This is a genomic window from Vibrio sp. D54 (genome assembly GCF_021728075.1).
GTDB classification, from domain to species: domain Bacteria; phylum Pseudomonadota; class Gammaproteobacteria; order Enterobacterales; family Vibrionaceae; genus Vibrio; species Vibrio alginolyticus.
Genome location: NZ_JAKKCS010000010.1, coordinates 1 through 180,949, shown reverse-complemented (window position 1 = coordinate 180,949; position 180,949 = coordinate 1). Strand labels below are relative to the sequence as shown.

Below are 180,949 nucleotides of genomic sequence, written 5' to 3'. Positions count from 1 at the left end.
CCGGAAGTAATCGCAGACCGGATATGGAAAGGACTAGAACGAAAAAAGGCGTACGGATTTCTCCATAAGCCTTAAGGAATAATGGTGGCCCCTCGCAGACTTGAACTGCGGACCAATCGATTATGAGTCGACTGCTCTAACCACTGAGCTAAGGGGCCTTAATAGGACAACGATTATAGGGGAAGCGTTGCAAGGTGTCTAGATACCAACTAGGGCAATTGCGCTTAGTTTTTATCCACTTAGAACAGTAGATAATAAAAAAGGTGACCTAAAGTCACCTTTTTTGATTTCTAAAAGCTTGTATGCGCTGCGATTATTCGTCTAGGAAGCTGCGCAGAGTCTCTGATCGGCTTGGGTGACGAAGTTTACGTAGTGCTTTTGCTTCGATCTGACGGATACGCTCACGAGTAACGTCGAACTGCTTACCAACTTCTTCTAGAGTATGGTCAGTGTTCATGTCGATACCAAAGCGCATACGAAGTACTTTCGCTTCACGTGGCGTTAGACCTGCAAGCACGTCTTTTGTTGCCACCTTAAGGCTAGTTGCAGTTGCAGAATCTAGCGGAAGTTCTAGCGTTGTATCTTCGATAAAATCACCTAGATGCGAATCTTCGTCGTCACCGATTGGTGTCTCCATTGAGATAGGCTCTTTAGCGATTTTTAGAACTTTACGAATCTTGTCTTCTGGCATTTGCATGCGCTCTGCCAGTTCTTCCGGTAGTGGCTCGCGACCCATCTCTTGCAACATTTGACGAGAAATACGGTTTAGCTTGTTGATCGTTTCGATCATGTGTACCGGGATACGAATCGTACGTGCTTGGTCCGCGATTGAACGAGTGATTGCCTGACGGATCCACCACGTTGCGTAAGTCGAGAACTTGTAACCACGACGATATTCGAACTTATCTACTGCTTTCATCAGACCGATGTTACCTTCCTGGATCAGATCCAAGAACTGTAGGCCACGGTTGGTGTATTTCTTCGCGATAGAAATTACAAGACGCAAGTTCGCTTCAACCATCTCTTTCTTCGCACGGCGAGCTTTTGCTTCACCGATAGACATACGACGGCTGATGTCTTTAATGTTCTGTACGTTTAGAGAAGTCTCTTCTTCAATCATTTTTAGCTTAGCGATTGAACGACGGATTTCTTCTTCGTTACGTTTGATCTTTTCAGCGTATGGCTTGTCTGAAGCAAGAACTTCATCCAACCAAGCTTCACTTGATTCATTACCAGTGAACAGCGCGATGAATGATTTCTTCGGCATTTTGCCGTATTCAACGACAGACTTCATGATCAGGCGCTCTTGAGTACGAACGCGATCCATAGCAGTACGCAGTTCATTCACTAGGTGATCAAACTGTTTAGGTGTTAGACGAAACTCGCGGAATACGTCTAGCATCATTTCATTAGCAACGGTTGCTTTCGGGCTGTTATAGCCGTACTCGTTGATTGCTAATTGAAGATTTTGATAGGTGCTGCGTAGTTGGTTGAATTTCTCTAGCGCTAATTCTGGATCGATACCTACATCTTCTTCAGAATCATCTGAATCGTCATCGCTATCTTCGTCGTCATCAACGTCTTCATCGTCTTCTTCTTCTAACTGAGATTCAGTCAGTTCAGAACCGATGTGTGTTGCCGTTGGTGCAGCGGTGTCGTCAGCATCTGGATCTACAAAACCCGAAATTAGGTCTGTAAGACGTAGTTCTTCAGCTTGAACTTTGTCAAATTGCTCAAGAATGTACGGAATTGTGCCTGGGTATTCAGCAACAGACGATTGAACTTGGTTAATACCTTCTTCAATACGTTTTGCGATGTCGATTTCGCCTTCGCGAGTTAGAAGTTCGACAGTACCCATCTCACGCATGTACATACGTACTGGGTCTGTTGTACGACCAATCTCACTCTCTACGCTAGAAAGTGCAGCGGCTGCAGCTTCGGCTGCATCTTCATCGGTAATATTTGTGTCATCGTTCAGTGCTAAATCATCAGCATCAGGAGCAGTTTCTACTACCTTAATGCCCATGTCGTTGATCATCTGAATGATGTCTTCTACCTGTTCTGAATCTACGATTTCAGCAGGTAGGTGGTCATTTACTTCGGCGTAGGTCAGATAGCCTTGTTCCTTGCCTTTAATAACAAGTGACTTTAGCTGTGACTGCGGATTGTGATCCATAGACGGTATCCAACTTCGTAATCTGGTGAAGGAATCAGTATGCGAAATGCAAACCACTTACTATAACAAATTAAATCGTTGCTGACTAATTAAACAGGGTTACGCTTTTAAATCTAGCATAAGTGCTAGCAGCTCCCTTTTCTCTTCGGCTGATAAACCGACACTTCTTGCTTTGGCCTGCAGGTTTTCAATTTGTTTTTCTACGCACTGGGCAATAATTTTATCCAGTGAGTCTAAAAAGATTTCTTCTTGGTTGTCCTCATCGAGTGGAATGTCCCAACTCGCGAGACGAGACAGAAGGGTCTCATTTTGGCTGTTTCGCCAATGCTCTAATAATTGGCCTGTGTTGATATGGGGATGCGCTTGGCATTTATCAAGTACATCAACAAATAAACTTAGACCAGGAATGGGCAAATCTCTAACGCTAGTTAGATCTGGCACCATACTTACGTATTGTGGGTTTTGAATCAGTAACGCGATCACTTCTCGCATCGGCGTTCGCTTGATTTCTTTATGAGGTTGAGGCCTTTTATCCTCTTTACCTTGTTTTGAAATTAGCTGCTGTAGTTGGCGTTCATCAACCAAACCCAAACGGCGGCCAAGCAATTCTCTCAAGTATAGTCTTAAAGTGCCGCCAGGGACTTTATCAATGAGAGGAACCGCAAGAGTACTCAGTTTTGCCATGCCTTCTTTCGTGCTCATATCGACCTGCTGAGTCAATGAGCTGAACATGAATTCAGACAAGGGCATCGCATTAGACACTTGCTGCTCAAATGCTTGTTTTCCGTTTTGTCGGATATAAGAGTCGGGATCTTCTCCATCCGGCAAAAACATGAATTTTAACTGGCGACCATCCGTTAGGTAAGGCAATGCATTTTCCATGGCACGCCACGCGGCTTCACGGCCTGCGCGGTCACCGTCATAACAACACACGACGGTGCTTGTTTGCCTGAATAACACTTGCAAGTGATCGCCCGTTGTCGAGGTTCCCAATGAGGCAACGGAATAATCTACGCCATATTGAGCAAGCGCGACAACATCCATATAGCCTTCAACCACTAAAATTTGTGGTGGCTCACGATACGCTTGTAGTACTTCATAAAGGCCATACAACTCTTTACCTTTATGAAATATCGGGGTTTCGGGTGAGTTGAGATATTTTGGTGTCCCATCACCTAATACTCGACCACCAAAGCCTATTACTCGGCCGCGTCTGTCTCGAATAGGAAACATCACTCGACCACGGAATCGGTCGTAGCGGTTGCCTTTATCGTTTTCAATCAACATGCCGCCTGTGACGAGCATGTCTTGGTTTTCTTTATTTTGGCCAAAGTTCTTACGAACTAAATCCCATTCATCAGCCACATAGCCGATGCCAAACTTCTGGACGATTTCACCAGACAGGCCGCGATCTTTTAGATACTCAATCGCCACCTTACTTGCTGGCTGTTTGAGTTGGTTACGATAAAATTGCGCAATGCTGCCCATTAAGTCGTATAGGTTACGTTTTTCACTGCTGCTTGCTTGTGGGCCTGATTGAAACGAACCATTACCGCCGCTACGTTGTTCACGAGGAACATCTAAACCCAAGTATGAAGCGAGTTCTTCAATGGCTTCGACAAATTCTAGTCGGTCGAATTCCATCAAAAAATCGATGGCATTTCCATGCGCGCCACAACCAAAACAATGGTAGAACTGCTTTTCTTGACTGACACTGAATGAGGGTGTCTTTTCGTTGTGGAACGGGCAGCATGCGCCGTAGTTTTTGCCTTTTTTCTTAAGTTTCACACGTGCGTCGATGATATCGACAATATCAAGTCGAGCTAGAAGGTCATCGATAAAACTGCGAGGGATGTGTCCAGCCATAAAACCTAACAAAAAAAGAAGATGATGAGTGGAGTGAATGCCTTAAAAGAATGAGCGTATTGCCCATTGATTTCATTCCATCCATCCAGATACAAACAAGCCGTGCGCTCCAAAGGATAGCACGGCTTGCTGCAATTGGGTGGGGTACCTTAAGCCAATTTAGCGCGAACTAAACCGCTTACTTTACCCATATCTGCACGCCCTTGAATTTGCGGTTTCAGAACGCCCATTACTTTGCCCATGTCTTGCATGCCAGCTGCGCCAGATTCAGCAATCGCGTTCTCGATGAGAGCCGCTACTTCTTCGTCTGTCAGTGGTTGAGGCATAAAGTCCTCAAGAACGGTAATTTCTGCTTGTTCCGCATCAGCAAGATCTTGACGACCCGCTGCTTCAAACTGCGCTACAGAGTCGCGACGTTGTTTAACCATCTTGGTCAATACTGCAAGAATGTCGTCATCGTTCAGAGTAATCTGTTCGTCAACTTCACGTTGCTTGATTGCTGATAGGGCTAAACGAATAGTACCAAGGCGCAATTTGTCCTTGGCTTTCATCGCTAATTTTTGCTCTTCTTTGAGTTGATCAATCAGAGCCATAACTAAATTCCTTTTGGAGCTCAGTTATTAGTACAGGCGAACGCGACGAGCGTTTTCGCGAGCTAGCTTCTTAGCGTGACGCTTTTGAGCTGCTGCTTTAGCGCGTTTGCGAACTGTAGTTGGTTTTTCGTAGTGCTCACGACGACGCACTTCAGAAAGGATACCTGCTTTTTCGCAAGAGCGCTTAAAACGACGTAGAGCAACGTCGAACGGTTCGTTTTCACGTACTTTAACTACTGGCATATGCCTTTCACCTCAGGGGTTATTCGTTAACGCTGGTATTCAACAGACCAAATCACAATTGTTAGGTCTCTTACCAGCTTGATCAAAAATGGTGCGGAATTTTAATCCGATCACAACTACTTTGTAAAGCCTTTTGTCGATTATTGTCTGTACAAAATTTGTTTGCAGCACCAAGGCGAGGTAATATGACGCCCAAATTTCCTCTATACAGAAAGCATACTGAGAAAACCATGCGCATTATTGGTATTGAAACCTCTTGTGACGAGACTGGCATCGCAATTTATGACGATGAAAACGGTCTCTTGTCACACAAGCTATACAGCCAAGTAAAACTGCACGCAGATTACGGCGGTGTGGTGCCTGAGTTGGCTTCACGTGACCACGTAAAGAAAACCATTCCTCTTATTAAAGAGGCACTAAAAGAAGCGAACTTAACTTCAAAAGACATCGATGGTGTCGCGTATACCGCGGGGCCTGGTCTTGTTGGGGCGCTATTAGTGGGTGCGACTATCGGTCGCAGTATTGCTTATGCTTGGGGAGTGCCAGCGGTGCCTGTTCATCATATGGAAGGTCACCTATTGGCTCCAATGTTGGAAGATAACCCTCCACCGTTCCCGTTTGTGGCGGTATTAGTATCGGGCGGCCACTCTATGATGGTGGAAGTGAGAGGCATTGGTGAATACAAAATTCTAGGTGAGTCGATTGATGATGCGGCGGGCGAAGCGTTTGATAAAACAGCGAAGCTAATGGGTTTGGATTACCCAGGCGGTCCACTATTATCTAAACTGGCGGAAAAAGGTACACCGGGCCGCTTTAAGTTCCCGCGTCCAATGACGAATGTGCCAGGTTTGGACATGAGTTTCTCTGGTCTAAAAACCTTTACGGCTAACACGATTGCTGCAAACGGTGATGACGAGCAAACCCGCGCGGACATCGCATTAGCATTTGAAGAAGCTGTGTGTGCTACGTTGGCTATTAAATGTAAGCGCGCGCTTGAGCAAACAGGCATGAAACGCATTGTTATTGCTGGTGGTGTGAGTGCTAACCGTCGTTTGCGAGCTGAGTTAGAGAAGTTAGCGAAGAAAGTTGGCGGCGAAGTTTACTACCCACGAACTGAGTTCTGTACAGATAACGGTGCGATGATCGCTTACGCAGGCATGCAGCGCTTGAAGAATGGCGAAGTGGCTGATATGTCAGTAGAGGCTCGTCCACGTTGGCCAATTGATCAACTAACACCTGTCGCTTAATCAAATTTATGCGGTAAGTTTGAAACCGGTTCTGTGTAATAAAGGTCTCTGCTCCTCAGAGGCCTTTATTTTTAATTATTCAATGAACCGCCTCGTTTTACATTCTGACTGATGCGATCAGTTCGCTATTGTTTCAGTGCTAGGATGACGTGGAAGAATAAGAAATGGATATAACAATGAATAAGTTTGAAATTGAAGGTCAGCAACTTGCTTATCTAGATAAAGGTGAGGGCCCTGTGCTTCTATTTGGTCATAGTTACCTTTGGGATAGCCAAATGTGGGCGCCACAAGTTGAGGTTTTAAGCCAGTCATTCCGTTGTATTGTGCCAGATCTTTGGGCACATGGTGAATCGGACGCTGCACCTGCATCGACACAGTCATTGGCCGACTATGCACAACATATGTTGGCATTGATGGATCATTTAGATATCGAAGAGTTCTCGATAGTGGGCTTATCTGTTGGCGGCATGTGGGGAGCAGAGCTAACGGCTCAAGCGCCGCAACGTGTTAAGTCACTGGTATTGATGGATACCTTCATTGGCTGGGAGCCAGAAGTTACGTATAAGAAGTATTTTGCAATGCTTGATACCATCAGCCAAGTCCAAGCAGTGCCTGCGCCAATTATTGAAGCCGTTGTGCCGCTGTTCTTTGCCAACAACGTCAATCAGGATAACCCTAAACTTGTCGCTTCATTCAAACGCAGTTTAGAAGACCTGAATGGTGAGCGTGCGGTGGAAGTAGCTCGCATAGGGCGCATGGTGTTTGGTCGCCGTGATGTGATTGAGGATTCGGAAAAATTTGCTCTGCCGACGTTAATTGCAGTGGGCTGTGAAGATAAACCCCGTCCAGTTTTTGAATCTTATTTAATGAAAGACTGTATCACAGGCAGTGAGTTGGTGGAGATTCCTCAAGCGGGACACATCAGTTGTTTAGAGCAACCTGAGTTCGTCAACCAGATGTTGTTGAGCTTCCTGAATCGAGTTCATGCGTAACCAATACATCCTTCTTTAAACGAAAAACTCGGCATTAAGCCGAGTTTTTTTGTGTCAGTTTTTTCTCGCCGATTTTTGGCTCGTCGCCAGACAAAAGCCGACGAATATTTTGATGATGCTTAAATACGATTAAGCAGCACAGCATAGCAACAGGTAACGTGTATTGCGGTTTAAACATCCAAGTATAAAACGGAGTGACCAAAACCGTGACGAGAGCCGCTAAGGATGAATAGCGGAATAGCGCGGCTACTGACAGCCAAGTTAACATTACCAATCCTGTTAAGTCCAAACCAATCGGAGCGATAGCGCCAAGCGCGGTCGCGACACCTTTTCCGCCTTTAAAGTGGAAAAAGATGGGGTACATGTGGCCAAGACAGGCAGCAATGGCGATGACACCAAGAATGATAGGGTCGATACCAAGAAAGTATCCGCCCCACACGGGGATAGTGCCTTTGAGCATATCGCACAACAAGACTGAAACAGCGGCTCCTCGTCCGCCAATACGCAATACGTTCGTTGCTCCAGGATTGTTAGATCCCACACTGCGTGGGTCTGGCAGTTTTAAGAGTCGACAGATCAAAACCGCACTGGAAACCGAACCTAATAAATAGGCGGCCATTGTCATTATCAGTGCCAGTGCGTCCATAGAAGTCCTTGATGGATTGGAATTTAATGCTCGGTTCCCGCGTAGTTGCTATCATACCCCGAATTTACATAATGCAGAAATCCTCACTGTGATAGAGCTTGCATTATGTGATTTCTTGTATATAAAGATGCTTTCGCAGTTTATACCTAAGTAACATTGTGATGACCAAAGTAAATGTTACTTAGGTATAGAATACTACGATCAAATTACCCCTCACGGGTATCCGACCTCTGTAATAGAAGGACATAAGATGGCTCTGGATAAAGTTTTTATTGAACAGTTAGAAGTAATCACCACAATTGGCGTGTACGACTGGGAACAACAAATCAAACAAAAGTTGGTTCTAGATATTGAAATGGCACACGATAATAAACCTGCGGGCAAAAGTGATGATGTGCAAGATGCACTGGATTATTCGCAGGTGAGTGAGGCGGTACTTAACCACATTGAAAATGGTCGTTTCTTACTGGTCGAGCGCGTGGCTGAAGAAGTAGCAGAGCTTATCATGCAGCGTTTCTTTGTGCCTTGGGTGAAAATCCGCCTAGCGAAGCCTGGCGCCGTGCCACAAGCACGTGCTGTTGGTGTGGTGATTGAGCGAGGCCGAGCATGATCACCACCTATATCGGTGTTGGGACGAACGTAGAAAGAGAGCAACATGTGCTTGCTGCGTATCAGGAGCTGCAACGGCTTGGAGAAAATCTCCTCGTATCACCGATATATGAATGCGAACCTATTGGTTTTAGCAGCAAGAATTTCTACAACTTTGTCGTTGCAATGCGTACCGAGTTGTCATTAGAAGAGTTGAGCCATCAACTACGCGAGATTGAATTTAAGTGGGGGCGCGAAGAAAACGCGCAAAAGTATCAGGATCGAACACTTGATCTCGATATAGTGTTGTTCGGTGAGCGCGTCTCCAAGAAAAAACCTGAGCTACCTCGCAGTGATATCTACAAATATCCTTTTGTCACAAAGCCACTGTATGATCTCGAACCGCAATTAGTTATCCCAGGCGATGGACGCACAGTCGCAGACATTTGGCATGCTATGCAGCCAGTCGATTCGCTCAAACCCGTTTCCTTTCATTTTTAATTTGAGTTGTTTACATGAGTTATTTTGAAGCCTTTATTTTGGCTCTGATTCAGGGGCTGACAGAGTTTTTGCCTATCTCAAGCTCTGCCCATTTGATCCTGCCTTCCGCTATTTTAGGATGGGAAGACCAAGGTCTGGCCTTTGATGTTGCTGTTCACGTCGGTACATTAATGGCTGTCGTGATCTATTTTCGTCATGAAGTAATCACTTTGTTTCAAGCGTTATTTGCTTCGATCTTTAAAGGAGATCGCAGTAAAGAAGCTAAATTGGCTTGGATGATCGTGATTGCGACGATTCCAGCTTGTGTGTTCGGCTTATTGATGAAAGACATCATTGAAGTGTATCTACGTAGCGCTTACGTCATCGCGACTACTACGATCGTATTTGGCCTGTTGCTATGGTGGGTAGACAAAAACGCTAAACTCGTTGCCGATGAATACCAAACGGGTTGGAAGAAAGCTGTATTTATCGGTATTGCTCAAGCCTTAGCGATGATTCCTGGAACTTCACGTTCAGGGGCGACCATTACAGCAGCGCTTTACCTTGGCTTTACTCGAGAAGCGGCTGCCCGCTTTTCATTTTTAATGTCGATCCCAATCATTACATTAGCTGGTAGCTACTTAGGTATGAAGTTAGTGACCAGTGGTGAACCTGTCCATGTTGGTTTCTTACTGACTGGCATTATCACATCGTTTATCAGTGCGTACATCTGTATCCACTTCTTCTTGAAGATGATTTCACGCATGGGCATGACACCGTTTGTGATTTACCGTCTGATTTTGGGCGTCGGTTTGTTCGCTTTTCTATTAAGTGCATAATTGATGTTAACGAAAAACGCCCGTGAAATCCGCGGGCGTTTTTGTTTGTTCGTTACTTCTTAAGTGCTGCTTTCACTGCTTCAATACGTCGTTTTTCTTGCTCGTCACGAATCGCAGGGCCTTTAAAGCCCTCTTTGATTATGGTTTGAACGTCAACTGCCGCTGCTGCTTGGTAGGCTTGCCTAAAAATATCCGCCTGTGGATATGGTTGCGTTTCCAGTCCTTTACGACCAGCGTGATCCGCTTGGCAGCAAAGCAAGATATCTTGCAGACGTTCGGACTTACGCCACACATCAAGTTTATTGAGTATTTTAATTATGGTTTGTGGTTTAAGTTCAGCCGCGCGATGAATATTGGAGTGCTGTTCGCACACCATCAAGGCTAAATCACGAAACTCATTTGGTACCCGGACACGTTCGCACAGCTTTTTGATCAGTTTTAATCCTGTATGGCAATGCATTTTGTGGCTTGGCCATTCGCTCTCTGGCGTCACGCCTTTACCCAAGTCATGCACTTGGGCGGCAAACCTGACGGGGAGTGAGTTACTCAATTTTGCGGCTTGCTCTGCCACCATCAAAGTATGGATGCCAGTATCGATTTCTGGATGCCACTTCTCAGGTTGAGGTACGCCAAATAATGCATCAATTTCAGGTAACACCACGGTTAATGCACCACAGTCTCGTAGAACCGATAAGAAAATATCAGGGCGAGGAGTAGAGAGAGATTTATGCCATTCTTGCCAAACACGCTCGGGAGTCAGTGTGCTCAGTTCTCCGGACTCTGCCATGTGACGCATTAACCGCATAGTTTCGTCGGCAACCGTAAAGTTTAGATCAGCAAGCTTTGCAGCGAAGCGAGCGACACGTAAAACGCGTAGAGGGTCTTCAATAAAGGCGTCTGATACATGGCGTAGCAGTTTATCGTTGAGATCTTGCTGGCCATCATATGGGTCATGGATCGTGCCATCACTCTCCATTGCCATCGCGTTAATGGTTAAATCACGACGTATCAAATCTTCTTCTAAGGTGACGTTTTGATCGAAGAAACATTCAAAACCAGTGTAACCAGAACCTGACTTTCTCTCTGTTCGTGCAAGGGCATGTTCTTCTTTACTTTTGGGATGCAGAAATACAGGAAAGTCTTTACCAACGGCGGTGTACCCTTGGGACAACATCATCTCAGGCGTCGCGCCTACGACCACCCAATCATTGTCATAACTATCAATTCCGAGCAATTTATCTCGAACTGCGCCACCTACTAAATAAACTTGCACGAATTACCTCTTAATTTATGGATATGCCGTTGGACATTGTAGCAAGCAATGGTACTTTTCTTTACTCCCGAGAGTAGATGCGGCTATGTTTATATTATATCTGACTATTCTCAGGTGGTTTTTTAGCTGGAGAGCCTAATGTATAAGGACTTTTTTGGGTTTGTCGAACAACCATTTTCGATTGTTCCAAACTCACGTTATTTGTATTTAAGCCAACGTCACAAAGAGGCAATCACACATCTCCAAGCCGGGCTAGGCGATGGCGGTGGTTTTGCTATGCTTACTGGCGAAGTAGGTACAGGCAAAACGACTGTCGCAAAAGCGATGCTGGCGAATTTGGGTGATAACACCAAAGCGGGTCTTATCCTCAATCCCACGTTTTCGAGTAGAGACTTGCTTGAAGCCATTTGTGATGAGTTCAAAATCACCTATCCGCCAGACGCAAACCTCAAACAGCTAAACCAGGTTATCCATCAATATTTGCTGCGTAATTATCGTTCAGGTTGGCAGACATTGCTGGTCATTGATGAGGCTCAACACCTTGCTGCCGACGTTCTAGAGCAGTTGCGCTTGTTGACCAACTTGGAAACCGATACCAGAAAACTGCTCAAAGTGTTGTTGGTCGGGCAGCCTGAATTGCAGCGGTTATTACAAACAACACAACTACGCCAACTTGCCCAGCGTATTACCGGGCGTTATCACCTGTTGCCGTTGGATGAAAAAGAGACAGAAGATTACATCGCATTTCGACTACATACAGCAGGTGGCGACCAGCAACTGTTTAATCGTGCTTCTTGTAAACTTATAGCCAAATACAGTCACGGTATACCGCGGCTCATCAACCTTATCTGTGACAAATCCCTCAACATTAGTTATCACCAGGGTAATGTGGTTGTGGATAAGCAAACCGTTCAGCAGGCCTGTGAAGAGGTGATGCAGTTTCAGGCAGATATTTATCAGCAAGATAAAAAAGAGCGCCGGACTTTCCGTTGGCCTGCTTGGGGCTCTGTCACGGTAGGCCTTATTGCTGCATTAAGTACGGGGTGGGCGGTCGTGAATTATATGCCAGCTCAAGCGACGTCAGTGTTGACACAAGTGACGGAGCCAAGAGTAGAGCCAACACCAACCGTCGTCAGCCAACAGTTAACGGATGAGCAGCGTGATTTATTGTTAACACAAAAACAGTCGAACCTCGCTGTAAATGATTTGTATCGTTTGTGGGGATATCAAGCATCGGTTCGCGATAATCTTTGTTTGTCAGAACCGCAGTCGACTATGCGTTGTGAGCGTAAAATGGCGACTTGGCCGCTGTTGATGCAACAAAATCGCCCTGTGATCTTGGAGTTGAATTATCAAGGTGATGTTGGGTATGTCATTCTATATGCCGTCGGTAATGACCAAGCTGAAGTGCTCAATGGTAAGCAGCGTCTCCGTCTGCCAATTTCATGGCTAAAGCCGTTGTGGCAGGGCAATATTATCGAACTGTGGCATGCTCCGCTGAATGAAACATTACGTTTAGACATGGAAGGCCCTGCGATTGAAGTATTAGACCGATTATTAGCAGAAGCGGTGAGTGAGCCACTGCTTGAAACGTCTATTTTTGATGGTGCGATGAAAGAGCGAATCGAATTATTTCAACGTTGGCAAGGAATTGGTGTCGATGGTATTGCAGGTAAGCGAACGCTAGACCGACTTCAGCAAAATGTTCAGCCAGATGCGCCTCAACTGGCGAGAATCGAGAAGGAGGACGCATAATGTCAGCTGTGAAACATATAGGTCTGTTCTTGCTGCCAATCACTGCTTCTGCTATCGGAGTCGCTTGGTACTTAGATCTCTTTGCACCGAGTGTTGAAGTAGATACAACGTCCCCGATAGAAAAGGTAGAAGTGGTATCACCTTTCAAAGTATTGGACTATCCAGAGAACACCCAGTTGGCCCAATTGCCAAGAGAGTGGCCAAGTGCAGAGCTATCGCGTGATTTTGGTACATTTACCACCCCCGATGAATACACGAGCCATACACCAAGCAGAGATGAAACACGCAACTCAGCATCAACCCAAACGACTTCTGCTGCTGAAGAGGACCTCGGGTTGTCTTTGGATGATCTGGACTTATCCTCATTATCTCCTGATTTAGCTAGGAAGGTCGAAAATGCCTTATCCCGAGATGATGACAACTCTTCATCACAAACGGCACGCGTGAACGATTTAGAGCGCAACGCTCACCAGTGGCAAGGGCGTCTACCTGCGCTTAATTTGCAAACCCATATGTACGCTAGTGATGAAAATCGCCGTTGGGTGAAAATTAACAATGTTGAGTATCATCAAGGGGATGTCGTTGATGATCAGGTCACTCTAAGAGAAATACAACCGCAAGCTGTGATTGTTGAGTTCCAAGGTGAGCAAATTCGTATACCAGCGTTGTATGAGTGGAAAGGGTAACTCTTGTAGAAAAACATCAAGCCAGCGAAATCATATCGCTGGCTTTTTATTTTTCAGAGCATCTTTTGCATCTATTCTGGTGATGATTTTTAGATACTCAAACAAGCAAAATATAGCTTTTCTCAGTCGTTTAAATAGCACCAATATCATTCATCTATTGATAGCGCGATTCCAGTCAGCGTTGTGTAAAAAGACACCATCTTCACGAACTTCGGAGTAATGACTTGGTCCACGTTAGACCCCATCACATAATAGGAGTCTAAACAGAGACACATGCGTATTCTGATTTTTTCTTTAAGTATTGTTGCATCGACAAGCTATGCAGCAAAGCCAGACCCATTCCCAGTTACACCAGATAGTCGCGGGCAAGATTTCATGGTCAGTGCGACGAATCCTTACGTGAGCAGTACCGGTTACTCAATATTGAAAGAAGGCGGTAACGCTGTTGATGCTATGGTCGCGATGCAGATGGTGATGTCTGTCGTTGAGCCAGATATGACCGGAATTGGCGGCGGGACTTTCGCGCTGTTTTATCAACATGACGAGAAAAAATTTCTGGCCCTTGATGGTCGAGATGAAGCGCCCTCTAGCGCGAACCCTGAAATGTTTGTTGAGAATGGGGAAGTACTCAGTCGCAACGAAATATTAGGCCCTCGTTCTGTTGCGGTTCCGGGCACGTTGCGGTTGCTTTACACCACTCATGAACAATACGGCAAGTTGCCATGGGCAGAGCTGATTAAGCCGGCGATTACATTGGCGAGCAATGGGTACGCGATGAACAGCTACACCTACGACATCGTAGTAAGAGAGCAAAGCCGACTTGAGCAAGATCCGGAAGTGAAAGCCTTGTATTGGCAAGGGGACGATATTAAGCCGACGGGAACCTTGATGAAGAACCCTAAGATGGCTGAGACGCTGAGGAAGATCGCGCAACAAGGCGATCGTTACCTTTATGGTGGTGAGCTTGGTCAGCACATCGTAGAGACGGTTAATAGTCGTATTGATGACCAACACGAGAAGTTGTCTTTAGAAGATTTTAAACATTACCAAGTGAAGCAGCGTGACATCATTGAGAGCGACTACCGTGGGAATAAAATCGTCTCTTTTGGTTACCCAGCTTCGGGCGGTGTGATGGTCGCTCAGAGTCTTGAACTGCTCGCACCCTATGACATTGCCCATATGGCGAAAACGGATGTGGAACCTTGGCGTCTCATGACTGAAGCGATGCGAATAGCAAAAGCCGATCGTATTGCGTATGCCGGAGATCCGGATTATGTGGAAGCGCCAGTTGAACAGTTATTGTCTAAAGCCTATCTAGATCAGAGACGTGATTTAATCCCTGATAATGGCACTTTAAAAGAGGATCCAAAAGCAGGACAGATAACGCAAACTCAGTATGCGCAATATCAAGGCTTCGAGAGCAAAGATACAGGGCATATTTCTATCGTCGATAGAGATGGAAATGCAATTGCGATGACCAGCACGGTAGGAACGGGTATGGGCTCGGGTGTGATGGTCGATGGCGTTATCTTGAATGCACAAATGGCGAACTTCTCACCTCTGCCAACGGTTAACGGCAAACCTACACAAAACTCAATTGAAGCGGGCAAGCGTCCACGTTCGGCTATTACGCCATTAATGGTGATGGACAGTGATGATAATTTGCGTTTGGTGGTTGGGTCACCAGGTAGTTCACAAATCCCGGGGTATGTACTCAAAACCGTGGTTGGGGTGCTGGATTGGAACTTATCAGCGCAAGAGGCTATTGACTTACCAAACATTCAGTACGGCACCAAAATAGACCGCACTAAGCCTTATGACCCGACTGGCTTGCTGGTGGAAAAGAAAACGTTCGCAGAAATGCTGGTGCCTGAGTTTATGGAGCTTGGCTACCCAGTGCACGTTATTCCAGTGGTAAGCGGTTTGAATGCAATTGAGCTAAAAGATGGCAAGCTTTATGGCGCAACGGATCGTCGTCGAGCCTCTAGTTCAATGGGGGAGTAGTACTCACTTCTATCAAACGAAGCAAACTAAAAAGCCAGTCAATATCGACTGGCTTTTGCGTTCTTTTTAAAGATAAAAGCGTAAGGGTTTATGCCCAACCCGCAGGAGAGCGCTTTCTACGAGGCATGACATGCGGAAGAATCAAACCAAATAGTAAACCTAAACCTGCAACACCGCCGCCATAAGTGAAGTACTTAAGCAGCATGTCATCTTTTTGTGTATCCAGTTTTGCGCGTAGCTCGCGGTTTTCTGTTTCAACAGAAGTAAGCTGATCGCTGATCTCAGAGTATTTATTTTCTAGATCTGAAATTTGTTGGTTACGTGTTTCGAGAGAGGTAACAAGACCGGCTTTCTCTGCATCAGAAGTTTGACGAGCATTAGCAAGCTGCTCTTTTACTTCGGCTAGCTCTTTCTCAATGCGAGGAAGGCGAATTGCCATGCTCTCTTGGTTTGTCACAAACTTGCTTTGTACCCAACCAGTGCGACCACGGTCATCACGAACTTGCGTATAGCCAGTATCTCGGTTGGTTTTAATCAGTTGTACTTTAGAACCGGCGTTAACACTACCAATAATACGGTAGGTGTTATTTGGACCTGAGTGCATAAAAGTGAAGAGGTCATCAGAAATATAACGGTCTGCTGCTAGGGCCGCTGGCGCTGCTAGCAAAGTAAACAAAACCGTGATGATTAGTTTTTTCACAGTAAATCCCTTAACGATTTTTCTTGGAGACAGCGTTGGCACCGAATGATTGGAGCCGGAAATAGACGAATAGTATGCAGTTTCAAACTTCGGTGCAACAAAGAAGGGAGGCAAAGCCTCCCTTTCTGTGCGTTTGAGTCAATAATGACAAAGCGCTTACATTCTATTGACGAGTGTCTTAAGCGAACATCGCTTGAAGTCCGTAGAAGAATACTACGGCCAATAACGCACCTGCTGGTAGTGTAACGATCCATGATGCCACGATGTTACGAACTACGCCTAGGTTCAGTGCTGCGATACCACGAGCAAAGCCAACACCGAGAACCGCACCAACCAATGTTTGAGTGGTTGAAATTGGCAGGCCTGTACCAGACGCTAGAACTACTGTACATGCTGTTGCTAGCTGTGCTGCAAAGCCGCGGCTAGGCGTTAGCTCAGTGATGCCTGTACCAACGGTTGCCATTACTTTGTGACCCAGTGTTGCAAGACCGACCACGATACCAATACCACCAAGAGGTAGAATCCACCAAGCGATGGTGCTTTTCGTGCTGATTTCGCCCATGTGTTCAACAGTCGATACGACAGCAGACAGTGGACCAATGGCGTTTGCAACGTCGTTTGAACCGTGTGCAAATGCCATCGCACAAGCGGTGATAACCATCAGAACGCTGAAGATACCTTCCACGCCAGAAAAGCTGCGGTCCTCTTCGCGATTAGCGAATTTTTTCTGGATGTATACGTAGCCGCCAATCATCACAAGTGCTGAAACTGCTGCTGCCCACATCCAGGCTTCACCATTGGTCAGGTGAAGACCAACGTGTTTTAGACCTTTTTTGATGGTTACAAGTGCAATCACCATTGTTGTGATGAACATGTAAACAGGTACAAAACGTTTCGCGTTAAACAGAGGGTTCTCAGTATCAAAAATCAGGCGCTGTGCGCTGACAAAGATAACGTAAGCAAAGAAACCTGAAATCACTGGCGTAATAATCCAGCTACCAACAATGCCTTGAACGCTGCCCCAGTCAACCGCTTCAGTACCTACTGATACGCATGCAAAACCAATGATTGCACCGATGATTGAGTGAGTCGTTGATACTGGCCAGCCCATGTAAGAAGCAAGAAGCAGCCATGTACCTGCTGCTAAAAGCGCAGACATCATGCCGTAGACAAGAACATCTGGTTGACTAGCAAATAAAGAAGTTTCGATTACACCTTTACGGATAGTGTCGGTTACTTCACCGCCTGCAAGGTAAGCACCTGCAAATTCGAAGATCATCGCAATGATGATAGCTTGTTTTACAGTTAGCGCTTTTGAACCTACAGATGTACCCATCGCATTAGCAACGTCGTTCGCGCCAATACCAATCGCCATCATGAAACCAAAAATCGCTGCAACAATAATCAGGACAGTGCCGTAGTTCGCAAGGATATCCATCGTAATACCTAGTTGTTTTATAACAAGCGGAACAAAATTTTACGCGCGCCAAACCATAAGACGATGAAAATAGTCATCGTCCCTATGACACGTGTTAATTATGCTCTTCGTTATGTCGTTAACTTTATGTTTTAAGATCGAGATAGCATGACTTCCAAACGAGCACCTACGCGCTGCGCTTGGTCGGCAATACCACCTACCCATTCAAGAATCTTGTATAGGAACATGACATCGATAGGGTTCATGTCAGCTTCAATCACCATCAACTGTTGGCGAAGTTCAATCTGCATGGCATCGGTATCATCTTCGATAACGTCTAATTGATGAATCATTTCAGCGACGAGCGTCACTTCACGGCCTTTGAAGCCGGTTTCTAGCAATTCATCAAGTTCATTGATTACCTTTTGCGCCTGATCGGCAGCATCAAGACAACGTTGAACGTAAGCGAGGAAGTTTGGTTGGAGAGCCTCAGGGATGACAAGTTGACGACCATATACACGGCCAGCAATGTCTTTTGCCAGGTTTGCAAGTTTGTCCTGTTGAGTCAAAAGCTCAAGCATGTCAGTACGGTCGACTGGCATGAACAAACCGCGAGGCAGTTTTAGACGGATTTCACGTTTCAGCACATCCGCTTCTTTCTCTAGGTGAGAAATTTGTGCACGGATTTCTGCTGCTTTTTCCCAATCACCCTTTGAAGATACTTCAAAGAATTTCACCAAGTGTGAACAACATTCGTTGACACACACAACGTGGCGTTGCAAAGGCTTAATTGGGGACTTTGCAAATAACCCCATAATTGTATTTACTGGCATGGTCATTCAACCTAATAACTATAACCTTAAAAAAACATACACCATTTCTGAGTGCTTGGCGAAATGTTGAACGATGGCTATAAAGGCGCGCATGGTAACGCATTAAATCGCTCATTAAAACTGTTTTAGATCATCATTCCGGCGATATTTCTCTCTTGCCGTGTGAGAAATTACGCAATATCCTGTTTCTATCTGCTTTGAAAGGTATAGCTATGGAAACCGAAATAGAACTGAAGTTTTTTGTTTCTCCTGAATTTTCAGAAACTTTAAAAGAAAAAATTTCTGAGACAAAAGTACTTCAGCATAGTTGTCGTGACTTGGGTAACACCTATTTTGATACTGCCGATAAATGGCTTCGAAAGCACGACATTGGTTTAAGAATTCGCCGTTTTGATGATGTATTCGTCCAAACCGTAAAGACAGCAGGACGCGTCGTCGCAGGCTTACATCAAAGACCAGAATACAATGCTGAGCACACTAGCGACGAGCCTAATCTGTCGCTTCATCCTCTAGATATTTGGCCTCCAGGTAAAGATGCAGAAACGCTGCAATCCGAGCTTATGCCATTATTCTCGACCAACTTCACACGTGAACAATGGCTGATTGGCATGCCCGATGGCAGTCAGATTGAAGTTGCTTTTGACCAAGGCTTAGTTGTAGCCAAAGGTGAAGACGAAGAAGAGAAGCAAGAGCCAATTTGCGAAGTTGAACTGGAACTTAAGTCTGGCCAAACCGAAGCTTTATTCACACTGGCACGCAGCTTTTGCGAGCAAGGTGGTATGCGCTTGGGTAACTTGAGCAAAGCGGCGAAAGGTTATCGACTTGCAAGCGGTTATGCGGGTGATGAAGTAAAATCATTGGCACTTGTGGACAGTAGTCCGACGGATACCGTTGAATTTTGCTTGATCAACTCTTTAGAGCACGCTTTGTCTCATTGGCATTATCACGAGCAAATTTATGCTGAGCGTGACAGCGTGGAAGCACTGCGTGAAATCAGTAATGCCATTCGTTTCATTCGTCAAACATTGACCATTTTTGGCGGGATTGTCCCTCGTCGCGCGAGCGCGATTCTGCGCCAAGAGCTTAAATGGTTGGAAGAAGAACTGAGTTGGTTGGATGAGCATGCACACCTTGAAGAGCTTTTAGATGACAAAGGCAATGTGCTGCGCAAGTTGGATGCGCGTAAGTTCTTAGTATCTGAGTTGACTCAGCAGTTACAAGAGTTGCCAAGCCGTGAAGAAGTGCTAGGGTTGCTCAATTCCGCGCGTTACACAGGGTTACTGCTGGATCTAAGCCGCTGGATCTTAGCGCGCGGTTGGCAGCCATTTCTTGATGAAAAAGCACGTGAAAAAATGGCAAGTAACATCATGCCGTTTTCAGTTACTCAGCTCGATCGCACTTGGGCTGAGCTAATGGAAGCTTTCCCAGCAGAGCGCGATTTGACGGCGCAAGAGTACGTTGATCAGCGTTATCGCTTATTGCGTAACCTCTATACTGGTATTGGTTTCGCGAGTTTGTATAACTCGGATGAGCGTAACAGCTTCCGTTTACCATGGGCGGATCTAGTGCATGGTATCGATGATCTGCTAATGCTGAACCACTTACTCCCGTTGGTTGATATGCTGGAAGACGCAGAAAAAGAGCAGTTAGAACGCTGGTTGCACCGTCAAGAGCGCTCAATTTTGCATGCAATGGATCAAACCCGAGCGATCAGTGTGGAAGTTCAGCCTTATTGGCGTGAATGATCGTTCTGGTGATAAGAACAAAAAAATAGGACCGCATGGTCCTATTTTTTTGTCTCTGTTTTACGTTGTTGTAGCTCTTTTTCCATGAAATCGAGTCGTTCTAGTATTTGCGCTTGTTGGCTTAGGAGCTGCTCGAGCATACGTTCTTTATTGATTGAACTGTGCGTCTGTTGTTTCGTTGGGGCAGTAAGGATAGAGGTGATAAGACCCGAGATCATACCAAAGATACCCACCCCGCAAACAATGATGATGACAGCCAAAAACTTTCCTATGGAGGTCACTGGATAATGATCGCCGTAACCAACCGTTGAGATTGTTACAAATACCCACCACAAAGCATCGGCGCCAGTACGAATATTCGCTTCTGGGTTTTTCGCTTCGATAAACAGCATTGCACTAGAACCGAGTGTTATGAGGATAACCATCAATAGCAGTATAGAGGCGACCGTGGTTTCGCGGCGGTTTTCTTTGAGCTGATGCAAAATGAACTTTGACGAACGCAGTACTAATACCACTCGCATAATATGAAAAATACGAGCAAAGCGCAGGGGCTCTATCAATGGGATGCTCGCCACGAAATCTATCCAATGACGTTTAAGGAATAACCAGCGATCTGTGGACCGGATCAAATCAATGGTGAGCTGTAGTAGAAAAATACTACAGATTATGAAATCCAGACCGATAAGAACTTGACGGGTTTCGTGATCGATCGGGAAAAACAACAAGCCAGAGATCACAAATAGTGCCATAAAAGACAATATTAGTGACAACAGGCCCATCGGTCGTGTGCTGTCTTTGATATCATTGTTTTTCATACGAAGCTCAAAATAAATCGCGTAACCACGCAAAGCGCGAACATAACTATAAGTAATATAAAGATTATAGATAAAGACTATATAAGACTCGGTGGAGAACTGACAATGGAAAAGCTGGCATTTAAGCCATGGGAAAGGGTCATATCCGACATTCGACTGGTGCCTAAAATGGTCATGTTGATGGTCTTCAGCACTGTCCTGATCGTGGCAAAACAACTGTGGGACGCAAACACTTTTTACGACTCACTTTTAGCGGCGACACAAAACGCGCAAGTTGCCCAACAGCATTATGAAGCATACTTAACGCAAGTTGCTTGGCAAACCGCCTTATTGATAGTGGTTTTTGTCGTGCTCTTATTAGCGGCGGCTAGAGTAATGTTGCGTCAAACACAGTATCTGAGCGACGCGATCAAACTGATGGCGAGCAAGAACCTCTCTGTTCCATTTGGTATGGATTGTAAAGATGAATACGGAGACGTGGCACGTGAATTAGAAAAGACACGTCGACAATTGCACGATGTGATTCAAATGCAAATTAATGCGTCTGATGAATTATCAACGCTCACCGAAGTCATGACACTGAGCATGTCGGAAACGAAGGAATCGGCGCAAGAAGAGTTTAACGAAATTGATCAACTTGCTACGGCGATGAGTGAAATGTCGTCGACGGTCCAAACGGTTGCGGAACATGCCCAGACGGCATCTTCTCTAACAGAGCAAGCTTCCGCGCAAGCAATTTCTGGTCAGCAGTTCTTGCAAAGTACAATGGCGAAAATGAGTGAACTTTCATCGGATATCGCTTCATCGGCACAAGCGGTTAACCAAGTTGAAGAACGTGTTGAAGCCATTGGTAGCGTTGTGGGGACGATTCAAGGCATTTCTGAACAAACTAACCTGCTTGCACTGAATGCGGCGATTGAAGCGGCGCGAGCTGGCGAGGCTGGGCGGGGTTTTGCTGTGGTTGCAGATGAAGTTCGTAACCTTGCCCAACGCACACAACAAGCGACGGTAGAAATTCAAGAGATGATCGCACAGCTGCAAACCAGTGCTGAATCTGCGGTAGAACTCATGGAAAAAAGCGTTGTAGAAGCGGCAGATGGAAACGAGCTGGTTTCTAATGCTGGATCTGAGCTCGATGGTATTGTTGGGCAAGTGACGCAAATCAATGATATGAACTTCCAGATCGCGACGGCGTCTGGTCAGCAAAGCAGTGTTGCAGAAGAGATGAGCCAAAACCTCACCAATGTACGTGAGTTGGTGGAAGCCTCAGTTGTTGTTGTTACCGAGCTGCTAGAAACCTCTGAAATGATGCAAAATAATGCAGGTGAGCTAGACAAGAAGATCAAATCTTTCCAAGTTTAATATTCGATCCCGAACTTTTGATAAAACGCCCACAAACCTTTTGTGGGCGTTTTTATTTGCTTTCAGTCTGGTATAAAGAATGAGTTACCGTGCTTTTCAAACAAGGAAGAAAAATGCAGCTGCCTTCGCCACTGATTTCTATCGCTGAATCTGCCGTACAAAACGCCCAAGACGCAGGTTATTTTCCCCTTTGGCCCGATGAGGTTGCGCAGCAATTTCGTTATGTGGCGGGCTTAAGCCAATTTATAACCGAAGCTATTCATCGCGATGAAGTCCTAGCCCGTGAGTTGCCAAGTATGTTAGCGCAGCCAAGTCGTCAGGAGTCTTACCGCTCACGCCTTGCTGAACTGTTGGAACAATGTCCTGATGAGATGTCTGGTCATCGCGTATTGCGTCAGTTTCGCAACCGAGAAATGGTGTACATTGCGTGGAAGGATTTCACGCATGCATGGTCGCTAGAGACGTCTTTAAGCCACTTATCTGAGTTGGCAGAAGCGATGATTTTTGAAACCTATCAATGGCAATATCAAGTGTGTTGTCAGGAGTGGGGCACGCCAACAAGTGAGGACGGTGAAGTGCAGCCGATGTTAATTATCGGCATGGGGAAACTAGGTGGTGGCGAGTTAAACTTTTCTTCCGATATTGATCTAATTTTCACGTACCCAGAGAATGGCGAAACCCAAGGCGCACGCCGAAGCATTGCCAATGCCCAGTTCTTTACTCGTCTTGGTCAACGCATCATCAAAGCGCTCGACCAACAAACCTTCGATGGTTTTTGCTACCGCGTCGACATGCGACTTCGCCCATTTGGAGAAAGTGGCCCCTTGGTAATGAGCTATGCCGCACTTGAAGATTATTACCAAGAACAGGGGCGAGATTGGGAACGTTACGCGATGATCAAAGCTCGGGTGATGGGATGTGAGATGTACCCGCAGTATCAAGAGCTACGCCAAATGCTGCGCCCTTTTGTTTTTCGTCGTTATATTGATTTCAGTGCGATTCAATCTTTGCGACGAATGAAGTCGATGATCAGTAGCGAGGTTCGCCGCCGAGGGTTGAATAACAACATTAAGCTAGGTGCGGGTGGCATCCGAGAAATTGAATTTATCGCTCAAGTTTTTCAATTAATTCGAGGTGGTCGAGAGCCTTCTTTGCGTAATCGAGGGCTGTTGGAAACGCTGCAAGGCATTGAAGAGCTGGCATTGCTTACTCCACAAGAAGTCAGCGATCTAGAAGCCGCATACAAGTACTTGCGTCAATTAGAAAACTTGTTGCAAGCAATGGCGGATAAGCAAACCCAGACGCTGCCTGATTGCGAAACCGAACGCTTAAAGCTCGCCACTGCGATGAAAATGAGCTGTTGGGAGCAATTAATTGAGCAAACCCAGCAGCATATGGCAAATGTTCACCAAGTTTTTGAATCACTAATTGGTGATGATGAAGAAGACGAGGGGACTACTGTTGCTCGTCATTTTCATGAGCTATGGGATATGGCCGACAAACAAGACGTTCTTGAGCATATCTTGCAGCAGGATATTCAGATTGAAGACTTTGCTTCATGCGCGAAAACCATCATCAACTTTAAAACCGATCTGGCCAAAAAAACGTTAGGCCCACGTGGACGCGAAGTGCTCAACCGTTTGATGCCGAAAGTGTTTGATGCGGTCTTTGCCCATCCTGATGCACAGTTTGGTTTATCTCGTGTACTTCACTTGCTACACAACATCTGCACTCGCACAACTTACTTGGAATTATTGGATGAGCATCCAGCGGCTCTGGTGCAGCTCGTACGTTTGTGTACCGCAAGCCCAATGATTTCAGAGCAGCTGTCTCGTTATCCTATCTTGCTTGATGAGTTAATCGACCCTGCGCAGCTGTACAATCCCATTCCATTAGACAGTTACCGTACAGAGCTGCGTGATTATTTGGCGCGTATTCCTGAAGATGATATGGAACAGCAAATGGAAGCGTTGCGTCAGTTTAAGCAAATTTGTATTTTGCGTATTGCAGCGGCAGATATTGCTGGCGCATTGCCAGTGATGAAAGTGAGTGACCATTTAACTTATTTAGCGGAAGCTATCGTGGATGCGGTGATCAGTCAGGCTTGGTTGCAAGTATCTGAAAAGTATGGCGAGCCAACGCATGTGAAAGATCGTGAAGGTAAAGGCTTTGCTGTAATTGGCTATGGTAAAGTCGGAGGGTGGGAGCTCGGCTATAACTCCGACTTGGATATTGTCTTCATGCATGACTGCCCAGTCAATGTCTACACTGACGGCAAAAAAGAGATTGATGGTCGTCAGTTCTACCTTCGTTTAGCACAGCGTATCATTCATATTTTCTCCACTCGCACCGCTTCCGGTATTTTATACGAGGTCGATACCCGATTGCGTCCGTCCGGTGCATCGGGTTTGTTGGTTAGCCCAACAGACGCGTTCGACGACTACCAACATCAAGACGCGTGGACATGGGAGCATCAAGCACTTGTCCGCGCGCGCATGATTTATGGTGATGAACCACTGGCAATTGCATTTCACAATACGCGGCATGATGTGCTGTGCAAAGCACGCGATCAAGCTGAACTGAAAAAAGACGTTGTCGAAATGAGAGAAAAAATGCGCGGTCATCTTGGGGGGAAAAAGCCAGGCCGCTTTATGCTCAAGCAAGATGTGGGTGGGATTACCGATATCGAATTTCTCGCTCAGTACCTAGTGCTCAACTATAGTCACGATAAGCCGAAATTGACGCGTTGGTGTGATAATGTGCGCATCTTTGAAACGCTCATTGCGCAAGATGTTATGGACGAAGACCAAGCAATGCAGTTGATACGTGCTTACACGACAATGCGCAACGAAATACACCGCCGAAATCTACTCAATTTAGACGCTGATGTGGTGGAAGATAAGTTTGTTGCCGAAAGGGAGTGGGTAAAACAGGCTTGGAATCAGTGGTTCAGTTAAGACCATATATTTAGCCTCGATAAGGGCTGTGATAAACTCACTTCGATTTAATTTTTGGAGACCAACAATGAAACCAATTCTACCTGATTACAACAGCGCTGGTGTGCTCATCATCGGTGATGTCATGCTAGATCGTTACTGGTATGGCCCAACCGGACGCATTTCTCCTGAAGCGCCGGTTCCTGTTGTAAAAGTAGAAAACAATGAAGAGCGTCCTGGTGGTGCTGCGAACGTTGCGATGAACATCGCATCACTAGGTGGCCATGCTCACATTGTTGGTCTAACTGGGGAAGATGAGCCTGCAAAAGTGCTGACGGAGACGCTGAGCTCACTCAATGTGAAGTGCGATTTCGTTGCACTGCCTGATTACCCAACGATTACGAAGCTTCGCGTAATGAGCCGTGGACAACAGCTTATTCGTCTCGACTTCGAAGACAAGTTTGAAAACACAGATTCTGCACCTGTGCTATCACGTATGGATGCCGCACTGCCAAACGTTAAAGCCGTGATTATGTCTGACTACGCAAAAGGCTCGTTAGAGCATGTTCAGGCATACATTCAAAAAGCGCGCGCAGCAAATATTCCGGTTTTCATTGACCCGAAAGGTGCGGATTTTGAACGCTACCGTGGCGCAACACTTCTTACGCCAAACATGAAAGAGTTCGAAGACGTTGTAGGTAAAGTGAAATCTGACCAAGAGCTAGTAGAGAAAGCACTGGCTTTGGTTGAAGAGTTTGAATTTGAAGCGCTTTTAGTGACACGCAGCGAAAATGGAATGACCTTGATTCGTCGTGGCCAGGAACCCTTCCATCTTCCAACTCAAGCGAAAGAAGTGTACGACGTGACAGGTGCGGGCGACACGGTTATCTCTGTATTGGCAGCGTCTGTTGCCGCAGGCAAATCATTTGAAGAAGCGTGTGCACTAGCAAACGCAGCGGCAGGTGTTGTGGTTGGTAAACTAGGTACGTCAACGCTTTCTGAGATTGAATTAGCAGAAGCGGTACATGGCAGCCAAGACACGGATTACGGTGTGATTTCAGAAAAAGCACTGATCGAAGCGGTGAAAAAAGCACGTGCTCGTGGCGAGAAAGTCGTTATGACAAATGGCTGCTTTGATATTCTGCACGCTGGGCATGTGTCTTACTTAAACCATGCTGCTGAACTGGGCGATCGCCTAATCGTTGCGGTAAATACCGATGAGTCAGTAAAACGCCTTAAAGGCCCTGGTCGTCCGGTAAACCCAACCGATCGCCGCATGGCGGTGTTGGCAGGTTTGGGCGCTGTGGATTGGGTTGTACCATTTAGTGAAGATACGCCGCAGCGTTTGATCTCAGAAGTTCTACCAAGCTTGCTAGTAAAAGGCGGTGACTACAAACCAGAAGAGATTGCTGGTGGTAAAGAAGTCATTGCGGCGGGTGGTGAAGTTCGTGTATTGAACTTTGAAGATGGCTGCTCGACCAGTGAAATCATTAATGCAATCAAAGGCGGTAAGGGCTAAGCCTGCTGTTTGTTAGCATTGAAATGCTATTTGCTCATAAAGGTCGCTAAGTGCGGCCTTTTTGATACTTGATGCTCAGAGACACTTTTAGGCTCTGAACTACAAGTAATAAAAAACGCCAGCTGATAACTCAACTGGCGTTTTTTATTTATTGAGACCTGAAGTATTCAGTTCGCGGTTATTTTGCCGCTTTCAAACCTGCATCAACGTCTAAGATGTCTTGTTCGCTTAGCGTACCAACGGCTTGGCGTAGCTGAAGAACACTTAAAATGTAGTCGTAACGAGCGTTCGATAGGTTTTTGTTCGCATCGTATAGACGACGAGTCGCGTCCAGTACATCAACGATAGTACGAGTACCTACATCAAAGCCAGCTTCTGTTGCTTCTAGTGCAGAGCGTGCAGAAATAACCGCTTGCTCATACGCACGTAATGCGCCGATAGAGGCGTTAATGTTGTTGTTTTGTGCGCGAACATCTTTTACTACGCTACGGTACTGTGCTTCAAGATCTTCGCTTGCTGCCACGTACGCGTATTCAGCTTGTTTGGTTTGAGAGGTTACGTTACCACCTGTGTATAGCGGTACAGCAAGGTTCACACCAATATTGAAGTTGTCTGTCGTGTTGTTACGAGAGCTATGAGAAGTATCACCGTAGTTGTAACCACCGTCTAGAGAGAGCGTTGGTAGGTGGCCAGAGCTTGCTAGTGAAATATTGTCACGCGCAATGTCTTGAAGAATACGTGATGATAGCAAGGTCAGGTTTTTGGTTTTTGCTTCATCAATGAGCGATTCAGCTGGTACGGTCGATGGGCTAGCAGTGAAGCGGCCAGTGTCCAAAATGTTGAGATCTTTGTGCTCTTGGCCTGTAATTTCACGCAGTGACTCGTAGCTATTAGTTAGCGCGTTTTCTGCCAACACTTCGTCCGCTAGCACTTGGTCGTACTGAGCTTGTGCGTCATGCACGTCAGTGATTGCAGACAAACCTACTTCAAAACGCTGTTTAGTTTGCTCAAGTTGGCGGCCAACCGCGGCTTTTTCTGCACGTACGAAAACAAGATTATCTTGTGCGCGTAGAACTTCAAAATACGCTTGTGACACGCGAAGAATCAGTGCCTGTTGCGTCGCTGCGTAAGTTGCGTCTGCTTGGCGAGCACTTTTCTCAGCTGTATCTAGAGAGATCCAAGATGCGCGGTTGTAAAGTGCTTGTGAAAAGCTAACGCCAGCGGTTAGTGCGTTGCCATCGTTTGATACGTCGCTAATTAGATTTGAATCGTATTCAGTATCACCACGAGTTAAATTGTAACCCGCAGTAAGGTTAATTTGTGGTAATAGAGCACTACGGCTTGAGGTGATTGCTTCGAAAGCTTGGTCACGTTGTGCTGCTACACTGAGCAATTGTGGATCATTTTGTTTTGCCAAGTCGTAGATTTCAGCCAAAGAGTCTGCGAACGCAGACGTACTCATGCTACCTAGCGCTGCACTGATAAATAGTGGAAGCAATTTTTTCATTTTCTATTCCCGCGGTCCATAGATTGGTTAATTCTCAGTAGTTTAACTCAATTTGCACGATATTTACTCTGAAGTTTGCACTTTTTTACACGTAATTATCCACTTGTGCAATAAATTTTTAGCAAAGACTTAAATTAATTTGTAACTATTATACAAAAAGTTGAGCCAAGTCCTTTGAGCAAGCGAATAACAATGAGTAAACTACATGATTCACTCAGAGAGGTGTTGAATGCAACAGTGTGACAAACAACAACAAGATTTTACTTCGCGAGATGTAAAAGTCATCTCGAAAGAAACCTTATTTGAAGGTTTTTTCAAAATGGTGAAATACCGCTTTCAGCATAGGCTATTTGCTGGTGGTTGGAGTGGAGTTGTCGAACGAGAAATGTTCGAGCGTGGTCACGCAGCAGCGATGCTTCCTTATGATCCAAAGACGGACCAGGTCGTAATCATTGAACAGATTCGTATTGGCGCGTTGGAACATGAACACCCTTGGCAGCTAGAAATTGTCGCCGGTATGATTGACCGCGATGAATCTGCTGAAGCCGTAATTCGTCGAGAGGCTGTCGAAGAAGCGGGGATTCAGGTGGGGCGCGTTGTACCTGTTACGTCCTATTATCCTTCGGCTGGTGGTTGCTCGGAAAAGCTAGACGTCTTTGTTGGTGAAGTGGATGCGTCTAAAGCGCACGGCATTCATGGTTTAGACTATGAGAATGAAGATATCCGAGTTCATGTCATGAGTCGTGAAACGGCGTATCAATGGGTGAAGGACGGGAAATTTGAAAATGGTGCGTCGATTATTGCGTTGCAATGGCTGCAATTACACCATCAAGAGTTAAAGTCAGAATGGGGACAATCCCAAACGGTGGAGAGTGAGTAATGGCACAATTGGCTGAAAAACAACAATATCATGTTGATTTAGCTGGTCTTATGAGAACGTATGAGACCAACTACGCTAAATTGAATGCCTTATTGCCTGCTTCTGCTGAAGTTGGGGATGTACGTTGCTACCAAGCGGCGAACATGGTTTACCAATTGACCGTGAATGAAATCACAAAATACACCACAGTTGTTGAGATATGTCAGAGTGATGAAACGCCAGTGTTTCCTTTACCGACGATGTCTGTCAGGCTTTATCATGATGCGAGAGTAGCCGAAGTATGCTCAAGCGGAGAGTTCTCTCGCATAAAAGCTAAGTATGATTATCCCAATGACCAACTGATGCAGAAAGATGAAAAGCATCAATTAAACACATTCCTCGGTGAATGGCTGACGTTTTGTTTACGAAGTGGTATCAGTAGAACACCACTTGCCTTCAATTGATCGTCACGTCACTAAAGGAAAATAACAAATAACGATATAGTGGACGAATCAGGTTTTCATTTTGCAATCATCTAGTGACAGCATCAAACTTTTACAAATTACGGATACTCATCTGTTTGCTGCCGATGAGGGAAGTTTGCTAAGCGTAAAAACAGTCGATAGCTTCAATGCTGTTGTTGCTGATGTTTTACGCCGCAACGTGGCGTTTGATTACATCTTGGCGACGGGCGATATTTCCCAAGACCATAGTGCAGAATCTTATCAGCGCTTTGCCAACGGCATTGAACCGCTAGAGAAAGACTGTTTTTGGCTACCTGGTAATCATGATTACAAGCCTAATATGGGCAGTGTTTTGCCTTCGCCACAAATCAAAGCCGCAGAGCATGTGTTGCTTGGCGAGCATTGGCAGTTAATTCTTTTAGACTCGCAAGTGGTTGGCGTTCCTCATGGGCGCTTGAGCGATCAGCAATTAACGCTACTCGAAGAAAAGCTAGCCGAACACCCAGAAAGACACACACTTGTTTTGTTGCATCATCACCCGTTACTGGTGGGAAGCGCGTGGCTTGATCAACATACTTTAAAAGATGCCGAAGCGTTTTGGCAGGTTGTCGAGCGTTTTGATAACGTGAAAGGCATTCTCTGTGGTCATGTTCATCAAGATATGAATGTGCTTCACAAGGGCATTCGAGTGATGGCAACACCCTCAACTTGTGTTCAGTTTAAGCCTAACTCGGATGATTTTGCCCTTGATACCACTTCGCCTGGTTGGCGGGAGCTGCAACTACACGCTTGTGGCGATATTACGACCCAAGTAGGTCGGCTTCCTGATGGCCAGTTCCAACCAGACTTCTCTTCTAACGGCTACTAACGCGCCCGAGCTCTCTGTTCGGGCTCGCTTTTTTATGCGAGATATCTATGAGTAAATCTTCACTTCTTCTCTATATCCATGGCTTTAATAGCTCTCCACTCTCCATGAAAGCGAATGTGATGAGAGCCTACTGCGAGCAACATAGGCCTGATATTAAGGTGATTGTTCCCCAGTTACCTTGTTATCCTCAGCAAGCGGCGAAAATGTTGTTGGATATTATCGAGCAATATAAAGACGACTATAAAATTGGTCTAGTGGGCAGCTCATTAGGCGGTTTTATGTCAACGTGGCTAAATGACAAGTTTGGGTTTAAAGCGGTAGTGGTCAACCCCGCAGTCAAGCCTTATGAGTTGCTAGTAGATTATTTGGGTAAGCAAACTAACCCATATACGCATGAAACCTATACACTTGAAGCTTGTCATATTGACGAGTTAAAAGCTCTTGATGTACAAAGCATCGCGTCGCCACATTCTTTTTGGTTATTGCAACAAACAGAAGATGAGGTTTTAGACTATCGACAAGCGGTAGATAAGTTTGCAGACGCTAAGCAAACAGTAGAACAAGGCGGTGATCACAGTTTTGTAGGCTTTGAGCGTTATCCTGCACAGATTATCGAATTTCTAGAACTGTAATTCGAAAGCGATTGGAAAAGGCTCATAGTTTTTATTGATATATCCAACCGTTTCTTGACATGGGCGGTATGCTTTCCGACTATGTTTTGCCAAAAGATCTTAAGGGTCGAGGACCCTGGCTACTTTGTTATGCATCATGTTTACAAACTCTTAGTGATGTGAACAGGGTGGCTTTTTCGTTTCCTGAGTATGGGTACGCCCATTGGTGATACTCAGGCAACAAGTAAACTTTGAGAATAATTCCGTATTATGACTGAACAATATAATGCTGGTGCCATTGAAGTACTGAATGGCTTAGAGCCAGTACGTCGCCGACCAGGGATGTATACGGATACAGCGCGCCCAAACCATTTGGGCCAAGAAGTTATCGACAACAGTGTCGATGAAGCGCTAGCCGGACATGCCTCAAAAGTACAAGTCATCCTACATGCTGACCAATCACTCGAAGTGATCGATGATGGTCGAGGCATGCCTGTTGATATCCACCCAGAAGAGAAAGTATCAGGCGTAGAGTTAATCCTATGCAAGCTGCACGCAGGTGGTAAGTTCTCTAACAAAAACTACCAATTCTCTGGTGGTTTGCACGGGGTAGGTATATCTGTAGTAAACGCGTTGTCAAAACGCGTTGAAGTAACAGTTCGTCGTGATGGTCAAGTGTATGAAATTGCATTTGAACACGGCGAGAAAGTGTCTGATCTGACCGTAACTGGCACATGTGGTCGTCGCAATCGCGGTACCAGCGTGCATTTCTGGCCTGATGCGAAGTACTTCGATTCGGCTAACTTCTCTGTGACGCGCTTAGTCAACAACCTGCGCGCAAAAGCGGTTTTGTGTCCGGGTTTAGAAATCACATTAACCGACAAAGTTAATGGCAAAGACTATAAGTGGTACTACGAAGATGGTTTGAAAGACTATCTTGCGGAAGGTGTAAAAGGCTATCCTGTTATTCCTGAAGAACCATTTACTGGTGAGTTCTTGGCGGATACTGAAGCGGCAAACTGGGCGGTAATTTGGCAGCCAGAAGGCGGTGAGATGATCACCGAAAGCTACGTTAACCTGATCCCAACCGCTCAAGGTGGTACGCACGTTAATGGTTTACGCCAAGGCTTGTTGGAAGCGATGCGCGAATTCTGTGAGTTCCGTAATCTATTACCTCGTGGTGTGAAGCTAACGGGTGATGACGTTTTCGACCGCTGTTCTTACGTGCTGTCGGTTAAGATTCAAGACCCGCAATTTGCAGGCCAGACCAAGGAACGTCTCTCTTCTCGTCAAACCGCGGCATTTGTCTCTGGCGTTGTAAAAGATGCGTTCAGTCTTTGGTTGAACGAAAAGCCTCAGCTCGCAGAGCAATTGGCAGAAGTCTGTATCGCTAACGCGCATCGTCGTATGCGAGCGGCGAAAAAAGTCGTACGTAAGAAAGTGGCGTCCGGCCCGGCACTGCCAGGCAAGTTGACCGACTGTTCAGCACAGGACTTAAGTCGCACGGAAATCTTCTTTGTGGAGGGTGACTCTGCGGGTGGCTCGGCAAAACAAGCACGTGACCGTGAATTCCAAGCTGTGATGCCACTGCGTGGTAAGATCTTGAACACGTGGGAAGTCTCTGCCGATCAAGTTCTTGCGTCTCAAGAAGTACACGATATCTCTGTTGCTTTAGGCATTGACCCAGATAGCGACAACCTCGAGAGTCTTCGTTACGGTAAGATCTGTATCCTTGCCGATGCGGACTCGGATGGTCTTCACATCGCAACGCTGCTTTGTGCTCTATTTACTCGTCACTTCCGCGCACTAGTGGAAGCGGGTCATATCTATGTGGCGATGCCGCCTCTGTATCGAATCGACTGCGGGAAAGAAGTGTTCTACGCCCTCGATGACGATGAAAAAGATGGCATTTTAGAGCGCTTGTCGAAGAAGAAAGCCAAAATCAACGTGCAACGATTCAAAGGTCTGGGTGAGATGAACCCACTTCAGTTGCGTGAAACCACCATGGATCCGAACACGCGTCGCTTAGTGCAGTTAACCATTGACGACTCTACGGCGACCATGGAAATGATGGACATGCTGCTAGGTAAAAAGCGTGCAGATGACCGTCGTTCTTGGCTACAAAACAACGGCGACTTGGCAGAGGTGTAACGGATGTCTACAGAAATTACCTACGATGGCGTCGAACAATTGCCAATGCGCAAGTTCACTGAAGACGCTTATCTGAACTACTCGATGTACGTAATCATGGACCGCGCCTTGCCATACATTGGTGATGGCTTAAAGCCGGTTCAACGACGCATCATTTATGCGATGTCAGAGCTTGGTCTCTCTGCATCAGCAAAATACAAAAAATCTGCGCGTACCGTTGGTGACGTGCTAGGTAAATACCATCCGCACGGTGATTCAGCGTGTTACGAAGCGATGGTATTGATGGCTCAGCCATTCTCTTACCGCTATCCATTAGTGGATGGTCAAGGTAACTGGGGTGCGCCAGATGATCCGAAATCATTTGCGGCAATGCGTTATACCGAAGCAAAACTGTCTAAGTTTGCTGAAGTATTGCTTGGCGAACTTGGCCAGGGCACGGTTGAATGGCAACCTAACTTTGATGGCACAATGAAAGAGCCACAAATGTTGCCAGCACGTCTGCCTCATATCCTGCTTAACGGTGTAACCGGCATTGCCGTTGGTATGGCAACAGACATCCCACCGCACAACGTTCGTGAAATCGCAGATGCGACTATTCATTTGATCGACAACCCGAAAGCAGAACTGCCGGACGTGATGCAGTATGTCAAAGGTCCAGATTACCCAACAGAAGCAGAAATTATCTCGCCGCAAGCGGATATCGAGAAGATTTACCGCAACGGTCGTGGCAGCATCAAAATGCGCGCGGTTTGGCATAAAGAAGGTTCTGATATTGTTATCACTTCTTTGCCTCACCAAGTATCGGGTGCCAAACTGCTTGAGCAAATCGCTAACCAGATGCGTGCGAAGAAGCTGCCAATGGTTGACGATCTTCGTGACGAATCGGATCACGAGAACCCAACGCGTATTGTTGTGGTGCCTAAGTCAAACCGCGTCGATTGTGACTTGTTGATGAACCATTTGTTCGCATCAACGGATCTTGAGCGCAGTTACCGCGTTAACTTGAACATGATTGGTTTGGATAACCGTCCTCAAGTTAAAGGTCTGGTGCAAATTCTATCTGAGTGGATCGAGTTCCGTCGTACGACTGTGCGTCGTCGTCTACAACACCGCCTAGACAAAGTAATGGCTCGTCTACACATCTTGGAAGGTTTGTTGGTTGCTTACCTCAACCTAGATGAAGTGATTGAGATCATCCGTACTGAAGACGATCCAAAAGCGGTGCTGATGGAACGCTTTGGTATTACCGATATCCAAGCGGATGCAATTTTAGATACCAAACTTCGTCATCTAGCAAAACTAGAAGAGATGAAGATCCGTGGTGAGCAAGACGAGCTAGAGAAAGAGCGTGAGAAGCTAGAACAGCTACTCGGTTCTGAGCGTCGTCTGAATACACTACTGAAAAAAGAAATCAAAGCAGACGCAGAGAAATACGGTGATGACCGTCGCTCTCCAATGGTTGAGCGTGCAGAAGCAAAAGCGCTGACTGAACGTGACCTCGTACCAAGTGAGCCAATCACGGTTGTGCTTTCTGAGAAAGGTTGGATTCGTCACGCGAAAGGCCATGACGTGGATGCCGAAGGCTTAAACTATAAGTCGGGTGATAAGTATTTAGCGCATGCTCGAGGTAAGAGTAATCAGCCTGCGGTATTCCTAGGTAGTGACGGTCGAAGTTACTCTCTGGAATCGCACTCACTGCCTTCTGCTCGTAGTCAAGGTGAGCCGATTACCGGTCGCTTGAATATTACGGCTGGTAGCAGTATTCGCCAAGTCATCATGAGTGAAGAAGATCAGCTGTGGCTGGTGGGCTCAGATGCAGGTTACGGCTTTGTATGTAAAGGCGCGGACTTGCTGTCTAAAAACCGCAGTGGTAAAGCGCTCGTCACTTTACCTGCCAACTCTGAGATCATGACGCCAAAAGAGATTGAAGATTTAGACTCTGATGAAATCTTAGCAATCACTAACCAAGGTCGCATGCTGCTGTTCCCAATCAAAGACTTGCCACAACTGGCGAAAGGTAAGGGGAATAAGATCATCAACATTCCTGCTGCTAAAGCAAAAGAGCGAGAAGAAGTACTATCTCACTTAATGTCTTTACCAAAAGGTGCATCGTTAACGCTGTACGCGGGTAAGCGAAAGTTGGGTCTTAAACCGTCTGACCTTGATAACTTCCGTGGCGAACGTGGTCGCCGAGGCGGGCTACTACCGAGAGGTTTGCAGCGAGTCACTCGCATTGAAGTTGAGCTAGATGATTCCGATACGACGGAAACACCGAGCGATAGCGAGTAACGCACAAATAAAAATCCCAGCCAATGGCTGGGATTTTTTATGCTTCTTGCTTGTCTTCGGCAATGGTGACTTTCAAGGTCATCTCTTTTCCTTTGCGAATGATACCGACGTCCACGGTGGTGCCAGGACGTAAATCGGTAACGATATCCATAACGCTCTGACGCCCTTGCACTTTATTGCCATCAATACTGATAATGATGTCCTGCTTTTGGAAGCCTGCCGCATTGGCTGGACCATTTGGATCAATACCAAGTACGACAATACCACCTATGTGTTCATTTCCAAGTAGGCGAGCAGTGACCGCATTAATGTCTTGGCCGTCGATTCCAATATAACCACGAATCACGCGGCCATCAGCGATGATTTTCTGCATGATCTTACTCGCTAGCGGCGCAGGGATAGCAAAAGAAATACCGTAAGTTTCTAAGTCTGTCGCTTGCTGAAAAGAGGCGGTGTTAATGCCGACGAGCTCGCCTTGTGTGTTCACTAGGGCTCCACCAGAGTTACCTTCATTGATGGCGGCATCGGTTTGAATGAATGCTTGACGACCATCGCTAATAGATGAACGACCTGTGGCAGAAATAATGCCGAACGTTGTGGTTTGTCCAAGGTTGTATGGGTTACCGATGGCTAGTACTACATCGCCCACTTGTGGTTTGTAATTAGAGTTCAGAGGGATTACGGGCAAATTCGAACCTTCGACACGCAGCACGGCTATATCAGTACGCTTATCTGTCCCTACGAGCTGAGCCGCTGCGGCTCTGCCGTCTTGTAATGCCACAACAATTTGATCAGCTTGAGCGACCACATGATAGTTAGTAATGATGTAGCCTTTCTCACTAACAATGACCCCTGACCCCAGGCCTTGAGTTGAGAGTTTACTACGATCATTCTCAACATACTTACGACTGTAGATGTTTACCACGGCAGGCGCTGCTCTTCGGACCGCTTGATTAAACGTCAACTCGACTGATGCGATATTAACAGGTTGAGGATCAAGCGCGGCAGGAATTACGTTGTTGCGCAAAGATGGAACCGCCAGTAATACCACTGCGGCAGTAGCCAAGCCTAAAAAGACAGAACGTAATAAAAAGCTGAGCATATCCTCTCCATGCGTGAGCGCCAAAATGGCATCGAAGATGAAGAATAGCATTACATTGAAAAATAACAAAAGGGCAGCACGTCATCGCGCTGCCCTTTTCATTAGTTATTGAGCGATAAGGAAAAGTGATCGAGCCTTATCACTCAGTACTATGCATCGAAAACCTTATTTTCTATCACTTTGAAAGTGGTTAACGAATGACAAGATAAATAGTACGTTCACCACGTTGAATATTAAGAGCCAGTACACCTTTGTGTTTCTCTACGATTGTACGAAGCTCGGCAAGGTTTTTCACTCGTTGACGGTTCACTCCGATAATAATGTCACCTTGTTGTAATTGATATTGAGCAGCCGGAGAGTTATCTGCAACGCTCGATACTTTAACACCTTGGATTACATCACTTGGTGTTGTATTGCTTAACTCCGCACCTTTGAGTCCCTCATGTAATGTCTCCGCTTTAGCTTTCATATTCGTAGATTCGCCAAGCGTTACATCAAAGGTTTTATTCTTACCATCTCGAACCACACCTAATGTGATTTCTTTACCTGCGCCCAGTGTTGCCACTTTTGCGCGAAGCTCTGAGAAAGTATTAATCGCTTTGCCGTTTACCGATACAATTACGTCACCGGCTTTTAACCCTGCTTTATCGGCTGCGCTGTCCGGTACGACTTGACCAATAAAGGCCCCTTTACTCGACTCGTAACCCAGTGCATCAGCTAGCTCAGAGGTTACTTCGCCACCTTGCACACCCAACATGCCGCGTTTGACTTCACCAAACTCTAGAATTTGATCAGTGAGGTTTTTCATCATGTTTGATGGAATCGCAAAACCAATACCCACGTTACCGCCGTTAGGGCCTAAAATTGCAGTATTAATACCGATCAGCTCACCATTAAGGTTGACCAATGCACCACCAGAGTTACCGCTGTTAATTGCGGCATCGGTTTGGATGAAGTTTTCGAAGTTTTCAACGTTTAAGCCACTACGACCAAGGGCTGAAACAATACCCGAAGTTACGGTTTGACCGAGCCCAAATGGGTTACCAATCGCAACCGTAAAGTCACCGACACGCAGTTTGTCGGAATCCGCGACTTTAATCTGCGTTAAGTTTTTCGCTTTCTCTAATTTAAGTAACGCAACATCGGCCATTTCATCACCGCCAACGAGCGTAGCGTCATACTCGCGCCCGTCAAAGAGGCGAACTCGAATCTCATCTGCCCCCTTGATCACGTGGTAGTTAGTGACAATATGGCCTTTCTTCGCATCAATAATGACACCAGAACCTAAACCTCTGAACGGGCGCTCTCGCCTTTGTTCCATAGGAAAGTCTGGGCCAAAGAAAAATTGAAATTGCTCGGGAATGCGGCTGGTTTGTACTTGTTTACCTTCTACAGCAATACTCACAACAGCTGGGGTCACCTTCTCAAGCATTGGTGCCAAGCTAGGTAACTGTTGGCCATCCACATTCAAAGGTAATGCGGCAGTGGCTTGAACTGGGGCAATAATCGACCCCAAACTCAGAGATAGAACGGTGAGCGCAAGCAGTGGTTTTTTCATCCAATAACTCCTCTTGAAACATGTCTGCCAAAAAGAAATATCCGAACAGTTAGTTCACTTTGTTAATTACTAATATAGGGTCTAGTTCGGACAATCAAAAGGGGAGGCAGTGCACATCCAAGTTAGAGCGAAGGTGAGGTGAAAAAGTTCAAAAAAGGGCCGATACAAATGTATCGGCCCTAGATAGAAGTAAGAGAGGATTATGATGCTTTTGCGGTTACCGCTTCGGGAGCATTAATGATTTCTTTCTCTTGATCCTTCAAAAGACCGGTGGCGCCATTAGCGTAGTCTTTTGGTTGTTCGTTAAACTCTGGTTGATCTTCTGCAATAGTTTCAGACGACATTGCCGTTTTCTTATCAAACGGGTTGTCTTGTTCTGGTAAGTTTGGCAAAAGCTCAGAAGAGGTCTTGGCCATATGTTGGTATAGCTTGGTGTAATCTTTACCTAGGGTGTCCAACATTTCTGCGGTTTGTGCAAAATGATCGACGAGCTCTTGACGTTGTTGCTCTAATTCAAACTTGGCCGCTTCAAGTTCTTTCTGCACAGACTTTTGTTTCTTGTATTCAGGGGTGGTTAGTCTACTAATGACTACGCCTACGATTGTACCGACCAGCAAACCCACAATGGCATAAATCCAAGGCATAACTGCTCCTTATAGTTGTTTTAACAAGTCTTTTACTACTTAGTTACACGCGGTGCTCGTCCATGTTACTATGGCTTGAACAGCCGATAAAGAAAAATAGCAGTATGTCTTCGGGGACTGATAACTACTTCTCTCTATTCTCAAAGTTGACCCCGAGGTAACCCTTTTCTCTATACCTCTATACGACTTAATACGATGACACCACTACAACAATATCAAAAAGACATAGCAGAACACGGGTTTCAGCGTGATGAAGCTCAGTATCAAGCGGTCGTTGCATTAGACAAGCTTTACCATGCTATCGTTGAATTTCAGTCAGCGCCTGTGCCTCAGCTTTCCAAATGGCAAAAGCTAATGGGGAAAAAAATCGACAAGCCTGAACCACCAAAAGGCCTTTACTTTTGGGGTGGGGTAGGTCGCGGTAAAACCTACCTTATGGACGCATTTTTTGATGCTTTACCGACCCAAAGAAAAATGCGCGTCCACTTCCATCGATTTATGTATCGAGTACATGATGAGTTGAAGCTGTTAGGTGATGTCGAAAATCCTCTATCAAAAGTGGCGGATAAATTTAAAGAAGAAGCAGATGTGGTTTGCTTTGATGAATTTTTTGTTTCCGACATTACTGATGCGATGATCCTTGCAACGCTACTTCAAGAAATGTTCAAGCGGCAGATGATCCTAGTCGCGACTTCAAACATCGAGCCGCAGAACTTATATCGTAACGGTTTGCAAAGAGCGCGCTTTTTGCCCGCGATCGATATGATTTTGGCACGTTGTGAAGTGTTGAATGTCGATAGTGGCGTTGATTATCGCTTAAGAACGTTAGAACAGGCTGAAATATACCATTACCCGCTTGATGAGCAGGCTAGCATAAACCTTAACAAATATTATCAGCAGCTGACTGGAGAGCGTCAGTTTGTTGCTCATCAAATCGAAGTTAACCACCGTCAACTAGCGGTGATTGAAGCAAGCGACGGGGTGCTGCATGCGTCGTTTGCTCAGTTGTGTCAAACTGCTCGCAGTCAAAATGACTACATTGAATTGTCTCGTATTTACCACACGGTATTACTGGCAGATGTTCAACAAATGAACCGAAAAATCGATGATGCGGCGAGACGCTTTATCGCGCTGGTCGATGAGTTTTACGAGCGCAATGTTAAGTTGATTATTTCTGCTGAAGTGCCAATGGCCGACTTATATACTGATGGGCAGTTAGAGTTCGAATTTAAGCGCTGTTTGTCTCGGCTTACTGAGATGCAAAGTCATGAGTATCTCGCGCGTGAACATTTGGCCTAGATCCAATGGGTTCTTAAAAAAGTGAAGAAAAAATTAGTGATTTGGCGCAAAAAAAGGTGATTTTTTCTTCGCTCTTCTCTATAATCCTGCGACCCACCGTTACTGCAGACCTGATTATCGAAGTTATTTCGAAATTGAAGGTCGAGAGTACCAACGACTCGAAGGGGTGATGACTGGGCTCTTAGACAGTGTGGGAGCACTATTGGGTGTTCCTTTAAAGTTTAAAATTTAATTAACGGGTTATTGTTAGCATGAAAACTTTCGTTGCTAAACCAGAAACTGTAAAACGCGACTGGTACGTTGTAGACGCTGAAGGTAAAACTCTTGGCCGTCTAGCAAGTGAAATTGCATCTCGCCTACGTGGCAAACATAAAGCTGAATACACTCCTCACGTTGACACTGGTGATTACATCATCGTTATCAACGCTGAGAAAGTTGCTGTAACTGGTAACAAAGCTAAGAACAAAGTGTACTACCGTCACTCTGAATTCCCAGGTGGTCTAAAATCTATCACTTTTGAAAAGTTGATCGATCGTAAACCTGAGATGGCTCTTGAGCTTGCAGTTAAAGGCATGCTTCCACGTGGTCCTCTAGGCCGTGCTATGTACCGTAAGCTAAAAGTTTACGCGGGCGCTGAGCACAACCATGTTGCTCAACAACCACAAGTACTAGACATCTAATTGGGGATTTCGAAAATGGCAGAGAATCAATACTACGGCACTGGCCGTCGCAAAAGCTCAGCTGCACGTGTTTTCATTAAACCAGGCAGCGGTAACATTGTAGTAAACAAGCGTAACCTTGACGAATACTTCGGTCGTCCAACAGCACGTATGGTTGTACAACAACCTCTAGAGCTAGTTGAACTAACTGAAAAGCTAGACCTTTACGTAACAGTTAAAGGCGGCGGTATTTCTGGTCAAGCTGGTGCTATCCGTCACGGTATCACTCGCGCGCTTATGGAATACGATGAGTCTCTACGTCCTGCTCTACGCGCAGCTGGCTACGTTACTCGTGACGCTCGTTGCGTTGAACGTAAGAAAGTTGGTCTACGTAAAGCACGTCGTCGTCCACAGTTCTCTAAGCGTTAATTTCCTCTTATCGGGAATTATGCTTTCAGAGTTACTCTGGAAACTGTGTACCAAAAGCTCGGCTCTATGCCGGGCTTTTTTGTATTTAAAGACATCATACTTGTCTTCAAGCAACGAACAGCCTTCACTTATCATCACACTCCGAGCAGGCCTTCTTATTCGTCCTCTTCGTCGAAAGGTTGTCAGTGCCGTTTTATATGTGTGCCTTATTTAATCGCGACTCACCACGCTTTCTCTTGCGATGCAGCATAGATGTATTCATCAGCAGGAATGTCTTTGTATCTTATTCTTCCTGTAACATGTTTTAAAATGACTTACGTTCCTTTTTGAGCATTCTGCGTGCTACAAAATTGAAAATATAAACACAGTAAACTGAACGCGTAATACGAAATATTTCTCTGTGTAATTAACTGAAAACTACCAAGATAAAAGGTTTTATCCGCTTTCAGCGGGGCTTCTATGTGGTGCTTTCTTGTTACAAATCACATCAATTTTTTATAATTCTGCCGCTTTTGTGACGACGCGAGCGATTTGCCTCACAAATGTTACAAAAAGGTAGCTTTATCTTGTCAAAAAGTAGGGTTTTCTTTATCATTTCCCTCCAATAAATAGAACTAAATTCATTATTTGTTAGCCATGCTCTTATAAGCGGAATAATAACGATCCAAAGGGAGCAAATGGGAGAATGTTTGGATGAGCAACGCGCCTTTAAATAACGGTCGCAGGCGTTTTCTAACCGCTACAACGGCAGTTGTTGGTGGGTTAGGGGCAGTCGCCGTCGCCGTGCCTTTTATCAAATCATGGAATCCGAGTGCTAAAGCCAAAGCGGCGGGCGCACCGGTTGAAGTGGATATAAGTAAAATTGAACCAGGTCAGCTGGTTCGTGTTGAGTGGCAGGGAAAACCTGTATGGATTGTTCGCCGCACTCAAAGCGTTCTGGATAACTTAAAATCGATCGGTGATAAGCTTCGCGATCCACAATCTGAAATGGAGCAGCAGCCTGAGTACGCTCAGAATGAGTTTCGTTCGATTAAGGAAGAGTTTTTCGTCGCAGTTGGTTTCTGTACCCACTTAGGTTGTTCACCAACCTATCTACCTGACTCTTTCTCAGAGCAGGTGCAGGGCGTAAGATCTGGCTTCTTCTGTCCTTGTCATGGTTCTAAGTTCGACATGGCTGGTCGAGTGTTCCAAGGAGTACCTGCTCCGTTGAACCTTGTCGTTCCTAAGCACATGTATTTGAGCGATACCAAGCTCATTGTGGGTGTTGATGAGGGAGATGCATAATGCAAGCAATGTTAGATTGGGTTGAAAAGCGTATTCCTGCAATGAATGCTTATAAAAAGCATTTGTCTGAATACCCAATGCCTAAGAACTTCAACTTTTGGTACCTTTTCGGTTCTCTGGCGATGCTGGTTCTTGTTAACCAAATCCTAACGGGTATTTGGCTAACGATGAACTATGTTCCTTCAGGTGACGGTGCATTTGCGTCTATCGAATACATTATGCGTGATGTAGAGTACGGTTGGCTTCTGCGTTACATGCATTCCACTGGCGCGTCAGCGTTTTTCGTTGTTGTGTATCTTCACATGTTCCGTGGTTTGATCTACGGTTCATACCAAAAACCTCGTGAACTATTGTGGATCTTCGGTATGTTGATCTTCCTTGTTCTCATGGCTGAAGCGTTCATGGGTTACCTACTTCCATGGGGTCAGATGTCATACTGGGGTGCGCAGGTAATCATTTCCCTGTTTGGTGCTATTCCTGTTATCGGTGATGACTTAACGCTTTGGATTCGTGGTGACTATATCATCTCTGGTGCAACGCTAAACCGTTTCTTCGCACTACACGTTATTGCCCTGCCTATTGTTTTGCTTCTTCTTGTTGTTCTGCACGTATTGGCGCTGCACGAAGTAGGCTCAAACAACCCGGATGGTATCGAAACTAAGCTGCCAAAAGGCTCAATGGGCGACGATTACAAAACGCAATTCAAGTTCCACGATTACTACACGAAGAAATATGACATCATTGATTCGATTCCTTTCCATCCGTACGGCACGGTTAAGGACTTGGTCGGTGTTGCTGGTTTCTTGTTCTTCTTCTGTTACGTGCTGTTCTTTAACCCAGAAATGGGTGGGTACTTCCTTGAGCCGCCTAACTTTGAAGCTGCAAACCCATTGAAGACACCAGAGCATATTGCTCCGGTATGGTACTTCACGCCGTTCTACGCAATCCTACGTGCGGTTCCAGACAAACTATTAGGTGTTATCCTAATGGGCGCGTCAATTGCAGTGCTGTTTGTTCTACCTTGGTTGGATCGTTGTAAAGTTCGTTCATACCGTTACCGTAGCAAACTTCATCTGTTGAATATTGTACAGTTCACTATCGCCTTTATCGCTCTGGGTATTTTAGGTGCGTTACCTGCGACACCAACGTACACACTACTATCTCAGATCTTTAGCTTGTGTTACTTCATGTTCTTTGTGTTGCTGTTCTTCTACAGCAAAAATGAAGCAACCAAACCATTACCAGAGAGGGTGACATTCAAATGAAGAAGTGGATTGTAATTCTATTTGCTATGTTGCCATCACTAGCGATGGCAGCGGGGGCTAACGTTCCGCTTGATAAAGCGAATGTTGACCTTACGGATAAAGCTTCGCTACAAAACGGCGCGAAGTTGTTCATGAACTACTGTTTTGCTTGTCACTCTACGCAATACCAGCGTTACGAGCGTGTAGCAACAGACTTGGAAATTCCAACAGACTTAATGAAAGAAAACCTGATTTTCAATCCTGAAGCGAAAATCGGTGATCTAATGGTCAATGCTATGCCACCGAAGCAAGCGGCAAACTGGTTTGGTGCTCCACCACCAGATCTTACGTTGGTTGCACGAGTTCGTGGTGCTGATTGGTTATACACTTACTTACGCTCTTTCTATGTTGATCCATCTCGTCCATTCGGCGTGAACAACATCGTCTTCCCGAGTGTTGGTATGCCGCATGTACTTGAAGAGCTACAGGGCATCCCGACGCCGATTTACGATACGAAAATCGTAGATGGCGAAGAAGTACAAGTTGTTGTTGGTACTGAAACCGATGGCACGGGTGAGCTGAGTGAAGGCGAATATGACAAAGCGGTTGGCGATCTCGTTAACTTCTTAGTTTATTCAGGTGACCCAGTGCAGCTTGAGCGTCATGCTTTAGGCTGGTGGGTAATGGGCTTCTTAGTGCTTCTAACCATCGTTGTTGTGATGCTCAAGAAAGAGTATTGGCGCGATGTGCATTAATTGTGCTAAAATACCGTGCTAATTCCCAATTTTAATTGATGTACAATGGAGGCTTAGCCTCCATTGTTTTTATTTGTAAGTGTACTGGAGGGCTCCATGGCTGTAGCTGCCAATAAACGTTCTGTGATGACTCTTTTCTCAAGTGCATCAGATTTGTATAGCCATCAGGTTCGCATTGTACTAGCTGAAAAAGGCGTAAGTGTTGAAGTTGAGCTTGTTGACGAAGCAAACCTTCCTGCTGAGCTTGTTGAGCTAAACCCATATAAATCAGTGCCAACTCTTGTTGACCGTGAGCTAGCTCTTTACGATTCAAAAATCATCATGGAGTACTTGGACGAGCGCTTCCCTCATCCACCTCTAATGCCGGTTTACCCTGTTGCTCGTGGCAACAGCCGCTTGATGATGTACCGTATCGAACGCAACTGGTATTCACTCGCTGAAAAAGTGATGAAAGGTAATGCGGAAGAATCAGAAAAAGCACGCACAAAGCTGCGTAATGATCTTCTGACGTTAGCGCCAATTTTTGCTGAATATGAGTACTTCATGAGCGAAGAATTCAGCTTGATCGATTGTTACCTAGCTCCACTATTGTGGCGTTTGCCTCAACTTGGTATCGATCTTGTTGGCCCTGGTTCAAAAGAAATCAAGGTATACATGAACCGCGTATTTGAACGTGATTCGTTCCTTGCTTCTTTGACTGAAGCTGAACGTGAAATGCGCCTAGTTCGCTAAGCGATTTAAAACACGTTATGGATATTGCAAAAATGACTGCTCGCCGCCCGTATATGCTTCGCGCATTTTACGACTGGTTAGTAGACAATGACTTGACTCCTCACTTGGTTGTGGATGCAACAATGCCAGGGGTGCGTGTCCCGGTTGAATTTATTCAAGATGGTCAAATTATTTTGAATATTGCGCCACGTGCAGTGGGTAATCTTGAGTTAGGTAATGATGCGATTACCTTCCATGCTCGCTTTAGCGGTCGTCCGCACTCAGTGATCGTGCCTGTGTATGCTGTTCAAGCTATTTATGCACGTGAGAATGGTGCTGGTACTATGTTTGAACCAGAAGAAGCGTACACTCACATCGAAGAAGAAGCGATGACCGAGGAAGAATCATCCCCATCGTTCACAACGGTTAGTGATGAGCCTTCTGAGTTAGTTTCTGATTCAGATGCCGAAGAGGACGATGCTCCTCGACCAAAAGGCAAACCAAGCTTAAGAGTGATTAAATAATAAAAAAGCAGCGTAACGCTGCTTTTTTCTTTTTAACTTGTTGAAGATGATTTCAAGCCAGACTTTGGAAATTACTCACTAATCGTAAAGACTTCGACGTTCTCTTCACTTTCTGTGCTTGCCTTACTTTCTATTGTTTGTACACCGTCACTCGGTAAGTCCACTTCAACAGGCTCCATTTCGCCGTATTGGAACCCTTTAATGACTTGTTTTACGCCTGAGATATTACGTGCGATTTCTGTCGCTCGATCGCCTTGCTCTGGTGTGACATAACCAAACAGAAAAACATCGCCATCTTCGGTGATCACTTTAACCTTAACACCATTAAGCTCAGAATCAGTAAGCAAAGCTGACTTTACTTTGGTTGTGATCCAGCTGTCATTGCTAATCTGGGTAACAGTGAGTGGTTCTTTTTGTTTGATTTGATTGTGTATGACTTTTACACCACTAACTTCTCTAGCTCTTCGCTCTAAAGCAAGGATAAGGTCTTGTGTCGGAGCTTGTCCCATAAGGACTACAGTCCCATTATATGAACTGGCAACGACACGTACTTCACCTTTAAACGGTGCTTTATTGCCGATCGCCGCAACTTCGAATTCAATGTTATTGTCCTGCCAGATTTGTTTTGTCGTGCGTGTGTCCGTGACAATATTCGCTGTGGTTGCTGCACCTGCGATAAACAAACCTGCGCAACCACTTAAACTCAATGCTGTTAATAAGATAACAAGGCTACGTATCATAATTCTGACTCTCAGTCTTGGTTACTCTTCGTGAGCAGGGAAAAGCACCTGGTCAATAAGATCACAAAGGCAATGGAGTGTTACCATATGTACTTCGTGAATACGTGCAGTGCGGTGTGATGGAATACGAATTTCGACGTCGTTCTCACCGAGCAGTCCTGCCATCTCTCCGCCATCTTTTCCTGTTAGCGCGATAATCGTCATGTCTCGAGTTACGGCTGCTTCCATCGCTTTGATAATATTTTTACTGTTACCGCTAGTCGACATGGCAAGCAAAATGTCGCCTGGTTGACCAAACGCTCGTACCTGTTTTGAGAAGATTTCCTGGTAGTGGTAATCGTTGGCCACTGCGGTTAGGGTGGTATTATCGGCGGTTAAGGCCATTGCTGGCAGGCTAGGGCGCTCAGTTTCAAAACGGTTTAAAAGACAAGAAACAAATTGTTGAGCGTTTGAAGCACTGCCGCCATTACCACAACATAAAATTTTATTGCCATTAAGCAGGCTCGACACCATCGCTTGAGCTGCATGAGTAATGGCATCAGGCAGCGCCTCTGCTGCTGCGATTTGAATTTGAATACTTTCTGTAAAGCTGTCTTTAATGCTGTCTAGCATCGCTTATCCTTCAGAGATTGCGTTTTCTATCCAGTTGATATCTCGACCATTATCATGAATGGCGATGACATCAAATCGATAATCGATATTGTGTTTTAAGCGCTTTTGTTGGCTAAGCCAAACTTGTGCGGTTTTGACTAGCTTGCGCATTTTAGCGTGCGTCACCATTTCTGCTGCCGAGCCAAAGTGATTGTTCTTACGGTATTTGACTTCAACAAACACAATAGTTTCACCTTGTTGGAAGATTAAATCAATCTCACCGACCTTAGTCAGAAAATTTTGTTCAATAAAGTTTAAGCCCTGGCGTTGTAAATACTGCTTCGCCAGAGCTTCATATTGATTTCCGATTTGGCGCTTGCTAAAGAGCCCCACGCTCAGCCCAGCTTAGCTCACGCTGTACAACACAATTATTGTCGATACTTAAAATACCGGTTTGGCCGCCAACTGAGTAGCCCGGAACGACCTTCATTTGTGGCAGCTCCCCAATCAATTTATACGCATCCATACCCAGTGCTTTCAAACGTTTTTCCATGTTAGATTGCTCTGACCACAACTCGTTCATTTCAGCGGTCACGCTAGGGTCTGGGTCAATCAGTAATGGGATATCGCTGTAGATGATGCCTGTTAGATCTTCGTAAGTCGCGCCGCCACTGTTGCTACGCGAGCTAGAGAAAATTTGAGGAGCTTTGGCGTCTGGGTTAATCGCTACCTCAATAAATGGCTTGATCAAAGTCAGTTCCGTGCTTCTAGCAACAATATAAACCGCATCGACATCACGACGGCTACGTGGCTGTGTTTCAAGCTTGATACGCATTAGTGATTGCATCTGAGCAATACGTTGTTTGCTTTCTTGCAGACCAAATACTTCATTGATGTCTTTTTGAAGTTGGCGCTTGTCACCAAAATAACTTGCTGCGACTTTATTAGAGCTGTACTTGCGCCACTCTTTGTTGAACGCTTCAGTTACACGTTCACCAAAGCTGCCCTTTGGTGCCAGAATCAGAGGGAAGTTATAGCCTTCGCTGAACAAGTGTTTCGCTGCTTGTGCGGCTTCTTGTTCCGGTGATAATGCCAAGTAGCAAATATTGCTATCTGGTTGCACATCTTCGGGAATATTTAGCGCAAGGGCTGGAATCGTAGGGCCATTTTCTGAGCCATCCATGGTTGTGTGCAATAGCTCAACGTTTTCTTTTTCTAGGGGACCAACAACAAAGTCGATGTTTTCATTGATCAAACGTTGTTTAATTTGGTCGGCGTTATACGCATTAGTGTCGATTACCGTGAGGGTAGCGCTTGGATCACGGTTACGATCATTCATCATCGCAAACACAAAACCATCACGAATTAATTGCGCTTGTGGCGAGAACTTACCAGTAAGCGGCAGTAACAAAGCGGTGTTGTTTGGTTTAACAATGTCTAGAGAGAGAATGTTTTGAATCTCTTCTGGTGTGTAGATAGCGGCTGGGTGCGATGGGTTCTCGTTTAACCAGCGTTCTAGGGTATTTTTTAGTTGGGATAAGTTGCCCGACAGCGTTTTCGCATAAATAGCGAGTTGTAGCCAACCATCCAAAACATCTTCATTTGGCTCTGTTTCTAATGAGGTCAGTTCGTACTCGGAGTAGCTGCCAAAGTTCATCCAAATACGGCTAGAAATCTCTCTCTGCTCCGCGGACGATGCATATTGGCCAAATGCAACCAGTTGGCGGTTTGCCTCAAACGCTTGGTTAAGACCTTGATAAGCGTCGGCACGCATCAAGTAATAGTCTTTCCATTGCTCATTTGGCAACTTCCACCAAGGTTTAAAATTCAACAATTGCAGCAACTGAGAGTAATTACCCTGTTTTTGCTGTATGGTCGCACGCGCTAGTTGCCACTCTGCTTGCTGAACTTCGGTTAACTGTTGACGAGCCAGGCGCTTGATCAACATTTCTGCTTGATCAAACTGGTTTGCTTGAATCGCGGCTTTGGTTGCCATGATCAACCAGTCATTTTGTAAACTGCCTTCCGTGCTATCAGCTTGGATCATATAGTTCTGAACAGACTGAGTAGGCTCAAGTGTTACATCAACGCCATCAGGCTGTCTTGGACCTGAAGAACAGGCGGCGAGCGTAATTGCTAGTGCAACAGGAGTAAGTATGCGTGGTACACTGAGTCTCTTATGGTTAATCATTGCCGTGAGTTCTCTATAATTTTGTACAAAATTGTCTCTATATTAATCGTTGAAGTGATGGTAAACAAATGACAGATAAAAATAAGTTGCCGAATGAGGGGCCAACTCTCTATATCGTACCAACTCCAATCGGAAATTTAGCGGATATCACCCAACGTGCTATCGAAATTCTGTCGACTGTGGACATCATTGCCGCTGAGGATACTCGACATACGGGCAAATTACTGTCTCACTTCAATATTCAAACCAAAACTTTTGCTCTACATGACCACAATGAGCAGCAAAAAGCACAAGTTTTGGTAGAAAAGCTGCTTTCCGGTCAGTCTATCGCATTAGTTTCTGACGCTGGTACGCCACTTATCAGCGACCCAGGATACCATTTGGTGACAAAATGTCGTCAAGCGGGCGTTAGAGTTGTGCCTCTTCCAGGTGCTTGTGCGGTCATTACGGCGTTAAGTGCCTCTGGCTTGCCATCGGATCGCTTTAGCTTCGAAGGTTTTTTACCACCGAAAAGCAAAGGTCGTAAGGATAAATTCCTAGAGATTGCTTCGGTAGAGCGTACGTGTATTTTTTACGAGTCACCGCACCGTATTTTAGACTCTCTACAAGACATGTTAGACGTTCTTGGCCCAGATAGAGAAGTTGTGTTGGCAAGAGAGCTAACAAAAACCTTTGAAACCATTCAAGGCATGCCGTTAGGTGAGCTGATTGAATGGGTGAAAAGTGACGATAACCAACAGCGTGGTGAAATGGTATTGTTGGTACATGGCCATCGTGAAACAACAGACGACTCACTACCTGAAGATGCTTTACGCACGTTAGGGATTTTGACCAAAGAGCTGCCTTTGAAAAAAGCAGCTGCTTTGGTGGCAGAAATACATAACTTGAAGAAGAATGCGCTATATAAATGGGGCTTAGAAAACTTAGACTAAGTGCCGCTAGCGAGATAAATGGTCAATGAGGGCTGATGTTTAGGCATCGGCCTTTTTACTATCTATTTTTGGCACGTTGACTAAAAAGTCATCACTTAGTGCATTCATTTCATCATATCTGTGATCTAACTAGACTCTGAAGTGAGAACTCTATACAATCCGCCCTCGGAGCTGACTGGGTAGTCGCTGCTTTGTTGATGTCCTTCGGGAGACTGACGTCGAAGTCCCTTTGGGAGACTGACGTTGACGTCCTTCGGGAGACTGACAAAGGGGAGGAAAGTCCGGGCTTCATAGAGCAAGGTGCCAGGTAACGCCTGGGGGGCGCAAGCCTACGACAAGTGCAGCAGAGAGAAGACCGCCGATGGCCCGTAAGGGTACAGGTAAGGGTGAAAGGGTGCGGTAAGAGCGCACCGGACGACTAGCAATAGTTCGTAGCAGGGTAAACTCCACCTGAAGCAAGACCAAATAGGCCTCCACATTGCGTTGCTCGCGTAAGGAGGCGGGTAGGTTGCTCGAGCCAGTGAGTGATTGCTGGCCTAGACGAATGGCTACCGCCGCGCAAGCGGAACAGAACCCGGCTTATGTGTCGGCTCCACCTATTCGAAACCCATCTCTACTTCGGTAGTGATGGGTTTTTTGCATTTAATTGACGCAAACTATGTCATTACCAATAAACTTGGCGTAAATCACGTCTAACTTTAGACTTGTGGTGGCGATGATGTAGGAAATCAGTACACTAAAGAATCGCTTCAAGATCATTCAACGAGAAAGCTATGACCGAAACCTTCCAACATATTTCCGTGTTATTAAATGAATCCATTGATGGCTTAGCTATCAAACCAGACGGCGTCTATATTGATGGAACATTTGGCCGTGGCGGTCACAGCCGGACAATTCTATCTAAACTCGGTGAAAATGGCCGACTGTACAGTATCGACCGTGACCCTCAAGCGATCGCTGAGGCAGGCAAAATCAATGACCCTCGCTTCACCATTATTCATGGTCCATTTTCTGGTATTGCTGAGTATGCTGAAGAGTATGGGCTAGTTGGAAAAGTGGATGGTGTTCTGCTGGATTTAGGCGTTTCTTCTCCTCAGTTAGACGACGCAGAGCGTGGCTTTAGCTTTATGAAAGACGGTCCGCTAGATATGCGTATGGACCCGACATCAGGTGTTCCAGTATCTCAATGGTTGATGGAAGCAGACCTCGATGATATCACTTGGGTCATTCGCGAGTTTGGGGAAGATAAACATGCGCGCCGTATTGCAAAAGCGATTGTTGCCTACCGTGAAGACGAAGAAAATGAGCCAATGGTTCGCACTGGTCAGCTGGCAAAATTGATTTCAGATGCCGCACCGAAAAGTTTTAAAGAGAAAAAACACCCTGCGACTCGTGCTTTCCAGGCTTTTCGTATTTACATCAACAGTGAGTTAGAAGAAATTGATACGGCACTTAAAGGCGCGGCGAGCATTCTGGCTCCTGAAGGCCGTTTATCTGTGATTAGCTTCCACTCTCTGGAAGACCGTATGGTCAAACGTTTTATCCGTAAAGAGAGCAAAGGGCCTGAAGTGCCACACGGTATTCCAATGACGGAAGAGCAAATTCGTGCTCTTGGTAGTGCGAATATGAAAGCGGTGAGCAAAGCGATTAAGCCAAGCAAACAAGAAATTGAAATGAACCCTCGCTCGCGCAGCTCTGTGTTAAGAATTGCGGAAAAGCTTTAATTATTATGACGAAACCCACTCCTAATCTTGCTAAGTTGATTGCGACGGATCTCCTCACCGTTGGTCGCTGGCCATTACTGTTGTTGCTATTGATCGTGGCATCGGCAATGGGAGTGGTATTTGCTACCCACCATGCGCGTCAAGCGATCACTGAGAAAGATCACACGTTGGTTGAACGAGAACGGTTAGATAGCGAATGGCGTAACTTAATGTTGGAAGAAACTGCCCTCGCGGAACACAGTCGTGTTCAAGACCTTGCCAAAAAAGAACTTGAAATGAAACGACCTGATGGCGATAAAGAAGTGGTTGTCACGCTCAAATGATTAGAAAAAAATCCAACACGAAACAAGCCAATAAGCGTAAACCTGTAGCAAAAGAGAAAGCGGCTACGGGGGATAAGAAAACCGATAACAAAGCAGTGAAAGTGGCGGTCGAAGAATCTTTCTTGATTCGTTGGCGCTTCCATCTATTACTGTTTTTTGTTTTTTGTGCATTTGCCCTTTTGGTGGCACGCGTAGCCTACATCCAAATCATTGAGCCAGATAACCTGATTAAACAAGGTGACCTACGTTCGGTTCGTGTTAAATCCATTCCTTCTGCTCGCGGTATTATTTCGGATCGAAATGGTGAGCCGCTTGCTGTCAGTGTACCGGTTGAGGCGGTTTGGGCAGATCCTGCCACGATATTTAAAGAAAACGCGTTAAGCCAGACCAAAAGTTGGCATGCATTAGCGGATGTTCTTGGTATTGACCGACAAGGGTTAATAGACAAAATCAAGCGCAATGAAAAACGCCGCTTTATCTACTTGCAGCGCCAGGTCAGTCCGGCCATGGCGAACTATATTCGTGAGTTAAAGCTGCCAGGTGTTGGCCTTAAGTCGGAATCTCGTCGTTATTATCCTGCAGGTGAGGTTAGTGCTCACTTAGTCGGTGTGACAGGCATTGACGGGCATGGCCTAGAAGGTGTGGAGCGTAGCTACGATGAGTGGCTCACTGGCGCGGCGGGTAAGAAAACTATTCGTAAAGACCGTTATGGTCGTGTTGTGGAAAACATTGCTTGGCAAGACAAGCAAGAAGGTAAATCACTTCAGTTAACTATCGATCAGCGTCTACAGGCGATTGCGTATCGTGCGATTAAGCAAGCCGTTGCGGACCACCGCGCCACTTCAGGTTCTGTTGTCATGTTGGATGTAAAAACGGGCGCCGTATTGGCCATGGTTAATGCTCCTTCTTACAACCCTAACAATCGTAGCGATTGGCAAAGCTATCAAATGCGTAACCGAGTGATCACGGACTCAATGGAGCCCGGTTCGACCATTAAGCCTTTCGTGATTTTAGCCGCCTTAGAAAATGGGATAGCCGATAAAGATACCATCGTAGATACCGGTAATGGTGTCCTACGTTTAGGTGGTAGTCGAGTCAGAGATGTCTCTCGCGTAGGCAAAGCGAGCTTGACCACGATCCTTAAAAAGTCGAGTAATATCGGTGTGACGAAGCTAGCAATGCAAATGCCGGTAGAGGCGCTCCTAGGGTTGTACAGTTCAGTGGGTTTTGGTGAGCTTTCTGGCCTAAACCTAGTTGGGGAAGTGACGGGTATTTTTCCTACACGAACTCGTTGGTCGCCAATCGAGCGCGCCACGATTGCGTTTGGTTACGGTCTATCAATTACACCAATTCAGCTAGCCCATGCTTATGCGACGCTTGGAAACCTTGGCAAATACGAGCCTATTCATATTATTGAAAGCAATGATCATGACATGTCACGTCAAGTGGTGAGTGCGAAGTATGCGCGTCAAGTATTAGACATGTTGGAAACCGTAACTCAAAAAGGGGGCTCGGCTCGCAGAGCGGCAGTTCCTGGTTATCGAGTGGGAGCGAAAACAGGTACATCACGTAAAGCTTCTGCCGGTGGGTACAGCGACGAGTACATCACCTACACGGCTGGGCTTGCTCCGGTTAGCGATCCGCGAATTGCTTTGGTGGTGATCGTAAACGAGCCTCAAGGTGATGACTACTATGGTGGTTCGGTAGCGTCTCCTGTCTTCTCTGAAATCATGAAAGGCGCGCTACAAATACTCAATGTTGCACCTGACGAAAACAAATTCCAACAGTAAGCCCTGTGGTTTACTGAGCAAACAAAATTAAGAAAACCTGAGCCAAAGCTCGGAGAACAAATATGACTAAAGCCATCAGTATGGACGTGCTGCTTTCCCCTTGGGTGGATTGCCCTAGCTTATCGTCCGTTCTTGTTTCTGAATTGGAGCTCGACAGCCGAAGAGTTCAACCTGGAACCACGTTTGTAGCAGTGATTGGCCATGTTGTGGATGGGCGTAAATTCATTGCCTCTGCAATTGAGCAAGGTGCAAATGCAGCCCTGGCGCAAGCCTGCGATGTCAAAACACATGGTACGGTGGAAATCATTGATGATGTTCCCGTCATTTACATTGATAGGTTGGACCAACGTTTATCCGCAATTGCTGGAAAGCTTTATGCTTACCCTGATATGGATTTGATTGGTGTCACTGGCACCAACGGCAAAACCACCATTACCCAGTTAATAGCGCAATGGCTAGAACTGCTTGACCATAAAGCGGCGGTAATGGGAACAACAGGAAATGGTTTCCTCAATAACTTGCAACAAGCTGCGAATACAACGGGGAATGCCGTTGAAATTCAGAAAACGCTCTCCTCTCTCGCAAATCAACAAGCCACATACACCGCGCTAGAAGTATCTTCTCATGGCCTGACGCAAGGTCGTGTCAAAGCACTATCATTTGCGGCGGGCGTGTTTACTAACTTAAGTCGTGACCACTTAGATTATCATGGCACGATGGAAGCGTATGCCAATGCAAAGTTTGGGTTGTTCACGCAACACCAATGTGAACGTGCCATTATCAATGTTGATGATGAAGTCGGTCATCAATGGGCGTCGCAGTTAAGTAATGCGATCGCTGTCTCGCTCAAGCCGTACACTGAATTTGAAAGCGCAATTTGGGCGACGGAAGTCAGTTACGCGGAGTCAGGGATTACTATTAAGTTCGATGGTAAGTTTGGCTCAGGTAAATTGCACGCGCCATTGATTGGTGAGTTTAATGCAACCAACTTAATGCTCGCTTTTGCGACCTTATTAAGCTTAGGTAAAGAGAAACAAGCGTTACTCGAAACCGCGGGTCAACTGCAACCTGTACTCGGCCGAATGGAGTTATTCCAAACTGAGGATCGTGCCAAAGTCGTGGTCGATTATGCCCATACTCCTGATGCTTTAGAAAAAGCGCTGCAAGCTTTACGAGTTCATTGTGAAGGCCAGCTGTGGGCTATTTTTGGCTGTGGTGGCGATCGCGATGCAGGTAAGCGCCCAATGATGGCGGAAATTGCAGAGCGTCTAGGCGACAGAGTGGTGTTGACTGACGATAACCCACGCAGCGAAGACCCGGTTCAGATTGTGAAAGACATGTTAGCTGGGCTGTCAAAACCTGCTGAAGCGATTGTTCAGCATGACCGCTTCAAAGCACTGTCTTATGCCATTGAAAATGCTTCGCCAAACGACATTATCTTGTTAGCAGGGAAGGGCCATGAAGATTATCAGATTCGTAATGGCGAAACGATTCATTACTCCGACCGCGAGTCCGCAATGCAACTTTTAGGATTGACCTCATGATCAAAGTAACGTTATCTCAAATTGCAGACATCACTCGTGGCGAGCGATTCGGCGACGATCTACTTATTGACGCGGTTTCTACTGATACACGAACGATTGATCGTGGGGCTCTATTTGTCGCGTTAGTAGGGGAGCGCTTTGATGCGCACAACTTTTGCCAACAAGCGGTAGATGCAGGTGCCGGTGCTTTACTCGTAGAAAAACGCTTAGATGTGAATGTGCCGCAAATTGTGGTGTCGGATACCAAACTTGCATTGGGTGAGTTTGCTTCTTGGGTGCATCAAGCATGCAAAACACCTACCGTTGCCATCACCGGAAGTTGCGGTAAAACGACCGTAAAAGAAATGGTTGCGAGTATCCTGCAATTGAAAGGCAAAGTGTTATTCACGGCGGGTAACTTCAATAATGATATTGGTGTTCCGTTGACATTATTGCGCTCACAGCAGGATGATGATTATGCCGTGATTGAGCTTGGTGCTAATCATATAGGTGAAATTGCTTACACGACTCAGTTAGTAAAACCAGATATCGCGTTAGTGAACAATGTAGCCGCCGCTCACCTTGAAGGCTTTGGTTCTATCGATGGCGTGAAACAAGCCAAAGGTGAAATCTACCAAGGCCTTTCAGCTGGTGGTATTGCGATTGTTAACCTAGACAGCAATGGTGAAGCCAAGTGGGATGAAGTGTTAGCAGATAAGAAAGTCATTACTTTTTCACAAAGTAATACTGATGCAGACTTCTTCGCTTCTAACATCGTATTGAACGCCGCAGGTGAAGCAAGCTTTGACTTACATATCGCAGCAAGCTCACAAGAAATTGAACTGTCTCTGGGTATTATAGGTCAACACAACGTTGCGAATGCGATCGCTGCTTCTATTATTGCGTTACAAATGGGCGCCACATTAGAAGAGGTTCGCGCTGGCCTTAAACATTTGAACAAAGTGAAAGGTCGCGTCGAGGTTGAAGCGCTGAGCGAAAAGATAAAATTGATTGACGACAGCTACAACGCGAGCGTGCCAGCCATGAAAGCGGCAGTTGATTTATTGGCCGCTTTCCCAGGTCAACGCTGGCTGATTTTAGGTAATATGGCGGAATTGGGCGAGGAAAGTCTTGCACTTCATCGTCAAGTCGGGGAACATGCTGCCCCACAAAAATTTGAACATGTTCTCACATATGGTGCAGACGCCAAGGTGATCAGTGATCTTTGCCAAGGCATTCATTTTGAGACGCACCAAGAGATGATTGAATACATCAAGCAGCATCTAGACCAAGCCGTTCCTGAAAACCATACGATGTTGGTGAAAGGAGCGAACGGTGCACGTATGTTTGAAGTCGCTGCTGCTTTGAAGGAGTATTATTAATGATTATTTGGCTTGCCGAGCTGCTACAGCCATACCTGTCTTTTTTCCGATTGTTTGAATACTTGTCTTTTCGAGCAATCCTAAGCGTATTAACCGCTCTAGGTCTGTCATTATGGATGGGACCAATCATGATCAAGCGTTTGCAAATGCTGCAAATTGGTCAGGTAGTGCGTAACGAAGGTCCTGAATCTCACTTTAGTAAGCGCGGTACCCCAACAATGGGCGGTATCATGATCTTAGCGGCCATCTCAATCACGATTTTGCTTTGGACTGACTTATCCAACCCGTATGTATGGGCGGTCTTGACGGTTTTGCTTGGCTACGGTGCAGTCGGATTTGTTGATGATTATCGTAAAGTGGTACGCAAAAATACCGATGGCTTGATCGCGCGTTGGAAGTACTTCTGGCAGTCGTTGATCGCGTTTGTCGTCGCTTTCGCATTGTATGCTTACGGTAAAGACACAGCAGCAACTCAGCTAGTGGTGCCATTCTTTAAAGACATCATGCCGCAGCTTGGTTTGATGTATATCATTCTGACTTACTTTGTCATTGTAGGTACAAGTAACGCGGTTAACCTGACTGATGGTCTAGACGGTTTGGCAATCATGCCAACGGTTCTTGTTGCAGCAGGCTTCGCGGTTATTGCATGGGCGACCGGTAACGTTAACTTCTCTGAATACCTTCATATACCATACTTACCACATGCTTCTGAGTTAGTTGTCGTATGTACAGCAATCGTAGGTGCAGGCCTTGGTTTCTTGTGGTTTAACACTTACCCAGCACAAGTGTTCATGGGCGATGTAGGTTCACTAGCGCTTGGCGGTGCATTGGGCACCATTGCTGTTCTAGTTCGTCAAGAGTTGGTGTTAGTGATCATGGGTGGCGTATTTGTAATGGAAACGCTATCAGTCATCCTGCAGGTAGGTTCTTACAAATTACGTGGTCAGCGCATTTTCCGTATGGCACCAATTCACCACCACTACGAATTGAAAGGTTGGCCAGAACCTCGCGTAATCGTGCGCTTCTGGATTATTTCTATGGTTCTTGTTCTGATTGGTCTTGCGACATTGAAAGTGCGTTAATCGCACTTTCCAAGAATAAGATTTACAGTGTGATCAAATATGGAACGTTGGCAAAACATACATAGTGTTGTCGTCGTAGGGCTCGGTATTACCGGGCTCTCTGTCGTTAAACACCTAAGAAAAAATCAGCCACAACTTGTGGTCAAAGTCATTGATACTCGTGTAAACCCTCCAGGTGCAGAGCGCTTGCCGGAAAGTGTTCAACTGCATAGTGGTGGTTGGAATACAGACTGGCTTTCTGACGCGGATCTTATCGTGACCAACCCTGGTATTGCGCTAGCGACACCAGAGATCCAAGCCGTATTAGCAAAAGGTACGGCAGTAGTAGGTGATATCGAGCTATTCGCTTGGGCGGTGCAGAAACCCGTAATCGCGATTACGGGCTCAAACGGTAAGAGCACAGTAACCGACCTCACAGGTGTGATGGCTAAGGCTGCAGGTTTGGATGTTGGCGTTGGTGGTAACATCGGTGTGCCTGCACTGGATTTGTTAGAACAAGACGCAGACCTATATGTACTCGAACTCTCGAGCTTCCAGTTAGAAACGACGTCAAGCTTAAAGCTCAAAGCCGCTGCGTTTCTGAATCTTTCTGAAGATCATATGGATCGTTATCAAGGCATGTCTGACTATCGACAAGCCAAGTTGCGTATTTTTAACCATGCTGCTCTTGCGGTCGTGAACCGTGATGATCAAGACACCTTCCCAGACGCAGAGATGCCATTGGTGACATTTGGCAGCGACAATCAGGACTTTGGTCTCGAGGTGGATGGCAACCGTACTTGGCTGCTCGATCACGGTCAACGAGTTGTCGCAAGTGATGAGCTTAAGTTGGTTGGTAAGCACAACTTATCTAACGCTCTGGTTGCTTTAGCGCTATTAAAAGCTGCGGACGTAAACTATCACAAAGCATTGAATGCACTTAAAAATTACACGGGACTGACACACCGATGCCAGGTGGTTGCGGATAATCAAGGCGTCAAATGGGTGAATGACTCTAAAGCAACTAATATTGCCAGCACTATGGCTGCGCTATCTGGTTTGGAATCGACAGGCAAGCTCTACTTACTCGTTGGTGGTGTTGGCAAAGGTGCTGACTTCTCGCCATTAAAACCGATCTTCGCGACGCTTAACTTGCAACTGTGTTGCTTTGGCGCTGATGGCGATGAATTTATGCCACTGCATGAATCTGCAATACGTTTCGACACTATGGAAGATGTGATTCAACAAGTATCTTCGCAGTTAAAACCAGGTGATATGGTGATGCTGTCTCCTGCATGTGCTAGCTTTGATCAATTCGACAACTTTATGGCAAGAGGTGATGCTTTCGCTGCTCTTGCTCAGAAATATGCATAATTAAAGGTTACACACTTCGTGGGTTTAGGTAACGTTAAACGCAGTATTGGCAATTGGCTCAAGCATCCAGCCCCAGAGGCGATGTTTGATCGTCAGTTAGTGTGGATTGCACTGGGTTTGATGTTGACTGGTTTGGTCATGGTAACCTCTGCATCATTTCCAATCAGCTCTCGATTAACGGAACAGCCGTTCCACTTTATGTTTCGTCATGCGACGTTTCTCGTGCTGGCGTTAGGGACCTCCGCTGTTATTTTGCAAGTGCCTTTGCAAGAGTGGTTTAAGAAGAGCCATTACTTACTTTGGGCTTCTTTCGCACTGTTGATCATCGTGCTCTTGGCGGGTAAGTCGGTTAATGGTGCGTCTCGTTGGATTCCCCTCGGGCTGTTTAACCTTCAGCCAGCGGAGGTCGCGAAGCTATCGCTGTTTATCTTCATGTCTGGTTACTTAGTTCGAAAGCAAGACGAAGTACGACAAACGTTCTTTGGTGGCTTTATGAAGCCAATCATGGTGTTTGCCTTCTTCGCAGTATTACTACTTGGTCAGCCAGACTTGGGGACGGTGGTCGTGATGCTGGTCACGCTGTTTGGCATGCTTTTTATCGCAGGTGCAAAACTAACCCAGTTTCTCGCTTTAATGGTGGCAGGTATCGGCGCTGTGGTAGGTTTGATTCTCGTCGAGCCATACCGTATGCGACGTGTAACCTCCTTCCTTGACCCGTGGGAAGATCCATTTGGCAGTGGCTATCAGTTGACTCAGTCTTTGATGGCGTTTGGTCGTGGTGAATGGTTCGGTCAAGGTCTCGGTAACTCAATTCAAAAACTGGAATATCTACCGGAAGCGCATACCGACTTTGTGTTTGCCGTACTTGCTGAAGAGCTTGGTTTCGTAGGCGTAGTGCTGGTCTTAATGCTGATTTTTAGCTTGGTGCTAAAAGCGGTTTACATCGGCAAGCGTGCATTTGAAGAAGGCGAAATGTTCGGAGGTTATCTGGCTTTCGGAATTGGTATTTGGTTTGCGTTTCAAACCTTGGTTAATGTTGGAGCCGCCGCCGGTATTGTTCCAACTAAAGGTTTAACACTTCCACTCATCAGTTATGGTGGTTCTAGTCTAATAATTATGTCCGTCGCAGTGTCCATATTACTGCGTATCGATTACGAATGCCGCTTGAAACGCGAGCAACAACAATCAGAACAACAAGCTAATGAAACAAAATAAACGTTTGATGGTGATGGCTGGTGGTACTGGCGGTCACGTATTCCCAGGTTTGGCGGTAGCAAAACAGCTTCAAGAGCAAGGTTGGGAGATCCGTTGGTTAGGTACGGCGGATCGAATGGAAGCGGATTTGGTGCCAAAACATGGCATTGAAATCGACTTTATCAAAGTGAAAGGGTTACGAGGTCAAGGCGTTAAACGTCTTCTTGCAGCTCCATTTCAAATTATCAATGCCATTATGCAGGCTCGTGGTCACATGAAACGCTGGCAGCCAGACGCAGTGCTTGGTATGGGCGGTTATGTTAGCGGCCCGGGTGGTATTGCCGCTTGGATGAGTGGTATTCCTGTTGTTCTGCATGAACAAAATGCAGTAGCAGGTTTAACGAACCAATGGTTATCGAAAATCGCTAAGAAGGTTTTTCAGGCTTTCCCAGGCGCTTTTCCAAATGCCGAAGTGGTTGGGAACCCAGTTCGTGAAGACGTGACTCAATTAGCAGCGCCAACTGAGCGCATGCAAGAGCGCCAAGGTCCAATTCGCATTTTGGTGATGGGTGGCAGCCAAGGCGCACGTATTCTTAACCAAACTCTGCCAGAAGTGATGTCGAAATTGGGCGAAGATTACTGTATTCGTCATCAAGCGGGTAAAGGTTCTGCCGAAGAAGTGAACGCAGCATACCTAGCTAATGGTGTGGTAAAGGCAGAAGTAATGGAATTCATTGATGACGTTGCAGAAGCTTACGCATGGACTGACCTTTTAGTTTGTCGCTCTGGAGCGTTAACTGTTTCTGAAGTCTCGGCGGCAGGTGTAGGCGCTATTTTTGTTCCATTCATGCACAAAGACCGCCAGCAAGCACTTAATGCAGACCACTTGGTGGATTGCGGCGCGGCGAAAATGATTGAACAACCAGATTTAACCGTTGAGTCTCTGACTCAGCAGATCCAACAATTGGATCGCCAAGCTTTACTTACAATGGCTGAGCAAGCGCGTGGCGCTGCAAAATTGAATGCTGACCGAGTTGTCGCACAAGCCATTGTCGCTTTGACCGAAAAGCGTTAACCGAATTATTGAGAATAGAATTGATGACAATCCAACATACACAAGACTTAGCTCAGATTCGCGCAATGGTGCCAGAGATGCGCCGCGTGAAATCCATCCACTTCATCGGTATTGGTGGTGCGGGCATGAGCGGCATTGCAGAAGTGCTGTTGAACGAAGGCTACCAAATCACAGGTTCTGATCTATCAGAGAACGCTGTGACAGAGCGTTTGGTATCAAAAGGTGCGACGGTATTTATCGGTCATCAAGCCAGTAATGTAGAAAAAGCCAGTGTGGTTGTTGTGTCAACGGCGATCAACGAAGAAAACCCAGAAGTGATGGCGGCACGTGAATTACGCATCCCTATTGTACGCCGCGCAGAGATGTTGGCTGAATTGATGCGATTCCGTCACGGTATTGCCGTTGCGGGTACACACGGTAAAACCACGACGACCGCTCTTGTTACTCAAATCTATTCTGAAGCCGGTCTTGATCCAACGTTTGTGAATGGCGGTTTGGTGAAAAGCGCAGGTACAAATGCGCGTCTAGGCTCGAGTCGTATTCTAATTGCAGAGGCAGATGAAAGTGACGCGTCATTCCTGCACTTGCAACCAATGGTGAGCATTGTTACCAATATCGAAGCCGATCATATGGATACCTATGGTGGTGACTTTGAAACCTTAAAGCAAACCTTCATCGACTTCCTTCATAATCTACCGTTTTACGGCCAAGCAATTGTTTGCATTGACGATCCTGTGGTTCGAGAGTTAATCCCACGTATTAGTCGTCAAGTGATAACTTACGGTTTTTCTGAAGATGCCGACGTACGTATTGAAGATTATCGTCAAGAGGGGCAGCAAGGCAAATTTACGGTAGTACGTAAAGGGCGAGCTAACTTAGATATCACGCTGAATATTCCAGGTCGTCACAATGCATTGAATGCGTCTGCTGCGATTGCGGTTGCTACTGAAGATGACATTGAAGACGATGCGATCCTAAAGGCAATGGCTGGTACGCAAGGTACGGGAAGACGTTTTGATCACCTTGGCGAGTTTGATACTGGCAACGGCCATGCAATGCTTGTTGATGATTACGGCCATCATCCCACAGAAGTGGATGTAACCATTAATGCAGCACGCAGTGGTTGGCAAGACAAGCGTTTGGTGATGATTTTCCAACCGCACCGTTATAGCCGTACTCGTGATTTATACGATGATTTCGCGAATGTGCTTGAACAGGTAGATGTATTGATCATGCTGGATGTTTACGCAGCGGGTGAAAAGCCGATTGCAGGGGCTGATGGGCGCGCTTTATGTCGCACAATTCGCAGCCGAGGCAAGGTAGATCCGATTTTTGTTCCAGAAATCGAGCAATTACCTTCAGTTTTAGCTAACGTTATACAAGACGGCGACCTAATCTTAACGCAAGGTGCGGGTGATATTGGTAAAGTGGCGAAACAGCTGGCAGGTCTTAAATTGAATATAAACAAGATGCTTGGCTGACACATATTGTTGACGCGAAGGACAGATAAAGACTCAGATCTCGATTTTGCGTCAATATCATTGTGATTTATTGCTATCAGTGTTTGATAGTTTACAAGAGCTCAGTATAATCCCAAGGTTAAAGTCAAGACTTTTACCTCTGCGTAATTATATGGGTAAAAAGTACACGACAAAAGTCAGGAAACGAAGACGTTGTTGAATATTGCACTGAATGACGAGCGACCAAACACGGGTAACAACCGTGGTCGCCAAGAAAAAATCTTGGGTGCGTTATTTTTCGTTGTGGTTGTGACTTTAATTAGTTCTGTTTTGTACGCGGCGATCAGTTGGATGTGGGATGACCAAAGGTTACCTCTCTCCAAAATAGTACTTCAGGGGAAACTGGAGTATGTCCAAGCTGACGATGTGCAGGCTGCATTTAGTCGAATTGATCACATCGGTACATTTATGTCTCAGGATATTGATGTATTACAGCAAAGTGTCGAAGCTCTGCCATGGGTAGCGCATGCCGCAATCCGAAAGCAGTGGCCGGATACAGTAAAAGTTTTTTTGACGGAGCATCAACCAGAAGCCATTTGGAATGGCAACGAACTGTTAGATAAAAACGGGTTCGTTTTTGATGGAGATGTTGCTCTGTTGCAAGAAGAAAAAGTGAAGCTGTACGGACCCAAAGATAGCGGGCCGGAAGTCTTACAGACTTACCGTGATTTGAGTCCTAAGTTTCAGCAATTGGGTTTAGCGATATCGTCTCTGGTATTAAACGAGCGACGAGCTTGGCAAATCATCCTTGATAACGGTATTCGATTAGAGCTCGGTAAAGAGTCTCTTCTTGAGCGTATAGAGCGCTTTTTTAAGCTCTATAACAAGCTTGGCAGTGACACGCAAAGAATCAGTTATATCGATCTTAGGTACGATACAGGAGCCGCAGTTGGTTGGTTCCCTGAACAAGAGTTAGAAGAGAGTACAGATGACTAAGGCCGCTGATGACAACATTATTGTTGGTCTTGATATAGGCACTGCAACCGTATCGGCTCTAGTGGGTGAGGTTTTACCAGACGGTCAAATTAATATTATTGGCGCAGGTAGTAGCCCCTCACGCGGCATGGATAAAGGTGGCGTGAATGATTTGGAGTCGGTTGTAAAATCAGTACAACGTGCAATTGATCAAGCTGAATTAATGGCAGAGTGCCAGATCAGCCGAGTCTTCATTTCGTTGTCTGGTAAGCATATCGCAAGCCGAATTGAAAAAGGTATGGGCACGATTTCTGATGAAGAGGTGTCTCAAGAAGACATGGATCGCGCTATCCATACCGCAAAATCGATTAAAATCGGTGATGAACAGCGAATTCTTCATGTGATCCCGCAAGAGTTCACCATTGATTACCAAGAGGGAATCAAAAATCCGCTTGGTTTATCTGGGGTAAGAATGGAAGTGAGTGTCCACCTTATCTCATGCCATAATGACATGGCACGCAACATTATTAAGGCGGTAGAACGCTGCGGCCTTAAAGTAGAACAACTCGTATTTTCTGGGCTTGCTGCTAGTAATGCAGTAATCACCGAGGATGAAAGAGAGCTTGGAGTTTGTGTGGTTGATATTGGCGCCGGCACGATGGATGTGGCCATCTGGACTGGCGGTGCGTTACGTCACACAGAAGTATTTTCGTACGCAGGAAATGCTGTAACCAGTGATATTGCTTTTGCTTTTGGCACGCCAGTGAGCGATGCTGAAGAAATAAAAGTCAAATATGGCTGTGCTTTGAGTGAACTGGTCAGTAAGGATGACACGGTTAATGTACCAAGCGTAGGTGGACGACCATCACGTAGCCTGCAACGTCAAACGTTGTCAGAAGTGATTGAGCCACGCTACTCTGAGCTTATGGGACTGGTTAACCAAACTATCGACTCTGTACAAGCAAAATTGCGCGAAGAGGGTATCAAGCACCATCTGGCTGCGGGAGTTGTACTCACCGGCGGTGCTGCGCAAATGGACGGAGTGGTAGAATGTGCGGAACGCGTATTCCGCAATCAAGTAAGGGTCGGCAAACCGCTCGAAGTCAGCGGATTAACTGACTATGTAAAAGAGCCGTACCATTCTACGGCAGTTGGATTACTTCATTACGCAAGAGACATGCAGTCTAGCGACGATAGCGATTATAATGAACCTAAACGCTCATCTGTAACTGGCTTTTTCGATAAATTGCGTAACTGGATACAAAAAGAGTTTTAACCTGAGTTGCAGGATAAACGGAGACAACACATGTTTGAACCGATGATGGAAATGTCTGACGATGCAGTAATCAAGGTCGTTGGGGTTGGTGGCGGCGGTGGTAACGCCGTTGAACACATGGTGCGTGAATCCATCGAAGGTGTGGAATTCATCAGCGTCAACACTGATGCGCAAGCACTTCGTAAGACAAGCGTTGGCAATGTTATTCAGATCGGTGGTGATATCACTAAAGGTCTGGGTGCAGGTGCTAATCCACAGGTTGGCCGTGACGCAGCTCTCGAAGACAGAGATCGAATTAAAGATTCCCTGACTGGCGCCGATATGGTGTTTATCGCAGCTGGTATGGGTGGCGGTACCGGTACTGGTGCAGCGCCTGTTATTGCTGAAGTGGCTAAAGAGCTTGGCATTCTAACAGTAGCGGTAGTAACTAAACCGTTTAGTTTTGAAGGTAAAAAGCGTTTGGCATTTGCTGAGCAAGGTATCGATGAGCTCTCTAAGCATGTTGACTCTTTGATCACGATTCCAAACGAAAAGCTACTTAAAGTACTTGGTCGTGGTGTAACACTGCTAGAAGCTTTTGCAAGCGCTAACGATGTTCTTAAGAATGCCGTTCAAGGTATTGCTGAGCTAATTACTCGCCCTGGCATGATCAACGTCGACTTTGCGGACGTAAGAACTGTAATGTCTGAAATGGGTCACGCAATGATGGGTAGCGGCATCGCCAAAGGTGAAGACCGTGCTGAAGAAGCGGCTGAAATGGCAATTTCTAGCCCACTTCTGGAAGACATCGATCTAGCGGGCGCTCGTGGTGTTCTTGTCAATATTACTGCTGGTCTGGATATGCGTCTTGACGAGTTTGAGACGGTTGGTAATACAGTGAAGGCATTCGCTTCTGACAATGCGACTGTTGTTATCGGTACTTCTCTAGACCCTGATATGACTGACGAAATTCGCGTAACAGTTGTAGCGACAGGTATTGGTAATGAGAAAAAGCCAGATATCACGCTAGTTGCGGGTGGTAAAGCTAAAGTGGCACCGACGCCGCAAGCTCAACCACAGCAACAAGCAGCGGCAACGCAAGCTGAAGAAAAACCGGCACAGACCTTGCAAAATAATCAAGTGCAAGAGAAGCCACAGGTAACTCCTCAGCCGACAAACACTGCTCCTTCTTCTCCAGCTTCGTCGAGCCAAAGTTCTGCGGCTCCAAAGCAAGAAAAGGAAAGTGGTTATTTAGATATACCGGCATTTTTGCGTCGTCAGGCTGATTAATCTTTAACCCATAAATTTGACATGGCTCAAAATTATGGTAGCATTCACGGTCGACGTTACAGACGGCCGTGTTTTGTAGCAAATTTTTGAGAGGCAAGCAGATGATCAGACAACGTACTCTGAAAGAAATAGTGAAAACAACTGGTGTGGGTCTCCACTCTGGTCGTAAAGTCACACTTACTCTGCGCCCGGCTGCTGCAAATACAGGTATCATTTACCGTCGTACAGATGTAAATCCACCTGTAGATTTTCCAGCTGATCCAGCTTCGGTTCGTGACACTATGCTTTGTACTGCATTGGTAAACGATGAAGGTGTGCGTATTTCAACGGTTGAGCACTTGAATGCAGCACTTGCTGGTATGGGCATCGATAACATTGTTGTCGAAGTAGACGCACCTGAAATTCCGATCATGGATGGTAGTGCAAGCCCATTTGTATACTTGCTACAACAAGCAGGTATCGAAACGCAAAATGCGCCAAAACGCTTCATCCGTATCAAAAAGCCAGTTCGTTTTGAAGATGGTGATAAATGGGCAGAATTTGTACCATTTAACGGCTTCCGTATGGACTTTGAAATTGAGTTTAATCACCCAGCGATTGAATCAGACGAGCAACGTTTGCTGTTTGATTTCTCGTCAAAAGGCTTTGTTCGTGAGATTTCTCGAGCACGTACGTTTGGCTTTATGCGTGATATCGAATATCTACAATCTCAAAACCTAGTTTTGGGTGGTAGTTTTGACAATGCTATCGTTTTGGATGATTACCGTATTCTTAATGAAGAAGGTCTACGCTTTGAAAATGAGTTTGTGACTCACAAAGTGTTGGATGCGATTGGTGACCTTTACATGTGTGGCCACCCAATCATTGGTGAATTCCGTGCCTTTAAATCTGGCCACGGTTTAAATAACCAACTGTTACGTGCTGTTCTTGCAGATCAGGAAGCGTGGGAGTGGACTACATTCGAAGAAGAAGTCGGCTCACCAGTAGCATTCGCAGAACCAAATATGGTGCTTGCGTAAATACTTGGCATTAGAATTAATAAAAAACCAGGCTTATGCCTGGTTTTTTGCTATTTGGCTTTAATCCTGGATTTATCAATAACATTCAAGCTTTCAGCATATTGAAATAACGTTCACTTACGATCTTCCTTTTCTGCCATATCGGCTAATCGTTTTAAACGCTCTTGAATTTTCGGTGGCGCCATGTCGGCAATCGTCATTAATGACTTTGCTGCAGATTCGGTTAGTGGTGGACGCTTAGGTCTGTCGTCTTGTTGAAAGCGGTTTCTATATAGTGAAGGATTGATCCTCACTTCAACGCTCATCAGCTTGGCAAAGCCTTGAGTACGAAGTTTATTTAGGATCATGAGGCGATCGTAATCGATCTTCATTTTGATCGCGGCACTGGAGACATCGATCAATAGATGGCCGTTACGAACATTCGCTACTCGACAATGATCGGCTGTCCCCGTGGGTAAGACCTCTTGCAAAGCTTGGTTAAGCTGTAAGATTTCTCCAGCATGTTCTTGAATCTGCTTGAACTGTGACTCAGCAATAACATCTTCAGTCGAGGTTGGACGGTGATCACGCATAGGTAAAATCTGATTTTGTTGAGATATAGCTATTCTAGAGCAGCTTTCTATTAAGGTATAGTTTACATTAACGTCTTTAGCTTCAGTTTTACAATGTAGCAAGGTAAAAAGCAAAGTTTGTTCTGAATGGATTACACATATTGCGATGTGCAATATCGGCTAATCAGTCACCACTTTAAGTAAAAACTTCAGAGTGCTTCAAACAAATACGTCTATTTATGGTTGTATCGATTAAAAATCCTTACACTAAGCCACATTGTTTCAAAACTTAGCCTTGAAATATGGATGTTTGAACTCAATATCTTTGATAAATGATTTATCTCAGTATTCTTAGTTCCAAACTGGCAGAGACTGAAGGCATTATGAGTAGATCGGGAACGGTCTGAATAAAGAGAGATTCACGAAAAATGATAACTAAGCTACTGACAAAAGTGATTGGCAGTCGCAACGACCGAACACTGCGCCGCCTTAGAAAAATTGTAAAAGAAATTAATAACTATGAGCCAACATTCGAGGCTCTAAGTGACGAAGAGTTAAAAGCAAAGACGGTTGAATTCCGTGAGCGCCTAGAGAAGGGTGAAACTCTTGATAAACTACTTCCAGAAGCTTTTGCTACGGTTCGTGAAGCATCTAAGCGTGTCTACGGTATGCGCCACTTCGACGTCCAGCTTATCGGTGGTATGGTTCTAAATGCGGGTCAAATCGCTGAAATGCGTACGGGTGAAGGTAAAACGCTGACGGCAACGCTTCCAGCTTACTTAAATGCTCTTGCTGGTAAAGGCGTTCACATCGTAACAGTGAACGATTATCTAGCTAAACGTGATGCTGAGACGAACCGCCCTCTATTTGAATTTTTAGGTATGACCGTTGGCGTAAACGTGCCAAACATGCCTCCTCAAGAGAAAAAAGAAGCGTACCAAGCTGACATTCTATACGGAACCAACAATGAATTTGGTTTTGACTACCTTCGTGACAATATGGCTTTCCGTAGCGAAGACCGTGTACAGCGTGATCGCTTCTTTGCAGTTGTCGATGAGGTGGACTCAATCCTAATTGATGAAGCTCGTACTCCTTTGATCATTTCTGGTCCTGCTGAAGATAGCTCTGAGCTATACACCCGAATCAACCTTTTGATCCCGCATCTTAAAAAGCAAGATAAAGAAGACTCTGAAGAATATCGTGGTGATGGTCACTACACTGTTGATGAGAAATCAAAGCAAGTATACCTCACAGAAACGGGCCAAGAGTACGTTGAAGAACTGTTGGTGAAAAATGGTCTTATGGAAGAGGGTGACACACTTTACTCTCCGACTAACATCAGCATGTTACATCACGTGAATGCCGCTTTGCGTGCTCATGTGTTGTTTGAGCGCAACGTTGATTACATCGTTACTGACGAAGGTGAAGTAGTAATTGTTGATGAACATACTGGTCGTACAATGCCAGGTCGTCGTTGGTCTGAAGGTCTTCACCAAGCAGTAGAAGCGAAAGAAGGCGTTAAGATTCAAAACGAAAACCAAACTTTGGCTTCGATTACCTTCCAGAACTACTTCCGCTTATACGAAAAACTGTCTGGTATGACAGGTACTGCGGATACTGAAGCGTTTGAGTTCCAATCTATTTATGGCTTGGAAACTGTTGTTATCCCAACCAACAAACCTATGATTCGTAACGATATGCCGGATGTGGTGTACCGTACCGAAGCTGAGAAGTTTGCGGCAATCATTGAAGATATCAAAGAGCGCGTTGCGAAAGGTCAGCCAACATTGGTTGGTACCGTATCGATTGAAAAATCAGAACTTCTTTCTAACGCATTGAAGAAGGCTAAGATCAAACACAACGTATTGAATGCAAAATTCCATGAGAAGGAAGCGGAAATTGTCGCTGAAGCGGGTATGCCTGGTGCGGTAACTATCGCGACCAACATGGCCGGTCGTGGTACGGATATTGTGCTTGGCGGTAGTTGGCAATCAAAAGTGGAAGCTTTGGAGAACCCAACTCAAGAACAAATCGATGCGATTAAAGCAGAGTGGAAAGTGGTACATGATCAAGTACTAGATGCTGGTGGTCTACACATCATTGGTACTGAGCGCCACGAATCTCGCCGTATTGATAACCAGCTACGTGGTCGTTCTGGTCGTCAAGGAGATGCAGGTTCATCTCGCTTCTACCTATCTATGGAAGACTCTTTGTTACGTATTTTCACTTCTGATCGTATGGCGAGCCTTATCCAAAGTGGTATGGAAGAAGGTGAAGCAATTGAATCGAAAATGCTTTCTCGCTCAATTGAAAAAGCACAGCGTAAAGTGGAAGGTCGTAACTTTGATATCCGTAAGCAGCTACTAGAATACGATGATGTGGCGAACGATCAGCGTAAGGTTGTCTACGAGCTGCGCGACGAATTGATGAACGTTGAAGACATCAGCGGTATGATCGAGCAAAACCGTGAAGATGTGCTAACAGCGGTTATTGATGAGTACATCCCGCCACAATCACTAGAAGATATGTGGGACGTTGAAGGTCTACAAGAGCGCTTGAAAGCAGACTTCGATCTTGATGCGCCAGTGAAGCAATGGCTTGAAGAAGACGATAAGCTTTACGAAGAGGCGCTACGCGAGAAGATCATCAATCTAGCCGTTGAAGTGTACAAAGAGAAAGAGGAAGTGGTGGGTGCGCAAGTACTTCGTAACTTCGAGAAATCGGTTATGCTTCAAACTCTGGATACTCTTTGGAAAGAGCACTTGGCAGCAATGGATCACTTGCGTCAGGGTATTCACTTACGCGGCTATGCGCAGAAGAACCCGAAACAGGAATACAAGCGTGAATCGTTTGAACTGTTTGAAGGTCTACTAGAAGCGCTGAAAACTGATGTGATTACTGTTCTATCTCGCGTTCGAGTTCAGCAACAAGAAGAAGTTGAACGTATGGAAGAGCAACGTCGTGCGCAAGCTGAAGAGGCCGCTCGTCGTGCTCAAGCGCAACACGCAGCAGCACAAAACCCTCTTTCTGAAGGTGAAGAATCTGAAGAAGGTTCAAGTCAGCCAATGGTACGTGATGAACGTAAAGTAGGTCGCAATGAGCCTTGCCCTTGTGGTAGTGGTAAGAAGTATAAACAGTGCCACGGCAAAATCGACTAACGTATTAGTCAGATAATTTTTTAAAGAGTCGCCTAGGCGGCTCTTTTTTTAAGCAAATTCTGTGGCTGTCGAATTTCATAAGTTTTGATAGCATCGGATAGTTTTAGAGATTCAAAGACCGTTGAAGTGTAACGGCTTGAGAGTTAGGAACCCCTATGAAAAGAATTCACATAGTCGCGGCTATTATTTTTAACCAAGACAAATCAAAAATTTTTATTACAAAGCGTCCAGACGACAAGCATAAAGGCGGGTTTTGGGAGTTTCCCGGCGGGAAAGTCGAGTTAGGAGAAAGTATTGAACATGCTCTAGCAAGAGAACTTGAAGAAGAAGTAGGAATTGAAGTTACTGAGCAAACCCTTTTCGAGCATTTGGAATATGACTATCCAGACAAATCACTTAAGTTTGATTTTATTACGGTATCTAAGTTCAGTAATGAGCCTTACGGCCGAGAAGGTCAAGAAGGTCGCTGGGTTGAGATAAGAGAATTGGGTAACTATGCCTTTCCTGAAGCGAACGTGCCTATCTTGGAGCGTGTCGTAAAAGAGTTCGCTTAAGCCTGATGAACTTGCTTGTGGTAACCACGGTATGTTGTTAGTTTAAACAGATTAAGCGAAACGAGAGAACGAGAGCAAACCTCGTTATCCAGAGAAGGAGAGAAAGCGCAATGGTTCGTATTGCAATCGCAGGAGCAGCAGGCCGAATGGGCCGTAATTTGGTTAAAGCTTCACACCTTAACCCAGAGGCGACAGTGAGCGCGGGATCAGAACGACCTGAGTCCTCACTTGTCGGTGTCGATATCGGTGAACTTTGTGGTGAAGGCAAATTCGATGTGTTCTTAACGGATGATCTTGCTAAAGACGTCGATAATTTTGATGTAATCATCGATTTTACTGCCCCAGTAAGTACGTTGGCGAATCTCGAACTGTGTAAGAAGCATGGAAAGAGTATTGTGATTGGGACGACTGGTTTCAGTGATGCAGAGCGTGAACTGATTGACGAAGCCGCTAAGCAAGTGCCTGTTGTCATGGCTCCTAACTACTCTGTTGGTGTGAACCTCGTATTTAAGCTTCTTGAGAAAGCAGCCAAAGTGATGGGCGACTACTGTGATGTTGAGATTGTCGAAGCACATCATCGTCATAAAGTTGATGCTCCTTCTGGTACCGCTATCGGGATGGGCGAAGCCATTGCTGGTGCGATGGGCAACAAGCTGAATGATGTAGCTGTCTATGCGCGAGAAGGTATCACAGGTGAACGTACTAAAGATGAGATCGGCTTTGCTACAATTCGCGCTGGCGATATTGTCGGTGAGCACACAGCCATGTTTGCTGATATTGGGGAACGAGTGGAGATAACGCACAAAGCGACCGATCGTATGACGTTTGCTAATGGCGCCGTCAAGGCCGCTGTTTGGTTGAGTGCCAAACCAGCGGGCTTTTATACCATGACAGATGTTTTGGGATTGAATGAACTCTAAATACATAATTATTCGCCGGCGGTAGCCGGCTTTTTTATATCTATAGAATTATTTGTAAATGAAATGATTCTAACAGAAAGTATTTTGGTGCTTACTTTTGTTGTTGTTTTGGTTGTTTTGTGGTTTTTTTTGGTTTTGATGTCTAAAAACTAATGTCTTTTTTGTCGGGTGAACGTTTGCGTGAAAAACTCATACTTTTTTGTGATCTCTAAAAAGTTCAAATTTGTAAAATTCATTAAACCTCTATGCCTCTCTATGTAATAGCATGTAAAAGTTATCTTTTTGGGCCTTACTGATTCAAAATGACCTTACTCGCTAGAAATTAATCATTTATTTTTGATTGTAGGTTGACAGGTTTCGAGTCCAACTTTAGAATACCGCCAATTTGTCTGAAATACCTATTTATGTAGATTTTATAGGTAAAGGAAGGCATGTTTGCAGTTTGATTTATTTTTTTTGCATTTTTATTCTGGAGGTTGTCTTGGGTAAATTAGCACTGTTGGTCCTAGAAGATGGGACAGTGTTCCGCGGAGTGTCCATAGGGGCAGATGGTCTTTCCGTTGGTGAAGTCGTTTTTAATACCTCGATGACGGGGTATCAAGAAATCCTCACTGATCCTTCCTATTCTCAGCAAATCGTCACTCTCACTTATCCTCACATTGGCAATACCGGAACCACTTCCGAAGATGAAGAATCCTCTTCCATTCATGCACAAGGCCTTGTGATTCGCGATCTTCCTCTAATCGCTTCTAACTTCCGTAACGAACAATCCCTCTCTGATTATCTTAAGTCTCAAAATATCGTTGGCATCGCTGATATCGATACTCGTAAGCTCACTCGTATCCTGCGTGAAAAAGGTGCTCAAAACGGCTGTATTGTTGCGGGCAACAACCTAGACGAAGCTTTGGCACTAGCGAAAGCAAAAGAATTCCCAGGCTTAAAAGGAATGGACCTTGCGAAAGAAGTTACAACAAAAGAAGCGTATCAATGGAAGCAAGGTTCGTGGACGCTTGAAGGTGGACTTCCAGAGGCGAAAGATGACAGCGAGCTGCCATACCACGTTGTCGCTTACGACTTCGGCGCAAAACGCAACATCTTACGAATGTTGGTTGACCGCGGCTGCCGCTTAACGGTTGTACCTGCAGAAACGTCAGCGGAAGAAGTTCTGGCACTAAATCCAGATGGCGTATTCTTATCGAACGGCCCTGGGGACCCAGAACCATGTACTTACGCGATTGAAGCAACCAAAGTGTTCCTAGAAAAAGGCCTGCCAATTTTTGGTATTTGTCTAGGTCACCAGATTCTGGCGCTAGCATCAGGTGCGCAAACGGTGAAAATGAAGTTTGGTCACCACGGTGCAAACCACCCAGTAAAAGATTTAGAGCGTAACGTTGTGATGATCACTTCGCAAAACCACGGCTTTGCGGCAGATGAAGCAACATTACCGGAAAACTTACGTGCTACTCACGTATCGCTATTTGATGGCTCTTTGCAAGGTATCCACCGCACAGACAAGCCAGCATTTAGCTTCCAAGGTCACCCAGAAGCGAGCCCAGGTCCACATGACGCGGCACCGCTATTTGACCACTTTATCGAACTAATCAAAAAACACAGCGCTTAATTCGGAGTAGTAGATAATGCCAAAACGTACTGACATTCAAAGTATTCTAATTCTTGGTGCTGGTCCGATTGTTATCGGTCAGGCATGTGAGTTTGACTACTCTGGCGCACAAGCGTGTAAAGCTCTTCGCGAAGAAGGCTACCGAGTTATCCTGGTTAACTCTAACCCAGCAACCATCATGACTGACCCAGAGATGGCAGATGCGACTTACATTGAGCCGATTCAGTGGGAAGTTGTACGCAAGATCATCGAGAAAGAACGTCCTGATGCAGTTCTGCCAACTATGGGTGGTCAGACAGCACTTAACTGTGCGTTAGATTTAGAGAAGCACGGCGTTCTCGCAGAGTTTGGCGTAGAGATGATTGGTGCAACGGCTGATGCAATCGACAAAGCGGAAGACCGTTCTCGTTTTGATAAAGCGATGAAGTCTATCGGCCTTGAGTGTCCTCGCGCAGATACAGCGAAGAGCATGGAAGAAGCTTACAAAGTTTTAGATATGGTTGGCTTCCCTTGTATCATTCGTCCATCGTTCACCATGGGTGGCACTGGTGGTGGTATCGCGTACAACAAAGAAGAGTTCGAAGAAATCTGTCGTCGCGGTCTGGACTTATCTCCGACCAACGAACTTCTTATCGATGAGTCACTAATCGGTTGGAAAGAGTACGAAATGGAAGTCGTTCGTGACAAAGCGGACAACTGTATCATCGTATGTTCAATCGAGAACTTTGACCCAATGGGTATCCATACGGGCGACTCAATCACGGTTGCTCCAGCACAAACACTGACTGACAAAGAATACCAGCTTATGCGTAATGCATCGCTAGCCGTTCTGCGTGAGATTGGTGTTGAAACAGGTGGTTCAAACGTACAGTTTGGTATCAACCCGAAAGATGGTCGTATGGTCATCATCGAGATGAACCCGCGTGTATCTCGCTCTTCTGCGCTAGCATCAAAAGCAACAGGCTTCCCAATCGCGAAAATTGCCGCGAAACTGGCTGTTGGCTTTACGCTAGACGAACTACAAAACGACATCACAGGTGGTGCAACACCAGCATCATTTGAACCAACTATCGACTACGTCGTAACTAAGATCCCTCGCTTTAACTTCGAGAAATTTGCTGGTGCAAACGATCGTCTGACAACTCAGATGAAATCGGTTGGTGAGGTAATGGCGATTGGTCGTAACCAACAAGAATCTCTTCACAAAGCACTGCGTGGCCTAGAAGTTGGCGCAACTGGTTTTGATGAGATGGTCGATCTGGAAGCGCCAGATGCACTGACTAAGATTCGTCACGAACTTAAAGAAGCAGGTGCAGAGCGTATCTGGTACATCGCCGATGCATTCCGAGCGGGTATGTCAGTCGACGGTGTGTTCAACTTGACTCAAATCGACCGCTGGTTCCTGGTTCAAATCGAAGAAATTGTAAAACTCGAAGAACAAGTCAAGGCGGGCGGCTACGCAGGTTTGACCAAAGAAGTGCTTCGTCAGATGAAACGCAAAGGCTTCTCTGATGCTCGCTTGTCTAAATTGCTTGGTGTCGCTGAAAGTGAAATTCGCCGTGCTCGTGAGCAGTTTGATATTCATCCGGTTTACAAACGTGTGGATACATGTGCAGCAGAGTTTTCTTCTGACACGGCTTACATGTACTCATCTTACGATGAAGAATGTGAAGCAAACCCAACAGACAAAGATAAGATCATGGTTCTTGGTGGCGGTCCAAACCGTATCGGCCAGGGTATCGAATTCGATTACTGTTGTGTTCATGCATCACTTGCGCTGCGTGAAGACGGTTACGAAACCATTATGGTTAACTGTAACCCAGAAACGGTATCTACTGACTACGATACGTCTGATCGTCTGTACTTCGAGCCAGTAACTCTGGAAGATGTACTGTCTATCGCTCGCGTTGAAAAACCAAAAGGTGTGATTGTTCAGTACGGTGGTCAAACGCCACTTAAACTGGCTCGTGCTCTAGAAGCGGCTGGTGTGCCAATCATTGGTACTAGCCCAGATGCTATCGACCGTGCGGAAGACCGTGAACGCTTCCAAGCCGCTGTTGACCGTTTAGGTCTACTTCAGCCAGAAAACGCGACAGTAACAACGATGGAGCAAGCGGTTGAGAAATCGAAAGAAATTGGCTTCCCATTAGTTGTTCGTCCATCTTATGTACTCGGTGGTCGTGCGATGGAAATCGTATACGACGAGCAAGACCTGCGTCGCTACTTCAACGAAGCAGTAAGCGTATCGAACGAGTCTCCAGTTCTGCTAGACCGTTTCTTGGATGATGCAACCGAAGTTGATATTGATGCTATCTGTGACGGTGAACGCGTCGTTATCGGCGGTATCATGGAGCACATCGAACAAGCGGGTGTTCACTCTGGTGACTCTGCATGTTCACTGCCTGCATACACGCTAAGTCAGGAAATTCAAGACAAGATGCGTGAGCAAGTCGAGAAGTTAGCATTCGAACTCGGTGTGCGCGGTTTGATGAACACGCAGTTTGCTGTGAAAGATAACGACGTTTATCTAATTGAAGTGAACCCTCGTGCTGCTCGTACGGTACCATTCGTATCGAAAGCGACAGGCGCTCCTCTAGCGAAAATCGCTGCACGTGTAATGGCGGGTCAATCTCTAGAGTCACAAGGCTTTACTAAAGAGATTATCCCTCCTTACTACTCAGTGAAAGAAGTGGTTCTGCCGTTCAACAAATTCCCTGGTGTTGACCCTCTATTGGGCCCTGAAATGCGCTCAACAGGTGAAGTAATGGGTGTGGGTGCGACGTTCGCAGAAGCTTACGCGAAAGCAGAGCTAGGTTGTGGTGCGGTTTATCCTGAAGGTGGTCGTGCGCTACTGTCTGTACGTGAAGGTGATAAAGAGCGTGTTGTTGACCTAGCTTCTAAGTTAGTGAAACTGGGTTACCAGTTGGATGCGACACACGGTACTGCTGTAATTCTGGGCGAAGCGGGTATTAACCCACGTTTGGTAAACAAAGTACACGAAGGTCGTCCACACATTCTTGACCGCATCAAGAACAACGAATACACCTACATCGTAAACACGGCTGCTGGTCGTCAAGCGATTGAAGATTCGAAAGTTCTACGCCGTGGTGCACTGGCAGAAAAAGTGAACTACACAACGACACTGAATGCAGCGTTCGCTACATGTATGTCTCATACTGCAGACGCAAAAGCGTCAGTAACTTCGGTTCAAGAGTTACACGCTAAAGTGAAAGCGAGTCTAGACGCGTAACAGATAAAAATCAGTAAGCTCATTAATCAGGGCTTACATGACAACCTCATTGCCCGCTCATTTGAGCGGGCTTTTTTATATCGAGGTTTTTCTAAAATGAAGAGCATTAAAGTGTGCTAGGAACGATTGGTATGCTTCGCTTTTGAAGATCATCAAGCTAATGATGGCAAGCAATGTGCCCAAAGAGGAAGAAATAGTACTACCACTTGCTACAACAAAATTAATGCTGCAAGTGAGAATGATAAAAGAGATAGTAAGTAAGTTTATTTTTGCAGCAATACTTAATCCTTTGCTTATTGTCAGAATGTTTGGAATGCATACAACAACAACCGTAATAGCTCCCAATGTAAGAAGGTAAGTATCTAGAGCAATGTGTTGAGTGAAAGAAAACCAGTCATTCCAAATGCTTAAGCTAATAGCCAGACCAATAGTCAATGCCAAGTATAAACATATACTTAGTGAGATGTTTGCTATGCTAATTGATTTAGTATTCAACTTTCAATTCCTCATAGATTCCAATTGCAAGATTTCTTAACTCTCCCGAATAACCACTTCCTACTATGCTAATTGAGCCTCCAATTGCATCTAGAAGCTGATGAGAAATGGATGCGGATATTGTTGCTTGTGAATACCTCTTAGGAATTTCTCCTGACAACATTAGCTGTTTACGAGCTTTATTCGAAATACTCGGAAGGTTTTTACGGATGATTTCTTTAGTTAATCTTGTTCTCTCTTGTCTGTTTAAGCCTTTTAGAATCTCGGGAACGCCTTTCTTAGTGGTTTGCTTAAGAGATTGAACCATTTTTATCGTTTGATATCCGCTAGCACCCGCTCCAGCTAAGGATATGTAATCTAAAGCTTTAGTTGTATTTTGATACCACTCATTACTGTCTATATCCGATAATTTATCTGGTGATTTAGATACCATACGGGTTCTTGCTACTCCAATAGCACATTGAGCTGTGGCAGCAACAGTAGCGGCGTGTGAGATATAGGACATAGTTACGCCCACAGGACCACTTACTGGTATTGTTAGCCCCGAACCAACTACTCCAATCCAGCCAATTGCTGCACCAATACAGCTAATGCTCGCTGATAGAAGCTCTTGATTGAATCTTGATTTTGATTCTTCCTGTTTTATTTTTTTTGCAAATTCTTGAGATGATTGTAATTTTATCGGTTCTCGTAGAATGATAAAGGTAGGATTGATATGGCATGTGGATTTAAAGTCTCTTAAGCGTACAACGGTGAATTTGTTATCAATATAAATTACACCCGCACCGCTAGTCTCTGGTTTAGCGTCAATAACGTTGAATAGCTGATTAACATTCACTATCTGTTCGATTTTTAAGCGTAATTGCTGTTCTTTTATTGATGGTCGAGTCAGTAAGGCTTCCATTATTTTCGTTTTTATCAGATTAAATATTTCCTATTAAGACAGCATTTTCTTTTTCTATCAAAATATTAAGAGGCTCTTGAGGTGAGGCTCTATATTTGGATGTAATTGATATTTTTAATGTATCATTCTCTAGATTTATTAACTGATGAAAATTAGGAATAGATTGGTGTCTTGACTTTCCATTGGTAGTTTTGTGAATAAGTGCTACCGTTTCTTCCTCTTTGATACCTCTTCAAAAAGGAAGTGTAGTGGAAATCACGGTTGAGATTTTGTTGGCCTTATTTTTGGTTGCGACTGCCGCAGGCTTTATTGATGCGATGGCTGGTGGGGGAGGGCTCATTACGCTCCCTGCGCTTTTGGCTGCGGGGTTGAGTCCGACTCAAGCTCTAGCAACCAATAAGTTACAAAGTTCGTTTGGCAGTTTCTCTGCTAGCTGGTATTTCGTGCGTAACGGTATTGTCAGCTTAAAGGAAATGCGTTTTGCGATACTCTGCACTTTTATAGGTGCTGCAATCGGTGCCGAGGCTGTGCAGTTTATTGATGCTAGCGTACTCACCAGTTTGATCCCTGTTCTTTTGATAGCCATTTCCCTCTATTTTTTACTCGCGCCAAGTACGCGAAAAATCGATGGAGAACCAAAGTTATCTGAAGCGATGTTTGCGCTATGCATTGGTGGCGGGATCGGCTTCTATGATGGCTTTTTTGGCCCTGGGACTGGATCTATTTTTACTGTTTGTTTTGTTGCACTAGGTCACTTTTCTTTGGTCGAAGCCACAGCTAGAACCAAAATCCTCAATTTCACGTCAAACATAGCGGCACTACTCTTTTTTATCTTCGCTGGGTTGCCAGTGTGGAAGCTTGGCTTAACTATGGCTGTTGGCGGTTTTCTTGGTGCTCAGTTAGGGGCGAAGGTCGTGGTAAGTAAAGGACAAAAATGGATTCGTCCTCTAGTTATAGTGATGTCGATGCTTATGGCAACGAAACTTCTTTGGCAACAACATCAGCAATGGATTCTGTCAGTGCTTTAACTCGCTCGCTACGATATGTGCTGTGACGTAAGCAGATATGTATTGGTCGAACTAACTGATCTAGCTCTTCAAAGTCATAGCAGAACTTAGATGTGATATTAAGTGTCGTTAGGATAGATTTAGGGATTAAAGCGGGAGCCATACCTCCCAAAGCCAGTTGTGCTGCCGCAGTATACGAATCCATTTCCATCAAAGGTTCGATTCCGTGTTTGGATAAAATAGCTTGTTGATATGTGTTGGCAGGGTTAGTTAGGTCATTGGTCAAAATAGCTTTAGGTAGTTGTGAAAGTGAATGTCGACTGACAATTGAGAAAGGTTCATCGGCGAGGTGAAGGCTCATTAATCCATGATGAGGTGGTAGATAGCCAGCGCAAAATCCCAATGTTGCTTTGCCTGATTTCACATTCTCAATAATGCGTGGCGTATGATTGGTCGATATTCGTATGTACTGATCATGGGCAAAGTGTTCTGCCATGATCATGCTGAGGTATCCCGCCACTAAGGTTTCAGAGCAGTCTATCTTGATCAAAGAAGTATCTTCTATTTGTTGTTGATCATAGATCTGACCTCTTAACTCATTGAACGTGGGTTCTATTGTGTGTATGAGCGCAAGGCCATCGGAGGTCAGCTTTATGTGCCGACCATTTGGCTCTATTAATTTTTTTCCTAACTTCTTCTCTAGATTTGAAATACGTTTACTCACGGCAGATTGACTAATATAGAGTTGACTGCCCGTGCGGCTCATGGTTTTTTCTTTACTGAGGACAAGTAACGTTTCAATACCTTCAAGCAACATAATGATTAATGAAAGTTAGGAATGGTTGAGATAATTTAGCGAATTGCCCAAGAATTGGCGAATCAAATGAGCATAAATGAGAGGAGCCGACACTTGGTCGACTCCATGATGAGTGATGTTGTTGGTGTTTAACGGTTAATGGCGAAAGTTGGCAGGGATAGATGCCAACGAATCGCACCGAGACGTATAATGAGCGTTGAGATTACACCAGCGAGTAAAGCCGTTGAGTGGTCATAACCCATGTTTACCGCCATCGTATGGAAGATGCCGCCAATAATACATGCCGTAGCATAGACTTCGCTTCTTAATACCATAGGAACTTCGCGAGCCAGCACGTCTCGTATAATGCCACCGCCACAGCCAGTAATAACCCCCATTATCACCGCGACCATCCCTGATGCATTGTAGGCGAGTGCCTTTTCTACTCCTATTCCCACAAATACAGCGAGACCGATGGCATCACAAACGGGTAATACCCACCATGAGAGTCGCTTGGGTCTTCGAATAACAAGCATGGTTAGTAGACACGTAACAAATATCACCCATAAGTAAGTCGTATCTGTTATCCAAAATACGGGAGTGGCACCAAGCGCCATGTCTCGGATTGTTCCGCCACCTATAGCAGTCACACTGCCGAGCACGATAACGCCGAATGGATCCATTTTTAAACGGCCCGCCAGTAATACGCCAGAGATAGCGAAAACAGCGGTACCGAACAAATCGATCATATAAAGCAGCATGGAGTCCATGTTACTTAGTACCTTTAAATAGTGTGAGAAAAAATGGGCGGAAATTGTACGGTATTTGCCACGAAATCGTTAGCGTTTTTGACGAACGCTTTTAAAGTGCTCACACACTTCCTTGATCGCGTTCAATGTGCGTGGTGTCGGACGGTTAATCCAATCAGAGTTTAGGGACCAGATGTGTTTGTTTTTAAGAGCAAGAAGCTCATTACTCCACTCAGTCCACATACCATCGTTACTCATTGCGTGACGAGAAGTAAAAATAACCTCTGGCTGGCGAGTAATGACTTGCTCGATGCTAACTTGAGGATAAGGCGCGCTAGATGCGGCGAAAATGTTCTCACCACCGCAAAAAGTAAAGACTTCACTTGGCCAGTTCTTTCCGGCGACAGTGATGATAGGCTTTTCACTCAACTGGTAAAAGTAACTAACTTTCTCGTTCGTGTTGTACTGTTCTTTTAGTGTACTCAGCTGCGTTCTAAAATCTTCAGCGGCCTTTTTTCCTACTTGTGGAGTTTCGCTGTATTGGCTGAGTTGCTCGATATTATTGGCGATATCTTCTAATGAACCTGTAGTGGAGTAATAGATAGGAATACCGAACTGTTTAATTTTCTCCAACTCTTTAGCGGGGTTTCCGGCTGGCCAAGCAATCACTAAGTCCGGTTGAAGAGCAATAATGCGCTCTAATTTAATTCCTTGATAATTTGAGACTCTTTCTAGCTGCTTTGCCTGTTCTGGATAATCGCTCATTTCGCTGACAGCAACAAGCTGGTCTCCTAGCCCTGCTGCAAAGGCAATTTCGGTGGCATGTGGAGCTAAACTTATAATGCGTTGAGCGGGTTGAGCGAAGGTCGCTGTCGAAACAAACAGCGTTAATGCGAAGCATAATTTATTCATCATAATCCTTGATAAATTATTCCTAAAAGCAAACTTTGGATTGCGATCCAAGCCAGGACGCGCCAAACGAGCAGCGTATGTATTTGTGAAAGGTGAATAGCCGATGGCGCAATGCGCCCACCGATTTTTGCGCGCTCTGCACGCACACCTTGATAGATAGCAGGGCCGCATAAAGACAGTTGTAGTTTGTGTCCGATAGTACATAACACCCAGCTAGGTCCTGGTAAGGGCCAAGACTTCGCTTGCTGTTGTATTCCAGAGAGCACATTACTTGTATTCTTTCCGGCAGCTAAAAGTATGGCAAAGAGACGAAGTGGAATAATATCCAGAGTAGCAACCAGTTGAATCACAGGTTTACCAAAGGGCAAATATTGGCGTCGGCTAGGGGACCACACTCGCGCTAATTCTGTTGTGAGTCGATACATTAACGCACCAATACCACCTGTTAGTGCGTACCAAAATAGCACGCCGATCACGTTGCGGCTGTATCCCATAATCAGGGTTTCTGAGCCAGCTTTACCTATGCCAACGATCGAGAGGCTACCAGTGTCGCGATTAAGATATGGTCTCAGTAATGCTCGACACTGAGCTTTGTCTTCCGAAGAGATACTTGTGACGAGCTGTTTCGTTAACGTTTCGCTGTTACGCCAGTCTAGCGCAATGATCAATAGAACCAGTTCATATAAAGGGATTTGCCAAACAAATGGCTTTACTGCAATCAGTAATATCAAGCAAGGAAACAGCATCAAGCCTAATGCAAGACTGCCTGAGATTACACTCTGTGAGTAATTGTGATTATTGTTCACTTTGTTGGCTAGCTGTTCTGCTAGCTTTCGCCATAAAGTGATGGGGTGCGCTGAATGGGGGATTGGCACTAAAAGGTGCAAGATCAGTGCACCCCACATAATGAGGAGCGCACCGTTGGCATAAAATGACTGAAAAACTTCTTCCATGAATGAGTCGTTTACTTAATGAGTTCCAGCATTTTGAATACCATTTCGGAAGAGCTTTTTGCTGCTAGAGGCAGGAACTCATCAAAGCTCATTGGTGATTCTTTATCAGCGACATCAGAGATTGCACGCACAACAACAAACGGTGTGTTGAATTGGTGACAAGTTTGAGCGATAGCAGATGCTTCCATTTCTACAGCGATAACTGACGGGAAGTGTTTACGAATAAACTCTTGACGCTCAGCAGTACAAACAAACGCATCGCCAGTACAAATTAGGCCGCGAACCGCATGAGTGTTTTCCATTTGTGCTAGGGCTTTTTCGGCTAAGTCCATTAGCTTGTCATCCGCTTTGAATGCAGCTGGTTGACCGGCCATTTGGCCAATTTCATAACCAAAAGCGGTTACGTCTGCATCGTGATGACGAACTTCTGTAGAGATAACTACATCGCCAAGGTTTAAGCTTGAATCGAAACCGCCAGCAGAGCCTGTGTTAATCACAACGTCTGGTTGGTATTCATCAAGAAGGATTGTCGTGCCCACTGCCGCTGCAACTTTACCGATGCCCGATTGTAGTACGACGACTTCGACATCGTTAATTTGACCAGAGAAAAACGTACAACCTGCTTTATTTACAGTTTTGCAGTTTGTAATTGCTTGCTTCAGGATGGTCACTTCTTGTTCCATCGCACCGATGATACCAACTTTCATAACACTCTCTTTAGGTAAATATTTTAGTTGGCCGAGAGTATAGCACTCCCCGTTGGCAGTTTTCTATTTGATGAGCTTAGCTTGAGTGAGCTTTTCTCGTAATTGATCGGCGCGCTTTCTGTTTACGCCAAAGTCAGAGTAGCCCACACGAGATTCCGAGCGCACAATCAGTTGGTCTCCTGCTATTTTTAGTTCGAGGTCATCCACGAAGCGCATGATTTTAGATGTGCACTCGATACGAAGGTAGTTGCTTTCTTTCACCGCGGTTTTCGCGCCTGGCAGTTCAAGCGCAACTTGCTCAATAGCGTCGATGTTCGCTGAATCCACTAAGATAAATGGCGTTAGGTTGTATTTTTCTCGCGTGTCTTGGGTGGAGACGCAGTTTGGTTTGTCACCACAAGGTGATTGAGAACGATCCGTCATGGTTGTGACTCCTTGGCTACAAGCGGTTAAGCCGAGCAAAGTAATGGAAAGGAGAGCGGCTTTTTTCATTGTATTTACTCTTATAATTTTGCTTCTAATTATATGGATACAAAAGAAAAAGGATCCAATAATAGGACCCTTTTTGTGAGGTTAACTGAGATTAAACTTCGAGGTAATCGAGAATGCCTTCTGCCGCTTTTCGTCCTTCATCAATTGCGGTTACGACAAGATCAGAACCTCGTACCGCATCACCACCCGCGAAGATCTTTTCATTGCTGGTCTGGAACTGGAACTCTTGCTTCGCTGGGGCTTTGATACGACCCCATTGATCCAAATCGACATCAAACGGTGCTAACCAGTCCATTTTGTGCGGCTGGAAACCAAACGCCATGATAACAACGTCTGCTGGTAGAACGTGCTCGCTGCCTTCAACGGGCTCTGGACGTCGGCGACCTGCTTCATCAGGTTCACCAAGTGCGGTTTTCACCACTTTGACCCCCGAGACTTTGCCTGACGCATCCACTTCCACTCCCAAAGGCTGAAGGTTGAACATGAACTTCACGCCTTCTTCCTTTGCGTTTTTTACCTCGCGACGAGAGCCTGGCATGTTGGCCTCATCACGACGATAAGCACAAACTACGTTGGAGGCACCTTGGCGAATTGAGGTACGAACGCAGTCCATTGCTGTATCACCACCACCCAGTACGACGACTTTCTTTCCTGCCATATCGATAAAGGGTTGGTTACTCTCAAGATCCATGACTTTGTAGGTGTTCGAAACTAAAAATGGCAGCGCGTCATACACACCCGGCGCATCTTCATTATCTAGACCTGCACGCATGTATTTATAGGTGCCAACGCCCAAGAAAACAGCATCGTATTCATCAAGTAGCTCTTGCATTTGGACATCTTTGCCTACTTCCATGTTCATGCGGAACTCGACGCCCATTTCAGTGAACACACGGCGGCGGTTTTCCATCACGCCTTTTTCAAGCTTGAATGAAGGAATACCGAAGGTCAGAAGGCCTCCAATTTCAGGGTAGCGGTCAAACACGACTGGCTTAACGCCATTGCGCACTAGGATATCCGCGGCAGCCAAGCCAGCTGGGCCAGCTCCAATGATTGCAACCTTTTTATCGGTCCACTCCACCTTGGACATATCTGGCTTCCAGCCCATTTCAAACGCTTTGTCGGTAATGTACTTTTCTATGTTACCGATGGTGACGGCACCAAAGTCATCATTAAGCGTGCATGAACCTTCACATAGGCGGTCTTGAGGACAAACGCGCCCACATACTTCCGGTAGGCTATTGGTTTGATGCGATAGTTCAACCGCTTCAAGAATACGGCCTTCATTGGCAAGTTTTAACCATTGAGGGATGTAGTTGTGGACTGGGCATTTCCATTCACAATATGGGTTGCCACAATCTAAGCAGCGATCCGCTTGTGCAGTCGCCTGTTGTTTAGTGAACGGTTCATAGATTTCAACGAACTCGATCTTACGAACTTTGATAGGCTTTTTCGCAGGATCTACACGCTGCACATCGATAAATTGATAAACGTTCTGGCTCATGATTCAAACATCCTCCATGATTACTGTGCTTGAACACGCAGCTCTGCGGCACTGCGGCTCTGGTGACCAAGTAGCGTGCGAAGATCTGCCGCTTGTGGTTTCACCAAATAGAACTTTGGAATCCATTCATCAAAGTTCGCCAAAATATTTTCTGCATGACTCGACCCTGTTTCTTCAAGGTGTTCCGCAATTAGGCCACGCAAATGTTCTTGGTGGATGTAAAGATCGGACAATGAGATGGCTTCGACAGACTCAGTATTAACTCGACCTTCAAAGCTTTGGTTCTCATCCAGAACATAGGCAAAGCCTCCAGTCATACCCGCGCCAAAGTTCACACCTGTCGCACCAAGAATGGCAACAATACCGCCAGTCATGTACTCACAAGCGTTATCGCCAGCACCTTCAATGACGGCTATCGTACCTGAGTTTCGTACGCCGAAACGCTCACCTGCTTTACCGGCTGCAAATAGTTTACCGCCGGTCGCGCCGTACAGGCAGGTGTTACCAATGATAGTTGCTTCATTGCATTTAAATGCGGTGCCAAGGTGAGGTTTGATAACCACTTTACCACCCGCCATGCCTTTGCCCACGTAGTCGTTCGCATCGCCCGTGAGGTAAAGCTCTACACCACCTGCGTTCCAAACACCAAAGGACTGACCTGCGGTGCCGTCAAGATAGATTTTGATAGGGGAAGCCGCCAATCCTTGGTTGCCATAGCGTTTTGCTATTTCGCCAGATAAGCGTGCACCAACAGAACGATCAGTGTTGATGACATTGTAGAAGAAACTTGCTGATTGACTGTTTTCAACCGCATGCATGGCATCATCAACGATCTTTTGGTTGAGCTCAGCTTTATCAAACGGTTTGTTTGGCTCTGTCCAAAATAGCGGATGACCCTCAGGTGATACTGGAGCTTCTAGAATATTGGATAGATCCAGCTTGGTCTGTTTCGCTGTAAATCCCTCTACTGCCTCGAGTAAATCGGTACGACCAATCAAGTCCGTCAGCTTTTCAACGCCAAGTTCGGCGAGTAATCCGCGCACTTCGTCTGCCAAGCCGATGAAGTAATTCATCACCATTTCTGGTAGACCTTTGAAGTATTCTTTACGCAGTGTCTCGTCTTGAGTCGCAACCCCAGTTGCACAGTTGTTGAGGTGACAAATTCGTAGGAACTTACAACCCATAGCGACCATTGGCGCAGTACCAAAACCGAAGCTTTCTGCACCTAAAATTGCGGCTTTAACTACGTCTAAACCAGTCTTTAGACCACCGTCTACCTGTAAGCGGATCTTATGACGCAGACCATTAGCAACCAGAGCTTGTTGTGTCTCTGCCAACCCCAACTCCCAAGGGCTACCAGCGTATTTTACCGAAGTTAATGGGCTTGCTGCGGTACCACCGTCGTAACCCGAAATGGTAATAAGATCAGCGTAAGCCTTGGCTACGCCCGTTGCGATGGTGCCGACACCTGGCTCGGAGACGAGTTTTACCGAAACCAGCGCATTTGGGTTGACTTGTTTAAGGTCGAAGATCAGCTGGGCCAAATCTTCAATCGAATAGATATCGTGGTGCGGAGGAGGGGAGATCAGAGTCACGCCTTGTACCGAATAACGCAGTTTTGCGATTTCTGCGGTGACTTTGTGTCCTGGTAGCTGTCCACCTTCACCCGGTTTCGCACCTTGTGCCACCTTGATTTGCAGTACATCCGCATTAGTCAGGTAATGAGGCGTTACACCAAATCGGCCAGAAGCAATCTGTTTGATACGTGAGTTACGCTCAGTACCGAAGCGGCGAGGATCTTCACCGCCTTCACCCGAGTTAGAGTAACCACCAAGACGGTTCATCGCCGTTGCAAGTGCTTCATGCGCTTCTGGGCTAAGTGCGCCAATGGACATTGCCGCAGAGTCAAAGCGTTTGAACAGTTCAGTGCGTGGTTCTATTTGCTCAAGTGGCAGCGGTGAGTCTGATTTTTTCAGCGACATTAAGTCACGCAGCATGGCAACAGGGCGTTGATTTACCTGCTTAGCAAAGCTCTGATAGTCGTTACTTTCGCCAGATTTAACGGCCTGTTGCAGCGTGCCGACAACATCCGGGTTGTACGCATGATACTCACCTCCATGGACGTACTTTAACAAGCCGCCATGATCAATCGATTTGCGTTTCGCCCATGCTTTACGAGATAAGTTTGTAAGATCTTGCTGGAAGTCGTCAAAATTCGCGCCTTCAATTCGAGTTGTGACGCCTTTAAAACACAGATCGACCACATCTTGGCTCAAGCCAACTGCTTCAAACAGTTGTGAGCAGCGGTAAGAGGCGATGGTTGAGATCCCCATTTTCGACATGATCTTGTACAGGCCTTTGTTGATGCCGTATTGGTAGTTTTGCATCACATCGCGGTAGTCTTTCTCTAGTGCTTTATCATCAATCAGTTTACCTAACGCTTCATAAGCAAGGTATGGGTAAACCGCAGTAGCACCAAAGCCAAGCAAGACAGCAAATTGGTGTGGGTCACGAGCTGTTGCGGTCTCAACAACAATGTTGGCATCACAACGTAAGTTGGCATCGATCAAGCGAGTTTGAACCGCACCGACCGCCATTGCTGCAGGAATTGGCAGCTTGCCTTTGACTAAAGCGCGATCTGAAAGCACGACTAGAACCGTGCCTTCACGCACCACTTGTTCTGCTTGCTCACACAGATCATCAATGGCTTGTTTGAGATCTTTCTGTTGTGGATCGTAGTTGATATCGAGAATGGTATTACGGTAATGATCGTCACTCAGCTCTAGTAGTTGCTGCATGTCTGAATAGAGCAGTACTGGAGAATCAAAGGTTACACGATGCGCGTGGCCATCGGTTTCACAGAAGACGTTCATCTCCTGGCCGATGCTGGTCGCCAGCGACATGACGTGTTTCTCACGCAGCGGATCGATTGGTGGGTTGGTGACCTGAGCAAACTTCTGACGGAAGTAGTCAGTCACCAAGCGCTCTTTCGAAGAAAGAACCGCCATCGGGGTGTCATCACCCATCGAACCGACGGCTTCTTGCCCCATATCACCGAGGACACGCAATACTTGATCGACTTCTTCATTGCTCATGGCAAACTGCTTTTGATAAGTCTTAAGCAAGTCTTCATCAAAGCTACGCTCACCTACTTGATCTTCAGGCAGCTGAGAGAACGGCGTTAGTTTGCGAACGTTGCTCTCCATCCATTCGCGATAAGGGTGACGAGATTTCAGATCATTATCGATCTCGCTAGATTGCCAAAGCTTACCTTTACGAGTGTCGATGACGAGCAATTCCCCCGGACCTACACGACCTTTTTTGGCAACTTCATCTGGGGCGTAATTCCAAATCCCTACCTCAGATGCCAGAGTGATCAGCTTGTCTTTGGTAATTACATAACGCGCAGGACGTAGACCGTTTCGGTCTAGGTTACAAGCAGCATAACGACCATCGGACAGTACGATACCTGCTGGGCCATCCCATGGTTCCATGTGTTTGGAGTTGAAATCGTAAAACGCACGCAAATCCGGATCCATATCCGGGTGGTTTTGCCATGCTGGCGGTACGAGCATACGCATGGCACGGAAGATATCCATGCCGCCAGCTAAGAAGAGATCTAGCATATTATCTAAGCTAGACGAGTCTGAGCCTGTCTCGTTCACAAACGGTGCTGCAGTTTGTAGGTCAGGCAGCAGTGGTGACGAGAACTTATAAGCACGAGCGCGTGCCCATTGTCGGTTACCTTCAATGGTATTGATCTCACCATTATGAGCAAGGTAGCGGAACGGTTGAGCTAATGGCCAACGCGGTTGAGTGTTGGTAGAAAAACGCTGGTGGAACAGACAGATAGCAGATTCCATACGTAGATCGGCAAGATCAAGATAAAAGCGCGGTAAGTCTGCAGGCATGCATAGGCCTTTGTACACCAAAACTTGAGTCGACAAGCTACAGATGTAGAAATCCGGATCTTCGGTGATTTGTTTCTCGATGCGACGGCGTGCGATGTAGAGACGACGTTCAATGTCACGCTCGCGCCAACCTGCCGGTGCAGAGATAAAGACTTGCTGAATATTTGGAAGCGAGTTGACCGCAATTGGACCGAGTACTTCTGAATTAGTTGGTACTTCACGCCAACCAGCCACAGTTAGCGTCTCTTGCGCCAGTTCTTTGTTGACGATGTCTTTAGCGAGTTGAGCTTTGACTGGATCTTGGTTGAAGAAAATCATCCCTACGGCGTATTGCTTGCCAAGGTTGAAACCATTTTCTTCGGCAATAAGACGTAAATAGGAATCGGGCTTTTGTAATAGAAGACCACAACCATCACCAGTTTTACCATCGGCGGCGATACCACCACGGTGAGTCATGCGGTCAAGTGCAGAAATTGCTGTACGTACCAGCTTGTGGCTTTGTTCGCCTTCCATATGCGCGATCAAGCCAAATCCACAGTTGTCTTTCTCAAGACTTGGATCATAAAGAGCCATTGCAATTCTCCCTTTGCTTATCCGTCATCCCGACAGATATATCAACACTGCTTACGTTGATATCGATGACTAACTATGCGTCATCTTTATAGCTTTATGTATAATTATTCAGTAAAAGTTGTGAAATATTTAACATTTTTTGAGTGTTTTATTTTCATCAACTTCACAAGCTATAGCTTATTGTAAAAAAGGTCAAGTTATTAGTGGATCATCACGTGAATATACGATTTACCATTTAATAAGCTAAAATAGTTTAATAATTTCAAATAGATAGAAAATTGATTGTTACAAAAAAGTAACATTTGATTCTGTGGGAGATAAAAAAGACCAGCATAAAATGCTGGTCAAAATAGAAAGATTGGAAGGAATTGTTTTCTTTCTTCACCGATAGCCATCGATATTGCTGATGGCTATTAGGCAATTGAAAGAGCGAAGCATGACTGCTTCGTTAAGCAGAAAGCATCAGTGAATCTGCTTTTGCTTCTAGGTTTGTGCCACCCATTAGGTAATCATCGATAGCACGGGCACATTCGCGGCCTTCATTGATACAACGAACCACCAAAGATTGGCCTGTTCGCATATCACCAGCAGCAAATACACCTTCTTGGTTTGTAGCAAAACCTTGAGTTGCTACGTTACCACGATCATCTAGCGCGATATCCAGTTGAGCAAGTACGCCCGTTGGTTCAGGATGAAGGAAGCCCATCGCTAGGAATGCCATATCACATGGAATCACCCGCTCGCTGCCTTCAACTTCTTTAAAGCCTGGACGCTCGCCAGGTTTCGCCTCTTCCCAAACGATATCAGCCAAACGAAGACCAGTAACTTCACCTTTGTCGTTACCGATGAACTCTTTAGTTAGGATGTTCCAGTGACGATCAACGCCTTCTTCATGAGATGTCGAAGTACGTAGGATCATCGGGTACTGTGGCCAAGGCATATTGGCAGGACGCTTTTCTGGTGGAATCGGCATGATTTCCACTTGAGTTACACTTGCTGCGCCGTGACGGTTTGACGTACCTACACAGTCTGAACCGGTATCACCACCACCAATGACAACCACATGTTTACCTTTTGCGTGAATCTCTTCCGTTTTCAGGTCCATGTTATTTGCACGGCGGTTGTTTTGACCTAGGAATTCCATTGCGAAGTGAACGCCTTTGAGCTCACGACCCGGAACTGGCAAATCACGTGGAACTGTTGAGCCTCCCGTCAGTAGAACCACATCGAACTCTTGACGCAATTGTTGAGCATTTACATCAACACCGACGTGTTGGTTTACTTTAAACTCAATGCCAGCTTCTGCCATTAGATTGATCTTGCGATCAATGACTTCCATGCTCAGTTTAAAGTCTGGGATACCAAAACGTAGCAGACCGCCGACTTTCTCGTCTCGCTCGAATACCGTCACAGTATGACCAGCGCTGTTTAACTGCTCAGCAGCCGCAAGGCCAGCAGGGCCCGAACCGATGATCGCAACGGTTTTGCCAGTTCGAGAGCGTGGTGTTTTTGGTTTGGCGTACCCTTCACGATACGCCGTTTCCACGATGGTTTTCTCGATATTACAGATAGTGATTGGATCTTGGTTGATACCAAGTACACAAGCACTTTCACATGGAGCAGGGCAAACACGACCAGTGAACTCTGGGAAGTTATTGGTTGAGCTTAGAATGTTCCATGCTTCTTCCCAGCTATCACGATAAACTGCATCGTTAAACTCTGGGATGATGTTACCGATAGGGCAGCCGTTATGACAAAACGGCACACCACAATCCATACAACGAGAAGCCTGAGTATTGATTTTGTCACCAAACTCCTCGTTCAGGACGAACTCTTTGTTGTTCTTGATGCGTTCAGCTGGGTCGATCTTCTGTGGTAGTTCACGACCATGCTCTAAAAATCCAGTAGGCTTACCCATTATACGGCCTCCACTTGAGTTTCGTTTCCTTGAGACTGTGCTTCAGCTTTACGCTTTTGAAGAACCGCTTTGTAGTCACGCGGCATTACCTTAACCATAGAGGCTAGGCTTGCTTCAAAGTTGTCTAGGAAAGACTGAGCGACTTCACTTCCTGTGAATTGAACATGCTTAGTTAGCATGTCGAGTAATAGATCTCTGTCTTCTTGCTCGATTGGATCTAGGTCTACTAGCTCTGGGTTCAGTTTTGACTCAAAGTCACCTGATTTATCCCATACGTAAGCCACGCCGCCACTCATACCAGCGGCAAAGTTACGACCTGTTGAACCAAGGATGATGGCAGCACCGCCAGTCATGTATTCACAACCGTGGTCACCGACGCCTTCTACTACTACTTTCGCGCCTGAGTTACGAACACAGAAACGTTCACCAGCCATACCGCGAATGAAAGACTCACCCGAAGTTGCACCGTAGAAACACACGTTACCAACCACGATGTTGTCTTCCGCGACAATACTTGATTTTGCATCTGGGTAAAGTACTAAGGTACCGCCAGATAAGCCTTTACCCCAGTAGTCGTTCGCGTCGCCTTCTACTTCGAACTTCACGCCCTTAGCTAGGAATGCGCCGAATGACTGACCCGCAGAACCTTTGAACTTCACGTTCATTGGCTGAGGTAGACCGGCATCTTTGTACACTTTCGAGATTTCGTTCGACAACATGGTACCTGCAGAGCGGTCCGTGTTAACGATAGGGAACTCGGCATTCACCGCTTCGCCTTTCTCGAGTGCAGGAATCGCTGCTTGAATCAGCTTACGGTCTAGCACTTCTTCTAAGTTGTGGTTCTGCTGAGCTTGGTTGAATACACCATCAGCTTCACGTGGTTGCTCAACGTGAAGAACAGGAGACAGATCTAGGTTCTTGTATTTCCAGTGAGAAACGTCTTGGCGAATCTTCAGCTTCTGACCTTGACCGACCATCTCATCGATAGTGCGGAAGCCAAGTTCAGCCATGATTTCACGTAGACCTTGTGCCATGTATTGGAAGAAGGTTACGACGTCTTCTACGCGGCCATCAAAGCGCTCGCGAAGTGTCTTATTTTGAGTCGCGATACCAACAGGACAGGTGTTCTTATGACACTTACGCATCATAATACAACCTTCAACCACCAATGCTGCGGTTGCCACGCCCCATTCTTCTGCACCGAGTAGTGTTGCCACTGCAAGGTCGCGAGGTGTCTTCATCTGACCATCCGCTTGAACCACGATACGGTTACGTAGACCGTTCTTCAGTAGCGTTTGGTGCGTTTCTGCCAAGCCAAGTTCCCAAGGAAGACCTGTATGGCGGATTGAAGACATTGGTGATGCACCTGTACCGCCGTCGAAACCTGCGATTAGTACAACGTCCGCTTTCGCTTTCGCTACACCAGAAGCGATCGTACCTACGCCTGCTTCTGATACCAGCTTCACGTTTACACGGCCTGCGCGGTTCGCGTTCTTCAAGTCGTAGATAAGCTGAGCCAAATCTTCGATTGAGTAGATATCGTGGTGTGGTGGTGGAGAGATAAGGCCAACGCCCGGAGTCGAGTGACGCGTTGCACCGATCCAGTCATCTACTTTATCGCCTGGTAGCTGACCACCTTCACCTGGCTTCGCACCTTGAGCCATTTTGATTTGCAGTTCTTCAGCGTTAGTTAGGTAGTAAGAGGTTACGCCGAAACGACCTGAAGCCACCTGCTTGATTGCAGAGCGTTCCCAATCGCCGTTCTCTTTGCGCTCGAAACGCATTGGGTCTTCACCACCTTCACCAGAGTTCGATTTCGCGCCAAGACGGTTCATCGCAACAGCTAGTGTGGAGTGTGCTTCGTAAGAAATAGAACCGAATGACATTGCACCGGTCGCGAAGCGTTTCACGATGCTTTCAATTGGTTCGACTTCGTCTATAGAGATAGAACCTGCTGGGTTCTTAATGAATTCTAGCTGGCTACGCAGAGTTACTGCGTTGTCACCTTGTTTATCTACGGCTGTCGCGTACTGCTTGAACTGATCGTAGTTCTTGTTGCGCGTAGACTCTTGCAGTAGAGAAATGGTTTCTGGGTTGAATAGGTGCTTCTCACCACGCTGTTTCCATTGGTAAACACCACCAACATCCAGCATTTGAATTGGGATTTCGCGTTGTGGGTAACCGATGCGGTGACGGATAAGTACTTCTTTGGCGATATCATCAAGGGTTAGACCTTGGATACGAGAAACCGTCCCTGTGAAGTATTTGTCGACCACGGATTTGTGGATACCCAATGCTTCGAAGATTTGCGCACCATGGTACGACTGTAGCGTAGAGATGCCCATCTTCGAGAAGATCTTCAGAAGACCGCCATTGATCGCTTTACGGTAGTTGTTGAACAGATCGCGAGGGTTCGCTTCTGGATCCAACTTCTTCGTACGTTGAAGTTCAATGATGGTTTCAATCACTAGGTAAGGGTTAACCGCATTCGCACCGTAACCAAGTAGCGTTGCAAAGTGGTGCGTTTCACGCGCGTCACCAGTTTCAACCACGATGTCACACTTCGCACGTAGACCTTTACGGATCAAGTGGTGGTGTACTGCGCCAACTGCCAGCATTGCTGGGATCGCCGCGTGGTTTGAATTCACTGCGCGGTCAGTGAGTAGGATGATTGAATAACCATCGATAACCGCGTCTTCTGCGTATTGGCAGATACGTTTTAATGCACGCTCAAGTTTGCCTTGATCTTCACTAGCTTGGAATACGATATCCAACGTTTTCGCTTGTAGGTGCTCGTTATCGATCGCACGCAATTTTTCAAGCTCAGAGTTGGCTAGAACAGGCGATTCCAATTCTACTTTCTGACAGTGAAGTGGTGTTTCAGTCAGAAGGTTTTGGTCTTTACCCAAGTAAGTGTTCAGCGACATAACCATGCGCTCACGGATCGGGTCGATCGGTGGGTTAGTTACCTGTGCAAACAGCTGCTTGAAGTAGTTTGAAAGGTGCTGAGATTGATGAGAGAGAACCGCAAGAGGCCAGTCGGCACCCATTGCTGATAATGGTTCTTTCGCGTCATTCGCCATTGGAACGATGATTTCGTTCACTTCTTCAGTGCTTACGCCAAACGCTTGTTGGCGGTGTAGAAGGTGTTCTGGCTTAGGTTGGCTGAACTGGTTGCTCGCATCTGGCAGCTTCTTCAAGCTCAGTAGGTTTTCTTCTACCCACTTCTCGTAAGGCTGTGCCGTTGCGATGGTGTCTTTCACTTCTTCATCAGAGATGATTCGACCTTGTTCTAGGTCTGCAACGAAGATACGACCCGGTTGTAGGCGACCACGGAACTCAACGTTTTCTGGTTCTATATCCACAACACCAGATTCAGATGCCATCACTAGGAAGTTGTCTTTGGTCACTGTGTAGCGAGAAGGGCGCAAACCGTTACGGTCTAGTGTCGCACCAACTTGAACACCATCAGTAAAACATACTGAAGCCGGGCCATCCCATGGTTCCATGATGTTCGCGTGGTATTGATAGAACGCGCGACGTTTAGGATCCATGTTTTTGTTTTCTTGCCATGCTTCCGGAATCATCATCATCAATGCGTGTGGCAGGCTGCGACCAGACAGAACTAGGAGCTCAAGTGCCATGTCAAAGTTAGATGAATCCGAGCTGCCTTCCTGACAGATTGGAAGAAGCATGTCGATTTCAGCCTGAGTAAACAGGTCTGATTCTAGGATTGCTTCACGGGCTTTCATCCAGTTCAAGTTACCGCGAACTGTATTGATTTCACCGTTGTGGGCAATGTAACGGAAAGGCTGTGCAAGACGCCATTTCGGGAAGGTGTTGGTAGAGAAGCGAGAGTGTACAAGTGCTAGTGCAGTCACCATGGTCGGGTTTTGCAGATCAAGGAAGTACTGAGGTACTTGCTCGGTCGTTAACTGACCTTTGTACACCAATGTCTTGTAAGACATGGAGTTAATGTAGAAGTCGTCACCAATGTTCGAAACGCTTTCTAGGCAAACACGTACAGTGTAGTTACGAAGTACGTACAGTTTGCGCTCTAGCTCTTCAGGTGTGATGCCAGGGCCACCAGAGATAAACACATGCTCAAACTGAGGTTCTGTGCTTAGTGGGTCTGCACCGATCATTGAGTTATCGGTTGGCAATACGCGGTAGCCGATAACTTCAAGATCTAGACGTTGTGCGTTACGTTTTAGAATGTCACGGCATTGCTCGCGTTTGTATTCGTCTTTCGGGAAAAGAACGACACCAACACCATACTTTTCAAACGAAGGCAGTTTAATGCCTAGCTTAACGGCTTCTTCTAATAGGAATTCATGAGGTTTTTGTAGCAAGATACCCGCACCATCACCGCTGCATGGGTCACAACCTTGACCACCACGGTGTTCCATGCGAGCCAGCATATCCAATGCTTGAGTCACTACTTCATGAGATTTACGGTTTTTAAGGTGAGCAACAAAACCGATACCACAAGCGTCATGCTCCAGTTCCGGAGTGTACAGACCCTGTGGATTTTGCTCTCTATCTACCATAGATACATCCTTCCAGTTCAATGTCGACGCAAAAGTACCGGGCAGCAAATACTACCTAGACTATTGATTACGTCTTGTCCTTTATATTTATTATCGCCACCGATCTAGGTTGACCGGTCTTGATTCCTTTCCGTATCTCGCAGGAAAAGTTTTGCGAGAAAAACAATCCTTGGTGGTATCCCTTTATTTATTATCACTATCTAGTGATTTATATAGGTAGGAGTGGGATAACACCGACAAATCCCGCAGTGTGCTTTGTAATAAAAGTCACAAAAATAACGGGGTTGTGTAAGTATCCTACAATTTTGTCACTTCAGAATGCAATGAAAAAGTCGGCGTTGTGACCCAATTTTTTCGTTTAATTATGCATTTTTAGTTTAACATTTACGCAACATGAACGATTTTTGTCTTTAATTATGCAAGTTTATTGATTTTGACCCGCATGATGGGTGTTTGAATTGATTAATATTGTGTGTTTTTTCTTGCAGGGATGTAATTTATTTACACAGATCGTAGTGAGATTGATTACGATTTATTGTTGGTGAGAATTTATGCAGTTACATGAGTTGGTCAATACAATCGGCCAAGATCTTCAGCGTCGATACGGTGAAAAGGTTCATAAGTTAACATTGCACGGTGGATTTAGTTGCCCTAACCGCGATGGCACGATTGGGCGGGGAGGATGTACATTTTGCAATGTGGCTTCGTTTGCAGATGAAGAAGTCCAGATAAAAAGCATTCACGAACAGTTAAAAGATCGCGCAGGTGAAATTCACAGAGCGAAGAAGTATCTCGCTTATTTTCAGGCCTACACCAGTACCTATGCCGAAGTACAAGTTCTCAAAAACATGTATGAGGAAGCACTAAAGGCTGCAGACATGGTTGGTCTTTGTGTGGGGACGCGTCCTGATTGCGTCCCTGATGCGGTATTGGATTTACTGTCGGGCTATGTACAGCAAGGTTATGAAATTTGGCTAGAACTAGGTCTTCAAACCGCCAACAATGACACCCTCAAACGTATCAATCGTGGTCATGACTTTGAGTGTTATGCCGAAATCACTAAGCGTGCGCGAACACTCGGAATCAAGGTTTGTACTCACTTAATTGTGGGTTTACCCAAAGAAACCCGCGCCGAAAATATTGAAACGCTGCAAAAAGTGTTGGCCGTGGGAACGGATGGCATCAAGTTACATGGCTTGCATATTGTCGAAGGTAGCACCATGGCGAAAGCTTGGCGTGCCGGAAAGCTAGAAGCCCCTGAATTAGAAGAATATGTTGCGATCGCCAGTGAAATGATTCGTATGACACCACCAGATGTGATTTATCATCGCGTTTCATCAGCAGCCAGGAGGCCCACGTTATTATCGCCTCTGTGGTGTGAAAACCGTTGGCTAGCGATGACGGAAATTGGTCGAGATCTCAGTGCTCATGGTGCTCAAGGGAGTCTTACGGGGAATACCTTTATCTATACTAAACCCGAATTAATAGCAGATCGCTCAATAAATAACTGATATATTTTAACCAGTGTTCTTTGAAGGTTTAAACGATGGATCAGTTACTCAATTGGCTTTGGGGTGGTCAAGGCGGTTATGGCTATGTCGTCTTGTTATTAATCGCAGGCGTGTGCGCGTTAGCACTGATCTATTTGCACTTTCAGACATCACTTAAGCAACTAGTAACGGATTCTCCCTATCCAGTCATAGTGGTGGACACTAGCCATGCTCAGCTCTTGCTATCTAACCAGGCTGCGATGCAGTTGTTAGGCATTCGCTCTTTGGGAACGGGGTATTTGTATCCTGCTTTATTCGATATTCATGAGCTTGAGCAGTTTCTCGATCGCTTCTCTAGTCGTCATTTTCGTCAGCAGGCTTTTGAGTGGCGACTATCTGATAGTGAATCTATTAAAGTGGAGCTGTCAGGCAGAAAGAGTTTATTGCGCAATCATCGAGTTTGGATTCTTTATGCTCAGCCATATCAAGCCACTCACCAAGAGCAGCAACAAGAACTTGCGCAGTTAATCATCGCACGTTCGGCATTAGACTCACTTTCAGAGCTGATTTGTACCCAAGACCGCCAAGGCAATCTGTTAACGACCAATCGAGCATTTGATCAATTCTGGCAAGGGCGAAGGGAAGAAGCTTGCGCATCCAAGACCTTGGGTGAGATGACCAGAAAAAGCGAACGTAAATGGACAACGGATCCACAAGGTCGAAGTTGCTTATTGGAAGTCAATCAAAACTCTCTTGTTTCGCCGAGTGGTGAGCTTATCGGTACGCTGTCTATTAGTCATGACGTGACTGAATGGCACAAGATGCAACAGAATCTGCGAGATGAAATGGAGCGTCGCAAAGATACAGAGGTGGCGCTAGCGCAAAGAGATACTATCTTACAAACGATTCTGGATGCCAGTCCGGACTCTATTGGTATTTTCAATGAGAACATGGTCTATCAAGCGTGTAATCAGCCTTTTGTTAAGGCGTTAGGAATTTCAAAAATTTCTGATTTGATAGGTAAGCGCCTCCAAGACGTGATTCCTAAAGAGATGTACGCGCGCTTAGCAGACAGTGACTTAGAAGCATTACGCCAGTTAGAGCCAGTTCGATACATAGATAAAGTCGTGAGTAGTGATGGTAAAAGTACGTGGTTTGATGTGGTGAAATCGCCTTTTAAAGATAAAGCATCAGGAACGAATGGTGTGCTGATCATGGCGCGTGATATTTCTGAGCGTTATCTTGCAGAACAAAAGTTGGAAAAAGCCAACCTAGAGTTAGAAAAATTGAGCTTTATGGATAGCTTAACTCAAGTATCGAACCGACGCCGTTTCGATGAACAACTGCAGGTATTGTGGTACCACCATGCTAGAGAAAAGCTGCCGCTCACCATCATGTTATGTGACATCGACTTTTTCAAAGATTACAACGACTGTTACGGTCACCAACAAGGTGATGAAGCGTTAGTCAGTGTTGCTACCGTGTTTACACAAGTCATCAATCGTTCTTCGGATTGTGTTGCGCGTTATGGTGGCGAGGAGTTTGGTTTTATCTTGCCGAATACCACCACGGAAGGTGCGCGCAACGTAGCACAGCGTATTCATGAGAAAATTCTACAGCTTGATATGGAACACGACAGTTCAGAAGCATCTGAACGCCTTACCGTCAGTATCGGTCTGGTCTCTTACATTCCTCAGCATGGTGATGAACCCGAAATGGGCATCGCTATGGCTGACAGTGCGTTATATCAAGCTAAAGCTGATGGACGTAATCGCACCTGTATTCACCCCAGTTCTTGCTAACGCTTTGTGACCGCTTGCTCTAAGTTGATAGCTGATTGTTTAAATCACCGTATTAAACACGTTAAACTTACACAAGCCTGTGCGCTCGTTGGTTTATCTTTTTATCTCGTATCACAAGAGCAGATCGCACCGTGTGTTTTTCACTAATCAAACAGACCTAAATTGCGTTAGGTCGAGTGCATTTACCTGTTTTTCATCATCGAATGGCGCTATCTAGCCACCACCATGGAGTAGTTAATGAAACCCATGAAAAATCTCGCCCAGTATTATGTCGACTTGCTAGTCAAACTGGGGATTGTTCGCTTCTCTATTTTGCTAGCCCTTGCGCTGGTGGCATTAGCTGTTGTGGTGCAGGTAGGGATTACTTTAGCTCTCAAAGGGCGAGTAGATGATATCGACATTGTCCGTTCGGTGTTTTTTGGTCTATTGATCACCCCTTGGGCGGTTTACTTCCTCTCTGTGGTTGTCGATCAACTAGAAGAGTCTCGCCAGCGTTTAACTAAGCTGGTGTCCAAACTGAAGGACATGCGTTCGCGAGATCAAGAGTTGAATTACCAACTTCAACAAAACATTGAAAAGCTTAACCAAGAAATTGAAGAGCGTATTAAAGCGGAAGAAGCACGTGAAGAGGCGATGCAAGACCTCGAAAATGAGGTGTTCCAACGCGAACGTACTCAATTAGAGTTGGCAGAACGTACCGCATTACTGCGTTCATTTATTGATGCCTCACCAGACTTAATTTACTACCGCAATGCGGATGGTGTTTTCTCTGGCTGTAACCGCGCGATGGAAGAGCTAACGGGCAAGAAAGAGCACCAGTTAGTCGGATTAAGCCCTTGGGATGTGTATAGCAAAGAAATCGCCGAGCATATCGTTGATACTGACCAAAAGGTTTTTGCCGATAATCAAGCGATTACTTACGAGCAATGGCTCGAATACCCAGATGGTCGCAAGCATTACTTTGAGCTGCGTAAAGTGCCATTTTACAGCAAAGATGGCCGCCACCTTGGTCTCGTTGGGTTCGGTCGTGATATCACTGAACGTAAGCGCCATGAAGAGTCGTTAGAGAAAGCAAGCCGCGACAAAACTACCTTCATCTCAACCATCAGTCATGAGCTGCGAACGCCGCTGAATGGCATTGTAGGCTTAAGTCGTATGCTTCTAGATAGTCCGTTGACAGAAGAGCAGCGTAAACACATGCAGACCATCAATGTGAGTGCGATTACGCTAGGTAACATCTTCAACGATATTATCGATATGGATAAATTTGATCGCCGTAAGTTAGAACTATTACCTGCGCCACTTAACTTCGAAGACTTCGTCGCAGAGATTGAGAGTATCTCAGCTCTGATGGCGGAACAAAAAGGGTTACGCTTTGACTTAGAACGTTTAAGCGACTTGCCAAAAGCAATTGAAGTGGATGCAACCCGTCTACGTCAGGTGATTTGGAACCTAGTCAGCAACGCAATGAAGTTCACCAAAGAAGGTGGCGTTGTGATGACAGTGAGCGCGGATGTCGAAGACGATTTTGCGACCATTATTATGGAAGTGGAAGACACAGGTATTGGTATCCCAGACGAAGAGCTAGATAAGATCTTTGCGATGTACTACCAAGTGAAATCAGGCAAGGACAACCTGCATGCGGTCGGTACAGGTATTGGTTTAGCGGTATCTAAGCAACTGATCAATATGATGGATGGTGATATTACGGTTACCAGTGAGGAAGGCTTTGGTAGCACTTTTACTGTATCGATCCACGTTCCGATTGTTGAACTAGCTGAGCCAGTCATTGATGCGAAACGCGACAATGTGCGCCTCAACATATTTATGGTCGAAGACATCGAGCTTAACGTAACTGTGGCTAAATCGTTACTTGAGAGCCTAGGGCACTCTGTCACCGTGGCAATGACGGGCCAAGAAGCGTTAGTGAACTTTGTGCCAGAAAAATACGACTTAGCGTTGTTGGATATCCAACTGCCTGATATGACGGGCTTTGATGTCGCCAATTATTACCGCAAGCATTATAACAATCTTCCTCCATTGGTCGCCTTAACTGCTAATGTAATGAAAGATCGTCGTGAATACTTAGATAACGGCATGGATGATGCGATCAGTAAGCCGCTGGCAGTGAATGCTATTCAGTCAGTGATTGATAAATTCTTCGCTCACCAGTTAGAACAACCTAAGGAAGTGGTGAGCGGTCCCGAAACAGTGGAAGAGCCAGTGCCTTCTCCTTTGATTGAGACACATTTACTCGATATGGATATGTTAGAGTCTTACGTCGACATTGTTGGTGCAAAACCTGTCTACGACAGCATAAAAATGTTTGAAGATATGATGCCAGACTATATTGATGTCTTAGATTCGAACATGACAGCGAAAGATCAAGATGGGATTGTTTCTGAAGCGCATAAAATCAAAGGTGCTGCAGGTTCAATTGGCCTGAAACGCATCCAAAGTGTGGCGCAAAAAGCGCAATCGCCCGATATGCCTGCATGGTGGGAAAACATTTCAGACTGGGTTGAAGAGATCAAAAATGAATACCAAAACGATATTCAAGTCCTCAAAAGTTGGTTGGAACAAAGGAAATAACATGAAAAGAATCGCACCATTGGCGTTAGTCATGGCATTGATGGCAGGCTGTAGTTCCGTTCCAAATGTGAATTGGCAACAAAACAGTCAGATTACGATTAATGAGGTTAATGTTGAGCTCAAAAGTAATTTATGGGTGAACCTCATGCCGAATATTGGGGACGTGGAAGAGCAAAGTATTCAAGGTGCACTTTACCTCGAAGGAGATCAGTTACTTCCTGCAAATCTAACGGCAGAAGCTCTTATTATTAAACAGGGGCAAAAAGAGTGGTTGGTGGACAGTGCGTCTTTAGATACTCGAACGCACAGTGAAAGCCGATGGGAGGTGGCGTTCTCGTCTCACATTGATGTGAACACAGAAAAATCGGTTGATATCGCAGTGCTTCTAGACGATGCGGGTAAACAGCGTTGGTTAGTCGAAAAGTACGTGAAGATTAACAAGGTTTATTAACCGCAATGATATTGCATTAGTCGTTAAACCTAAAACAAAAAGGGCTTGCTCAATGAGCAAGCCCTTCGCATATTAGCGGTTAAATCTAGTCTTCTAGATCGCCACAGAAGCGGTAACCTTCGCCGTGGATAGTGGCGATGATTTCTGGCGTACCTGAAACAGACTCAAAGTGCTTACGGATACGACGAATCGTTACGTCTACAGTACGGTCGTGTGGCTTAAGTTCACGACCAGTCATCTTCTTAAGAAGATCGGCACGAGTTTGAATCTTACCCGGGTTCTCACAGAAGTGCAGTAGTGCGCGGAACTCAGAGCGAGGTAGCTTGTAGCTATCACCAGCAGGGCTTACTAGAGAGCGGCTGTTGATGTCTAGTACCCAACCGTTGAATTCATACTTTTCTACCGAGCGCTTCTCTTCTTGCACCGCGTTAGAGCTCATTGAGCGACTAAGTAGGTTACGTGCACGAATAGTTAGCTCACGTGGATTGAATGGTTTAGTGATGTAGTCATCTGCACCAATCTCAAGACCTAGGATCTTGTCTACTTCATTGTCACGGCCTGTCAGGAACATTAAAGCAATGTTCGCTTGCTCGCGTAGTTCACGCGCTAGTAGAAGGCCATTCTTGCCTGGAAGATTAATGTCCATAATAACCAAGTTGACTGAGTTATCAGACAACACTTGGTGCATCTCTTCACCGTCACTGGCTTCAAAAACAGCGTATCCCTCTGCTTCAAAAATACTCTTAAGAGTGTTACGAGTTACTTGCTCATCTTCAACGATAAGAATCTGCGGGGTTTGCATTGGCGGTACCTAAATTTGTGACAAAATTGTGCTAATAGAATAAATTCTAGGCAAAAATATAACATACAGGTAATGTGATTTTGATAATAAATCAAGTTGATCAAAAAAACACTTCTTTCAGTTATCCGCCCTCCATGGAATTTTGCCAACTCACCAGTATCCAATGGCGACGTTTATTCTAAAGGGCTTGTTTACCTTTCATTTCCTGCTTTCAGTGGGGCCTGAAACGTAAACACCCTAAGATATTGAGCGGATTTTATATTGTTAACAGCATGCTAACAATGCTCAAATGTTAATTCCATTCAGTTTGTTGATTTATATCAATTGATGAAATGTAACTGTTATTAATCGTTTAAGACTTATGATAGAAAAAAGTAATACGAACATAGACGCATCGTTATGGAATGCTTATTCAGAATCTTTTTTCAGATTCGAAGCCGAGTGGCGTGTTTCAAACTATGCTGTGATAACCGCTTGGAACCCATACAGTAACTTGAGGTCCAAAGAAGAGAACAGCATAAACAATCACGCGTTAGAAAAACAGCTACAGCACGTTAATTACGCGCCTGTCACGGTAGGTGATAGCGCTTTTACATGGTATGAGGAAAGCTTTGCCGTCGAGTTGTCGCCAGAGGTAGCCGTTGAATTGGCGAATGACTTTCAACAAAACGCGATTTATTACGTCATTAATGACCAACTTTATCTTATTGCGTGCTCGCAGCCGAAAGTTTTTCATACGTTAGGCTCCATTAAACCTCGGCTCGTATAGAAGGTATAGAAAAGGATACTGCTCACTGAAGCATCGCTTGGGTGAGAAAATTCACGGAGGAAATATGAGAGACATTACACCCGATATTTGTGACCAATTTGAAGACCAAGTGAGCTTGCTTACTTTACCATTGCAGAACTTTGGTCAACGTAGCGCTTTTTACGGTGAAATCGTTACGGTGCGCTGCTATCACGATAACTCAAAAGTGCGTGAAGTACTGGGCGAAGATGGAACGGGTAAAGTATTGATTGTTGACGGGCATGGATCGTGTCAGAGAGCATTACTCGGCGATCAATTAGCGATACTCGGAATAGAAAATGGGTGGGAAGGCATCATTGTCTATGGTGCAATACGCGACGTAGCACAAATATCTCAAATGGACATTGGCGTTCAAGCTCTTGGAACTAACCCGTTTAAAACAGAGAAACGCGGGATAGGAGAGGTAAACGTAACCTTAACGATGCAAAACCAAATCGTTCAACCTAAGCACTACGTTTACGCGGACTGGAACGGTGTATTGATTTCTAAGCAAAAGCTGGACTTCTAAAAACGAAAGCCTAAACCAACCTCAAAGCCTTGTTGCCAATCTTGGTAATCAAGAGTCGCGTGAAGATCCAGTTTATCGGTAATTTTTACGCGACTTGATACTTCAGCCGCGAGGCTGCTGTCGTCTTGGCGAATACCTTCCGCTGTTTCGTTCTTGTAAGAGCGAACTGTACTTTTCAGCGTGACACGATCATTAAAGTGATAGCTGATCCCACTCAAAAAACCACTTTGATTTTGGGTAGGAGAGTTATTGACTCGCGCACCGACATAAACATCTACCGAATCAAAAAGTTCGTAAGCGTAACCCGTATCGATATTCCAAACATCAAAACTGTCAGACTGATAACTGTCGCTGGAAATGAATAGTTTATGAGGAGAAGGGGATGTTTTACCTGGAAGCGGCGGAAGCTCGTTGGCTAGACAAACACCAGGCACAAAAAACAGCAACAGAAAAAGCCATCTTTTCATGTTCACCACTCCTTGTGTCAACTTTTTTATTAGTATGCGCCCAAAGCTTCTCACTATTAAAGCATAGAATATGAAAGCTAGCTCACCTATTTTCTAAATAATTCGATCCTATGAACATAAGTCACAGTTAAGTTGTTGTTATGTGTCACAACCCTCTCGAATTATTTGATCGTACGTTTTATGGCAAAGATTAGACTAGTTATTAGATAAAAAACCGAACTGGTGATGATAGTTAAGTCCTTTACAAAAACTAACTGTAGATTTCCAAATGATCAATAATGTGTAATTAACTATAAATATCAATGACATTGCTTAGCAGAAATCTCTGAAAGATGGAAAAACAAACAATTTTTTGTTGACTATGTATCAGAAACTCGGTAAACGTAGAGTTAAGCAAACACAATTAACGTTGAATATTTATTTATGCCATCTAACAGCCTAGTAGTAATGACCACGACCATTATTATTACCGACACGACACATGTTGGGGCAGGCTGCTGAGCGAAAGAAATTCACAAAAAAGGCCTGTATCCAACAAGATACAGGCCTTTTTTTATGCTTTTTTATCCAGAATTTAGACAAATTTAAGAAGATATACCGGAGGAAGGGATGCGAGTATTGAAGTTTGGCGGATCATCACTAGCTGATGCAGATCGCTTTTTGAGAGCGGCAGACATTATTGCCAATAACGCTCAACAAGAAGAAGTAGCGGTTGTTCTTTCCGCTCCTGGTAAAACAACAAACAAATTGGTTGCGGTCATTGAAGGCGCATTGCGCAATGGTGAAGCAGAACTACAAATCAAAGAGTTGGAGGAGTCGTTTAAAACGCTCTTCACTCAAATCCAAGCAGTACTACCCAATATCGATGGTTCAGCTTTCGATAACCAAGTGAAAACTTCTCTCTCTCAATTACGCCAATTCGTTCATGGCATCAATCTTCTTGGCATGTGCCCAAACAATGTTAATGCACGTATTATTAGCAAAGGCGAACGCGTTTCGATTCAATTGATGAAAGCGGTGTTAGAAGCCAAAGGCCAGCCAGCACATCTTATCGACCCAGTTGAATACCTATACGCAAAAGGTGATCACCTTGAAGCCATGGTTGATGTAGACGTTTCAACGCAAAACTTCCGCCAAAACCCTCTTCCTCTGGGCCATGTGAATATCATGCCTGGCTTTACCGCAGGTAACGAGAAAGGTGAATTGGTAACACTTGGTCGCAATGGCTCTGATTATTCGGCGGCGGTTCTTGCGGCGTGTCTGCGCGCAGATTGTTGTGAGATCTGGACAGACGTAGATGGTGTATACAACTGCGACCCTCGTTTAGTGGAAGATGCTCGCTTACTTAAATCTCTTAGCTACCAAGAAGCAATGGAGCTTTCTTACTTCGGTGCTTCCGTTTTGCATCCGAAGACCATTGCTCCTATCGCGCAGTTCCACATCCCATGTCTGATCAAAAACAGCTTTAACCCACAAGGTGCAGGAACTTTGATTGGGCAAGACACTGGTGAAGACAATCTGGCGATCAAAGGTATCACGACGCTAAACGACCTAACTATGGTTAACGTTTCCGGCCCAGGTATGAAGGGTATGGTTGGCATGGCAAGCCGCGTATTTGGCGCAATGTCTTCCGCTGGTGTGTCTATTGTTCTTATTACTCAGTCTTCTTCTGAGTACAGCATTAGCTTCTGTATTGAGGCAGAAGATAAAGCAAAAGCGCAACAAGTACTGGCCGATGCGTTTGAGTTGGAACTGAAAGATAGCTTATTAGAGCCGGTCGAGTTTATTGATAATGTTTCAATCATAACGTTGGTTGGTGACGGCATGCGTACATCGCGCGGTGTTGCATCTCGCTTCTTCTCATCTCTTGCTGAAGTGAACGTAAACATTGTAGCCATCGCACAGGGCTCATCTGAGCGTGCTATCTCAGCCGTGATTCCTGAAGATAAAATCTCTGAAGCGATCAAAGCGTGTCACGAAAACCTATTCAACTCTAAGCACTTCTTAGACGTATTCGTGGTTGGTATTGGTGGCGTTGGTGGTGAGCTGGTGGATCAGATCGAGCGTCAACAGGCGAAGCTTGCGGAAAAAGGCATCGTTATTCGCGTGTGTGGCTTGGCAAACAGCAAAGGTCTTCTGCTTGATAGTGAAGGTCTGCCACTCGATCATTGGCGTGATCGTATGTCGGCAGCGACAGAAGAGTTCAGCCTAGCGCGTTTGATTTCTTTGGTTCAACGTAACCACATCATCAACCCAGTATTGGTTGACTGTACATCAAGTGAAGATATCGCGAATCAATACGCTGATTTCTTAGCTGCTGGTTTCCATGTCGTTACACCAAATAAAAAAGCAAACACAGCAAGCATGGCTTACTACCATCAGCTTCGCGATGTTGCGCGCAGCTCTCGTCGCAAGCTGATGTACGAAACAACTGTGGGGGCGGGTCTACCGGTAATCGAAAACCTGCAAAACCTAATCTCAGCGGGTGATGAGCTAGAGCGCTTTAGCGGTATTCTTTCTGGCTCTCTGTCATACATCTTCGGTAAGTTAGATGAAGGTATGAGCCTAAGTGAAGCTACTAATATCGCAAAAGAAAATGGTTTTACTGAACCGGATCCTCGTGATGATCTTTCTGGTATGGATGTCGCGCGTAAGCTTCTGATCCTAGCTCGTGAAGCAGGCATGTCTCTAGAACTAGAAGACGTTGTGGTTGATCAAGCACTGCCACCAGGTTTTGATGATTCTGGTAGCGTTGATGAATTTATGGCGCGTTTACCTGAAGCAGACGCTTACTTTAAAGAATTATCTGCAAAGGCAGCGGAAGAAGGCAAAGTACTGCGCTACGTTGGTGAGATTAATGAGGGCAAGTGCACAGTAAGCATCGCAGCGGTGGATGAAAACGATCCAATGTATAAAATCAAGGACGGTGAAAACGCACTGGCATTTTACAGCCGTTACTATCAGCCAATCCCACTAGTGTTACGTGGCTATGGTGCAGGCACCGAAGTAACGGCTGCGGGTGTATTTTCTGACGTGATGCGTACTTTAGGTTGGAAACTAGGGGTATAACAATAATGAGTTCAAGTGATATGGATGTAGTGGTTTATGCCCCAGCATCAATTGGTAATGTAAGCGTTGGCTTTGATGTGCTGGGGGCTGCCGTGTCCCCAGTGGATGGGACCTTGCTAGGTGACAGAGTGCAAGTTAAGGCAGGGACTGAGCCGTTCAGTCTGAAAACTGCGGGTAATTTTGTCTCTAAGTTGCCTACAGAGCCAAAAGAAAACATCGTTTACGATTGTTGGCTGGTGTTTTCTCGCGAGCTAGATAAAAAAGGTGTTGAGCTAAAGCCACTTGAAATGACGCTAGAAAAGAACATGCCAATTGGCTCTGGTTTAGGCTCAAGTGCATGTTCTATCGTCGCTGCATTAGATGCATTGAACCGATTCCATGGACAGCCACTTAACGAGACAGAATTATTGGCGCTGATGGGAGAGATGGAAGGCAAGATCTCTGGTGGTATTCACTACGACAACGTTGCGCCATGTTACCTTGGTGGTGTGCAACTGATGCTTGAAGAATTGGGTATCATCAGTCAAGAAGTGCCTTGCTTTGATGATTGGTACTGGGTGATGGCGTATCCGGGTATCAAGGTATCAACGGCGGAAGCGCGTGAGATCCTACCATCTCAATACCGCCGACAAGATATAATTGCTCATGGTCGCCACCTTGCGGGCTTTATTCATGCGTGTCATTCTGGTCAGCCAGAACTTGCTGCAAAAATGATCAAAGACGTGATCGCAGAACCGTATCGTGAGAAACTGCTTCCAGGTTTTGCGAATGCACGTCAATACGCAGCGTCTGCGGGTGCATTGGCAACCGGTATTTCTGGCAGTGGTCCGACACTGTTCAGTATTTGCAAAGAGAAAGATGTCGCTGAGCGAGTTGCTCGCTGGTTAGAACAAAACTACGTACAAAACGAAGAAGGATTCGTCCACGTTTGTCGTCTAGATAAGCAGGGTTCGAAAGTAACAGGAAGTGAGCTATGAAGCTTTACAATATAAAAGAAAATGATGAACAAGTTTCCTTTGGCCAAGCCGTTCGCCAAGGGTTAGGTCGCAATCAAGGCCTATTTTTCCCATCGGAATTACCAAAATTTGAAGATATCGATGCGCTGCTTGCAGAAGACTTTGTCTCTCGTAGCACTAAGATTCTATCGGCGTTAATTGGAGATGAACTTACAGAGGAGAAAGTGAATGCTCTTGTTGATGCTGCATTCCAATTCCCTGCGCCTATCAACCAAGTAAGAGATGGTGTTTACGCACTGGAGCTGTTCCATGGCCCAACGCTTGCGTTTAAAGACTTTGGTGGTCGCTTTATGGCGCAATCTCTTGCAGCCGTTTCGGACGGTGGCAAGATCACCATTCTGACAGCAACTTCTGGCGATACTGGCGCAGCCGTTGCGCATGCTTTCTACGGTATGGAAGACATCAACGTTGTGATTCTTTACCCGAAAGGTAAGATCAGCCCACTGCAAGAGAAGCTATTCTGTACGCTTGGTAAGAACATCCATACTGTCGCGATCGATGGAGACTTCGATGCGTGTCAGGCACTGGTTAAGCAAGCTTTTGATGATTCTGCACTGCGTGAAGAGATCGGTCTGAACTCTGCAAACTCAATCAACATCAGCCGTTTGATGGCGCAAATCTGTTACTACTTTGAAGCAGCTGCGCAAATGAGCAAACAAGAGCGTGAAAACCTAGTCGTGTCTGTACCAAGTGGTAACTTTGGTAACCTAACTGCTGGTCTACTGGCAAAAGCGCTGGGCTTGCCTATCAAACGCTTTATCGCTGCAACGAATGCCAATGACACGGTTCCTCGCTACCTAGAAACAGGTAAGTGGGAGCCAAAACCAACAGTCGCAACAACATCGAACGCGATGGACGTGAGCCAACCAAACAACTGGCCTCGTATTGAAGAGCTGTGTCGCGTGAAAGAGTGGGGCTTGGAGACGCTAGGTAAAGGTGCAGTATCTGATGAGCAAAGCGCACAGTCAGTAAAAGATCTATACAGCATGGGTTACCTGTGTGAACCGCACGGTGCGATTGCTTACCGCGTTCTTGAAGAACAATTGCAAGACGGTGAAACCGGTCTGTTCCTATGTACTGCTCACCCTGCGAAGTTCAAAGAAGTCGTGGATGATATTCTAGAATCCGATATCGAGCTTCCTGCGCCACTAGCGAAGCACGCTGCGATGGAGCTGCTATCGGAAGAGCTCGACGCAGACTTTGACGCATTGAAACAAGTACTGCGCCGCGTGCAGTAAGCTTCAAAGTATAGTAAGTATCAAAAACAGAAATAACGAGAGGTGAATGAGTAATCATTCACCTTTTTTATTGTCGGTAAGTTTTGACTCTCTTTATGATTGAGAAACGAACTTAACTAAATGAGATGGAAAGAGAAGCATGCATTTTTTGATTTTTCTTGGCTCAGTGAGAGACAGCACTCCACCACGACCAGCCCGTTTAGGAATGCGAGTCAGTAAAGCGTGTGAAAAACTCATCGCGAGTCAACATTCGCAACATACGGTCGAAATCATCGACCCTTTGAATTACGACTTTGGTGATGTGTTTAAGCCCGAGTTTGCTTATCACCGCTCTAAAGTTCCGCAGCACCTAAGTGAGCTAGCAGACAAAATCAAACATGCGGATGGGTATGTGATGGTTAGCCCGGAATATAACCATTCGATGAGTCCTGCTTTGGCGAACATGCTTAACCATTTCGGCAGTTCGCTGTTTTCTTACAAGCCGAGTGCTATCGTGACCTATTCTGCCGGACAATGGGGTGGTGTTAGAGCTGCCGTTTCTATGCGTACCTTCTTATCTGAACTTGGATGTCTACCTGTCTCTGCGATGATCCACATTCCGAAAGCGCAAGAAGTCTTTGATGAACAGGGCGTTGCTGCGGATGAGTCGGAGCAGACGCAGTGGGACAACTATATGAATCGCACTATGCATCAATTGATTTGGTGGGCAGAAGGGGCGTCACTGCAAAGAGATAGGCTTGATCCAACCTCTGTAGCGCAAGCGTTTCAGAAAGATCCTTCGCAAAGAAATGCACCTTAGAGGCGAGTTGCTTTCCATTATAGAAAGGGGTTAGAAGGATTCTGAAACAAAAAAGCTTGGTCATTGCTGACCAAGCTTTTTAAATTCTAGCGAGCTAGTTTACTGAGAGATTATAGAGTCTCAGTAAAAGTACGAGCGATTACATCACGTTGTTGCTCTGGAGTTAGCGAGTTAAAACGTACTGCGTAACCAGAAACACGAATAGTTAGTTGTGGGTATTTCTCTGGGTGTGCAACTGCATCTTCTAGTGTTTCGCGTTTAAGCACGTTCACGTTTAGGTGTTGGCCGCCTTCGATACGAGGAGCAGTTTCGATTGCAACTTCACGGCTTTCGTATTCACCTAGGTCGCTGATTGCGATAACTTGGTCTGCTTCGTAGCCAGCAGTTGCAGCAACACAACGAGCTTCATTTTTTTCGCTATCTAATAGCCAGATAGAGTTTAGTAGGTCGTCGTTTGCCGCTTTTGTAATTTGGATACCTTGGATCATCACTATCTCCTAGACCACTTACGTGGTGATTATTGGTGTTAATTTTCGAATTTTCGTTGAGCTGAGTATTATATAGCTAATATCCACTATTTTAATATTGATTTAAGTCAAAAAACAACCAAAAACATTATTTTTATTAAGGTAATTTTATTGAGTTAAATCAATAAAACCTTTGAAAACAAACTAATTATAATTTATTTGATAATATAAAAAATATTTAATAACTAGTTTTGTTGTAAATTTACTACAAATTGAGATTAAAGTTTAAACTGGTTAACGCAACTATCTGTATTTAGGTAGCAATACTGAAAGTCTAAAGTGATTAAATGACAAACATGAAAAACAAGCTTGGGAATAAACTCATTGGTGCACATGTCTCTGCTGCTGGTGGGGTCGATCAAGCTCCGTTGAGAGCTCGTGAAATTGGCGCGAATGCATTCGCACTATTTACAAAAAACCAACGCCAGTGGGTGGCGAAGCCTTTAGAAGCAAAAACCATCAGTGCGTTTAAAGCGAACTGTAAAATGCTGGGTTTCGGAGCAGAGCATATTCTTCCCCATGATTCTTATCTGATTAACTTGGGTGCGCCGGAAGAAGAAAAGCTGAATAAATCCCGCGCGGCATTTATTGATGAAATGGAGCGTTGTAATCAGTTGGGGCTGACTTTGCTTAACTTCCATCCGGGTAGTCACCTAAAGAAAGTCTCTGAACAGGAGTGTCTCGCGACGATCGCCGAGTCGATCAATCTTGCGCATAAAGCGGTGCCGAATGTGATCGCTGTTATCGAGAATACGGCAGGTCAAGGCACTAACTTAGGCTGGAAGTTTGAGCACCTTGCTGAAATCATCGAGCAAGTGGAAGATAAAGATCGTGTCGGCGTTTGTATTGATACCTGCCATACCTTTACGGCTGGTTATGACTTACGTACAAAAGAAGATTGCGAGCGCACCTTTGCAGAGTTCGACCGTATCGTAGGTATGCACTATTTAAGAGCAATGCATCTAAATGATTCAAAAGTAGAGTTTGCCAGCAAAGTAGATCGCCACCATTCTCTAGGTAAAGGAGAGATCGGGTGGGATTGCTTTGAGTACATCGCGAAAGACCCTCGTTTTGATGGTATCCCTCTGATTTTGGAAACAATTGATCCAGATATTTGGCAGCAAGAGATCAACACGTTGCGTCAATTCCATTTAGCGGCCATTGCCAGTTAATGGCGTAACCACAAAGTTGGCACCTTTCTTTCTTAGTCACTGAACATCAATCTCTGAATTAGCAAAGAAGGATGCCAACATGTCTCGACCACTCTCTTTTACTCCTTATGCTTACACTCGTCGCGTGCTTCGCTTACCGATGCCTAATCGTCACATTACCGGACGGGGGCATTTTCGAACGCCACAGAAGCATTAGTCTTTTATTACTTGTCTCAAGTTCGTGGTAAGTTTTTGTTTGTTTGAGTTTCGCTCGTTAGAATAGAAGCAAAATTTAGGACAGGAACTTTCCATGAATCAGTCACCCACTTGGCACGATGTGATCGGCGAAGAGAAAAAGCAGAGCTACTTTGTAGACACCTTGAATTTTGTTGAAGCCGAACGCGCCGCAGGCAAAGCTATTTTTCCTCCCGCAAAAGATGTCTTTAACGCGTTTCGTTTTACCGAGTTCAAAGACGTTAAGGTCGTGATTCTAGGACAAGACCCATACCACGGCCCAAATCAGGCGCATGGCCTGTGTTTCTCTGTTCTTCCTGGCATTAAAACGCCACCGTCACTGGTTAATATGTATAAAGAGTTGGCGCAAGATATTGAAGGTTTCCAAATCCCTCAGCATGGTTTTTTGCAAAGCTGGGCTGAACAAGGCGTATTGTTACTCAATACGGTATTAACGGTGGAGCAAGGTAAAGCGCATTCACATTCAAAGACAGGTTGGGAAACGTTTACTGATCGAGTGATTGAAGCCATTAATCAGCATCAAGAAGGTGTAGTGTTCTTGTTGTGGGGGTCACATGCACAGAAGAAAGGTCGTTTTATCGATCGTAATAAGCACCATGTGTTAGCTGCCCCACACCCATCGCCACTCTCTGCACATCGAGGCTTTTTCGGTTGTAAGCATTTCTCTCAAGCAAACCAGTTACTTACATCACAAGAAAAAGCACCAATCAACTGGCATTTGCCATTAACGGTATAAATGAAGAGACAGCGATCATGGATGCTATGATCGCTGTTTTTTTGAGCACGCTCGAGGCTGATAGTAAATTTCTCATGTACACTTACTAAAAGTAGGTGTTAAGGAGAGACGCTATGATGATCGAAAGAATTCGACGCGAACATGGTTATATGGTTCGTCTGTTGGCGATACTGCGCCATAAGCTTAATGAGATAAAAAAAGAACGTGTAATCAACTATGCGTTAGTAAGCGAGATTGTTGATTACCTCTCTAATCATTCGGAGAAAGTACACCACCCGAAAGAAGATATCCTCTATCATCACTTTCTTGAACACTATGGTAAGCAACAAACCATGGAAAATTTAGAGAAAGAACATCTAGAGTTAGCTAGTAAAACCAGAGAGTTTTCATCCGTGATAGAGATGATCCTTCAGGATGCTGTTGTGCCACAAGACATGTTCGTCGCTCACCTAGAAGATTTCATTGAATCGCAAAGGCGCCACTTGGAGCTAGAAGAGCGAAAAATTTTGCCTCTCATTGAAGAGTTATTTACCACAGAAGATTGGCAGCATGTCGAGAGCTTATGGAGCGTCAGTGAGGATGATCCTGTGTTTGGTGACACGATTGCTGATCGTTATAAGCAGTTGGCCGAACGTGTTCGTCAAAGTGATACTGAGTATGTTTAAGCCTGAGTGATGAAACCTGAGCGAGCGAAAGCCGTCTCTCGGGTTTGTGAGATACATTTCTTATTTATTGGGAATCAACCGAAAATTTAGTGTGCATATTTCTCGGCAAAAAGTACGGAAGATTCTCATTGAGTAATAATGGTATTCATACTTAAACCTTGGTACATAAACTCACGGTGTTTACGGTCACTGTAAACAAAAAACAAAAGGCACCTGTAAGGTGCCTTTTGTTTGAATTAGAGTTTAATGTCTTCCAAGTTATAATCGGTACAGACATCAAGTTCGCGCAGCTCTTTAAGCAAATTGCGTCTGTCGTTCATCTCTTCTATTTCACGCCACTTTCGCTTTACTGGTTTGGCACGAGATTTGGTTGTTGAGGTAGTATCCAGATTAAAAATGTCATCTAGTTGAAAGCCTTCCATAAGCCACCTTTACCTTTCTTAAGCTAAACTGTTGTAACCAGTCCTTGTGGAGTTTTTTAAGTACCACAATAGCCGTGAGAATAACCATGATATATTTCGCATTTGTGTCGGTAGCATGACATTTTCGTGCAAAAATATTCTCAAAATCACACTTTTTATTGCAACGATGTGGATAAAAAATGCACAAACGATCTCAAGAAAACGATTAAATAGAGAGATTTTCTATGTTAATTCGATTTGATGAATGGGTGCACTGCGCAAAGGTTAAAGTTGCATAAAATCAGTTTGATGAAATAGTGTTCAATTAGATGGTAAGTCACTAGCGTAAATTTATGTAACACCTTGTGAATACTAGCTTGTTCTTGTTTATACGGTTTGCCATTCCATTTAATGAAGAATAATTATTTATGTTGGTGTTTGGTAATTGAAATGTTGCGCAGTTTGAGTGTTAAGTCTTCTATTTATGTTATTTTTTGGTGACTTTATAGTGAAAAATAACAATGTTATTCTTATTGTTGCATATTGATTTTTGCGCTCCTAGGTTGCATTATCCGCCCGTCAAAAAATACGCTGGTACGTAAAATGGATGCATGAAGCGACGTTTACGATTCTAGATTGCCCATAAACATTACTTAAAAAGCTAAGCACACTTTGACACTTAGCAGGCAATTTGGTGGATGGCTAGGACGCATAGACTGGCGCAACTCACTTTGAGGTACACATGACAGACTTAATCAATTTGATGAACGATCTCCTCTGGGGCTCGATTCTGGTTTATCTTCTTGTTGGTGTTGGTATTTACTTCACCGTTCGATTAGGGTTCATTCAGTTCCGCCATTTCGGCCACATGTTCTCTGTTCTTAAGAACAGCCGTAAAGCAGACAAAGCTGGTATTTCCTCTTTCCAAGCGCTTTGTACTAGTCTTGCTGCACGTGTTGGTACAGGTAACATGGCGGGCGTTGCAGTGGCATTGACTGCGGGTGGTCCTGGTGCGATCTTCTGGATGTGGCTGATTGCAATGCTTGGTATGGCAACATCGTTTGCTGAGAGCACACTGGCGCAGCTATACAAAACCAAAGATGATGATGGCAACTACCGTGGTGGCCCTGCCTACTACATGGAAAAAGGCCTGGGCATGCGTTGGATGGGCGTGTTGTTCTCAGTTTTCCTAATCATCGCTTTTGGTTTGGTATTCAACGCCGTACAAGCTAACTCAATTGCCAATGCAATGAGCAACGCATTTGGTTGGAATAACCTGTATGTCGGTATTGCCGTTGTTTTACTGTCTGCAATTGTTATTTTCGGTGGCATCAAGCGTATCGCAAGAGTTGCTGAGATGATCGTTCCGATCATGGCACTACTTTATCTAGCCCTAGCGCTGTTCATCATGTTCTCGAACCTAGAGAAATTACCTGATGTATTGATGCTTATCTTTAAGAGTGCATTTGGTCTGCAAGAAGCAGCAGCAGGTGGTCTTGGCTACGCAATTGCACAGGCAATGATTAACGGTATCAAGCGCGGTCTATTCTCGAATGAAGCAGGTATGGGTTCTGCACCTAACGCGGCAGCTTCAGCAACACCTTACCCACCACACCCAGCGTCTCAAGGTTACGTACAGATGCTAGGCGTGTTCATGGATACGATCGTTATCTGTTCTGCAACAGTGGCTATCATCCTGATGTCTGGTGAGTATGTCGGTCAAGCAACAGAAGTGACGGGTATCGAGCTAACTCAGCGTGCATTGAGCTCACAAGTTGGCGATTGGGGCGGCATCTTTGTTGCTGTGGCAATCTTCTTCTTTGCGTTTACTTCAATCATTGCAAACTACTCGTATGCTGAAACGAACTTAATCTTCCTAGAGCACAATCATAAAGCGGGCTTAAGCATTTTCCGCGTTATTGTTCTTGGTATGGTGATGTTTGGTGCACTAGCTTCGTTACCAGTCGTATGGTCGCTTGCTGATGTCTCTATGGGTCTGATGGCGATAGTTAACTTAGTGGCGATCATCTTGCTATCTGGCATCGTGATTAAACTGGCCAAAGATTACAACCGCCAGCTTGGTGAAGGCAAAGTGCCAACATTTGATGCGAATGATTTCCCAGAGCTGAAATCTCAGCTTGAAGAAGGCATTTGGTACAACGATAAAAAAGACTAAGTGAGCTATCACTCATAGTTGAAAGCTATTAGTACGATGTAAAAAGCCATGCAGACAATGCATGGCTTTTTTTGTACCCTATTAAAAACAAAATTAGAGAAGGGAAAGTCATGCTTATCGTAGTTTCTCCAGCGAAGACTCTTGATTACGAGTCTCCGTTAGCGACAGAAAAATTTACTCAACCTGAGTTGGTCGAATACTCAAAAGAGCTTATCGATGTTTGCCGCAAACTGACTCCTGCTGATGTTGCCTCTTTAATGAAAGTGAGCGACAAGATTGCAGATTTAAATGTGGGCCGATTCCAAGAGTGGAGTGAAACGTTTACCACGGAAAACTCACGACAAGCCATTCTTGCATTTAAAGGTGACGTTTACACAGGGCTAGACGCCGAAAGTTTATCTGAAGCGGACTTCGAATATGCTCAAGATCATCTGCGTATGCTATCGGGCCTTTATGGTTTACTAAAACCACTTGATTTGATGCAGCCATACCGTCTTGAAATGGGTACCAAGCTTGCAAACGACAAGGGTACGAACTTGTACCAGTTTTGGGGCAATGTAATTACGGACAAGCTTAACGAAGCGATTTCTGCTCAAGGTGATAATGTCCTTATCAACCTTGCATCAAATGAATACTTTAAAGCGGTTAAGCCAAAGAATTTAGATGCGCAAGTGATCACGCCAGTATTCAAAGATTGTAAGAATGGTCAATACAAGGTCATCAGTTTTTACGCGAAGAAAGCGCGCGGTATGATGGCGCGTTACATTATTGAAAACCGTGTTGAGAGCGTGGCAGACCTGACTAAGTTTGATACGGCGGGTTACTACTTTGTGGAAGATGAATCGACGCCAACAGAGTTAGTATTTAAACGCGAAGAGCAAAAATAAAGCTGATTGAGACGTAGTCTACGTTAATCTCTATCAGCACAAACGAAAAAGGGTTGGCATTGCCAACCCTTTGTTATTTTCTAGCTTGAGCTACTTGGCCCCAACAAGATCACTTCTTCTTAGCGGTTTTCTTTTTCGCTACTTTTTTCTTGTCGTCTTTTTTCTTTTTCTTCTTAAACACAGGCTTTTTGTGTTTAGGACGCATCTCTTTCACGAAACGCTCTTTGATGTCTTCTTTCACATAACGTGCAACGCGATCCATCATTGGTTGGTCGTGTGCTTCTACGATTGAGATAGCGTTACCTTTCTTACCTGCGCGAGCCGTACGGCCGATACGGTGAAGGTAAACATCAGCCGTGCGCGGCATGTCGTAGTTGATAACGTGTGATACATCCGGAAGATCGATACCACGCGCAGCAACGTCCGTCGCGAGCAGCACATTCACAGTTCCATCGCGGAAGCGAGAAATCGCATTGTTACGACGATCTTGCGGCATTTCACCTTGAATCCAAGAACATGGAATCTGTGCACTTTCAAGCTGCGCTCGTAGCTCAGCCAAACGCTCACGAGTCTTTAAAAAGACGATAGTGCGCTCAGCTTGCTGAGTAATAATGTGTTTTAGTAATTCCAGTTTGTGTTCAGCATCATCAGCTCGGTGGTACCACTGAGCAATTTTCTTACGCTCACGCAGCGGCGATTTTGCATCGATCTCTGCTGGGTCATTCAACAGATCAGCGGTAAAGCCTTCTACGCCTTTCCCTTCTAACGTTGCTGAGAACAGAAGGGTTTGCTTACGCCAGCGACATTCGTTAGATAGGCGATCGACAGTAGGAGCAAAACCCATATCTAGCATACGGTCTGCTTCATCAAGGATTAACCATTCGATTGCACGACAATCAAAACGTTCTGCATCAATGTATTCTTTTAAACGGCCAGGTGTCGCAACCACAATGTCTTGTGTTGTTGCAAGGATGTCGGCGTGCTCTTGGTACTGAACACCACCAGTGATGGTGAAAATGTTGAGTTTGGTATTTTTTGCCAAAGCACGTGCTTGATCGGCAATTTGCATCGCCAGTTCACGAGTAGGCGTTAGGATCAAAATACGCGCAGGCCCAGGCTTACGACGAGGGAAGTCTTGCAAGTATTGCAATGCTGGCAGGACGAAGGCGGCCGTTTTACCAGTTCCTGTTGGCGCTGACGCTAGAATGTCACGACCGTCCAACGCTTGTGGAATCGCTTCTGCCTGAATTTTTGTTGGGCGTTCGTAACCCATCTCTTCAATGGCTTCAAGTAGGTTTTGGTCTAGATCAAGTTCAGCAAAGGTTCTGATCACAATGAGTTCTCCACAAGCAAAGCTTGGTTAATGGTTCGCCACAACAGCATAGAATACAAAAAGGTCGCACATTATAAAGTGATTGGTGATAAGGATCACATGTTATTTCACATCTTAAGATAAAACTCGCGAGTTAACTGGATGAAATCATCACTATAGCCGTCATTTGAACGGATAATTAAATGTGACGTTTGCGAATCGCAAGGTCGTTTTGACAGTTCAAATAACAGTCGGTGTACTGGTTTCTTTTCTGATGGTTGCACACGACAGATCCGCGATAGATACCAACCTTGGTTTAATGCTAGCTCAATGAACTGCTCGCCTTCGGTGATTGGCAAAACAAAACTAGCTCTCCCTTCGTCATCAAGCAAATGATAGCAACGCTGTAGCAATGCGTTATGGCCTAGCGTATCAGTGTGCCTCGCGGTTGCACGTTGACTGTGTTTCGATTGCTCGCCGCTGTTGAAGTAGGGCGGGTTACAAATGATGCGTTGGAATGGATGTGTCGGCGTAAAGTGCAGTATGTCGGTGTGATGCACACTTACACGATCTGACCAAGGAGACTGGGCCATATTTTTTTGCGCGGCAGCAACGGCTGTTAATTCGATATCGACCGCGGTTATTTGAGCTTCCGTAAAGCGTTGAGCACACATCAGGGCAAGCAGGCCAGTGCCAGTGCCAATATCGAGAATTTTAGCGTCGTTAGGGCTTTGAATCCAAGCACCAAGCATTACCCCATCTGTGCTGACTGGCATACCACTCTCGCCACCCTCAATACAAAATTGCTTAAAATTGAAGCCTTTAGTTTTCAGTTTTTTGTTCTTCATGATTGTTTTATATTTGCTCAATAATTAAGTGGATTGCTCTATTGTTTATTAATTGTATAGATTGTTGTTTTGTTGGTTATTAAATTGTATTGTTAATTGATCGAGATAAAGAACTGGTCTGTTATTTGGATCTGGTTATATCCACTGCTTTTAAGTTTGAAAACTAAATTAATATGGTGTTTTTTTCTTAAAGGTTGCCAAATGATGAGTCTTTCGTCATTATGCGGCGAAAATTTTATAGATTGAACCACGTGTACTTATTGACTTTAGGTATACAAAAAGTGGTCTAAGCATACACAACATTCATTAATTAAAAGACAAGGGTTATCTGTGAAGCAGACGTTAAAACTAACAGATATTATCGCAGTAGGCTTTATGCTATTTGCGTTCTTTTTAGGTGCGGGCAATATTATCTTTCCACCTCTAGCGGGTCAGTTAGCGGGTGAAAACTTAATGCCAGCTATGTTTGGTTTCTTGCTAACAGCGGTAGGTCTACCTCTTATTACTATCGTTGCTATTGCTGTTGCTGGTGGTTCTTGGGATCACTTGACGCAAGATCTTCCGAAAAAAGCGGCAGTTCTTATGGCTGCACTGATTTTCATCATCATTGGTCCTGCGTTTGCAGCGCCTCGTACTGGCCTAGTGGCTTACGAGATGGCGGTGAAACCTTTCTTCCTTGAGGCGTCACAAACGCATCTGACAGCGTTCTCAGTGATCTTTTTTATCGCAGCGATGATGTTCTCATGGTTCCAAGGCCGCTTGATCGATCTTATCGGTAAAGTACTGACACCAGCATTGTTCGTTGGTTTGATCATTCTTGCTGTCGCTGTCTTCCTTGATCCTCAGGGCGATATGATTGGCGCGCACGGTGAATACCTAACGCAGCCTCTGACCAAAGGCTTCTTAGAAGGCTACAACACAATGGATACGTTCGCGTCATTGATGTTTGGTATGCTGATGGTTGATGCACTGCGCGGTAAAGGCATTACTGAGCGCTCTGCAACTACTAAATATCTGATCTATGCAGGTTGTATTGCTGCTGCTGGTCTTGCGTTTGTTTACATCTCACTATTTTACTTAGGTGCGACGAGTGCAACGGTTGCTGCTGGTGCTGATAATGGTGGCCTAGTGCTTAGCCAATACGTTCAAGCGTTGTTTGGTCCATACGGTCAAATCGTTCTGTCTGTCATCGTATTGCTAGCGTGTCTGACAACCGCGATTGGCTTGATTTCTGCGTGTTCAGATTTCTTCAGCTCGAAAACACCACTGTCATACAAGCAATGGGTACTGATTAATGGTTCTGTTTGTGCATTGGTTGCAAACGTTGGTCTTGCGCAGCTGATTTCGCTGTCAGTGCCAGTATTGTTTGCGCTGTACCCTGTGGCGATTGCGTTGGTTGCACTAACATTTGTGCGTAGTAAACTGCCGAATCCACGCTTTGCTTACCGTGCAGTACTGCTTGTATCTCTGCTGTTTGCGTTGGTTGATGCGGCAAAAGTATCGGGTATTGATGTTTCTGCGTTTAACATGTTGCCACTATTCGAAGTCGGCATGGGTTGGGTGCTTCCAACATTTGCGGCTATCGTGTGCATGTTCTTCATCGCGAAACCTCGCCCAGAGCTAGCACAAGAAACCGCGTAATCAAGATAATAAAAAGCCCGATGAATTACTTCATCGGGCTTTTTACTTTTTAATGATGACGTGTTTGCGCTATTAAAGCGTGTCGTGGAATTCCACAAGAACTTGTTCACACCATTTTTCGATGCGTTCATCACTCAGTTCGTACTGTGAGTCTTCATCTAACGCAAGTCCAACAAACTTGCTGCCATCTTCGATCAATGCTTTCGATGCTTCAAATTCGTAGCCTTCATTTGGCCAGTAACCGATAAAGGTTGCGCCTGTGGCTTGCAATTCATCGTGAAGTAAGCCCATCGCATCTAAATACCACTCTCCGTAACCTTCTTGGTCACCCAGACCAAACAGCGCTACAACTTTGCCTTTCAGTGGTGTGGTCGCGATGTCTTGCCAAATCGCGTTCCAATCTTCTTGAATTTCACCAAAATCCCAAGTTGAGATGCCAAGGAGTAATAAGTCGTAGTCCGCCATTAGTGATAACGGTGTCTCTTTCACATTGTGAATGTCGACAAGGTCTTCACCAATAAGGGTACGAATTTTCTCTGCTGCCATTTCGGTGTAGCAGGTCGTTGAGCCGTAAAAGAGTCCGATTTTCATTATATTCGTCGTTATTTGTGTTGCTGTTGTGGAAGATTCTAACCATAAATTGAGGAAGATTGCAGCGAATATCCTATGTGGGATGATTTTTTATGGTATTGGATTGGCAGGTGCTTTAATCTAAATACTGTAAATATAAACAGATAAGGAAGCATTCATGACGGCACAACAGCCTGTCAATCAACAAGATTTTTCGCTTGTTGAGCAATTCTTAGATGCGATGTGGATGGAGCGTGGCCTATCAGAGAACACGTTGGCTTCCTACCGAAACGATTTAATGAAGCTGCTCGTGTGGATGGAAAAACATCGATACCGTCTTGATTTTATCAGTTTGTCTGGCTTGCAAGAATATCAAAGCCACCTTGTAGACTTAGATTACAAACAGACGTCCCGTGCGCGTATGTTGTCGGCTATTCGTCGTTTATTTCAATACCTGCATCGTGAGAAGGTGCGTGCTGATGACCCGAGTGCGCTCTTGGTTAGCCCTAAACTGCCACAACGTTTACCCAAAGATATTAGTGAAGAGCAAGTGGACGCGTTGCTCGAAGCGCCAGACCCGAATGACCCTATAGAATTGCGCGATAAAGCGATGCTAGAGCTACTCTACGCGACAGGGTTGCGTGTGACAGAGCTCGTCAGTTTGACCATGGAAAATGTTAGCTTGCGCCAAGGGGTGGTGCGCGTGACTGGTAAAGGTGGTAAAGAACGCCTGGTTCCTATGGGGGAAAACGCGGTCGATTGGATCGAGACGTTCATTCAACAAGGGCGCCCTGCGTTACTTGGTGATACATCATCTGATATTGTTTTTCCTAGTAAACGCGCAAGACAAATGACTCGTCAGACGTTTTGGCACCGTATTAAGTACTATGCTTTGATAGCAGGGATTGACACGGATCAGCTGTCGCCGCACGTACTGCGTCATGCCTTTGCCACGCATTTATTGAACTATGGCGCAGATCTCAGGGTCGTACAGATGCTTTTAGGACATAGTGACTTATCGACCACGCAAATTTATACTCACGTGGCGACTGAACGATTGAAGCAGATCCACAGTCAACACCACCCAAGAGCATAACAATGGTTAGATTCATCCATGTCTTCTTGGAAAAACGATTTTACATTAAGGTGAATTTCATGAGCGTATTACGCCGACTAACTCTGCTGACTTTACCATTTTTTGTTACCGCTTGTGGTGCAGAAGAAAGTCAGGCTCAAACGGAGACTCCTGCGCAACAAGTGGCGCCAGCTGCACAAAGCGGCTTTGATGAAGCAGCATTAAAAACTAAGTTCTCAAAGCTTGGTTTATCTATCGTTGATATTCAACCATCAGACGTCGCTGGCTTATTGGAAATTCAAACCAATGGCGGGATCCTGTTTGCTTCAAATGATGGTAGCCATTTTATCGCCGGTACGCTTTATGCCATTAATGATGATGGCAGTTACAAAGATGTCATAGCAGAGCGTCAAGCGCCGCTTAACGCCGAGAAAATTGCGCAGTTCTCCGATAGCATGATCGAATACAAAGCCGACGATGAAAAGTACGTTGTGACCGTATTCACTGATATCACCTGTGGTTACTGTGTGCGTCTGCATAGCCAAATGCAAGGCTATAATGATCTAGGTATCACAGTGCGTTACATGGCTTACCCTCGCCAAGGTGCAACTGGCCCTGTGGCAGAGCAAATGGCAACGATTTGGTGTGCTGAAGATCCGGCGTCGGCAATGCACAACGCGAAAGTGAATCGTACATTTGATAACCCTGCGAAAGACTTAAAACAGTGTAAAGAAACCATCCAGGCGCATTACAATCTAGGTCGCCAATTGGGTATTTCTGGTACGCCAGCAATCTTCTTACCGAATGGCGAAATGGTTGGTGGCTACCTACCACCTGCAGAGCTATTGAAACGTTTAAAGCAACTATAATCCATTAGGAGCAGAGCCGGCAAAGTTGTCGGCTCTTTTAAGCATGATAGAAATTCAACGACGTCCTGAACCTGATCTTTCCCTTCTTCCTGATTCCATTCCTCCGATTCTTAAACGTATCTACATCAACCGTGGGATAACGGATCTTTCACAATTAGAAACGTCTGCCCGTGGGTTGCATTCATATCAAAAACTCGGGGGGATTGAGCAAGCTGTCGATCTTTTGTTTCAGGCGATAAAAGAACAAAAACGCATCATCGTTGTCGGTGATTTTGACGCTGATGGCGCGACAAGCTCAGCATTATCAGTGCTCGCGCTGCGTATGCTTGGTAGTCACAATGTGGATTACCTAGTGCCAAATCGTTTTGAAGACGGTTATGGGTTAAGCCCAGAAGTCGTTGACCAAGCCTTAGAGCTTGGCGCTGAGATGATCATGACGGTGGATAACGGCGTCTCATCAATCGAAGGCGTGCGTTACGCAAAAGAAAATGGCATTACCGTGCTCGTTACCGATCACCACTTACCAGGACAAGTGTTGCCTGATGTGGATGCAATGGTGAACCCAAACCTTGAGAGCTGTAGCTTTCCATCTAAAGCGCTTGCGGGTGTAGGGGTCGCGTTTTATCTCATGATGGCACTATGCGTTCATATGCGAAAACACAATTGGTTTGCAGAACAGGGGATGCAAGAGCCCAAGTTGATGGAACTGATTGACCTTGTTGCACTGGGTACCGTCGCCGACGTCGTTCCATTGGATGAAAACAACCGCATTCTTGTACACCAAGGCTTGCAACGTATTCGTGCGGGCAAAGCGCGTCCCGGCATCCAAGCATTAATTGAGGTCGCGAAGCGCGATGCGCGTCGTTTAGTTGCGTCTGACTTTGGCTTTGCTTTAGGTCCACGTATTAACGCAGCAGGCCGTCTTGATGACATGTCTTTCGGTGTTGAACTATTGATGTGTAACAACATCCACGCCGCTCGTCGCATGGCAAGTGAATTGGATGGCTTGAACCAAACTCGTAAAGAGATTGAAGAAGGCATGAAGCAAGAGGCGATGGCTTTCTGTGAGCGCCTTCAGTTTGGTGAAGGCAATGAGCTTCCTTATGGCCTAGCCTTGTTCCAACGTGATTGGCATCAAGGTGTGATTGGTATTTTGGCTTCGCGTATTAAAGAGAAGTTTCACCGTCCAGTCATTGCATTTGCTGATGGCGGAGAAGGGACGATTAAAGGCTCGTGTCGTTCTATTCCGGGGCTACACATGCGCGATGCGTTGGATTTCATCGACACGCAAAACCCGGGTTTGATCATCAAGTTTGGTGGACACGCCATGGCAGCAGGCTTAACGATTAAAGAGCAGGATTTTGAGCGTTTCAGTCGTTTGTTTGATGAAGTGGTAAAAAAGGAACTCGATGAAGCGGCGCTAAAAGGCGTGATCATGTCAGATGGTGAACTTAAGCCGGAAGAGTTCTCTATGCATGTTGCTGAACAGCTGCGATCGGGTGGCCCTTTTGGACAAGCTTTCCCAGAGCCAATCTTTGATGGTGAGTTTAAAGTACTGCATCAAAAGCTGGTGGGTGAGAAGCATCTTAAATTGATGTTAGAGCCGCTTTATAAAGGTCACCCTACCAATGTGATGATCGACGGCATTGCATTCAATGTTGATCTACGCCGATGGCCAGATGCATCGGTTAAAACAGTGCGTCTCGCGTATAAGCTGGATGTGAATGAATTTCGTGGTAATCAATCATTGCAATTGATGATCGACCATATCGAAGCTAAGTAATACCTAGATTAACCTTTCTTATAGAGTACGGTTGCCCCTAAGTGGGCGTAAAATTTTATGACCGTGCTCTCTCTCACCGCAATCTGATTTCTCATCCGAAATTTTCCTGTATCTCGGTCACATTTTTCAGTAGAATTTCTCGGTTAAATTCTATTCTAAAATGTTGAGTAAACATGTTTGAAATCAATCCAATTAAAAACCGTCTGCAGGACGTGTCTCAGCGCACAAATGTCCTGAGGGGGTATCTTTGACTATGACGCGAAGAAAGAGCGTCTAGAAGAAGTCAACGCAGAACTTGAACAACCAGATGTATGGAACGAACCTGAGCGTGCGCAAGCACTGGGTAAAGAGCGTGCATCACTAGAAGCGGTTGTTGAAACCATTGATCAACTAGAGCAAGGTGTGGAAGATGTAGAAGGTCTTCTTGAGCTGGCTGTAGAAGAAGAAGATCAAGAAACATTTGACGAAATTGAACCAGAACTTGCTGAGTTGGAAGAGAAGCTAGAAAAGCTTGAATTCCGTCGTATGTTCTCTGGCGACCACGATAGCTCTGATTGTTACATCGATTTGCAAGCTGGCTCTGGTGGTACAGAAGCACAAGACTGGACTAACATGCTGCTGCGTATGTACCTACGTTGGGCAGAAGCGAAGGGCTTCAAAGCTGAAGTGATTGAAGTCTCTGAAGGTGAGGTTGCGGGTCTTAAGTCGGCAACAGTTCGCATCTCTGGTGAGTATGCGTACGGTTGGTTACGCACTGAAACGGGCGTTCATCGTCTTGTTCGTAAATCTCCGTTCGATTCAGGCGGTCGTCGCCATACGTCATTTGCTTCTGCGTTCATCTATCCAGAGATTGATGAAAACATCGACATCGACATTAATCCTTCCGACCTACGTATTGACGTTTACCGTGCGTCAGGCGCAGGTGGTCAGCACGTAAACACCACAGAATCTGCGGTACGTATTACGCACGTACCTACGAACACAGTGGTTCAGTGTCAGAATGACCGTTCTCAACATAAGAACAAAGATCAGGCAATGAAACAGCTTCGAGCGAAGCTATTTGAGCTTGAATTGCAAAAGCAAAATGCGGAAAAACAAGCTAATGAAGACGCTAAGTCTGACATTGGCTGGGGTAGCCAGATCCGTTCTTACGTATTGGATGACTCACGTATTAAGGACCTCCGTACGGGCATTGAAAACCGTAATACTCAAGCGGTTCTTGATGGCGATCTGGACAAATTTATTGAAGCTAGCCTGAAATCAGGTCTATAAAGCTTTTCACCGACAAAAACAGGATACATCGAAAATGACTGATGCTGTTCAAAACGAAACTGTACTAGAAGAAAATAAGCTGATTGCTGAACGCCGCGCTAAACTGGATGCAATCCGAAAGAGCTGCAAAGCGAACGGCCATCCAAACGACTTCCGTCGTGACGCACTAGCGGGCGACCTTCAGAAAGAGTTCGGTGAAAAGACGAAGGAAGAGCTAGAAGAGCTTAACCACGTAGTAGCAATCGCTGGCCGTATCATGGCTAAACGTGGTCCATTCTTGGTAATTCAAGAAACTTCTGGCCGTATCCAAGCTTACGCTGACAAAGCGGTTCAAAAAGTACTTAAAGAAAAATACCAAGGTCTAGATATCGGTGACATCATCGGTGTTAAAGGTGCACTTCATAAGTCTGGTAAGGGTGACCTATACGTGAACATGGAAGAGTACGAGTTGCTAACCAAAGCACTACGTCCACTTCCAGAAAAGTTCCACGGTCTAACTGACCAAGAGATGCGTTACCGCCAACGTTACGTTGACCTGATCGTTAACGAAGACTCTCGTCAAGCGTTCGTAGTACGTTCTAAAGTAATGTCTGCAATCCGTAACTTCATGATCTCTAAGCAGTTCATGGAAGTTGAAACGCCAATGATGCACGTTATCCCTGGCGGTGCGAGTGCGCGTCCATTCATCACGCACCACAACGCACTAGACATGCCAATGTACCTACGTATCGCGCCAGAGCTATACCTGAAGCGTCTAGTTGTTGGTGGTTTTGATCGCGTATTCGAAATCAACCGTAACTTCCGTAACGAAGGCCTTTCTCCACGCCACAACCCAGAATTCACAATGATGGAATTCTACATGGCGTACGCAGACTACAAAGATCTGATGGACCTAACTGAAGAACTACTAAGCTCAGTGGCGCAAGAAGTTCTAGGTTCAACGTCAATGCCTTACGGTGATGAAACGGTTGAGTTTGGTGGTACTTACACTCGTATGAGCATGTTCGAAGCAATCAAGCACTACAACCCAGACCACGCGCAAATCCAAGCACTAACAGAAGAAGACCTACAAAACCGTGATCTAATGGTTTCTATCGCGAAATCTGTTCACGTTGAAGTAGAACCTTTCTGGACATGTGGTCAGCTTCTTGAAGAGATCTTTGGTGAAACAGCAGAACCTAAGCTAATGCAGCCTACGTTCATCACTGGCTACCCAGCAGATATCTCTCCACTAGCTCGTCGTAGCGATGACAACCCGTTCTTTACAGACCGCTTTGAATTCTTTATCGGTGGCCGTGAAGTAGCGAACGGTTTCTCAGAGCTTAACGATGCGGAAGACCAAGATGCACGCTTTAAAGCTCAGGTTGAAGCGAAAGAGTCTGGTGACGACGAAGCAATGTTCTACGATGCAGACTACATCACTGCTCTAGAGCACGGCCTACCGCCAACAGCAGGCCAAGGTATCGGTATCGACCGTTTGGTTATGCTACTGACTAACACGCACACTATCCGTGACGTGATCCTATTCCCTGCAATGCGCCCGCAAGCGTAATTCGATAGGATGAGTAAAAAACCACCTTCGGGTGGTTTTTTTTGCCTTTTAGTTAAGTTAATTCAAGTTGTTGCATTTGCTTTTTAATGGGATATGCAAATAAACATTCGCCAAATCTCAATCTATTGCATAGTCTTAATACTGAGACAGACGTGAGGGGGCGGAGTCTCGATAATGTTACCCGCTCGCAAAGATAAGTTTGTGGCACAAAATTTCTATTAACAATGAAAAAGGGTTAGAGAATGGCTGGGCAGTTTAAGATGGATTCCATCCCGGGATCGCTTGTGGTAGTTGGCGGTACTTATGAGCCTTGGTTATCGGTACTGGAGCAAGTGGGCTGGAAGTGTCACCAAGTAGGTGACTTACGCAAAGCTAATACGCTGTTAGAAGATATTGGTCCATGTATCGGTATTGTTGATCTCAGCCATGACGAGTTCAGCTTGAATGGTTTGGCGAACTTAGTCAGCTCTCACAAACACGTACGTTGGTTAGCGTTTATTCGTGAATCTCAGCTTGGCACTGACACCATATGCCAGTTCATTGTTAACTTTTGTATCGATTTTTTCACAGCGCCGATCCCAGATGCACAGTTATTAAGCACAATAGGTCACCAGCTTGGCATGCTTAAGTTGGAGAAAAAAGTTTGGCCTAGTTTTGGTAGCAGTTTAGATATGGGTTTGATCGGTGAATCTATCCCGATGAAACGTTTACGCGATCAAGTGAAGCGCATTGGTCCAACGGACGTCAGTATTCTGATTTCTGGGGAAAGTGGGACTGGTAAAGAGGCGGTTGCTAGGGCCATCCATAAAGTCTCTTCACGCTCTCATAAACCGTTTATGGCAATTAACTGTCGCGCACTCAATGAACAACGTTTCCAAGCTGAAGTATTTGGTATTAACGCCGATGAAGATATGGAAGCATGCCTGCTTGAACAAGCAGATGGCGGCACCGTGTTGTTTAACGACATTCTTACCATTTCAAAAGAGCAGCAAATGAATCTGCTGAGATTCTTGCAAGAAGGCACCATTGATACCAAAGATGGCGTAAAAGCGGTTAACGTGCGTATTCTTGCTGCTAACTCGTCAGATGTTGAAAAAGCTTTGATTGACGGTGACTTCAATGAAGAACTTTACCATTACATCAACGTTCTTCGCATCAATGTCCCTAGCTTGAAAGAACGTGCGAGTGACATCGCATTGCTGGCTCGTTTCTACTTACAAGAGTTCTCAAAAGAGTACAACTCGCAAGCAAAAAGCTTTTCTGAGGATGCATTCAAGGCACTGACACGTTATTTCTGGCCTGGAAATGTGCGTGAGCTGATGAACCAAGTGAAGCGAGCGGTATTAATGTCCGACAGCGTAATGATTGAAGAGCATCACTTAGATTTACCTCAACGTAATGACTCAAAGCGCAGCTTGAAATCAATCCGTGAGAAGAGTGAACGTGATGCGTTGCTGGTTGTTTTGGAATCTCATTCTGGTCAAGTTTCAAATGCGGCGAAAGAGCTCGGAGTTTCGCGTGCAACCATGTATCGACTACTTAATAAACATAACTTGATTTCCGAACAAGCCATGTAGTTGGCCTTTCCCTGTGTTAAATAGGCGAATAAATACAATAAAAGAGAGTGGCCACAGAGCCGCTCTTTTTATTTTTTGTTTGGTTTGATTTATAAAATCCGCAAATTTATATATTCCTCAGGTGAATATGTTATACATAAAAGTATATGAAACTAAATTGCGGTGTATTGATTTGTTTTTAATCAAAAAGGCAAAAAATGTTTGATATATATTCATCAAAGCTTACAATTTAACCGTAACTCAATGAGTTATACCTTTCATAAACGGATTAATTTTTAGCTAGGAGGCGCAAGATGAAACATTACGTTGTTAACACCACTGCTTGCGCTGATCGTATGCCTATCGCTCCGATAACCCTTAAATCGGATGATACCAATACCACTGGCTCACAAGATAAAAATTAATCCGTAACCTATCATATTTATTACTAGGCTGCGGAAAAGTAGCGGCTTAGTGTCAACAGAATATTTCTGTTCATTTTACGCACTATTTTTCCCAGTCGAATACATCGATAATCGGAGAAAATATTATGCGTCACTCTATTTACCTACAATTGGCCACTTTGCTATTGAAAGCAGACCTTAAACGCGAAGAAAAGCAATGGCAGCGAACCATACGCCGAACTGCTCATGATATTCCATGGACGAATGTCCATCTATTGAGGGATATTGGTTTAGATAGCGATGGTCGTTCTACACGTGCCAATGTTCCGGATGCAGTTAAAGTTGAACGTCGAGTTCGTCACCTTCGTCGAGTTTTAACGTCGCGAATAATGACGTAATCGTTAGCGTGTTGGACTGACTGAGTTGCTAACGAGTCATTCAACACGCTTAACTTTTTATATGAAGTATGACTTCATTGGATAAACAGCTGATCTTGAAGATCAGCTGTTTTCGTTTGAAGGGAGCTTTACTGTTAAGGGCAAGGATTCGAGTAAGTTGTACCTATTGCTTGAATTTCAGTAAGTAGTTCGTCGCTAAGTTGCAAATCAATACTGTCGATATTGGCTTTTAATTGGTCTAGGTTTGTTGCTCCGATAATGTTAGAAGCAACAAATGGACGCTGATTGACAAACGCGAGCGCCATTTGTGCAGGGTTTAGACCATGCTCTTGAGCTAAATTGACGTAAGCTTCGGTCGCTTTAACACCTTGCGTAGTGAAGTAGCGCGCAAAACGCTCCCACTTAGTGCATCGAGCACCTTCAGGTTTTGCCCCGTTTAGGTATTTACCACTCAGGCAGCCAAATGCCAAAGGAGAGTAGGCAAGTAACTGAACGCCTTCGTAATGGCTGATTTCAGACAAGCCAACTTCGAAGCTGCGGTTCAATAAGTTATATGGGTTTTGAATGGAGACAATTCTTGGCAAATCGTGTTTTTCTGCCAAACGCAGTAGCGACATCACACCCCACGGCGTCTCGTTGGATACGCCGATATAGCGCACTTTACCTGCATTCACTAATTCAGTAAGCGCTTCCAACGTTTCAATTAACGTGACTTCTTCTTGTTTGTCAGGGTATGGGTAGTTGAGTTGACCAAAGCAGTTGGTTTGACGCTGCGGCCAATGTAGTTGGTACAAATCGACATAATCGGTTTGTAGACGATTAAGGCTGTCATCAATCGCTGTATGGATGTGGCGACGATTAAGGCTCATGTTGTCTCTAATGTGAGGAACATTGCGAGGGCCTGCCACTTTTGTTGCCAGTACTACTTTTTCTCTTTTGCCGCTTTTTGCTAACCAATTACCGATGTATTGCTCGGTAAGCCCTTGTGTTTCCGGTCTTGGCGGTACAGGGTACATCTCTGCGGTATCGATGAAGTTCACCCCATGATCTAGGGCAAAGTCGAGCTGTTCAAAGGCGTCCTTTTCTGTGTTTTGCTCGCCAAACGTCATAGTGCCGAGGCAGATTTTACTGATCTCAAGTGATGAGTGCGGTAGTTTTGTGTATTGCATATCACGTCCTTGAAGAGTTACCGACTAAATAAGTGATTCCAATATAGGGGATTTTTAGCCGCAATCGCAAATGATTTACGTATAAAGGGAGAGCAAACTCGAAAGCTACAGTTAGCCTAACTACACTTAAATAATCGTGTGAAGGAGGTATGTTATGCAGAAGCATCAATTGGACATGTGGCTACATGGTCCACATAAAGATACTTATAAAACTCCCAAAGTATTTGTGATTGGGTGTTCTGATGTCTCTGACTATCTTTTAGCTGTGGAGTACAAGCATCAACTTGAGCCGATTAAAGACGGTGAAGACCCGATACATTTTGGCTCTCTAGACTTAGTAAAAGAAGAACTATTGAGGCTAGGGGTCGATAAAGCGTATTTAAGGCTGCGCAATGCGTATGACGAATGTGGCACTGAAGAGGCAGCCTCGTACTGCGATATTGAGTTATCGCTCGTGACGCACTAAATAGCTGATATGGTTTTATTCTGGTTGAGTGTTAATGTAGTGCTTGAGTAAGATCTGTTCAGTAAACTGTGTTCTAAGGTAAAAGCCTCGGGGCAGAGTTTTCATCGGCTTACCATTTGAGTTGTATGCTTCGGTGAGCGCTTTTGCATTTGCGGCTTTAGGGCGAAGATGCAGCGCTTCCCCGTGTCTGGCGGAAATTTGATCAAATCTTCCCAAGACGATCATCTCCATTAACTCTTCCCAGTCATTTCGCAAAATCCGCTCTTCTTCTTCATCTGGTGACCAAATGAGTGGACTGCCCACACGTCTTTCAGCGAGTGGGATTTCTCGTTCTCCTTCTACGGGTACCCAAAGCACACGAGATAGCTTGTTTCGAACATGACTTGTTTCCCATGTAAGACCATGAACACCAGTGAGGGGAGCCACAGAAACAAAGGTTGTTTCTAAAGGTTTGCCAGAATAACTGATCGGAATACTCTTCAACTCGATCCCTAGTTTTGCGAAATCTTGTTGAGGTTTACTGCCAGCTGGAGCGCCCAAGTGCCATTCGAGTAATTGACCCACCCAACCTTTATCACGTTTTAAGTTTTCAGGAACAATCATATTCGCCTCGGCGGCCAACTCAGCAAAACTGAGTCCTGCCATATCATGCGCTCGTTCCAATAGCTCTGCTTCTGTTTGTGGTTCTGGTTTCATAGTTACAAGGTGGTATTACAAAAAATATAGTTTATCAAACTCCGACCAAATCTACTGTTTAAGATTTCACCGAGGCGGTGTAAGAACGATCAATTCATAACTTATCCACAGGTGGAGGAGGTATTGATAAGATCCTGACGGGGTCTGTATGAATAAACAGGGGTTAAAATGCATTTTTGGGGTTGATTTTGTTGTAATCATCTAAACGAATAGCAGGTAAGTGTGGATAAATAGCCTGTTGGTGGATCTTTGACCGATCTGAGTTTGGTGAAAAGATCATCAAGAAATTGAAGATCGAATTATCGTTATTTTTAAAAATAAATACTTTTTTATCAATGTTTTATGTTTGTTTTTTTGTTTATTCATTTGTTTTTCATTTGATGGGATTGAACTGAATTACTCATTTGAATTGAATTCTTCACAAAGTTATTCACAGAAAAGGTGAATAAATGTGGGCAATGTCTCACTCTTGTGTTGATAAGGTATGGTTTGATTAAAAGATATCCAAAAATGCTGAAAAGGTAATAAATCTTGCTCATATCACATCAGTAAGTTTGCTAGTAATGGGGATATGTGGAAAAATCACGGTAATAAAAAATTTATTCATAGAGGTTAGCCAGTGATAGATGGCGATGGTTACCGACTTAATGTTGGTATTGTGATATGTAATAACCATGGTCAGGTCTTCTGGGCTAAACGATACGGGCAACACTCATGGCAATTTCCACAAGGTGGGATTGACGAAGGTGAAACCCCTGAACAAGCCATGTTCAGGGAGTTATACGAAGAAGTCGGTTTAACGAAAAAAGACGTTAAGATCATTGCAACAAGTCGTCATTGGTTAAGATATAAGCTACCAAAGCGATTGGTGCGTTGGGACTCCAAGCCTGTTTGTATCGGCCAAAAACAGAAATGGTTTCTGCTGAGATTAGAATGCGATGAGTCTCGCATTAATATGCAACGCGGAAAATCCCCTGAATTTGATGGTTGGCGCTGGGTAAGTTACTGGTATCCAGTTAGGCAAGTTGTTTCTTTCAAGCGAGATGTTTATCGACGAGCGATGAAAGAATTTGCATCCTTAGCCATGCCTTTTCGAGAGAGAAAAGCGAAAGGGAAAAGAAAAAAGCAACGTAGAGGATAATCATGCTCAGTCAGCTAAGGGAAATAGTTGAGAAAGTCTCCAGGGTCGATGATGTGCATCTGGCACTCGATATATTGGTGAAAGAGACTTGTGCTGCCCTTAGTACTGAGTGCTGTACTATCTATCTTGCTAATGAAGAAATGCAGCGCCTTGAGTTAATGGCAACTCAAGGCCTTATTTTTGAAGGTGATAGTATTCATATCAACTTCAATGAAGGCTTGGTTGGGTTGGTAAAACGAAGCGCTGAACCCCTTAACCTTGCCGAAGCCTCAAAACACCCCGAGTTCAAATTCTTTCCTCAACTCGGCGAACAGATTTACCACTCTTTTTTAGCTACTCCAATCATTCATCGTAAACAAGTTTTAGGTGTGTTGGTGATCCAACAAAAAACGCCGCGCTTGTTTAGTGAAATGGAAGAATCGTTTCTTGTTACTTTATCCGCTCAGTTAGCGGTGCTCATTGCACATGCGCAGAATCTTGGGCATTGGCAGTTAGCATCTAAACCCACGGTATTAAAAGGTTTGCCTGCGTCTACTGGTGTCGCGATTGGAGAGTTTTGGTTCGACAATACCCAGCCGAGTTTATCGGATGTTTTCCCTTCGTCCACGTTAGATAAGGAACGCGAGCACGAGACACTACTGGTGGCCATAGAGCGAGCGTTAAATGACTTTCGCCGTATGCGGAAAAAGCTGGACAGTGAAATCAACAAAGATGCGCTGGCGATCTTCGATCTGTTTACTCACTTACTGAATGATCCGATGCTTCGCGGTGATTTGAAGAAGCAGATTGAAAAAGGAGATAGGGCAGACTGGGCGTTACGCCAAGTTGTAGAGTCATACTCGAATCGATTTGCCAGAATGTCGGATGTATACATGCGTGAAAGAGCGCAAGATATCCGAGAGTTAGGGCAAAGGCTGCTCTATTTTCTGCACAACAGCGAGCAAGAAAATTCTGCAATTGATCGTCCCATTATTTTGGTGGCGAATGAACTCACTGCCACCTTGCTCGCTTCTGTACCTAAAGAGTTTTTGTTAGCTGTCGTATCATTAGAGGGAGGCGCAAACTCTCACGCTGCCATTTTATCTCGAGCTCTTGGGGTCCCTGCAGTCATGGGCGCCAACATTAATCCGGATGTGGTGAATGGCAAACTCGGGATAGTCGACGGCTATACGGGTGAGATCTTCTTAGAGCCAAACCGCCAGTTGTTGCGAGAGTATCGCAGCTTAGTAAGCGAAGAGTCTGAACTGTTTGCCATGGTAAACAAGGACCTCGCACTCCCTGCGGTTACGCAAGATAATCACCATATCGAAATTATGCTGAATGCGGGACTCAGTGCAGACAGTAATATTGCCATCAACACAGGTGTTGATGGTGTTGGGTTGTACCGAACTGAGATTGCATTTTTACTTCAGCATCACTTTCCTTCGGAAGATGAGCAGTATCATCAATACCAAGCAATACTTAACAGCTATCCGAATCAACGAGTAGTGATGCGTACTTTGGATATTGGTGGTGACAAACCTTTGCCGTATTTGCCCATTGAAGAAGATAATCCGTTTCTAGGCTGGCGTGGCATTCGTTTTACATTGGATCATCCAGACATTTTCTTGATCCAGCTGCGTGCAATGTTAAGAGCGAGTGCAGAAAGCGGAAACTTAAGTATCTTATTGCCAATGGTGTCAGGGGTAAAAGAGCTAGACGATGCCATTAGCTTGATTAATCAAGCTCACAGCGAAGCCGTTTTGCTTGATGATAGAATTCAATTCCCACAAATTGGGGTCATGATTGAAGTACCATCGATGGTGTATCTGTTGCCAACGATTGCTCACCGTGTTGATTTTGTTTCTGTCGGGACCAACGATTTAACTCAGTATTTATTAGCGGTAGATAGGAACAATTCGCGCGTAGCGGATGTCTATGAATCTATGCATCCTGCGGTACTGTTAGCGCTTAAGCAAATCCATGAGGTGTGTGATAAATATCAGGTGCCCGTGTGTATTTGTGGTGAGCTAGCGGGTGATCCATTTGGCGCTCTTCTCTTACTTGGGTTAGGGTATACCAGTTTGAGTATGAACACCTCCAACGTGGCTAAGGTGAAATATTTGATTCGTCATAGTCAACAAGAAGAATTAGAAAAATTAGCGGAGCAAGCAATGACAAAGTCCTATGGGGAGGACATTCATCAAATGATGCATGACTTCTTCATTCAACAGGGCTTTGCGGGCTTTATCCGTGCAGGTAAAAAGTAGGAAATCGTGACCGTCTCTTTATTTTTGTTATTGTTGGCGCTAGGCGCTTTTGTGGGTGTGATGGCGGGGTTACTCGGTATCGGTGGTGGTTTGATTGTTGTTCCTGCCTTGTTGTATTTGCTTCCTCTTGCTGGGATCTCTCCAGAAATGAGTATGCACATGGCCTTAGCCACTTCGTTAGCGAGTATTATTGTCACGTCTGGCTCATCGGCGATGAATCACCTTAAGCTCGGCAATGTCGATATGTTTGTCGTAAAATGGTTGATGCCTGGTGTGGTCATTGGTGGCTTTGTTGGTGCCAATATTGCTGAGTGGATCCCTACACACTATTTGCCGAAAGTGTTTGGTGTCATTGTTCTTTGCCTGTCAGTACAAATGTTTCGTTCCATTAAAGTTACGAGCAGTAAACCTATGCCGAGCAGCCCTGTGACTGTAGTTTACGGCACGGGAATTGGTGTCGTATCAAGCCTTGCTGGTATTGGTGGTGGCTCACTGTCGGTACCATTTCTAAATAAACACGGGATAGAGATGCGTAAAGCGGTGGGTTCATCCTCCGTTTGTGGTTGCGTGATTGCTATTTCTGGTATGATCGGCTTCATCTTACATGGCTATAAAGTCGAAGGCTTACCTTCATACAGTATTGGTTATGTTTATCTTCCCGCTTTATTAGCGATTGCTATGGCCTCGATGCTCACAACAAAAGTGGGTGCGAAGCTGGCAACTAACCTTCCAACTGCGGTATTAAAAAAGATATTCGCGGTGTTCTTAATGTTTGTTGCAGCGACCATGCTGCTCTAAGTTTGTACCCAAGTCATTCTCGCTGAACCAAGCATCTAGAGGTTACTTGGGTATATTTATTTTGTTGTGATAAGAAGAGAATGATTTATGTCTCAGGGATATATTGAATTTCCCAATATTGATCCGGTTTTAATCTCTATTGGTCCTGTTTCGGTTCGTTGGTACGGTTTGATGTACCTTGTGGGCTTTATGTTTGCTCTATGGTTAGCGAACCGACGTGCAGATAAGCCTGGAAGTGGTTGGACACGAGAGCAGGTTTCTGATTTGTTGTTCGCAGGCTTCCTTGGCGTGGTGATTGGTGGCCGTGTAGGCTACGTGCTTTTCTACAATTTTGAGCTCTTCCTGGCTGACCCTTTGTATCTATTTAAAGTGTGGACCGGTGGTATGTCTTTCCACGGGGGCTTACTGGGTGTGATTACTGCGATGTTCTGGTATGCACACAAAAACGGGCGAACTTTCTTCGGTGTTGCTGACTTTATCGCGCCGCTTGTGCCATTTGGTTTGGGTATGGGGCGTTTAGGTAACTTCATGAACAGCGAGTTGTGGGGCCGAGTAACGGATGTGCCTTGGGCGATCGTTTTCCCAAATGGCGGTCCACTGCCACGTCATCCATCGCAGCTTTATGAAATGGCGCTTGAAGGTATCGTCCTTTTCTTCATTTTGAATTGGTTCATCAAGAAACCTCGTCCTCTAGGTTCTGTTTCAGGACTCTTTCTTGCGGGTTACGGAACCTTCCGTTTCCTAGTAGAATACGTGCGCGAACCAGACGCTCATTTGGGTTTATTCGGTGGCTTTATTTCCATGGGACAGATTTTATCCCTGCCAATGGTGGTTATCGGTGTCCTCATGATGGTTTGGGCATACAAACGTGGTCATTACAAAGACGAATTACCACAAAAGACGAAGTAAGGTATTGGTGTGAAACAGTATTTAGATTTGTGTCAACGCATCGTTGACCAAGGTGTTTGGGTTGAAAATGAGCGTACAGGCAAGCGCTGCCTGACCGTAATCAACGCGGATTTAACCTACGATGTTGCGAACAATCAATTTCCGTTGGTCACCACACGTAAAAGTTTTTGGAAAGCAGCCGTTGCAGAGCTACTAGGGTACATTCGTGGTTACGATAATGCGGAAGATTTTCGTAAGCTGGGCACGAAAACCTGGGATGCCAATGCCAACCTAAATGATGCCTGGTTGAATAACCCATACCGTAAAGGCGAAGACGACATGGGCCGTGTCTATGGAGTTCAAGGGCGCGCCTGGGCGAAACCTGATGGTGGTCATGTTGACCAGCTACGTAAGATAGTGGATGACTTAACGCGTGGTGTTGATGATCGCGGTGAAATCTTGAACTTCTACAACCCGGGTGAGTTCCACATGGGGTGCTTGCGTCCTTGTATGTACAGTCACCATTTTTCATTGCTGGATGATACGCTTTACCTGAATAGTACTCAGCGTTCGTGTGATGTACCGCTTGGCTTAAACTTCAATATGGTTCAAGTTTACGTATTCTTGGCGATTATGGCGCAAATTACGGGCAAGAAACCTGGTCAGGCATTTCATAAGATTGTGAATGCTCACATTTATGAAGACCAGCTTGAACTGATGCGCGATGTTCAGTTGAAGCGTGAGCCATTAAAAGCGCCGACGTTCCATATCAACCCAGAGGTTAAATCTCTAGAAGATTTGGAAACATGGGTCACACTGGATGACTTTTGGGTTGAAGGGTACGAGCATCACGATCCTATTCGTTACCCATTCTCAGTGTAACGAGTATCGTTCTTCAAGATATAGAAAAAGCTCCGAATGGAGCTTTTTTCTTTTTTGTACTTAGAAGGTATTATTTTAGTGCACTGACAATATAACGGTGAATTGGGCTGGTCTGCATCGGTGTGGATAGTGCCGGGCTAATAAACTTAGGTTGAGTGAATATTTCTTTACTCACTAATGAACGGATAAGCTCAAAGTACTTCAGCTCAGTTTTCCCGCACAACAATAGTGAAAAGTCATCGCCCAATTTATCATAGGCATTGAGCACCTCTCGGAATCCTCTAAGATACAAGTAATCCTTCGTTAAACCTCCACCTCGATAGACTCGGGCAGTCGTTGTAAATGCTTGAAGATCAGAAGCTTTATACTGTTCTTTTAATAGCATGAACGTATGGCGGAAATCGCGATCCTTGATCATCGACTCTACTGCCAGAACTCGTAAGGCTAAGGTTCTTAGGCGTTTGATACTGAAATGTCCTGACAGATACTCACATAATATAGCCAGCCCTTCTTGAGTGTTGGTATTGGCAGGACAACCTAAGCTCAGGACTTTTAGCGGTTGTTGACGACCGTTAAGCGTAGTCAGGAGATGTACTCCCATTTCATGATGTGCAAGAGCCTCCAGCTCATCAGTGGTGATGTACGCCGCGTGGTTAATTTTGACTCGAGACCCTGAAACTAGTGCGTTTGCTAACATCCCGTCCAACACCTGTATTTCACATTCATACCCATTGCGTTGAGCAAAATTTTGCATGAAACGTGCTATTGCACGGCTATCGTGCTGAGGTTCTTTTTCTTCTTCTGTAGGAAGGTGCAATATGAAATGGGCGTTGGCAATATCTTTGGCGCTCGGTTCCCCATAATAGCGTAAGGAGTTATAAAGAAACTCTTGCGTACCTATGGTATTCACTTGATCCAGTTTATCTGCATAAGACTGAATTACATCCGCGTACAGCCTCTGCAGTTGGGTGTCTTGAATGTTTTCTAGAGGTAGCTCATATAGACGTCGCTTTGCGCTGTGGGTATCTACGTTAGTAATTGAATATTGAAAATTAGGCTCTTGAGAATATTTGTTTTTAATGAAACGTTCTCTTTCTTGAGCATAATTAAGAGGATTCACGCTACTGAGGATATCAATATCAGCAACCAGTTGGGTTAGGTTTTCGTCTATTGCGAGTAGCTGATCAGAAATAGCGTCATTAAGCTGCGTCATGTTGTCGACTCCAAATGAGATAGCTCAGCATAAGCATGCTGATGTGGCTCAAATTATCACCGGACAATCGATTTGAACAGTTTAATTATCATAAAAAAGGCTCCACGATGTGGAGCCTAAACAATAAGCGATGGTATGTCGTTGTTGTTACGTTGTTAGGGCTAGAATTGCACCTGGTAGAATAACGAATACTGACATTAGGTAACCACCAACAACTGCTTTATTCTTAATAGCCATTTCAGAAATCATCTCAGCGCCTTTAACCGGAATCTCACGTAGGAATGGAATTCCAAAGATAAACAGCGTCGCCATGATGTTAAATACTAAGTGGACTAGAGCGATTTGTAGTGCGAATACTGCGAACTCTCCAGATACCGCTGTCGCTGCTAGTAGTGCCGTAATACAAGTACCAATGTTAGCACCCAGAGTGAAAGGGTAGATATCTCGTACTTTCAACACGCCAGTACCAACCAACGGAACCATTAAACTTGTCGTGGTTGAGGAAGATTGTACTAGAACGGTCACGATTGAGCCTGATACGATGCCGTGAATAGGACCACGACCGATGGCGTTTTTCAAAATTTCACGTGCACGACCAACCATTAGGCTCTTCATTAATTTACCCATCACTGTGATTGCAACGAAGATAGTCGCAATACCCAAAGCAATAAGCATGACGCCGCCAACAGTATCACCGAAGGTAGAAAGTGGCTCTTTAATTGCGCCTACGACTGGCTTTGTAATTGGTTTAATAAAGTTGAAGCCTTTAATGCTCATATCACCAGTAGCAAGCAGTGGAGAAACAAGCCAGTGAGAAACTTTCTCTAAAATGCCGAACATCATTTCCAACGGAAGGAAAATAGCGACAGCAAGCAAGTTGAAGAAGTCGTGAATGGTTGCACTTGCAAATGCACGTTTGAACTCTTCTTTACAGCGCACGTGGCCAAGAGACACAAGCGTATTGGTCACTGTGGTACCAATGTTAGCACCCATCACCATAGGGATAGCGGTTTCTACAGGTAAGCCACCTGCAACCAAGCCTACAATAATAGACGTTACAGTACTTGAAGACTGAATTAAGGCTGTTGCCACCAAGCCGATCATTAGACCTGCAACTGGGTGTGCGGCAAATTCAAATAGCACCTTAGCTTGATCGCCAGTTGCCCATTTAAAGCCACTACCAACCATAGATACTGCTAGAAGAAGCAGATATAACATGAATGCCAAGTTAGCCCAGCGTAACCAACGAGCTGTGCTCGAAATTGGTGCCACTGTTGAAGTAGCTTGGTTCATCATAATTTTCTCCGTTGACCTTTCAGTTCATTTTTCGGTCTGTAGTTGAATCTGCGGGCGATGTTAGAGAATAAATATTTCAGTAATATTACAGATTTCTTGCTGTGAGAGATTTTTATTGTTCTTTTTGATAATGGCGTAAAAGAGGAAGAAAATTAAATTTTAACTTGTTGATTTTAATGGTTAAATTTTGATTTCGTTTTGTTTGGTTTTTGCGTTTTTTTTGTAGAGAAAATGCGCCTCAGTTCAACTTTTATGACAGTGTTGACTTTATACTTTCGGTAAAACTTATGCTTTTGTAAGGTATTGTATGGTTTTGTCGAGTTTATTGTTTGTCTCTGTCACATTTGGTATAAAAAGTATCACTTTCTTTTCGGGACTCGATCATGTCACATCTAAACTACAACCATCTCTATTATTTCTGGATGGTGTGCAAACAGGGCTCTGTAACTAAGGCGGCTGACGCGCTCTTCCTGACACCGCAAACCGTGACAGGACAGATTAAAGCGCTTGAAGAGCGCATGAAAGGAAAGTTAACCAAGCGCAATGGTCGTACAGTTGAGCCCACTGAGTTAGGTCAGCTTGTGTTTAAGTACGCCGACCGGATGTTCGGTTTGAGCTATGAGATGTTAGATATCGTCAATTACAGCCAGCACTCGAACATTCTATTTGAAGTTGGTGTAGCCGATGCATTATCTAAACGCTTGGTCAGTAAAGTACTGATGACGACCGTCCCGGAAGATAACAGTATTCATTTACGCTGTTATGAATCAACCCACGAACTGCTACTTGAACGCCTTTCTCAGCACAAGCTAGATATGATCCTTTCAGATTGTCCCGTTGATTCTACTCAAAGTCCTGGCCTTTATAGCAAAAAGTTAGGTGAAAGTAGCATGAGCTTTTTTGCTTCTTCTGAAATTGAAAATGTGCGATTTCCTGAGATCTTGGAACAAAAAAAACTTCTGATTCCCGCGAGCCGAACGGCTATGGGGCGTAAAGTTATTCAATGGTTTGATCGTCAAGGCCTTCAAGCCAATGTGCTGGGGGAGTTTGATGATGTTGCGTTGATGAAAGCTTTTGCTCGGTACCACGACGATGTGATTTTCTTGGCACCGACCGTATACATGTCGGAGATTGAAGACGACCGAAATTTACAGCTAATTGGCCATGTCGATGGGCTAAAAGAAGAGTACTACGTGATTTTTGCGGAACGAATGATCCAACACCCCGCGGTAAAAAATGTTTGTGATGCTGATTTCAGTCAAATGTTTGAGTAAACCCGTATCGTTGCGTAAATAAATAGATTACTATCAATAAAAATATAATTCTAAATAATATCTAAGTAAGCAAGATACTTGTTTTAGTGAGCAAAACTATTAATTATTGATGGCGCACCAATTAAAATCCTTGGTGGATAATATTGGTGTATCACTAACAACTAAATTAGAGGTTCTAATAATGAAGACTCTGGGAGTGTATCTTGATTTTCTTAGATATATAAATCAGTGCAACACAACAAGCTGGCCAGGGTTGGAATAAGTAAGTTGTAGCTAGAGGTCCAACACATGAATCTACAAGAAATGGAGCAGAACTCCGCAAAAGCCGTCGTGTTGCTCAAAGCGATGGCAAACGAGAGACGCCTACAAATCCTTTGTATGCTGCATAACCAAGAGCTGTCCGTGGGAGAGCTGTGTGCAAAGTTAGAGCTAAGCCAGTCGGCATTATCTCAGCATCTTGCTTGGCTTCGCCGTGATGAGTTAGTCACGACAAGGAAAGAAGCACAAACGGTGTACTACACATTAAAGAGTGATGAAGTGAAAGCGTTAATAAAAACACTGCATAGTCTTTATTGTGCTGAGAGTGCTCAACATTAATTAAATAGTCCTAATATACTGCTCATCTTAGAGTGTGAATCTAACTTGTTGGAATATTTGAGAGTGGCGTTAAACTTTTGATGATAGGGTACTACTCATCGACCAATTTGCTTTGTTCTCAAGTGTTTTAATAGTGCTTTCTAGTTTGAGCGTTATATGGGTAATGAATAAGCTGATGTCTTTAAATGGGACATTCAGAAAAAGAAAAGCTGGCATTGCCAGCTTTTTTTATTAAGAAAATTTTGTAGATATAAAAAAACCGACACAAGGTCGGTTTTTTCTTCGCTGTAAAATCAGGACTCTATTAAAGAGCTTTGATTTGTGCAGCGAAACGAGACTTATGGCGAGCTGCTTTATTCTTGTGAATAAGGCCTTTAGTTGCCATGCGGTCTAGGATAGGTGTAACTACAGCGAATGCAGCAGTTGCAGCTTCTTTGTCGCCTGCTTCGATAGCAGCAACAGTTTTCTTCATGTAAGTACGCATCATTGAGCGACGGCTAGCATTGTGCTGACGACGTTTCTCAGCTTGGATAGCGCGCTTCTTAGCAGATTTACTATTTGCCAAGGGTCTAACTCCCAAAAACTTAGTTCTGTGACAATTTAAGGGCGAGGAATATCCCTCATTTGCGCTTAAATGTCAAATGATTTGTGCAAAAACCGATCTAAGCCAAAACAAATTTTGGTAAGAGAGGTTATCGCGGTTAAGATGGCGGGGATTCTAACAGCATTTTTATACCAATGCTAATAATTATCCGCGAAAGGCACACTTATTCCTTACAACCCGCGGATAGATTTTTGACGTCTATTTACAGCACCTGTCAGAGAAACAGTATAGGGTTAGCTGTCTTATGGTGATATTCCGAGGTTACAGTGAGTAAACGACTACTCAAGTCTGGCATGATCGTCAGTGCTATGACATTTATTTCCCGCGTTCTTGGCCTAGTTCGTGATGTTGTAGTGGCAAATTTAATGGGGGCAGGAGCAAGCGCAGACGTATTTTTCTTCGCCAATAAAATTCCTAATTTTTTACGACGTTTGTTTGCTGAAGGTGCTTTTTCCCAAGCGTTTGTACCTGTTTTAACGGAAAGCCATGCTCAAGGCGACATGGATAAAACTCGGGAGCTCATTGCTCGTGCGGCGGGTACATTAGGGGTGATAGTCTCAATTGTTACCATCTTAGGTGTTCTAGGTTCCGGAGTGGTGACTGCACTGTTTGGTTTTGGTTGGTTCCTAGACTGGATGCATGGTGGTCCCGCGGCTGAGAAGTTCGAACTTGCTAGCGTGATGCTCAAGATTACCTTTCCTTATTTATGGTTCATCACTTTTGTTGCCCTATCGGGAGCCATTCTCAATACACTAGGTAAGTTTGCGGTTTCTTCGTTTACTCCTGTCTTCCTCAATGTGATGATCATTTTGGCAGCATGGTTTATCTCGCCGCAGATGCCACAGCCAGAGATTGGTCTTGCCATCGGTGTTTTCCTTGGTGGTTTGGTTCAGTTCTTATTTCAAATCCCTTTCCTTATTAAAGCGGGGGTTATGGTTAAGCCGAAATGCGGCTGGCGCGATCCGGGCGTGGTGAAGATCCGAACCTTAATGATTCCTGCTTTGTTCGGTGTGTCGGTAAGCCAAATCAACTTGTTGTTTGATACTTTTATTGCCAGCTTTCTGCAAACCGGTTCGATCAGTTGGTTGTACTATTCAGATCGCTTGTTGGAATTCCCGTTAGGTCTGTTTGGTATTGCTATTGCAACGGTGATTTTACCAGCATTATCACGCAAACATGTTGACGCACAAAATGAAGGATTCGCACAAACCATGGACTGGGGGGTGCGCATGGTGATCTTACTTGGCCTTCCTGCAATGCTTGGTTTGATGGTACTGGCAAAACCTATGTTGATGGTGTTATTCATGCGAGGTGAGTTTTCGCCACAAGACGTACATCAAGCATCATTGTCACTCTTTGCTTACGCTTCAGGCTTGTTGAACTTTATGCTGATTAAAGTGCTCGCTCCGGGTTATTACTCGCGTCAAGACACTAAAACGCCAGTGAAATACGGCATCATTGCGATGGTGACCAACATGGTATTTAATGCAATTTTTGCGTACTTCTATGGCTACGTTGGCTTGGCTATCGCGACAGCACTATCGGCATTTGTGAATATGGCACTGCTGTATCGTGGCCTGCACATCGCAGAGGTATACCAAATCACTAAGCGAACCGTCTTCTTTATTATACGTTTATCTATTGCTGGCGCGGCGATGGTGGCGGCAATCTTATGGCAACTGGAAGATATGTCAGTATGGCTGGGCTGGAGCTTTGCTCACCGAAGCGCGGTGCTAGGGATGTTGATCGGTTTAGGAGCCGTAGTTTACCTAGTGGTTCTATTTTTAACTGGTGCGCGTTTAAAAGACCTAAAAGCTGGGACAGACTGAGGGTGATTAGTATATAATCCGTCAGTTTCACACAGTGTAAAGTAAAACAGAGGCAGAAAGCAGTATCCAATGGAACTGATTAGAGGCATTCACAATATCAACCCGCGACATCATGGTTGTGTGCTGACTATTGGCAATTTCGATGGTGTCCATAAAGGCCATCAACAAGTATTGCAGCAAGTGTCTGAGCAAGCGGACAGGCTATCCTTGCCTTCTGTTGTGATGACCTTTGAACCTCAGCCGATGGAGCTGTTTGCCAAAGACAAGGCACCTGCAAGGTTGACGCGATTACGCGATAAGTTCGTGCAATTGAGTAAGCTCGATATTGACCGCTTACTGTGTGTCAATTTCAATCGCCATTTTGCAAGTTTAACCGCGGAAGAGTTTATCCGTGACTTGTTGGTCGAGCGTTTGGGTGTTAAGTTTCTTGTCGTTGGTGATGATTTCTGCTTTGGCAAAGGCCGTACAGGTAACTTTGCAATGCTGCAGGAAGCAGGGGAAAAATACGGCTTTGATGTCGTAAGTACCCAGAGCTTTTGTTTACAACAATTACGTGTCAGCAGTACGGCTATCCGTCAAGCGCTGGCGCGTGACGATTTGCATTCCGCGCAACAGATGCTGGGAAGAAACTACAGCATCAGCGGTCGTGTTTCTCACGGAAGAAAGCTAGGTCGAACCATTGGGTTCCCTACAGCAAATATTCCTTTGAAACGCTGTGTTTCTCCGGTTTCCGGAGTCTATGTTGTTCAAGCGCTTGGCTTAGGAAATAAGCCAGTTGGTGGTGTTGCTAATATTGGTCAAAGACCAACCGTCAATGGTGTTCGCCAACAGTTAGAAGTGCACTTATTCGACTTTCATGCCAATTTATATGGCAAGCAACTAGAAGTGGAACTTTTGCATAAACTTCGAGATGAGCAAAAGTTTGAGTCGTTTGAAGCACTTAAACAACAAATCGAATTGGATGCTGAAGCAGCAAGGGTGTGGCTGCGTCAGCTTAAGCGTTGAGCGGTTTATTCCACCGTTCAACATAATGTCTAATTTTCGCCCAATATAACGGAATTAAGAATCGATGAGTGAGTATAAAGATACCCTGAACTTACCTGAAACAGGGTTTCCAATGCGCGGCAACCTGGCCAATCGTGAGCCAGAAATGCTTAAGCGTTGGTACAAAGAAGATCTTTACGGTGAAATCCGTAAAGCTAAGAAAGGCAAAAAGTCATTCGTATTGCACGATGGCCCTCCTTACGCAAATGGTGACATTCATATTGGTCACGCACTAAACAAGATTCTTAAAGACATTATTATTAAATCCAAAACACTTTCAGGTTTTGACGCACCTTACATCCCAGGCTGGGACTGCCACGGTCTACCAATCGAATTAATGGTAGAGAAGAAAGTAGGTAAGCCAGGCCAAAAAGTGACAGCCGCGGAATTCCGCGAGAAATGTCGTGAATACGCAGCAGGTCAGGTTGAAGGTCAGAAAGAGAGCTTCAAACGCCTTGGTATCATGGGTGAGTGGGACAAGCCATACCGCACTATGGATTTCGCAACTGAAGCGAACATTATTCGTGCTCTTGGTAAGATTGCAAGCAATGGTCACCTTCTAAAAGGTTTCAAACCTGTTCACTGGTGTACAGACTGTGGTTCTGCTCTTGCTGAAGCGGAAGTAGAATACAAAGATAAAGTATCGCCATCTATCGACGTTCGTTTTAAAGCGGCTGACGAAGCGGCACTGTTGTCTAAATTTGAGCTGACTGAAGGTCATGAAGGTCACGGTGACGTATCTATCGTTATCTGGACAACAACACCTTGGACACTGCCAGCAAACCGCGCGGTATGTCTACGTGATGATCTAGAGTACGTGCTTATCCAAACAGAAGGCGACAACGCTGAGCGTATCATCGTTGCTGCTGAGCTAGCGAAAGACGTAATGGACCGTGCGGGTATCGAGCACTTCCACAACCTTGGCTTTGCTAAAGGTGCGGATCTAGAGCTCTCTCAATTCCAACACCCATTCTACGATTTCACTGTACCGGCGATCCTTGGTGATCACGTTACGACTGATTCAGGTACTGGTGTTGTTCACACTGCTCCTGGTCACGGTCAAGAAGACTTCGCGGTTGGTAACAAGTACAACCTAGAAGTAGCAAACCCAGTTGGCTCAAACGGTGTTTACCTACCAGATACAGAGCTATTTGCTGGTCAGCACGTATTTAAAGCGAACGATGCAGTAGTAGAAGTACTAAAAGAAAAAGGTGCACTACTACACCACCACGCTTACGAGCACAGCTACCCACACTGTTGGCGTCATAAGACTCCAATCATCTTCCGTGCTACACCTCAATGGTTCGTTTCTATGGACCAAGCTGGCCTACGTGCTAAAGCATTAGAGTCAATCAAGAATGTAGAGTGGATGCCTGAGTGGGGTCAAAGCCGCATCGAAGGTATGATCGAAGGTCGCCCTGAGTGGTGTATCTCTCGTCAACGTACTTGGGGTGTGCCAATTGCTCTGTTTGTTCATAAAGAAACAGCAGAACTTCATCCAAACACGCTAGAGCTGATCGAGAAAGTAGCGAAGCTGGTTGAAGAGAAAGGCATTCAAGCATGGTGGGATGTCGATGCCGCTGAACTACTAGGTGCTGACGCTGACCAATACGAAAAAGTGCTAGATACGCTAGACGTATGGTTCGATTCAGGCGTCACTCACTTCTCTGTTGTTGATGCTCGTGAAGAGTACAACGGCAACAGTGCAGACCTATACCTAGAAGGTTCTGACCAACACCGTGGTTGGTTCCAGTCTTCTCTAATTTCATCTATCGCGATGAAAGACGAAGCGCCTTACAAACAAGTACTGACACACGGTTTCGTGGTTGATGGTCAGGGGCGTAAGATGTCTAAATCTATCGGTAACGTGGTTGCGCCAAAAGACGTAACTAACAAGCTAGGTGCTGACATTCTTCGTCTATGGGTTGCTTCAACAGACTACACTGGTGAAGTTGCAGTTTCTGATGAAATCCTAAAACGTAGCGCAGATGCGTACCGTCGTATCCGTAACACAGCGCGTTTCTTCCTAGCTAACCTGAGCGGCTTCAACCCTGAAACAGACATCGTTCCTGTTGAAGAGATGGTTGCGCTAGATCGCTGGGCAGTTGGTCGTGCACTAGCAGCACAAGAAGAGATTGTTAAAGCATACGAAGAGTACAACACACACGGTGTAACTCAGCGTCTAATGCAATTCTGTTCAATCGAAATGGGCTCTTTCTACTTAGACGTAATTAAAGACCGTCAGTACACAGCAAAACGTGGCGGCAACGCTCAACGTAGCTGTCAGACTGCACTTTACTACATCGTAGAAGCGCTAGTTCGTTGGATGGCGCCAATCATGTCGTTCACTGCAGATGAAATCTGGAACGAAATGCCAGGTCAACGCGACAAGTTCGTATTCACTGGTGAGTGGTTCGACGGTCTATTCGGTCTTGCTGAAGGTGAAGAGCTGAACAACGAATTCTGGTCTGAGATCCAAGCGGTTCGTGGTGCGGTTAACAAACTTCTAGAAGATGCGCGTAAAGAGAAAACCATTGGTGGTGCACTACAAGCTGAAGTGACTCTATTTGCTGATGACGCACTAGCGGCGAAGATCAACAAACTTGAAGATGAATTGCGCTTTGTTCTACTAACATCTGCTGCGAAAGTTAAGCCTCTAGGTGAGAAGACGGATGCAGCACAAGCGACGGATATCGAAGGCTTGTTTGTAGAAGTAGCAGCAGCTGAAGGCGAGAAGTGTGACCGTTGTTGGCACCACACGCCAGACGTAGGCACAATTGAAGGTCACGAGAAGATCTGTGGTCGTTGTGTGTCTAACGTAGACGGCGAAGGTGAAGTACGTAAATTCGCGTAATTGCCTAGAACGACTGAACTTTTTTTAAAATTAACAGCCCCAGTATTTACTGGGGCTGTTTGTAGGTAAAGTAATGAGTGAAAAAGCACTGACGTTAAAGCAATCTGGAGTTCGCTGGCTGTGGTTAGCAATTCTGGTATTTATTGCAGATATTGGCATCAAATTGGTGGTGATGGACAACATGGGCTACGGATGGGCAAACCGAATTGAGGTGTTGCCATTCTTCAACCTACTTTACGTTCATAACTACGGTGCCGCTTTCAGCTTCTTGAGCGATCAAGCTGGTTGGCAGCGCTGGTTATTTACAGGTATCGCGTTTGTTGTTACGGGTCTTTTGACCTACTGGATGAGTAAGCTTCCAGCAAAAGAAAAATGGAACAACATTGCTTATGCACTGATTATTGGTGGTGCAGTGGGCAACGTGTTTGACCGCGTCGTTCATGGCTTTGTTGTTGATTACCTAGACTTCTTCTGGGGTAACTACCACTGGCCAGCATTCAACCTTGCTGACATGGCGATCTGTATTGGTGCGGCAATGATTATTCTGGATGGCTTCCGTAAAAAAGACGCTGACAAGTAATCTTTTGCGGTATATCGAATAACCCTAAGCGTCGTCCGTTGATTCGAGCGACGCTTTTTATTATGTTGGAGCGCCAATCAGCATATCAATGTATAAAAAGACCAAGCTGACAGCGTAATAACCCAAGAACAAGGAAGCATTAACGTGACAACAATAACCAATGAATCGGTAGTAACCCTTCACTTTACGATTAAAATGAAAGACGGATCGGTTGCAGATAGTACTCATAACATGGGTAAACCAGCGAAGTTTGTTATGGGTGATGGCAGCTTGAGTGAAAACTTTGAGCAGTGCTTGATAGGCCTCGAAACAGGCGCACAAAAAGCGATTGAGCTAAAGGCAGAAGACGCGTTTGGTATGCCAAACCCTGATCATATTCACTATATGGATCGCACTAAATTTGTAGGTGATGCAGAAGTGGAAGTTGGTACAATCATGGCCTTCAGTGGCCCTGATGGCATGGAAATCCCGGGCATTATTACAGAGATTGCAGGCGATTCAGTCACTGTGGACTTCAACCATCCTCTAGCGGGACAAGACGTGACTTTCGAAGTTGAAATTTTGTCAGTAGAATAGCGAACCCAATAAAGATAATTTCCATGAGCAATGAAATGAAAATCCTATTAGCTAACCCACGCGGCTTTTGTGCTGGTGTAGACCGTGCGATTAGCATCGTAGAGCGTGCGCTAGAGATGTATCAGCCACCGATTTATGTGCGTCATGAAGTGGTGCATAACCGTTTTGTGGTTGAAGGGCTAAAACAACGTGGTGCTATCTTCGTTGAAGAGCTGCATGAAGTGCCAGACAACAACATTGTGATTTTTTCTGCTCATGGTGTGTCGCAGGCGGTTCGTCAGGAAGCCAAGCTGCGTGATTTGACCGTATTTGACGCAACGTGTCCTTTAGTAACCAAAGTGCATATGGAAGTGGCGCGTGCGAGCCGTCGTAATATGGAAGTGGTTCTGATTGGTCACGCAGGTCACCCTGAAGTCGAAGGTACGATGGGGCAATACGCCAGTGAAACCGGTGGTATGTACTTGGTTGAAACTCCAGCCGATGTTGAGAAACTGAAGGCGATTGTGAAAGATCCATCCGATCTTCATTACGTAAGCCAAACGACGCTTTCTGTCGATGAAACTGCCGATGTTATCGAAGAGCTACGCCGCGTGTTCCCAGATATCCAAGGTCCACGTAAAGACGATATCTGTTACGCGACACAAAACCGCCAAGATGCCGTACGTGAATTAGCTGGTGACGTAGATGTTATGGTTGTGGTGGGTTCTAAAAACTCATCAAACTCTACACGTCTTAAAGAGCTAGCAGAAAAGCTAGGGACACCTGGCTACTTAACCGACTGTCCGGAAGATATCAAACCTGAGTGGTTCGAAGGCAAAACAAAGGTCGGCGTGACTGCGGGAGCATCTGCTCCGGAAGAGCTCGTTAATCAGATTCTAGAGCGAATCAAAGAACTCGTCGGTGCCGAAGCGGTTGATGAAGTACTTGGCCGTGAAGAGAATATGTTCTTTGAAGTACCTAAAGAACTGCAAATCAAGCAAGTGGATTAGTCTCCATTTATCGAATATTCAAAAGGCGATCTGTGGGTCGCCTTTTTTACATCTCTCTTAACTCATTTAGGTAATCACGAATTTGGTCTTTTCCTAAACCATCGATAATCATATCAGACATCTTCGTGATTCTTCGCTCAAGCGATTGAGCAACCTTTTCGCAATGTGCGTACATGTCTTCATCAGAACCATCGGTCGGAAAAGCATCAACTTGCCAGTTTACTCGAACACCACCTGCAAGCCACTGAGGAGCGGTTTCTTGATGGAAAGAATCACAGAGAATAATAACGATGTCGGGAAGAAACTGAGTTCGCTCCTCCCATGAATGCGTGTGGATATGCGGAATGGGGAGTTGGTGGTCATCTAAATATTTTTGCACCACTGGGTGCACCTTGCCTGTGGGATGTGAGCCTCCACTGGTGACACTAAAATCTGCTGGCAGGATATTGGTTGCGATTGACTCCGCGAGGACGCTTCGTCCAGCGTTGTGCTTACATATGAATAAAACTTTATACATCATCGCCTCGTCTTTTCAGAGCGTCCTATTTATACGCTAGCGGAAACTCAGCGATGATGTGTGAAGTTTTTGTGTTAGTGGCTAATGCCGAGCATCTCTTTGAGCACCTTTAAGTAGCGGCGGCTTACTGGTATCTCAAAGCCTGTTTTGGTAATGATTTCCGCTAACCCATTTTCCAGTAACTTGATTTCGCTAATCGCTTTAATACTGACTAAGTATTGACGATGGCAGCGGACTAGAGTGGTTTTCTCTTCCAACGTTTTTAATGTCAGTTGGGTGCTCGCGGTTTGGCTGGTGGAGCGTACATGCACGCCGCTGATATCACTGTAAGCACATTCCACCGTGTCGGTGGCCATGATAACGATGCGGTTGTGTCCGATGCACGGTATCTGATCCAACGTGTCAGGTGTAATAGCAGACAGTTGTTGCGTTAGGGCGGATTGGCTAATGACTTTGTTTAGTCGTTTGACCGTTTTAGTTAACCGGCATGGGTCGACAGGTTTGAGCAAGTAATCAAAGGCATTGTCTTCAAATGCTTGAATCGCATACTGATCATAAGCCGTGACAAAAACCACATAAGGCATGGTTTCTGGATCAAGCATCCCTAGTAATTCAATCCCCGTGACTTGAGGCATTTGGATATCGAGAAACACCACATCAGGCTTGAGTTCATTGATTTTTTTTAGGCCGAGGATTGCGTTTGAGGCATCGCCCACGACCTCAACTTGGCCTGTTTCATCCAGTAACTCTGCTAGCTCTTCACGAGCAAACTGTTCATCATCAATGACGAGTGCGGTTAACATCCAACATTACCTTTATTGCTTCAGCGTGCTTTTATGATTTTGGGGGAATGATAAAGCTCATTTTAGTAAATTGATGTGGCTCGCACGTAATTTTTAGCGCTGCATCACGTCCAAATTGATTAGTGAGACGTTTGTCGACAATTTCTAAACCTAGCCCTGAGTGGTTTTCTTTTGGCGGTTCAAAACTGCCTGCGTTGTCTTCGACGGTAATCAAGTGACCTTGTGGGTGTGCTTCGCTGTAGATATGAACTTTACCACCTTCAAGCATGTTTGAAATGCCATGCTTAATGGCATTCTCAACCAAAGGCTGGAGTGTAAAGCTTGGTAATTTGATGTCCAGCAATTCAGGTTGAATATCGATTTCAACCTCTAAGCGGTCCGTAAAACGCGCTTTTTCGATGCTCAAGTACGAGTTTACATGTGCAAGCTCTTCCTTTAGCGTCACGGTATTAATGTTCTGCTTTAAATTGCTGCGGAAGAAGTGCGATAAATTTTGGATTAGCTCGCGCGCTTTGTCAGGGTCGCGACGAGTAATCGCACTAATAGTATTGAGTGCATTAAACAAAAAGTGTGGATTCACCTGAGCGTGAAGCAATTTTATTTCTGCTTGGGCGAGTAAGGCTTGTTGTTGTTGGTAATCGCCATAAAGGATTTGGCTAGATAGAAGCTGGGCTATTCCTTCCGCCATCGACATGTTGGCCGTCGAGAACAATTTACGCTTCGGTTCATACAGCTTTATGGTACCAATGACCTCTTTCCCTGCACGCAGTGGGATGATCAGCGCAGATCCGAGCTTGCAATCTTTTGCAATGGAGCATTGGTATGGACGCTCCGCGCCATCAAGATAAATGATGTCGTTTTTCTCCATGGAGTCTAATGTGCTTTGCGATGAAATCGGCGTGTTCGGTTTATGGTGATCATCGCCAATGCCCACAAACGCCAAGATCTTTTCTTGGTCAGTAATCGCGACAGCGCCCACTTTGGTTTCTTCGTAAATAATACGTGCGATTTTCTCTGCGTTTTCGGTGTTGAAGCCGTTGCTTAGAATTCCCACTGAGCGATCAGCAATGGTGAGCGCTCGACGCGAAAACGTCGCAGAAAACTTTTCAAAGATTGCTTTTCTGTCTTGCAGGATACTCATGAACAACGCCGCACCAAATGAGTTCGCGATGATCATAGGCGCTGCAATAGCGGACACCAGTTCATAGGCTTGATCAAAAGGTTTCGCGACGGCGAGCAGCAAAATCATTTGCACCACTTCTGCAACAAACGTGACGCTGAATACGACGCTTGGATTAAACAGCAATGCGCCTTTATTTCGCTTGATAAGGTAAACGTGGAGCAAGCCACCAATTACGCCCTCGGCGGTGGTTGAAATTGCGCAGGCTAGGTCAGTAAAGCCACCAAGAGAGTATCGATGGATGCCACCAGTAAATCCGACGGCGAAACCTACAACAGGTCCACCAAACAGCCCGCCCATAACTGCGCCGATCGCACGAGTATTGGCAATAGCATCGTTGATGTGCAGACCGAAATAGGTGCCGAGAATACAAAAGCCAGAGAAGAGTACGTAACAAATTAGGCGGTGGCTTAAGCGCGAAGAAATACTCAGCAAAGGTAAGATGATTGGCGTTTTACTTAGCATGTAAGCCAAAACTAAGTACACGCACATCTGTTGTAAAAGGGAGATGACCAGTTCCATAGTGAACCTAACCTAGAATCAATGTTGTTATTGTATACCTAAGTAACCTCAAGATGCTTGGCTCAGATAGATAAGAACAGCTAAGTAAATGATGCTGCGCTGTGCTTTCTGAGTCTTAAAGTGACTTGGGTATAAAACAAAAAGAGCCTGCAATTGGCAGGCTCCTATCTTAGTCACTCAGATGTGACGAGTATTACGCTGTTTCTGATACGGCTTGTGGTTTCTCTTCGTCAGCCAGTTCAGTTTCACCTTTACCCTTAGAGGTTTTGATAACGTAACCTGTCACAGCTAGGGCAAACACAATACCTACGATAGTTGATAGTTGCATTGGCAGACCAAAACCTAGCGAGCTGTTGTTTAAGATGAACGTGACACATACCGTGGTCATGAAGATAGCTGGGATAGTGGTAATCCAGTGCAGCTTGTTGTGACGCAGTAGGTAAGCGGACGCAGTCCAAAGCATCATTACCGCTGTTGTTTGGTTTGCAAAACCGAAGTAGCGCCAGATAATGCCGAAGTCTACTTGAGTTAAGATACCGCCGATAACGAACAGTGGAAGTGCCATCAGTAGACGGTTACGTAGCGTTTTTTGTTCCATGTTGAAGTATTCAGCAAGGATCAAGCGGCTTGAACGGAACGCTGTATCGCCAGACGTAATTGGTAGGATAACCACCCCCAGGAACGCAAGGATACCACCGAACACACCTAGCAGACCAAATGATGCGCTGTATACCACGTTACCAGGGCCACCGTTTTTCACAGCTTCTGATAGAGCGTCTAGAGAGCCGAAGAAAGACAGAGCGATAGCACACCAAATTAGCGCGATAACACCTTCACCAATCATTGCACCGTAGAATACGAAGCGACCGTTTTTCTCATTTTCCATACAACGCGCCATCAGTGGAGACTGAGTTGCGTGGAAGCCAGAGATAGCGCCACATGCGATAGTGATGAACAATGCAGGCCATAACGGCATGTCATTTGGGTTGAGGTTAGAGAACATATCCGAAACTTGGAAGTCACCCATCACTGTGTGTTCGCTAGAGAAAGCAACGGCTGTCATTAGGCCAACAGACATAAAGATAAGTAGGGCGCCAAACAGTGGGTAGAAACGACCAATGATTTTATCGACAGGAACAATCGTCGCAATGATGTAGTAAGCAAAGATAGCAATAACCATTGTCGTCATGCTTACGCTCAAGCTTGTTTGATCATTGATGAGGTTAGTAATCATGCCAGCAGGGGCTGAAACGAACACTACGCCAACTAGAAGCAATAGGACAATGGCAAAAATATTCATAAAGTGTTTTGCGCCATTACCTAGGTAGCGACCTGTAATGGTAGGTACAGATGCACCGCCGTTACGCACTGAAAGCATGCCTGAGAAGTAATCGTGTACTGCACCAGCAAAAATACAACCGACTACAATCCAAAGCATCGCCGCAGGACCGTATAGTGCCCCCATGATCGGGCCAAAAATTGGACCAACACCTGCGATGTTAAGTAGTTGAACTAGGTAAACTTTCTTTGTTGACATTGGAACGAAGTCAACACCGTCCGATTTGGTGTGAGCTGGCGTTTGGCGTTTTTCATTGATGCCGAAAATCTTCTCGACGAAAGCGCCGTAGATGAAGTATCCGCCGATTAGGGCTGCGACACAGGTTAGAAACCACATCATAGCAATTGTCCTTGGTCTTAGTTGGGTAGGGTAATTTTTTAATCTCAGGATGCATGTTATGCGTCACTTGTGTTAAATGCATTCGGTTAGTAGATGAGTGGTCGAATAGAGCACTGAGTGGTCGATATGCTGCTTGAGCGGTTTTTAAAAATGGCGAAAGGCTGATGACAGTCTTGAGCGGCTGATTTGAGTCATCAGTGGTTAAATCTGCAAGCTCAGCGGCAAGCGCCAATAATTAGTGGTAAGCTTATTTTTGAAAACAATTACTTAAGGAAGAACCATGAAAAAGGTAACGGTAGGTCTGGCACTGGCTTTACTTGCAGGATGCACAGCAACGACAGCAGATCTTGCCAAGTCGGGAGATTGGCATCAAATCGGATATCAAGATGGCATAACCGGACACACATCGCGCACGATGAGCGAGCTTCGTGAGTTGGGTAGTGTTAAGCAAAGTGACTACGATCAAGGTTATTTAGAAGGTTTACGTGAGTACTGTAATCCTGCTTTTGCGTATCAAATGGGGTTATCTGGTCAGTATTACGAAGGGGTTTGTGAAGGTACTGAGCAAGCGCAAAAATTCCGCATGGAATGGCAACGTGGCTGGAATGAATACTCAAATTAATAGTCAATAAAGCCGTTGTTACACTGTCTGCATCACATAAATGTGGCAAAATCTTCCTTATTAAACTATGTTCATACTGCTTGATAGTGAGCACAGAAAAAAGGAATCACATTATGTCAACGCAAATGGCTGGTGGCTGGAGTCCATTTCATGAACTCACAGCAGATAATAAAGAAGTATTTGCTAAAGGTATCGAGGGGTTTGTCGGTGTCAAATACTCCCCTTTGGTTGTGGCTACTCAAGTCGTAGCCGGACAAAACTATGCGTTTTTCTGTAATGCAGAAGTTGTCTACCCTGGAGCACAACCATACCCAGCAATGGTTCATATGTTCAGTGACCTTGAAGGTAAAGTCGGTATTACTCACATTGAACGATTGAACTACTAAATTAAGCCATAAAAGGCGCCTGACTTTTAAATAAGTGAGGCGCTTTATTGATTAAGATTGATTAGCTTGCTCGATCACGACTTTTCTTAAATATCCTTGCTTGGCGTTCAGTTGCTCAGTTGCGCTTTCTTTATCCAGCCCGGTTAAAATCATCAAAATCGCTAACTTGGCGTCGTAGTCCGTTTCTTTGAGCGCCGTTTTAGCCTCTTGGTTAGTACAATCTGTTGCTTGCATAACAATACGAGCCGCTCTTGCAACTAGCTTTGCATTCGTCGCTTTCACATCTACCATTAAGTTCTGATAACTTTTGCCCAGGCGAATCATGCTTGCGGTAGTGAGCATGTTCAGTACGAGTTTTTGTGCTGTCCCTGATTTTAAGCGAGTGGATCCCGTTAACGCTTCAGGTCCAACAACGGGGCTAATCGCAATATCAGCAATATCTGCAATCGGAGAGTCAGGGTTACAAGATAGTACTACAGTGGTGGCACCAAGCTCGTTCGCATACTCTAAGCCACCAATCACGTAAGGTGTTCGTCCACTTGCCGCAATACCAACGACGACATCGCGTTGTGTTAGCGTATTCTCTTTAAGATCTTGCTCGCCCAATGCTGGGTCGTCCTCCGCCCCTTCTTTTGCACGGAACATTGCCTCTTTTCCACCAGCAATAATACCAACGACCATCTCTGGATCTGTGCCAAAAGTTGGTGGGCATTCTGAAGCGTCCAAAACGCCAAGTCGACCACTGGTACCCGCACCGATGTAAAACAACCGACCTCCGACCTTAAATGCTTCCGTGATCTTATCAACGGCTTCAGCGATCTCAGGCAATACTTTTTCAACGGCAAGAGGAACGAGTTTGTCCTGTTGGTTGATGCGTTGAACAATATCGAGAGAAGGCAGCAAGTCGATGTCCATGGTGTCTGGATTTCGCCCTTCAGATACCAGATGGGATAAAGCTGCGATAAGTGCATCGTTCGTCATAATGAATTAAGCCTTTTTGTTTAGGATCTATTGCCCTTAATTTTTTGAATAGAGTACACCCAGTGAAGCGAGACGACTTGCCCCCGTAACTTCCGGTAAGTTGCTAGGGAGGCCGTGAATATGGCGCTGCGCAAGCCAAGCAAACGCCATTGCTTCCATGTAGTCGCCATCAACGCCTTTTTCTGCCGTTGTCGCAACGCTCCATTGTGGCAATAACTTAGCTAGTCGCTGCATCAAAAGTGGGTTTCTTGCTCCACCGCCACAGACCAATAGTTGAGGTGTGATGCCATGAGAAAACTTGTCGACTTCGTTGGCAATGGTAATTGCAGAATACTCGCAAAGTGTACGTTGTACGTCTTCGATTGGTAACTTGTGATGGACCATTTGTTGATGCAGCCAGTCAATATTGAACAGTTCTCGTCCGGTACTTTTAGGGGCTGGCATGGCGAGGTAAGCTTCTTTGAGTAATTGAGTCAACAAAGTAGCGTTTACCGTTCCTTTAAGTGCAAATTGTGCATCTTCGTCGAAGCTTTGCCCAGTATGCAGAGCACACCATGCGTCCATCAACATATTGCCCGGGCCTGTGTCATAGCCAATGACTGGTTGTTCTGGATGCAGTACCGAGATATTGGCAATGCCTCCAATGTTAAGTACCACAGTTGTGGAATCCTGCATCGCAAAAATGCTTTTATGGAAAGCAGGGACGAGTGGGGCACCTTGTCCACCTAGCGCCATGTCTTTACGACGAAAATCCGCTACCGTATCAATGCCTGTCTTGACCGCGATAATGTTGGCATCGCCCAATTGAGTGGTAAACGGCAAGTTTCCGGTAGGCTGATGGAACACTGTTTGACCGTGATTACCAATCGCACGAATTTGCTCTGCGACGTAACCAGACTTATTGAGCAGCTGTAACACGGCATCTGCAAATAGGTGGCCGAGCTGGTGGTCAAGTTCACCTATGGCTTTTAAATTTGTTGCTTGACCGGTACAAACAGATAACAGCATGTCTTTTAGTGCTGCGGGCATTGGGTAGTCGTCGTGCGCAATCAGGCGAACGTGCTCATCGCTTATTTCAACTAGAGCGGTATCAACACCATCCATACTCGTTCCAGACATCACACCAATGTACAGTTCGTTAAATTTCATAGCCGATCTCGTCAATTCTTCATTCACTTATTGTAAAGCAAACCTGAAGCGAATAACCTCATCGAATACGAGATATTCAGCCGATTTTGAGGAGAAAACATGGGACCGTTATGGGTTGACGTTGCGGGGTATGAACTGACCGCTGAAGACAAAGAAATCTTGGAGCATCCTACGGTTGGTGGCTTAATTCTATTTGCTCGCAACTATCATGATAGCAAACAGCTTCAAGCACTTACTCAATCCATCCGAAAGGCGGCTAAGCGCCCGTTTTTGATCGGTGTGGATCAAGAAGGCGGCCGAGTGCAGCGCTTTCGTGAAGGTTTCTCATTAATTCCTGCTGCTGATGAGTACGCTAAACATCAAAATGGTGAAGAGCTTGCTCGTATGGGCGGTTGGTTAATGGCAGCAGAGCTGATTGCCCATGATATTGATTTAAGCTTTGCCCCGGTACTTGACCAAGGCCATCAATGTAAAGCGATCGGTAACCGCGCATTCGGTGAAGATGCCGATACCATTCTTCGCTATAGCACTGCTTATATGCAAGGAATGAAGAGTGTTGGCATGGCAACGACAGGCAAACACTTCCCTGGACATGGTGGCGTGATTGCAGACTCACATCTAGAAACACCATACGACGAGCGCAGTGATATTTTTGAACAAGATATGGCGATCTTCAAAGCGCAAATTGATGCCGGTATTTTAGATGCCATGATGCCTGCTCACGTGATTTTCCCACATTATGATGCTCAACCAGCCAGCGGTTCTGAATACTGGTTAAAACAGGTCCTGCGTCAGCAATTGGGTTTTAAAGGTTTGGTTTTTTCGGATGACTTGACCATGGAAGGCGCTGCGATCATGGGCAGCCCTGCCGAGCGAGGTGCTCAAGCATTGAGAGCTGGCTGCGATATGTTGTTAATGTGTAATAAACGAGAAGCGCACGTTGAGGTATTAGACAACTTACCGGTTTCAACCGTGCCACTCGCGGATGGATTACTGAAAAAACAGTCATTTTCTCCAAGCGAACTTAAGCTATCTCAAGAGTGGAAAGCGGCGAGTGAAGCGATGAAACGCTTGACTAGCTAAACCTCTTGTAAAAGATTCAAAACAGCGATGAGAAGCCAAAGTTAATTATACTTTGGCTTTTTATTTGACTGTAAACATAGATTTACACTAAATGTTTTTTATTATGTACGCTTGTTTTTCTTTTTTAGCCTGTTATCTTGTCGTTAAAGCTTAGTTGTCTCACCAAAGGTTTGGTTGGGTGTAAAAATAAATATACAGGTTAGGGTTATGCAGAAAAGTGAGTTGAGCAATATTAATATTATCGAAGAACAGGTTCTTATTACTCCGGAGGAACTAAAAACCAAGCTTCCTTTGAGTGAAAAAGCACGTCGCTTTATTCAAGAGTCTCGTCAAACTATCGCTAATATTATTCACAAGAAGGATCACCGCCTGCTTGTTGTATGCGGTCCATGTTCTATCCACGACGTGGAAGCGGCGAAGGATTACGCAAAGCGACTTAAAGCACTCTCTGAACAACTAAGTGACCAACTGTATATTGTTATGCGTGTTTACTTTGAGAAGCCGCGCACCACGGTCGGCTGGAAAGGACTGATCAATGACCCACACCTAGACGGCAGTTTCGATATTGAGCACGGTCTGCATGTTGGACGCGAACTTCTGGTGGAGCTGGCAGAGATGGAAATCCCGCTCGCGACTGAGGCTCTAGACCCAATTAGCCCACAATACTTGGCGGATACTTTTAGCTGGGCAGCCATCGGTGCTCGTACGACGGAGTCACAAACTCACCGTGAAATGGCAAGCGGCCTGTCTATGCCAATCGGTTTTAAGAATGGCACGGATGGCAGTTTGGCAACCGCAATTAACGCGATGCAAGCTGCGTCCTCTAGCCACCGTTTTATGGGAATTAACCGTGAGGGACAAGTCGCACTGTTAACCACCCAGGGCAATGCTAATGGACATGTGATCTTACGTGGCGGCAAGCAAACTAACTACGATTCGGTATCAGTCACTGAGTGTGAGCAAGAGATGGCGAAATCTAGTCTTGATGCTTCATTAATGGTGGATTGCAGTCACGCCAACTCACGTAAAGATTACCGTCGCCAGCCACTAGTCGCGGAGGATGTGATTCATCAAATCCGTGAAGGCAATAAATCTATTATCGGTCTTATGATTGAAAGCCATATCAATGAAGGAAATCAATCTTCTGACTTAGCTCTTGAAGAGATGAAATACGGTGTATCTATCACTGACGCATGTATCAATTGGGATTCAACTGAGGCACTATTACGTCATGCATATGAAGAGCTAGTGCCTTTCTTAGAAAATCGTCTAAAGGCTAATTAATACAGGATTTAAGGAACATCAATGGCAGTTGAACTTAACGCATTACGCGATCAGATTGATGCAGTCGATAAGCAAATGTTGGAGCTATTGGCTCAGCGTTTAGCGCTCGTAGAGAAAGTTGGGGAAGTAAAAAGCGAACATGGTTTGCCAATTTATGCTCCAGACCGCGAAGCGGCGATGTTAGCTTCTCGTCGCGCTGAAGCTGAAAAAATGGGAATTCCTCCACAGCTTATTGAAGATATTCTGCGTCGAACAATGCGTGAGTCTTATGCCAGCGAGAAAGATTCCGGTTTTAAGTGTTTGAACCCTGATTTACGCTCAGTTGTTATTATTGGTGGTAATGGTCAATTGGGTGGCCTGTTTGGGCGTATGTTCAAATTGTCGGGCTACCAGGTCAAAGTTCTCGGTAGTAAAGACTGGGATCATGCGGATGAGATTCTAGACAACGCGGGTTTAGTCGTGGTCACGGTGCCGATCCATCTAACGGAAGGGGTGATCGAAAAACTGGGGAACTTGCCGCAAGACTGCATTCTGTGTGACCTGACTTCTATCAAGTCGAAGCCTCTGCAAGCAATGTTGAATGTGCACCAAGGTCCTGTGGTTGGTTTGCACCCAATGTTTGGCCCAGATGTTCCGAGCCTTGCCAAGCAGGTTATTGTGTACTGTGATGGCCGTGGTCACGAGCATTACCAATGGCTATTGCAACAGTTTGGGATTTGGGGCGCAAGCTTGTGCCAAATCGATGCACAAGAGCACGATCATGGCATGACGTTGATTCAGGCGCTGCGCCACTTCACGTCGTTTGCTTACGGTATGCACCTTAGCAAAGAGAATCCGAACATCGATCAGTTGTTGAAGTTAAGCTCGCCAATCTACCGCCTTGAATTGGCGATGGTGGGACGACTGTTTGGTCAGGATCCGAACTTGTACGGTGATATCATTTTCTCTTCTCAAGAGAATATCGATATGATCAAGCGATTCCATCAGCGTTTAGGTGATGCGGTAGCGATTCTGGATAGCGGAGACAAAGCGCGATTCATCGAAAGCTTTAAGCAGGTGAGTGATTGGTTTGGTACTTATTCTCAACAATTTATGAATGAGAGCCAAAACTTACTCAAACAGGCGAATGATAATATTCATCGCGGTTAATCACGGGTTATTTAGTCGTGCGAGTCCGAAACAAAAAGAGCAGCGTAAGCTGCTCTTTTTCGTGTTGATGGACAAATCAGTTCGTCGCAGTATTACTCGTATCTTCACTTGATACTGTGTTGATACTGGTATCGCGATAGGGTGAATTGGTTAAATTGACTTGTAGACGTACAACGTTATCAATCAATTGAACCAAAGGTCCCCATTTCACTTTTTTCTCTTTTTCAAAGACGTCATTGAAGTTTTCTGGCGTCCACTCCATTAAGTATTGAGGGTTGAGTGCTCGTCCGAGGAAGCGTACTTCATAGTGCAAGTGTGGCCCTGTGGAGTTGCCAGAGTTACCGCATTGAGCAATGATGTCGCCTTTACTAACAAACTGACCGCTTTTCACTTTGAAGCGTTGTAGATGAGCAAAGGAGCTCATAAAGCCAAATGAGTGACGAATGGTGACATAGTTACCATAACCACGATTGCTCGGGCGAACGGTTTCCACCACACCGTCAGCCGGTGCCAGGATCTCTTCTCCTCTTTTACAAGTCAGATCGATACCAGTATGAACATGCCTCTTACCTGAAATCGGATTAATACGACTGCCGTAAGAAGAAGAAATACGTTGGTATGTGACTGGACTGTCATTTGGTATCAAACGGAACATCGTCGCGCGAACAGCAGAGTCGATAGCGGCTGCGTCAATTCGCTCCTCTAACCCCATGCTGTTCTCATCGATCATCAACTCTTCGTCTGCGAGACCTAAAACCGATTCAACGTCGAATACCCGTTTGCCCAATAGCTGAATTTGATTGTTTTTGTCCGTCAAAGACTGGGAAAGTGAATGATTGGTATCAAGCTGCTCTTCGTAAAGAGCCGTCACTTCGGCCTTTTCACTTTCCAGTTTGGCGATGATTTGTGTTAGTTCGTCTTTATTGTGCATCTGCTGCTGATTAAGGTACCACGCGCCACCAACGACGGCGGGTAATGCTAATACTGAAGCAAATACTGCTAGGACCGAACTGCGGCCCAAATAGAACTGCTGATCGCCGTCTTTCGTCGGGATCTGCATGATGATTTTTTTAGACATAGTTATTGTTACTTAAATAGGCGTTCATTTATTTTTCTCCTAAAAACCAGAGAGGTGCTCTAACTCTCGATTCAGAAGGTCGTTATTGCCTACATTCAATTCTATAAATCGTTTTAGTTGGCTAATGCTTTCGATGTCTATCTTAGCGATCTTCAACCTAATCTCACACTTAGAGACATCCACAACTTGCGCTTTTAACGTAATCAATTGTTCGGATTGATCAAATGAAAAAGTCACATGGACCGGAAGGGTTGGATCCAAAGCCTCAGTCTCTTCCACTTTCATGAGTAAACCATGCAAGGAAAGATCTTGAATCCTAGCTTCAATTGCCAAGTCACGTTGTTCTATCTTAGCTGGAGCTTGATGGAGAACACGTGAAAAGCGTCGTCTCTCTGTCATATGAATATTCTCGTCAGGTCGTCAAACAGAATTGAATAGTATATCAATACGAACAAAAAATGTTCGATTGTTGTTTGAAAAGTGTCGAGGTCGGTACAGAGTGACGTAAGTGCAATGTCATGTTCTTAACGAACGAGACGGGCTAATGAGCTCTTTTTATAACAAAGAAAACAAAGGCCGCTATGATAGCGGCCTTTGTACAAATTACAATCAAACTTTGTGGGTTGCGATTATTTCGCAATACGCTTGTATTTGATACGGTGTGGTTCTGCGGCTTCAGGACCCAATGTTTTCTTCAACCAATCCATGTACTCTGTGTAGTTACCTTCGTAGAAGTTAACTTGGCCTTCGTCACGGTAGTCAATGATGTGGGTCGCGATACGGTCAAGGAACCAACGGTCGTGCGAGATAACCATTGCACAACCAGGGAACTCTAGTAATGCTTCTTCTAGAGCACGCAGTGTTTCAACGTCAAGGTCGTTGGTTGGTTCGTCGAGTAGCAACACGTTACCGCCCGCTTTAAGCAGCTTCGCAAGGTGGACACGGTTACGCTCACCACCCGATAGTTCACCAATAATCTTTTGTTGGTCACTGCCTTTAAAGTTAAAGCGTGAACAGTATGCGCGAGCTGGGATTTCGAAGTTGTTGATCTTAATGATATCAGCACCTTCAGAGATCTCTTGGAATACGGTTTTAGAATCGTCCATGCTGTCACGGAACTGATCGACCGATGCCAGTTTTACTGTATCGCCCATCTCAATTGTGCCCGAGTCTGGTTGTTCAGTACCACTTAACATCTTGAATAGCGTCGATTTACCTGCGCCGTTAGCACCGATGATACCAACAATTGCACCTTTAGGGATGCTGAATGACAGGTCATCAATCAGAACACGACCGTCAAATGACTTGGTCAGGTTCTTCACTTCAATAACCTTATCACCTAGACGCTCACCAGGTGGGATAAACAGTTCATTGGTTTCATTACGTTTTTGGTGATCAGAGCTTTGCAGTTCTTCAAAGCGAGCCATACGTGCTTTTGACTTCGCTTGACGACCTTTAGGGTTTTTACGTACCCACTCAAGCTCTTTCTCGATAGTCTTTTGGCGAGCACTCTCTTGGGAGGCTTCTTGTTGTAGACGAGCGTCTTTTTGCTCCAGCCATGAGGTGTAGTTGCCTTCCCATGGGATACCTTCACCACGGTCCAGTTCTAAGATCCAGCCCGCAGCGTTATCCAGGAAGTAACGGTCGTGGGTGATGGCTACTACGGTACCTGTGTAATCCACTAAGAAGCGCTCTAGCCAAGCCACTGATTCTGCATCTAGGTGGTTGGTAGGTTCATCAAGCAGTAGCATGTCTGGCTTAGAAAGTAGCAAGCGACAAATAGCCACACGGCGGCGTTCACCACCTGATAGGTGCGCAATTTTTTGGTCCCATTCAGGTAAACGTAGTGCGTTTGCTGCACGCTCAAGCGCATTTTCTAGGTTGTGGCCATCTTTCGCTTGGATAAGGGCTTCTAGCTCGCCTTGCTCTTTTGCAAGTGCGTCGAAGTCTGCATCTGGTTCAGCGTATGCTGCGTAGACTGCGTCCAAACGTTTCAGAGCGTCAGCAACGTCAGCAACCGCTTCTTCAACAACTTCACGAACGGTTTTTGATTCGTCTAATACTGGTTCCTGAGGTAGGTAACCTACGTTTAGACCAGGTTGTGGACGCGCTTCACCGTCGATATCCGTGTCGATACCTGCCATGATACGTAGCAGTGTGGATTTACCTGCACCGTTCAGACCTAAAACACCGATTTTCGCACCAGGGAAGAAGCTCAGAGAGATGTCTTTAAGAATTTGACGCTTAGGTGGCACAATTTTGCTCACCCGCGACATGGTATATACGTATTCAGCCATTGCCGATCGTTCCTAAATTAACTGTCATTCAAACCCATCATTTTATACCAAGTGCTTTGTTTTTGTTACCGCATTGCAAGAATTTCCCTAACGAATGGATTTCTTATTTTGAGCTGACCGGAAACTTACACGGTTAGGGTATACACTTTTGTTATTCGTTAAGAATGACGAAGTGTTTTCTATGCGAGTTAGAAACGCTTTGTCTCCATCGTCTTAAAGTTTGACGAGTACAATTTTTAATACACTAAGTTGCTTTACATGGACATCTGCATTCTGTGTAAATAGATGCATGTGTGAAAATTGCCTTAACATCACATGAACTCTAACAAAACTAGGCTTTAGGGCAGTATATGTCTGGGGAAAATGACACAAATGAGATTCAACGTATCTGAATTGGCTAAAAACGTATGCTGCGCCGCCGCGTTGTGTGCTATGAGTTTGAGTGCTAATGCCGCGCTGAGTTTGGAAAAGCAGCGCGAAGTATATGAGCAAGCTCAAGATTTATTAGATAAAAATGACATCGATGGATACCTTTCGATTCGTCCTAAAATTTCTAACTATCCACTAACGCCTTATGTGGATTACCGCACTTTTATTAGACAGTTACCGGAAAAGTCACCACAACAGGTAAACGAGTTTATTTCTGAGCACGAGTCTTTTCCATTTTCTCGTCGAGTTCGCGCTCCATACCTCAATCATCTTTATAAGCAAAAAGATTGGAAAACTATTACTGAGTTTCAAAAAGTCATTCCTAGTGGTGAGCGTTACCAATGTATTTTCTACGTTGCTCAGTTAAAGCAAGGCAAGAAAGTCGCGGCGTTTAAAGGGGCTGAACATATGTGGTTACGTGGCATCAGCATTGCTGATGAGTGTGACCCATTATTTGCGGCATGGGACAAGGCGGGTGAGCGTACCGATGAACTGATTTTACAGCGTATGTTACTGGCGTTTGATGCTCGTAATGGCGGTTTGATGAGTTACTTGCTCAAACTGCCTAAATCTGCGCAGGCAAAGCAACAAGCCAAAGAAATGAAAGCGTTGTTTGATAATCCTGCAAGTGTTGCGGAATTCGCGAAGAAAAAACCTGCGAATGATTTTAATCGAGCGCAAAGTGAATATGCGTTAGAAAAGTTGGCTCGTATGAACACTAGCCAAGCACAAGGTGCGTACGATGCCGTCATTAAAGGACAGAAGTTTTCTCCAGAAAAAGCGCAAGAACTTGCCGACTATATTGCATTTCGATTGACTCGTACGGAGTCTGAGTCATTAGCTAAATGGCGCGATGATAAAACGAAAACCAGTCAGTACTTACCGTTGATTGAAACGCGCATCCGCTTAGCGATTCAAAATGCAGATTGGAAAGGCGTACAAGAGTGGATTGCTGTTCTAAATAAAGAAGAACAAGCCACGCTACGCTGGCAATATTGGCTTGGAAGAAGTGAAATAGCGTTAGGTGATGACATCGCGGGGAAACAGCGTTTAGCAACTCTGCTTGGGCAACGAAACTTCTACAGTGTGGCTGCCGCCAATGCAATCGGACAATCAATCAAATACCCAACGCATACGGTTAAGTTGGATAAGAAAGTTGTTCAACCCTATCAAGACTCGTTAGCTCGTATCGAAGAGTTGATCGCGACGGATAAAATCGCAGCAGCGAAGAGTGAATGGGCACACTTACTGCGCCGCGTAGGAAAAGATGAAAAGGCGATGTTGGCGGCTTATGCATCATTTAAACGTTGGCATAACCTAACGGTTACCGCGAGTATTCAAGCGCAGATGTGGGATAATATCGAACTTAGGTTCCCAATAGCACACCGCTGGTGGTTTAACTTTTATGCGAAAAAGCACAACATTGATCCCGTCACGATGATGTCTCTCGCTCGACAGGAAAGTGCGTTAGATGTTGAAGCCCGCTCTCCAGTTGGCGCTCGTGGTCTTATGCAGATTATGCCTGCGACGGCGAAGTACACGGCACGTAAATATAAGTTGAGTTATCAAGGTACGCAGGATCTCTACAATGTAGGAAAAAATATCGAAATTGGTAGCCATTATTTGCAAGGTTTATTAGAGGATTACGATAATAATCGTATTTTTGCTCTTGCTGCTTATAATGCAGGTCCTAACAGAGTAAAAACGTGGCGAGAGCGTACCCAAGGAAAAGTGGATGCTTATGCCTTTATTGAGGCAATTCCATTTAAAGAGACGCGCGGTTATGTACAAAACATCTTGATGTTTGAAACATACTATCGTGATCTTTTGGGTATCGATGGCGCGTTCTTGAATCAACATGAGATCAATACCAAGTATTGAGTGAGGTAACTTGATGTCGCACGAACCCGAGTACAAAGACTGGCAACAGATTATTGAGCTAATTCGAACAAGTATGGGCACCCAGCAAGATGACATGCTGTTAACTATGCTGATGTCACGTGATGAGAGAGAGTCATTAATATCACGCGTTAATATAATTAACGAACTTCTTAAAGGAGAATTATCTCAACGTCAGATCAGTCAGATGCTTGGTGTGGGCATTGCCACCATTACTCGTGGCTCTAACGAACTAAAGTCGAAATCTGATGAAGAAAAAGACAAGTTGAAAGTCTTGTTAGAACAAGTTGCGGTATCTAAGTAGACAGTATATCCAATTTGCTTTTAGGCCTTGGTGTTACAATTGACTAAGATAACGTATTACAAAGGGCGGAAATATCCGCCCTTTTGCGTATCTAGAGAATAGGCTGAGTGTTATAAATTTGAAGGAAAGTGCTCAGGGTTTGTGAATGGAATTAAAGCCAGAATCAAGGCTTGGTGATAGACCGAGCTTCGAGTTAGCTGGTTTTGGGTTAGCAGGCTAATAGCGCCACCTTTCTGTTTGATGTTATCAGTACCAAACACTTCGTCCATTACATCTCCCAACTCATTCGCATCCTTGAGTTTTTCCAAGACTTTTGGCGGCAACATTAAGCTTGCAGAACGAGATTCACCGCGGTGAGTCTCTGATTCAACCACCATCCAAGCAAACGTCACGTTTGCTTCAATTCCCGCTTCGAGACCGACATAGTAATCCGCGTTTGGCATCTCTACTTTTGCGTTTTTAACGCGGTTTAGCGCACCACGATGAGTTTCTTCATTCGTCATGGGCTGATCTGCGACCTCACTCGGTACACTGATGCCAACGAAGTTGAATTCTTGATGCGGAAATGCATTACGAAATGCACTTTGAACTGCATTAATTTTGGCTGGGTTTAGCGATGCGATTACGACTTTTTGGGTTGCCATGATCTTTTTACTCACTGGTGTCTATTAACTCAATTTTACTTGCGTAGGCTTTACGTTCTCACTCGGGTAACAGCCTAATACTTTCAAGTGCTTAGTGATTTTTGTTAGCTCTTCAAGTGCCTGTTGCATTTCTGTCGAAGCAAGATGTGATGTCAAGTCTACGTAGAACATCTCCTCCCACGGGTTCCCCATAATTGGGCGTGATTCTAGCTTGGTCATATTGATGCCGTAACGTTGCAGCACTAATAGTGTTTCAACCAATGAGCCTGCCTCTTGGGAGGTCGACATGATCAATGTGGTTTTTGCTGGAATCTGAGTAGAAACTTCAACCGGTTTACGAGCAACCACGATAAAGCGAGTATGATTTTCGGTTTGGTTTGCGATGTTGCCTTGAATTGCTTGCAAGCCATATAGCTTACCGCTTGATGCATTACCAATTGCAGCCACATCATCACGATCCATCTCTTGGACTTTCTGCATTGCATCTGCTGTGCTCGCGCAGGACTCCAGCTTTACCCCTTTCATACGGCTTAAAAACTCACTGCACTGTTGGTGTGGCTGAGGGTGAGAATACAGCGTTTTAATATCTTCCAGACGAATGTCTTTTTTCGCAACCAAGCAGTGTTCGATTGGTTGAGTTAGCTCTCCAACGATGTAAAGCGTCGTGTGTTGTAGTAAGTCATACACTTCATTAATAGAGCCTGAGCTGGTGTTTTCGATTGGCAGAACGCCATAATCAGCATGGCCAGATTCAACCGTTTGAGTCACTTCTTTAAAGTGCTCGCAGTTGAGCTCGATAAGCTCTGTATTTTTACGACTGAAGTATTCGCGACTTGCCAAGTGCGAATAAGAGCCTTTGGCTCCTAAAAAAGCGACGCGAGCAAGTGGCTTACGGCTTTGCTGTGGGTTAACGAGATTTTGCAGATAACTTTGTTGAAGCAGAACTGAGTCTTCAATGATGGTATGGAAAAGTTTGGTGATGTACTGCGCGTCAAGTTCGTATTTATCTTGGCCATTAGAAATCAGCTTGACCAATAATTGCTGTTCACGGACGGCGTCGCGAACAGGCTTTGAGGTTTGTACTTTGCTTTTGGCTACTTCAATGCTGAGTTTACGGCGCTCAGACAATAAGCTGAGAAGTTGGTCATCCAACTCATTCAAGCGTAAACGAATTTCTTCGAGGGAAATAGGTTGGTCAGTCATCAATTCTTTCCTTATAAAAAAGCCTCCCGATTTGGGAGGCTTTCTGTTTGTTTTTGACTTTTCTTTCACAAACGAGTTCGCCCCTCCAACTATGGGAGGAAAAAGAAGTCAAAAATAAACAGTGAGGTTAAATGCATAAATAGTGCTTAATTTATGAGTGTTTAAACACAATAAGCAAGGCTGGGGAGAGCGTCAAGCAAAAAAATAGCGCCTTTCGGCGCTATTTCCTCAATATGTTCAGTTTACTCTTCTTCTTCCACTAGCTCAGGCTTACTTGCACGTCGAGCTTCAGGTTTGTGGGTCAGCTTGTTCAATTGTCGTTCTAGTTTTTGCTCCACTTCGTTGATAGCTGCGTAAAGATCTTCGTGAGTTGCTGAGGCAATGAGCTGGCCTTTAGGAACTTTGATAACCGCTTCGAATTTCTTCTGTTTGTTTGGTTCCTCACTGAAAGTTGCTTGGCAACCAATTAGGTCTACTTGCCATTTCTCCAGTTTTTTAAATTTGCTCTCAATATGAGCTCGGATTGCAGAGGTGATTTCGATGTTTTTGCCAGTGATATTCATTGTCATAAGTGTTTTTCCTCTGTTGCATCCCTCATGGGTTGAGTTCAGATTACCGCTTTAAGCATAAAAAAATGTGATTCAGATCATTATTTTGCTCGGGTTTTTTATGATGAAAAATGAATGTGATCTCACTCAAGAACTTCTGAGATTTATCGTGAAATTGCTTGTTATCGGTTAGTAAATCCGTAGATTGGATAGAGTACTCAGCTGAAAACGGCCTCGTTTTTAGGGAAGTTTTACGGCCTAATATTTGAGGTGGTTAAAATTTAACTACACGTAAGGTGTGATGACGATCACTGAGTCTCTCCAATGAATCCATTTAAAAAGCCGCTTGCTGTACAAGCGGCTTTTTACTGTCTGGCATTTGGCTGACTTTTCGTAGCGGTATCATGAAAATGGGGTCTTTTGGGGCTAGTGAAACCCCTTCTAAACTTTTGACTTGGTCCAAACTTTCTAGTTGTTTGTATATTATGTAGTAGCGATTAATGCTTGCGACGTACCCAACCGTTGAGCTTAAACTTTTCCGCATAACGACTTCCACGTTATTAAACCAAACATTAGGATCGTAACCTTGTTGGGCTGCACGCTTACGAATACGCTCTACATTGCCGGGGCCCGCATTGTAAGCCGCCAATGTAAAGTAGAGTTTATTTTGTGCAGTAATATCAGGATCACTGAAGTACTGCTTATGCAAAAAAGCTAAGTATTTCACTCCAGCATGAATGTTGTTTTCTAATTGTCGAACATTTTTGATATTGATATTCGGATCTTGAGCGGTGCTGGGTAGGACTTGCATTATGCCAACGGCACCTCGACTTCCAACTAGGTCGTTATTAAATCCTGATTCCTTGTAAGCGATTGCTGCGATCAGTAAATAGTCGATATCGTATTTCTCACCATAGCGTGAAAATAGCGCCGCGAGTTTTTCTAGTTGAGCAATTTTCTTAGGGTTAAGAGCTCTGTTCAACCATCCCGTGTTATCGATGTATTTACCGTAAATAACGTTACCGAGTAGTGTCCCAGAGCGAGACTTCTGAATGAACTTATTCACGACGGCTTTTAATTTGGGACTATTTTCTCGCATTGCCCAAGCAATTTTGCCATTTTTGCGGATAGGGATTTTTTTGTGAACCCGAATATCATCCATCACTTTCAGCCAAAGCTTGGCTTTATGGCTATCGAGAACAATGGCTTTGACGTAACCATTGTTGAGCATTCCGACCAGCTCATAATCTTGAAGTGTTTCTTCAATAAAGTGCACGATAACAGGCGGTAAGCCTTTTTTGTTTAGTTTCTTATTTAGTGTCTGAATGCTTTCAAAGTAGCTAGAACTGGCGCGCACCCAAATCTCTTTGCCGCTCAATTGTTCGATTTTCGTCATCGTTGGTGTGCTTTTGTTTGTCACTACCCACTCTTGAATACCAGTGAGGATGGGTGAACTGAACTCCACTTTCTGTTTGCGCGTGTCGGTAATAGTCAGGTTGGCGACAACTAAGTCACCTGAACCGTTTTCTAAGGCTGGCAGTAGCTGGTCGCGGGCAACAGGAATAATTTGTACGTTAAGCTTTGGTTTGAGTTTACGAAGGTCTTTTTCGAAATGCGCCAGCAATTCCGCGCCTATGCCTTTTGGTGTGCCGCCCTCAATGTAGTAAAAGCCTAAATCAGCAGAAACTAAGACGCGCAGTACATTCTTCTCCTTGATGACATCGAGGTCCCCAGTATAAGGAGGCTGTTTGAGCGGCGAGATTTGCAGTGCGCAAACGGAAGCAGACAATAGGAGCAGCATAACTGCGCAAAGCTTAGATATCGTCACGTTCACATCCTTTTTATAAAGGGGGGAGGAGAACTTTAAGCATATGTGGAGCTAGGAAGATCATCAAGAAAGGGCTGAATACACTATTGAGAGTAATAAAAAACCGCCACGGTAAAAACGGTGGCGGTTCAGTTTAAAGCAAGTTCAATTACTTCACAGGGTTGAGCTCGATAAGCTTTTCAGTTCTTGCTACGGCGTCTTCCAAACCAAGTTGCTTGTAGGCCTCTAGCTGGATAGTCAGTGACTTACGTGCAGCTTCTGTGTCTGGATAAGCTTTTTGTAGCTCTTGGCTGCGATTAATAGCAGCGACCCAAGCTTCACGGCGAAGGTAGAAGTCAGCAGTCGCTAAATCATAGTTCGCTAGACGGTTTTTCAGCGCGACCATACGTTTTTGTGAATCTTCTGCATATGGGCTATTCGGGTAACGTTGAAGTAGTTTTTTGAAGTCATCAAACGCTTTTTTTACCGGTTCAGGATCGCGATCGCTTCGATCTACGCTGAATAAATCATGCATAAAGTTACGATCTTGCGCCATGTGGCTTAGACCTCGCATGTACAGCACCCAATCCATCTTTTCATGGGTTGGGTTTAAACGCATAAAGCGAGAAATGGTTGCCAAGCCCAAAGCAAGGTCGTCGTTTTTGTAGTACGCATAGATTAGGTCAAGCTGCACCTGTTCTGAGTAGGCACCGAATGGGTAACGTGAGTCTAATGCTTCCAGTTTCTCAATTGCAGAAAGCCAATTACCACTTTGAAGAGAAATCTGTGCGTCTGCATACAGTTCCGAAGGCGGCACATCAGGAACGATTTCTTCTTTGCTTGCACATCCAAACAGAAGGGATACCGCTAAAAGGCCTGTTAAAGTCTGACGTTTCATATCAGGAGTCTGTTCCTTGAATCTAAATATTTCTTAAGCTGCCGTTACTTTCTTTCCAGTAACAGATACAATGACGTAATAGTCTATTTTTTCACAGTCGTGAGCATTAGTCTCACAGTTTTTAAAAAAGTTCGATATGGCTCAGCAGATTGTATTAACAAATACCGTAAAAGATAGCCAGTTAGGTCAACGTTTAGACCAAGCTATCGCCGAATTATTCGCGGACTTCTCTCGCTCGCGCCTAAAAGAGTGGCTGCTTGATGGGAAAGTTCAAGTTGATGGTGAAGTTGTCACTAAACCTCGTACCAAAGTAATGGGTGGCGAGGAAATTACATTGCAAGCCGAGTTAGAAGATGAAGAACGCTGGGAAGCGCAAGATATCCCGCTAGATATCGTCTATGAAGATGAAGATATTATCGTTATCAACAAACCTCGTGACTTTGTGGTTCATCCGGGCGCTGGTACGCCTGATGGCACTGTGCTTAATGCGTTGTTGCATCATTACCCTGATATTGCAGAAGTACCTCGTGCAGGTATCGTGCACCGTTTGGATAAAGACACAACGGGTTTGATGGTGGTGGCGAAAACCGTTCCTGCACAAACTCGTCTGGTTCGCGCACTGCAAAAACGTAATATTACTCGTGAGTACGAAGCGATCGCTATTGGTCGTATGACTGCGGGCGGTAAAGTGGATCAACCTATTGGTCGTCACTCTACTAAGCGCACGCTTATGGCGGTGGCACCAATGGGCAAACCAGCAGTAACGCACTACCGTGTTGCTGAACGCTTCCGCGAACACACGCGTATTCGTTTGCGTCTAGAAACGGGTCGTACGCACCAGATTCGTGTGCACATGTCTTATCTTCAGCATCCGCTGCTCGGTGATATTGCATATGGTGGACGTGCTCGCATCCCGACAGGTGCGTCTGAAGAGCTAACGGCAATGATCCGGGGCTTCGATCGCCAAGCATTGCACGCAGTAATGCTGCGCTTTGAGCACCCAATTACGGGCGAAGTTCTTGAGTTTCATGCTCCAGTGCCTGATGACATGGTTGTGATGACTGAAGCGCTTCGTCAAGATACAGAAGAGCACGGCTTACCGGAAGAATTCTAATATGAAGACGATCATTCCGAATTGGCCAGCGCCTAAAAATGTCAAAGCTTTCGCCTCAACACGCATAGGCGGCTTTTCGACAGGCCCTTACCAAGGGCTGAATTTAGGTACTCACGTTGGGGATGATTTGTCTTTAGTAGAGAAGAACCGAGCTTGGTTGGCGCAACAGGCAAACATGCCAAATACGCCAATCTGGTTAAACCAAACGCATTCAACCATTGTGGCTCAAGCAAATGAACCAACAACACAGGTGCTTGATGCAGATGGTGTATTTACTTCTTCAAGCCATGTTGTTTGTTCAGCGATGACCGCCGACTGTTTACCTGTATTATTGACTAATACACAAGGTACGCAAGTAGCCGCTGTTCACGCAGGTTGGCGCGGCTTAGCAAATGGCATTGTCGAAAATGCGTTAGCGTTGTTTTCTGGTGAAGTGATAGCGTGGCTTGGCCCCGCCATTGGCCCTCAAGCCTTCGAAGTGGGTGAAGATGTTCTGCAAGCTTTTGTTGATTTTGATTCACAGGCGAATCAAGCATTTGCTCCACGCGATATCGACGGTAAATGGTTTGCTGACATGTCGGTGCTGGCAACGCAACGTTTAAACCGAGCTGGTGTGACACAAGTGTTTGATTCTGGACTTTGTACTTACCAAGATAAAGCCTCTTTTTACTCGTATCGCCGTGATTGTAAGACAGGTCGACAAGCAACCTTTATTTGGATCGAAGACTAGCTATAAGCACCAAAGTGCTAAGATGCATACTACTATTTTTGCAAAGCTATCTTTATTCATTCACTCCCTTGAAATTCCCCTCCTGAGTATCCATCTTTCTAACTGTCAAAAGAATTTCCTTTAGTTGAGGTTAGGAAGGTAGATATGCGTCTTGATCGATTCACAAGTAAGTTTCAAATCGCTATCTCTGATGCTCAATCACTAGCGTTAGGGCGCGATCATCAATATATCGAGCCAGTTCACCTCATGGTGGCTTTGCTTGATCAAAATGGCAGTCCAATTCGTCCATTGCTTACTATGCTGGATGTGGACGTAACGCATTTACGCTCTAAATTGAGTGAAATGTTAGATCGATTACCAAAAGTCAGTGGCATCGGTGGGGATGTTCAGCTCTCTAGCTCGATGGGCACATTGTTTAACCTGTGTGACAAAGTGGCGCAAAAGCGTCAAGACTCCTATATCTCGTCTGAAGTCTTCCTGCTTGCCGCTTTAGAAGATCGCGGACCATTGGGGCAATTGCTCAAAGAGATCGGCTTAACAGAGCAAAAAGTCAGCCAGGCAATCGAAAAGATCAGAGGTGGTCAAAAGGTCAATGATCCGAATGCAGAAGAGCTTCGTCAAGCATTGGAAAAGTTCACCATAGACCTTACCGAACGTGCAGAGCAAGGTAAATTGGATCCGGTTATCGGCCGTGATGATGAAATCCGTCGTACTATCCAGGTATTGCAGCGTCGTACTAAAAACAACCCTGTGATTATCGGTGAACCAGGCGTAGGTAAGACAGCAATTGTTGAAGGCTTAGCGCAGCGCATAGTTAACAATGAAGTACCTGAAGGTCTGCGTGGTCGCCGTGTGCTATCACTGGATATGGGCGCACTGGTTGCTGGCGCGAAATACCGTGGGGAATTTGAAGAGCGTTTAAAATCAGTATTGAATGAACTTGCTAAAGAAGAAGGCAACGTCATCCTCTTCATTGATGAACTACACACTATGGTCGGTGCTGGTAAAGGTGAAGGCTCAATGGATGCGGGCAACATGCTAAAACCGGCATTAGCTCGTGGTGAGCTGCACTGTGTTGGCGCAACAACATTGGATGAATATCGTCAGTACATCGAAAAAGATGCAGCATTAGAACGTCGTTTCCAAAAAGTGCTGGTGGATGAGCCGACCGTTGAGGATACCGTGGCGATTTTACGTGGCTTGAAGGAGCGTTATGAGCTTCATCATCACGTCGAAATTACTGACCCAGCGATTGTTGCTGCGGCGAGCTTGTCACATCGCTATGTCTCCGACCGTCAGTTGCCGGATAAAGCGATCGACTTGATTGACGAAGCGGCTTCAAGCATTCGTTTACAAATTGACTCTAAGCCAGAGTCCTTGGATAAGCTTGAGCGTAAAATTATCCAACTCAAAATTGAGCAACAAGCACTAAGTAACGAGCACGATGAAGCGAGTGAAAAGCGTTTGAAAGCGCTTAATGAAGAACTCAATGAAAAAGAACGTGAGTACGCTGAACTAGAAGAGGTTTGGAATACAGAAAAAGCATCTCTTTCTGGCACTCAACATATTAAGTCTGAGCTTGAACAAGCTCGTATGGACATGGAGTTTGCTCGCCGTGCTGGCGATCTAAACCGTATGTCGGAGCTTCAATATGGTCGTATTCCTGAACTTGAGAAGCAGTTAGATCTTGCAACCCAAGCTGAAATGCAGGAAATGACGCTATTGCGTAATAAAGTAACCGACAACGAGATTGCAGAAGTACTTTCTAAGCAAACCGGCATTCCGGTATCCAAGATGCTAGAAGCGGAAAAAGAGAAACTACTTCGTATGGAAGACGTGCTGCATAATCGTGTGGTAGGGCAAAGCGAAGCGGTCTCTGTTGTATCGAATGCCATTCGTCGTAGTCGAGCTGGGCTTTCTGATCCAAACCGACCAATTGGCTCCTTCTTATTCTTAGGTCCAACTGGTGTGGGTAAAACAGAGCTTTGTAAGACACTTGCGAGCTTTATGTTCGACAGCGAAGATGCGATGGTCCGTATCGACATGTCTGAGTTCATGGAGAAACACTCAGTGGCAAGATTGGTGGGTGCGCCTCCAGGCTATGTCGGATATGAAGAGGGTGGTTACTTAACGGAAGCGGTTCGTCGCAAGCCGTATTCGGTAATTTTGTTAGATGAAGTAGAGAAAGCGCATCCGGATGTATTTAACATTCTGCTGCAAGTTCTCGATGATGGGCGTTTAACGGATGGTCAAGGTCGTACTGTTGACTTCCGTAATACGGTTGTGATTATGACATCTAACTTGGGTTCATCTCGTATCCAAGAGAATTTCGCAACATTAGACTATCAAGGTATCAAGAGTGAAGTGATGGATGTGGTTAGCAAACACTTCCGCCCAGAGTTCTTGAACCGTGTTGACGAAATCGTGGTGTTCCATCCACTTGGTCAAGAGCACATTAAGTCCATTGCTTCTATTCAATTGGAACGTTTGGCGAAACGACTAGAGGAAAAAGGCTATCAACTAGAAGTTTCCGACAAAGCGCTCGATTTGATCGCTCAAGTTGGTTTCGATCCTGTGTATGGTGCGCGTCCTTTAAAACGTGCAATTCAGCAGAATGTCGAGAACCCGTTAGCCAAATCAATTCTTTCTGGTGAAATCGTTCCAGACAAGACAGTGCAGCTAATTGTTACTAATGACCAAATTTGTGCTCATCAATAATTGTATGGATACAGTGAAATTGAGATAAAAATCACACTAAAGGGGTCGTTTGGCCCCTTTTCTATAGTTTTTTAGAGTCTTTTGTCTGTTTTCTATACGAATAAACTAAAAAGGTGAGTTTTTTTAAAAAATGCACTTGTGTTCTTTAATGAACTCCCTATAATGCGCCTCCGTTGTCACGGGAAAGCAAGTAAAGCGGAACCTAAACAACTACGGTTAGTGAGTTAAAATTAACTCGCAGATAAATAACTTAAAAAAGTGTTTGACACGATAAGTTATCTAGCTAAAATAGCCGTCCACTTTGAAGAGAACTTCGAAGTGTGCTCTTTAACAATATAGACCTATCAATCTGTGTGGGCACTCGTTGATGATAATCCAATTAGATACTTCGGTATCAAATTAGGTTTCAATGAAACGAAGTGACCATTGAATCGAAAGATTCAGCACAGTCAATTCAAACATTACTTTATGTAATGTTCAGTATTCATTGAGCCGAACAAAATCTTAAATTGAAGAGTTTGATCATGGCTCAGATTGAACGCTGGCGGCAGGCCTAACACATGC

Annotated in this window: 152 protein-coding genes, 1 tRNA gene, 1 other RNA gene and 2 other annotated features; of the genes, 96 read left to right on the top strand and 58 right to left on the bottom strand. The window is 45.1% G+C overall.

Features of this window, described 5'->3' with window-relative positions:
- Positions 1–82 precede the first annotated feature (82 nt).
- The 5 genes from L3V37_RS14920 to rpsU all read right to left on the bottom strand — a co-directional run bounded on the left by L3V37_RS14920 (position 83) and on the right by rpsU (position 4,878).
- A tRNA-Ile gene (locus tag L3V37_RS14920) sits at positions 83–158 on the bottom strand.
- A 155-nt stretch (positions 159–313) separates the two neighbouring features.
- Positions 314–2,176, bottom strand: coding sequence for an RNA polymerase sigma factor RpoD (rpoD, locus tag L3V37_RS14915; protein ID WP_005395986.1), 1,863 nt, complete (start codon positions 2,174–2,176; stop codon positions 314–316).
- A gap of 99 nt (positions 2,177–2,275) precedes the next feature.
- On the bottom strand, positions 2,276–4,042 hold the full coding sequence (dnaG, locus tag L3V37_RS14910; RefSeq protein WP_005379719.1) for a DNA primase: 1,767 nt from the start codon (positions 4,040–4,042) through the stop codon (positions 2,276–2,278).
- Positions 4,043–4,191: 149 nt separating this feature from the next.
- The gene (locus L3V37_RS14905) at positions 4,192–4,635 is read right to left on the bottom strand and encodes a GatB/YqeY domain-containing protein (protein WP_005379720.1); all 444 of its coding nucleotides are present in this window, start codon (positions 4,633–4,635) and stop codon (positions 4,192–4,194) included.
- 27 nt (positions 4,636–4,662) lie between these two features.
- On the bottom strand, positions 4,663–4,878 hold the full coding sequence (gene rpsU / locus L3V37_RS14900) for a 30S ribosomal protein S21 (protein ID WP_001145625.1): 216 nt from the start codon (positions 4,876–4,878) through the stop codon (positions 4,663–4,665).
- Positions 4,879–5,108: 230 nt separating this feature from the next.
- On the opposite strand from rpsU, the gene tsaD reads away from it, so the two are divergent.
- Complete coding sequence (gene tsaD / locus L3V37_RS14895; protein ID WP_005379854.1) at positions 5,109–6,125, top strand: tRNA (adenosine(37)-N6)-threonylcarbamoyltransferase complex transferase subunit TsaD; 1,017 nt, start codon at positions 5,109–5,111, stop codon at positions 6,123–6,125.
- A 176-nt stretch (positions 6,126–6,301) separates the two neighbouring features.
- Positions 6,302–7,117, top strand: coding sequence for an alpha/beta fold hydrolase (locus L3V37_RS14890; protein ID WP_237306519.1), 816 nt, complete (start codon positions 6,302–6,304; stop codon positions 7,115–7,117).
- A gap of 34 nt (positions 7,118–7,151) precedes the next feature.
- Here L3V37_RS14890 and plsY read toward each other — a convergent pair whose 3' ends face one another.
- A complete protein-coding gene (gene plsY / locus L3V37_RS14885) occupies positions 7,152–7,763 on the bottom strand; it encodes a glycerol-3-phosphate 1-O-acyltransferase PlsY (RefSeq protein WP_005379857.1) in 612 nt (203 codons plus the stop codon).
- Positions 7,764–8,013: 250 nt separating this feature from the next.
- On the opposite strand from plsY, the gene folB reads away from it, so the two are divergent.
- From folB to L3V37_RS14870, 3 genes are read left to right on the top strand one after another with little or no spacing between them, the layout of a single operon-like run.
- Complete coding sequence (gene folB, locus L3V37_RS14880) at positions 8,014–8,373, top strand: bifunctional dihydroneopterin aldolase/7,8-dihydroneopterin epimerase (protein WP_154204854.1); 360 nt, start codon at positions 8,014–8,016, stop codon at positions 8,371–8,373.
- Positions 8,370–8,852 (top strand): 2-amino-4-hydroxy-6-hydroxymethyldihydropteridine diphosphokinase, encoded by a 483-nt coding sequence (gene folK / locus L3V37_RS14875; RefSeq protein ID WP_005387457.1) that lies wholly within the window; start codon positions 8,370–8,372, stop codon positions 8,850–8,852. The genes folB and folK overlap by 4 nt, the downstream gene beginning before the upstream one ends.
- A gap of 14 nt (positions 8,853–8,866) precedes the next feature.
- The gene (locus L3V37_RS14870; RefSeq protein ID WP_017636143.1) at positions 8,867–9,670 is read left to right on the top strand and encodes an undecaprenyl-diphosphate phosphatase; all 804 of its coding nucleotides are present in this window, start codon (positions 8,867–8,869) and stop codon (positions 9,668–9,670) included.
- Between the two features lie 52 nt (positions 9,671–9,722).
- Here the strand turns inward: L3V37_RS14870 and L3V37_RS14865 are convergent, their stop codons facing one another.
- Positions 9,723–10,943 (bottom strand): multifunctional CCA addition/repair protein, encoded by a 1,221-nt coding sequence (locus L3V37_RS14865; RefSeq protein ID WP_237306518.1) that lies wholly within the window; start codon positions 10,941–10,943, stop codon positions 9,723–9,725.
- Between the two features lie 138 nt (positions 10,944–11,081).
- Between L3V37_RS14865 and L3V37_RS14860 the strand changes: the two genes are divergently transcribed.
- The 3 genes from L3V37_RS14860 (at position 11,082) to ggt (ending at position 15,388) form a co-directional block, all read left to right on the top strand.
- Positions 11,082–12,698: an ExeA family protein gene (locus L3V37_RS14860; protein ID WP_237306517.1), complete on the top strand. Its 1,617-nt coding sequence runs from the start codon at positions 11,082–11,084 to the stop codon at positions 12,696–12,698.
- Positions 12,698–13,384, top strand: coding sequence for a general secretion pathway protein GspB (locus L3V37_RS14855; RefSeq protein ID WP_005387437.1), 687 nt, complete (start codon positions 12,698–12,700; stop codon positions 13,382–13,384). The genes L3V37_RS14860 and L3V37_RS14855 overlap by 1 nt, the downstream gene beginning before the upstream one ends.
- 273 nt (positions 13,385–13,657) lie before the next feature.
- Positions 13,658–15,388, top strand: coding sequence for a gamma-glutamyltransferase (gene ggt, locus L3V37_RS14850; RefSeq protein WP_085569661.1), 1,731 nt, complete (start codon positions 13,658–13,660; stop codon positions 15,386–15,388).
- A gap of 88 nt (positions 15,389–15,476) precedes the next feature.
- Here ggt and L3V37_RS14845 read toward each other — a convergent pair whose 3' ends face one another.
- The 3 genes from L3V37_RS14845 to L3V37_RS14835 form a co-directional block, all read right to left on the bottom strand.
- Complete coding sequence (locus L3V37_RS14845) at positions 15,477–16,088, bottom strand: TIGR04211 family SH3 domain-containing protein (protein WP_005379900.1); 612 nt, start codon at positions 16,086–16,088, stop codon at positions 15,477–15,479.
- A gap of 178 nt (positions 16,089–16,266) precedes the next feature.
- Positions 16,267–17,526 (bottom strand): inorganic phosphate transporter, encoded by a 1,260-nt coding sequence (locus L3V37_RS14840; RefSeq protein ID WP_005379898.1) that lies wholly within the window; start codon positions 17,524–17,526, stop codon positions 16,267–16,269.
- Positions 17,527–17,657: 131 nt separating this feature from the next.
- Positions 17,658–18,338 carry a TIGR00153 family protein gene (locus L3V37_RS14835; protein ID WP_005379896.1) on the bottom strand — a complete coding sequence of 227 codons (681 nt, stop codon included), beginning with the start codon at positions 18,336–18,338 and terminating at the stop codon, positions 17,658–17,660.
- A 212-nt stretch (positions 18,339–18,550) separates the two neighbouring features.
- Between L3V37_RS14835 and L3V37_RS14830 the strand changes: the two genes are divergently transcribed.
- On the top strand, positions 18,551–20,083 hold the full coding sequence (locus tag L3V37_RS14830) for an inorganic triphosphatase (RefSeq protein WP_005379894.1): 1,533 nt from the start codon (positions 18,551–18,553) through the stop codon (positions 20,081–20,083).
- 41 nt (positions 20,084–20,124) lie between these two features.
- Here the strand turns inward: L3V37_RS14830 and L3V37_RS14825 are convergent, their stop codons facing one another.
- The gene (locus L3V37_RS14825) at positions 20,125–20,898 is read right to left on the bottom strand and encodes a potassium channel family protein (protein ID WP_005387432.1); all 774 of its coding nucleotides are present in this window, start codon (positions 20,896–20,898) and stop codon (positions 20,125–20,127) included.
- A gap of 105 nt (positions 20,899–21,003) precedes the next feature.
- On the opposite strand from L3V37_RS14825, the gene L3V37_RS14820 reads away from it, so the two are divergent.
- The 3 genes from L3V37_RS14820 to hldE all read left to right on the top strand — a co-directional run bounded on the left by L3V37_RS14820 (position 21,004) and on the right by hldE (position 26,715).
- A complete protein-coding gene (locus tag L3V37_RS14820; RefSeq protein WP_005379890.1) occupies positions 21,004–22,260 on the top strand; it encodes a methyl-accepting chemotaxis protein in 1,257 nt (418 codons plus the stop codon).
- A 113-nt stretch (positions 22,261–22,373) separates the two neighbouring features.
- The gene (glnE, locus tag L3V37_RS14815; RefSeq protein ID WP_064368976.1) at positions 22,374–25,217 is read left to right on the top strand and encodes a bifunctional [glutamate--ammonia ligase]-adenylyl-L-tyrosine phosphorylase/[glutamate--ammonia-ligase] adenylyltransferase; all 2,844 of its coding nucleotides are present in this window, start codon (positions 22,374–22,376) and stop codon (positions 25,215–25,217) included.
- 67 nt (positions 25,218–25,284) lie between these two features.
- Entirely contained in the window at positions 25,285–26,715 is a 1,431-nt protein-coding gene (hldE, locus tag L3V37_RS14810) for a bifunctional D-glycero-beta-D-manno-heptose-7-phosphate kinase/D-glycero-beta-D-manno-heptose 1-phosphate adenylyltransferase HldE (RefSeq protein WP_017633601.1), read from the top strand.
- Positions 26,716–26,893: 178 nt separating this feature from the next.
- On the opposite strand, the gene tolC is transcribed toward hldE, so the two are convergent.
- Positions 26,894–28,222 carry an outer membrane channel protein TolC gene (gene tolC, locus L3V37_RS14805; protein ID WP_237306516.1) on the bottom strand — a complete coding sequence of 443 codons (1,329 nt, stop codon included), beginning with the start codon at positions 28,220–28,222 and terminating at the stop codon, positions 26,894–26,896.
- A 229-nt stretch (positions 28,223–28,451) separates the two neighbouring features.
- On the opposite strand from tolC, the gene nudF reads away from it, so the two are divergent.
- From nudF to parC, 6 genes are all read left to right on the top strand, one after another.
- The gene (gene nudF / locus L3V37_RS14800) at positions 28,452–29,102 is read left to right on the top strand and encodes an ADP-ribose diphosphatase (protein ID WP_237306515.1); all 651 of its coding nucleotides are present in this window, start codon (positions 28,452–28,454) and stop codon (positions 29,100–29,102) included.
- Positions 29,102–29,545 (top strand): DUF1249 family protein, encoded by a 444-nt coding sequence (locus L3V37_RS14795; protein WP_017633603.1) that lies wholly within the window; start codon positions 29,102–29,104, stop codon positions 29,543–29,545. Before nudF ends, L3V37_RS14795 begins: the two co-directional genes overlap by 1 nt.
- Before the next feature lie 61 nt (positions 29,546–29,606).
- Positions 29,607–30,413 carry a 3',5'-cyclic-AMP phosphodiesterase gene (gene cpdA, locus L3V37_RS14790; RefSeq protein WP_005387419.1) on the top strand — a complete coding sequence of 269 codons (807 nt, stop codon included), beginning with the start codon at positions 29,607–29,609 and terminating at the stop codon, positions 30,411–30,413.
- Between the two features lie 47 nt (positions 30,414–30,460).
- Positions 30,461–31,045, top strand: a complete 585-nt coding sequence (gene yqiA, locus L3V37_RS14785) for an esterase YqiA (protein WP_237306514.1) — start codon at positions 30,461–30,463, stop codon at positions 31,043–31,045.
- A 249-nt stretch (positions 31,046–31,294) separates the two neighbouring features.
- Positions 31,295–33,175 (top strand): DNA topoisomerase IV subunit B, encoded by a 1,881-nt coding sequence (gene parE, locus L3V37_RS14780; RefSeq protein WP_005387417.1) that lies wholly within the window; start codon positions 31,295–31,297, stop codon positions 33,173–33,175.
- 3 nt (positions 33,176–33,178) lie between these two features.
- The gene (gene parC, locus L3V37_RS14775) at positions 33,179–35,464 is read left to right on the top strand and encodes a DNA topoisomerase IV subunit A (protein WP_017633605.1); all 2,286 of its coding nucleotides are present in this window, start codon (positions 33,179–33,181) and stop codon (positions 35,462–35,464) included.
- A 37-nt stretch (positions 35,465–35,501) separates the two neighbouring features.
- Here parC and degS read toward each other — a convergent pair whose 3' ends face one another.
- From degS to zapG, 3 genes are all read right to left on the bottom strand, one after another.
- Positions 35,502–36,566 carry an outer membrane-stress sensor serine endopeptidase DegS gene (gene degS / locus L3V37_RS14770; RefSeq protein WP_017633606.1) on the bottom strand — a complete coding sequence of 355 codons (1,065 nt, stop codon included), beginning with the start codon at positions 36,564–36,566 and terminating at the stop codon, positions 35,502–35,504.
- A gap of 190 nt (positions 36,567–36,756) precedes the next feature.
- The gene (locus L3V37_RS14765; RefSeq protein WP_025768400.1) at positions 36,757–38,124 is read right to left on the bottom strand and encodes a Do family serine endopeptidase; all 1,368 of its coding nucleotides are present in this window, start codon (positions 38,122–38,124) and stop codon (positions 36,757–36,759) included.
- Positions 38,125–38,324: 200 nt separating this feature from the next.
- Positions 38,325–38,768: a Z-ring associated protein ZapG gene (gene zapG / locus L3V37_RS14760; RefSeq protein WP_005379861.1), complete on the bottom strand. Its 444-nt coding sequence runs from the start codon at positions 38,766–38,768 to the stop codon at positions 38,325–38,327.
- Between the two features lie 195 nt (positions 38,769–38,963).
- Between zapG and zapE the strand changes: the two genes are divergently transcribed.
- From zapE to sspB, 8 genes are all read left to right on the top strand, one after another.
- Positions 38,964–40,067: a cell division protein ZapE gene (gene zapE, locus L3V37_RS14755; protein WP_005387411.1), complete on the top strand. Its 1,104-nt coding sequence runs from the start codon at positions 38,964–38,966 to the stop codon at positions 40,065–40,067.
- Positions 40,068–40,318: 251 nt separating this feature from the next.
- Entirely contained in the window at positions 40,319–40,747 is a 429-nt protein-coding gene (gene rplM, locus L3V37_RS14750) for a 50S ribosomal protein L13 (RefSeq protein WP_005372872.1), read from the top strand.
- A 15-nt stretch (positions 40,748–40,762) separates the two neighbouring features.
- Positions 40,763–41,155 (top strand): 30S ribosomal protein S9, encoded by a 393-nt coding sequence (rpsI, locus tag L3V37_RS14745; protein ID WP_005372876.1) that lies wholly within the window; start codon positions 40,763–40,765, stop codon positions 41,153–41,155.
- A 693-nt stretch (positions 41,156–41,848) separates the two neighbouring features.
- Positions 41,849–42,439 carry a ubiquinol-cytochrome c reductase iron-sulfur subunit gene (petA, locus tag L3V37_RS14740; RefSeq protein WP_005372877.1) on the top strand — a complete coding sequence of 197 codons (591 nt, stop codon included), beginning with the start codon at positions 41,849–41,851 and terminating at the stop codon, positions 42,437–42,439.
- Positions 42,439–43,704, top strand: coding sequence for a cytochrome bc complex cytochrome b subunit (locus L3V37_RS14735; RefSeq protein ID WP_005372880.1), 1,266 nt, complete (start codon positions 42,439–42,441; stop codon positions 43,702–43,704). The genes petA and L3V37_RS14735 overlap by 1 nt, the downstream gene beginning before the upstream one ends.
- The gene (locus L3V37_RS14730) at positions 43,701–44,438 is read left to right on the top strand and encodes a cytochrome c1 (RefSeq protein WP_005372881.1); all 738 of its coding nucleotides are present in this window, start codon (positions 43,701–43,703) and stop codon (positions 44,436–44,438) included. Before L3V37_RS14735 ends, L3V37_RS14730 begins: the two co-directional genes overlap by 4 nt.
- 96 nt (positions 44,439–44,534) lie before the next feature.
- Positions 44,535–45,170 (top strand): stringent starvation protein SspA, encoded by a 636-nt coding sequence (gene sspA / locus L3V37_RS14725; protein WP_005372897.1) that lies wholly within the window; start codon positions 44,535–44,537, stop codon positions 45,168–45,170.
- A 17-nt stretch (positions 45,171–45,187) separates the two neighbouring features.
- A complete protein-coding gene (gene sspB / locus L3V37_RS14720) occupies positions 45,188–45,673 on the top strand; it encodes a ClpXP protease specificity-enhancing factor (RefSeq protein ID WP_005387408.1) in 486 nt (161 codons plus the stop codon).
- A 71-nt stretch (positions 45,674–45,744) separates the two neighbouring features.
- Here the strand turns inward: sspB and L3V37_RS14715 are convergent, their stop codons facing one another.
- Genes L3V37_RS14715 through L3V37_RS14700 form a run of 4 tightly spaced genes read right to left on the bottom strand, consistent with a single transcriptional unit; the run spans position 45,745 to position 49,195 of the window.
- The gene (locus L3V37_RS14715; RefSeq protein ID WP_130544762.1) at positions 45,745–46,413 is read right to left on the bottom strand and encodes a BON domain-containing protein; all 669 of its coding nucleotides are present in this window, start codon (positions 46,411–46,413) and stop codon (positions 45,745–45,747) included.
- Between the two features lie 21 nt (positions 46,414–46,434).
- Complete coding sequence (locus tag L3V37_RS14710) at positions 46,435–47,025, bottom strand: phosphoheptose isomerase (protein WP_005372901.1); 591 nt, start codon at positions 47,023–47,025, stop codon at positions 46,435–46,437.
- 3 nt (positions 47,026–47,028) lie between these two features.
- Positions 47,029–47,397, bottom strand: coding sequence for a YraN family protein (locus L3V37_RS14705; protein WP_005372903.1), 369 nt, complete (start codon positions 47,395–47,397; stop codon positions 47,029–47,031).
- On the bottom strand, positions 47,384–49,195 hold the full coding sequence (locus L3V37_RS14700) for a penicillin-binding protein activator (protein WP_005372905.1): 1,812 nt from the start codon (positions 49,193–49,195) through the stop codon (positions 47,384–47,386). The genes L3V37_RS14705 and L3V37_RS14700 overlap by 14 nt, the downstream gene beginning before the upstream one ends.
- A 68-nt stretch (positions 49,196–49,263) precedes the next feature.
- On the opposite strand from L3V37_RS14700, the gene rsmI reads away from it, so the two are divergent.
- The 16 genes from rsmI to lpxC all read left to right on the top strand — a co-directional run bounded on the left by rsmI (position 49,264) and on the right by lpxC (position 67,572).
- The gene (gene rsmI, locus L3V37_RS14695; protein ID WP_005372907.1) at positions 49,264–50,127 is read left to right on the top strand and encodes a 16S rRNA (cytidine(1402)-2'-O)-methyltransferase; all 864 of its coding nucleotides are present in this window, start codon (positions 49,264–49,266) and stop codon (positions 50,125–50,127) included.
- Between the two features lie 167 nt (positions 50,128–50,294).
- Positions 50,295–50,725: RNase P RNA component class A (gene rnpB, locus L3V37_RS14690), an RNA gene on the top strand.
- Between the two features lie 175 nt (positions 50,726–50,900).
- Entirely contained in the window at positions 50,901–51,851 is a 951-nt protein-coding gene (gene rsmH, locus L3V37_RS14685) for a 16S rRNA (cytosine(1402)-N(4))-methyltransferase RsmH (RefSeq protein WP_005372918.1), read from the top strand.
- A 5-nt stretch (positions 51,852–51,856) separates the two neighbouring features.
- Positions 51,857–52,174 (top strand): cell division protein FtsL, encoded by a 318-nt coding sequence (gene ftsL / locus L3V37_RS14680; RefSeq protein WP_005387405.1) that lies wholly within the window; start codon positions 51,857–51,859, stop codon positions 52,172–52,174.
- On the top strand, positions 52,171–53,964 hold the full coding sequence (locus L3V37_RS14675) for a penicillin-binding transpeptidase domain-containing protein (RefSeq protein WP_086046525.1): 1,794 nt from the start codon (positions 52,171–52,173) through the stop codon (positions 53,962–53,964). Before ftsL ends, L3V37_RS14675 begins: the two co-directional genes overlap by 4 nt.
- Positions 53,965–54,026: 62 nt before the next feature.
- A complete protein-coding gene (murE, locus tag L3V37_RS14670) occupies positions 54,027–55,508 on the top strand; it encodes a UDP-N-acetylmuramoyl-L-alanyl-D-glutamate--2,6-diaminopimelate ligase (protein ID WP_237306513.1) in 1,482 nt (493 codons plus the stop codon).
- Positions 55,505–56,869 carry a UDP-N-acetylmuramoyl-tripeptide--D-alanyl-D-alanine ligase gene (gene murF, locus L3V37_RS14665; RefSeq protein ID WP_213909604.1) on the top strand — a complete coding sequence of 455 codons (1,365 nt, stop codon included), beginning with the start codon at positions 55,505–55,507 and terminating at the stop codon, positions 56,867–56,869. The genes murE and murF overlap by 4 nt, the downstream gene beginning before the upstream one ends.
- Entirely contained in the window at positions 56,869–57,951 is a 1,083-nt protein-coding gene (mraY, locus tag L3V37_RS14660) for a phospho-N-acetylmuramoyl-pentapeptide-transferase (protein ID WP_005372931.1), read from the top strand. Before murF ends, mraY begins: the two co-directional genes overlap by 1 nt.
- A 39-nt stretch (positions 57,952–57,990) precedes the next feature.
- Complete coding sequence (gene murD / locus L3V37_RS14655; RefSeq protein WP_237306512.1) at positions 57,991–59,304, top strand: UDP-N-acetylmuramoyl-L-alanine--D-glutamate ligase; 1,314 nt, start codon at positions 57,991–57,993, stop codon at positions 59,302–59,304.
- 18 nt (positions 59,305–59,322) lie between these two features.
- Positions 59,323–60,519, top strand: coding sequence for a cell division protein FtsW (gene ftsW / locus L3V37_RS14650; protein WP_005372933.1), 1,197 nt, complete (start codon positions 59,323–59,325; stop codon positions 60,517–60,519).
- On the top strand, positions 60,506–61,573 hold the full coding sequence (gene murG, locus L3V37_RS14645; protein WP_054576662.1) for an undecaprenyldiphospho-muramoylpentapeptide beta-N-acetylglucosaminyltransferase: 1,068 nt from the start codon (positions 60,506–60,508) through the stop codon (positions 61,571–61,573). Before ftsW ends, murG begins: the two co-directional genes overlap by 14 nt.
- Before the next feature lie 23 nt (positions 61,574–61,596).
- Positions 61,597–63,054, top strand: a complete 1,458-nt coding sequence (gene murC / locus L3V37_RS14640) for a UDP-N-acetylmuramate--L-alanine ligase (RefSeq protein ID WP_005387395.1) — start codon at positions 61,597–61,599, stop codon at positions 63,052–63,054.
- A 192-nt stretch (positions 63,055–63,246) separates the two neighbouring features.
- Positions 63,247–64,029 (top strand): cell division protein FtsQ/DivIB, encoded by a 783-nt coding sequence (locus tag L3V37_RS14635; protein WP_005387393.1) that lies wholly within the window; start codon positions 63,247–63,249, stop codon positions 64,027–64,029.
- A complete protein-coding gene (gene ftsA, locus L3V37_RS14630) occupies positions 64,022–65,284 on the top strand; it encodes a cell division protein FtsA (protein ID WP_005372946.1) in 1,263 nt (420 codons plus the stop codon). Before L3V37_RS14635 ends, ftsA begins: the two co-directional genes overlap by 8 nt.
- Before the next feature lie 30 nt (positions 65,285–65,314).
- Positions 65,315–66,553 (top strand): cell division protein FtsZ, encoded by a 1,239-nt coding sequence (ftsZ, locus tag L3V37_RS14625; protein ID WP_017633617.1) that lies wholly within the window; start codon positions 65,315–65,317, stop codon positions 66,551–66,553.
- A 101-nt stretch (positions 66,554–66,654) separates the two neighbouring features.
- Positions 66,655–67,572: a UDP-3-O-acyl-N-acetylglucosamine deacetylase gene (gene lpxC / locus L3V37_RS14620; protein ID WP_005381871.1), complete on the top strand. Its 918-nt coding sequence runs from the start codon at positions 66,655–66,657 to the stop codon at positions 67,570–67,572.
- Positions 67,573–67,685: 113 nt separating this feature from the next.
- On the opposite strand, the gene L3V37_RS14615 is transcribed toward lpxC, so the two are convergent.
- Positions 67,686–68,144: a DUF721 domain-containing protein gene (locus L3V37_RS14615; protein ID WP_033906094.1), complete on the bottom strand. Its 459-nt coding sequence runs from the start codon at positions 68,142–68,144 to the stop codon at positions 67,686–67,688.
- Positions 68,145–68,551: 407 nt separating this feature from the next.
- Between L3V37_RS14615 and secA the strand changes: the two genes are divergently transcribed.
- The 5 genes from secA to carB all read left to right on the top strand — a co-directional run bounded on the left by secA (position 68,552) and on the right by carB (position 77,626).
- Positions 68,552–71,281, top strand: coding sequence for a preprotein translocase subunit SecA (gene secA / locus L3V37_RS14610; RefSeq protein ID WP_047102008.1), 2,730 nt, complete (start codon positions 68,552–68,554; stop codon positions 71,279–71,281).
- Positions 71,282–71,436: 155 nt separating this feature from the next.
- Positions 71,437–71,835 (top strand): 8-oxo-dGTP diphosphatase MutT, encoded by a 399-nt coding sequence (gene mutT, locus L3V37_RS14605; RefSeq protein WP_130544758.1) that lies wholly within the window; start codon positions 71,437–71,439, stop codon positions 71,833–71,835.
- Positions 71,836–71,945: 110 nt separating this feature from the next.
- The gene (dapB, locus tag L3V37_RS14600; RefSeq protein WP_005381860.1) at positions 71,946–72,755 is read left to right on the top strand and encodes a 4-hydroxy-tetrahydrodipicolinate reductase; all 810 of its coding nucleotides are present in this window, start codon (positions 71,946–71,948) and stop codon (positions 72,753–72,755) included.
- A gap of 481 nt (positions 72,756–73,236) precedes the next feature.
- Entirely contained in the window at positions 73,237–74,376 is a 1,140-nt protein-coding gene (carA, locus tag L3V37_RS14595; RefSeq protein WP_017821483.1) for a glutamine-hydrolyzing carbamoyl-phosphate synthase small subunit, read from the top strand.
- A gap of 16 nt (positions 74,377–74,392) precedes the next feature.
- The gene (carB, locus tag L3V37_RS14590) at positions 74,393–77,626 is read left to right on the top strand and encodes a carbamoyl-phosphate synthase large subunit (RefSeq protein WP_005381854.1); all 3,234 of its coding nucleotides are present in this window, start codon (positions 74,393–74,395) and stop codon (positions 77,624–77,626) included.
- Positions 77,627–77,701: 75 nt separating this feature from the next.
- On the opposite strand, the gene L3V37_RS14585 is transcribed toward carB, so the two are convergent.
- Positions 77,702–78,121, bottom strand: coding sequence for a hypothetical protein (locus tag L3V37_RS14585; RefSeq protein ID WP_237306511.1), 420 nt, complete (start codon positions 78,119–78,121; stop codon positions 77,702–77,704).
- Complete coding sequence (locus L3V37_RS14580; RefSeq protein WP_005381852.1) at positions 78,111–79,025, bottom strand: hypothetical protein; 915 nt, start codon at positions 79,023–79,025, stop codon at positions 78,111–78,113. Before L3V37_RS14580 ends, L3V37_RS14585 begins: the two co-directional genes overlap by 11 nt.
- Before the next feature lie 248 nt (positions 79,026–79,273).
- On the opposite strand from L3V37_RS14580, the gene L3V37_RS14575 reads away from it, so the two are divergent.
- Complete coding sequence (locus L3V37_RS14575; RefSeq protein ID WP_005381847.1) at positions 79,274–80,053, top strand: TSUP family transporter; 780 nt, start codon at positions 79,274–79,276, stop codon at positions 80,051–80,053.
- Here the strand turns inward: L3V37_RS14575 and L3V37_RS14570 are convergent.
- The 10 genes from L3V37_RS14570 to gltB (L3V37_RS14525) form a co-directional block, all read right to left on the bottom strand.
- A complete protein-coding gene (locus L3V37_RS14570) occupies positions 79,995–80,849 on the bottom strand; it encodes a LysR family transcriptional regulator (RefSeq protein WP_237306510.1) in 855 nt (284 codons plus the stop codon). The genes L3V37_RS14575 and L3V37_RS14570 overlap by 59 nt on opposite strands.
- A 128-nt stretch (positions 80,850–80,977) precedes the next feature.
- Positions 80,978–81,598, bottom strand: a complete 621-nt coding sequence (locus L3V37_RS14565; RefSeq protein ID WP_005387377.1) for a TRIC cation channel family protein — start codon at positions 81,596–81,598, stop codon at positions 80,978–80,980.
- A 69-nt stretch (positions 81,599–81,667) separates the two neighbouring features.
- A complete protein-coding gene (gene btuF, locus L3V37_RS14560) occupies positions 81,668–82,489 on the bottom strand; it encodes a vitamin B12 ABC transporter substrate-binding protein BtuF (protein ID WP_237306520.1) in 822 nt (273 codons plus the stop codon).
- Positions 82,489–83,442, bottom strand: coding sequence for a cobalamin biosynthesis family protein (locus tag L3V37_RS14555; RefSeq protein WP_005381839.1), 954 nt, complete (start codon positions 83,440–83,442; stop codon positions 82,489–82,491). The genes btuF and L3V37_RS14555 overlap by 1 nt, the downstream gene beginning before the upstream one ends.
- A gap of 11 nt (positions 83,443–83,453) precedes the next feature.
- Positions 83,454–84,149, bottom strand: a complete 696-nt coding sequence (gene mtnN, locus L3V37_RS14550) for a 5'-methylthioadenosine/S-adenosylhomocysteine nucleosidase (RefSeq protein ID WP_005381837.1) — start codon at positions 84,147–84,149, stop codon at positions 83,454–83,456.
- Positions 84,150–84,212: 63 nt separating this feature from the next.
- Positions 84,213–84,641 (bottom strand): DUF1499 domain-containing protein, encoded by a 429-nt coding sequence (locus tag L3V37_RS14545; protein ID WP_025768418.1) that lies wholly within the window; start codon positions 84,639–84,641, stop codon positions 84,213–84,215.
- Positions 84,642–84,732: 91 nt separating this feature from the next.
- Positions 84,733–86,145, bottom strand: a complete 1,413-nt coding sequence (locus L3V37_RS14540; protein ID WP_005381833.1) for an FAD-dependent oxidoreductase — start codon at positions 86,143–86,145, stop codon at positions 84,733–84,735.
- A gap of 20 nt (positions 86,146–86,165) precedes the next feature.
- Positions 86,166–90,629 carry a glutamate synthase large subunit gene (gene gltB / locus L3V37_RS14535; RefSeq protein ID WP_237306509.1) on the bottom strand — a complete coding sequence of 1,488 codons (4,464 nt, stop codon included), beginning with the start codon at positions 90,627–90,629 and terminating at the stop codon, positions 86,166–86,168.
- Between the two features lie 448 nt (positions 90,630–91,077).
- A complete protein-coding gene (locus L3V37_RS14530) occupies positions 91,078–92,547 on the bottom strand; it encodes a glutamate synthase subunit beta (RefSeq protein ID WP_237306508.1) in 1,470 nt (489 codons plus the stop codon).
- Complete coding sequence (gltB, locus tag L3V37_RS14525) at positions 92,547–97,097, bottom strand: glutamate synthase large subunit (RefSeq protein WP_237306507.1); 4,551 nt, start codon at positions 97,095–97,097, stop codon at positions 92,547–92,549. The genes L3V37_RS14530 and gltB (L3V37_RS14525) overlap by 1 nt, the downstream gene beginning before the upstream one ends.
- A 551-nt stretch (positions 97,098–97,648) precedes the next feature.
- Here gltB (L3V37_RS14525) and L3V37_RS14520 point away from each other — a divergent pair.
- The 4 genes from L3V37_RS14520 (at position 97,649) to L3V37_RS14505 (ending at position 103,432) form a co-directional block, all read left to right on the top strand.
- Positions 97,649–98,608 (top strand): TIGR01212 family radical SAM protein, encoded by a 960-nt coding sequence (locus L3V37_RS14520; protein ID WP_017633631.1) that lies wholly within the window; start codon positions 97,649–97,651, stop codon positions 98,606–98,608.
- A gap of 35 nt (positions 98,609–98,643) precedes the next feature.
- Complete coding sequence (locus L3V37_RS14515) at positions 98,644–100,389, top strand: GGDEF domain-containing protein (protein WP_237306506.1); 1,746 nt, start codon at positions 98,644–98,646, stop codon at positions 100,387–100,389.
- A 237-nt stretch (positions 100,390–100,626) separates the two neighbouring features.
- On the top strand, positions 100,627–102,981 hold the full coding sequence (arcB, locus tag L3V37_RS14510) for an aerobic respiration two-component sensor histidine kinase ArcB (RefSeq protein ID WP_237306505.1): 2,355 nt from the start codon (positions 100,627–100,629) through the stop codon (positions 102,979–102,981).
- Between the two features lies 1 nt (position 102,982).
- A complete protein-coding gene (locus tag L3V37_RS14505) occupies positions 102,983–103,432 on the top strand; it encodes a hypothetical protein (RefSeq protein ID WP_054574283.1) in 450 nt (149 codons plus the stop codon).
- Positions 103,433–103,517: 85 nt separating this feature from the next.
- Here L3V37_RS14505 and arcA read toward each other — a convergent pair whose 3' ends face one another.
- The gene (gene arcA / locus L3V37_RS14500) at positions 103,518–104,234 is read right to left on the bottom strand and encodes a two-component system response regulator ArcA (protein ID WP_005381824.1); all 717 of its coding nucleotides are present in this window, start codon (positions 104,232–104,234) and stop codon (positions 103,518–103,520) included.
- Between the two features lie 361 nt (positions 104,235–104,595).
- Here arcA and L3V37_RS14495 point away from each other — a divergent pair, with 361 nt between their 5' ends.
- Both L3V37_RS14495 and L3V37_RS14490 read left to right on the top strand, forming a co-directional pair.
- Positions 104,596–105,003 carry a DUF3293 domain-containing protein gene (locus L3V37_RS14495; RefSeq protein ID WP_053306886.1) on the top strand — a complete coding sequence of 136 codons (408 nt, stop codon included), beginning with the start codon at positions 104,596–104,598 and terminating at the stop codon, positions 105,001–105,003.
- A gap of 64 nt (positions 105,004–105,067) precedes the next feature.
- Positions 105,068–105,550 carry a putative 4-hydroxy-4-methyl-2-oxoglutarate aldolase gene (locus L3V37_RS14490; protein WP_005381822.1) on the top strand — a complete coding sequence of 161 codons (483 nt, stop codon included), beginning with the start codon at positions 105,068–105,070 and terminating at the stop codon, positions 105,548–105,550.
- Here L3V37_RS14490 and L3V37_RS14485 read toward each other — a convergent pair.
- A complete protein-coding gene (locus L3V37_RS14485) occupies positions 105,547–106,017 on the bottom strand; it encodes a hypothetical protein (RefSeq protein WP_047102035.1) in 471 nt (156 codons plus the stop codon). The genes L3V37_RS14490 and L3V37_RS14485 overlap by 4 nt on opposite strands.
- Before the next feature lie 423 nt (positions 106,018–106,440).
- On the opposite strand from L3V37_RS14485, the gene thrL reads away from it, so the two are divergent.
- The 5 genes from thrL (at position 106,441) to L3V37_RS14460 (ending at position 112,139) form a co-directional block, all read left to right on the top strand.
- Entirely contained in the window at positions 106,441–106,518 is a 78-nt protein-coding gene (gene thrL / locus L3V37_RS14480) for a thr operon leader peptide (RefSeq protein WP_074192076.1), read from the top strand.
- Positions 106,454–106,573, top strand: a sequence feature (Thr leader region). (Overlaps the previous gene by 65 nt.)
- Positions 106,574–106,626: 53 nt before the next feature.
- Complete coding sequence (thrA, locus tag L3V37_RS14475) at positions 106,627–109,086, top strand: bifunctional aspartate kinase/homoserine dehydrogenase I (protein ID WP_065274188.1); 2,460 nt, start codon at positions 106,627–106,629, stop codon at positions 109,084–109,086.
- Between the two features lie 20 nt (positions 109,087–109,106).
- Positions 109,107–110,063, top strand: a complete 957-nt coding sequence (thrB, locus tag L3V37_RS14470) for a homoserine kinase (protein WP_041852994.1) — start codon at positions 109,107–109,109, stop codon at positions 110,061–110,063.
- Positions 110,060–111,340 (top strand): threonine synthase, encoded by a 1,281-nt coding sequence (gene thrC, locus L3V37_RS14465; RefSeq protein ID WP_237306504.1) that lies wholly within the window; start codon positions 110,060–110,062, stop codon positions 111,338–111,340. The genes thrB and thrC overlap by 4 nt, the downstream gene beginning before the upstream one ends.
- A gap of 139 nt (positions 111,341–111,479) precedes the next feature.
- Positions 111,480–112,139 (top strand): NADPH-dependent FMN reductase, encoded by a 660-nt coding sequence (locus L3V37_RS14460; protein ID WP_017635073.1) that lies wholly within the window; start codon positions 111,480–111,482, stop codon positions 112,137–112,139.
- Positions 112,140–112,249: 110 nt separating this feature from the next.
- On the opposite strand, the gene grcA is transcribed toward L3V37_RS14460, so the two are convergent.
- Complete coding sequence (gene grcA, locus L3V37_RS14455; RefSeq protein ID WP_005381814.1) at positions 112,250–112,627, bottom strand: autonomous glycyl radical cofactor GrcA; 378 nt, start codon at positions 112,625–112,627, stop codon at positions 112,250–112,252.
- A 326-nt stretch (positions 112,628–112,953) separates the two neighbouring features.
- On the opposite strand from grcA, the gene nfo reads away from it, so the two are divergent.
- The 3 genes from nfo (at position 112,954) to L3V37_RS14440 (ending at position 115,473) form a co-directional block, all read left to right on the top strand.
- Complete coding sequence (gene nfo / locus L3V37_RS14450) at positions 112,954–113,838, top strand: deoxyribonuclease IV (protein ID WP_005382844.1); 885 nt, start codon at positions 112,954–112,956, stop codon at positions 113,836–113,838.
- Between the two features lie 289 nt (positions 113,839–114,127).
- Positions 114,128–114,808, top strand: coding sequence for a uracil-DNA glycosylase (ung, locus tag L3V37_RS14445; RefSeq protein WP_005382846.1), 681 nt, complete (start codon positions 114,128–114,130; stop codon positions 114,806–114,808).
- A gap of 113 nt (positions 114,809–114,921) precedes the next feature.
- Positions 114,922–115,473 (top strand): hemerythrin domain-containing protein, encoded by a 552-nt coding sequence (locus L3V37_RS14440; RefSeq protein ID WP_017821507.1) that lies wholly within the window; start codon positions 114,922–114,924, stop codon positions 115,471–115,473.
- A gap of 236 nt (positions 115,474–115,709) precedes the next feature.
- On the opposite strand, the gene L3V37_RS14435 is transcribed toward L3V37_RS14440, so the two are convergent.
- Positions 115,710–115,895 carry a DUF3545 family protein gene (locus tag L3V37_RS14435; protein WP_005381805.1) on the bottom strand — a complete coding sequence of 62 codons (186 nt, stop codon included), beginning with the start codon at positions 115,893–115,895 and terminating at the stop codon, positions 115,710–115,712.
- Positions 115,896–116,616: 721 nt separating this feature from the next.
- Here L3V37_RS14435 and L3V37_RS14430 point away from each other — a divergent pair.
- Together L3V37_RS14430 and yaaA are read left to right on the top strand one after the other, a co-directional pair.
- Entirely contained in the window at positions 116,617–118,050 is a 1,434-nt protein-coding gene (locus L3V37_RS14430; protein WP_005381800.1) for a sodium:alanine symporter family protein, read from the top strand.
- 110 nt (positions 118,051–118,160) lie between these two features.
- Entirely contained in the window at positions 118,161–118,937 is a 777-nt protein-coding gene (yaaA, locus tag L3V37_RS14425) for a peroxide stress protein YaaA (protein WP_005382848.1), read from the top strand.
- Positions 118,938–119,046: 109 nt separating this feature from the next.
- Here the strand turns inward: yaaA and srmB are convergent, their stop codons facing one another.
- Together srmB and L3V37_RS14415 are read right to left on the bottom strand one after the other, a co-directional pair.
- Positions 119,047–120,270 (bottom strand): ATP-dependent RNA helicase SrmB, encoded by a 1,224-nt coding sequence (srmB, locus tag L3V37_RS14420; RefSeq protein ID WP_005381797.1) that lies wholly within the window; start codon positions 120,268–120,270, stop codon positions 119,047–119,049.
- A gap of 107 nt (positions 120,271–120,377) precedes the next feature.
- Complete coding sequence (locus tag L3V37_RS14415) at positions 120,378–121,097, bottom strand: tRNA1(Val) (adenine(37)-N6)-methyltransferase (protein WP_104975862.1); 720 nt, start codon at positions 121,095–121,097, stop codon at positions 120,378–120,380.
- A gap of 330 nt (positions 121,098–121,427) precedes the next feature.
- On the opposite strand from L3V37_RS14415, the gene brnQ reads away from it, so the two are divergent.
- Positions 121,428–122,738, top strand: a complete 1,311-nt coding sequence (brnQ, locus tag L3V37_RS14410) for a branched-chain amino acid transport system II carrier protein (protein WP_005381792.1) — start codon at positions 121,428–121,430, stop codon at positions 122,736–122,738.
- A 72-nt stretch (positions 122,739–122,810) separates the two neighbouring features.
- Here the strand turns inward: brnQ and fldB are convergent, their stop codons facing one another.
- Entirely contained in the window at positions 122,811–123,329 is a 519-nt protein-coding gene (fldB, locus tag L3V37_RS14405) for a flavodoxin FldB (protein WP_005381790.1), read from the bottom strand.
- A 157-nt stretch (positions 123,330–123,486) separates the two neighbouring features.
- Here fldB and xerD point away from each other — a divergent pair, with 157 nt between their 5' ends.
- The 7 genes from xerD (at position 123,487) to L3V37_RS14370 (ending at position 132,217) form a co-directional block, all read left to right on the top strand.
- Positions 123,487–124,404 (top strand): site-specific tyrosine recombinase XerD, encoded by a 918-nt coding sequence (xerD, locus tag L3V37_RS14400; protein WP_005381788.1) that lies wholly within the window; start codon positions 123,487–123,489, stop codon positions 124,402–124,404.
- A 59-nt stretch (positions 124,405–124,463) separates the two neighbouring features.
- Entirely contained in the window at positions 124,464–125,252 is a 789-nt protein-coding gene (gene dsbC, locus L3V37_RS14395) for a bifunctional protein-disulfide isomerase/oxidoreductase DsbC (protein ID WP_005381786.1), read from the top strand.
- Between the two features lie 43 nt (positions 125,253–125,295).
- Positions 125,296–127,035 carry a single-stranded-DNA-specific exonuclease RecJ gene (recJ, locus tag L3V37_RS14390; protein ID WP_017821504.1) on the top strand — a complete coding sequence of 580 codons (1,740 nt, stop codon included), beginning with the start codon at positions 125,296–125,298 and terminating at the stop codon, positions 127,033–127,035.
- A gap of 173 nt (positions 127,036–127,208) precedes the next feature.
- Positions 127,209–128,307 (top strand): peptide chain release factor 2 gene (prfB, locus tag L3V37_RS14385; protein ID WP_100068604.1). Its coding sequence is split into 2 segments (ribosomal slippage): positions 127,209–127,283 and positions 127,285–128,307, totalling 1,098 coding nucleotides; the frame shifts between segments, so codons are not numbered across the junction.
- Positions 128,308–128,341: 34 nt separating this feature from the next.
- Positions 128,342–129,859 (top strand): lysine--tRNA ligase, encoded by a 1,518-nt coding sequence (gene lysS / locus L3V37_RS14380; RefSeq protein ID WP_005382861.1) that lies wholly within the window; start codon positions 128,342–128,344, stop codon positions 129,857–129,859.
- Between the two features lie 242 nt (positions 129,860–130,101).
- Positions 130,102–131,436 carry a cyclic-di-GMP-binding transcriptional regulator VpsR gene (vpsR, locus tag L3V37_RS14375; protein WP_017635067.1) on the top strand — a complete coding sequence of 445 codons (1,335 nt, stop codon included), beginning with the start codon at positions 130,102–130,104 and terminating at the stop codon, positions 131,434–131,436.
- Between the two features lie 529 nt (positions 131,437–131,965).
- A complete protein-coding gene (locus tag L3V37_RS14370; RefSeq protein ID WP_130544985.1) occupies positions 131,966–132,217 on the top strand; it encodes a DUF1127 domain-containing protein in 252 nt (83 codons plus the stop codon).
- Between the two features lie 134 nt (positions 132,218–132,351).
- Here L3V37_RS14370 and L3V37_RS14365 read toward each other — a convergent pair whose 3' ends face one another.
- Positions 132,352–133,386, bottom strand: coding sequence for an NADP(H)-dependent aldo-keto reductase (locus L3V37_RS14365; RefSeq protein WP_130544984.1), 1,035 nt, complete (start codon positions 133,384–133,386; stop codon positions 132,352–132,354).
- A 154-nt stretch (positions 133,387–133,540) separates the two neighbouring features.
- On the opposite strand from L3V37_RS14365, the gene L3V37_RS14360 reads away from it, so the two are divergent.
- Complete coding sequence (locus L3V37_RS14360) at positions 133,541–133,852, top strand: DUF6482 family protein (RefSeq protein ID WP_005381772.1); 312 nt, start codon at positions 133,541–133,543, stop codon at positions 133,850–133,852.
- A gap of 15 nt (positions 133,853–133,867) precedes the next feature.
- On the opposite strand, the gene mutH is transcribed toward L3V37_RS14360, so the two are convergent.
- Positions 133,868–134,548, bottom strand: coding sequence for a DNA mismatch repair endonuclease MutH (gene mutH, locus L3V37_RS14355; protein ID WP_017821501.1), 681 nt, complete (start codon positions 134,546–134,548; stop codon positions 133,868–133,870).
- Positions 134,549–135,167: 619 nt separating this feature from the next.
- Between mutH and rppH the strand changes: the two genes are divergently transcribed.
- From rppH to L3V37_RS14330, 5 genes are all read left to right on the top strand, one after another.
- Complete coding sequence (gene rppH / locus L3V37_RS14350; protein WP_005381953.1) at positions 135,168–135,689, top strand: RNA pyrophosphohydrolase; 522 nt, start codon at positions 135,168–135,170, stop codon at positions 135,687–135,689.
- A gap of 2 nt (positions 135,690–135,691) precedes the next feature.
- On the top strand, positions 135,692–137,938 hold the full coding sequence (gene ptsP / locus L3V37_RS14345; RefSeq protein WP_005385966.1) for a phosphoenolpyruvate--protein phosphotransferase: 2,247 nt from the start codon (positions 135,692–135,694) through the stop codon (positions 137,936–137,938).
- A gap of 6 nt (positions 137,939–137,944) precedes the next feature.
- Entirely contained in the window at positions 137,945–138,736 is a 792-nt protein-coding gene (locus tag L3V37_RS14340; protein ID WP_005385965.1) for a sulfite exporter TauE/SafE family protein, read from the top strand.
- 87 nt (positions 138,737–138,823) lie between these two features.
- Positions 138,824–139,645 carry a prolipoprotein diacylglyceryl transferase gene (lgt, locus tag L3V37_RS14335; RefSeq protein WP_005381948.1) on the top strand — a complete coding sequence of 274 codons (822 nt, stop codon included), beginning with the start codon at positions 138,824–138,826 and terminating at the stop codon, positions 139,643–139,645.
- A gap of 9 nt (positions 139,646–139,654) precedes the next feature.
- Positions 139,655–140,506: a thymidylate synthase gene (locus L3V37_RS14330; protein WP_130544983.1), complete on the top strand. Its 852-nt coding sequence runs from the start codon at positions 139,655–139,657 to the stop codon at positions 140,504–140,506.
- A gap of 70 nt (positions 140,507–140,576) precedes the next feature.
- Here the strand turns inward: L3V37_RS14330 and L3V37_RS14325 are convergent, their stop codons facing one another.
- Together L3V37_RS14325 and L3V37_RS14320 are read right to left on the bottom strand one after the other, a co-directional pair.
- On the bottom strand, positions 140,577–141,719 hold the full coding sequence (locus L3V37_RS14325) for a flavohemoglobin expression-modulating QEGLA motif protein (protein ID WP_062730733.1): 1,143 nt from the start codon (positions 141,717–141,719) through the stop codon (positions 140,577–140,579).
- A 147-nt stretch (positions 141,720–141,866) separates the two neighbouring features.
- Positions 141,867–143,012 (bottom strand): Na/Pi symporter, encoded by a 1,146-nt coding sequence (locus L3V37_RS14320; RefSeq protein WP_025768431.1) that lies wholly within the window; start codon positions 143,010–143,012, stop codon positions 141,867–141,869.
- Positions 143,013–143,398: 386 nt separating this feature from the next.
- Between L3V37_RS14320 and nhaR the strand changes: the two genes are divergently transcribed.
- Together nhaR and L3V37_RS14310 are read left to right on the top strand one after the other, a co-directional pair.
- A complete protein-coding gene (gene nhaR / locus L3V37_RS14315) occupies positions 143,399–144,289 on the top strand; it encodes a transcriptional activator NhaR (protein WP_005385959.1) in 891 nt (296 codons plus the stop codon).
- A gap of 288 nt (positions 144,290–144,577) precedes the next feature.
- Positions 144,578–144,886, top strand: coding sequence for a metalloregulator ArsR/SmtB family transcription factor (locus tag L3V37_RS14310; RefSeq protein WP_005381940.1), 309 nt, complete (start codon positions 144,578–144,580; stop codon positions 144,884–144,886).
- Positions 144,887–145,190: 304 nt separating this feature from the next.
- Here the strand turns inward: L3V37_RS14310 and rpsT are convergent, their stop codons facing one another.
- A complete protein-coding gene (gene rpsT, locus L3V37_RS14305; RefSeq protein WP_005381938.1) occupies positions 145,191–145,451 on the bottom strand; it encodes a 30S ribosomal protein S20 in 261 nt (86 codons plus the stop codon).
- A gap of 305 nt (positions 145,452–145,756) precedes the next feature.
- Between rpsT and murJ the strand changes: the two genes are divergently transcribed.
- The 6 genes from murJ (at position 145,757) to ispH (ending at position 153,362) form a co-directional block, all read left to right on the top strand.
- A complete protein-coding gene (gene murJ, locus L3V37_RS14300; RefSeq protein ID WP_237306503.1) occupies positions 145,757–147,319 on the top strand; it encodes a murein biosynthesis integral membrane protein MurJ in 1,563 nt (520 codons plus the stop codon).
- A gap of 69 nt (positions 147,320–147,388) precedes the next feature.
- Positions 147,389–148,324, top strand: coding sequence for a bifunctional riboflavin kinase/FAD synthetase (gene ribF, locus L3V37_RS14295; RefSeq protein ID WP_005381933.1), 936 nt, complete (start codon positions 147,389–147,391; stop codon positions 148,322–148,324).
- Positions 148,325–148,388: 64 nt separating this feature from the next.
- Positions 148,389–151,217: an isoleucine--tRNA ligase gene (ileS, locus tag L3V37_RS14290; protein ID WP_017821497.1), complete on the top strand. Its 2,829-nt coding sequence runs from the start codon at positions 148,389–148,391 to the stop codon at positions 151,215–151,217.
- Between the two features lie 73 nt (positions 151,218–151,290).
- Positions 151,291–151,797: a signal peptidase II gene (gene lspA / locus L3V37_RS14285; protein ID WP_005385948.1), complete on the top strand. Its 507-nt coding sequence runs from the start codon at positions 151,291–151,293 to the stop codon at positions 151,795–151,797.
- 144 nt (positions 151,798–151,941) lie between these two features.
- Positions 151,942–152,373, top strand: a complete 432-nt coding sequence (gene fkpB, locus L3V37_RS14280; protein WP_005381922.1) for an FKBP-type peptidyl-prolyl cis-trans isomerase — start codon at positions 151,942–151,944, stop codon at positions 152,371–152,373.
- A 23-nt stretch (positions 152,374–152,396) separates the two neighbouring features.
- On the top strand, positions 152,397–153,362 hold the full coding sequence (ispH, locus tag L3V37_RS14275; protein WP_017636164.1) for a 4-hydroxy-3-methylbut-2-enyl diphosphate reductase: 966 nt from the start codon (positions 152,397–152,399) through the stop codon (positions 153,360–153,362).
- Between the two features lie 46 nt (positions 153,363–153,408).
- Here the strand turns inward: ispH and L3V37_RS14270 are convergent, their stop codons facing one another.
- The 4 genes from L3V37_RS14270 to L3V37_RS14255 all read right to left on the bottom strand — a co-directional run bounded on the left by L3V37_RS14270 (position 153,409) and on the right by L3V37_RS14255 (position 158,062).
- Positions 153,409–153,882, bottom strand: a complete 474-nt coding sequence (locus L3V37_RS14270; RefSeq protein ID WP_237306502.1) for a low molecular weight phosphatase family protein — start codon at positions 153,880–153,882, stop codon at positions 153,409–153,411.
- Between the two features lie 71 nt (positions 153,883–153,953).
- A complete protein-coding gene (btsR, locus tag L3V37_RS14265; protein ID WP_213908273.1) occupies positions 153,954–154,682 on the bottom strand; it encodes a two-component system response regulator BtsR in 729 nt (242 codons plus the stop codon).
- Positions 154,683–154,713: 31 nt separating this feature from the next.
- Positions 154,714–156,384, bottom strand: coding sequence for a sensor histidine kinase (locus tag L3V37_RS14260; RefSeq protein WP_005381915.1), 1,671 nt, complete (start codon positions 156,382–156,384; stop codon positions 154,714–154,716).
- Positions 156,385–156,577: 193 nt separating this feature from the next.
- On the bottom strand, positions 156,578–158,062 hold the full coding sequence (locus L3V37_RS14255) for a carbon starvation protein A (protein ID WP_005381914.1): 1,485 nt from the start codon (positions 158,060–158,062) through the stop codon (positions 156,578–156,580).
- Positions 158,063–158,342: 280 nt separating this feature from the next.
- Between L3V37_RS14255 and L3V37_RS14250 the strand changes: the two genes are divergently transcribed.
- Both L3V37_RS14250 and L3V37_RS14245 read left to right on the top strand, forming a co-directional pair.
- The gene (locus L3V37_RS14250) at positions 158,343–158,684 is read left to right on the top strand and encodes a DUF2799 domain-containing protein (protein WP_005381912.1); all 342 of its coding nucleotides are present in this window, start codon (positions 158,343–158,345) and stop codon (positions 158,682–158,684) included.
- A 113-nt stretch (positions 158,685–158,797) separates the two neighbouring features.
- Complete coding sequence (locus tag L3V37_RS14245; RefSeq protein ID WP_053350226.1) at positions 158,798–159,070, top strand: hypothetical protein; 273 nt, start codon at positions 158,798–158,800, stop codon at positions 159,068–159,070.
- A gap of 51 nt (positions 159,071–159,121) precedes the next feature.
- On the opposite strand, the gene murQ is transcribed toward L3V37_RS14245, so the two are convergent.
- Both murQ and L3V37_RS14235 read right to left on the bottom strand, forming a co-directional pair.
- On the bottom strand, positions 159,122–160,051 hold the full coding sequence (gene murQ, locus L3V37_RS14240; protein WP_237306501.1) for an N-acetylmuramic acid 6-phosphate etherase: 930 nt from the start codon (positions 160,049–160,051) through the stop codon (positions 159,122–159,124).
- A gap of 36 nt (positions 160,052–160,087) precedes the next feature.
- Entirely contained in the window at positions 160,088–161,200 is a 1,113-nt protein-coding gene (locus L3V37_RS14235) for an anhydro-N-acetylmuramic acid kinase (RefSeq protein WP_130544978.1), read from the bottom strand.
- Between the two features lie 99 nt (positions 161,201–161,299).
- Here L3V37_RS14235 and nagZ point away from each other — a divergent pair, with 99 nt between their 5' ends.
- The 3 genes from nagZ to tyrA all read left to right on the top strand — a co-directional run bounded on the left by nagZ (position 161,300) and on the right by tyrA (position 164,716).
- Positions 161,300–162,283 carry a beta-N-acetylhexosaminidase gene (gene nagZ / locus L3V37_RS14230; RefSeq protein WP_017821494.1) on the top strand — a complete coding sequence of 328 codons (984 nt, stop codon included), beginning with the start codon at positions 161,300–161,302 and terminating at the stop codon, positions 162,281–162,283.
- A 207-nt stretch (positions 162,284–162,490) separates the two neighbouring features.
- Positions 162,491–163,567 (top strand): 3-deoxy-7-phosphoheptulonate synthase, encoded by a 1,077-nt coding sequence (locus L3V37_RS14225; RefSeq protein ID WP_237306500.1) that lies wholly within the window; start codon positions 162,491–162,493, stop codon positions 163,565–163,567.
- A gap of 21 nt (positions 163,568–163,588) precedes the next feature.
- Complete coding sequence (gene tyrA / locus L3V37_RS14220) at positions 163,589–164,716, top strand: bifunctional chorismate mutase/prephenate dehydrogenase (protein WP_130544975.1); 1,128 nt, start codon at positions 163,589–163,591, stop codon at positions 164,714–164,716.
- 76 nt (positions 164,717–164,792) lie between these two features.
- Here the strand turns inward: tyrA and L3V37_RS14215 are convergent, their stop codons facing one another.
- The 3 genes from L3V37_RS14215 to ettA form a co-directional block, all read right to left on the bottom strand.
- Positions 164,793–165,794, bottom strand: a complete 1,002-nt coding sequence (locus L3V37_RS14215; protein WP_005381900.1) for a M23 family metallopeptidase — start codon at positions 165,792–165,794, stop codon at positions 164,793–164,795.
- A 39-nt stretch (positions 165,795–165,833) separates the two neighbouring features.
- The gene (locus tag L3V37_RS14210; RefSeq protein WP_237306499.1) at positions 165,834–166,193 is read right to left on the bottom strand and encodes a PilZ domain-containing protein; all 360 of its coding nucleotides are present in this window, start codon (positions 166,191–166,193) and stop codon (positions 165,834–165,836) included.
- 230 nt (positions 166,194–166,423) lie between these two features.
- Positions 166,424–168,091, bottom strand: coding sequence for an energy-dependent translational throttle protein EttA (gene ettA / locus L3V37_RS14205; RefSeq protein WP_005381894.1), 1,668 nt, complete (start codon positions 168,089–168,091; stop codon positions 166,424–166,426).
- A 372-nt stretch (positions 168,092–168,463) separates the two neighbouring features.
- On the opposite strand from ettA, the gene L3V37_RS14200 reads away from it, so the two are divergent.
- Together L3V37_RS14200 and trpR are read left to right on the top strand one after the other, a co-directional pair.
- Complete coding sequence (locus L3V37_RS14200; protein ID WP_207220416.1) at positions 168,464–170,401, top strand: transglycosylase SLT domain-containing protein; 1,938 nt, start codon at positions 168,464–168,466, stop codon at positions 170,399–170,401.
- A 13-nt stretch (positions 170,402–170,414) separates the two neighbouring features.
- A complete protein-coding gene (trpR, locus tag L3V37_RS14195) occupies positions 170,415–170,723 on the top strand; it encodes a trp operon repressor (protein WP_005381892.1) in 309 nt (102 codons plus the stop codon).
- A gap of 110 nt (positions 170,724–170,833) precedes the next feature.
- On the opposite strand, the gene yjjX is transcribed toward trpR, so the two are convergent.
- The 5 genes from yjjX to bamD form a co-directional block, all read right to left on the bottom strand.
- A complete protein-coding gene (gene yjjX / locus L3V37_RS14190) occupies positions 170,834–171,367 on the bottom strand; it encodes an inosine/xanthosine triphosphatase (RefSeq protein WP_005381891.1) in 534 nt (177 codons plus the stop codon).
- Between the two features lie 24 nt (positions 171,368–171,391).
- On the bottom strand, positions 171,392–172,570 hold the full coding sequence (gene pheA / locus L3V37_RS14185) for a prephenate dehydratase (RefSeq protein WP_017636154.1): 1,179 nt from the start codon (positions 172,568–172,570) through the stop codon (positions 171,392–171,394).
- A 12-nt stretch (positions 172,571–172,582) separates the two neighbouring features.
- Positions 172,583–172,704, bottom strand: a sequence feature (Phe leader region).
- Between the two features lie 108 nt (positions 172,705–172,812).
- Entirely contained in the window at positions 172,813–173,139 is a 327-nt protein-coding gene (gene raiA, locus L3V37_RS14180; RefSeq protein WP_005381889.1) for a ribosome-associated translation inhibitor RaiA, read from the bottom strand.
- A 313-nt stretch (positions 173,140–173,452) separates the two neighbouring features.
- Positions 173,453–174,946, bottom strand: coding sequence for a lytic transglycosylase F (locus tag L3V37_RS14175; protein ID WP_343231578.1), 1,494 nt, complete (start codon positions 174,944–174,946; stop codon positions 173,453–173,455).
- Between the two features lie 148 nt (positions 174,947–175,094).
- Positions 175,095–175,823, bottom strand: coding sequence for an outer membrane protein assembly factor BamD (gene bamD, locus L3V37_RS14170; RefSeq protein WP_005381876.1), 729 nt, complete (start codon positions 175,821–175,823; stop codon positions 175,095–175,097).
- Positions 175,824–175,959: 136 nt separating this feature from the next.
- Between bamD and rluD the strand changes: the two genes are divergently transcribed.
- From rluD to clpB, 3 genes are all read left to right on the top strand, one after another.
- Positions 175,960–176,937 (top strand): 23S rRNA pseudouridine(1911/1915/1917) synthase RluD, encoded by a 978-nt coding sequence (gene rluD / locus L3V37_RS14165; RefSeq protein WP_005381875.1) that lies wholly within the window; start codon positions 175,960–175,962, stop codon positions 176,935–176,937.
- A gap of 1 nt (position 176,938) precedes the next feature.
- A complete protein-coding gene (gene pgeF, locus L3V37_RS14160; RefSeq protein WP_237306498.1) occupies positions 176,939–177,667 on the top strand; it encodes a peptidoglycan editing factor PgeF in 729 nt (242 codons plus the stop codon).
- Positions 177,668–177,811: 144 nt separating this feature from the next.
- Complete coding sequence (gene clpB / locus L3V37_RS14155; protein WP_237306497.1) at positions 177,812–180,385, top strand: ATP-dependent chaperone ClpB; 2,574 nt, start codon at positions 177,812–177,814, stop codon at positions 180,383–180,385.
- Positions 180,386–180,949 lie beyond the last annotated feature (564 nt).

Excerpts from the sequence above, each read along its gene's own strand:
- rpoD (WP_005395986.1), bottom strand. The coding sequence starts at position 2,176 with ATGGATCACAATCCGCAGTCACAGCTAAAGTCACTTGTTATTAAAGGC.
- dnaG (WP_005379719.1), bottom strand. The coding sequence starts at position 4,042 with ATGGCTGGACACATCCCTCGCAGTTTTATCGATGACCTTCTAGCTCGA.
- L3V37_RS14905 (WP_005379720.1), bottom strand. The coding sequence starts at position 4,635 with ATGGCTCTGATTGATCAACTCAAAGAAGAGCAAAAATTAGCGATGAAA.
- rpsU (WP_001145625.1), bottom strand. The coding sequence starts at position 4,878 with ATGCCAGTAGTTAAAGTACGTGAAAACGAACCGTTCGACGTTGCTCTA.
- tsaD (WP_005379854.1), top strand. The coding sequence starts at position 5,109 with ATGCGCATTATTGGTATTGAAACCTCTTGTGACGAGACTGGCATCGCA.
- L3V37_RS14890 (WP_237306519.1), top strand. The coding sequence starts at position 6,302 with ATGAATAAGTTTGAAATTGAAGGTCAGCAACTTGCTTATCTAGATAAA.
- plsY (WP_005379857.1), bottom strand. The coding sequence starts at position 7,763 with ATGGACGCACTGGCACTGATAATGACAATGGCCGCCTATTTATTAGGT.
- folB (WP_154204854.1), top strand. The coding sequence starts at position 8,014 with ATGGCTCTGGATAAAGTTTTTATTGAACAGTTAGAAGTAATCACCACA.
- folK (WP_005387457.1), top strand. The coding sequence starts at position 8,370 with ATGATCACCACCTATATCGGTGTTGGGACGAACGTAGAAAGAGAGCAA.
- L3V37_RS14870 (WP_017636143.1), top strand. The coding sequence starts at position 8,867 with ATGAGTTATTTTGAAGCCTTTATTTTGGCTCTGATTCAGGGGCTGACA.
- L3V37_RS14860 (WP_237306517.1), top strand. The coding sequence starts at position 11,082 with ATGTATAAGGACTTTTTTGGGTTTGTCGAACAACCATTTTCGATTGTT.
- L3V37_RS14855 (WP_005387437.1), top strand. The coding sequence starts at position 12,698 with ATGTCAGCTGTGAAACATATAGGTCTGTTCTTGCTGCCAATCACTGCT.
- ggt (WP_085569661.1), top strand. The coding sequence starts at position 13,658 with ATGCGTATTCTGATTTTTTCTTTAAGTATTGTTGCATCGACAAGCTAT.
- L3V37_RS14840 (WP_005379898.1), bottom strand. The coding sequence starts at position 17,526 with ATGGATATCCTTGCGAACTACGGCACTGTCCTGATTATTGTTGCAGCG.
- L3V37_RS14835 (WP_005379896.1), bottom strand. The coding sequence starts at position 18,338 with ATGCCAGTAAATACAATTATGGGGTTATTTGCAAAGTCCCCAATTAAG.
- L3V37_RS14830 (WP_005379894.1), top strand. The coding sequence starts at position 18,551 with ATGGAAACCGAAATAGAACTGAAGTTTTTTGTTTCTCCTGAATTTTCA.
- L3V37_RS14825 (WP_005387432.1), bottom strand. The coding sequence starts at position 20,898 with ATGAAAAACAATGATATCAAAGACAGCACACGACCGATGGGCCTGTTG.
- L3V37_RS14820 (WP_005379890.1), top strand. The coding sequence starts at position 21,004 with ATGGAAAAGCTGGCATTTAAGCCATGGGAAAGGGTCATATCCGACATT.
- glnE (WP_064368976.1), top strand. The coding sequence starts at position 22,374 with ATGCAGCTGCCTTCGCCACTGATTTCTATCGCTGAATCTGCCGTACAA.
- hldE (WP_017633601.1), top strand. The coding sequence starts at position 25,285 with ATGAAACCAATTCTACCTGATTACAACAGCGCTGGTGTGCTCATCATC.
- tolC (WP_237306516.1), bottom strand. The coding sequence starts at position 28,222 with ATGAAAAAATTGCTTCCACTATTTATCAGTGCAGCGCTAGGTAGCATG.
- nudF (WP_237306515.1), top strand. The coding sequence starts at position 28,452 with ATGCAACAGTGTGACAAACAACAACAAGATTTTACTTCGCGAGATGTA.
- L3V37_RS14795 (WP_017633603.1), top strand. The coding sequence starts at position 29,102 with ATGGCACAATTGGCTGAAAAACAACAATATCATGTTGATTTAGCTGGT.
- yqiA (WP_237306514.1), top strand. The coding sequence starts at position 30,461 with ATGAGTAAATCTTCACTTCTTCTCTATATCCATGGCTTTAATAGCTCT.
- parE (WP_005387417.1), top strand. The coding sequence starts at position 31,295 with ATGACTGAACAATATAATGCTGGTGCCATTGAAGTACTGAATGGCTTA.
- parC (WP_017633605.1), top strand. The coding sequence starts at position 33,179 with ATGTCTACAGAAATTACCTACGATGGCGTCGAACAATTGCCAATGCGC.
- degS (WP_017633606.1), bottom strand. The coding sequence starts at position 36,566 with ATGCTCAGCTTTTTATTACGTTCTGTCTTTTTAGGCTTGGCTACTGCC.
- L3V37_RS14765 (WP_025768400.1), bottom strand. The coding sequence starts at position 38,124 with ATGAAAAAACCACTGCTTGCGCTCACCGTTCTATCTCTGAGTTTGGGG.
- zapG (WP_005379861.1), bottom strand. The coding sequence starts at position 38,768 with ATGCCTTGGATTTATGCCATTGTGGGTTTGCTGGTCGGTACAATCGTA.
- zapE (WP_005387411.1), top strand. The coding sequence starts at position 38,964 with ATGACACCACTACAACAATATCAAAAAGACATAGCAGAACACGGGTTT.
- rplM (WP_005372872.1), top strand. The coding sequence starts at position 40,319 with ATGAAAACTTTCGTTGCTAAACCAGAAACTGTAAAACGCGACTGGTAC.
- rpsI (WP_005372876.1), top strand. The coding sequence starts at position 40,763 with ATGGCAGAGAATCAATACTACGGCACTGGCCGTCGCAAAAGCTCAGCT.
- petA (WP_005372877.1), top strand. The coding sequence starts at position 41,849 with ATGAGCAACGCGCCTTTAAATAACGGTCGCAGGCGTTTTCTAACCGCT.
- L3V37_RS14735 (WP_005372880.1), top strand. The coding sequence starts at position 42,439 with ATGCAAGCAATGTTAGATTGGGTTGAAAAGCGTATTCCTGCAATGAAT.
- L3V37_RS14730 (WP_005372881.1), top strand. The coding sequence starts at position 43,701 with ATGAAGAAGTGGATTGTAATTCTATTTGCTATGTTGCCATCACTAGCG.
- sspA (WP_005372897.1), top strand. The coding sequence starts at position 44,535 with ATGGCTGTAGCTGCCAATAAACGTTCTGTGATGACTCTTTTCTCAAGT.
- sspB (WP_005387408.1), top strand. The coding sequence starts at position 45,188 with ATGGATATTGCAAAAATGACTGCTCGCCGCCCGTATATGCTTCGCGCA.
- L3V37_RS14715 (WP_130544762.1), bottom strand. The coding sequence starts at position 46,413 with ATGATACGTAGCCTTGTTATCTTATTAACAGCATTGAGTTTAAGTGGT.
- L3V37_RS14710 (WP_005372901.1), bottom strand. The coding sequence starts at position 47,025 with ATGCTAGACAGCATTAAAGACAGCTTTACAGAAAGTATTCAAATTCAA.
- L3V37_RS14700 (WP_005372905.1), bottom strand. The coding sequence starts at position 49,195 with ATGATTAACCATAAGAGACTCAGTGTACCACGCATACTTACTCCTGTT.
- rsmI (WP_005372907.1), top strand. The coding sequence starts at position 49,264 with ATGACAGATAAAAATAAGTTGCCGAATGAGGGGCCAACTCTCTATATC.
- rsmH (WP_005372918.1), top strand. The coding sequence starts at position 50,901 with ATGACCGAAACCTTCCAACATATTTCCGTGTTATTAAATGAATCCATT.
- ftsL (WP_005387405.1), top strand. The coding sequence starts at position 51,857 with ATGACGAAACCCACTCCTAATCTTGCTAAGTTGATTGCGACGGATCTC.
- L3V37_RS14675 (WP_086046525.1), top strand. The coding sequence starts at position 52,171 with ATGATTAGAAAAAAATCCAACACGAAACAAGCCAATAAGCGTAAACCT.
- murE (WP_237306513.1), top strand. The coding sequence starts at position 54,027 with ATGACTAAAGCCATCAGTATGGACGTGCTGCTTTCCCCTTGGGTGGAT.
- murF (WP_213909604.1), top strand. The coding sequence starts at position 55,505 with ATGATCAAAGTAACGTTATCTCAAATTGCAGACATCACTCGTGGCGAG.
- mraY (WP_005372931.1), top strand. The coding sequence starts at position 56,869 with ATGATTATTTGGCTTGCCGAGCTGCTACAGCCATACCTGTCTTTTTTC.
- murD (WP_237306512.1), top strand. The coding sequence starts at position 57,991 with ATGGAACGTTGGCAAAACATACATAGTGTTGTCGTCGTAGGGCTCGGT.
- murG (WP_054576662.1), top strand. The coding sequence starts at position 60,506 with ATGAAACAAAATAAACGTTTGATGGTGATGGCTGGTGGTACTGGCGGT.
- murC (WP_005387395.1), top strand. The coding sequence starts at position 61,597 with ATGACAATCCAACATACACAAGACTTAGCTCAGATTCGCGCAATGGTG.
- ftsA (WP_005372946.1), top strand. The coding sequence starts at position 64,022 with ATGACTAAGGCCGCTGATGACAACATTATTGTTGGTCTTGATATAGGC.
- ftsZ (WP_017633617.1), top strand. The coding sequence starts at position 65,315 with ATGTTTGAACCGATGATGGAAATGTCTGACGATGCAGTAATCAAGGTC.
- lpxC (WP_005381871.1), top strand. The coding sequence starts at position 66,655 with ATGATCAGACAACGTACTCTGAAAGAAATAGTGAAAACAACTGGTGTG.
- L3V37_RS14615 (WP_033906094.1), bottom strand. The coding sequence starts at position 68,144 with ATGCGTGATCACCGTCCAACCTCGACTGAAGATGTTATTGCTGAGTCA.
- secA (WP_047102008.1), top strand. The coding sequence starts at position 68,552 with ATGATAACTAAGCTACTGACAAAAGTGATTGGCAGTCGCAACGACCGA.
- mutT (WP_130544758.1), top strand. The coding sequence starts at position 71,437 with ATGAAAAGAATTCACATAGTCGCGGCTATTATTTTTAACCAAGACAAA.
- dapB (WP_005381860.1), top strand. The coding sequence starts at position 71,946 with ATGGTTCGTATTGCAATCGCAGGAGCAGCAGGCCGAATGGGCCGTAAT.
- carB (WP_005381854.1), top strand. The coding sequence starts at position 74,393 with ATGCCAAAACGTACTGACATTCAAAGTATTCTAATTCTTGGTGCTGGT.
- L3V37_RS14580 (WP_005381852.1), bottom strand. The coding sequence starts at position 79,025 with ATGGAAGCCTTACTGACTCGACCATCAATAAAAGAACAGCAATTACGC.
- L3V37_RS14570 (WP_237306510.1), bottom strand. The coding sequence starts at position 80,849 with ATGTTGCTTGAAGGTATTGAAACGTTACTTGTCCTCAGTAAAGAAAAA.
- L3V37_RS14565 (WP_005387377.1), bottom strand. The coding sequence starts at position 81,598 with ATGGACTCCATGCTGCTTTATATGATCGATTTGTTCGGTACCGCTGTT.
- btuF (WP_237306520.1), bottom strand. The coding sequence starts at position 82,489 with ATGAATAAATTATGCTTCGCATTAACGCTGTTTGTTTCGACAGCGACC.
- L3V37_RS14555 (WP_005381839.1), bottom strand. The coding sequence starts at position 83,442 with ATGGAAGAAGTTTTTCAGTCATTTTATGCCAACGGTGCGCTCCTCATT.
- mtnN (WP_005381837.1), bottom strand. The coding sequence starts at position 84,149 with ATGAAAGTTGGTATCATCGGTGCGATGGAACAAGAAGTGACCATCCTG.
- L3V37_RS14545 (WP_025768418.1), bottom strand. The coding sequence starts at position 84,641 with ATGAAAAAAGCCGCTCTCCTTTCCATTACTTTGCTCGGCTTAACCGCT.
- L3V37_RS14540 (WP_005381833.1), bottom strand. The coding sequence starts at position 86,145 with ATGAGCCAGAACGTTTATCAATTTATCGATGTGCAGCGTGTAGATCCT.
- gltB (WP_237306509.1), bottom strand. The coding sequence starts at position 90,629 with ATGGCTCTTTATGATCCAAGTCTTGAGAAAGACAACTGTGGATTTGGC.
- L3V37_RS14530 (WP_237306508.1), bottom strand. The coding sequence starts at position 92,547 with ATGGGTAAGCCTACTGGATTTTTAGAGCATGGTCGTGAACTACCACAG.
- gltB (WP_237306507.1), bottom strand. The coding sequence starts at position 97,097 with ATGGTAGATAGAGAGCAAAATCCACAGGGTCTGTACACTCCGGAACTG.
- L3V37_RS14520 (WP_017633631.1), top strand. The coding sequence starts at position 97,649 with ATGCAGTTACATGAGTTGGTCAATACAATCGGCCAAGATCTTCAGCGT.
- L3V37_RS14515 (WP_237306506.1), top strand. The coding sequence starts at position 98,644 with ATGGATCAGTTACTCAATTGGCTTTGGGGTGGTCAAGGCGGTTATGGC.
- arcB (WP_237306505.1), top strand. The coding sequence starts at position 100,627 with ATGAAACCCATGAAAAATCTCGCCCAGTATTATGTCGACTTGCTAGTC.
- L3V37_RS14505 (WP_054574283.1), top strand. The coding sequence starts at position 102,983 with ATGAAAAGAATCGCACCATTGGCGTTAGTCATGGCATTGATGGCAGGC.
- arcA (WP_005381824.1), bottom strand. The coding sequence starts at position 104,234 with ATGCAAACCCCGCAGATTCTTATCGTTGAAGATGAGCAAGTAACTCGT.
- L3V37_RS14495 (WP_053306886.1), top strand. The coding sequence starts at position 104,596 with ATGATAGAAAAAAGTAATACGAACATAGACGCATCGTTATGGAATGCT.
- L3V37_RS14490 (WP_005381822.1), top strand. The coding sequence starts at position 105,068 with ATGAGAGACATTACACCCGATATTTGTGACCAATTTGAAGACCAAGTG.
- L3V37_RS14485 (WP_047102035.1), bottom strand. The coding sequence starts at position 106,017 with ATGAAAAGATGGCTTTTTCTGTTGCTGTTTTTTGTGCCTGGTGTTTGT.
- thrL (WP_074192076.1), top strand. The coding sequence starts at position 106,441 with ATGCCATCTAACAGCCTAGTAGTAATGACCACGACCATTATTATTACC.
- thrA (WP_065274188.1), top strand. The coding sequence starts at position 106,627 with ATGCGAGTATTGAAGTTTGGCGGATCATCACTAGCTGATGCAGATCGC.
- thrB (WP_041852994.1), top strand. The coding sequence starts at position 109,107 with ATGGATGTAGTGGTTTATGCCCCAGCATCAATTGGTAATGTAAGCGTT.
- thrC (WP_237306504.1), top strand. The coding sequence starts at position 110,060 with ATGAAGCTTTACAATATAAAAGAAAATGATGAACAAGTTTCCTTTGGC.
- L3V37_RS14460 (WP_017635073.1), top strand. The coding sequence starts at position 111,480 with ATGCATTTTTTGATTTTTCTTGGCTCAGTGAGAGACAGCACTCCACCA.
- grcA (WP_005381814.1), bottom strand. The coding sequence starts at position 112,627 with ATGATCCAAGGTATCCAAATTACAAAAGCGGCAAACGACGACCTACTA.
- nfo (WP_005382844.1), top strand. The coding sequence starts at position 112,954 with ATGACAAACATGAAAAACAAGCTTGGGAATAAACTCATTGGTGCACAT.
- ung (WP_005382846.1), top strand. The coding sequence starts at position 114,128 with ATGAATCAGTCACCCACTTGGCACGATGTGATCGGCGAAGAGAAAAAG.
- L3V37_RS14440 (WP_017821507.1), top strand. The coding sequence starts at position 114,922 with ATGATGATCGAAAGAATTCGACGCGAACATGGTTATATGGTTCGTCTG.
- L3V37_RS14435 (WP_005381805.1), bottom strand. The coding sequence starts at position 115,895 with ATGGAAGGCTTTCAACTAGATGACATTTTTAATCTGGATACTACCTCA.
- L3V37_RS14430 (WP_005381800.1), top strand. The coding sequence starts at position 116,617 with ATGACAGACTTAATCAATTTGATGAACGATCTCCTCTGGGGCTCGATT.
- yaaA (WP_005382848.1), top strand. The coding sequence starts at position 118,161 with ATGCTTATCGTAGTTTCTCCAGCGAAGACTCTTGATTACGAGTCTCCG.
- L3V37_RS14415 (WP_104975862.1), bottom strand. The coding sequence starts at position 121,097 with ATGAAGAACAAAAAACTGAAAACTAAAGGCTTCAATTTTAAGCAATTT.
- fldB (WP_005381790.1), bottom strand. The coding sequence starts at position 123,329 with ATGAAAATCGGACTCTTTTACGGCTCAACGACCTGCTACACCGAAATG.
- xerD (WP_005381788.1), top strand. The coding sequence starts at position 123,487 with ATGACGGCACAACAGCCTGTCAATCAACAAGATTTTTCGCTTGTTGAG.
- dsbC (WP_005381786.1), top strand. The coding sequence starts at position 124,464 with ATGAGCGTATTACGCCGACTAACTCTGCTGACTTTACCATTTTTTGTT.
- recJ (WP_017821504.1), top strand. The coding sequence starts at position 125,296 with ATGATAGAAATTCAACGACGTCCTGAACCTGATCTTTCCCTTCTTCCT.
- lysS (WP_005382861.1), top strand. The coding sequence starts at position 128,342 with ATGACTGATGCTGTTCAAAACGAAACTGTACTAGAAGAAAATAAGCTG.
- vpsR (WP_017635067.1), top strand. The coding sequence starts at position 130,102 with ATGGCTGGGCAGTTTAAGATGGATTCCATCCCGGGATCGCTTGTGGTA.
- L3V37_RS14370 (WP_130544985.1), top strand. The coding sequence starts at position 131,966 with ATGCGTCACTCTATTTACCTACAATTGGCCACTTTGCTATTGAAAGCA.
- L3V37_RS14365 (WP_130544984.1), bottom strand. The coding sequence starts at position 133,386 with ATGCAATACACAAAACTACCGCACTCATCACTTGAGATCAGTAAAATC.
- L3V37_RS14360 (WP_005381772.1), top strand. The coding sequence starts at position 133,541 with ATGCAGAAGCATCAATTGGACATGTGGCTACATGGTCCACATAAAGAT.
- mutH (WP_017821501.1), bottom strand. The coding sequence starts at position 134,548 with ATGAAACCAGAACCACAAACAGAAGCAGAGCTATTGGAACGAGCGCAT.
- ptsP (WP_005385966.1), top strand. The coding sequence starts at position 135,692 with ATGCTCAGTCAGCTAAGGGAAATAGTTGAGAAAGTCTCCAGGGTCGAT.
- lgt (WP_005381948.1), top strand. The coding sequence starts at position 138,824 with ATGTCTCAGGGATATATTGAATTTCCCAATATTGATCCGGTTTTAATC.
- L3V37_RS14325 (WP_062730733.1), bottom strand. The coding sequence starts at position 141,719 with ATGACGCAGCTTAATGACGCTATTTCTGATCAGCTACTCGCAATAGAC.
- L3V37_RS14320 (WP_025768431.1), bottom strand. The coding sequence starts at position 143,012 with ATGAACCAAGCTACTTCAACAGTGGCACCAATTTCGAGCACAGCTCGT.
- nhaR (WP_005385959.1), top strand. The coding sequence starts at position 143,399 with ATGTCACATCTAAACTACAACCATCTCTATTATTTCTGGATGGTGTGC.
- L3V37_RS14310 (WP_005381940.1), top strand. The coding sequence starts at position 144,578 with ATGAATCTACAAGAAATGGAGCAGAACTCCGCAAAAGCCGTCGTGTTG.
- ribF (WP_005381933.1), top strand. The coding sequence starts at position 147,389 with ATGGAACTGATTAGAGGCATTCACAATATCAACCCGCGACATCATGGT.
- ileS (WP_017821497.1), top strand. The coding sequence starts at position 148,389 with ATGAGTGAGTATAAAGATACCCTGAACTTACCTGAAACAGGGTTTCCA.
- lspA (WP_005385948.1), top strand. The coding sequence starts at position 151,291 with ATGAGTGAAAAAGCACTGACGTTAAAGCAATCTGGAGTTCGCTGGCTG.
- ispH (WP_017636164.1), top strand. The coding sequence starts at position 152,397 with ATGAGCAATGAAATGAAAATCCTATTAGCTAACCCACGCGGCTTTTGT.
- L3V37_RS14270 (WP_237306502.1), bottom strand. The coding sequence starts at position 153,882 with ATGATGTATAAAGTTTTATTCATATGTAAGCACAACGCTGGACGAAGC.
- btsR (WP_213908273.1), bottom strand. The coding sequence starts at position 154,682 with ATGTTAACCGCACTCGTCATTGATGATGAACAGTTTGCTCGTGAAGAG.
- L3V37_RS14260 (WP_005381915.1), bottom strand. The coding sequence starts at position 156,384 with ATGGAACTGGTCATCTCCCTTTTACAACAGATGTGCGTGTACTTAGTT.
- L3V37_RS14255 (WP_005381914.1), bottom strand. The coding sequence starts at position 158,062 with ATGATGTGGTTTCTAACCTGTGTCGCAGCCCTAATCGGCGGATACTTC.
- L3V37_RS14250 (WP_005381912.1), top strand. The coding sequence starts at position 158,343 with ATGAAAAAGGTAACGGTAGGTCTGGCACTGGCTTTACTTGCAGGATGC.
- L3V37_RS14245 (WP_053350226.1), top strand. The coding sequence starts at position 158,798 with ATGTCAACGCAAATGGCTGGTGGCTGGAGTCCATTTCATGAACTCACA.
- murQ (WP_237306501.1), bottom strand. The coding sequence starts at position 160,051 with ATGACGAACGATGCACTTATCGCAGCTTTATCCCATCTGGTATCTGAA.
- L3V37_RS14235 (WP_130544978.1), bottom strand. The coding sequence starts at position 161,200 with ATGAAATTTAACGAACTGTACATTGGTGTGATGTCTGGAACGAGTATG.
- nagZ (WP_017821494.1), top strand. The coding sequence starts at position 161,300 with ATGGGACCGTTATGGGTTGACGTTGCGGGGTATGAACTGACCGCTGAA.
- L3V37_RS14225 (WP_237306500.1), top strand. The coding sequence starts at position 162,491 with ATGCAGAAAAGTGAGTTGAGCAATATTAATATTATCGAAGAACAGGTT.
- tyrA (WP_130544975.1), top strand. The coding sequence starts at position 163,589 with ATGGCAGTTGAACTTAACGCATTACGCGATCAGATTGATGCAGTCGAT.
- L3V37_RS14215 (WP_005381900.1), bottom strand. The coding sequence starts at position 165,794 with ATGTCTAAAAAAATCATCATGCAGATCCCGACGAAAGACGGCGATCAG.
- L3V37_RS14210 (WP_237306499.1), bottom strand. The coding sequence starts at position 166,193 with ATGACAGAGAGACGACGCTTTTCACGTGTTCTCCATCAAGCTCCAGCT.
- ettA (WP_005381894.1), bottom strand. The coding sequence starts at position 168,091 with ATGGCTGAATACGTATATACCATGTCGCGGGTGAGCAAAATTGTGCCA.
- L3V37_RS14200 (WP_207220416.1), top strand. The coding sequence starts at position 168,464 with ATGAGATTCAACGTATCTGAATTGGCTAAAAACGTATGCTGCGCCGCC.
- trpR (WP_005381892.1), top strand. The coding sequence starts at position 170,415 with ATGTCGCACGAACCCGAGTACAAAGACTGGCAACAGATTATTGAGCTA.
- yjjX (WP_005381891.1), bottom strand. The coding sequence starts at position 171,367 with ATGGCAACCCAAAAAGTCGTAATCGCATCGCTAAACCCAGCCAAAATT.
- pheA (WP_017636154.1), bottom strand. The coding sequence starts at position 172,570 with ATGACTGACCAACCTATTTCCCTCGAAGAAATTCGTTTACGCTTGAAT.
- raiA (WP_005381889.1), bottom strand. The coding sequence starts at position 173,139 with ATGACAATGAATATCACTGGCAAAAACATCGAAATCACCTCTGCAATC.
- bamD (WP_005381876.1), bottom strand. The coding sequence starts at position 175,823 with ATGAAACGTCAGACTTTAACAGGCCTTTTAGCGGTATCCCTTCTGTTT.
- rluD (WP_005381875.1), top strand. The coding sequence starts at position 175,960 with ATGGCTCAGCAGATTGTATTAACAAATACCGTAAAAGATAGCCAGTTA.
- pgeF (WP_237306498.1), top strand. The coding sequence starts at position 176,939 with ATGAAGACGATCATTCCGAATTGGCCAGCGCCTAAAAATGTCAAAGCT.
- clpB (WP_237306497.1), top strand. The coding sequence starts at position 177,812 with ATGCGTCTTGATCGATTCACAAGTAAGTTTCAAATCGCTATCTCTGAT.